General features: G+C 63.9%; 160 protein-coding genes, 7 tRNA genes, 1 other RNA gene and 2 pseudogenes. 107 read left to right on the top strand and 63 right to left on the bottom strand.

The window, feature by feature from the left end; translation table 11 throughout:
- Positions 1–241 precede the first annotated feature (241 nt).
- The 6 genes from ruvA to SD72_RS06090 all read left to right on the top strand — a co-directional run bounded on the left by ruvA (position 242) and on the right by SD72_RS06090 (position 7,809).
- A complete protein-coding gene (gene ruvA / locus SD72_RS06115) occupies positions 242–850 on the top strand; it encodes a Holliday junction branch migration protein RuvA (protein WP_042543539.1) in 609 nt (202 codons plus the stop codon).
- Positions 847–1,890, top strand: coding sequence for a Holliday junction branch migration DNA helicase RuvB (gene ruvB / locus SD72_RS06110; RefSeq protein WP_042543538.1), 1,044 nt, complete (start codon positions 847–849; stop codon positions 1,888–1,890). The genes ruvA and ruvB overlap by 4 nt, the downstream gene beginning before the upstream one ends.
- 92 nt (positions 1,891–1,982) lie before the next feature.
- Positions 1,983–2,414 carry a preprotein translocase subunit YajC gene (gene yajC, locus SD72_RS06105; protein WP_042543537.1) on the top strand — a complete coding sequence of 144 codons (432 nt, stop codon included), beginning with the start codon at positions 1,983–1,985 and terminating at the stop codon, positions 2,412–2,414.
- 53 nt (positions 2,415–2,467) lie between these two features.
- A complete protein-coding gene (secD, locus tag SD72_RS06100) occupies positions 2,468–4,312 on the top strand; it encodes a protein translocase subunit SecD (RefSeq protein ID WP_042543536.1) in 1,845 nt (614 codons plus the stop codon).
- Position 4,313: 1 nt separating this feature from the next.
- Positions 4,314–5,345 (top strand): protein translocase subunit SecF, encoded by a 1,032-nt coding sequence (secF, locus tag SD72_RS06095; protein WP_042543535.1) that lies wholly within the window; start codon positions 4,314–4,316, stop codon positions 5,343–5,345.
- 163 nt (positions 5,346–5,508) lie between these two features.
- A complete protein-coding gene (locus SD72_RS06090; protein WP_084766816.1) occupies positions 5,509–7,809 on the top strand; it encodes a RelA/SpoT family protein in 2,301 nt (766 codons plus the stop codon).
- Here the strand turns inward: SD72_RS06090 and SD72_RS06085 are convergent.
- Positions 7,806–8,387 carry a hypothetical protein gene (locus SD72_RS06085; protein ID WP_042543533.1) on the bottom strand — a complete coding sequence of 194 codons (582 nt, stop codon included), beginning with the start codon at positions 8,385–8,387 and terminating at the stop codon, positions 7,806–7,808. The genes SD72_RS06090 and SD72_RS06085 overlap by 4 nt on opposite strands.
- A gap of 97 nt (positions 8,388–8,484) precedes the next feature.
- Positions 8,485–9,711 carry a DUF349 domain-containing protein gene (locus SD72_RS06080; protein ID WP_232299658.1) on the bottom strand — a complete coding sequence of 409 codons (1,227 nt, stop codon included), beginning with the start codon at positions 9,709–9,711 and terminating at the stop codon, positions 8,485–8,487.
- Between the two features lie 173 nt (positions 9,712–9,884).
- On the opposite strand from SD72_RS06080, the gene SD72_RS06075 reads away from it, so the two are divergent.
- From SD72_RS06075 to SD72_RS06015, 13 genes are all read left to right on the top strand, one after another.
- Positions 9,885–11,216 (top strand): replication-associated recombination protein A, encoded by a 1,332-nt coding sequence (locus tag SD72_RS06075; protein ID WP_042543571.1) that lies wholly within the window; start codon positions 9,885–9,887, stop codon positions 11,214–11,216.
- Between the two features lie 241 nt (positions 11,217–11,457).
- On the top strand, positions 11,458–12,087 hold the full coding sequence (gene rpsD, locus SD72_RS06070) for a 30S ribosomal protein S4 (RefSeq protein WP_042543532.1): 630 nt from the start codon (positions 11,458–11,460) through the stop codon (positions 12,085–12,087).
- 153 nt (positions 12,088–12,240) lie between these two features.
- Entirely contained in the window at positions 12,241–12,450 is a 210-nt protein-coding gene (locus tag SD72_RS06065) for a hypothetical protein (protein ID WP_232299657.1), read from the top strand.
- Positions 12,451–12,577: 127 nt separating this feature from the next.
- Complete coding sequence (gene alaS / locus SD72_RS06060; protein ID WP_042543531.1) at positions 12,578–15,262, top strand: alanine--tRNA ligase; 2,685 nt, start codon at positions 12,578–12,580, stop codon at positions 15,260–15,262.
- Positions 15,263–15,265: 3 nt separating this feature from the next.
- Positions 15,266–15,763, top strand: coding sequence for a Holliday junction resolvase RuvX (ruvX, locus tag SD72_RS06055; protein WP_084766814.1), 498 nt, complete (start codon positions 15,266–15,268; stop codon positions 15,761–15,763).
- Positions 15,760–16,905, top strand: a complete 1,146-nt coding sequence (gene mltG, locus SD72_RS06050) for an endolytic transglycosylase MltG (RefSeq protein WP_042543530.1) — start codon at positions 15,760–15,762, stop codon at positions 16,903–16,905. Before ruvX ends, mltG begins: the two co-directional genes overlap by 4 nt.
- Positions 16,906–16,908: 3 nt before the next feature.
- The gene (locus SD72_RS06045; RefSeq protein WP_042543529.1) at positions 16,909–17,781 is read left to right on the top strand and encodes a shikimate dehydrogenase family protein; all 873 of its coding nucleotides are present in this window, start codon (positions 16,909–16,911) and stop codon (positions 17,779–17,781) included.
- A gap of 5 nt (positions 17,782–17,786) precedes the next feature.
- The gene (gene aroC / locus SD72_RS06040) at positions 17,787–18,983 is read left to right on the top strand and encodes a chorismate synthase (protein ID WP_042543528.1); all 1,197 of its coding nucleotides are present in this window, start codon (positions 17,787–17,789) and stop codon (positions 18,981–18,983) included.
- A gap of 107 nt (positions 18,984–19,090) precedes the next feature.
- A complete protein-coding gene (locus SD72_RS17330) occupies positions 19,091–19,879 on the top strand; it encodes a shikimate kinase (RefSeq protein ID WP_232299656.1) in 789 nt (262 codons plus the stop codon).
- A 2-nt stretch (positions 19,880–19,881) separates the two neighbouring features.
- Positions 19,882–20,964 (top strand): 3-dehydroquinate synthase, encoded by a 1,083-nt coding sequence (gene aroB / locus SD72_RS06030; RefSeq protein WP_042543527.1) that lies wholly within the window; start codon positions 19,882–19,884, stop codon positions 20,962–20,964.
- Between the two features lie 38 nt (positions 20,965–21,002).
- Positions 21,003–21,356, top strand: a complete 354-nt coding sequence (locus tag SD72_RS06025) for a helix-turn-helix domain-containing protein (protein WP_042543526.1) — start codon at positions 21,003–21,005, stop codon at positions 21,354–21,356.
- 3 nt (positions 21,357–21,359) lie between these two features.
- Positions 21,360–21,935 carry an RES family NAD+ phosphorylase gene (locus SD72_RS06020; RefSeq protein WP_084766811.1) on the top strand — a complete coding sequence of 192 codons (576 nt, stop codon included), beginning with the start codon at positions 21,360–21,362 and terminating at the stop codon, positions 21,933–21,935.
- Between the two features lie 80 nt (positions 21,936–22,015).
- Positions 22,016–23,380 carry an HNH endonuclease signature motif containing protein gene (locus tag SD72_RS06015; RefSeq protein WP_198141881.1) on the top strand — a complete coding sequence of 455 codons (1,365 nt, stop codon included), beginning with the start codon at positions 22,016–22,018 and terminating at the stop codon, positions 23,378–23,380.
- 59 nt (positions 23,381–23,439) lie between these two features.
- Here the strand turns inward: SD72_RS06015 and SD72_RS06010 are convergent, their stop codons facing one another.
- Positions 23,440–23,793: a hypothetical protein gene (locus tag SD72_RS06010; protein WP_042543524.1), complete on the bottom strand. Its 354-nt coding sequence runs from the start codon at positions 23,791–23,793 to the stop codon at positions 23,440–23,442.
- A gap of 41 nt (positions 23,794–23,834) precedes the next feature.
- Here SD72_RS06010 and SD72_RS06005 point away from each other — a divergent pair, with 41 nt between their 5' ends.
- Entirely contained in the window at positions 23,835–24,026 is a 192-nt protein-coding gene (locus SD72_RS06005; protein WP_042543523.1) for a hypothetical protein, read from the top strand.
- Here the strand turns inward: SD72_RS06005 and SD72_RS06000 are convergent.
- The 6 genes from SD72_RS06000 to SD72_RS05975 all read right to left on the bottom strand — a co-directional run bounded on the left by SD72_RS06000 (position 24,023) and on the right by SD72_RS05975 (position 31,886).
- Entirely contained in the window at positions 24,023–25,549 is a 1,527-nt protein-coding gene (locus SD72_RS06000; RefSeq protein ID WP_042543522.1) for a PucR family transcriptional regulator, read from the bottom strand. The genes SD72_RS06005 and SD72_RS06000 overlap by 4 nt on opposite strands.
- Complete coding sequence (locus SD72_RS05995; protein WP_042543521.1) at positions 25,543–26,595, bottom strand: DUF917 domain-containing protein; 1,053 nt, start codon at positions 26,593–26,595, stop codon at positions 25,543–25,545. Before SD72_RS05995 ends, SD72_RS06000 begins: the two co-directional genes overlap by 7 nt.
- A 102-nt stretch (positions 26,596–26,697) precedes the next feature.
- The gene (locus SD72_RS05990; RefSeq protein WP_042543520.1) at positions 26,698–27,849 is read right to left on the bottom strand and encodes a DUF917 domain-containing protein; all 1,152 of its coding nucleotides are present in this window, start codon (positions 27,847–27,849) and stop codon (positions 26,698–26,700) included.
- Positions 27,846–28,952 (bottom strand): DUF917 domain-containing protein, encoded by a 1,107-nt coding sequence (locus tag SD72_RS05985; RefSeq protein WP_042543519.1) that lies wholly within the window; start codon positions 28,950–28,952, stop codon positions 27,846–27,848. The genes SD72_RS05990 and SD72_RS05985 overlap by 4 nt, the downstream gene beginning before the upstream one ends.
- A gap of 2 nt (positions 28,953–28,954) precedes the next feature.
- Positions 28,955–30,502: a hydantoinase/oxoprolinase N-terminal domain-containing protein gene (locus SD72_RS05980; RefSeq protein WP_042543518.1), complete on the bottom strand. Its 1,548-nt coding sequence runs from the start codon at positions 30,500–30,502 to the stop codon at positions 28,955–28,957.
- Between the two features lie 61 nt (positions 30,503–30,563).
- Positions 30,564–31,886, bottom strand: a complete 1,323-nt coding sequence (locus SD72_RS05975; RefSeq protein WP_042543517.1) for a purine-cytosine permease family protein — start codon at positions 31,884–31,886, stop codon at positions 30,564–30,566.
- Between the two features lie 325 nt (positions 31,887–32,211).
- Between SD72_RS05975 and SD72_RS05970 the strand changes: the two genes are divergently transcribed.
- A complete protein-coding gene (locus SD72_RS05970) occupies positions 32,212–32,466 on the top strand; it encodes a hypothetical protein (protein ID WP_042543516.1) in 255 nt (84 codons plus the stop codon).
- Between the two features lie 87 nt (positions 32,467–32,553).
- Here the strand turns inward: SD72_RS05970 and SD72_RS05965 are convergent, their stop codons facing one another.
- Positions 32,554–33,987: an AAA family ATPase gene (locus tag SD72_RS05965; protein WP_042543515.1), complete on the bottom strand. Its 1,434-nt coding sequence runs from the start codon at positions 33,985–33,987 to the stop codon at positions 32,554–32,556.
- 33 nt (positions 33,988–34,020) lie between these two features.
- Here SD72_RS05965 and SD72_RS05960 point away from each other — a divergent pair, with 33 nt between their 5' ends.
- Together SD72_RS05960 and SD72_RS05955 are read left to right on the top strand one after the other, a co-directional pair.
- On the top strand, positions 34,021–36,060 hold the full coding sequence (locus SD72_RS05960; protein WP_042543514.1) for a VWA domain-containing protein: 2,040 nt from the start codon (positions 34,021–34,023) through the stop codon (positions 36,058–36,060).
- Between the two features lie 39 nt (positions 36,061–36,099).
- On the top strand, positions 36,100–36,939 hold the full coding sequence (locus SD72_RS05955; protein WP_042543513.1) for a hypothetical protein: 840 nt from the start codon (positions 36,100–36,102) through the stop codon (positions 36,937–36,939).
- Here SD72_RS05955 and SD72_RS05950 read toward each other — a convergent pair.
- Entirely contained in the window at positions 36,932–38,017 is a 1,086-nt protein-coding gene (locus SD72_RS05950; protein WP_042543512.1) for a VanZ family protein, read from the bottom strand. The two genes, SD72_RS05955 and SD72_RS05950, sit on opposite strands and share 8 nt — an antisense overlap.
- Before the next feature lie 70 nt (positions 38,018–38,087).
- A complete protein-coding gene (locus SD72_RS05945) occupies positions 38,088–38,696 on the bottom strand; it encodes an acyl-CoA thioesterase (protein ID WP_042543511.1) in 609 nt (202 codons plus the stop codon).
- A 171-nt stretch (positions 38,697–38,867) separates the two neighbouring features.
- On the opposite strand from SD72_RS05945, the gene efp reads away from it, so the two are divergent.
- The 13 genes and pseudogenes from efp to SD72_RS05880 all read left to right on the top strand — a co-directional run bounded on the left by efp (position 38,868) and on the right by SD72_RS05880 (position 53,714).
- Positions 38,868–39,431, top strand: a complete 564-nt coding sequence (gene efp / locus SD72_RS05940; RefSeq protein WP_042543510.1) for an elongation factor P — start codon at positions 38,868–38,870, stop codon at positions 39,429–39,431.
- Positions 39,432–39,433: 2 nt separating this feature from the next.
- Positions 39,434–39,850 carry a transcription antitermination factor NusB gene (gene nusB / locus SD72_RS05935; RefSeq protein ID WP_042543509.1) on the top strand — a complete coding sequence of 139 codons (417 nt, stop codon included), beginning with the start codon at positions 39,434–39,436 and terminating at the stop codon, positions 39,848–39,850.
- A 116-nt stretch (positions 39,851–39,966) separates the two neighbouring features.
- Positions 39,967–40,536, top strand: a complete 570-nt coding sequence (pyrR, locus tag SD72_RS05930; protein ID WP_042543508.1) for a bifunctional pyr operon transcriptional regulator/uracil phosphoribosyltransferase PyrR — start codon at positions 39,967–39,969, stop codon at positions 40,534–40,536.
- Positions 40,533–41,486, top strand: coding sequence for an aspartate carbamoyltransferase catalytic subunit (locus tag SD72_RS05925; protein ID WP_042543507.1), 954 nt, complete (start codon positions 40,533–40,535; stop codon positions 41,484–41,486). Before pyrR ends, SD72_RS05925 begins: the two co-directional genes overlap by 4 nt.
- 10 nt (positions 41,487–41,496) lie before the next feature.
- Positions 41,497–42,920, top strand: a pseudogene (locus SD72_RS05920) (dihydroorotase).
- Positions 42,917–43,471: a PH-like domain-containing protein gene (locus tag SD72_RS05915; protein WP_042543506.1), complete on the top strand. Its 555-nt coding sequence runs from the start codon at positions 42,917–42,919 to the stop codon at positions 43,469–43,471. Before SD72_RS05920 ends, SD72_RS05915 begins: the two are co-directional and overlap by 4 nt.
- Complete coding sequence (gene carA / locus SD72_RS05910; RefSeq protein WP_198141880.1) at positions 43,468–44,676, top strand: glutamine-hydrolyzing carbamoyl-phosphate synthase small subunit; 1,209 nt, start codon at positions 43,468–43,470, stop codon at positions 44,674–44,676. Before SD72_RS05915 ends, carA begins: the two co-directional genes overlap by 4 nt.
- Positions 44,677–44,681: 5 nt before the next feature.
- Positions 44,682–47,990: a carbamoyl-phosphate synthase large subunit gene (gene carB / locus SD72_RS05905; RefSeq protein WP_042543505.1), complete on the top strand. Its 3,309-nt coding sequence runs from the start codon at positions 44,682–44,684 to the stop codon at positions 47,988–47,990.
- Between the two features lie 8 nt (positions 47,991–47,998).
- Entirely contained in the window at positions 47,999–48,871 is an 873-nt protein-coding gene (gene pyrF / locus SD72_RS05900; RefSeq protein WP_084766830.1) for an orotidine-5'-phosphate decarboxylase, read from the top strand.
- A 16-nt stretch (positions 48,872–48,887) separates the two neighbouring features.
- A complete protein-coding gene (gmk, locus tag SD72_RS05895; RefSeq protein ID WP_042543504.1) occupies positions 48,888–49,790 on the top strand; it encodes a guanylate kinase in 903 nt (300 codons plus the stop codon).
- Between the two features lie 90 nt (positions 49,791–49,880).
- Complete coding sequence (locus SD72_RS05890) at positions 49,881–50,879, top strand: hypothetical protein (RefSeq protein WP_042543503.1); 999 nt, start codon at positions 49,881–49,883, stop codon at positions 50,877–50,879.
- Between the two features lie 270 nt (positions 50,880–51,149).
- Complete coding sequence (locus SD72_RS05885) at positions 51,150–53,552, top strand: choice-of-anchor Q domain-containing protein (RefSeq protein ID WP_042543502.1); 2,403 nt, start codon at positions 51,150–51,152, stop codon at positions 53,550–53,552.
- Between the two features lie 88 nt (positions 53,553–53,640).
- A tRNA-Ile gene (locus SD72_RS05880) sits at positions 53,641–53,714 on the top strand.
- A 186-nt stretch (positions 53,715–53,900) separates the two neighbouring features.
- Here SD72_RS05880 and SD72_RS05875 read toward each other — a convergent pair.
- From SD72_RS05875 to aceE, 6 genes are all read right to left on the bottom strand, one after another.
- Complete coding sequence (locus SD72_RS05875) at positions 53,901–55,142, bottom strand: beta-ketoacyl-[acyl-carrier-protein] synthase family protein (RefSeq protein ID WP_042543501.1); 1,242 nt, start codon at positions 55,140–55,142, stop codon at positions 53,901–53,903.
- A gap of 133 nt (positions 55,143–55,275) precedes the next feature.
- The gene (locus SD72_RS05870) at positions 55,276–55,524 is read right to left on the bottom strand and encodes an acyl carrier protein (RefSeq protein WP_010157098.1); all 249 of its coding nucleotides are present in this window, start codon (positions 55,522–55,524) and stop codon (positions 55,276–55,278) included.
- A gap of 108 nt (positions 55,525–55,632) precedes the next feature.
- Positions 55,633–56,640 (bottom strand): beta-ketoacyl-ACP synthase III, encoded by a 1,008-nt coding sequence (locus SD72_RS05865; RefSeq protein WP_042543564.1) that lies wholly within the window; start codon positions 56,638–56,640, stop codon positions 55,633–55,635.
- A gap of 13 nt (positions 56,641–56,653) precedes the next feature.
- Positions 56,654–57,571 carry an ACP S-malonyltransferase gene (locus SD72_RS05860; protein ID WP_042543500.1) on the bottom strand — a complete coding sequence of 306 codons (918 nt, stop codon included), beginning with the start codon at positions 57,569–57,571 and terminating at the stop codon, positions 56,654–56,656.
- A 79-nt stretch (positions 57,572–57,650) separates the two neighbouring features.
- Positions 57,651–58,868, bottom strand: a complete 1,218-nt coding sequence (locus SD72_RS05855; protein ID WP_042543499.1) for a PucR family transcriptional regulator — start codon at positions 58,866–58,868, stop codon at positions 57,651–57,653.
- Between the two features lie 11 nt (positions 58,869–58,879).
- Positions 58,880–61,606, bottom strand: coding sequence for a pyruvate dehydrogenase (acetyl-transferring), homodimeric type (aceE, locus tag SD72_RS05850; RefSeq protein WP_042543498.1), 2,727 nt, complete (start codon positions 61,604–61,606; stop codon positions 58,880–58,882).
- A gap of 246 nt (positions 61,607–61,852) precedes the next feature.
- On the opposite strand from aceE, the gene SD72_RS05845 reads away from it, so the two are divergent.
- Positions 61,853–62,314 carry a peroxiredoxin gene (locus SD72_RS05845; protein WP_042543497.1) on the top strand — a complete coding sequence of 154 codons (462 nt, stop codon included), beginning with the start codon at positions 61,853–61,855 and terminating at the stop codon, positions 62,312–62,314.
- A 177-nt stretch (positions 62,315–62,491) separates the two neighbouring features.
- Here the strand turns inward: SD72_RS05845 and SD72_RS05840 are convergent, their stop codons facing one another.
- From SD72_RS05840 to SD72_RS05825, 4 genes are all read right to left on the bottom strand, one after another.
- On the bottom strand, positions 62,492–64,432 hold the full coding sequence (locus SD72_RS05840; protein ID WP_084766805.1) for a BCCT family transporter: 1,941 nt from the start codon (positions 64,430–64,432) through the stop codon (positions 62,492–62,494).
- A 220-nt stretch (positions 64,433–64,652) separates the two neighbouring features.
- A complete protein-coding gene (locus SD72_RS05835; protein WP_042543496.1) occupies positions 64,653–64,916 on the bottom strand; it encodes a hypothetical protein in 264 nt (87 codons plus the stop codon).
- 737 nt (positions 64,917–65,653) lie between these two features.
- Positions 65,654–66,226 carry a chloramphenicol phosphotransferase CPT family protein gene (locus SD72_RS05830; protein ID WP_232299655.1) on the bottom strand — a complete coding sequence of 191 codons (573 nt, stop codon included), beginning with the start codon at positions 66,224–66,226 and terminating at the stop codon, positions 65,654–65,656.
- 951 nt (positions 66,227–67,177) lie between these two features.
- A complete protein-coding gene (locus SD72_RS05825) occupies positions 67,178–70,837 on the bottom strand; it encodes a hypothetical protein (RefSeq protein ID WP_157000478.1) in 3,660 nt (1,219 codons plus the stop codon).
- A gap of 619 nt (positions 70,838–71,456) precedes the next feature.
- On the opposite strand from SD72_RS05825, the gene SD72_RS18175 reads away from it, so the two are divergent.
- The 4 genes from SD72_RS18175 (at position 71,457) to SD72_RS05810 (ending at position 76,785) form a co-directional block, all read left to right on the top strand.
- Entirely contained in the window at positions 71,457–71,798 is a 342-nt protein-coding gene (locus SD72_RS18175; RefSeq protein WP_232299654.1) for a helix-turn-helix domain-containing protein, read from the top strand.
- A gap of 234 nt (positions 71,799–72,032) precedes the next feature.
- Positions 72,033–72,611 (top strand): hypothetical protein, encoded by a 579-nt coding sequence (locus SD72_RS05820; RefSeq protein WP_157000477.1) that lies wholly within the window; start codon positions 72,033–72,035, stop codon positions 72,609–72,611.
- Complete coding sequence (locus SD72_RS05815; RefSeq protein ID WP_042543494.1) at positions 72,608–74,686, top strand: hypothetical protein; 2,079 nt, start codon at positions 72,608–72,610, stop codon at positions 74,684–74,686. Before SD72_RS05820 ends, SD72_RS05815 begins: the two co-directional genes overlap by 4 nt.
- Positions 74,687–74,745: 59 nt before the next feature.
- On the top strand, positions 74,746–76,785 hold the full coding sequence (locus SD72_RS05810; RefSeq protein WP_042543493.1) for a hypothetical protein: 2,040 nt from the start codon (positions 74,746–74,748) through the stop codon (positions 76,783–76,785).
- Here the strand turns inward: SD72_RS05810 and SD72_RS05805 are convergent.
- From SD72_RS05805 to SD72_RS05785, 5 genes are all read right to left on the bottom strand, one after another.
- Complete coding sequence (locus SD72_RS05805) at positions 76,782–77,141, bottom strand: hypothetical protein (protein WP_042543492.1); 360 nt, start codon at positions 77,139–77,141, stop codon at positions 76,782–76,784. The genes SD72_RS05810 and SD72_RS05805 overlap by 4 nt on opposite strands.
- A gap of 166 nt (positions 77,142–77,307) precedes the next feature.
- Positions 77,308–78,438 carry a hypothetical protein gene (locus SD72_RS05800; RefSeq protein WP_157000476.1) on the bottom strand — a complete coding sequence of 377 codons (1,131 nt, stop codon included), beginning with the start codon at positions 78,436–78,438 and terminating at the stop codon, positions 77,308–77,310.
- Between the two features lie 58 nt (positions 78,439–78,496).
- Positions 78,497–82,045, bottom strand: coding sequence for a MobF family relaxase (gene mobF / locus SD72_RS05795; RefSeq protein WP_084766803.1), 3,549 nt, complete (start codon positions 82,043–82,045; stop codon positions 78,497–78,499).
- A 538-nt stretch (positions 82,046–82,583) separates the two neighbouring features.
- On the bottom strand, positions 82,584–83,363 hold the full coding sequence (locus SD72_RS05790; protein ID WP_042543490.1) for a universal stress protein: 780 nt from the start codon (positions 83,361–83,363) through the stop codon (positions 82,584–82,586).
- Between the two features lie 120 nt (positions 83,364–83,483).
- On the bottom strand, positions 83,484–83,906 hold the full coding sequence (locus SD72_RS05785; RefSeq protein ID WP_157000475.1) for a hypothetical protein: 423 nt from the start codon (positions 83,904–83,906) through the stop codon (positions 83,484–83,486).
- Between the two features lie 366 nt (positions 83,907–84,272).
- On the opposite strand from SD72_RS05785, the gene SD72_RS05780 reads away from it, so the two are divergent.
- A complete protein-coding gene (locus tag SD72_RS05780; RefSeq protein ID WP_052492497.1) occupies positions 84,273–85,418 on the top strand; it encodes an MFS transporter in 1,146 nt (381 codons plus the stop codon).
- A 2-nt stretch (positions 85,419–85,420) separates the two neighbouring features.
- On the opposite strand, the gene SD72_RS05775 is transcribed toward SD72_RS05780, so the two are convergent.
- Positions 85,421–85,789 (bottom strand): MerR family transcriptional regulator, encoded by a 369-nt coding sequence (locus SD72_RS05775; RefSeq protein ID WP_042543559.1) that lies wholly within the window; start codon positions 85,787–85,789, stop codon positions 85,421–85,423.
- Between the two features lie 262 nt (positions 85,790–86,051).
- On the opposite strand from SD72_RS05775, the gene SD72_RS05770 reads away from it, so the two are divergent.
- The 20 genes from SD72_RS05770 to SD72_RS17315 all read left to right on the top strand — a co-directional run bounded on the left by SD72_RS05770 (position 86,052) and on the right by SD72_RS17315 (position 107,799).
- A complete protein-coding gene (locus SD72_RS05770; protein ID WP_042543487.1) occupies positions 86,052–87,578 on the top strand; it encodes a SulP family inorganic anion transporter in 1,527 nt (508 codons plus the stop codon).
- Between the two features lie 73 nt (positions 87,579–87,651).
- Complete coding sequence (locus SD72_RS05765; protein ID WP_042543486.1) at positions 87,652–88,527, top strand: helix-turn-helix domain-containing protein; 876 nt, start codon at positions 87,652–87,654, stop codon at positions 88,525–88,527.
- A 235-nt stretch (positions 88,528–88,762) separates the two neighbouring features.
- A complete protein-coding gene (locus SD72_RS05760) occupies positions 88,763–89,845 on the top strand; it encodes an ArdC-like ssDNA-binding domain-containing protein (RefSeq protein WP_042543485.1) in 1,083 nt (360 codons plus the stop codon).
- Position 89,846: 1 nt separating this feature from the next.
- Positions 89,847–90,755 (top strand): bifunctional DNA primase/polymerase, encoded by a 909-nt coding sequence (locus SD72_RS05755; RefSeq protein WP_042543484.1) that lies wholly within the window; start codon positions 89,847–89,849, stop codon positions 90,753–90,755.
- Positions 90,752–91,480, top strand: coding sequence for a DUF2637 domain-containing protein (locus SD72_RS05750; protein ID WP_042543483.1), 729 nt, complete (start codon positions 90,752–90,754; stop codon positions 91,478–91,480). The genes SD72_RS05755 and SD72_RS05750 overlap by 4 nt, the downstream gene beginning before the upstream one ends.
- Positions 91,481–91,902: 422 nt before the next feature.
- Positions 91,903–92,829: a hypothetical protein gene (locus SD72_RS05740; protein WP_420038416.1), complete on the top strand. Its 927-nt coding sequence runs from the start codon at positions 91,903–91,905 to the stop codon at positions 92,827–92,829.
- Positions 92,822–93,922: a ParB N-terminal domain-containing protein gene (locus SD72_RS05735; RefSeq protein WP_042543556.1), complete on the top strand. Its 1,101-nt coding sequence runs from the start codon at positions 92,822–92,824 to the stop codon at positions 93,920–93,922. Before SD72_RS05740 ends, SD72_RS05735 begins: the two co-directional genes overlap by 8 nt.
- Positions 93,923–93,965: 43 nt before the next feature.
- Positions 93,966–94,646 carry a hypothetical protein gene (locus SD72_RS05730; RefSeq protein WP_052492502.1) on the top strand — a complete coding sequence of 227 codons (681 nt, stop codon included), beginning with the start codon at positions 93,966–93,968 and terminating at the stop codon, positions 94,644–94,646.
- Between the two features lie 73 nt (positions 94,647–94,719).
- The gene (locus SD72_RS05725) at positions 94,720–96,276 is read left to right on the top strand and encodes a M23 family metallopeptidase (protein WP_042543554.1); all 1,557 of its coding nucleotides are present in this window, start codon (positions 94,720–94,722) and stop codon (positions 96,274–96,276) included.
- Between the two features lie 5 nt (positions 96,277–96,281).
- Positions 96,282–96,548, top strand: a complete 267-nt coding sequence (locus SD72_RS05720; RefSeq protein ID WP_042543482.1) for a DUF6112 family protein — start codon at positions 96,282–96,284, stop codon at positions 96,546–96,548.
- 177 nt (positions 96,549–96,725) lie between these two features.
- On the top strand, positions 96,726–96,998 hold the full coding sequence (locus tag SD72_RS05715; RefSeq protein WP_042543553.1) for a DUF6112 family protein: 273 nt from the start codon (positions 96,726–96,728) through the stop codon (positions 96,996–96,998).
- Between the two features lie 42 nt (positions 96,999–97,040).
- The gene (locus SD72_RS05710) at positions 97,041–98,447 is read left to right on the top strand and encodes a conjugal transfer protein TrbL (protein ID WP_042543481.1); all 1,407 of its coding nucleotides are present in this window, start codon (positions 97,041–97,043) and stop codon (positions 98,445–98,447) included.
- 6 nt (positions 98,448–98,453) lie between these two features.
- On the top strand, positions 98,454–99,929 hold the full coding sequence (locus tag SD72_RS05705; RefSeq protein WP_042543552.1) for an SCO6880 family protein: 1,476 nt from the start codon (positions 98,454–98,456) through the stop codon (positions 99,927–99,929).
- A gap of 96 nt (positions 99,930–100,025) precedes the next feature.
- Positions 100,026–100,796, top strand: coding sequence for a hypothetical protein (locus SD72_RS05700; RefSeq protein WP_042543480.1), 771 nt, complete (start codon positions 100,026–100,028; stop codon positions 100,794–100,796).
- Entirely contained in the window at positions 100,793–102,283 is a 1,491-nt protein-coding gene (locus SD72_RS05695) for an ATP-binding protein (protein ID WP_042543479.1), read from the top strand. The genes SD72_RS05700 and SD72_RS05695 overlap by 4 nt, the downstream gene beginning before the upstream one ends.
- A complete protein-coding gene (locus SD72_RS05690) occupies positions 102,280–102,831 on the top strand; it encodes a hypothetical protein (protein WP_042543478.1) in 552 nt (183 codons plus the stop codon). Before SD72_RS05695 ends, SD72_RS05690 begins: the two co-directional genes overlap by 4 nt.
- Positions 102,828–104,597, top strand: a complete 1,770-nt coding sequence (locus SD72_RS05685) for a type IV secretory system conjugative DNA transfer family protein (RefSeq protein WP_042543477.1) — start codon at positions 102,828–102,830, stop codon at positions 104,595–104,597. The genes SD72_RS05690 and SD72_RS05685 overlap by 4 nt, the downstream gene beginning before the upstream one ends.
- Positions 104,598–104,690: 93 nt before the next feature.
- Positions 104,691–105,152: a single-stranded DNA-binding protein gene (locus SD72_RS05680; protein WP_042543476.1), complete on the top strand. Its 462-nt coding sequence runs from the start codon at positions 104,691–104,693 to the stop codon at positions 105,150–105,152.
- A gap of 10 nt (positions 105,153–105,162) precedes the next feature.
- On the top strand, positions 105,163–105,726 hold the full coding sequence (locus tag SD72_RS05675; RefSeq protein WP_042543475.1) for a hypothetical protein: 564 nt from the start codon (positions 105,163–105,165) through the stop codon (positions 105,724–105,726).
- Between the two features lie 234 nt (positions 105,727–105,960).
- The gene (locus SD72_RS17315) at positions 105,961–107,799 is read left to right on the top strand and encodes a recombinase family protein (protein ID WP_332307493.1); all 1,839 of its coding nucleotides are present in this window, start codon (positions 105,961–105,963) and stop codon (positions 107,797–107,799) included.
- On the opposite strand, the gene SD72_RS05660 is transcribed toward SD72_RS17315, so the two are convergent.
- Positions 107,756–107,831 (bottom strand) — tRNA-Val (locus SD72_RS05660). The genes SD72_RS17315 and SD72_RS05660 overlap by 44 nt on opposite strands.
- Positions 107,832–108,076: 245 nt before the next feature.
- Here SD72_RS05660 and SD72_RS05655 point away from each other — a divergent pair.
- Together SD72_RS05655 and SD72_RS05650 are read left to right on the top strand one after the other, a co-directional pair.
- On the top strand, positions 108,077–109,120 hold the full coding sequence (locus SD72_RS05655; RefSeq protein WP_157000474.1) for a DUF998 domain-containing protein: 1,044 nt from the start codon (positions 108,077–108,079) through the stop codon (positions 109,118–109,120).
- Positions 109,121–109,166: 46 nt separating this feature from the next.
- Positions 109,167–109,658 (top strand): flavin reductase family protein, encoded by a 492-nt coding sequence (locus SD72_RS05650; RefSeq protein ID WP_042543472.1) that lies wholly within the window; start codon positions 109,167–109,169, stop codon positions 109,656–109,658.
- An 85-nt stretch (positions 109,659–109,743) separates the two neighbouring features.
- Here the strand turns inward: SD72_RS05650 and SD72_RS05645 are convergent, their stop codons facing one another.
- Genes SD72_RS05645 through SD72_RS05635 form a run of 3 tightly spaced genes read right to left on the bottom strand, consistent with a single transcriptional unit; the run spans position 109,744 to position 112,737 of the window.
- Positions 109,744–110,397, bottom strand: a complete 654-nt coding sequence (locus SD72_RS05645; RefSeq protein WP_042543471.1) for an MBL fold metallo-hydrolase — start codon at positions 110,395–110,397, stop codon at positions 109,744–109,746.
- A gap of 8 nt (positions 110,398–110,405) precedes the next feature.
- Positions 110,406–111,257, bottom strand: coding sequence for a universal stress protein (locus tag SD72_RS05640; protein WP_042543470.1), 852 nt, complete (start codon positions 111,255–111,257; stop codon positions 110,406–110,408).
- Between the two features lie 40 nt (positions 111,258–111,297).
- Entirely contained in the window at positions 111,298–112,737 is a 1,440-nt protein-coding gene (locus tag SD72_RS05635) for a glyceraldehyde-3-phosphate dehydrogenase (protein ID WP_042543469.1), read from the bottom strand.
- Positions 112,738–112,977: 240 nt separating this feature from the next.
- Between SD72_RS05635 and SD72_RS05630 the strand changes: the two genes are divergently transcribed.
- From SD72_RS05630 to SD72_RS05605, 7 genes are all read left to right on the top strand, one after another.
- On the top strand, positions 112,978–113,886 hold the full coding sequence (locus SD72_RS05630) for a MetQ/NlpA family ABC transporter substrate-binding protein (RefSeq protein WP_042543468.1): 909 nt from the start codon (positions 112,978–112,980) through the stop codon (positions 113,884–113,886).
- Between the two features lie 117 nt (positions 113,887–114,003).
- Complete coding sequence (locus SD72_RS05625) at positions 114,004–115,032, top strand: methionine ABC transporter ATP-binding protein (protein WP_042543467.1); 1,029 nt, start codon at positions 114,004–114,006, stop codon at positions 115,030–115,032.
- Positions 115,032–115,691, top strand: coding sequence for a methionine ABC transporter permease (locus tag SD72_RS05620; RefSeq protein WP_042543466.1), 660 nt, complete (start codon positions 115,032–115,034; stop codon positions 115,689–115,691). The genes SD72_RS05625 and SD72_RS05620 overlap by 1 nt, the downstream gene beginning before the upstream one ends.
- 9 nt (positions 115,692–115,700) lie before the next feature.
- Positions 115,701–116,552, top strand: coding sequence for a Nif3-like dinuclear metal center hexameric protein (locus SD72_RS05615; RefSeq protein ID WP_042543465.1), 852 nt, complete (start codon positions 115,701–115,703; stop codon positions 116,550–116,552).
- Positions 116,553–116,561: 9 nt separating this feature from the next.
- Complete coding sequence (locus SD72_RS05610) at positions 116,562–117,293, top strand: zinc ribbon domain-containing protein (protein WP_042543464.1); 732 nt, start codon at positions 116,562–116,564, stop codon at positions 117,291–117,293.
- Positions 117,294–117,352: 59 nt separating this feature from the next.
- Positions 117,353–117,731, top strand: an RNA gene (gene rnpB, locus SD72_RS16850) — RNase P RNA component class A.
- A gap of 161 nt (positions 117,732–117,892) precedes the next feature.
- Positions 117,893–118,213 (top strand): hypothetical protein, encoded by a 321-nt coding sequence (locus tag SD72_RS05605; protein ID WP_042543463.1) that lies wholly within the window; start codon positions 117,893–117,895, stop codon positions 118,211–118,213.
- 517 nt (positions 118,214–118,730) lie between these two features.
- Here SD72_RS05605 and SD72_RS17695 read toward each other — a convergent pair.
- Positions 118,731–118,913: a hypothetical protein gene (locus SD72_RS17695; RefSeq protein WP_157000473.1), complete on the bottom strand. Its 183-nt coding sequence runs from the start codon at positions 118,911–118,913 to the stop codon at positions 118,731–118,733.
- Between the two features lie 301 nt (positions 118,914–119,214).
- Here SD72_RS17695 and SD72_RS05595 point away from each other — a divergent pair, with 301 nt between their 5' ends.
- Complete coding sequence (locus SD72_RS05595; RefSeq protein ID WP_157000472.1) at positions 119,215–119,727, top strand: hypothetical protein; 513 nt, start codon at positions 119,215–119,217, stop codon at positions 119,725–119,727.
- Positions 119,728–119,807: 80 nt separating this feature from the next.
- On the opposite strand, the gene map is transcribed toward SD72_RS05595, so the two are convergent.
- Positions 119,808–120,677, bottom strand: a complete 870-nt coding sequence (gene map, locus SD72_RS05590; RefSeq protein WP_042543460.1) for a type I methionyl aminopeptidase — start codon at positions 120,675–120,677, stop codon at positions 119,808–119,810.
- A 37-nt stretch (positions 120,678–120,714) separates the two neighbouring features.
- Between map and SD72_RS05585 the strand changes: the two genes are divergently transcribed.
- The 4 genes from SD72_RS05585 (at position 120,715) to SD72_RS05570 (ending at position 126,093) form a co-directional block, all read left to right on the top strand.
- The gene (locus SD72_RS05585) at positions 120,715–120,915 is read left to right on the top strand and encodes a hypothetical protein (RefSeq protein ID WP_042543459.1); all 201 of its coding nucleotides are present in this window, start codon (positions 120,715–120,717) and stop codon (positions 120,913–120,915) included.
- Between the two features lie 89 nt (positions 120,916–121,004).
- Complete coding sequence (gene glnA, locus SD72_RS05580; RefSeq protein ID WP_042543550.1) at positions 121,005–122,342, top strand: type I glutamate--ammonia ligase; 1,338 nt, start codon at positions 121,005–121,007, stop codon at positions 122,340–122,342.
- An 8-nt stretch (positions 122,343–122,350) separates the two neighbouring features.
- Positions 122,351–125,371, top strand: a complete 3,021-nt coding sequence (locus tag SD72_RS05575) for a bifunctional [glutamine synthetase] adenylyltransferase/[glutamine synthetase]-adenylyl-L-tyrosine phosphorylase (RefSeq protein WP_042543458.1) — start codon at positions 122,351–122,353, stop codon at positions 125,369–125,371.
- A 482-nt stretch (positions 125,372–125,853) separates the two neighbouring features.
- On the top strand, positions 125,854–126,093 hold the full coding sequence (locus tag SD72_RS05570; RefSeq protein WP_042543457.1) for a hypothetical protein: 240 nt from the start codon (positions 125,854–125,856) through the stop codon (positions 126,091–126,093).
- A 264-nt stretch (positions 126,094–126,357) separates the two neighbouring features.
- Here the strand turns inward: SD72_RS05570 and glnA (SD72_RS05565) are convergent, their stop codons facing one another.
- From glnA (SD72_RS05565) to SD72_RS05555, 3 genes are all read right to left on the bottom strand, one after another.
- Positions 126,358–127,782, bottom strand: a complete 1,425-nt coding sequence (gene glnA, locus SD72_RS05565) for a type I glutamate--ammonia ligase (RefSeq protein WP_042543456.1) — start codon at positions 127,780–127,782, stop codon at positions 126,358–126,360.
- A 169-nt stretch (positions 127,783–127,951) separates the two neighbouring features.
- Entirely contained in the window at positions 127,952–128,368 is a 417-nt protein-coding gene (locus SD72_RS05560; protein ID WP_042543455.1) for an RDD family protein, read from the bottom strand.
- 12 nt (positions 128,369–128,380) lie between these two features.
- Positions 128,381–129,070: a DUF4191 domain-containing protein gene (locus SD72_RS05555; protein ID WP_042543454.1), complete on the bottom strand. Its 690-nt coding sequence runs from the start codon at positions 129,068–129,070 to the stop codon at positions 128,381–128,383.
- A gap of 247 nt (positions 129,071–129,317) precedes the next feature.
- Here SD72_RS05555 and SD72_RS05550 point away from each other — a divergent pair, with 247 nt between their 5' ends.
- Positions 129,318–129,893, top strand: coding sequence for a hypothetical protein (locus SD72_RS05550; protein WP_042543453.1), 576 nt, complete (start codon positions 129,318–129,320; stop codon positions 129,891–129,893).
- Between the two features lie 27 nt (positions 129,894–129,920).
- Here the strand turns inward: SD72_RS05550 and sucB are convergent, their stop codons facing one another.
- Both sucB and lpdA read right to left on the bottom strand, forming a co-directional pair.
- The gene (gene sucB / locus SD72_RS05545) at positions 129,921–131,672 is read right to left on the bottom strand and encodes a 2-oxoglutarate dehydrogenase, E2 component, dihydrolipoamide succinyltransferase (RefSeq protein WP_042543452.1); all 1,752 of its coding nucleotides are present in this window, start codon (positions 131,670–131,672) and stop codon (positions 129,921–129,923) included.
- Positions 131,673–131,721: 49 nt separating this feature from the next.
- Positions 131,722–133,095 (bottom strand): dihydrolipoyl dehydrogenase, encoded by a 1,374-nt coding sequence (gene lpdA, locus SD72_RS05540; RefSeq protein WP_042543451.1) that lies wholly within the window; start codon positions 133,093–133,095, stop codon positions 131,722–131,724.
- Positions 133,096–133,257: 162 nt separating this feature from the next.
- On the opposite strand from lpdA, the gene SD72_RS05535 reads away from it, so the two are divergent.
- From SD72_RS05535 to SD72_RS05525, 3 genes are all read left to right on the top strand, one after another.
- Positions 133,258–134,190 (top strand): proteasome assembly chaperone family protein, encoded by a 933-nt coding sequence (locus SD72_RS05535; protein ID WP_042543450.1) that lies wholly within the window; start codon positions 133,258–133,260, stop codon positions 134,188–134,190.
- 50 nt (positions 134,191–134,240) lie between these two features.
- The gene (locus SD72_RS05530; RefSeq protein WP_157000471.1) at positions 134,241–135,707 is read left to right on the top strand and encodes an RNA polymerase sigma factor; all 1,467 of its coding nucleotides are present in this window, start codon (positions 134,241–134,243) and stop codon (positions 135,705–135,707) included.
- A gap of 272 nt (positions 135,708–135,979) precedes the next feature.
- The gene (locus SD72_RS05525; RefSeq protein WP_042543448.1) at positions 135,980–136,624 is read left to right on the top strand and encodes a hypothetical protein; all 645 of its coding nucleotides are present in this window, start codon (positions 135,980–135,982) and stop codon (positions 136,622–136,624) included.
- An 87-nt stretch (positions 136,625–136,711) separates the two neighbouring features.
- Here the strand turns inward: SD72_RS05525 and SD72_RS05520 are convergent, their stop codons facing one another.
- Positions 136,712–136,936: a DUF7455 domain-containing protein gene (locus SD72_RS05520; RefSeq protein ID WP_042543447.1), complete on the bottom strand. Its 225-nt coding sequence runs from the start codon at positions 136,934–136,936 to the stop codon at positions 136,712–136,714.
- 211 nt (positions 136,937–137,147) lie between these two features.
- Here SD72_RS05520 and SD72_RS05515 point away from each other — a divergent pair, with 211 nt between their 5' ends.
- A complete protein-coding gene (locus tag SD72_RS05515; RefSeq protein ID WP_042543446.1) occupies positions 137,148–139,241 on the top strand; it encodes a DNA gyrase/topoisomerase IV subunit B in 2,094 nt (697 codons plus the stop codon).
- Between the two features lie 15 nt (positions 139,242–139,256).
- Positions 139,257–140,168 (top strand): EamA family transporter, encoded by a 912-nt coding sequence (locus SD72_RS05510; protein ID WP_042543445.1) that lies wholly within the window; start codon positions 139,257–139,259, stop codon positions 140,166–140,168.
- A gap of 288 nt (positions 140,169–140,456) precedes the next feature.
- Here SD72_RS05510 and SD72_RS05505 read toward each other — a convergent pair whose 3' ends face one another.
- The 5 genes from SD72_RS05505 to SD72_RS05485 all read right to left on the bottom strand — a co-directional run bounded on the left by SD72_RS05505 (position 140,457) and on the right by SD72_RS05485 (position 145,372).
- On the bottom strand, positions 140,457–141,464 hold the full coding sequence (locus SD72_RS05505; RefSeq protein WP_198141879.1) for a tyrosine-protein phosphatase: 1,008 nt from the start codon (positions 141,462–141,464) through the stop codon (positions 140,457–140,459).
- Positions 141,461–142,402 (bottom strand): DUF1214 domain-containing protein, encoded by a 942-nt coding sequence (locus SD72_RS05500; RefSeq protein ID WP_042543444.1) that lies wholly within the window; start codon positions 142,400–142,402, stop codon positions 141,461–141,463. The genes SD72_RS05505 and SD72_RS05500 overlap by 4 nt, the downstream gene beginning before the upstream one ends.
- An 84-nt stretch (positions 142,403–142,486) precedes the next feature.
- Positions 142,487–142,861, bottom strand: coding sequence for a PLDc N-terminal domain-containing protein (locus SD72_RS05495; RefSeq protein ID WP_042543443.1), 375 nt, complete (start codon positions 142,859–142,861; stop codon positions 142,487–142,489).
- Between the two features lie 62 nt (positions 142,862–142,923).
- Entirely contained in the window at positions 142,924–143,601 is a 678-nt protein-coding gene (locus SD72_RS05490) for a GAP family protein (protein ID WP_042543442.1), read from the bottom strand.
- A gap of 1 nt (position 143,602) precedes the next feature.
- Positions 143,603–145,372: a SulP family inorganic anion transporter gene (locus SD72_RS05485; protein ID WP_042543441.1), complete on the bottom strand. Its 1,770-nt coding sequence runs from the start codon at positions 145,370–145,372 to the stop codon at positions 143,603–143,605.
- A gap of 124 nt (positions 145,373–145,496) precedes the next feature.
- Here SD72_RS05485 and SD72_RS18170 point away from each other — a divergent pair, with 124 nt between their 5' ends.
- Entirely contained in the window at positions 145,497–146,972 is a 1,476-nt protein-coding gene (locus SD72_RS18170) for a LuxR C-terminal-related transcriptional regulator (protein WP_042543440.1), read from the top strand.
- 217 nt (positions 146,973–147,189) lie between these two features.
- Positions 147,190–148,074, top strand: a complete 885-nt coding sequence (locus SD72_RS05475; RefSeq protein WP_052492493.1) for an ankyrin repeat domain-containing protein — start codon at positions 147,190–147,192, stop codon at positions 148,072–148,074.
- A gap of 19 nt (positions 148,075–148,093) precedes the next feature.
- Here SD72_RS05475 and SD72_RS05470 read toward each other — a convergent pair whose 3' ends face one another.
- Positions 148,094–150,565 carry a DNA gyrase/topoisomerase IV subunit A gene (locus tag SD72_RS05470; protein ID WP_232299653.1) on the bottom strand — a complete coding sequence of 824 codons (2,472 nt, stop codon included), beginning with the start codon at positions 150,563–150,565 and terminating at the stop codon, positions 148,094–148,096.
- A gap of 9 nt (positions 150,566–150,574) precedes the next feature.
- On the opposite strand from SD72_RS05470, the gene SD72_RS05465 reads away from it, so the two are divergent.
- Positions 150,575–151,816, top strand: a complete 1,242-nt coding sequence (locus SD72_RS05465; protein WP_042543439.1) for an alkaline phosphatase family protein — start codon at positions 150,575–150,577, stop codon at positions 151,814–151,816.
- A 78-nt stretch (positions 151,817–151,894) separates the two neighbouring features.
- On the opposite strand, the gene sepH is transcribed toward SD72_RS05465, so the two are convergent.
- The gene (sepH, locus tag SD72_RS05460) at positions 151,895–153,391 is read right to left on the bottom strand and encodes a septation protein SepH (RefSeq protein ID WP_042543438.1); all 1,497 of its coding nucleotides are present in this window, start codon (positions 153,389–153,391) and stop codon (positions 151,895–151,897) included.
- 187 nt (positions 153,392–153,578) lie between these two features.
- Here sepH and SD72_RS05455 point away from each other — a divergent pair, with 187 nt between their 5' ends.
- Complete coding sequence (locus SD72_RS05455) at positions 153,579–153,872, top strand: DUF4193 domain-containing protein (RefSeq protein ID WP_042543437.1); 294 nt, start codon at positions 153,579–153,581, stop codon at positions 153,870–153,872.
- 6 nt (positions 153,873–153,878) lie between these two features.
- Here the strand turns inward: SD72_RS05455 and SD72_RS05450 are convergent, their stop codons facing one another.
- Positions 153,879–154,334 carry a DUF3093 domain-containing protein gene (locus SD72_RS05450; RefSeq protein ID WP_042543436.1) on the bottom strand — a complete coding sequence of 152 codons (456 nt, stop codon included), beginning with the start codon at positions 154,332–154,334 and terminating at the stop codon, positions 153,879–153,881.
- 114 nt (positions 154,335–154,448) lie between these two features.
- Here SD72_RS05450 and dut point away from each other — a divergent pair, with 114 nt between their 5' ends.
- From dut to acnA, 4 genes are all read left to right on the top strand, one after another.
- A complete protein-coding gene (dut, locus tag SD72_RS05445) occupies positions 154,449–154,895 on the top strand; it encodes a dUTP diphosphatase (RefSeq protein ID WP_198141878.1) in 447 nt (148 codons plus the stop codon).
- 31 nt (positions 154,896–154,926) lie between these two features.
- Positions 154,927–155,586: a DUF3710 domain-containing protein gene (locus SD72_RS05440; protein ID WP_052492492.1), complete on the top strand. Its 660-nt coding sequence runs from the start codon at positions 154,927–154,929 to the stop codon at positions 155,584–155,586.
- Positions 155,583–156,377 carry a DUF3159 domain-containing protein gene (locus SD72_RS05435; RefSeq protein ID WP_052492491.1) on the top strand — a complete coding sequence of 265 codons (795 nt, stop codon included), beginning with the start codon at positions 155,583–155,585 and terminating at the stop codon, positions 156,375–156,377. The genes SD72_RS05440 and SD72_RS05435 overlap by 4 nt, the downstream gene beginning before the upstream one ends.
- A 69-nt stretch (positions 156,378–156,446) precedes the next feature.
- Entirely contained in the window at positions 156,447–159,116 is a 2,670-nt protein-coding gene (acnA, locus tag SD72_RS05430) for an aconitate hydratase AcnA (RefSeq protein WP_042543434.1), read from the top strand.
- Positions 159,117–159,445: 329 nt separating this feature from the next.
- Here acnA and SD72_RS05425 read toward each other — a convergent pair whose 3' ends face one another.
- On the bottom strand, positions 159,446–161,155 hold the full coding sequence (locus tag SD72_RS05425) for a Fic family protein (protein ID WP_198141877.1): 1,710 nt from the start codon (positions 161,153–161,155) through the stop codon (positions 159,446–159,448).
- 612 nt (positions 161,156–161,767) lie between these two features.
- Here SD72_RS05425 and dxs point away from each other — a divergent pair.
- A complete protein-coding gene (gene dxs / locus SD72_RS05420; RefSeq protein ID WP_042543433.1) occupies positions 161,768–163,699 on the top strand; it encodes a 1-deoxy-D-xylulose-5-phosphate synthase in 1,932 nt (643 codons plus the stop codon).
- A gap of 270 nt (positions 163,700–163,969) precedes the next feature.
- Here the strand turns inward: dxs and SD72_RS05415 are convergent, their stop codons facing one another.
- From SD72_RS05415 to SD72_RS05400, 4 genes are all read right to left on the bottom strand, one after another.
- On the bottom strand, positions 163,970–166,105 hold the full coding sequence (locus SD72_RS05415) for a 3-hydroxyacyl-CoA dehydrogenase NAD-binding domain-containing protein (protein WP_042543432.1): 2,136 nt from the start codon (positions 166,103–166,105) through the stop codon (positions 163,970–163,972).
- Positions 166,106–166,110: 5 nt separating this feature from the next.
- Positions 166,111–167,304, bottom strand: coding sequence for a thiolase family protein (locus tag SD72_RS05410; RefSeq protein ID WP_420038417.1), 1,194 nt, complete (start codon positions 167,302–167,304; stop codon positions 166,111–166,113).
- Between the two features lie 126 nt (positions 167,305–167,430).
- Positions 167,431–168,597 carry a ribonuclease D gene (locus SD72_RS05405; RefSeq protein WP_042543430.1) on the bottom strand — a complete coding sequence of 389 codons (1,167 nt, stop codon included), beginning with the start codon at positions 168,595–168,597 and terminating at the stop codon, positions 167,431–167,433.
- A complete protein-coding gene (locus SD72_RS05400) occupies positions 168,594–169,214 on the bottom strand; it encodes a DUF3000 domain-containing protein (protein ID WP_084766800.1) in 621 nt (206 codons plus the stop codon). Before SD72_RS05400 ends, SD72_RS05405 begins: the two co-directional genes overlap by 4 nt.
- Positions 169,215–169,300: 86 nt before the next feature.
- On the opposite strand from SD72_RS05400, the gene SD72_RS05395 reads away from it, so the two are divergent.
- From SD72_RS05395 to SD72_RS05385, 3 genes are read left to right on the top strand one after another with little or no spacing between them, the layout of a single operon-like run.
- Positions 169,301–170,512, top strand: a complete 1,212-nt coding sequence (locus tag SD72_RS05395; RefSeq protein WP_042543428.1) for an alpha/beta hydrolase family protein — start codon at positions 169,301–169,303, stop codon at positions 170,510–170,512.
- 10 nt (positions 170,513–170,522) lie between these two features.
- Positions 170,523–171,584 carry a cell division protein ZapE gene (gene zapE / locus SD72_RS05390; protein ID WP_042543427.1) on the top strand — a complete coding sequence of 354 codons (1,062 nt, stop codon included), beginning with the start codon at positions 170,523–170,525 and terminating at the stop codon, positions 171,582–171,584.
- A 2-nt stretch (positions 171,585–171,586) separates the two neighbouring features.
- On the top strand, positions 171,587–172,162 hold the full coding sequence (locus tag SD72_RS05385; RefSeq protein ID WP_052492490.1) for a type II toxin-antitoxin system PemK/MazF family toxin: 576 nt from the start codon (positions 171,587–171,589) through the stop codon (positions 172,160–172,162).
- Between the two features lie 5 nt (positions 172,163–172,167).
- On the opposite strand, the gene SD72_RS05380 is transcribed toward SD72_RS05385, so the two are convergent.
- Positions 172,168–173,610 carry an MDR family MFS transporter gene (locus SD72_RS05380; protein ID WP_042543426.1) on the bottom strand — a complete coding sequence of 481 codons (1,443 nt, stop codon included), beginning with the start codon at positions 173,608–173,610 and terminating at the stop codon, positions 172,168–172,170.
- A 145-nt stretch (positions 173,611–173,755) separates the two neighbouring features.
- Between SD72_RS05380 and SD72_RS16845 the strand changes: the two genes are divergently transcribed.
- Positions 173,756–174,490, top strand: a complete 735-nt coding sequence (locus SD72_RS16845) for a TetR/AcrR family transcriptional regulator (protein ID WP_052492489.1) — start codon at positions 173,756–173,758, stop codon at positions 174,488–174,490.
- 17 nt (positions 174,491–174,507) lie between these two features.
- Here the strand turns inward: SD72_RS16845 and mgtE are convergent, their stop codons facing one another.
- The 6 genes and pseudogenes from mgtE to SD72_RS05350 form a co-directional block, all read right to left on the bottom strand.
- Positions 174,508–175,860, bottom strand: coding sequence for a magnesium transporter (gene mgtE / locus SD72_RS05370; protein ID WP_042543425.1), 1,353 nt, complete (start codon positions 175,858–175,860; stop codon positions 174,508–174,510).
- 782 nt (positions 175,861–176,642) lie between these two features.
- A pseudogene (locus SD72_RS05365) lies at positions 176,643–177,572 on the bottom strand (threonine/serine dehydratase); the annotation flags it as partial.
- A 150-nt stretch (positions 177,573–177,722) separates the two neighbouring features.
- Positions 177,723–178,853, bottom strand: coding sequence for an NAD(P)/FAD-dependent oxidoreductase (locus SD72_RS05360; protein WP_232299652.1), 1,131 nt, complete (start codon positions 178,851–178,853; stop codon positions 177,723–177,725).
- Between the two features lie 120 nt (positions 178,854–178,973).
- Positions 178,974–179,141: a hypothetical protein gene (locus SD72_RS17690; protein WP_157000470.1), complete on the bottom strand. Its 168-nt coding sequence runs from the start codon at positions 179,139–179,141 to the stop codon at positions 178,974–178,976.
- 55 nt (positions 179,142–179,196) lie between these two features.
- Positions 179,197–179,685: a YciE/YciF ferroxidase family protein gene (locus SD72_RS05355; RefSeq protein ID WP_042543423.1), complete on the bottom strand. Its 489-nt coding sequence runs from the start codon at positions 179,683–179,685 to the stop codon at positions 179,197–179,199.
- Between the two features lie 314 nt (positions 179,686–179,999).
- Positions 180,000–180,299: a hypothetical protein gene (locus SD72_RS05350; RefSeq protein ID WP_042543422.1), complete on the bottom strand. Its 300-nt coding sequence runs from the start codon at positions 180,297–180,299 to the stop codon at positions 180,000–180,002.
- A 181-nt stretch (positions 180,300–180,480) separates the two neighbouring features.
- On the opposite strand from SD72_RS05350, the gene SD72_RS05345 reads away from it, so the two are divergent.
- The 5 genes from SD72_RS05345 to SD72_RS05325 are packed head-to-tail and all read left to right on the top strand — an operon-like array spanning position 180,481 to position 182,684.
- Entirely contained in the window at positions 180,481–180,816 is a 336-nt protein-coding gene (locus SD72_RS05345; protein ID WP_042543421.1) for an ArsR/SmtB family transcription factor, read from the top strand.
- Complete coding sequence (locus SD72_RS05340; protein WP_042543420.1) at positions 180,809–181,243, top strand: SRPBCC family protein; 435 nt, start codon at positions 180,809–180,811, stop codon at positions 181,241–181,243. Before SD72_RS05345 ends, SD72_RS05340 begins: the two co-directional genes overlap by 8 nt.
- A 46-nt stretch (positions 181,244–181,289) precedes the next feature.
- On the top strand, positions 181,290–181,649 hold the full coding sequence (locus SD72_RS05335; RefSeq protein WP_042543540.1) for a nuclear transport factor 2 family protein: 360 nt from the start codon (positions 181,290–181,292) through the stop codon (positions 181,647–181,649).
- A gap of 13 nt (positions 181,650–181,662) precedes the next feature.
- Positions 181,663–182,028 carry a TfoX/Sxy family protein gene (locus tag SD72_RS05330; protein WP_042543419.1) on the top strand — a complete coding sequence of 122 codons (366 nt, stop codon included), beginning with the start codon at positions 181,663–181,665 and terminating at the stop codon, positions 182,026–182,028.
- Positions 182,025–182,684: a DUF2461 domain-containing protein gene (locus SD72_RS05325; RefSeq protein WP_042543418.1), complete on the top strand. Its 660-nt coding sequence runs from the start codon at positions 182,025–182,027 to the stop codon at positions 182,682–182,684. Before SD72_RS05330 ends, SD72_RS05325 begins: the two co-directional genes overlap by 4 nt.
- 375 nt (positions 182,685–183,059) lie before the next feature.
- Here SD72_RS05325 and SD72_RS05320 read toward each other — a convergent pair.
- Both SD72_RS05320 and SD72_RS05315 read right to left on the bottom strand, forming a co-directional pair.
- Positions 183,060–183,135, bottom strand: a tRNA-Val gene (locus SD72_RS05320).
- A gap of 106 nt (positions 183,136–183,241) precedes the next feature.
- Positions 183,242–184,264 carry a hypothetical protein gene (locus tag SD72_RS05315; RefSeq protein ID WP_042543417.1) on the bottom strand — a complete coding sequence of 341 codons (1,023 nt, stop codon included), beginning with the start codon at positions 184,262–184,264 and terminating at the stop codon, positions 183,242–183,244.
- A 155-nt stretch (positions 184,265–184,419) separates the two neighbouring features.
- Here SD72_RS05315 and SD72_RS05310 point away from each other — a divergent pair.
- From SD72_RS05310 to SD72_RS05285, 6 genes are all read left to right on the top strand, one after another.
- Positions 184,420–184,492, top strand: a tRNA-Gly gene (locus SD72_RS05310).
- Between the two features lie 47 nt (positions 184,493–184,539).
- Positions 184,540–184,610 (top strand) — tRNA-Cys (locus SD72_RS05305).
- Positions 184,611–184,638: 28 nt separating this feature from the next.
- A tRNA-Val gene (locus SD72_RS05300) sits at positions 184,639–184,710 on the top strand.
- Positions 184,711–185,545: 835 nt separating this feature from the next.
- A complete protein-coding gene (locus tag SD72_RS05295; protein ID WP_198141875.1) occupies positions 185,546–186,505 on the top strand; it encodes an Ig-like domain-containing protein in 960 nt (319 codons plus the stop codon).
- A gap of 404 nt (positions 186,506–186,909) precedes the next feature.
- A tRNA-Gly gene (locus SD72_RS05290) sits at positions 186,910–186,982 on the top strand.
- 182 nt (positions 186,983–187,164) lie between these two features.
- Entirely contained in the window at positions 187,165–187,572 is a 408-nt protein-coding gene (locus SD72_RS05285) for a RidA family protein (protein ID WP_042543415.1), read from the top strand.
- A 48-nt stretch (positions 187,573–187,620) separates the two neighbouring features.
- Here SD72_RS05285 and SD72_RS05280 read toward each other — a convergent pair whose 3' ends face one another.
- Positions 187,621–188,007 (bottom strand): DUF1304 domain-containing protein, encoded by a 387-nt coding sequence (locus SD72_RS05280; protein WP_042543414.1) that lies wholly within the window; start codon positions 188,005–188,007, stop codon positions 187,621–187,623.
- Positions 188,008–188,305: 298 nt separating this feature from the next.
- On the opposite strand from SD72_RS05280, the gene SD72_RS18445 reads away from it, so the two are divergent.
- Positions 188,306–190,167, top strand: a 1,862-nt coding sequence (locus SD72_RS18445) for a TPM domain-containing protein (protein WP_042543413.1), incomplete at its 3' end; no start/stop codon positions are given.

Below are 190,167 nucleotides of genomic sequence, written 5' to 3'. Positions count from 1 at the left end.
CGCTTCCACCCCCGGGCGTTCCCACCCCCGGGCGCTTCCACCCCCCGGGGAACTTGATGTCAGTTTGGTCAATTGTGGGGCCGAAAAGGGCCCCTATCCCGCCCAAACTGACATGGAGTTGCGGGGAGGGGCTGGGAAAGCGGGGCCGCGGCGGGTCAGGGCACCGATCTGTTCGCACATATGTTCGAAGCAGCGGTGTGGCGCTGCGGGAGATCGGGTGCCAGCGCCATAAGCTTGGCGTGTGATTGCTTCATTACGCGGTGAGGTGCTGGCCTCAGGGGCTGGCTGGGTTGTGCTCGGAGTTGGCGGGGTCGGCATGCGTGTCGAGGTGCCAAGCGGCCGAACGGCCCAGCGGACGCCGGGGGAGCAGCTCTTCCTGCACACATCGCTCATCGTCCGCGAGGACTCGCTGACGCTCTACGGCTTCGAGACCGAGGCGGAGCTCGCGGTGTTCGGCGTGCTCATCGGCGTCTCAGGCGTTGGCCCGCGCTCCGGCCTCGGCGTGCTCTCCGAGCTGTCGCCAGCCGAGATCGTGCGGGCGGTCGCATCTGAGGACGATAAGCCGTTCCGCAAGGTGTCGGGCATCGGGCCAAAGACAGCGAAGCTCATCACTGTCTCGCTTGCTGGCAAGCTCAGCGCGCTCGACATTCAGGACGACGCGGGCCAGGTCCCGCAGCTCGCACCGGACGAAGCGCTCACGGAGGCCGTGACTGAGGGCCTCCAGGGTCTCGGCTGGGGCGAGGCAGAGGCGCGCCAGGCCGTGCTCGACGCGCGCGACGCAGGGGCAGAGATGACGAACGCGCAGTTGCTGCGTTCGGCGCTTGCGCTCCTCCAGCGGGGCCGCCGATGAGCGCGCAGTCGGGTGCGCAGTCGGGTGCACCGTCGGGCGCGCAGCCGTCGGGCGAGCTCTCACCGCAGGCGCTCCCAACCGAGGTGAGCTACGAGGGTGCACTTCGCCCCGGCTCGCTCGCCGAGTTTGTCGGCCAGGAAAAGGTGCGCGAGCAGCTTGGACTGCTGCTCGGCGCAGCCCAGATCGAATCGCGCACCCCGGACCACATCCTGCTCGCTGGCCCCCCAGGGCTCGGCAAGACGACGCTGTCGATGATCGTGGCAACGGAACTCGGCGTTCCGCTGCAGCAGACCTCGGGACCAGCGATCCAGCACGCAGGCGACCTTGCCGCCGTGCTCTCAGCGCTGACGCCAGGCGAGGTGCTCTTCATTGATGAGATCCACCGCATGGCGCGAAGCGCTGAGGAGATGCTCTACCTCGCGATGGAGGACTTCAAGGTCGACATCATGGTCGGCAAGGGGGCGGGCGCGACTTCGATCCCGCTTGAGCTCTCGCCGTTCACGCTCGTGGGGGCGACGACGCGCGCCGGCCTGCTCCCGAACCCGCTTCGGGATCGCTTTGGCTTCACCGCGCACCTCGAGTACTACGCGAACAGCGAGCTCGAGGGGGTGCTTGCGCGCGCGGCTGGGTTGCTCGACTTCCCCCTTGACACCGCTGGTGTTGTGGAGATCGCTGGCCGCTCGCGCGGTACGCCACGTATCGCGAACAGGCTGCTGCGCCGGGTGCGCGACTATACCCTCGTGCACGGCACGCAGCCCGACTCGAAATCGGTGAAGGCTGCGCTCTCGCTCTACGACGTCGACGAGCACGGTCTCGACAGGCTCGACCGCGAGGTGCTCCGGATCATCGTTGAGCGGTTCGCGGGCGGGCCCGTCGGGTTGTCAACGCTCGCAGCTTCCGTCGGTGAGGAGGCGGAGACGATCGAGGCAGTCGTGGAACCGTTCCTCATGCGTGCTGGGCTCATCGCCCGGTCGCCGCGCGGGAGGATCGCAACGGCACTCGGTTGGACGCATCTCGGGATCGCACCACCCACCGCATAGTGTTCGGTCACTCGCAGGAAAGCCCGCTAGACTTGTGCGGTCCGTGCGTGTTCAATGGCGCGCTCCACATTCTTTGAAAGGGTCAACGCCTCATGGATCCGATGACACTCATCATGCTCGGCCTCGTCGCCGTGCTTATCTTCTTCATGTTCCGCAACAGCAAGAAGCGCCAGTCGCAGATGGCTGAAATGCAGAACAACATGCAGCCGGGTGCTGAGGTGATGCTCCAGTCGGGCATCTTCGGCACGATCATCGCGGTTGATGATGAAGAGAACCGAGTTACTGTCATGAGCGGGACGAGCACCATCGTTGTGCACCGCAACGCCATCGGTCAGATCGTTACCCCGGTAGATGCACCGGTTGAGGAGAGCGAAGCAGCGACGCTCGCCCCCGACGATGACCCGACGTTCGGCGAGCGCTTCACCGCAGCAGAAGCTGCTCCTACTGCGGATGACGCAGTGGTAGAGATTGAAGACGTTCCAGCGGTCGAGAAGACTGAAGACAAGAACTCCGACAAGGAGTAACTAATCTCCGGTGCGGTTCGCCGCACCGTATATCTGAAAGCGAGACAGCTGTCTTGGCGAAACCATCAGTCGCGCCTGCGGTGAAGAGCGCCCGGCGCTCTCTCATTCTTCTGCTTGCGCTCATCATCGGTCTGACCGGCCTCATCACTCTCGGCGTTTACCGCAGCGATGCGACGTGGACGCCAAAACTCGCACTCGACCTGCAGGGCGGAACACAGATTCTGCTCGCTGCAAACCAGAAAGACGGCAAGGCCGTCACCGGTGAGCAGCTCGATCAGGCCGTGTCGATTCTTCGTCAGCGCGTGAACGCTTCTGGCGTTTCCGAAGCGGAGATCACCACACAGGGAAACAACCACATCTCGGTTGCTATCCCAGGCAAGGTTGACGAAGACACACTCAAGCGGATCCAGGCATCAGCTGCGCTCGACTTCCGTGGAGTATTCCTCGAAGCGCCAGTCACCGCGGGGAACCCGGACGCCGAGGGCGAGAACGCTGCCGGAGCCGATTCGGCAGACGGCGCAGCCTCGGCGGACGGTGCCGAGGGAGCGGACGGTGCCGCAGCAGACGGCGCCGACGCCGCGACCGATGGCGACGCGGCTGACGATCCAGCCGCGTCAGACGCGGCAGCTGAGACGGACACCGGCGACCTGTATCCGGACCCGCTACCGACTGATCCGGCAGACCAGGCATGGCTCACACAGGCGCTCGTCGACAAGTTCGCTGCCTTCACCTGCTCGTCTGACAGTGCACTCGAGGTCGCAAATGCGCCTGCGGATCGGCCTCTCATCACCTGTGATGAGACCGGTTTGATGAAGTACATCGTCGGCCCTGTGGAACTCACCGGTGAAGTGATCACCGACGCTGTCTCGCAGCAGCAGTCCATCCAGGGCGGCGGCGGCACCACCGGCCGGTGGGAAGTTGCAATCACGATGAACAAGCAGGGCGCGAAGGACTTCGGCAAGGTCAGCAACCGTCTGTTCGGCCAGCAGGAGCCCCTGAACCAGTTCGCGTTCGTCCTCGACGGCAAGGTCATCTCCGCGCCGACTATGAATGCGCAGATCCTTGACGGTCGCCCCGCGATTTCGGGCAACTTTACGAAGGAATCTTCGCAGGTGCTCGCCGATCAGCTGAAGTTCGGTGCGCTGCCCATCAGCTTCACCGTTCAGAGCCAGGAAGACATTTCGTCGACGCTCGGCTCGAACCAGCTGCTCGGAGGCTTGCTCGCAGGGCTTATCGGTCTCGGCCTTGTTGTCGTGTACTCGCTATTCCAGTACCGGCTGCTCGGAACGCTGACCATCGCGTCCCTCGGTATCGCGGCCGTTGTGACCTACCTGCTGCTCACGTTCTTCTCATGGCGGCAGGGGTACCGACTATCCCTTGCCGGCGTCGCCGGTATCATCGTGGCGATCGGCTTCACGGCGGACTCCTTCATTGTCTACTTCGAGCGCATTCGCGATCAGCTGCGTGACGGCTTCGGCATCACCGCGGCTGTCGAGGGCGGCTGGAAGCGCGCGCTGCGCACAATTCTTGCCTCGGACGGCGTGAACCTGCTCGCTGCGGCGGTACTCTTCGTTCTCGCCGTCGGCAACGTGAAGGGCTTCGCGTTCACGCTCGGTCTCACCACCATCGTCGACGTGCTTGTGGTCTCGTTGTTCACGCATCCGATGATGACGCTCCTCGCGCGCACCAAGATCTACTCCGGCGGCTACAAGTTCTCGGGTCTTGATCCTCGCCAGCTCGGCGCGGTCTACCAGGGACGCATGGCGTTCCGCGAGCCGGTTGTCGCAACCAAGGGAAGCGGCAAGAAGGTCGCGAAGAGTCGTGGTGAGGCAGAACGCCGCCAGACGATTGCCGAGCGCAAGGCAGCTGAAACTGCCGGCGCAGGAAAGGAGAGCTAATATGGCTCGCTCGTTCGCAGAATTCGGCAACGCGCTCTACACCGGAGAGAAGTCGATCAACTTCGTCGGTAAGCGGAAGCTGTGGTACACGATCTCGGCCGTGCTGCTGATCATCGCGGTGCTTGGGCCGTTCGTTCGCGGTGGCTTCCAGCTCGGCATCGAGTTCACTGGCGGTAGCCAGTTCCAGGTGCACGTCACGAGTGACGTTGAGCGCGACCCAGCTATCGCTACCAAGGCGGTCGAGGAGACGCTGCCCGGCAGCGTTCCCCGTATCTCTGTCCTCGGACAGAGCGAGGTCCGCGTGCAGACGGAGGCCCTCGACGACGCCCAGAATAGGGCTGTCAGCGAGGCGCTAGCCGAAGGGTATGGCGTTTCAACCGACGAGGTCACGTACTCCTTCATCGGGCCGGTGTGGGGCCAGGACATCACGAAGCAGGCGATCATCGCGCTCATCGTGTTTATCCTGCTCGCAGCAGTGGTGATGGCGCTCTACTTCAGAACGTGGAAGATGTCGCTCGCTGCGATGCTTGCGCTCTTCCACGACCTCATCATCACGGCCGGTATCTACGGGCTTGCTGGGTTCGAGGTCACGCCAGCGGCAATGATTGGCTTCCTCACGATCCTCGGCTACTCGCTCTACGACACGGTGGTTGTCTTCGACAAGATCCGTGAGAACACGAGCCCCGGTGAGCTGAGCGACGCGAGAACGTTCGGTGAGGCCGTGAACCTTGCGGTGAACCAGACGCTTGTGCGCTCGATCAACACTTCGGTTGTTGCACTGCTGCCGGTCGCGTCGATTCTGTTCGTTGGTGCTGGCCTCCTCGGGGCAGGCACGCTGCGCGACATTTCGCTCGCGCTGTTCATCGGCATCATCGCTGGCGCCTACTCGACGATCTTCGTCGCAGCTCCCGCATACGCGCACCTGCGCGCCGGTGAGGCTGGCGTCAAGGAACGCGACGAGCGTGTGCTGCGTCAGCGCGCCAAGCAAGAAGCGGATGCCGACGCTGACGCTGAAGCAGGAGCCACGGTCTAATACGCCAGAGTGCAATCCGCTGCAGTGTAATACGCCGCAGTGCAGCAGAAGAGGGACCGCCTACGTGAAGTAGGCGGTCCCTCTTCGTGTCTCAGCAGGAATCGCCAACCCTCGCTCCAAGATTGGGACGAAATGCTGCTGTTTCCCGCAGCCGATTCATGGAATGCGCACACCCTGGTGTAGCGTTCTAGAAGTTGAGGAGGCTGCGGTGGTGAGTTCAGACGCGACACAGGCGAGTACGACTTCGCTGCGCCGTTTGGTGCCGCGGATTTTCTCCCGCGGTGCGACACACGGTGCGATCGAAGAAATGATGCGAACGGTGCGGGCAAACTATCCGCGCGCGGACCTCTCGGTGATCTCGAGAGCGTACGACGTTGCAGAGCGCGCGCATCGCGGTCAGAAACGCAAGAGCGGCGAGCCGTACATCACGCACCCGATTGCGGTATCAAAGATTCTCGCGGATCTTGGCGTCGCGCCTGTTGCGATCGCTGCCGCGTTGCTGCACGACACGGTCGAGGACACCGACTACTCGCTCGAAGAGCTGACAACTGACTTTGGCGAGGAAATCGCCATGCTCGTCGACGGCGTCACGAAGCTCGACAAGGTCAAGTACGGTGACTCCGCGCAGGCCGAGACGGTGCGCAAGATGGTCGTGGCGATGTCGAAAGACATTCGTGTGCTCGTCATCAAGCTTGCCGACCGGCTCCACAACGCCCGCACGTGGGGGTTCGTCTCCGGCGACTCCGCGAAGCGCAAGGCGCAGGAGACGCTCGAGATTTATGCGCCGCTCGCGCACCGCCTCGGAATCCAGTCGATGAAGACTGAGCTTGAGGATCTTTCGTTCGCCGTGCTCAAGCCCAAGCTGTACGCGGAGATCGAGAATCTCGTGAAGCAGCGCAACCCCCAGCGCGATGAGCTCGTTGGCAAGGTCATCGGGTCGATCGAGACCGATCTCAGGGAGTCCCGCATCAAGGGCGAGGTCACCGGGCGACCAAAAGAGCTGTATTCGATTTACCAGAAGATGATCGTCCGAGGCCGCGACTTCGACGACATCTACGACCTCGTGGGAATCCGCGTGCTCGTCAACTCGATCCGCGATTGCTACGCGGTGCTTGGCGCGGTACACGCACGATGGACGCCGATCCCTGGGCGCTTCAAGGACTACATCGCGACGCCTAAGTTCAACCTGTACCAGTCACTGCACACGACGGTTATCGGACCTGACGGCCGGGCGGTCGAGATTCAGATTCGTACGGTCGAAATGCACCAGCGTGCAGAGTACGGTGTCGCCGCGCACTGGAAGTACAAGCAGCGCCAGCAGGGCGCCGACAAGCATACGGCGTCGAACGACATGGCCTGGCTCGCGCACATTTCGGACTGGCAGGCCGAGACCGAGGACCCGAGCGAGTTCTTGGACGCGCTGCGCTTCGAGATTGGCGCGAAGGAAGTGTACGTGTTCACGCCGAAGGGGCGCGTCATCGGACTTCCAGCCGGCGGCACGACCGTCGACTTCGCCTACGCGGTGCACACGGAGGTCGGGCATCGGACAATGGGCGCGCGCGTCAATGGGCGCCTCGTCCCGCTAGAGACGGCGCTGCAGAACGGCGACGTCGTCGAGGTATTCACTTCGAAGGACCCGAACTCGGGCCCGAACCAGGCCTGGCTCAACTTCGTGAAGAGCAAGCGGGCGCAGAACAAGATTCGGCAGTGGTTCACGAAGGAACGCCGCGAGGAAGCTGCAGAGACTGGGAAGCAGGAGCTGACTAAGACGCTGCGGCGCCAGAGCCTCCCGCTCCACCAGATCATGAATTCCGAGGCCCTGCAGCAGGTCGCACTTCAGCTGAATCACGCCGACGTCACGACCCTGTACGCGGCGATTGGTGAGGGAAACGTCTCAGCCCAGTCCGTCGTGGAAAAGGTTGCGGCGTTGATGTTCGACGACCAGGCGTCGACGGAGCCGGCCACGCTCAGTGTTCCGCTTGCGGACACGCCACGCGCACAGTCGTCGCGTGCGACCTCGAGCGGCGTGATCGTCACAGGCGCGAGCGACGTGCTCGCCAAGCTCGCGAAGTGCTGCACGCCCGTGCCCGGCGATGAGATTCGTGGGTTTGTGACGAAGGGCCAGGGAGTCTCCGTTCACCGGACCGACTGCCACAACTTCAAGAACCTGCAAAACCAGCAGGAGCGGATTGTCGACGTTGAGTGGGCACCCACAACGAAGAGCGTCTTCCTCGTGCAAATCCAGGTTGAAGCGCTCGACCGATCCGGGCTGCTGTCGGACGTCACGAAGACGCTCTCCGACCACCACGTGAATATCCTCTCCGCGTCGGTGAACACATCGACCTCGCGGCTGGCGATTAGCCGATTCCTCTTTGAAATGGCAAACGCCACCCACCTCGACCACGTACTCAACGCTGTGCGGCGCATTGAGGGCGTCTACGACGTCTACCGCATCACGAACTAGCCCGGAGGGGCACCCGGCTGCGCTGCGTCCGCTAGTAGGGCTCTCAGGCGCGCCTGTGCGCGTCCGCTGTCGACACGGCTTGCCTGACGTGCGCGTTCAGCGACCTGCTCCGCAATGCCACGCTCCGAACGGAACAGAAGGCGGCAGGCCGCCCGTCGAGCAACCGTGAATTCTGAGGGTGCACGTAAGAGATCAAACGCCGTGCGCGCCCTGCTGCTCACGCGGTACCCTGCAACCTCAACGAGGTCTCCGGGAGCGAGCCTGAACGTGCTCACCAGCACGGGCATCTCGCTTGAAACGATCGAGAAGCTCGCCGGGGCGCGGCCGCGCAGCGACACGAGCCTGATCGGTTGCCCGGGGGAGCGGCTGGCCCCCCAGATCCACGCCGCAGTGTCTTCGACGGCTGCGTAGCGCTCGGCCAGCAGCCCGCCGATCGCCGCGCACCGGGTCGCGGGGCTTTCAGGCCAGGAGACTGGCCTCAAGCCTGGCCCGCACGGAACGAGCGTACCCGTGAGCACCGCTGCGGAGCGCAGGGCTGGCGGCCAGTGGTCAACGCGCGGTGCGTGGAGGGGAGTCATGGATACAGCTTCGCCGCTCCGCCCTGCTGATGCAGGCCGGAACGGCGAACTGTGGAGAAAACCGCGGAGTGCGTTGCGTGCGCGCCGCTGTTGAGGGTTAGTCGCCCAGCGCGGCGAGCCACGACTTCTGCGTGGCGAGCTTGTCCTCGGCCGAAGCCTTCGACTTAGCGTCCTTCGCAGCAGCGATCTCAGCCTCGAGCTCGGCGATCGACGCCTCGAGCTGACCGCGCAGGCCCTCGCTTCGCGCCTTCGTCTCAGGGTTCGACTTTCGCCAGTGCTCTTCTTCGAGGCTCTTCACGTGGTCCTCTACGCGGCGCAGCTGGCCCTCGGTGTCACGGAGCGACTCGCGCGGCACGCGACCGACCTCGTCCCACCGCAGCTGAACGGCGGTGAGCTGCTTGCGGGCGGCAGCGTGGTCGGTGATTTCGAGGATCGGCGTCGCGTCCTCGAGAATCGCCTGCTTGGCAACGAGGTTTTCCTGGTACTCCTCGTTGGTCTGCGCGACCTCTTCGGCCTTGGCCTGGTACAGCACGTCGCCGGCTGCCTTGAAGCGTGCCCAGAGCTGGTCGTCGAGCTTGCGGCTCGCGCGCCCTGCCTGCTTCCACTCGTCGAGCAGGTTGCGGTAAGCGGGGATGCCGTCGAGCCCGCGGTCGGCGAGTGCTTCGGCCGAAGCGATGAGACGCTCCTTGCGGCTCTTGACGTCCTTGTTGTTCGCATCCATCTGCGAGAAGTGGGCGCGGCGGGCGGTGTCGAAGCTCTGGCGCGCTGCGCGGAACCGCTTCCACAGTGCGTCGGCCTGCTGCTTCGGCACGTGGGGGCCGGAGCGCTGGGCGTTCTGCCACTCGGTGAAGAGCCGCTCGAATGCGGTGCTCGTGTCCTTCCACCGGATCGAAGCTTCCGGCTGCGCCGCAAGCTGTTCCGCTTCTGTGACGATGGCCTCACGCTTCGCGAGGGCTTCTTCCTTCGCCGCTTCGCGCTCCTGCTGCTGCTGCTCGCCGAACGCTGCTGCCTTCTCGGCAAGCTTGGCGACGCGCCCGCGCAGGGCGTCGATGTTGCCGACAGCGGCTGGCTCAACGAGCTGTTCCTGCAGCTTTGCCACGGTGCCCGCGACGGATGCGTCAGCGGTGCCCCGGGCGATGCGCGCCTCAAGCAGCGTCACCGCACCAGCAAGGTCCGCAAACTTTCGTTCAAAGTAGGCGAGTGCCTCTTCTGGCGTGCCGTCAGGGAAAGAGCCGACGGCGCGTTCGCCCTCGTTCTCCCGTACGTACACCGTACGGTCCTCGTCGACCCTGCCCCAGGGCATCTCGTTCGTCGCTTCACTCACCGTGTTGCTCACCTGTCGTGTGGGATCGGCTTGACCGACCGCGTTACTAGATAGACCCCTCCACTATGCCACAGCGAGCCCCGCTGAGCATGATTGTCGGCGGTGCTCGGTAGCATTGGAGCGTGTCCCAGTTTCAAGGTACGTCCGCCGCAACGGCTCCGCTCGCCGTGCGCATGCGCCCGCGATCACTCGATGAGGTAGTGGGGCAGAAGCATTTGTTGCGCGCTGGATCGCCGCTGCGAGTCATTGCGAGCGACCAAGACGGCTCGGCGGTTTCGGTGATTCTCTGGGGCCCTCCCGGCACGGGAAAGACGACGATGGCGCAGGCAATCGCCCATACGAGCGGTCGGCGTTTCGTCGAACTTTCTGCGGTGACGGCCGGGATCAAAGACGTGCGCACCGTGATGGAGCGTGCGCTGAACGATCGCGACCTATACGACATCGCTACGGTTCTCTTCCTCGACGAGATCCACCGCTTCACGAAAGCGCAGCAGGATGCGCTGCTGCCCGGTGTCGAGAACGGGTGGGTGACGCTGATCGCAGCGACGACCGAGAACCCATCCTTCTCGGTGATCAGCCCGCTGCTGTCGCGCTCGCTGCTACTCACGCTCGAGACACTGAGCGACGCCGACATCGCCGAACTCCTTGATCGGGCTGTCGCTGATCCGCGCGGTCTCGGCGGCGCGGTCGAGCTCACTGCGGAGGGGCGCGACGCGCTCGTGCAGCTCTCCTCAGGGGATGCTCGGCGCGCGTTGACGGGTCTTGAAGCCGCAGCCGGCTCCGCGCTTGCCTCGGCCGAGTCAGGAGAGTCGGACGAGTCGGAAGCGCCAGGAGAGTCGTCCGAGCCAGACGGGGACACGCCGAAGCCCAAGGAGATCACGGCTGAGCTGGTGTCGCTCGCGGTGGATCGCGCCCTGCTCCGGTACGACAAAGACGGCGATCAGCACTACGACGTCATCAGCGCGTTCATCAAGTCGATGCGCGGTTCCGATCCCGACGCGGCGATTCACTACCTGGCGCGCATGATTGAGGCGGGGGAGGATCCGCGGTTCATTGCGCGCAGGCTGATGGTTCATGCTGCCGAGGATGTCGGACTCGCGGACCCGCAGGCGCTCACGATCGCCGTCGCGGCAGCGCAAGCGACGCAGCTCATCGGGTTGCCTGAGGCGCGGATCCCGCTCGCCGAGGCAACGATTTACATCGCGACGGCGCCGAAGTCCAACGCGGTGATCTCGGCAATAGATGCGGCAATCGCTGACGTGAAGGCCGGCCGATTCGGTTCCGTGCCCAAGCCGCTGCGAGACGCGCACTATCCCGGGGCAAAGAAACTCGGCCACGGCAGGGGCTACCGGTACCCCCACGACGACCCGCGCGGCGTCGTGCGGCAACAGTACCTCCCGGACGAAATCGTCGGCGCCAGGTACTACGAGCCGACGTCGCACGGAAACGAGCGCGAGGTCTCCGAACGGCTCGAAAAGATCCGGCGCATCAGCCGGGGTGACTAACCGCTGCTGAGTTTCTGCTAAGCTGTTCGTTGGCCAACATGGCTCCCGCGGCAGGCTGCAGCGGGAAGCATATGGCAGGTGCCCTGTAGCCGGGTTTCTGCAACGGTCGTTCCCTCACCGAAAACGGTTTGCTGTGTCGCGTGCATTGCGAGTGAAAGCTTGTGAATGCGGGCGCAGCGTGGCCGAGAGAACATTGGGCAGCGCGTTCGCGTGTGCCCGTCAGAAACCCGAAAGGATACCCGTGTCGACTACGTCACGTACCCGCTCGCAGACGCGCTTGTCGCGTTCGCTGGGCCTCGCCCTTACCCCGAAGGCGGCTCGCTACCTCGAGAAGCGCCCCTACGGCCCAGGCCAGCACGGCCGCACCAAGCGCAAGAGCGACAGCGACTACGCCGTTCGCCTTCGTGAGAAGCAGCGTCTTCGCGCCCAGTACGGCATCCGCGAGAAGCAGCTCGTTATCACCTTCAACGAGGCACGTCGCCAGGACGGCCTGACCGGTGAGAACCTTGTCGAGCTCCTCGAAATGCGTCTCGACGCACTCGTGCTCCGCGCAGGCTTCGCGCGCACCACGGCGCAGGCTCGCCAGCTCGTTGTGCACCGCCACATCCTTGTTGACGGCAAGCTCGTCGACCGTCCCTCCTTCCGCGTGAAGCCGGGACAGCTCATCCACGTCAAGGAGCGTTCGGAAGCACTCGAGCCGTTCCAGGTTGCAGCCGCAGGCGGTCACGCCGAGGTTCTCCCGAACGTCCCCGGCTACCTCGAGGTTTCGCTCGAGAAGCTCGAGGCACGCCTGCTGCGTCGCCCGAAGCGCGCCGAGGTTCCCGTGACCTGTGAAGTTCAGCTCGTCGTCGAGTTCTACTCGGGCCGCTAAGTCTGAACGTTTGAGGGCGCTGGGATCCATCAGGAATCCAGCGCCCTTAATCATTTCCGGCATGCGTTACCGGTTAAGCTTGACCCGTATAGTTCCGCGGCGCGCAAGGTGTCGCCGCGCGACCGCAGGAGGGTGGAACACGTGCGGAAGCTAATGTTGTTCGTATTTGGAGTAGGCGCGGGTTTTTTCGCTGCGCACTTCGTTAACCAGAGGCCGGGCGGGAGGCGCTTCTTTGAGCGCCTGAACCGCGGTATCGCCGAGCTCTCAAACGCGTTCTCGAGCGGCTATGAGGCCGCTGAGCGCGAGCAGTTCGATGAGGATCTCGAGCGCACGCTCAAGGGACTCGACCACAAGGAATCCTAGGCTTCGGAATGTGGGTGGCGGGGCGCGGAAGCTTCCCGCCGCTCGCTTTCTGGCAGGGTTCACATCACACAGGCGCACGGCAGCTCAGTGTCGGCGCCCACGCACCACAAAGGACGAAGCACCGCACATGCAGACCGCCGAGATTCAACGCCGCTGGCTGAACTTCTTCGAGCAGCGAGGCCACACGGTTGTGCCCTCGGCCTCGCTCGTGAGCGACGACCCGAGCCTCATGTTCACGGTCGCCGGAATGGTTCCCTTCGTCCCTTACCTCACTGGCCTCGTCCCTGCGCCCTACGACCGCGCGACGAGTGTGCAGAAGTGCATCCGCACCAACGACATTGAAGAGGTCGGGAAGACCCCGCGTCACGGCACGTTCTTCCAGATGTGCGGCAACTTCTCCTTTGGCGACTACTTCAAAGAGGGCGCAATCAAGTTCGCTTGGGAGCTGCTGACGACCTCCGAGGCCGACGGCGGTCTCGGTTTCTCCCCAGACGACCTCTGGGTGACCGTCTACGAAGAGGACGAGGAGGCGCTCAACCTGTGGCTTGAGCACTCGTCGCTCCCGGTCGAGCGCATCCAGAAGCTCGGCAAGGACACGAACTACTGGTCAACAGGGCAGCCCGGGCCAGCCGGCCCCTGCTCGGAGATTTTCTTTGATCTCGGCCCGGAGCACGGCATCGATGGCGGACCTGCGACAGACGACGATCGCTACGTTGAGATCTGGAACCTCGTGTTCATGCAGTACCAGATCGCAGACGTGAAGTCGAAGCTCGACTTCACCATCGTCGGCGACCTGCCAAAGCAGAACATTGACACGGGCATGGGGCTCGAGCGTGTCGCCTTCATCAAGCAGGGCGTGCAGAACATGTACGAGATCGACCAGGTGCGGCCGGTACTCGATCGGGCAGCCGAACTCGCAGGAAAGACGTACGGCGCGAACACCGAAGACGACGTTCGCTTGCGCGTTATCGCTGACCACGTGCGCAGCGGCCTCATGCTCATCGCAGACGGTGTGACACCGTCGAACGAGGGGCGAGGCTACATCCTGCGCCGCCTGCTGCGGCGGGTCACGCTCTCGATGCGGCTACTCGGCGTCGAAGGCCCGAGCTTCGCGGAACTCTTCCCTGTTTCTCGCGACGCCATGCAGGCCGCTTACCCCGCTGTTGGCGAGAGCTTCGACTTTATCTCGCGTGTCGCATACGCAGAGGAGAAGACGTTCCTGCGCACGCTCGCGAGCGGGATCCAGATCCTCGACACCGCGATCGCGGCCGCCGTCGATACGTCGAAGGCCGCAGGCGGGTCGGCAAGCGTCGATGGCGACACCGCGTTCCTCCTCCACGACACCCACGGCTTCCCGGTCGAGCTCACGCTCGAGATCGCGGAAGAGGCCGGCGTGACGGTGGATCGTGCGGTGTTCGGCACGCTCATGCAGGAGCAGCGCGACCGCGCAAAGGCCGACGCGAAGGCAAAGCGCGGCCAGCAGGCAGACCTCGCGGTCTACAAGGAACTCCGCGGGCTCGGCGAGACCGCATTCGTCGGGTACGACCAGCTCACTCACGAGAGCCGCGTACTCGGGATCGTCGTAGACGGCGCCCCCGCAACGGAAGCTCGCGAGGGGCAAATCGCTGAACTCGTGCTGGCTGAGACGACCCTGTTCGCCGAATCAGGCGGTCAGGACTCCGACAACGGCGTGATCGTTGGCAACGGTTTCGAAGCAGAAGTGCTCGACGTGCAGAAGCCCGTTCAGGGACTCATTGTGCACACGGTGAAGGTCACGGTTGGCGTGATCGGTATCGACGCGCGCGCCGAAACTCGCGTCGACGCAGACTACCGTCGTGGCGCCACGCAGGCGCACTCAGCGACGCACATCGTGCACGCAGCCCTCCGCGACGTGCTCGGACCGAACGCGCATCAGGCAGGCTCGTACAACAAGGCCGGTTACATGCGGCTCGACTTCACCCACTCGGAGGCGCTGAGCGCCGCGACGAAGAGCGAGATCGAAGAGATCTCGAACCTCGCGATCCGCTCGAACTACGGCGTTGTTACCCGCGAGATGGCCCTCGACGATGCGAAGGCCATGGGGGCGATGGCGCTGTTCGGTGAGAAGTACGGCGAGCGGGTCCGCGTCGTCGACATTGGCGGCGAATGGTCGCGCGAACTCTGCGCGGGAACGCACGTCGCAACCGCCGCAGAGGTTGGCATGATCAACCTCGTCTCCGAGAGCTCTGTCGGCTCGACGAACCGCCGCGTCGAGTCGCTCGTCGGCCTCGAGGCGTTCCAGAGCTTCGCAGCCGAGCGCGCGATCGTGCAGCAGCTCGCTGGCGGGCTCCGCGTGCCACGCGCCGAGGTGGTTGCACGCGTTGAAGATCTCAGCACGCAGCTTCGCGCAGCCGAAAAGAAGATCGCAGCGCTCGAGGCGGCGAAGCTCGCTGAACGCGTGCCCGCACTGCTTGCCGCCGCGGAGCGCGTTGGGTCTGTGGCCCTCGTCGCCGCAGATCTTGGCACGGTTGGCTCACCGGACGACGTTCGCGGCCTCGTCATCCAGCTTCGCGAGAAGCTCGGTGCTGAAGCCGGAGTCGTGCTACTCGCAGGAACCGTTGCCGGCGAGGGTGCGGGTAAGCCCTTCGTCATCGCGGCAACGACTCCTGGTGCTCGCGAGCTCGGAGTAAAAGCGGGCGACCTAGCCAAGCGTGGAGCAGGAGTGCTCGGCGGCGGCGGCGGCGGAAAACCCGATCTCGCGCAGGGCGGCGGCACCGATCCAGCACAGATTCCAGCCGCGCTCGCCGAGATGCGCCGCTCGCTCGAGGCGTAGCCGGTGCGCACTGGGGTACGCCTCGGCATTGATGTGGGCAAGGCTCGCATTGGTGTCGCCAGAAGCGACATGCATGGCATGCTCGCGACACCGGTCGAGACGGTCACACGTGACCACTCCGGCGCAGCCGACCTCGCGCGCATCGCGGCGATAGCTGGCGAGCTGGAGGTGTTCGAGGTTATCGTAGGTTTACCGCTAAATCTTCGAGGCGAGCGGACGCTCTCCACAGAGGACGCTGTCGGATTCGCCGAAAAACTTGCGCTGCAGCTGCTCGGCGTAGCCGACGTGCGGCTCGTGGACGAGCGACTCTCGACGGTGTCGGCCCAGGGCCAGCTCAGGCAGGCGGGGCGGAAAACCAAGGAGAGCCGTGGGGTCATCGACCAGGCGGCGGCCGTAGTCATCCTGCAGCACGCGCTCGACGTGGAGCGCAATAGAAACGAGGCGCCAGGTGAGATTGTGGCGCCTGCCCCCGATCAACGGAGAAACGAGGACACGCCGTGAGTGACAACGACACCCGCCGCGGGCGCCGGGCGGCGAACGCACTGAGCGAAGAAGACCGGCGTTCGCGCAAACGCGGCAGAATCGTCATTTCCTCTGTTCTCATCGTGATGCTCCTCCTGGTCGGAGGCGGCGCTGCGCTGATGTGGAACACGTACGGTGAGCGGATTTCGCTCGCACTCGGTTGGTCGAGCAACGACTACGAGGGGCAGGGGAGCGGCGAGGTGCTGCTCACCATCAGCTCCGGCCAGTTCGGCGCAGACGTCGCCGAGGCGCTCGCGCAGGCTGATGTTGTGAAGTCTTCTGAAGCGTTCTACGACCTGCTGCTGCAGCAGGAAGAAGAAGTGAGCTTCCAGGTTGGCACCTACCGCCTCAAGCACCAGATGAGCGCGAAAGCTGCGCTCGCTGCGCTGCAGGACGAAGCGAATCGCATGGAACTCACCGTAACGATCCCTGAGGGAACCGCCGCGCTTGACGCGTTGGAACTCACGGCAGGCGTGGTAGACATCCCGTTCGACGACTTCAAGAAGGCTGCCGCGGATCCGGCTGCGTTCGGTGTGCCGTCCGAGTTCCCATCGATCGAGGGCTTCCTCTTCCCAGCAACGTATACGTTCGAACCCGGCGACACTGCGGAGACGATCATCCAGACGATGGTCGACCGGATGTGGCAGGCGCTCCGCGATCACGGAGTCGCTGAGGGTGATGCCTGGGAGGTACTCACGCTCGCCGCGATGGTGCAGCGCGAGGCAGGGTCACGCCTTGAGGACTTCCCGAAGGTTGCGCGGGTGTTCCTCAACCGAATCGACATTGACATGCTGCTCCAGTCTGACGCTACGGTCTCCTACGGAACGGGAAACACGCACACGGTGTGGACCACGGACGAGGAGCGCGCGGACAAGTCAAACAAGTACAACACGTACGCAAACCAGGGCCTGCCAGCCGGGCCAATCGGGCTCCCTGGCGACACCGCTATCGAAGCAGCGACGAACCCAGCAGACGGCCCGTGGCTGTACTTTATGCCCGTCGACCTCTCAAGCGGTGAAACCGAGTTTGCCGAGACGATCGAGGAGCACGACCAGAACGTGCAGAAGCTCGCTGACTGGTGCACGACGCACCGTGCCGAGGGCGGAAAGTACTGTGACTAGTCGATGAGCGAGAATCACCCGACTGACGACGAGCTTCGTCAGCCAGGGGCCGCGCTGCTCGCGGTGCTCGGTTCCCCGATTGCGCACTCGAAGTCGCCAGCCATACACGCCGCGGCCTATGAGGTGCTCGGGCTGCCGTGGAGCTACGGCCGTGAGGAGCTTGAGGTGCCAGCGCTCGAGGGCTTCCTTGCAGCGCTCGGCGATGACTGGCGTGGGCTCTCGCTCACGATGCCACTCAAAGAGGAAGCGGCGCGGTTGGCTGCCGTCACGGATCCGGTCGCGGCCGAAAGTGGTGTGGTGAACACGCTGCTGAAGCTCGCGAACGGTCCGGCGGGGGCGCCGCAGTGGGCGGGCTTCAACACGGACGTGGCTGGTCTCGCTCGGGCAATACAGCGCGCCGGTCTCGACGCGAGCTCAACGGTCGTGCTCGGAGCTGGTGCAACCGCCGTATCTGCCGTGCTCGCGGCCAGGTCGCTCGGCGCGGAACGCGTTGCGGTAGCGGCGCGCCGACCGGAGGCGGCCGAAGACATCGCGCAGCGGTTCGGCGGTGACGTGTCGGGCATGACGCTCGGCGATGAGCCTGGGTTCACCCCGACACTCATTATTTCGACACTGCCAGGGCATGCGGGGGACGCGGCGCCGGTTCCCGCGACGTTCCTCGCTGTGCCGCTGTTTGATGTTGCCTACGACCCGTGGCCGTCCCCGCTTGCCCTGCGCTGGGACGCCGCCGGCGGTGTCGCACACGCCGGCCTCGACATGCTCGTTGAGCAGGCGCTCGTGCAGATCCGCATCTTTGTGAACGGCGACCCGGACGTACCGGTCGCCGATGAGGAATCAGTGCTCGCGGCAATGCGTGCCGCGAGTGTGGAAAGATAGAACTTATGCTTCGTTGGCTTACCGCCGGGGAATCCCACGGCCCTGAACTTATTGCTGTCATCGAGGGCATGCCAGCCGGCGTGCCGATCTCCCTCGACGCGATCCGAGAGGATCTCGCGCGCCGAAAGCTTGGCTATGGCCGAGGCTCGCGCATGAAGTTTGAGCAGGATGAGCTCAACGTGTCTGGCGGTGTCGTGCAGGGCGTTACCATCGGTGGCCCAGTCGCGATCCGCATCGGCAACACCGAATGGCCAAAGTGGGCAGAGGTGATGAGTGCCGAGAAGACCGAGCTCTCAGAGAAATCGCGTGGCCGAGGCGCGGCGCTTACCCGGCCGCGGCCGGGACACGCCGACCTCGTCGGAATGCAGAAGTACGGCTTCGATGAGGCCAGGCCAGTGCTGGAGCGTGCGAGCGCTCGCGAGACTGCTGCCCGCGTGGCGCTCGGCGCTGTCGCGCGTTCCTTCCTCGCGGAGCTCGGCATCGAGCTCGTAAGCCACACGGTATCGATCGGTGACATCGTGGCACCGGCGGGCTCGGCGCTGCCGCGTCCGGCTGATGTCGCCGCGCTCGACGCTGATCCGCTGCGCTGCTTCGACGCCGAGACGAGCGCCCGCATGGTCGCCGAGGTCGACGACACGAAGAAGTCGGGCGACACCATCGGTGGCATCGTCGAGGTGCTCGCCTACGGTCTTCCGCCGGGGCTCGGATCCTACGTGCACTGGGACCGCAGGCTCGACTCGCGGCTCGCGGGCGCCCTCATGGGTATCCAAGCCATCAAGGGTGTTGAGGTCGGAGACGGCTTCGAGACGACGCGCAGGCGTGGATCCGTCGCCCACGACGAGCTGCATCTCCGTGACGGGGAGATCGTCCGTGACACCGGCCGCGCCGGTGGCATCGAGGGCGGAATGTCGACCGGGCAGGTCCTGCGCGTTCGCGCAGGGATGAAGCCGATTGCCACGGTGCCGCACGCGCTCCCGACGATCGACATTGCGACGGGCGAGGAAGCCAAGGCTCATCACCAGCGTTCAGATGTCTCCGCTGTTCCGGCGGCGGGTGTCGTCGCCGAAGCTATGGTTGCGCTGGTGCTCGCCGAGGCCGTCGTCGAAAAGTTCGGCGGCGATAGCCTCCGTGAAACGCGACGAAACCTCGACAGCTACCTCGCGGCGATCCCTGACCAGCTCGCTACCGCCAGAGAGTCGTGAGCGGGTCGCGCCGGGCTGGGCGGCGAGCAGGGGCACCAGCCGCCGCTCGTGATGCTGAGCCCAGCGGGACGAGCCGACGAGGCGACCAGCCCAAACAGGCTGCCGGAGTGACGTCGGGCGAAGCTGTTGCGCGCCCGAAACCGCACCGGCCCGCACAGGGTTCCGCGGCGCAGCGCGATCCCGCAACCGGTGACGCCGCTATCGGTGCGGCGCAACCGCGGCGCGGCGGCAAGCGCAGGCGCAGACGCCGGGGCGGCGGGAACCGGCTGCCTGAGCGCACAATCGTGTTCGTCGGCCCCATGGCCGCGGGCAAGACGAGCCTTGGCCGCCGCGTCGCGAAGGAGCTCGGCGTGCCGTTTGTCGACAGCGACGTGGTTTTCGTCCGCAGGCACGGCACCATCACTGACTTCTTCGCGTCGAACGGCGAGGCAGAGTTTCGGCGCATCGAAGAAGAGATCATCGCCGAGGAGCTCGCCCAGCCGGGTAAGCGGATCCTTGCCCTCGGCGGGGGCGCTGTGCTCTCAGCGCGCACGCGCGCTCTGCTGCAGCAGCACCCAACGATCTTGCTGATGACGACACAGGAGGCCGTGTTGCGCACAGCGAACCTGTCTCGCCGGCCGCTGCTGCGCGACGATCCGTCGTCGTGGGGGCGGATCCTTGCGGAACGCAAGCCACTGTATCTTGAGGTCGCAGACATTACGTTCCGCACGGATCGGGCGAGCAAAGAACAGCTCGCCCGGCGAGTGGTGGAATGGTTGCGGGCCTATGCGAGGCGCGAGCACGCGGCTGCCCAGGCCGCCATGAAAGCGGCGGCGCAGCCCGAGACCCACCCGAGCGGCGGGGGATCCGCGCCCGACATTGAGCAACCGAACACCGTTGGAGAGGAACAGGATTGAACATGCCTGCGACAGTCAGTGAGATCGCCGTTACCGGAGAGACGAACTATACGATCACGATTGGTCGTGACCTCTTCGACCGCGTGCCAGAGGCGCTCGGAAGCCGGGTCTCGAAGGTGCTCATTGTGCACACCTCAACGGTGGGGCGACTTGCCGACGAGCTTCGCACGTCGCTGCAGGAACAGTACGAGCAGGTGATGCTCGCGGAGATTCCCGACGCAGAGTCCGCGAAACGTGTTGAGGTCGCAGCGTTCTGCTGGCAGATTCTCGGACAGGCGGATTTCACCCGCAGCGACGCGATCATCGGCCTCGGCGGGGGAGCCGTGACTGATCTTGCTGGTTTTGTGGCTGCGACGTGGCTGCGCGGCGTTCGACTGGTGCAGATCCCGACGACGGTGCTCGGCATGGTCGATGCTGCCGTTGGGGGCAAGACCGGCATCAACACTGCTGAGGGTAAGAATCTCGTCGGTGCGTTCTACCAGCCGGCGGCGGTCATCTGTGACCTCGCTGTGCTCGATACGCTGCCGAAGAACGAGATTCGCGCGGGCTTCGCTGAGGTCGCAAAGTGCGGGTTCATCGCTGAACCGGAAATCCTCAACATCATTGAGGCCGACGTTGACCGGGCAACCGACCCCAGCACGCCGGAATTCCAGCGCGTTGTCGAGCTCTCCGTTGGGGTGAAGGCCCGCGTCGTCTCGGAAGACTTCAAGGAGGGTGGGCTCAGGGAGATCCTCAACTATGGGCACACCTTGGGGCACGCCATCGAGCACGCTGAGCGCTACCAGTGGCGCCATGGCGTAGCGATCGCGATCGGGATGATGTACGCGGCAGAGCTCGGGCGGATGGCCGGATCGCTGTCTGACGAGGTCGTCGAACGGCACAAGCGAGTGCTTGGCCTTCTCGGGCTGCCTCTCGAATACCCGGCAGGCCGCTGGCCGGGGCTGCTCGCGGCGATGCAGCGAGACAAGAAGGCTCGAGCTGGGATGCTGCGCTTTATCGTGCTCGACGATCTCGCGAAGCCGCGCGTCCTTGCCGGTGTCGATGAGTCGATGCTGCAGTTCGCGTACCAGGAAATCGCAAGCTAGCCGTCGCGCAATTTGAGAATTGCGCGTACACTGGGGGCATGAGTATCTCAGTTCCGCAGCAGCCCGGCTTCGCCGATGGCTTCCGCATGCTGCTCGGTGCTGCGGGCAATGGTGCGCTGCTCGCGGAGTTGCTCGGTGTGAAGCCCTCGCAAGTGACGCGCTGGAAGCAGGGAGCGCAGCTCCCATCGCCAGAGTCCGCACGATCCATCATGGATTTCGCGTACATTATTGCGCGCGCTGAGTCGACGATGCACACCAAGGTTGTGCCGATTTGGCTCGACTCGCCGAACCAGTTCCTCAGGGGGTCGACCCGCCGTGAGTGCATCAAGCTTGGCCGCGTTGCCGAGGTGATCGGCGCCATCGATGCCGAAGACGAGGGCGCGTACGCGTAGTCCATGGCCGAGCCCATGCGGTTGTTCCGCTGCTATCCGAGAGTGGCCGGTGCCCGCAGGGGTAAACCTGGCCACTGGTCGTTTCTGCCCCGCCCACAGTTTCACGGGCGGTGGGACAACGCCGACCTGTTTGACTCGTGGTACTTCTCGCGGACGGCTGTCGGTGCGGTCGCCGAGAGCTTCTACAACAAGCGGCGGTGGATCCCGGAAGTATTCCTCACGCCGACAGGCGAGCCGCGGGCACTCGCGGAGTTTCGCTACACGGGGCCTCGCCCGCTGGAGCTCGACGATGCGACAACACTCGCCGAGCTCGGTGTGCGACCGAGCGCGGTTGTCGTTCAGGATCTCGGCACAACGCAAGCGCTCGCGCGCAAGATCTTTGAGCGACACGGCGGAGGCGAATCGGTTGGCGGAATCTCCTGGTGGTCATCACAGATGCCGGCGGAGACATCGGTCATGCTGTGGGGAGCTGGGGGAGAGCCGCCGGCAGGGCTCGAGCTCGTCGGCATTCAGTCGTTGAGCGCAGAGCATTCTGCGGTCGTTGAGGCCGCAGCTCGGCTCTACCGCGAGGTGGGATAGCCCCTGCCCGCTGTGCGCTGGGGTCCGTCTGCCGCCGGGACATGAATGTCGGTGGTTGGTGATTTACTACACGCATGTTAGTGAAAAAGCGATATTCAGATACCCAACTTGAAAGGATCCGGTCTTCGCTCGCCTCGTTTGAGGGGCACGAGACCGACCGGCGGCGTCTTGAAGCGGAGCAACTGAGCGACCTTGCGAGCGCCATGGACGCGGCCGTCGGAGACGACGTGCCCGGACAGAGTGACAGGGAGCTTGGCTACCGGTCACTGCGACTGGAGCTTGCCGCGCTGCTCCACGAAAGCGAAGGCGTTGCCGAGCGCCTCTTGCAAGCTGCACACGCTGCTCAACAGTTCTTTCCGAGCACGTTGGCGGCACTGAATGCTGGGCAGATTTCCCTAAACCACCTCAAAGTGATCACCAACGAGGGAGCGCCACTGACCGCGGGCGATGGGGCGCAGGAGGAGCGGCGCCGAACGGCATACGAGGCAGAGGTGTTGAGGATAGCGAGTGAGGAGTCACCAAATCGGCTCCGGCCTATTGCTCGCAGGCTTGCGGCCTCTCAGCTCGAAGAGTCGCTTACCGAACGGCACGAACGCGAGGTTGCTCGGCGATACGTGAGAGTGGTCGACGCCGCCGACGGGATGGCCGACCTTACGGCCTACCTTCCCGCCGAGGAGGCGTACGCCATCTACGACAGGTTGACCCGGACAGCGAAGCGTCTTACGGCAGAGCGGGACGAAGCAACTCCCGGGGGCCCGGTCGCGAGCGGTTCCGTTGGCAGCGGGAGCGCGCACGCCCCCTCAATTGGGGAGGCGAGAGTCGACGTGTTCCGTGACCTCCTTCTCGGAAAAGAGGGGAAGTGCGCGCGCACGGCGGCAACGATACGGGGCCAGATACAGGTAGTAGTCCCGGTAGAGCTCCTTGGCGGCGCAGGCGTCTCAGCTGATGAGAGTGCGGATTGGGCCTCCGGCGGAACCCGCGTTGCTGAGCTCGTTGGGCATGGCCCCATCGCCCCAGCGACCGCGCGCAGGCTGGCAACAGAGGCCGATGCTTGGGAGCGAGTCAACGTGGACGGCTCAGGCACCGTGCTCTCTGTCGACCGATACCGCCCTACGCCGGAGATGAAACGAATGCTCTCGGCTCGAGATCTTCACTGCCGCGCCCCTGGGTGTGGCGTGCCCGCGCATCGCTGCGATATCGACCACACCGTTGACGCGGCACTCGGGGGCAAGACCTCAACTGACAACCTCGCGCACCTGTGCAGGGGGCATCACACGCTGAAGCACCACTCGGATTGGCAGGTCGAGCAACTCGCAAATGGAGTCATGAAGTGGACGAGCCCGAGCGGCCGAGATCACTTCGACCGGCCCCCGAGCCGCGTGAGGTTCCGACCAACGACGGACGCTCACGAAGCGCAACGCGGGCATCGGGCGACCACGCAGTGAGGTGGCAGCCGACCCGACTGGGAGGGTGAACGTCTCCCTCGTCGCGGCCGGCCTTGCCCCTAGCGTTGCAAGCGTGCGGTGCGCTCGCCCCGAATAGGTATCCGAACTGGGCTGGTGCCCGTCTCGACGGCGAGTTGCTGTTGCACGTCGTCGGTGTCTGCTTGAGCCGGGTCATATATTTTGTCGCGGATAAAGAAGAACGTGATGAGTGCTGCGATCGCGTAGCCAATGCCGAGAGCGGCGAGGCCGAGTCCGACGCTGAACGAATCCGCAATGATTCCAATGGTTAGTGGGGCGAGGAGCGCCCCGACCCTGCCCAGGTTATGCGCTGCGGGTCTTGCGTATCTTGATAGGTCGGCGGGCAGGGTGAGCTTTCGCGCTATCTCTGGGAACGCAACCCGGTGAACACACAAGGGATTCACTTATGGTTGGGGTCCGAGCGAAAGGAGAAACAATGAACAAACACAGCGATGCACACGTTCCACACCCCGCTTCGGCAACTGAAGCGCCGAACGGTGCAGGCACCGTAAGTCCTGAGACATCCGGGAGCACGCTCGACCGGCCCATCCTCGACGGGGCAAGCGAAACCTACGGCAACGACCCGCAAGAAGCCGGCGAAGCCGGTGGGGACGACACCGGCGCCTAATTGCCCGGGGCGAGTACTGCGCGGCACGCGAGGTGCAACGCCAGCCGCGTCTCGGGCGATGACAGATCCGCCCCGACGAGTTCCTGCGCACGTTGCACGCGCTGGCCTACCGTGTTTCGATGGAGCCCCAGCGCATCCGCGGTCGCCTGGATGCCCGACTCGTGGTCGAGGTACGCGGCAAGCGTGTCGAGCAGCTCGGGGGCCTCGGTGAGCAACGGCGCGAGCAGCGACTCAGCCGCGGGAAGAAAGGTGTCGTTGCCGGTCCAAGCAAGTAGGAGCTGTTCGAGACCGAGGCTGTCTACGCGAACGAGGTATCCGCTGCTCGACCGCGAGGTCGCGATCTTTGCGGCATCGCTCGCCTCACTGAGCGTTCGCGCGAGGCCAGCCTCGCCGCTCTGCATCGAGCCGATGCCGAGCGCGATATCGCGGGTGCGGCGTAGATGCTGGTGAACGCCATGCAGCGCGCTCGCATATGTCTCCACCTGGGTTGCGGTCGGAGGCTCAGTGAAACTCAGCCAGCCGAGCACACTACTCCCGCTGAGCGCAGCACGGGCCTCAACGGTGACAGTCGCAAGCTCGTGGGAGATTGCCCTGAGTAACCCAATCGGGTCGACCGGCGCTCGCGGCGTGAACTGGAACCCAAGGTGATAGCCAGACGTGCGCCAGCCCTGTGCAGACATTCTCAGCTGCACGTCGGCATCGCGGGCGCCGCGGAGCTCAACGAATGCGCGCAGCAGGTCAGCAGACGCTGAAGCGTCATTGACCGAATCGAGCTCGTCGATAAGGATGCGAGCCGCAACAGCCGGCATCATGATCTCGGCGACGGTCGACAGCGCACGCAATTGCGGGTCGCCCATCCCGCTCCCAAACACGACGAGACGCAAGCCCTTCCTCGTCGAGCTGTCGACACGAACCGATGCCGCTGCGGCGTCTCCGACGCGAGCGACGCTGATCCACCGCGAGAAGTCGAGTGCCGCGTGGAGGTCGGGATCAAGCGATCCGCCAGCCTGCTGCACGGGCCCACTGGCATCAATGAGGGCGATGCCCTGACCGATTGCGGCGCACAAGTGGCCGAGGAGGTCGCCGAGATCCTCGGCGGGGTATTCAAACGCCTGAGCCACCTTTCGCACGTAATCGATCGTGAGCGCATCCCGCGACTCCTGCAGCTGCCAACACGCTCGTGCGAGCTCGATGGGTCGGTCAACGGCGAGCAGAGTGACCCCAAGCCGCTCTGCGAGCTTGCGCGCCCCAGACGCGGCTGCGGCAGCCCCGGGCATGGCGATCGCAGCGAAGCCGCGATCGTGGGCCCGTCGAACGAGGGAATCCTGCTGCCACGTAGTCTCAGGCAGCGCCGCCGTGGTGATCAGCAAGCCCTGCCCCGGACTGTCATGGGCGTCAACTGCGACGTCTTGCCAGACCCCAGACTTGGGTCCCGCAACGAACGCGAGACCTCCGTTGTCAGGGTGCGCGAGCACGCTTGCGAGGTCAAGCGTCGCCCCATGCGGGCGCTGTGTGGCTACCATGCCGGGTCCAATCCTTGCAGGCCGTATGAGGAGGGGAAGAGCTGTGCCGCGCGCCCGGGTGCGGCGCGCCACCAGGCGTCTGCAGGCATTGTGAGGATCGCAACGTGCCGATTGACGTGCAGCTCGGTGACCTCGATGAGTTCGCGGGAGAGCACGTCGATTGCCACGATGTACTCGGGTGCAGCAGCGACAGGCTCGCCGTCGGTGAGTACAGCAAGGTGTTCAGAGCGCGACACGAGCCGGATCACTGCGCCATCCATCCCGACGATTTCTGCTGCATGAACGTGCGGATCGCGTGTGTCCTGCGTGAGCGTCAGGATCCGCCCGTGACCTACGAGGTTCGCCCCGAGACGCTGCGCGAGCTCCTCGATGGGAAGAGCAGCTGTTTCGGCGAGCGTTGCACCGATGCGCAACGAGCGCTCCAGGTGCCCGTGGAGCGCATCGGTGCGAAGATCGCCAGCGGTGAAGCCTGCGAAGAGTACGGCGCCAGCTCCGCCAGCCTGGATCATCGCGGAACGCATGAGCCTGTCGACGTCTTCTGCGCGCTCCGACTGGATGAGTGCGACGCCGCCTGCGCCCGTTGAGCACACTGCGAAGAGCCCGGGGGACTGGTTGATGTAGATGCTCGTGCGGTCGAGTGTTGGCACTGCGCGGCCGCTGCAGTCGGCGTCGATGATGGTGCGGTCGTGCGCGAACAAGAACGGCGTGAGCGCATTCATGCCTCCGGCCTCAAACGAGCAGGCGGCCTCGAGGCGGCGCCCGATCCACCGCTCCGCGACGGTTATGAGGGGTCCGAACTCATCTACGCCAGGAAGGCGCTCGCTCAGGAGCAGGGTTGAGCCTGCGAAAGCGGGAGCGAAGCATGGCGTATCGGGTGCGAGGTCGCCGGGCCGCACCACCGTGAGCGGAGGTGTGAACGCTGTGCTCACCATGAGTTCAGTGAGTCGCGGTGATCCGCCTCCGCCTGTGCCGCAAAACGACGCGCCTGCGGAGAGTAGCGGCAGGTCGCTTGCCGAGAGCGTTAGCCCAGACCGCGAATGCACCATGAGCTTAAGCGTAGAGGATGTGGGCAAGACGGCCAGCGCCGTCTTGCCCACGCGTCGTGCCCACCGGTCGTGCCCACGCCTCGTGCCCGCGCCGGCTGAATGCTAGCTGCGCTCGGTTGGGGCGTGGGTGACCGGGACGCCCCCGAGTCGCTCCACCGGAACAAACGGTTCGGTGAGCCCGAAGGCGGAAGGACCGAAGGTGTCGAGCGCTTCGGGCGTTCGCATGAGGTCGGGCGTGGAAATGCCGAGCACCCGCACTCGTTGTCCGTAGCGGAGGCCCTCGGTGGTGATGGGTTCCGCGGTCTCGTGGTCGACGACGCAGATGAGATCCGGGACGATCGCGAGCAGTTCGCCGCCGCGGTATGCGGTGAGATTCTCGTTCTGGAACGCGATCTCGACTGGCTCGGAGGTGCGCGCGTTGTCGGTGCCGGGTTCCACGCCAGCGTCGATGATCGCTCGGCCCCGCGCGAAGCCCTCGGTCGTGCGGCGCTCGACATCGATCACCTTCCCAACGTGCAGCTCGCGCACGTGTGCGTACAGCGTCGTCGAGAGCGTCTCCGCGATGGCCTCGAACGGTGAGCGGTGCGACTCGCGCGCCTCGCGGATCGCCCGCCCGAGGGCGAGCGCCATGGACAGCGTGCGCGGCACTGCGGTGCGCCGCACATCGGCGCCCGTCATCGCGTACTCTGCGATGTGGCCGACCCCGCCGAGCTTAATGGTGACGGCGCGCGCGAACGACTCCATCTGGCGGTTGTCAGCACCGGTGTCGATGATGACCGTCTCACCGCGTTCCCCCGCAAGCGCGAGGGGGGATCCGTGCACGCCGTATACGGCGAACGTTTCCATCGAGAGTTCGGGGAAGGCTCGACCCATCCCGTCTGCGTCGACCACGGGGAGTCCGGATTCTGCCGCAACGATGAGCGGGATCATGGAATTGATGCCGCCGCATTCGATGGGCATGGTCGCCTGGGCCTTGCGGCCAAGATGATCCTCGAGGGTGCGCAGCGCGAGCAGCGGCTCGGTGCCTGCCGGGATCTTCTCGACCATCACCGTTGGGGCACCCATCTGCGCGGTGGGGATCACGAAGAGATCGTCAGCCAGCTCGTCTGGGTCGAGGATCGTGATGCCGCGGTCTCCGAGAACCTGCTGCACGAGCATCTGCCCAATGTACGGATCGCCGCCGCCCCCGGTTCCCAAAAGCGTCGCCCCGCGGGCGAGGTCGGGGAGGTCGGCAGCGGTGAGCGTCCAGCTCATGCTGCGGCCTCTGCGTCAGCGATCGGCAGGCCGGGACGCACGGTGCCGTCGAAACGGTGCGGCTCCATGTCGTATCCGAAGTAGCGCGGGCCGACCATCTCGATTGCTGCGGGGGAGTGCCAGCGCTCGTCACCGGGGGCGGCGATCACGCGAACACGCTGCCCGTATCTGAGCCCCTCGGTGGTGATCGGCTCGCCGCTTTCGTGGTCGAGCACCATGATGAGATCGGGGGTCGTCGCAAGGACTTCGCCGTCGAGCTCAGCGATGAGGTGCTCGTTTTGGAAGAGCAGGGTGAGCGTGTTGCCGCTCTCCTCGATCGTTGCGCGGCCGCGCGCGAAGCCGGCCGTCGTTGCGCGCTCAACATCGGTCACCTTGCCGCCAAAGAGCACCCGGCCGGAGAGGATCGCGGTTGCCCGTTCGACCGCGTCGACTTTCTCGGCGCGCGCATCGACGATGGCCCGGCCGACGTTCATGCACAGCGTCAGCGAATCCCGCACGAGCGCCTTCCTCGCCACCGCTCCCGTCATGTGGAATCCAGAGAGCATGATCGAGCAGCCCATTTCGACGGCCGCGACGCGGATGATGCGCTCACCCCATGCATTGTCGATCGTGCGCAGCACGCCGACGTTGCCCTTCTCGTCGGAGTAGGCCAGCGGTGACGAGGTCACGCCGTAGAGCGTTGGCAGCACCATTTGGAGCTCGGGGAATGCGCGGCCCATGCCATCGGCGTCGAGCACTGGGAGGCCGAGCGCTGCGGCGGCGGCGATCGGGATCGTCGAGTTCACACCGCCCACCTCGATGCACATGATGTGAGTGATGGGTCGCCCATAGTGTTCGCTGAGCTCGCGCACCGGGCGCATGATCTCATCGAGGCTGGGGAGCTTCTCAACCATTACGGTAGGCGCGCCGAGCATGGACACGCAGGCGACGACTGCGTCGTCTGGCAGTTCGTCGAGGGAAACGACGGTGACGTCGCCGTGGCGACGCAGCGCTTCCTTCGCGAGTAGCCCACCAATGTACGGGTCACCACCGCCGCCGGTGCCGAGAACAGCGGAACCGCGCGCGAGGTCGTCGATATCGTCAATCGAGATTGTCCAGGTCACGGTTACGCCTCCATGTTGAGATCGCCGACTGCCTTCACCCGGATGCGGGTGGCGTTGCCGGGGAGGTAGGGGATCGGCACCTCATCGAAATCGATGATGGTGACAGTGTCTGGCTTCGCGCCGGCTGCTACCGCCTTTTCCACTGCCTCGGCACGGACATCGTTGATGGTCTGTTCGCGCTCACCAGGGGCGATCGAGTACACCTTGTCGATCTCGCCACCAACCTGCGCGATCGATGCGCCGATCGCGTTTGCGACGGCGTAGTTTTCCGGCTTGGAAACCGCGCCAAAGATCGGGAGCACCTCGGGCAGGAGGATCGATCCGCCTCCAACGGCAACCACGGGGATGGGCTCTGGAGAGGTGCGCATCCGATCCACAGCCTCCGCGACGCGCTCCGCAATCCTGTCGAGAACACGCTGCACGAAAGCTGGATCGAGATGCGCAACCTTTGATGCATCGCCGATGGCTGCGCGGCCAGCCGCGACGGCGACGTCCGTCGCGGTGAGCGTGCTGCCGCCGAAGACGAGCGCCTCGGTGCCGAGGTTGTAGCCGACGGATTCCGGGCCGACCTCACCGGTTTCGGTGTTCACGATGCTGCCGCCGCCGATGCCGAGAGACAGGACGTCAGGCATGCGGAAATTCGTGCGCACGCCCGCGACCTTCACCTCGTTGGCCGTCTCGCGAGGGAAGCCGTTGATGAGGAGCCCAACATCGGCGGTGGTGCCGCCAACGTCGATGACGGCGCAGGTTTCGAGGCCGCTGGTGAGCGCCGCGCCACGCATAGAGTTCGTCGGGCCCGACGCGAAGGTTGCAACGGGGTAGCGGCGGACGTAGTCCTCGTCCATGAGCGTGCCGTCGTTCTGGCTGAGGAAGATGGGGGCCTCGATGCCCTCCGCGCGAACGGCGGCGGTGAGGCCGTCGACGATCTCGGAGGCGAGCTCGCGCAGAGCCGCATTGATCACCGTAGCGTTTTCGCGCTCTAGCAATCCGATGCGCCCGATCTCGTGCGAGAGCGAGATCGCAACGTCCGCGCCAAGCACCTCACCGATGATCCGTGCAGCCTCGACCTCGAGGTCGTGGTTCACGGGGCTAAACACTGATGACACCGCGACGGACCGGATCCCGTGCGCGCGCATGTCGGCAGCGTGTGCGCGCAGTTCCTCCGGGTCGAGCGGGCTAATGGGGCGGCCGTCGAACTCGTACCCGCCATGCGCGAGATAGCTGCGGGCTTCAATTGCGCCCTTGAGTTCCTCCGGCCAATCAACGAGCGGCGGAAGCGCCTGTGTTGCGGGGAGGCCGAGGCGCAGCGCTGCCGTCGGTGCGAGGCGCTTTGCCTGTACGAGTGCGTTGATGAAGTGCGTCGTACCAATCATCACCGCGGTGATGTCAGAGCCAACGAAGTCGTGCTTCTCGCGCAGCCCTGCGATCGCGTTGACAATCCCCAGTGTGACGTCAGGCGTGGTGGAGTGCTTGATGCCAACGAGCGTCTGATTGCCGCTCATGAGTACAGCGTCGGTGTTGGTACCGCCGACGTCGATCCCAATATGCATGTGGTGTTCGCTTTCTTTCGAGAGGGGTGTGCGTGTCCTGGGGAGCGTGCTGAGGTGCGGTCTATTCGGCCGCGACCGGCTGGCGGGTCGCTACGGAACCGACCGGGCGGACCCAGCCGAGCTTGCCGGCAACGATATACAGCACCATTGAAATAACCAGTGAGAAGACTGCCGGAATGCCCCAGGTGATGAAGTAGCCGGCGACCGACGAGACGAGCCAGATAACGATCGTCGCAGGCACGATACGGGGCGCCGTCTTGGGAAGCTGGCCCAGTGCGCGGGACTCCTCGAGCTCTGCGCGCCAACGCTTCACGATGAAATACTCCGCAACCATGATGCCAGCGATCGGCGGGAACGCGACGGAGAGGAGTATCAGGAAGCCAGTGAGCTGACCGAGGATGCCGGCTGCTGCGAGGATCGAGCCGACCACGCCGAGAACAATCGTCGTTGTGACGCGGTTGAGGTTCTTGCCGAAGGCAGTCGAGATGAAGTTCACGAGGCCGAGCGTCGACGAGTACAGGTTCCAGTCGTTGATCTTGAGCGTGCCGGTGATCACGATGAGGAGGCCGACGAAGCCGACAGACGAGGTGATGATGGCGACGATGTCGCCGCTCGCGGTTGCGTGAGCGAGCAGCACGCCGGAGAGACCGATGACGAATTCGCCGAGGGTGACGCCGACGACCGTCTGCTTGACGACGTCTGCGCCCGAGCGGTTGAAACGCGTCATGTCAGCGGAGATGATCGCTCCAACGATCAGGCCGCCTGCGACGATGCCGGTTCCCGCCCAGACACTCATGCTGGGGCCTGGGGGCGGCCCGGTCATGAGTTCCCCGATGTCGTGGCGCGACAGCTCGCTAATGACCGACCAGCCGACGAGGATGAGGAAGAGCGGCACCGTCACGTTTGCCAGTAGCTGCATTCCCTTGAACCCGAAGGCGACAATAGCCGTGACGGCGAGACCGAAGAGCAAGCTCCACACCCAGACCGGGAAGACGCCTGGCATGAGGTTGTCCAGTGACTGCGCCGAGATCGCTGACTGAATGCCGAACCACCCAATGAGGCTGATGCCGATGGCAAGGCCGACAAGGGCTGCACCGACCTCACCGAAGCCTGTCCAGCGGGCGAGCAGGGAGGTGTTGAGGCCCTCGCGCTGGCCGATCAGGCCAACGAAGACGATGACGATCTCGAGAATGATCGAGCCAAAGAGGAACGCGAGCACTGCGTCGCCGAAGGTCATCGCGTAACCGAGGGTGGCTCCGAGCAGGAACTGCGAGAGCGCGGAGACTTGGCCGAAGCGCTGCACTGCGATTCCGAACCAGTGTTTGCGAGAGCTTTGAGGGACTCTGGTGAGGGCGAAGTCGTCGCCGTGCGAGCTGCTGGCCATGAGCATCCTTGCCTAGGGGGTGAGTGAGATCGCTCTTAGGTTACGGCCGTTGACCGAAGTCGTGCGTGTGCATAGTGACCTGCTTCATTGAGCAACTGTGCGGCTTGCACATTTGGGCGGTATGCCGTTGGGAGCAACTTGCTGTGGGAGGCAACTTGCCGTGGGGCGCGCTGGCTGCGGTGTCGGGCGGTCGCGCGTCGGTGGTAGCGCGCTTGAAGTTGCGTCCGTTGGCGGACGGGCGCATCGGGGTCGCGCATTCGGGACTGCCTTGGTGGCCACGCAGGGGGAGCGGGTACCATGGCGGCACTTGGCGACAGGAGTGGTGATGATCACAAACACGAGAGTTGTAGAGGACGCGGCGGCACAGGGCGGGTCGCCGCACGGCCCCGAGCTGGAGGGCGCAGAGCGGCGAGAACCTCAATCCGAGGGCCGGCCCCACCCGCGTGCAGGGACGTGGAGCATCCCGCACCCCGCGACGGCGACTGAGGCGTCGAATGGTGAGGGGACCGTCGAGCCGCCGACCACCGGGCTGACGATTGATCGGCCGATCCTCGACGGTGCGAGCGAGTACTACGGTTAGCGCCTAGTGCCTAGTGCCTAGTGCCTAGTGCCTAGTGCCTAGTGCCTAGTGCCTAGTGCCTAGTGCCTAGTGCCTAGTGCCTAGTGCCTAGTGCCTAGTGCTGGTGAGGAAGCCCTGTGAGCGCAGAATGAGGGTGAGCACCTGGCGGTCCTCAGCGTGCATGACGCCCTCGACGAAGCGCTCGAGCGCGTGGTCGAGTGAAACCTGCCCGCCGCTTCCGGCCACCTTCTGCACGATGGCGACGAGCGTGCGCGGCGCAAGCACGGACTCCTCCAGCCCGGGTCGCCCGTCGATCTCTCGTTCGGTTGACACGAACTGGGTGAACCCTTCCCCGTGCGAACCGGCGAAAACCTGCTGGCTGATGAACGCAGCGCGTGCCACCCGCTCGAGCTCCTCCGTCGTGAGCGGCACATTGCCCGACGGGTCTGCGATTGCGGCGGCCGCAAGCAGCGCGTTCTCCCGAGGAACGTCGGTGTAATCGGTGCCAGCGTCTGGGTAGTGCACGCGATAGCTGTTCGCCCCAAACCGGTTCACGAGCTCAGCGCTCATCCTGTCGATGCCGCGATAGCGGTGTGGTGTCTGCTCGTTCGCGGTGGCGAGGATCGCGAAGCCCTGCTCAATCGTGACGCCGATGCCGCTGTTCTCCTGTACGGCGAACGTGTCGCCAGGGCGCAACTGGAGGATGCGGTTGAGGCGCTTGAGAAATTCGGCCGGCATCGCATTCACCTCGTCGAGAATGACGGGTCGGCCCTCGGACATGGCGCGCAGTAGGGGGCCTGGCACGAAGACGCTGACGGTCGCGCCGTGCTCCGAACGCAGCTCGTGGCTTCCGATGAGCTGGGAGCTGGAGATGTCGCCGTAGCCCGAGACGAGCTCCGGTTCGTTGCCGAGCATGTATCGCGAAAGATACTCGGCGAGCGCTGTCTTCGCGCCGCCCGTCTCCCCGAGCAACAGCAGCGGCTCGCCGCGGGTCAGCGCTGGCAGCGACTCGGCGATGATCTCCCGCATCTGCCCGGTGAGGAGCAGCCCGTTGCGCAACTGCTCCCTTGCCTCGCGCAGCCGAAGCGATGAGAGCGCGGCGAGCACGCCGTCCCGCCTGGCCTCGGTGAGTACGCGTTCCTCGTGCAGCGCGGTCTGCGCCTCACCCAGCCGCTCCGCTCGGGCGCGAAGCGTCCCGACGAGCAACTCCTCAGCCTGGATGAGGGAACGTCCGGCTCGCGCTGCCTCGGTCGCTACAGCGGCAGCCTCCGCCTCTAATGATCGCTGGGCGCGCGTGAGGCGCCATGATTCGACCGCGGTTCGAAGCACAATTGCGCGCTCGGTGAGAGCGCGGGCGATGACCTCGGCGTTCTCTGGATCCTCGGTGAGCGCGGACAGCCGCACCTCGAGGGCGAGCTGTGCGTCTGCGGCGAGCGCGGCGCTGGGTGAACCGGTCGCGCGCGCTACGCGCCTGGTTCTGGCCAGCTCCCGGCTCACTTCCGCGGCCTCCGAGAGCACGGGGATGGCGTCGAACGGGAGCATCCTGCCACGCTATCACTCGGTAGTGTGGTGAGTATGGAATACGCGCGTGGCGAGGCAGAGGTGCGCGGGGCGATTTCCGCTGCGGCCGCCATCGTTGGGGTGCCTGTTGAGCTGCACGAGGGAGCCGATTGGTGGGTGCGCGACGGTGTTGCCCATGTCGGCTTGCAGCGCGTCGCAGACGAGGGGTACTCCTCAGACGATGCCGTCGCGAGCGTCATGCTGCTGCTGTGGGAGTCCGTGCGCGAGGTCCGGCTCGCCACGGCTCGTCGGCACCGCAGGATCGCCCTTGGCCGCTCGCGCCCCGAGACTGAGCCGTTGCTCGCTGCCATCGACCGGCTGCTCGCGGCCGCGGAGCTACTCGCAGCGATGCCGAGTCTGAGGCTTCCGCTCTCACGGGTGTTGCGCGGACAGACCACGCGGGCGATCTCGGCGCCGGGCGAGCTGCCGCGGCACCTCCAGTGGGTGGTCGCGGTGCTCGACACTGCCGCGCTGCGTTGGGCTGCTGGTCAGACGGCCACACCGGGATACCTCACCTCGCTCGCCCCGGAGGTGCAGCGGGAACTCGCAGCACTTGACGGGCTGGGTAGCGGTGGTCTGAGCAGCGGCGGGCTGGGCAGTGTTGGTCTGGGCAGTGGTGACCTGTCGGCAAGCGGCGCCGGAGCTGGAGGGGCCCGTGCGCTGCTGCTGTCGCTCTCTGCGGATCCGAAACGGTCTCCGATGCGGCGCTTCGAGCGAGCATACGGGCTGCTCGCCCCGCCATTCGACCGTCTGCTCGCGCTCGACGCCAGTGAGCGCGGGTTGCAGCGCGAAGGTGATCAGCGCGAAGGTGATCAGAGCGACCGTGACAATCGGGACGACGCCGGCTTCGACGCGGGCGGCGCCGACGCGAGCGACGATCCAGGGAGCGCCGGCGACGGCGGCGAAGCGACAAGCGACGGCGACACCGAACCAGCCCGCGCAGGCGACAAGCGAGAAAGCGCTGAGGGAGCCGACCTCTTCGCAGCCGAACAGGCCGGCTTCGTGCAGACCGTGCTGGCGACGCCGCTGCCTGCCTCCGGCGCCTGGGTTGCCGGCCTCGACCTGCCGGACGCGGTTGCCAGCCCCGATCCCGATGACAATCAGGATGCGTCGCGCGACCCAGGCGCGCTCGGCGTCGGCAGCGCGGGGGCGACGGCGCTTGAGAGCTACCGTGAGCGGGTGCGCGAACACGCGGCGAGCATCGACCAGGTGCGCGACGTGTGGCGGCAGATCGTCTCTGAGCGGGTGCGCGAGGAGCGAACGTTCTCCCGGCTCCCCGAAGCCGACGGTGAGATGCTCGATCGGCGCTCGCTCGTGCGCACCGTCGCGGAGGTCACCGCCGGGGTGGAGCGCCCGCGGGCGTTTCTCACGAGGCAGCGGCGACCTCGGAAGAGCCGGCGGGAGGGGAGCACGGACTACGTGCTGCTCATCGACCGCTCCGCCTCCATGCAGGGCGCTCCAGCGCAGGCCGCCGCGACGGCCGCGCTCATCCTGCTCGAGGCGCTCGCAGGCGTTGAACGCGACATTGCGGCCGAGGAGCGCGCCCTCGGCATCGACCTCGAGCTGAGCCTGCGCACCGCGCTCATCGTGTTCGACTCGGCTGCGCACGTCGTGAAGCCACTCGCTGGCGCGCTCGACGACCAGGCGAGGCGAATGCTTGACGCTGCGATCCATTCCCCGCAGGGATCGACGAACGACGCTGCGGCGCTGCGTGCTGCGGCGCGCGAATTGGGAGTCGGCCGGAGCAGCGGGTCTGGCGTAGACCCAGAACGTGCAGCTGCAAGGGCCAGCACTCGGTTCCCGCACGCCCCAAGCGGCGGTGTTGCGCGTCGCAGAGTGGTGATCCTCGTGAGCGACGGCGGAACGAATGATGCGCCGGCTGCCGCAGCGGAACTCGCAGCGCTGCGCTCGGCCGGCGCGACGGTGCTGGGTATCGGGATCCGCACGGACGACCTCGCGGCGAGGTTCGCACCGGACGGGATCAGGCTCGATGCCGCGGCTGAGTTGCCTCGCGTGCTGCAACGGCTCGTCACAGGGGCGGGCCTTACCGAGTGACCGGCGCGGCCCGATAGGCTCGAAGTTGGAGGAACCACCATGGCACCAACTGCTGGCGAACACCCGGATCTCGGCCGAATGCTCTTCGCTGAGCTCGCGGCGGACATCGACGAGGCCCTGGAGCGCGCGCAGCGAGCCAGTGGGGCAGCCCCCGCTGCTCCGAGCATCGACCGCCTGCTTGACGACGCGGCGCGCGCGGCGCGCGAGGGGGAGTTCGGCCGCGCAGCCTTCGCCGGTGTCGCCGGACAAGAAGCCGACCGCTTCGAGCGTTCGTTCGCGGCTGCTCGGAGTGTCGCAGCGTGGTCCGCTCTCACGCTCCCCGACCCGGAGAGCTTCTGGGAGAACGGCTCAGACCGGGTAACCCTGTCGCGCGCGCTCATGGCAGACACGAGCCTCGTGGCTGTGCCGGCGCCACACGGCCTTGGTGCCGAGCGGTGGACGGCGCTCTTCCGTGCTGCTGCGCGGCAGCCAGCAAGCCCGTTTTCGCTGGCAGCGCCGCTCGTACTGGCGCCCGAGGTTCTTGCCGAGTTCGCCGCGCTCGACGCGGTGCCGCGCGGTGTCGCGGCGGTGACAGACGGCGAGGCGAAGTGGACGCTGCGGCTGATCCCCGCCGGCCCGACCCCGCCGCTTGTTGGTCTGAGTCACACTCACGGCCCGCACCCGAGCCTTCCCGAGATACTCATGCTGCAGCTCATGCTCGTCGCGGCTGGCGAGCCACTGGTCGATCGCAGCAGCTTCACCTGGGTGCACGGAACGCTCGGCGGAGGCCGCTTTGCGGCGCGCGAGCTCTTCGACGCAACCGAACGGAGCGTGCGCGTGAACTCGCGCGAGGTCGGCAATCAGGGCCCCCACCTCGGTGCCCGACCGCCGATCAGTTAGTCATCTGCTCCCGTGGGGAGCGCTCCTGGCGGAACGCGTCGACGACGAGCTGGCCGGAGGCTCTCCCCGCGAGCCCCGAGCGGTCGGGCGTCGCGATCACCCAGACGATGAGCACGACCGCAAAGAGGCCGGGGAGCCATCCGAAGCCAGCGTCCGCAAGCTGCGGAGCCGACAGGAGTTGGTAGCCGCCGATGCCGCCAAGGAACCGGAGCGGGCGAGCAAAGGCCGCGGGGATGGCACCCGGCGCGTAGCGGACGTTGACGATGAGGTCGCCGATGGTTCGCCCTGTCACGATCACGAGCGCGAGCTGGAGGGCGAGCGCCACGGCCCATCCGAAGACAGCGGATGGCGATTCTGCCACCACCGCAGGGTCGTGCCCGAGCACGCTCACGCGGAACAGGTTGCGTGCGACCTCGGCTACCACCGCCACGAAGCCGACAGTGACGAGGTCGCCAAACATCCCGAGGAGCCTCCGCCCGAAGGTCACAGTGCGCGGTCCGAGCTCGCCGCGCGGTGCGACGGGGCGCAGCCTGAGCAGCATTGCGAGGAGCGCGCCGATGAGCGCGCCGCTCGTGTTCACGATGATGTCGTCAACGTCGAACAGTCGGTAGGCGCAGTCGTAGATACCCCACAGGCCTGTGAGCTGGGACGTCTCAATGAAAAGCGAGATGCCGAACCCGATGAGTGTCGTCGCCAGTACACCGCGGCCCCACAGCAGCCTGGTGAAGAACCCAAGCGGCATGAACAACAGCACGTTGAAGGCGAGCTGCAGCACAGCCGGGTTGGTGATGAGCGCCCGCGCGGACGAGGTGTCGAACTCCGCGATGTCGGCTACCGATGCGCCGGGGGTGAGCCGAGGCGAAACGCAGGCGTAGCTTCCCGGCTCGGGCAGCGGCAGCATCGTGTACGTGAGCAGGGCGAACGCGTAGACCGTGAACGCAGACCACGTGACGATGCGCCAGGGTGAGAGCCTGCCAAACCTGCGGTAGTTCGCCGCAATGAGCGGCACAATGATCACGAAGAGGAACAGGCTGCCAAAGAGCACGGCAATGAGCCCGGGCCAAATTCGCGCTTCCATGTGACTACGCTACTTCCTCGCTACGACACTTCCTAGCTGCGACACTTCCTCGCTACGACCCACCTGTGCGCTAGTGCTGGTGTGCGACGCCCGGGGTCTGCTCCCAGACGCTCGGTGTGTCGGTGCGCGTCGACGGCAGCTTCGTTGTCTCGCCCCACTCGAGGTACTCCGCTGGGACGTGCAGCGTTTCGGGATCCACACCGCTCTTCTCGATGATTTCCGACATCGCGACCACGCCGCCAGCGCGACGCAGGATGCGGGCGCGGACGATCGCGCGGGCATAGATCTCAGGCTCGCCGGCAATGCCCGAGCTCGCGGGCGCAGGGCGCACGAAGCGCTGCTCCATGTAGACCGCCTGCTCGTCGACGCCGAGGATGCGCGACTCAAGCGTGAACTTCATCCAGGGGTTCAACGACTTCCGGTATGAGATTGTTTGGTTCACAACCACCGGGTACCAGTTGTTCTGCTTGAACAGGTCGAATACGCCGTTGCGTTGGATGAGGTCGAACCGGCCAACGTCCATTATGGACAGGTACTTGCCGTTGTTCATGTGGCGGAGTATGTCGAGATCGGTCGGCCATACCCGGAACTCTGAACGCGAAATATCAGAGAAGCCGAGCTTGGGGCCGCGCGACCCAACGAACCACTGATGCCAGAGAGTGCGGGGGAGCATGTGCATGCGAACGATCTTAGAAGACCTGCAATGCGCAGACACATTCTTTGTAGCTGGCGTGCAAGCCGCCGAGGCGAATCCGCAGCGCTTTTCGCGTGAGCGCACGCCCCTCAAGGTGTAGGATGGATCGGCGCGCACGGCGCATGAACTTTTCACTCAGCTTTTGGAGATCACCGCATGGCAACCTCGAACGACATCAAGAATGGCACGGTTATCAAGGAGGCGGGCCAGCTCTGGAGCGTCCTCGAATTCCAGCACGTGAAGCCGGGCAAGGGCGGCGCGTTCGTCCGCACGAAGCAGAAGAATGTCGTTTCGGGCAAGATCATCGACAAGACGTACAACGCCGGCACCAAGATCGAGACCGCAACGGTCGATCGCCGCGACTTCCAGTACCTCTACCAGGATGGCGTTGACTTCGTCTTCATGGACATGACCGACTACGACCAGATCACCGTCACCCCAGCGGTCGTTGGCGACGCACACAAGTACATGCTCGAGAACCAGCAGGTCCAGATCGGCCTGCACGAGGGCGACCCGCTGTACCTCGAGCTCCCGGCCTCGGTCGTGCTTGAGATCACCTACACGGAGCCAGGCCTGCAGGGCGACCGCTCGACCGGCGGCACCAAGCCTGCAACGGTCGAGACCGGTGCAGAGATCCAGGTTCCGCTGTTCCTCGACGCAGGTACTCGCGTCAAGGTTGACACCCGCTCGGGTGACTACCTCGGCCGCGTCAACGACTAGGCGTGTCTGCTCGGACGAAGGCGCGCAAGCGCGCCCTAGATATGTTGTTCCAGGCCGACGTCCTCGACGTTCCGGTCATGGAGATTGTTGCTGGCGAAGCGTCGCGGGCCGCGGGCGAACCCGACAGGGTCGCCTCCTGGCTGTACGCGCGTGAGATCGTTGACGGCGTCACCGATCACCGCGCGGAGATCGACGATCTCATCTCGAGCTACGCGCAGGGATGGACGATCGACCGCATGCCGAACGTCGACAGGGCGATCCTCAGGATCGCCTCCTGGGAAATGCTGCACAACCCTGAAGTGCCAGCGCCCGTCGCGATCAACGAGGCAGTCGGTCTCGCGAAGGAGTACTCGACAGACGACTCCAGCCGATTCGTGAACGGCGTGCTCGGAAAGATCGCCGAACACGCACAGTCCTAGCCCGTGCGCCTTGCGCCGCGCGCCGCGTGAGCGGGCGCGGCGCGCGGTGCGCTAGACTGGCGCAGCTACAGCTTTTCTTTAAAGGCGTCCAGTGAGGCGCGGAAGGGGGGCGGTGAATGTCCACGCGAATGGTTCTTGACGGAGCCGAGATTTCGCGGGCCTTGACCCGAATCTCGCATGAAATAATTGAGGCGAATAAGGGCGTTCGCGATCTCTACCTCGTCGGTATCCCGACACGTGGATCGATGCTCGCCCGCCGCATCGCGGAGAACATCTCCCGGATTGAGGGAGTCGACGTTCCCGTCGGAAGCCTCGACGTGACGATGTACCGCGATGACCTCGCGCACCACCCAACACGGACGCCGCACCCGACGGAAATCCCGGGAAGCGTCGACGGCGTGACGGTCGTGCTCGTCGATGACGTGCTCTACTCAGGCCGCACCGTTCGGGCCGCGCTCGACGCGCTCGGCGATCACGGCCGGCCAAAGGCAGTGCGCCTTGCTGCGCTCATCGACCGCGGCCACCGCGAGCTGCCGATCCGCGCCGACTACATCGGCAAGAACCTTCCGAGCTCGCGCGACGAGCGAATCTCCGTGAAGCTCGTTGAGCACGACGGCGAGGATTCGGTGACGATTAGTGCTGATTCGAGCGGTGCTGATTCGAGCGGTGCGGAGGAGACAGCATGAGGCATCTCCTCGACACGCGCACACTCAGCCGCGACGACGCGCTGCTCATCCTTGACACCGCCGAGGACATGGCAGCGACGCAGCAGCGCGAGATGAAGAAGCTCCCGACGCTGCGCGGCAAGTCCGTTGTGAACCTCTTCTTTGAAGACTCGACGCGCACCCGCATCTCCTTCGAAGCCGCGGCCAAGCGGCTCTCGGCCGACGTCATTAACTTCAGTGCGAAGGGCAGCTCGGTATCGAAGGGCGAATCGCTCAAAGACACCGCGCAAACGTTGCAGGCGATCGGCGCCGACGGCGTCATCATCAGGCACCCTGCGAGCGGCGCCGCTTCGCGCCTCGCGTCAAGCGGGTGGATCGAAGCCGGCGTGCTCAACGCAGGCGACGGCATGCACGAGCACCCGACCCAGGCACTGCTCGACGCGTTTACGATGCGCCGCAGACTGCACGGCGCTGCGAGCCGTGGCAAGGGACTCGACGGCGTCTCAGTGGTGATTATCGGCGATATCGCCCACTCGCGGGTGGCTCGCTCGAACCTCTGGCTGCTCATCGCGCTCGGCGCACAGGTGAGCCTCGTCGCCCCGGAAACGCTGCTCCCGTTCGGGGTGCGCGACTGGCCGGTTTCCATCTACCACTCGCTCGACGAGGCCCTGCGCGTCGAGAACCCTGACGTGGTGATGATGCTTCGCATCCAGACGGAGCGGATGCACGCCGCGTTCTTCCCGAACGAGCGGGAGTACGCCCGCAACTGGGGGTTCGACGACCGGCGACTCCAGACGCTGTCGGAGCGCGCGATTGTGATGCACCCCGGGCCCATGAATCGCGGGCTCGAGATCTCATCTGGCGCAGCCGACTCACCGCGCTCGACCGTGCTCGAACAGGTCGCAAACGGTGTGTCCGTGCGCATGGCCTGCCTGTATCTGCTGCTCTCTGGCGAACGAACCGAAGGCTGAAGGAGAAGTTGTGTCTGATGGAATTCTGATTCGTGGTGTGCGTCTTGCCGCCGACCTCACCGAGCGCGGGGGCGACGTCGCCCGAGCACCGCAGGTCGACCTGCGCATCAGCCGCGGGCGGATCGTGGAGCGCGCGGCAGCAGGCTCACTCGTTGCGGCTCATGGGGAGCGCGTCATCGAGGGCGAAGACCTCATCGCCCTCACCGGCTTCGTCGACCTGCACACCCACCTGCGCGAGCCAGGCTTCGAGCAGTCTGAGACCGTGCTCACGGGCAGTCGGGCGGCAGCCGCTGGCGGTTTCACGACCGTCTTCGCGATGGCGAACACGCTGCCGGTGCAGGACACCGCAGGCGTTGTTGAGCAGGTGAAGGCACTCGGCGACGCCGCGGGCTACGCAACGGTTCGCCCGATCGGCGCTGTCACCGAGGACCTCGAGGGCTTACGGCTCAGCGAGATCGGCGCGATGGCGCAGTCGCTGGCCGAGGTGCGCGTGTTCTCTGACGACGGCAAGTGCGTCCACGATCCACTGCTCATGCGCCGCGCGCTCGAGTACGTGAAGACGTTCGACGGCGTCATCGCGCAGCACGCCCAGGATCCGCGGCTCACCGAAGGCGCGCAGATGAACGAGGGCGCGCTCTCGAGCGAACTCGGGCTCAAGGGCTGGCCGGCCGTAGCCGAGGAATCGATCATCGCCCGCGACGTGCTGCTCGCCGAACACGTCGGCGCGCGCCTGCACATCTGCCACCTCTCGACGGCTGGCTCCGTCGAGGTGATCCGCTGGGCGAAGGCCAGGGGCATCCAGGTCACGGCGGAGGTCACTCCGCACCACCTCATCCTCACCGAGGAGCTCGCGCGCAGCTACGACGCCCGCTACAAGGTGAACCCGCCGCTCAGGCGTGACGAGGACGTGAGAGCGCTCCGTCAGGCAGTCGCCGATGGGCTCATCGACATCGTCGCGACCGACCACGCGCCCCACCCCGTTGAGGCGAAGGAATGCGAGTGGGACACTGCGGCGTTCGGGATGGTCGGACTTGAGTCTGCGTTCCCGATCGCCCTCACCTCACTCGTCGAGCCGGGCCACGCGAGCTGGGCTGAACTCGAGACGCTGCTCTCGCAGAAGCCTGCGGAGATCGGCCGCCTCGCGGTCGGCCAGCAGCGCGAAGACGGTACCGGCGGCCAACACCCGAGCGCGCTCGACGTCGGCCAGCCGGCGGACATCGTGCTCGTTGACCCCGCAGGTCGAGCGTCTTCGACCTCGACCGGCTGCACGGCCAGAGCTCAAACTCACCGTTCCTCGGCATGCAGTTGCCTGGGCGGGTGACGCACACGATCCGCCGCGGCTACCTCACGCTTGATGGCGGCGAGCTCGTCGCAACCGAGGCCGTTGCTGCGGCCGCTGCGGCAGCAGACACACAGAACGGAGCGAACGCATGACCCGCACGATGTTCCTGATCCTCTGGCTCGTTATTGCCGGGGGACTCCTCACCTTCATGGCGCTCGCGTGGCGAGCCCGCAAGCGACGAGACGCTGGGCTCGCGCTGCCAGCAGTGGACCTCGGCGGGGACATCATCGGCGCGTTCACTCACGTCGGCTACGTCTCAACGACGCCCATTGGTTCCCCGCTCGAGCGCGTGGCGATCCCAGGGCTGACCTTCAAGGGTTGGGCCGACGTGACCGTGCGGCGCGACGGTGTCGAGATCAGCGTGCAGGGTGAGCGTCCGGTCGAGATCCCCGCAACCCAACTCCGCGGGACCGATGCGGCATCGGGTCGCATCGGCAAGGCCGTTGAGCGAGACGGGCTCGCGCTGCTGCAGTGGGAGAGCGAAGCGGCGGGCAAGCGCGAACTCGAGTCGAGTTTCCGCTTCTCCACCCCGGCAGAACACCTGCGTTTCATCGAAGCGGCAGAAGCCGTAGCGACGCATGCGCCCAAGGGTGCACCCCAGAACATTTCACAGAACAACCACTCGAGCCAGGAGGACGCGTGACCGCGACGACCAACGAAGTGACGGTGCCGCCGGCATCAGCACGCCCAGAGGGAGCCGCCGTGCTCGTACTTGAGGATGGCACCCGCTACGTCGGACGCGCCTACGGTGCGACAGGGCGGTCACTTGGCGAGCTTGTCTTCTCGACGGGGATGACCGGATACCAGGAAACCCTCACCGACCCCTCCTACGCGGGGCAGATCGTCGTGATGACGGCCCCACACATCGGAAATACTGGCGTGAATGACGCCGATATGGAGTCGCGCAACATTTGGGTTGCTGGCTTCGTCGTGCGCGACCCCGCGCGTCGCATCTCGAACTTCCGCGCCGAGCGCTCGCTCGACGAGGACCTCGTCGGTCACGACGTCGTTGGCATCTCGGGCATCGACACTCGCGCCGTGACCCGCCGCATCCGCGACGCAGGCGCCATGCGCGGGGGCGTCTTCTCCGGCGCCGACATCGAGCTGTCCGACGCTGAGCAGCTCACGCTCGTGCGCGAGCAGGAGAGCATGGCTGGCAAGAACCTCTCGTCAGTTGTCACGACGAAGGAACGCTACGAGGTCGCTGCCGCCGACGGCGTGGACCGCGTCGGCTCGATCGCGGTGCTCGACCTCGGGGTGAAGCGCTCAACCGTGCAGTACCTCTCAGAGCACGGCTTCGACGTGACGGTGCTGCCTGCCGCCACGACAATCGAAGAGGTTCGCGCTCTCGCGCCAGACTCGCTCTTCTACTCGAACGGCCCGGGCGACCCTGCGGCGTCTGACGCGCAGGTCACGATGCTTGCGGAGCTCCTGCGCGACGGGCTCCCGTTCTTCGGCATTTGCTTCGGCAACCAGCTGCTTGGCCGCGCGCTCGGTTTCGACACGTACAAGCTGCCGTTTGGTCACCGCGGTATCAACCAGCCCGTGCTCGACAAGCGCACCGGCCGTGTCGAGATCACCGCGCAGAACCACGGCTTCGCCGTCGACGTGCCCATCGAGGGCGAGATCGATTCGCCCGCCGGCTTTGGCCGCGTGCAGGTGAGCCACTACAGCCTGAACGACAGCGTCGTGGAGGGGCTCGAGTGCCTCGACATCCCCGCGTTCTCCGTGCAGTTCCACCCGGAGGCAGCTGCGGGCCCGCACGACGCCTTCTACCTGTTTGACCGCTTCCGTTCGCTGGTATTGAACCGCGCAGAAGCCACTGACTCGACCACCCAGGGAGCCTAAAAAGAATGCCAAAGCGTACAGACATTAACTCTGTCCTCGTTATCGGCTCGGGCCCGATCGTCATCGGTCAGGCCTGCGAGTTCGACTACTCGGGCACCCAGGCGTGCCGCGTGCTCCGCGAGGAGGGCGTGCGCGTCATCCTCGTGAACTCGAACCCGGCAACGATCATGACCGATCCCGACTTCGCAGACGCAACCTACGTCGAGCCGATCACCGCAGAGGTCATCGAGTCGATCATCGCGAAGGAAAAGCCCGACGCGATCCTGCCGACGCTCGGTGGCCAGACCGCGCTCAACGCGGCGATGGAACTCGACGAGCTCGGGATCCTTGAGAAGTACAACGTCGAGCTCATCGGTGCGAACATCGAGGCGATCAACCGCGGCGAGGATCGCCAGATCTTCAAGGAACTCGTCATCGAATCGGGTGCTGATGTTGCTCGCTCGCACATCGCGCACACGATCGAAGAGGCGAAGGAGTACGCGAAGGATCTCGGCTACCCCCTCGTCGTCCGCCCGTCGTTCACCATGGGCGGGCTCGGCTCGGGCTTCGCGTACACCGAGGAAGAGCTCGTGCGGATCGCCGGCGACGGCCTGCACTACAGCCCCACAACCGAGGTGCTCCTTGAGGAGTCCATCCTCGGTTGGAAGGAGTACGAGCTCGAACTCATGCGCGACACCTCGGACAACACCGTCGTCGTGTGCTCCATCGAGAACGTCGACGCCGTTGGTGTGCACACGGGCGACTCCATCACGGTCGCACCTGCGCTCACGCTCACCGACCGCGAGTTCCAGAAGCTTCGCGACATCGGCATCGACATCATCCGCCGCGTGGGTGTGAACACGGGCGGCTGCAACATCCAGTACGCGATCGACCCGAAGACCGGCCGCATCATCGTCATCGAGATGAACCCGCGCGTCTCGCGCTCGTCGGCGCTCGCATCGAAGGCAACGGGCTTCCCGATCGCGAAGATCGCGGCAAAGCTCGCGCTTGGCTACCGGCTCGACGAGATCCCGAACGACATCACGCAGAAGACCCCAGCAAGCTTCGAGCCCTCCATCGACTACGTCGTGGTGAAGGCGCCCCGCTTCGCGTTCGAGAAGTTCCCTGCGGCGGATGACACGCTCACGACGACCATGAAGTCGGTCGGCGAGGCGATGGCGATCGGCCGAAACTTCACGACGGCACTGCAGAAGTCACTGCGTTCGCTCGAGAAGCGCGGCACCTCCTTCCACTGGGACGCGATCGACGAGGCCGATATCCCCGCGCGGGTCGAAGCACTGCTCGGCACCATCGGACGCCCGACCGACGGCCGCATCGTCGACGTGCAGCAGGCGTTGCGCCTCGGCGCAACCATCGAACAGGTCTTCAACGAGACAGCGATCGACCCCTGGTACCTCGACCAGATCGTGTGCATCAACGAGATCGCAGAGCGCGTCGCTCGCGCGCCGCAGCTCACCCTCGAGGTGCTCCGCGAGGCGAAGGACAACGGCTTCTCCGACGCGCAGCTCGCGGGTATCCGCGGCATCTCGGAGTCGGAGATCCGCGGCCTCCGCCACGGGCTCGGGCTTCGCCCGGTCTTCAAGACCGTCGACACCTGCGCGGGCGAGTTCCCTGCGCTCACGCCGTACCACTACTCGTCGTACGACCTCGAGACCGAGGTCACGCCCTCCGACCGTAAGAAGGTCGTGATCCTCGGATCCGGCCCGAACCGCATCGGCCAGGGCGTCGAGTTCGACTACTCGTGCGTGCACGCCTCGTTCGCGCTGTCGGACGCCGGCTACGAGACGATCATGATCAACTGCAACCCGGAGACGGTCTCGACCGACTACGACACGAGCGACAGGCTCTACTTCGAGCCGCTGACGCTCGAGGACGTGCTCGAGGTCATTCACGCAGAGCAGGCCTCTGGCACGCTCCTCGGCGTCGTCGTTCAGCTCGGCGGCCAGACCGCGCTCGGGCTCGCGCAGCCCCTCAAGGATGCCGGCATCCCGATCCTCGGCACCACCCCCGAGGCGATCGACCTCGCGGAGGAGCGAGGAGCGTTCTCGAACATTCTCGAGCGCGCGAACCTGCTCGCCCCGCGCAACGGCACCGCGATCGACAAGGAGGGCGCGATCCGCGTCGCAGAGGAGATCGGCTACCCCGTGCTCGTGCGCCCGTCGTTCGTGCTCGGCGGCCGCGGCATGGAGATCGTGTACGACACCGCGTCGCTGCACGGCTACTTCGAGCGCATCGAGGGCCACGCCCTCGTCGGCCCAGGCCACCCGCTGCTCGTCGACCGCTTCCTCGACGACGCGATCGAGATCGATGTCGACGCGCTCTACGACGGCGAACAGCTCTACATCGGCGGCGTCATGGAGCACATCGAAGAGGCAGGCGTCCACTCGGGCGACTCGAGCTGCACCCTCCCGCCAGTCACGCTCGGCCACGACGAGATCGCTCGTGTCCGTGAGGCAACGCTCGGCATCGCTGAGGGCGTTGGCGTTCGCGGACTCCTCAACGTACAGTTCGCGATTGGCCAGGGCGTGCTCTACGTGCTCGAGGCAAACCCGCGCGCATCGCGCACCGTGCCGTTCGTGTCGAAGGCCTTCGGTATCCCGCTCGCAAAGGCCGCATCGCGGATCATGGTGGGGGAGACGATCCAGGAGCTCATCGACGAGGGCTTCCTGCCCGAGCGCGACGGCTCGCGCGCCCCGATCGACTCGCCGATTGCCGTGAAGGAGGCCGTGCTTCCGTTCAAGCGGTTCCGCACCCACGAGGGGCTCGTCGTCGACTCGCTGCTCGGCCCCGAGATGCGCTCGACCGGTGAGGTCATGGGTATGGACAAGGACTTCCCAACGGCGTTCGCGAAGAGCCAGGCAGCTGCTGGCAGCGCGCTCCCGACCTCGGGGACAGTGTTCCTCTCGGTTGCGGATCGCGACAAGCGTTCCATCGTGCTGCCTGCGCTCCGCCTGCAGGAGCTCGGCTACAAGCTTCTCGCAACGCAGGGCACGCAGGTCGTGCTCGCCCGCAACGGCATCACGTCGACAACGGTCCGCAAGCACTCGCTGCAGTCCGAGGGTGACACGATCGTTGACCTCATCAACCGTGGCGAGGTCGACATGATCGTGAACACGCCCTCCGGTAGTTCCGCCCGTGCCGACGGGTACGAGATTCGCGCGGCGTCCGTCGCGGCAGACAAGCCGATCTTCACGACCGTTTCCGAGCTCTCTGCGGCTGTCGGGGCGCTCTCAGCGCTCGGGAAGGGCTTCGAAGTGAAGTCGCTGCAGGAGTACGAAGCTGACCGGCAGGCCGCCCTCGCGGCCGCGAAGTGAGCACACCCGTGACGCGCTCGGCATCGGTTCCGAGCTTTGGTGCACGGCTCGCGGCGGAATTCGCCGCGGGCCGGCACCTGTGCGTCGGCATCGACCCGCACGCCGGACTCCTGTCTGGGTGGGGGCTTGACGATTCCGCTGCCGGTGCTGAACGGATGGGCCGCGACGTCGTTGCGGCGTCTGCCGGGGTCGCCGCGGCGATCAAGCCACAGATCTCCTTCTTCGAGCGATTCGGATCGGCGGGGTTCGTCGCCCTTGAGCGCGTGCTCGCGGATGCGCGCGAAGCTGGCGTGATCGTCGTGGGCGATGTGAAGCGCGGTGACATCGGCTCAACGTTTGCTGCCTACGCCGAAGCTTGGCTGGCTCCGGGATCGCCGCTCGAGGTGGACGCGATGACCGTCGCACCGTACATGGGGTTCGACACGCTCTCAGGCGCGTTCCCGTTCGTGCGTGAGCACGGCAAGGGGCTCTTCGTGCTCGCAGCGACCTCGAACCCCGAGGCGCGGATGATGCAGACAGCGGTGCGCCCAGACGGTCAGACGCTAGCAGCGTCGGTCGTTGAGAGCGCGAATGCTTGGAACGCCTCGGAGCACGCCGCGGATACGGTTGGCTCCGTCGGGGTGGTGCTCGGAGCAACGCTCACGCTCAGCGATTTCGGAATCGATACCGCAGTTCGAGTGACGCCAGCCCTCCCGGTTCTCGCTCCGGGGTTCGGGCATCAGGGTGCGAAGGTTGAGGACGCCGCGGAAATCTTTGGTGGAATCGGATATGCAGTACTTGCCAATGAATCGCGCAGTATCCTTGATGGTGGGGGCGTAGGCCTCGCCGGTCGCGTCCGCGAACGGGCAGCACTCATCACTGAGGCGCTGGACGACAGATAGCGCTGTACGGGAGATCATGACGAAGCAGCAGGCAGGCATGCCGGAGGTAGACCGCGTTGCGGCCAACCGCGCAGCGGTGGCGGCACGACAGGCGCGCGCGGAGCTCAAACGAAAGCTGCGCGGCGGCGAGATGTCGCCACTCAAAGTGCTCGAGTACTCGAAGGTGCCTGGTCACGCTGCTGCGACGCTGCGGATCACCGACTACCTGCTGTCGTTCCCCTCGATTGGGCAGGTGAAGGCAGAGCGGATCCGAGACGATCTGCAGATTTCCGAGCGAAAGCGGCTCGGCGGCCTCGGCGCGATCCAGCGCGAGCGGCTCGAATCATTCGTGCGGGAACGCTCCGGCGCGCTGCCTCGGGGTGAGCGGCCGCCGCTCACCGTGCTCGCTGGGCCGACCGCTGTCGGCAAGGGCACCGTCGCTACGTTTGTACGGGACAACCACGCTGACGTTCGACTCTCCGTATCGGCGACCACCAGGCCCCCTCGCCCGGGTGAGATCGAGGGCGTCCACTATTACTTTGTCTCCGACGAGGACTTTGATCGCATGCTCGCTGCAGATGATCTGCTCGAGTGGGCGACCGTGCACAACAAGTTCCGTTACGGCACGCCGCGCGGGCCCGTCGTTGACGCGAGCGCCCGCGGCGAACTGGTGCTGCTCGAGATCGACCTGCAGGGCGCACGCCAGGTGCGCCAGAGCATGCCAGATGCGCGCCTCGTATTTCTCGCCCCGCCGAGTTGGGACGAGCTTGTGCGTCGACTTGTTGGACGCGGCACCGAGGGTGAAGAGGAACGAGCGCGCCGGCTCGAGACCGCCCGCGTTGAGCTGGCTGCAGCGGACGAGTTTGACGAAGTGATCGTCAATGATCAGGTCGAGACGGCGGCCGAGCGACTCGTCGACCTCATGCGCGGCGCCGACTAACACGGTGAGCGCGGCGCGCGTCGGCCCGAATTGCCGCGCGCGTTGCTGGCGCGGCACTGCGCTCGTTCCCTGCGAGTCAGGTACCTTTGCATGGTGATTGATTTATTCGGCGCTGCCGGTTTCCTCCAGGAAATCGCTGACAGCTCGCAGCTCGACCCGCGGCAGTTTTGGGGTATCCCACTCGCGCTCGTTGGTGCTGCTCTGCTCGCCTTCGGCGCGCAGTATCAGTCGCGCGGGCTGAACAAGGTCGAGCGCATTGTTGGTGCGAGCGCTCACGCTGGGCTGTCGGTGCGCCACATGCTCAGCCTGCTTCGCCGGCCGTCCTGGGTCGTCGGAACGCTGCTGCTCGGGCTCGCCGTCGCCTTTCAGCTTGGCTCGCTCGCGCTCTCTCCGATCACGATCGTGCAGCCGATCGGGGTCGTTGGCCTCATCATCACGTCTGTACTGAACTCGCGCATCTCGGGGGTTCGGCTTGGCAAGCGGGTGACGGCGTCAATTGGGCTTGCTGTCGTGAGTATCGCCGTGTTTGTTTTCGTTGCGGCGACGAACGTGTCAGACCAGGTGGTGACCGACACGAAGCTCATCACGATCCTGCTCACCTTCGCCGTGGTGCTCGCCTTGGCGCTCGTGCTGTTCCTGCTCTATCGGCATCGCGGTATCGCGCTCATCTACATCGTCGGGGCAGGTGTGCTCTACGGTTTCGTCGCGACGTTTGCGAAGGTCGTGATCAGTCGGCTGCAGCAGGGTGACTTCGAGTGGCTGACGTGGATCTGCGTCGGCGCGCTTCTCGCTGGCGCGCTGCTCGGCATGTTGTTCGTGCAAAACGCCTACTCGTCCGGCCCACCGGACCTCGTCGTCGCAGGGCTCACAGTGATTGACCCGATGATCGCAGTGTTCATTGGGATTCTCATCCTCGGCGAGGCTGCGAACGCGCCCGTGTGGGTGTCTGCGGTGTTCGTGATCACTGGTGTCACCGCGATGATCGGCGTTGTCGGAATCTCACGGTTCCACCCGCAGTCGGGAAAGTCTGTGCTCGACCACACCGGCAGGATGCCCGTGGTGACGCCAAAGGATGACGCGGCAGCGTAGTCGGTTGAAGCGGGCGGACTGGCGACGCCGTTGTCATCAGCCCTGCCCAAGACCATACCGCGCGTGCGTCCGAGTCGTCGGAAACGTGATTGTTCCGTGATGCTTCGCGGTTCCTGACGAGGTTGCAAACTCTAGCTGTATGACTCCGGTCGTGTTGCTCTGACCCCACTGTCAATATTCTGGGAGTTCTCTATGTCGACGTCGCCAGCCACTGCCTCACCTCAGCGACCATTTCTGTCCAAGTGTGTAGCGGTCCTCGCGGTAGGCCTGTTGATCCCCGCATGGATCACCACGACGCCAACACCGGCACACGCAGCGACGATCCTCGTCACGGCCTCTGGCGACCAGGGGGCCGGGACACTCGGAGCCGCCATCGCCGAGGCGAACGGGAGCCAAGGGCCCGACACGATCACGATTGCCGCGGGGTTGCTGGCGGAAGTGACGGAGTCGTTCGAGGTCACTGAGACAGTGACGATCGTCGGAGAGCCCGGCTCTCAGATTGTCAACAAGCCAAACTACCGGGGAGCGGTACTCGCGGCTACAGGCGGGGCGACGATCAACCTCGAAGGCGTCACGTTTGCCGGCTCGAATGCCTACGGTGGGCTGGTGAGCATCGCAAGCACGACTGAGGCGACCTCCTTCACCGACGTCACCGTGGCTGGTGTCGAGCTTGGCCGCGAAGCCGCCGATTTCTTTTCCTTCGAAGACGCGCGCGGGCCCATCACGCTCACCAATTGCAGCTTTACCGGGCGGTCCTCAAGTCCAACGGAGGCGCTCTCGGTGTTGCGGGCGGAGCGACTGGCAGCGCCCCTCACCGTCATTGATTCCAATTTTGAGGAGATAGCGACGTCGGCGATTAGCGTCGGAGCAGCGGAGCTGCCTGCTGACGCTTCCATTACCGTGAGCGACAGCCGGTTTCAGTATGTCGCAGCGGCACAGCCGTACACCCGGCCAGGGACAGTGCTACACGTCGACGGCGGATCCGCGCAGGCAGCCGAGCGCTCGGCACCTGCCGTGAATATCTCGAACACTTACATCGATGCGAGCCGCAACTCGGTGGCTGGATCACTGTATTTCCAGGACCTTGTCGGGGATGTCATCATCACCAACAGCTCGATCATTGAGGGCGGGTCCGCGGGGGAGAACGCGGCGATCGCGGCCGTCGGGCACCTTGGCCAGCTCGCCATCGAGGGCGTCACCTTCGCCCAAATCACGGGCACGAACGGGACCGCTCGGTCCATCGGCTTCGGCGCAGCCGCGTCCGCGGGTGACGGGGAATCCGGCGTCACCGTCGTCAACAGCACGTTCGACGCACCGAATAACTTCGACCGCAAGCCGCACATCGCCCTGCACGGCAATGCGGGAGCGTCGATTAACCACGCGACGTTCATCGGCGGCGGCGTGCAAGCGACCGACCCCACTGCGACGGCGCCGATTGAACTGGTGAACTCGATTGTTGGAGTAGGCGCGCAGGCCGGCGGCGCAGAGAACGAGCCGGTCGAAGCCGTTTTCGGCGAGCGAGTCGGCCCGGTGACCGGCACCCACAACACGGTGAACGCGCTCGGAACGCTCGCGGCCTCTGGCAACGACGTCGTCGCAGACGGCGCAGCTATGAAGCTGCTGCCGCTCGCAGACAACGGCGGAAGCACCCTCACGATCCTGCCGGAGACCGGCTCGCCGGTGATCGACAGCGCAGTCGCGAGCGCTCCGGCAACAGAACAGCGCGGCTTCGCGCGCACATTCGGGTCTGCGCCGGATCGTGGGGCAGTGGAGGTGCGCGGTGGTACCGTCGCCCTCGGCGACGACGTGACAGTGAATGCGGGCGTCAAGGCGGGGATCCCCGTAACGTACACGCCAGGCGAAGACGACACGGGGGCGACGGTCCGCATCGACATTTTGAGTGAGCTCGCGGGCGAGCCAGGCACCGCGACAGCCGGGCAAGACTTTCACCCGCTCCCGCTGTATACCTCCCTCACGTTCGCAGCCGGTGGGCCGTCCACCAAGATCTTCGAGGTCCCGACGTACATCTACAGCAAGGGCTTTGATCCGCTGACATTCTTCGCGTCGATCACCGAAACGAGTTCGGGCATCGAGATCGCAGACCCAGCAGATCTGACGGTGTACATCGTTACCGCCTTGCCCGCGCCACCGACGGTCACCGATCCTCAGGATGTGACGGTCGATGAGGGCACTGCCGCCGAGTTCACGGTAACGACGACGGGGGAGCCTGCGCCGAAGGTAACGTGGGAGGTCTCGCGCGACGGCGGCAAGACGTGGGTTGCAGTCGACGCATCGTGGAAGGTTTCGGCCGACGGAAACACGTCTACACTGACCGTGCCAGGCGCGCTTGCCAACGACGGGTTCGAGTTCCGTGCGACGGCAGTTGACGCCGGCGGGCAGGCCGCGACCAGCGCGGGCGCGAAGTTGACGGTCGAAGCGGCAACCAGCGTCGGTCCTGGTCCTGGTCCAGGTCCTGGCCCCGGCCCTGACCCGAAGCCCGAGCCAGGGGATCCAGACCCTGGCAAGCCGACGACCGGGGGGCTGGCGGAGTCTGGAAGCGGGCTGCCGTCACTCGGAATCGCTGCGCTTCTCATGGGGGCGCTGGGGGTATGGATACTCAGGGCGGCCGCTATTCGGGATCGAGGACGTGCACGCTTCGCACGCGGCCTGTAGCGCCCTGGAGCAGGCAGCTGCGACGCCAAACGTGCCTGGCGAAGATGTATCGCGGCTGGTGAATCCGATAGACTGGCTCAGTTGCCCAGGGGCGTTAGCTCAGTTGGTTAGAGCACCGGACTCATAATCCGTCGGTCGCGGGTTCAAGCCCCGCACGCCCTACTTACCCTGTCGCGCGCCACACGCTCCTATCGAGCGTGCGCGCGCGTAGTTGGCGGAATCCTCCGCAGCTCGCCCGTTTCAGACGCCACGGGAGCGGCGATATCGCGGCGGCTGCGTCCGCGCATAGACGAGTCCGGCCCGGCTCCCTAGGGGAGCCGGGCCGGGGCGTGAAGCCGCTGTCGAGACCTAGGCGTCGTACGAGCGGATCGCTACGACGGCGTTGTGTCCGCCGAAGCCGAAGGAGTTCGAGATCGCGAGCTGCGGGCCGTCGCCGAGTGGCTGCGGATCGCCCGACACGGTCAACGGAATCTCCGGATCCTGCTCGACGAGGTTGATCGTCGGGGGAGCGACACGGTGCTGCACCGCGAGAACCGTGAACATCGCCTCGAGCGCGCCTGTGCCACCCAGCAGGTGACCCGTTGCGGCCTTCGTAGCCGAGACCGGAATCTCGCGCGCCCGGTCTCCGAAGATCCCGAGGAGCGCGGTGTACTCGTTGATGTCGCCAACGGGGGTCGACGTCGCGTGCGCATTGATGTGCGTAACGTCTTCCGGGTGTGCGCCGGCCTGCGAGAGCGCGAGCTTCATTGCCCGGATGGCGCCGTGGCCCTCGGGGTCGTTCGCGGTGATGTGGTACGAATCGGCGGTGACGCCGCCGCCGGCAATCTCCGCGTAGATCTTGGCGCCGCGGGCGAGCGCGTGTTCCTCTGTCTCGAGCACGAGGGCGGCTGCGCCCTCACCCATGACGAAGCCGTCACGGTCGGTGTTGTACGGGCGCGACGCTGTCTCGGGGGAATCGTTGCGGCGCGAGAGCGCCTGCATCGAGGAGAACGAGGCGAGCGTGATGGGGTGGATCGCCGCCTCTGACCCGCCGGCGATGACGACGTCAGCGAGGCCGAGCTGCAGGTGCTCGAAGGCGTTCGCGATGGACTCGGTGCTGGACGCGCAGGCCGAGGCAACCGTGCGCGCGAACGCGCGGGCCTCGAAATGCATGGAGATCGCCGCAGCGGGAGCGTTCGGCATGAGCATGGGCACCGTGAGCGGCATGACGCGGCGCGGGCCCTTCTCGCGCAGCGTATCCCACGCGTCAAGCAGCGACCAGATGCCACCGATTCCGGTGGCCCAGTCAACCCCGAGTCGTTCAGCGGGGATCGCGGGGGCGCCAGCGTCGGCGAAGGCTTCCTTCGCCGCAATGAGCGCAAACTGGCTTGACGGATCGAGCCGCTTCGCGACCGGGCGCTCAAGCACCTCTGAAGGCTGCACGCGCGCCTGGCCGGCAAAGGTGACGGGCAGTTCGTACTGCTCTACCCAGTCGGCCTCGATCGTGCGCACGCCTGACTCGCCTGCGAGGAGGGCGTCCCAGCTCTCACTCGCGGTCCCGCCCAGTGGTGAACTTGCACCAATACCGGTGACGACGATTTTCTTGCTCATGTGTTGCGCTCTCCGCGTGGCTATGGGGATCCGCCCTTGTGGGGCTGTGTCCCGAAGTCTGTGTGATGAAGCGTGCGGCTGGGATGGGGGCTGCCAAGGCAGTGACCGCCCATCCCGGCCACGAAAGCTTCGCTTAGGCCTGAGCCTTGACGATGAAGTCGACTGCGTCGCCGACGGTCTTGAGGTTCTTGACCTCTTCGTCGGGGATCTTGACGTCGAACTTCTCTTCGGCGTTGACGACGATGGTCATCATCGAGATTGAATCGATGTCGAGGTCGTCGGTGAACGACTTGTCGAGTGCGACGACGTCGGCCGCGATTCCGGTCTCGTCGTTGACGAGCTCAGCGAGACCTGCGAGGACCTCTTCGTTGCTGAATGCCATTGGATTCTCCTTATTTGATGGGGGTTTGTAGTAAACCTCGTGCAGTAGTTTCTCGCAACTTCACTCGGGAAGTCGGCAGGGCGCGCGGGGTGCGCCCAGAGCGAGAAGCTACGGAAGCTCAATCACCTGTGCGCCGTAGACCAGGCCAGCACCGAAACCGATGGTGAGGGCGAGGCCGCCGGAGAGCTCAGGGCGCTCAGCGAGCAGCGAATGCATCGCGAGCGGGATCGAAGCGGCGGACGTGTTGCCCTGCAGCTCAATATCCCGTGCAATAGCAACCGTCTCGGGCAGCTTCAGCTGCTTCGCGAGCTCGTCGATGATGCGCATGTTTGCCTGGTGGGGGATAAACGCGGCGAGATCCGCTGGTTCGAGACCCGACGCCTCAAGCGTCTGGCGCGCGACCTTGGCCATCTCCCACACCGCCCAGCGGAACACCGTCTGGCCGTCCTGGCGCAGCGTTGGCCATGCAACGACGCCGGGAGACTCACGGTACTCCTCGAAGGTTGAGGTCATGCTGATCGTGTCCCACTTTTCGCCGTCGGAACCCCAGACGGTCGGGCCAATGCCGGTGTGGTCGCTCGGGCCAACGACAACAGCGCCAGCGCCGTCGCCGAGGAGGAACGAGATCGACCGGTCGGTGGGATCCACAACGTCAGACAGCTTCTCAGCACCGATCACGAGCACGTTCGTGCACACGCCGGAGCGAACGAGCGCGTCAGCCTGGCCGACTCCGTAGACGTAGCCAGCGCACGCAGCTGAGATATCGAATGCCGCCGCAGGGGTCAGGCCGAGTCGGTGCGCGGCGAGCGCAGCCATCGAGGGAGTGACCGCGACGTTTGAGATCGTCGAGATGATGACGCCGTCGATCTGGGAGCGATCAAGCCCAGACTTCGCGATCGCCTCTTCGCCGGCGGCTACCGCAAGGTCGATTGCGCCAATCTCTTTGCTCGCCCGGCGGCGCTGCACGATGCCGGTGCGCTGCCTGATCCACTCGTCCGAGGAGTCGATGGGGCCGACAAGGTCGTCGTTGGGGACATCCAGATTGCCCCGGGAAGCGCCGACGGAGAGTACCCGGGTGTGGGCTGGGCCTGTCGGCTGTACAAGGGTTGCCACGATTCGATCCTTTCGATCAGGCTGCGTCGGTGAGGAGCTGGACAGCCGCCTCAAGATCAGCCGGAGTCTTGACGGCGACGGCGGGGATCCCCTTGAGACCGCGCTTGGCGATCCCAGTGAGCGCGCCGGCGGGGGTGAGCTCAATGAGCCCAGTAATGCCAGACGAAACAAACGATTCCATGCACGCGTCCCAGCGCACCGGCTGGGCGATCTGGGAGACGAGCGAATCCCTGAACGCGGTGCCGCTGGTGACGAGCCCGCCGTCAGCGTTGCTCCAGAGGCGGCGCTGCGGATCGGTCACTGCGGTCGCCGCAGCAGCCTCAGCGAGAACCGGAACGGCCGGAGCCATGTAGGTCGTATGGAACGCTCCCGCGACCTGCAGTGGGATCACGCGCGCGCCGCGCGGTGCGTTCTCAGCGAGTGCCGCGAGGCCGGCAAGCGAACCAGCCGCGACGATCTGCCCGCCACCATTGCGGTTTGCGGGGGTCAGTCCGGCCGCGGTGATCGCGGCGAGTACATCGTCCTCGACACCGCCGACGACTGCGGACATGCCGGTCTGCTCAGCGGCGGCGGCCTCAGCCATCGCCCGCCCGCGGACGCCGACGAGGCGCATCGCATCAGTTTCCGAGAGCACACCAGCTGCGGCTGCAGCTGCGAACTCGCCGACGGAGTGGCCGGCGACGCCAGCGGCTGCGAGGTCTGCTCGCGCTGCGAGCGCGCGCCAGGCGAGGATGGAGGCGGCAACGATGAGCGGCTGAGCGATCTCGGTTGAGCGAATCGTGTCGGCGTCGCTCTTCGTTCCGTGGAGCAGAAGGTCAACTCCGGCGGCCTCCGACGCTGCTTCGAGGAAGCTGCGGGAAGCCGCATCCTCGATCCATTCAGAGAGGAAACCGGGTGTCTGGGAGCCCTGGCCTGGGCAAGCGATAACAATCACGTCATTTAGTTTCTCAGATCAGCGGCCCAGTGTCTGCATATAGTCCACGATAAATCCAAAGATTCATTGTAGATAGTTGCTATGAACTGCGCTTCGCGGGTCGCCTTCCACCCTGCTGGGCAATGGAACCGGCGATAAGCGCCGATTGGAGGATGAGGGATTCGCGCGCACCCGTGGCGTTCCAACCGATGACCTCAGACACCTTCTTCAGGCGGTATCGCACGGTATTCGGGTGTACGAAGAGCTCACGGGCTGTCGCTTCGAGCGACCTCCCGTTGTCGAGGTAGCACCACAGCGTCTCCATGAGCTCGGCCGAGTGAGTGAGGAGCGGTTCGTAGATCTGCTCGATGAGGGTTCTCCTCGCCAGCCCGTCGCCTGCGAGCGCGCGCTCTGGCAGCAGGTCGTCAGCGAGCACCGGTCGCGGCGCGTGACGCCACGCTCGTGCGACGGCAACGCCGGCGAGCGCTGCACGAGCACTCCGCGACGCCTCTATGAGGTTGTCAACGGTCGGCCCAAGAACGAGCGGTCCGTCGGCGAAGCCGTCGGCGAGTCGTCCAGCGATCTCGAGGAAGGTTCGGACCGGTTCCTCCGGCGCAGGCGGCGCTGGGGGAGCAGCCGGATCCTTCACCGGCGGCGCCATCCTGCCGAGCACGAGCACGAGGCGCGTTCCCTGGAGCCCAATGAGCACGTCCGCGCCGGCGTGGCGGGCGGTGCGGCGCAGCTGATCCACGTCGACGGAGCGCTCGGCGCTCCCAACGAGCACAGCAGCTTCGCCGTCGCCGTGCCAGCCGAGCGCGGCAATGCGGCTGGGAAGCTCGTCGTCTGACTCGCCCGTGAGGATCGAGTCAACGACGAGCGCCTCAAGCCTTGCGTCCCAGAGGCCGCGGGCCTCAGCCTGGCGTGCGTACACGTCGGCCGCTGCGAACGCGACATCACGGGAGTAGTGCATGATCGCCTCGCGGAGCGAATCGCTCCTGGGGGCGACGCGCTCCTCGACGACGGTCACCACAACGCGGATCAACTGCAGGGTCTCCTGCAAGCTGATCGAGCGCAGTAGCTCGCGCGGCGCCGAACTGAACACGTCAGACGCGATCCACGGCGTAGACCCGGGGTTTTCATACCACTGGATGAACGAGCTGATCCCCGTCTGCGCGACGAGACCAACCGCCGATCGGCGGCTCGGGGGCATGCTCCCGTACCAGGGGAGCGTGTCCTCGAGCCGCGTGACCGTCAGCGTTGCCAGTTCACCCGAAATGGTGCGAAGCCAGGCGAGTTCTTGATCCTTATTCGTACTCATCCGAGCACTCGTTAGGCGTCCCCGCCCGCGCCGCCGGTCGTTCCGGCGTTCACGTCATCCAAGCGGTAACGCTTCGCTGCCTCGACAGCTACGCTCGCATCGATCTTGCCCTCGACTGCGAGGCGCTGGAGCACCTTCACGACGAGCGACTCACGGTCGATCTTGAAGAAGCGACGCGCTGCTGCGCGGGTATCCGAGAAGCCGAAGCCGTTCGCGCCGAGCACGGAGAAATCTCCGGGAACATACGGGCGAATCTGCTCGGGCACCTCGGGTGTCCAGTCGCTCACAGCGACCTTCGGGCCTTCCGCGTCTGCGAGCTTGTCGGTGAGGTACGCGGTGCGCGTTTCCCCGCCGAAGTTGTTGAAGTTGTGCTGCTCGGCGGCCAGGCCGTCGCGCTGCAGCTCCGACCAGCTCGTCACGCTCCACACGTCTGCGGCAACGCCCCAGTCGTTCGCGAGAATCTCCTGCGCCTCGATTGCCCACGGCACAGCAACGCCCGACGCGAGGATCTGCGCGCGGTGCGTGCCACCCTTCGCCTCGCTCACGCGGTGCAGACCGCGAACGATGCCATCAACGTCGACACCCTCTGGCTCAGCCGGGTGGATCATCGGCTCGTTGTACACCGTGAGGTAGTACATGACGTTCGGATCCTTGTGCTCGCCGCCGTACATCCGCTCGATACCCGAGCGCATGATGTGCCCGATCTCGTAGCCGTACGCCGGGTCGTAGGAGACAACAGCGGGGTTCGTTGACGCGAGCAGCAGCGAGTGACCGTCTGCGTGCTGCAGGCCCTCACCCGTGAGCGTCGTGCGGCCAGCGGTCGCACCGATCATGAAGCCGCGCGCCATCTGGTCGCCAGCAGCCCAGATCGCGTCACCGGTGCGCTGGAAGCCGAACATCGAGTAGAAGATGTAGATCGGGATGAGCGGCTCGCCGTGGGTGGAGTAGCTCGTTCCGACGTTCGTGAACGCCGCTGCAGCTCCTGCCTCGTTGATGCCGACGTGGAGCAGCACGCCCTGCGGGCTCTCCTTGTATGCGAGGAGCAGCTCGCGGTCGACCGAGGTGTAGTTCTGGCCGTGCGGGTTGTAGATCTTCGACGTTGGGAAGTACGAGTCCATACCGAAGGTGCGCGCCTCGTCAGGGATGATCGGCACGAAACGGCCGCCCATGTTCTTGTCGCGCATGAGGTCCTTGAGCAGGCGAACGAAGACCATCGTCGTCGCTGCCTCCTGGGTGCCTGAGCCCTTTGCCGCAATCGCGTAGCTCTTTGCCTCAGGGACAGCGAGGTCGACGTGCTTGGTGCGTCGCTCGGGCAGGTAGCCGCCAAGCTCACGGCGGCGCTCGTGCATGTACTGGATCGTCGGATCGTTCTCGCCCGGGTGGTAGTACGGGGGAAGCGACGGGTTTTCTTCCAGCTGCGCATCGGTGATGGGGATATGCATGGTGTCGCGGAAGAGCTTGAGGTCGTCAAGCGTCATCTTCTTCATCTGGTGGGTCGCGTTGCGGCCCTCGAAGTGCGGGCCGAGGCCATAGCCCTTAATGGTCTTCGCGAGGATGACGGTCGGGCGGCCCTTGTGCTCGGTGGCAGCCTTGTATGCCGCGTACACCTTGCGGTAGTCGTGGCCGCCGCGGCGCAGGCCCCAGATCTCATCGTCGCTGTAGTCCTTGACGAGGTCGAGCGCACGCTCGTCCTTGCCGAAGAAGTGGTTGCGCACGAACAGGCCGCTCTCGGCCTTGTACGTCTGGAAGTCGCCGTCTGGCGTCGTGTTCATGAGGTTCAGCAGGGCGCCGCTCTGGTCGCGGGCGAGCAGGTCGTCCCACTCGCGGCCCCAGATGACCTTGATTACGTTCCAGCCAGCTCCGCGGAAGTAGCTCTCGAGCTCCTGGATGATCTTGCCATTGCCGCGCACGGGCCCGTCGAGGCGCTGCAGGTTGCAGTTCACCACGAACGTGAGGTTGTCGAGGCCCTCGTTGGCAGCTACCTGGAGCTGGCCGCGGCTCTCAACCTCGTCCATTTCGCCGTCGCCAAGGAACGCCCACACGTGCTGGTCGCTTGTGTCCTTGATGCCGCGGTTGGTGAGGTACTTGTTGACCTGCGCCTGGTAGATCGCGTTGATCGGGCCGAGGCCCATCGACACGGTCGGGAACTGCCAGAACTCCGGCGCGAGGCGCGGGTGCGGGTAGCTCGGAAGCGAGTTCGGTGCGTGCGACTTCTCTTGGCGGAAGCCGTCGAGCTGCTCGGCTGAGAGCCGGCCCTCGAGGAACGCGCGGGAGTACATGCCCGGGGAAGCGTGTCCCTGGACGAAGATCTGGTCTCCGCCGCCCGGGTGATCCTGGCCGCGGAAGAAGTGGTTGAAGCCGACCTCGTAGAGAGAAGCGGCCGAGCCGTAGGTCGAGATGTGTCCGCCGACGCCGATACCGGGGCGCTGTGCGCGGTGCACCGTCATCGCGGCGTTCCAGCGGATCCATGAGCGGTACTGGCGCTCGGTGTCGTGATCGCCTGGGAACTCCGGTTCGCTCTCCGACGCGATCGTGTTCACGTAGTCGGTCGTCGGAACCATAGGCACGCTCAGGTGCAGCTCGCGCGAACGCTCGAGCAGGCTCGTCATGATCTCGCGACCACGCCCTGGGCCGTGGGTGTCCACGACGCCGTCAAGCGATTCGCGCCACTCGGCGGTCTCGGCGGGATCCATGTCTTCGTGATCCTGCGAGTAAGGATCTTGTGTATTCACAGCCACGGAAAGTGCTCCATTCGCCACCACGCGCAAAACCACGGGCATGTGGGTTCAGCCCCGTTGAGCACGCAACTCATAAAACTCCCCGCAGGTTAGCGGGCATCTCCCAGACTAGCGAACATCCACCACCGAACGACGAATCCGGGCGGTGTCTGTGTCATTCTCAAACAATATTCAGCTGAATTCACGGCTATTCTTGGGGCGTAGCGATTCGCAAAGCGGCGTGAGAACGCCCGAAAGGTTGATGACATGGTTCTAGAGGTGGGTGCGGTTGCACCAGATTTCACGCTTTCCGATCAGCACGGCGAGGAGCTCACGCTGAGTGAGCTGGTCGCAGAGGGCCCGGTTGCGCTCGTGTTCTTCCCGCTCGCGTTCTCGGGTATCTGCACCGGTGAGCTGTGTGAGCTGCGCGACAACATCCAGATCTTTGAGGACAGCAAGGTTCGCCTGCTCGGAATCTCCGTGGATTCCGTGTGGTCGCTCAAGGCGTGGGCTGCCGCAGAGGGCTACGAGTTCTCGATCCTCTCTGACTTCTGGCCGCACGGCGCAGTTGCGAAGGAATACGGCGTGTTCGTCGAGGAGGCTGGCATCGCGACACGCGCGACGCTCGTCATCGGTGAGGGCCGTCAGGTGCTCGCATCGTTCGAGACCGCCCCGGGCGAGGCGCGCGACTTCGGAGCCTACCGCGACGCGATCGCGGCAATCGCCTAGCGCGTTCCGGTAAGCACGACTGATCTTTCAGCACGACGGGTTTTTCAGTACGACTGATCGTTGAGCAAGACTGATCGTTGAGCAAGACTGGTCGTTCAGCAAGACAGCGGCCCGGTACGAGCGTAATGCTCGTACCGGGCCGCTGTCGTTGGCGGGGAATCTGGCAGCGCCGCGGCGCTACTTCTTGTGCTGCGGCTTCGTAGCGCCGCGCTCGCCCGGCTTGCCTGCCGCGCGCCCGGCGAAGACGCCGCGTGTGCGAGACAGACGGTAGTCGATGCGGTCGTTCACGTAGCTTTCCATTTCCGCATTATCTGCGAGCGACTCGGACCACTGGCTCGTCATGTGTTCCGTGAGGCGCTCGAGGCGCTGGTTGCGCTCGGCACGTTCGAGCACCTTGTCGTCGATCCGGAGCGCCTTGAGGATCGCGACGGCCATGAGGAGCAGGATCACGCTGAACGGCAGCGCGGTGGCGAGCGCCGCGGCCTGCAGCGATTGCAGTCCGCCGGCGAGGAGCAGCGCGATTGCGACGAGACCTGTGATGACGGCCCAGAGGACGCGTGACCAGGTTGGCGGGTTCGGGTGGCCGCCGGATGCGAGCATGTCGACAACGAGCGAGCCGGAGTCGGAGGACGTGATGAAGAAGATCGCGACGAGGATGATGCCAACGACCGAGAAGATCGTGCCGAAGGGGAGATCCCCAAGGATTTTGAAGAGCACGCTGTCGATGTTCACCGCCCCGTCCTCGACGAGATCGCCGGCGCCGAACAGCTGCCTGAAGAGCCCGCTCCCACCGAGCACGGAGAACCAGACCATGCCGACGAGGGTCGGCACGAGCATGACGCCAGCGATGAACTCGCGAATCGTGCGGCCGCGTGAGATTCGGGCGATGAAGATGCCGACGAACGGCGACCACGAGATCCACCATCCCCAGTAGAAGATCGTCCAGTTCGAGAACCAGCTGTCGGCCTCGCCCCGCTGGAACGCACCGACGTCGAACGTCATCCCCATGAAGTTGGCGAGGTAGAAGCCGAGTGACTCGGTGAAGTTCTGGAGCAGGAACAGTGTCGGCCCGAGCAGCAGCATGCTGATGAGCAGCGCGCCAGCGAGCGACAGGTTGATGTTCGAGAGCCACTTCATGCCGGCGCCGATGCCACTCACGACCGAGAGCATCGCGATGAGCGTCACGGCGATGATGAGGATCACGAGGAGCGTGTTGTCTGCGCGATCGACGATCCCGATCTCGACCATGCCAGCCGAGATCTGCTGCACGCCGAGGCCAAGCGAGGTTGCGACGCCGAAGACGGTGCCGAGGATCGCGAGCACGTCGATGATGTCGCCCGTCCAGCCCTTCACGCGCTCACCGAAGAGCGGCTCGAGCGCCCAGCGGATCGAGACGGGGCGACCGCGGCGGTGGATCGCGTACGCGATCGAGAGGCCGATGATCGCGTAGATCGCCCAGGGATGAATGCCCCAGTGCACGAAGGTCTGTGCCATCGCGAGCCCGGCGATCTCACTCTGGTCGCCTTCCCAGCCTGGCTTCGGGTCGACGGTCGCGTAGGTGAGCGGCTCACCAACGCCGTAGAACACGAGGCCGATGCCCATGCCTGCCGCGAAGAGCATCGAGAACCAGGAGAGGAGCCCGAACTCGGGGGTGTCGTCGTCGAGGCCGAGCCGGATGCGGCCGAGCCGCGAGAAGCCGATGAACGCGGCGACGCCGATGAACGCAGCAACGACGAGCATGTAGTACCAGCCGAGGTTCTCGACGATCCACCCCTGCACGCTGCTGAACGTTTGCTCGGCAGAATCTGGCGCGGCAACAGCGTAGCCAACGAGGGTGAGGATGATGATGAGTGCAGGCCAGAAGACGCGGGGCGAGATCATGCCGCGGCCGATCCGCACGCCGTGGGTGCGGAGCTTCGCGGTGATCCGCTCGTCGCTGTCGTCGTCCGAGATTTGTACGGCCTCGTGGAGGTGCACGGTCTCAGGCAGATCTAGTTCCCCTGGTTCGAGCAGGAGTGATGCCGTATTCGGTAGGGGCTCCGCAGAGAGCGCCGCCTCGGGTTCGCTGGCGTGACTTGCGCCGTCGGATTCTGGGGTGGTGTGCTCTGGTGAGCTCACTGGATCATCTCCGTCGTGGGTGTCGCGTCGCGTCGCAAGGGATGGCTAGTCCCATGCTGTGCAACTGGTATGAGAGCTAAAGCCGTTCTATTGAGCTATGCAAGGGACTATCTTTGCACAGGGACGCGCCCAGGTGAAGTCAGAACTTCATACGCGGGGGCACTCGTGCGGCGATAAGAGAGGCGCTACTGGCGATGATGAAGCCGGATCGGGCGACTGGCTAGCCCTCATCCTTTGGGGCGCGCCTGGCCTGCGCCTCACGCTTTCGCGAACGCCGCATGCGTCGAATGGCCGGCCACCCGAGTGCAACGCCCAAGGCGATAGTGAGTAGCGCGGAGGAGACGCCGAGGGCTGTCGCTTCGCCCAGCAGGAGTCGCGCGACGAGCAGCACAACGCCGCCGCCAGCCATGATGCCCGCGGCGACAAGATTGCCCTCGGCGGGGAGCCTGCCCCGGCCCTGCGGCGCGCGCTCAGGCTCGTTCATTCCGTGCTCACAGGAGCCGCGCTACCGGCTGGATACAAGCGGCCCGTGCGGGCTCGCGGAGCCGGACTGCTGGAGAAGTGGTCCGTGCGCTCATGCCAGAGACTCTACCCCCGGGTGGTGCGGGGTTTCAATGCCCGGGTGCCTGAGTTTCTCGCTCGCGCACTGCGCGGCCGGCGGCGGTATCTCTTGAAATCGCACGAACGAGGCCGAATACCCCGGATCGCGTCCTTAAGAACGCAGATTTCCTATCTTGTGCCGCAGGCTGCAGGCTGCAGGCTGCCGACTGCGTGGCTGCACGCCGGGGCTGCGGGCTGCCGCCGGCTGAGTTGCTCCCGTCGGTGACGCCTTCAGATTCGGGGGTGGTGTGCTCAGTTGATCACACGAAATCACCTCCGTCGGGGTGTCGCGGCGCGTTGCAGGGGAAGCCGCTCCCAAGCTGTGCAACTGGCATGAGACTTCGAGCCGCTCGCAAGGGCGATGCAAGGCACAATCTTTGCGCAGTGACTCACCGGACGCCACACCGGAGGGCGCGGGAGGCTGTCCTGGGAGCTGCTGGCGCGGTGGGTGCGGAGGTGCTTGCGCGTTGGGTGCGGGGTGCAGCAGCGGTGGGCGCGGAGGCGATTGCCGAGCCAGGCTGCGCCCGCCCGTCCGCCCGTGCGCCGGGATTATCTCCGGGATCTGCAGAAGACCCGCGGAACAGCCGGTCGTGCGCGATGAGAACTGCAGATTCCGTATGTTCAGCTGGCTCGCGCAGCACCGACCGCACTGTGTCGCAGGATCTCGCGCGCGCACTCCTCAGCCGTGTTGGCACCGGTGTCTACCTCAACGTCGTAGGTGACACCGCTGTGGACCTTCAGCGCTTGCTGTTGCGCCATGCCAGCTACGCGGTCGCCCCGCCGGGCTTCGCGTGCCATTGCGATGTCTGGCGCGCAGTGCACCCCTACCCAGAGAATCGAGGCGGCTCCAAGCTGCGATCGCAGCCGTTCCTGCGCGGGCTTCCCGTCGAGAAAAACCTCGTCGAGGATGAGCGGCGCCCCGGCATCAACCATTGCGCGAAGCCCGGCGTACCAGGCACGCTCAAGACTCCGGAACTCGGATGTCAATGTGATCTCACCGTCGCCCGCAACGGCGATTCCGGAGCGGGAGCTGTCACCCCGCCCCGGAAGTGCTTCGATGAAGGAGTCGACACCGAATGCGAGCCAGGTGTCTGGGAGCAGCTCCTGGAGTGCGCGTGCTATCGAGGACTTACCCGCGCTGGATCCACCATTCAAGACGATCACCATCGCGTTCACGTCGGAGGAGGTAGCCATGCTCCGAGCGTACCCGGAACCCAGCTGGTCCGTGTGTGGGCGCCGTGAAGCCTGCATCCGCGGTACATCTGAGATCTGCAGTGTGTACTGCGTACACCGAAGATGCTGCAGTAACTATTGTCGATCCCAGAGATACTGCAGGGTTGTCGACCCCAGAGATGCTGCACCGCCGTGAAGTGGGAGGTGGCTCAGGGATGGGGTAGGGCGGGGTCACGAGGTGGCTCGGGGAGGGGGTAGCGCTGGATGGCGGGGCTGCCCGGTCGGAGCGTGCAAGGAGTGAGACCGGGGCCACATGGCTTGGCCCCCGGGAGAACGAGAAACGGGAGCCGTGGACAGTGTCCGTGGCTCCCGTTCTGTTCAGGTGGTGGGCCTTCGTAGGTACTTCTCAAACCCCAGCAATCAGCGCAGAACGTTGATTTCCCGTGTTATCAAGGGAACAAGGTCGAGGCAAGCACGTACTGGAACCCGTCGAACGACAGATTCTCGTGGTCCGGTCCGAGAAAATTCGAGTCAGTCTCAAACCCGTTTGAGTGCCTCGAATCGTGAAGAACTGCTCGTTGGATACGCCAACGGTGTGCCACTGCAGGAGCTGGCAGCGAAGTTCAAGATACATCGCTCCACGGTGCGGGCAATCGCCCGTCGAGCGGGCCATCCCGGACGCGATCCGGAGCATTCGGAAGAATTGAGATCCGAGGCTGCGCGTCTCTATGCCGAAGGCCTTACACTCGTCCAAGTGGCTGGCCAGTTAGGGATCAGTGATGAGGCTGTTCGTTCTGCTGTCGTGGCTAACGGTGGAACTATCCGCCCAAAAGGACGCCATCCAATCAACCTGTGAACCAAGCTCTTTAAATTTGTCTCGCATTAGCGAATGTCCAAGTGCAATCTCTTGTGTTGCACCAATAAACTGGCGCTAGTCCCCACACTTCCCTTTTCTTGACAAAGGCGAAGTAACTAGCTCAAATCGAAGATTTGTGGAGCTGCATCTCTATCAATGTCCCATTCCAACGCCATAAGTCGCGCTATAGACATAGAAATCGTCATCTCAGTTTGATGACCTTGTGTCACCATCTGCATAAACTGACTCGCGATGCCTCCGCCGACAGATTCACCGACCTCCTCGCTCTGTAATTGCGACTCTAAATCTTCAAGAAACAAAGATACCTGCGCGATTATCGAGTCCGATGGCATCTGATCAATGAATCTCTTTGATCGAACGAATCCCTGCCTGGCATCTTCCGCCACCTTCGCGACAGCGCCGTGTGTTCGCTGTGAGTCAGAAAGCACCAGGACCCCTGACGCGATTTGCACCGAAGCGACCGTCTCATCGAGCGCCATTGTCAATGGAGTCTTATGCGGTTGCGCCAGTGGAGTAGTCCATGCCCCCAATGTCCCAGCAGGCAGGAGCGTTGAGTTCAAAGTCATCGCGAGTGATTCGACAGGTCTCCCGTTACGGAGCGGAACGAGGAGGAACTTCTCTCCGGGTAGCCCCGATGCCTGGAGAGCTGCGCCAATCCCTTCGACGGCTTGACTCCAATCGATAAGCGATGGAACGTCGAGAGTGATCAACCGCTCGGGGACAAGTTGATAGTGGTCATCCTTGGACATGTAGGCTCGGAATCGCCACCCGATAGTCTTACCAACCTGCTCCAGTTCAGACTTCCTAGCTTGCAATCGTCGTCGTGCGCGGGTCCGGGCTGCATCGGCAGCTCTGCCAAGCGCGCCCTCGTGTCGTCCAGCACGTGCCGCGCGCACGAACGCTTGGTTCGCGGATGAGTCCGCGGCAAGTTCTGCAACGACAGCGAGGAGACGTTGTAGGTCAGTTTCTAGTGCCGCAAGACTGTCGGGAAACTTGTCATAGCCGAGCAGGTGCCAAGGTTCTTGTTGCGCCCGATAGAGCGATTTCGCAATCACCTGATCACTGAGGTGCGCTGCGAGCGCCGCAGGGTTATCTAGGTTCGTGAGCCGCGGGAACACGTTACTCGTAAGGTCAGTAACTATGCCCGAGAGTGGATCTGCGAGCATTGACCCAGACTCTTGTTCCCCTTTGATATCGAGAGTCCGAGAACGTCCGTTGAGGCTCGGTCCAATCTGGTTGGCTCCATCGCCGAGTGTATTTATCTCATCCGCAAGCTGATTGGTGTCCACGTATCGGACATCTGCCGCTGTGAATGCATTTCCCACTACGCGCGTGAGTCGAGATGCAGCTTCAAGCAGAGGAAGCGCGGCAGCCAGACGTTCTGTATCGGTAGCCCCAAGGACAGCCTTGGTTACTTGCATGCGTTCCTGGTTCCAGGTCACCTTTAGTTCAGAGTGGTCATACTCGCGACGGAGATTAGTGGCACCAAGTTGATGCTCTCCGATCTGGTAATCGTGTCCTCCCGGGAGCACCAGTTTCACATCAACATGCGTGGTTCTGGGAAAGCAGCGCAGAAGAAGGCGTCCTAGCGCAATGACTCGGTCGTGAGGATCGCCGTGGACTGCATCGGAGATGTGAAGAACACGAGCAAAGGCGACCGCCTCGTCGCCAGATCCATCAATCCGGAGATCGATAATCCAGGGGTCGGCACTTCTGACTTTCGCGATTATTGCGGGCTCTCCGTCGCACGACTCAACGAGTGTCTGGGCAAGTTTCGAGTCGAGCGAGTTCGCAGTAGCTAGTATGTTTGCGATTTGCGTTATCGAAGCTCGTTGCATCGCCTCGATAAGTGGGCTGGAAGGTGTGAGCGCAGAACGGAATTCGGTTACAACATCGATCTCGCTTCCCTGGAACTCGAACAACAATTCGTTCGCTAGATCGACGTCGTCCGCTCTGACAAGTACCTCGGCGAGTCGCTGACTACCGATCGCGTGGATCAGCGCTGATCCACGCGAAGACTCGGGCGCAGCCACCATGTCTGAAACAGCTTGGTTGAACTCCTCCGGAAAGAAGTCCGGAAGGACTGTGCCTGTGATCGCGCACAGTTGAGCAACAGGCTGATTTGCAGGCGGGATTCCATGTCGTTCAGCAATGTCTACCCAGTTGACTGCCCGCTCATAGAAGTCGAAAATACGAAGCCCCCGAAGATACGCCGTCAGCTTGACAGCATCGTTATATTCACGTTCCGCTACGTGGTGGATCAGCTGGCCTATCTGAGGCTCATCTCGGAGGACGTTAGGGATGAATCGCCGGATCTGATCGGGTGCGAGCGCGGAGAGCAACCGACTGATCGTGTGGTCAAGGGTGGGCGGCGGTAGGTCATGGATAACGTTTGAGATAGCAGCTGATCGCAGTTGGTGCACTCCAGAGATTGTTCCGTTGCGTTCGACTAGAAGATGTTCCTCCGCCAAGCGCGCAAGCGGTTCTTTGAGTTCAAACTGCGATACACCGCAGGCTTCCGCCGCCTTGTCAACTGGCAGGGTGGCGGACCATCGATCGGCCGTTGCAGAAAGACTCAACAGTTCTAGTTCGATAGTCCGTCGCTCGGAGACACGGCGACGCACTTGATCACCGATCACAGCGCTGAGGCGCTCTCCGCGAGTGAGCAAGTGGGTGAACTCAAGAGTGAGCCCTTCAGCTTGTTCGAATGCCTCTCTCCAGTGTGGAGAATCGGTAGCATTTCGGTCACGGAGGCCACTGAAGATCGCCTCCGCACCAGATTCATCCAAGGACACAGTGATGGTAGTGTTCCCCGACAAATCACCGAGTGACAGGAGATCTTCGTGCCGGGCGGTCGAGATGATGAAGAGCCCAGGTGTCGCGGCTGCTTCTTCGCGGAGCTGTGACCATCCACTGAACTGCCCCTTACCAGCGTCATCGATGAGGAGGCCAATCGGACTACTATCAGAAACCCTATGAGATCGGCAGAGTCGTAACACCTCTGCGACGTCAGCAGGAGATAACCGATTCACACGGAACCACAAGACCCCGGGAAGAGCATGCGGAACCGACCAGAGAAGAGCGCTCTTCCCCACACCAGATGGTCCGGTCAAGATAACGGATGATGTCTCCTGTATTCCTGTTACAGCCTCACCAATCAGGTCTGCCCGAGGCACAACCAATCCTGCGGAGACGTGCCCTGGTTGCGTCGCAACACCCTCGTAGAAGTGATCATCGTGGAGCGCCTCGCTGAGGACCAACGGTGAACAGATACCAAGGGTAATAGCCGCTTCGAGCGCATCGAGATCAACTTGCTCAATGAAGTGCTGGCAACGCTGAGCTAACCCGCTGCGATCAAGCAAATACCTGTCCGCATAGTTGACGGCTTGCGCGTTCAGATTTGCAGTCTCAGCGACGACCACCCGAAGCTCACGTCCGAGATAGTTGAGGGCCGCCGGGCTCAACTTTTCGAAAGCCTTTCCAAGCAAAAATCTGTTGCTCTCATCTATGGATACCCAGGAGACCCCGTAAACGGACGTTTGATCCAGTAGTTCCTGTAGGTCAGTTTCGCTCAGACCTCGCTTTTCCATTACGGTCGTGATTCTTGCCCGTAGCGTCGAGTCTTGGTCAAGCGATTTATCGAGTGGAGTATCGAACTCTCCGAGTGAAGTTTCACCCTTGACACCCCGCTCCAACACGACCGTGAGGGTGTCTGATTTAATGTCTCGATCGCGGTGTCGAATCCAGGCGTCCACGATGTGATTGCTTGCAATTCCCACAGGAAACGCGCCGAGATGTTCAGCTCTCGATTTGACTTGAACATGACGAGAAGTCTCTGACTCGATACTTACGTCCTCCAGCCCTTCCGGAACGAGTGCATGAGCATGCAGATCGCCCGCAATTAGCCGTGCGGCAAGCCAGGCCGCAACTGTATGCTGAAAGTCGAAGCCCCTACTAGCCCAGCCGCCGCTTCTCGTACCGCTCCACTCATCTATGAGGCGCGCAGACGTGTCCTTCTCGATTGGCGCATCAAAAGTTGCCAGAGATGCGTCGGGGTTTGAGCGACGCTGTTGGCGCTTTTTTCACACGCTTTGACTTCTTTTTTCTGAGCCATATGAGAATTATCCCAGAGAGCTCAGACAAGTGAGCGAACCTCGCAGCAGCCCTGCTCGGGTGTCAGGGGACCATTTACAAACCATCGCAACTTGACAAAAGGTTTGAACTACACCATTTAGGTTGCTCGAAGTGGGCCTCCATAGGTACTTCTCAAACCCTAACAAGCCGCGAAGAACGTTGATTTCGCGTGTAATCAATGGATCTACGATACGACGGTCCCGTTCCGGAACCCGTCCCGTGGCCGATTCCCGTGGTCCAATGCGTAAAAGTTCGAGCCAGTCTCAAACCCGTTTGAGTGCCTCGAATCGGAAAGATCTGCTCGCCGGATACGCCGAGGGGGTGCCGGTCCAAGAACTGGCAAGAAGGTTCAACGTCCATCGCGCAACGGTGCGAGAGATTGCTCGGCGAGCTGGCCATGCGAGTCGGAAACCGGAGTTGTCGGACGACAAGCGGGCCGAAGCCGCCCGCCTCTATAAAGACGGCCTCACTCTTGCCCAGGTCGGCGAGTATCTCGGAATTAGTGATGAGGGAGTCCGGGCAGCTGTGGTCGCTCGCGGTGGAACAATCCGGCCTCGGGGCCGTCGCCGTGTTGTCGCCTGATCTCGGGCCCGAATACTTTGCTTGACCCACCACGCATGCTAACGTCCCGCTCCTGGATCGTTCCTTCTCTATACTGGTTGTGTTGGTAGCCCCCGGCTACGAGGCTCTAGAGAGGGGCGCTGTCCAATGACTGACCGGCCACCATTGACGGTTGCTGAGTCCCACCGGCCTGAAGCTACGAAGGTCCAGCACGCCGTGCGTGTCTTGGTTCTACTCAAAACGTGTGGGGACCCGGTGGCCGACGCAGACCCAGACGGCTTTGTTCAAGTTATCCGAAGTGAACTGCGTTTACAGGCTCTCGACTTCTGGCTGAGGAACCCTGATTATCTGGCTGATCAACTCCTCGACAAGGTTGCGATCGGTGAGTTAGATGCAGCCAGTTACTTGCCATTAGCTCAAGATCTGCTTGACGGATCGGAGCCGAACCTGCACTGGTATCCGATGCCAAAGTGGCTACGAGGTGCCTACGAGGCACTCGATGACGCGTTCTCAATTCTGCAGTCGTACGGGCTTGCCGAAGTACGTCGTAAAGGCAATCCTCCGCTTCGGTACCGTAATGAGTTTTTTCTGAAACCAGCAGGTGTCATCGCGGCTGCCGAACTGGCCAAAGACCCTGTTCTGTCCTGGTACGTGAGGCAAGCCGAGCTTGTCAATTTAGTAGCCGGCTCAGATAAGGGTGGCCGCCTTAAAGAGCGACAGTATCAGCAGGCGGAGTATGCAGAGACGCAGTTGGGGCTGCAGATCGCGTCAATCGCACCAATGGTTCGAGAACGATTGGCTACACAAATTCAGGAAAGAGGAGTGAGTAGATGACACTGCTCGGTGCGGAGGTCCACGCAAAGCTCGCAAAGACATGGGATGGCCTCGAACTCAGTTGCGTCGAGCAGATCTTGGCTGATTCAGGCATCGTCGATCGGTCGAACTCGGGTGTACCCGTGCAACTGCACATCACTCGCGTGGCGTTCTCCGGCGAGAAGTCACTTGTAATGAATGACGGTGGGGATGCTGTTTCGCCGTCTGACGACAGTGGGGATCAACCTCGGGTTAGTGTCCCGTTCAAGTTCGACTGGAGTCCAGCAGCTGGTGTCAATGGTGTCGGCAGCGAGAAAAATCTTCGTGGAAAATCTTCAGTGCTGAAAGTAATTTCCTGGGCACTTGTGGGACGTTCTCCGTTGCGAGCCGATGTCGAGCTGTGGATCAGCAGGGTGACTGTTGAATTCACGATCGATGGGACGATGTTTGCGGTCCGGTTCAATACGATTAACGGCACACCCAACGGCAATTTAGTGCAATGTTTGCCATCAGGAAGGGGCGAAGACATCCAGCTCGGTTCTTTCACGAGTGCGGACGCTTTCGAGGCCCTGATGAACTCGTTCATGCTTGAGCGTTTACGACTCGAAGACCTGAGCGTGTGGGCGAAGGACAAGATGCAACCCCATGCCTGGCCTTCATATGCGGGGGCGCTCAACTTTTTCGCCGACCAGCTTGACCCGCTGATCGGCAACGTCCAGAGCTTGTCAACCAGGCTCTTGCAGATGTTCGCAGGTACGTCGTGGGCACCGACGGTAGGGCAGGTTAATGCTGCGCTGGGCCGGTATGAATATGAGAGCAAACTGGCGGCGGAAAAGGACATGGCCGGGAGTGAATTCGCTGAGACACAGCGCGCAGACGCTGAGACTCGGGTTGAACGAGCACAGTCAACATTGGATGCTTTGCCGACGAGCGGCCCCGATGTCGCAAGTGTTTTTGCATTGTTGAGCCATGCCAATGACTCGGCACGAGCAGCTCACACTCTGCGATTGCAGCTTATGACCGCTCGTGGTGCTCTCGATGATGCGCGCGCTAGTGTGCGGGCTGAGCTTGCTCGCAGACAAGCGGCGACAGAAGACAAGTTGGCACGCAAGTTCTTCAATAGTATGCATCCGACAGAATGTCCTCGATGTTCATCCAAAGTGACCGATGAGCATCGCGAAGCTGAACACGCTGAGCATGAGTGCTCGCTATGCCACGCTGGGCTTGACCTTGCCGCGTTCGACGAGCAAGTCTTGGTTTCGACTGATGTCTCTAGCGACGAGCGTGCACGTCTTCGCCACGCCGCCACAAAGGCGGCACACCTAAACGATGATGATGACGATGACTCAGACGTTGTTGATGTACTCGTTGCGCTTGAGCAAGTTGCCGACGCCGCTAGCCAATCCGTCGAGGCGATCGAGGCAGACTTGGTCGTCGCAGAGACTGATGAGCGGGCTACCGCTACTTCGGCGACTGATGCCGAGGAGGGGCTGGCTGCGGCGAAGGAGCGCCAACAAGCTGAGATTGAACTGGCACGCGCACAGGGTGCCCTAGAGTCCCTGATACTTCCGCCTCGCGATGACGAGCAAGACCGTGAAGACGAATTGACCGGCACTGTCCTGAAGACAGCCAAGTCCATTGTTGACAAGTGGCTGAAAACGGATCAGGACCCCATCTTGGGATTAATTTCTGAGGAAATCGCCCAGCTGGCGCATCAGTTCGGTATCGGCAACTTGGAGCGGGTTTCTCTCAAGGGAAACGCAAACATGACTGTGTGGACTGGAGGGGTAGACGAGGGGTACGCGTCCATAAGCGGTGGTGAGCGTATCCGTTTGAAGATCGCAACCGCCATCGCGCTGATGCGTGTCGGCAAGCGCGAGGGCGTCGGACGCCATCCGGGACTCTTGTTCATTGACTCTCCCGCCTCAGAGGAGATCGGCGAGTCTGACTTGTCTGAGATGCTGGGGGCTTTAAAGGACGTTGCCGTTGAGGCGGGCGTACAACTATTCGTAGCGACTGCCCACACAGCCCTACTCAAGAAGGTTCTGAGTGATGAGAGCGTGCGGGCCGCTGATGGTGACGGCTATGTCTGGTGACTGTCCATTACGCTTTGGCCGCGGACCATCATCGTCGATTACTGAGACGCGATGAGTCGATGAACATGGGCATCCAGGACACCATGGGGCTTCTACGTTCGTCCCTAACCGGTCAAGAGCCGCCGACCTCTATCGTTGCGGATGTTGGCGGCTGGGATGCCTTCGCTGAAGCAGTCACTGCGCTCACTGACGACCCGATGCTACATATAGTCACCAACATCGTGTGCCGCGATCTAGACCCTACAAACCCTGTTTGCATCGCAACGACTCACAACCTCGTGGACGTCGTCGCCAAGACCAGCGATCCGATGACATTCGCGTCAGTCGTGGAGATCATGTGCAGCTCGCCGATATTCCTCGGCGTCGCAGGCCGCAGGCTTGCGGAAGTTTGTCTCTCGCTCGCCGGCCCTCCGGACAGCCACAACAATTGCGACAAGTTTGGAGATGTGGTTCGTGCTGGCGAGGCTCTCGAAGTATTAACACGTCTTGCTCTCGACGGGTACGGCTCGCGGTTCAAGGTTCTAGCTCTACTCAGCGACATCAAAAGTCCTCAGCCTGCCCGTTATGCACGAGCCGTTCTGCGAAGCATCGCCGCTGCCTACGACCACTGGGACGGAGTTGATGACCTGGTTGCAGTGATAGAGGTCGTTGCTGAGGTCGACAGCATTGTCGTTGATGATGTCGAGTGGACAGCTGCGAACATCGAGGTCTTGCGGGCGCTCCGGTCGAGCACAGCAGTTGTTGCCCTCGGACACTTCAGTGCAGCACGTGGACGGCTGGAAGGGATTGAGGAGGTCCGCGAAGACGCCACTATCCTCAACCGTGTGCTTGGCTACCTCGAACAACTGATGGCGGCCGCGGCAATGGGAGAAGTCCCTTCGGTGCAATCGCTAGCGTTCGACACAGATACGCTGACGGTTCTTCAACGCGACGCTGAGAGGTTTACTGTCACTTCGTCCGGCCTCGGTCATTGGATGGGGAACCGCAAGCGAGTTGTTGTCGCCAGCTGGGTTCGTCTCGCCGAGGAGCTTTCGTGGCTGGGTGACCAGATGAATCGCGACGTGTTCTACGAGGTCGCTACGGTTGTTGACCGAATAGCAGCTATCTACGATGCTTCACATTCATACGATGTCACCGTCCACCAGGACGGTATCGGACTCATCCGCGAGGTCCTCCGTCCTGCTATCGAAGGTGGGTTTGTCCAACGTGCGACTTTGATGCTGCACTTGAACGACCACGCCGAGGCGCTAAATCAACAAACAGGCTCTGCTCCTGATGACTCAGATGCGAAACGTCGACTTGAAGGCGTACGGGTCCTACTCCAAGCAGCCCGCGAACGACTTCTTGCCAGCGAGCCGCCGGGAAAAGGCGACGAGCAGGCAGTCATCCCGCCGCTGCTTGCTGATCTGTTCAATGGCACTCCTGAACTTGCCAAAAAAATGGCAGGCATCCTTACGACAGAGGATCTGGCCTCGGTTGCGACCAAGGTTGCGACCTACCACCACATCTCCCGCACAGAACCCGACCTAACTGTCGATTCGGTTGTCACTGATATCGTCACCAAACTGCAGGGCAGCGACGATTTCAAGGGTGATGTAGCTGAGGCCGTTACCCGTATTGTGAGGGCTCTCACGTTGTACGTTGCTTCGATGACTAACGTTCAGAAGTCTGACGAACGGTGGCTGTTCGATGCAGCAGTTCCTGAATCCAAACTGCATAGTCACCTACTCAGCTGGCTTTGGTCTAACCACTTCCGTCAGCGCGCAAAGTCTGAGGTTCAAAGCGTCGCCGGAGGACGCACCGACATTCAGTTCTCGTTCGAGGGCTTTACATTGGTTGCCGAGCTCAAGGTTGATACCACACATGTCGCACTTAAAGAGAAACCGAAGTATATCCGGCAGATCGCGGCATATGGGAACACCGATGTCAAGATCGGATTCCTCGTCGTCCTACGCACCCCCGCCTCCGGTGCAACTAACTTGGACGATCTAGCTAGCAATGTTGTACACACCACGATTGATGGCAAAGGCGGTGCTGGGGACCGTCACGTCATCATGTTTGACATCCCTGGAAACCGCACTCCACCCTCAACTGGCTAATAAAGACTCGACCCGAGAGTGCTCGGCGCACAGTGGTGGTTTGCTCGCCGGGTTCTGAACTCGTGGGCATGAACTTGCACAAGCAGGACGAGGCTAACCGGCCCGATCCATAGCACCTTGAGCAGGTTCCAGATGCTGAGCAGGACGAGGGTATTGAGCCAGCCGGGGCCGCCGTTCTCAATGATCTGGGCGAGGATGGCGGCTGCTAGCCCGTATGGAACAGCGAGCAGCATGGCGGGGATGCCCCATTTGAGGCCGCGCCTTGTGCGAATCGCATCTAGCAGGATATTTGTCGGCATATACCGACGAAAGACGTAGCGGGCACGGGCGCTGCCGACCCATAGTAGGTGGATCATGTTTTTCCTCTCCATCGCACGGATCTGACTGGTAAGACGGTGCGTTGAAGAGTTACCCCGTAAGGCCTGCCACGAATGGCGCGTTAGTGAGGAGAATCCGCCTCGTTCTTAATGATACGACGAAGCACTGGCAGGCGGAAGCCGATAGTGGGCTGGAGGATCAGTGTTAGATGACGAGCTTCGGCTCCCAATTGGGTGACTGCGGGAAATCGTCATCAGAACGCCAGCCGTCATGATCCTCCCAGGGCGGGGCGGTCGGAGCAATAGTGGTATCCCATCGCCAAACATCAGGATGGCGACGTTCTGGGTTGGTGGTGGGGCGGGCTGCGTAGCCGAGTGTCTGGCCTGCAGGGATCGTGTAGTGCCACCAGACGCCGCTATGATCTTGCTCCACCGTGATGGCTTCAGAATCAAGACTATGTTTGTGTGCGATCTCGGTCCGCCGAAAGATAGCGTCAAAACGCCCGGTACGAAGCAGCACGGTGTTCGCGTATGCGATGTCGAAGTCGAAAGCAAAGTTGAGGACTTCGGGGACGTGTCGGTCATCGATCAGCCGTCCCTGATCATCTAGCTCGCTTGAGCCTGCGACAGAGTTCTCGTGTAATCGGCGTAGCCGGGCTCCACTGTCGTCTGCGATACGAGGGAAATACTCCGCGAGTGCTGCGACAAGAACAATCGTCTTGGTTGAATTCACTCGTGTTGCATACCCTAGGTCGCGCCCATGCAATATTCCGTGTCGTGATACTTTCCCGTAGTCGCCGGATTCCTTCACGTCTTCCGAGAACACGCGACGAACCACAGGCAAATTCGTCTCGATCCCGGCCACAGTCTCATCGTCGAGATAGGGATCATTGCTGGCCTTTGAGAAGAAGGACTGTCCTGTAAGATCGCGGCTCATTCCATCGATTTGAGCCAAAATAATCGGGATAGACGCCTCGTATGCGCCCGCTATGTGGTGTTCGATCGCTTTCTCGATTAGAGAGACGCGATCCCACAACACCTGCTTGAAAGGGTAATGAGAGTTCGACCAGCGACGAATCGGTGCAGCCGCATGCCGTAGCCAGGTAACGTTCTCGGTATTCCAGACCTCCGTGATCGCTTCATCGAGTTCGACCGGCGAGGCATTTTGCGCAACCTTGCCTAAGACGCGCAACGTTCCTTCGTAATGCCAGCGACCGCACATCGCCCATCCGAAGGGAGCAAAAACTGCGACTGCTTCAGCGATTTGCGCGACGCTCGGATGTGCGTTCACACCCAAACGTCTCGCTATATCGGCAGCAAGCTCACTCTGTGTCATCCTTGAATCACTTCCTTCCGGTCCACTATCTAAGGATGCCAGAGACAGCCGGGAACATTCAGAAGCTGAGTCCTCGCGTCGTTTGATGAGCATTCGTGCTTTCCTGGAAAAGAGTGGACCCGTAGCGAGTGACCGTTCGGAACGCGCTTAGGGCGCGCGCGTGGTCGATCTTCTGGGCGACGCGCTCCGGTATGGGGCCCAGCGGGTGCGGTCCGCTGATCTGGTAGTGGTCACGGTACGCGGCGACGACTCGTGCTTGCCGCATCCACGCCCTCGCCAATTTCGGTTCCTTGGGCACTGGACCAAGAGATTCGACCCACGCTGCGTTTTCAGTAAGAGCTGAATCGAGTACCGCATCTGCTCGTTTCTCGATCAGGTCGCGTCGTTCATTCAATGCCTGTCGCATGTCTGGGCTCATGGTTCCGCCCGCGCGCGGGATGAGACCTGTGATCAGTCGGGGCTGTTTGCGGACGCGTCCTGACCCTGCTGGGCGCGCGCACGCCTTCGCGAGCCGAGCATGCAGCACGGATGCGATGTCGTCGGCATCCTCAACACTGCGGGCTTGTACGAGGCGTGGCAGGAGCCGGTCAACATCATGATGGTTCGCTTCTGCCCGCCGCAACTCGGCCGACAGCGCACCATACGCGTCAGAGGCGAGCACCTTCTCTGTCTGCTCAGGCGTGAGGCCGCTCGCGTGGAGAAGGGCAGCCCACCGGTCAAGCTGGGCTGCTTGCGCGATCGTCTCGTACTCCGCCGCGAGCTGCGCGATCGACCCCCAATGGTGCTGTTCGGCGGTGATGGCTTCATGTGCGGAGAGTTCAGCGCCAACGTGCTGCATGACTCCGTAGAGCACGGATCGAGCGGTGGCTTCGGTGTTGTCGCCGGGGTGCGGTTCACTGTGAGCGTCATCGGGCTGATCGACTGCGACATAGGCATGGTTGCTGTTTCGGCCACGACTCATGGAAACGTAGAAGTTCTCCCGCGTCGTCGTTGCAGTGACGACGGTGTGCGCGGTGTCGGTCGTGACCCCTTGTGCTCGGTGTGCGGTGACTGCGTAACCGAGATCGACATGCTCCGCCGCATAGGCGGCGGGGAGCACGATCGCGCTGCCGAATGGTCGTCCCGCTGCTCGAACCGTGAGGGAGCCATCATTGCGGACTCGGGTGATCTTCCAGCGCGCACCGTTTCGCACCCACGTGTCCTTGGTACGAAGTCGCCGATCGTTGCGACGTGTGATGATCGTGTCCCCAACCCCCGCCAGCGAACCGTCAGTCAAACGAACTTCGCGATCCGCCTTGAGGGTGCCGTCGAGGATGAGGTCGGCGCGGGCACGGTTGTTCAATGCGGTGACGGTCTCGTTGGTCTCCGCGATCAGCACCGACACCAAGCCAGCGTTCGTGTCTGCACGCCAGGCCGTATAAGCCGCATCTGTCATGGTGTCTTCTTCACCGCCGTGGACGCGGTCGTGGAGGGTGTAGGTGTCGATAATGTCGGTGCGTCCGTGCCGGAGATCAAGGGAAGCGGTCTTTTCCCACTCGTTGGTGAATCGGTGGATATCGACCAGCTCGGGCGAATCGTCGCGGTCACCGACCAGGAGCGAAAATGCGCCACCTGCGTCGACGGATTGCAGTTGCGCATAGTCGCCCACAAGCAGCACCTTCGCCCCTTCCCTCTCAGCAAGTGCCGTGATGCGGTCCAGTGAGTGTGTACCCGCGAGGGAGGCTTCATCAATAATGACCAGCTGACCCGCAGTGAACGTGGTGCCGTGGGCGAGGTAGTTCTGCCACCACTTCGCCGTGTTCTCCGTAGCGATCCCAAGATCGTCAGCGAGCACCTGCGCGGCCACCGCTGACGGTGCGAGCCCGACCACGGAACCGGCGCCATTTTCTTGTTCCCATGCTCGGCGGAGCGCATTCATGGCGGTGGTCTTCCCAGCACCCGCTGCCCCCACAAGCACATCAATGCCTCGTCCAGAGATCGCGATCGTAGCGAGTGCTGCCGCTTGATCCTCGCTCAGCATCCGTCCATCAGCATCGGGGCGTTGCGTGATCTGTTCAACCGTCGCAAGAGCAACAGTTGGTGCAGTAGTAGCTCGGGAGCGTTGCAGGAGCCGGTCTTCGGCTTCAAGCAGTGTTTCGGAGGAATAAACGGTGGAGTGCTTCGGTCGAAACCGACTACTCCCGTCGGCTCGTTGAAACACTACCGGGTTTGAAGCCAGCTCGGGCGGCGTCAGACGGAGCGACGCGTTCTCTGCGGCGTCGACGATTAGCCCGGTGATCGCTTCACGGTCAAGCATCGTGGCAAAGCGCCACCCCATGAGTTGCCGGGATGCTTCGGCGTGCAGGTTCCAGCGCCGCCACGTCGACCGCTTCTCACCCACTACATCCACGACGCTCTGCCCGATCTCGGCAACGACATCAAGAGGCACATCGTCGGCACGAAACAACATTGCGGGCGGGTTCGCAGCAACACGTTGCGCCCAACCGGTTGCGTCTTCGCCGAGCAGACGGGTTGCGCGAGTGCGCCAATCGTCGGTGAGTTCGGCCAGGGATCGCACCCGCTTCGCGGGCCGAGTTGCAAGGGTTGCTTGCGCGCGGAGTTTCAAGATTGTCGCAGTGGACGGCTGCTTGCCGTGCTTCTCGATATAGGCGTCGACGAGCCGGTTCTTTTCCACGTCAATATGACGAGATCGGGTGGAGAACTCCGACACCAATACTTCGGGCACGACGCTGATTGCCCATGCTGGGTTGCGGTCACGACCCATCTCCCGCGATTCCCACTCGACACCGAACGTGCGGGTCATGTGATCGGCAAACACCGCCTCATGCAGCTCCGACAGCGCAACCACTGCCGCGTGCATTGGTCTACCGTCAAGCGAGCGCCATTTCCCGTCCTGTGCCGTCTTGACCTTGTTCGAGATCACCACATGCGTATGCAAATGTGGATCACTGGCACGGGAATCGTAGTGATCAAACGCAGTGGCGATCACCCCTGTGACATCGACTTGAGCAGCGGCACCATCCGGGCCGGTTGCACCCACCCGCGTGGTCGCAACCTCGCGCTCGATGAACGCAACTACCTCCGCGATCGCTGCATGGTGCGCCTGCGCGATCAAGGATTGCGTCCCCGCGTCCGCAACTGCCCACAACACCGACGCGGACTTCGGAACCGAGAACGTGTAGTCAAACCCCGCCACCGCACGGCGCGTGCCGCGCTCGGTTTCTTCGACCTCGATCTGTGCGACCTGCTTCGCACGGGCGGCAGGCGACAACGAAGCATCCAACGCAGCTATTCGTGCGTCGATCCGTTCCGTTACCGGCGCGAATGACTGGTAGGCCCGCCCAAGAGGGCCTCCCGTGATGGGGTCACGTCCCATCCCGACAAGAAGTTGAAGCTGCGCCTCCGATACCTGGTCACTGATGCTAAGTTGCCCGGCACCGATCCCTGTGAGGCCTTGCCCAATCCATCGCCCGGGTGGCGATCCGTGCTCGGCGTAGTAGCGGGTCAACGGTGTGGAAAGCGACCGGTCACCATCACCGGTAGCGACAGTGCGCAGGAGATATTTGTATCCGTCGCCAGCACTCATCACGCGTATCGAAACTGTCATCGCCACTGCCTCCTGAGAGACAGGTAGGCCTTACTAACCGCCTTGCTGTGGCTTCAAAATTCACAGCGCGCATCACGGGACGCGCCTCTTCTGCAAGACGCGTGGTAGCTCATACGGGCGGTCTTAACAGTGAATCGTTCGAGGCTGCGAAGCGCGGTTTCAGGGCACTGCCTTCGCGAGTGGGCGAAGGAGAACGATGAAGGACTGGATGTGTTCGTGGTACACCTGAATGGCGACCATTCCAGCATCAAGCACCGAGTAGCTTCGGACGGAACTCACCGATCTGTCGGAGCCCTAAAAGCACGATTCCACGAGTGGGCGGCGACGTGTCGGGTCGTTGATTTCCAGGCGCAACGGCAATCATGCGTAACTGAGCAAGGCGCACAAAGTGCACTCCGCCAGTCACGGCAATTTACTGCAATCGCTCACCCCGAACACGTTGCGTGCACGCAACTGGAGCGGTCTGCTAGTCGATTTCGCCAACGGGGTCGCAGTAAAGTTTTGCGTTGTGTGTGTCCTGAGCTAAGAAAGAAGTGCGTCACCGAACTACAGCGACGGGACACTGCGAATGCTGGAGTAATGCTTGGGTCACTGACCCGAGGATGAGCGTGCTGAGTGGGCTGCGCCCACGGGTGCCGGTGACGAGAAGGTCGGCCTCGCGGCTTGCCTCAGCGAGTTTCTCGGAAGCTTCTCCCTGAACATGTTCGATCTGCACAGAGACACCATTGAGCTGGGTTCCTCCGAGCACCTGCTCGACTTTTTCATCTGTATCGCCGTCATGCTTGTGGTGCACGTGCATCGCAAGCACACGTCCATCGGTATCTCGGGCATGTCGCATGGCGAACTCGAACGCATGTTTGCTCGGCTCGGAGCCATCTATCCCGACCACGATGAGTCCTGTGCGAGGGGTGTGCGGTTCACGAACTACCACGACCGGTCCGCTGGCGTGGCGGGTGACATGCTGGCTCACAGACCCGTTGACCATGCTCTGGAGCGGGCCCTGCGTTCGCGCGCCGAGCACAGTGAGATATGCATCCTTGTTTTCACGCACGATAGCTTCTCCCGGAGAGTTGAGCACATTCGTGACTGAAGTCCGTGCAGCCTTTGCGTTGGCCAATAGCTGGTTCAACTCGTCGGTGACGTAACCCGCCTGGAGGTGCTGAGGCGCATCAGCTGCTCCACGCACATGCAGTGCTGAAACCAACACGTGGAGGGGGCGAGAAAGTTTGGCAGCGATGTTGTCGGCCCAGTTCAGAGCAATTTTGCTGTGGTCCGACCCGCCGTAGCCGAGGAGGATCGCGCCTTCTGGTGTCGTCATAACCCAACCCTAACATAACGTGAATGTTTCAAGCATTCGGCAAGAGCGCTCCAGCGATGCATCGTTCGCGACCGAAGACCTGCCGTAAGAGTTCCCGGTTTCCGACAGGGTAAGCATTCCTCATGAAGAGTGTGATGAGGGCTCGTATTCGAGTGGCAGCGCCAGGATGACGTTCTTGAGCCTGACCTGCTTCGAGAGCGGCAGGAGTATTGAGAGCAATTGGGTAGTGGAAGGCAGCAGGCTGGAGGCGTTTTCTGCTCCAGAATCGTTGAGCGTCTCCCGCAATGCCATTGCATCCATGTGCGTCCCGTTCTGGATGCTAATGAGGTAGCTGGGCAACACCTCGGTCGGGCTTTCGGCGGCTAGCGTGTATTGACCCGTGTCGCGGTATGCGGCGACGATGAAGCGTCCGACGGTGTAATCGAACAGTGATGCATTCTGACGCCCCCAGGTTTCCCCTGAGGTCCGCTGCATCTCGTTAATCTCATGGTGCCACTCTTGAGGTTCTGCCTCAGAGGCGAGCAAAAACACCACTTTCGTCATCATAAGATCCTGAATGAGTACGTGATCCTCCGTGGCGTACGGATGTAATGTCACAGGTTCCGCCTCCTTTGCGTTCATCAAGCAGTCGGCATGAGCTGCCGTACCCGAACTACTTGGCGGCCACCCTTCGACCCACAATAAACCTTACCCTTACGTAAGTGTTAAGTTGTAAGAGCTGCTGCTGTTCACGGGATCGATGCGACCTGGGGTCGCCTTTCCCTGCGCCTTATTCGCGTTGACGAGCATGCTACGCACTCGTCACACCAAGGGGGAACGATCAAGCAGAGTTGGCCTATACAGCGGCGACGCGACGGCATGAGATGGCGCTGGGCAGCGACAGTCATCGCAGGTGGATTGATCGCTACCATGACGGTACCCGGGCAGACCGCGGGGCTGTCGGTATTCACGGACCCGCTTATTGAGGAACTGAGCACCAGCCGGACAATGATCTCGCTGAGCTACCTCATCGGCACATTATTCGGCGCAGCGTGTCAGCCCCTCATCGGTAAAGCATCAGACCAATGGGACATCCGAAGGGTGATTATTGGGATCGCGGTTGCGTTCTCGGCAATTTTGTTCGGCTTGAGCTTCATTTCCGACATGCTTGGTTTGACTATCGGCTTCGTCGGAGTGCGCATGGCCGGTCAAGGTGCACTCAGCTTGGCTGCAACAACTGCCATTTCACGCGCCATCACTCATCGCCGCGGGCTTGCCTTAGGGGTGTCGGCAGCGCTCGGTTCAGCAGGCATCTCGCTTGCTCCGATCGGGTTAGAGCGACTCATCACGGCTGTGGGCATTCAGGGGGCCTGGCGCTGGGAAGCCCTCGCAGTGCTGGCGATCGTCATCCCCGCAGCCTTCTTCATCAAAACACCGCCATCACGCAAAGGCCTTTCTAAACACTGGACTCCAGGGCGGGGGTGGACGCTTGCTGAGGCCCGGCACACCGGAATGTTCTGGGTGCTCTCGGCCGCCGTCGCGGTGTCATCAATGCTGACGACTGCCCTCGCATTTCATCAGATCGCACTGCTCGGCGAGCGAGGACTCAGCCCACTAGAAGCCGCGGCAAACTTCCTCCCGCAAACCATTACGACCCTGCTCGCAACGCTGGTCGTCGGCGCACTCATCGATCGCGCCGACCCACGCATTTTCGTGATCGCCGCTATGGCCGCCATGTCTGCCGCACTGCTCCTCGTGGGGGTGGTGACCCCAGGTTGGAGCGCGGTGTTCTATGGGCTCGTTCTCGGCGCTGCCGGTGGTTGCCTGCGGGGCATGGAAGCAGCCACCTTTGCGCGGTTCTATGGCGTAAAGCATATCGGCGCGATCCGTGGACTCTCGACGGCGTTCTCCCTCGGAGCATCAGCATTGGGACCCTACGTGCTCGCACTTGGCGTGGAACTTGATGGTGGGTTCACCACACCGGCGGCACTGTTGAGCGCGATCCCGGTGATAGTCATCATTGCCACAGTGGTTGTCCGCCCGCCGACGCACTCAGATGGGGTGCGACCGCAATAGGTCTAGTACTCCGCCAGCTTGCCGATGAACTCGTCCGCCTGCGCAAGCTGCTCGGCCAGCCGTGCACGGCGCTCGTGTGCGTCGTCGCGGAAGCGCTCGATCGCGTCTTCAGAATCCTTCGATGCACCGTCTGCCCGTGCGTCGATGACTTCCAGCAGCTCTGCCATCTGTTCCAGTGTGTAGCCCAGGGGTTTCATACGCCGGATCAGCATCAAACGAGTCAGATCCTCGGCTGCATACAGACGGTACCCGCCATCACTACGACCTGACGGCACCACAAGCCCAATCTCGTCGTAATGACGGATCGTCCGCTGAGAAAGCCCTGTCAGCTCAGCCAACTCTCCAATGTGGATCAAGCGGTCACCAAGCATGTTCACGTCCTCACATTCGCAGCAACCCTCACGTTGCGGTAGGGTTGTGTCGTGTGTCTGACTCTCGCCGGAATGTGTTCCCATCGCCTCCTAGAGTTTCAGACCTTCCGCTCAGCCTACATCGACGAGAACATGCCGAAGCTGAGCCCAGTTTACTTGGAGTCGGTAGTTCGGCGCGCAGCGCTGTCGCACGGCTTCCAGCCCATTACTTGATCACCAAAAGGCGAACAACACCGCCTTGCACATCGAATAGGAGCCATTCTTGGCGACTCGCACTCATACCGCCCCGGATTCGGGACCGACACCCGAACAGCGGCAATCCGTTCTTCGCACGCTCAAATCCCCACGTCTACTCAAAACAGAAGTCCTAGCCGGGCTCGTCGTAGCCCTCGCCCTCATCCCAGAAGCCATTGCGTTCTCGCTCATCGCCGGTGTCGACCCGCGTCTGGGCCTATTCGCGTCATTCACCATGGCAGTGTCCATCGCGTTCCTCGGTGGCAGACCAGCAATGATCTCAGCGGCTACCGCCGCAACAGCCTTGGTGATCGCGCCACTGGTAAAGAGCCACGGCGTGGATTACTTCATTGCCGCCGTTATTCTTGCCGGGGTGTTTCAAGTCATTCTCGGGCTGATTGGTGTTGCCAAACTCATGCGCTTCATCCCTCGGTCAGTCATGATTGGATTCGTCAACGCGCTCGGCATTCTCATCTTCATGTCTCAACTGCCAGAGCTCATTGGTGTGCCCTGGCTCGTGTACCCGCTGACCATCCTCGGCCTCGCAGTTATCTACCTGCTCCCACTGCTCACGAAGGTTGTTCCTGCTCCGCTTGTGTCTATTGTGCTCGTCACCTTAATCGCAGTGGTATTCGCATTGAATGTGCCTACTGTCGGCGACAAGGGAGACCTTCCCGAGTCGCTGCCCTCGCTGTTCATACCGAATGTGCCTTTCACGTTTGAGACGCTTCAGGTCATCGCACCCTTCGCACTGGGCATGGCCCTGGTCGGTTTGCTCGAGTCGCTCATGACGGCCAAGCTTGTCGATGACATCACCGACACCAGATCGAACAAGGTCCGAGAGTCTTGGGCTCAGGGGGCCGCAAACATTATCACCGGCTTCTTCGGTGGAATGGGTGGCTGCGCGATGGTTGGTCAAACAATGATTAACGTCAAGGCGTCTGGCGCTCGGACCCGAATCTCGACATTCCTTGCGGGCGTATTCGTTCTGATTCTCGCTGTCTCACTCGGCGACATCGTAGCGATGATCCCCATGGCCGCATTGGTCGCGGTAATGATCTTTGTTTCAATCGCCACCTTCGACTGGCACAGCATCAAGCTTTCCACGTTGAAGATGATGCCAAAGAGCGAAACTGCTGTGATGCTTGTCACCGTCATTCTGACGGTCTGGACGCATAACCTCGCAATCGGCGTGGTCATCGGCGTGATCGCCGCAATGATCGCGTTTGCGCGACGAGTCGCACACCTGGTCACCGTTAAACGAACCATCGAGGAATCGGATAGCGTTCAAGTCGCTCGCTACGAAGTCAGCGGCGAACTGTTCTTCGCATCCTCGAACGATCTATACACCCAGTTCAGCTACATCGAAGACCCCGATCACATTGTGATCGACATGCGAAACTCACACCTTTGGGACGCCTCCACGATCGCCGCACTGGACTCGATTACCGCGAAGTATGAACGGTATGGAAAGAACGTTGAGGTGGAGGGCCTAAATGACGCCAGCCGTTCAATGCGTGAACGCCTCGGCGGGAAGCTCGGGGCAGGTCACTAAAATCCAGCCTGAATATACGACCTAGGGTGCAATAGTGATCTCGCGCTCAGCTGCGAGGGGTTTTCATCCTGTTATGGCGAGAACACGGACGATTCAACGTCCAGTCGGTCCGGTTGCGTATGACTGTGTGAAAGTGATTATCGTGCGTGACGGGAGTGCGCTGCTGTTTAGTGAATTTGGGCAGCGGATCGTCACGGTCGGTGATGTGGTGGTGTTGAACGCGAACGTGCTCTGCGGCAGTGAACCGGAAGGTCACATCACCACGACAACGATCTACCTTGACACTGATTATGTGATCGATCAGGTGTTCTGGCAGCACGCTTGGCTGCTCCGTGATCGCCTGGATGCGCAACGGTTCACCGAAGCTGTCTACAGTGAACCGTCTCAAGTGCTCCGGCTCGGTGAAGACCGAACCGGCATGTTGATGCCGTGGTTGGACGAGTTGGTCGCGCGCAGCATCGACGGCGGGTTCGAGCATAATTTCCATCGCATGCAGGCGCTCTGGTTTGCAATCGCTGATGTGGTGACCCCGTTCATCAATGTCTCCCCGGTACGCCAGAGCCCGACACAGCGGGCTCATTCCCGTCCGACCTTGCCACGGTGCCGACGATTCGCACCGGTCAGGGACGAGGCCCACGAGACCCGCGCGACTCTGGCAAGAGACATCGCCGCGAACTGGACGCTGGGTGTCCTGTCGGCCCGGGTGCATCTGTCGCCGAAGCAGCTCTCACGGGTGTTCACCGAAACATACGGCAAGACGCCGCTGGCATATTTGACCATTCTTCGGGTTGAGGAGATGGCGCACCTGCTCCGTGAAACTGACCTCACCATCGATGCCGCCTCCCGCGTTGTTGGGTGGGCGAGTCGTAGCCGTGCCAATGAGGCATTTCAGGAGTGTGTGGGCATGACGCCGAGTGCTTACCGGCGGATGCACCTGGCCGGGAAGTGACCGGGAACGGGACATCTTCGGTTTCCTTCGGGACGTTTTCTCCGACACTGCGCCTCGGTGCATGTTCTTGGCTGGTAGGACGGTAAGGACTGTCGGGTTCAAGACTGTTCCGGGCGGTCGTCCCGCACTTTGACATCCGTCTCGTCACTCATGTGATCCCGGCGCACCTGGTAGTCGCAGGCCATGCCCAAACCCTGGCCTGCGGCCACACAGGTTTCTGGGAGAGGCGGACACGATGGCGAAGAAGTGGGAGGAAGCACAAGCAGCGCGTGAGGCAAAGCTCGACGGGCTCCAGGAGCGCTTGACCGGTGCGGTCGAGACGTTGATATCTGGGGCGGATTGGCAGCGTGCCATGAGTTTCGCGGCGCGGTTCCGGTCACGCAGTTTCAACAATACGTTGTTGATCTGGTCCCAACATCTCGATGCGTTCGAGGCCGGGCGGGTGCAAGCCGCAGAGCCGTCGTATGTGGCGGGGTTTCGGCAGTGGCAGACCCTGGGTCGTCAGGTGGATAAGGGTCAATCTGGGTTCATGATCTATGCCCCGGTCACGGCGCGGTTCGCTTCCTCAACCCTCGCCGATGCTGCGTCGTGGCGCAGGTTGGAGCGAGGCGAGAAACCCCGTCCCGGCGAAGTCGCCCGCTCGAAGATCGTCGGCGTGAAACCCGCCTATGTCTGGGATGTCTCGCAAACCTCCGGCGATCCCATCCCCGAACGCCCTACACCGGTATTGTTGGAAGGCGAAGCGCCTGAAGGGCTGTGGGACGGGCTCGCCGCGCAGATTGAGGCGCGCGGGTTCACGGTATTCCGGGTGCCGCATGAGGGCATGATCAACGGGGCGAACGGCGTCACCGACTACACCGCAAATACCGTCGCAGTGCGGGAGAATATGCCGCCCGCAGCACAAGTGAAGACCCTCGTGCATGAGCTGGCGCACGTGATGCTTCACGGGCCGAGTAATCCCGATGCGAACGGTCGTCGCGGTATTGGTGAGGTGGAAGCCGAATCGGTCGCGCTCATGGTGGGTGCCGCGCACGGAATGGACACCACCGGCTACACGATCCCGTACGTGTCGGGCTGGGCAAGCACAGTGAAGGACTCCTCCCCGGTCGAAGTTGTACAGGCCACCGGTGAACGAGTGCGTAAGACCGCGACCCAGATTCTCGATCACCTCGATACCGTGCAGATCGGTGCCGGTGATCCACCGGGCTTGGTACGCGATGCGACCCGGCGTGAACAGCCCAAACGGGAGGTCCCTGGCCTGCTACCCGAGCCGTCGCAGTCGCTTGCAGGCGGGCGTGAAACGGTGAGGGGGCTATGACATGGCTCCCGTGTTCGACTCCCTCGCTCGTGCCCAGCAGCTGAGTCTGGCAGATGCAGCGAGGATGCTGGCAGCGTCGGGGGTGCCGGTGTTTCCGTGCGTGCCCGGTGAGAAACGGCCACTCACGAGGCGCGGCTTCCATGACGCAAGCACCCAGCCGGAACAAGTGTCGGCGTGGTGGCGGCGGTGGCCCGCGGCGAACCTCGCCATTCCCACCGGTCCCGCCTCTGGGATCGAGGTCGTGGATGTCGATATCAGCTCTACTGGTTCCGAGTTCCCTGCGTTCCGGCGGGCACGCGGAGAAGGGCTCGTAGACGGTTGGGCGGCGCTTGTGCGCACGCCCTCTGGCGGGCTGCATGCCTATTTCCCGGCCGATGAGTCGCGGGAGCAGGCGTCGTGGCAGGCCCCGACAGCGCATATCGATTTTCGTGGCAGCGGCGGCTACATCCTCGCCCCACCCTCACGAGTCACCCAGTCCGATGGTCAGTTGCGTCCGTACGAGCTGCGAAGCACTGGCCTCGTCGAGCCTGGGCCGGTGGATGCGGGCCGGTTGCGGAACTTCCTCGACCCTCGCCCATCAGTGCCGCGCGGTAAGGGAACTTCACACACTCGTTCCCTGGATGTGCAGCGACTGGGCCGGTGGGTCGCCGCCCTCGGTGAAGGGGAACGGAACCGTGGCCTGTTCTGGGCCGCGTGTCGTCTCGCCGAACAGCACACCCCGGTGGCCGACACGCTCGCGGTGCTTGGCCCCGCGGCAGAGCACGCCGGGCTGGGGGCACGGGAGATCGCTACGACGATTCGGTCGGCATACCGCGCCAGCCAACCTGCTCCTCGTGAACCAGCAGGCAGCGATCCGGCACTTTTGCTTCGTTCTGCCCCGCGGCAGTCTTTGGGGCGGGTGATCGCATGACGACACCCGTGTTTCAGCGGCGTGGTGGACGCCTGGCAGTAACTACCGCTGTGGCCGGGACGATCCTGATCGCCCTCGGCGCGTTCTGGCTGTCGTTCACCGCACTGGCTGACCTCGCCAGGCGCAGCGGGATCAGTGAAGGGCAGGCGTGGGCGTGGCCTTTGATCGTAGACGGCATCATCGTGGTCGCCACGGTCTCTGTGGTGGCTTTGGCCGGGCAACGATCCGCGTGGTATCCGTGGATGCTGCTGACTGCGGGTGCCTTGGTATCGGTGACCGCGAACGCTATTCATGCGGTGATCGCTGCCGACGCCGACGTGCCCCGGCTGCTTGCCGCCTCCGTCGCCGCAGTGCCGCCGCTGGTGCTACTGGCCATCACCCATCTCACCGTCATCCTCACTCGGCCTATCCCTCCGGGCGAGATCTCGGCCACTGCTCAAACCGAAGAAGCCTTCGACGGCGCGAACTTGGAGGGCCACCATAACCACGCCTACTGGGCCTCAGATCCCGAGCTGCCGATCACCGCATCAGAGCCCACCGGCGATGCAGCGAAAATACGTCCCCATCTGGGTGCGCGTGACCGACGCGAAGTCGCTGCGGGCTTGCGTGAGGACGGCTGGTCGAACAAACGCATCGCCAAGCATTTCGGTGTGCATCCCTCGACGGTGGGCCGCTGGCTACCCCAACCACTTGCCGTCACGAATGAACAGGAGACATCACCATGAATACCGAAAACCCGCATCCCACAACTATCCAGCCGCGTATCCCTGCCCACGCACCCACAACAGTGGAGACACCGCCCAATACGGACGTGTCCGCGCTGGCGCATCGGGGCGATCCGTCATTGAAAAAGGTTTCGGCGACGGCGCGGGGGGTGGACAGGTTCGACCCGCGCAGCGTCGTCTGGGTGCGCATGTCCGACGTGCTGTCTGCTTCGACCGCACAGCTGGCAGGGCGCGGCATCAGTTTCGAGGCGGAACTGCACCGCCGAATCAGACGCCTCCCAGCGCAGACAGTCGCAGTGTCGCGGACTGCGATCTCCAACCGGTCACACCGACTCCCACCGATCACCGCATTTGGTCACTCCCGCCCGCACGTGATGCAGGGACCAGCACGGTCGAGTGTGGGGATGGCCCGGTGATGAGACATGACGAGCATCACGATCGCGCAGGCCCCGGAGTTGTGGGAGGCGGTGTGCACCTCTCTATCAGGAGGTGCCGCCACCATGACCACACACCGTGCTGCACGAACAGATTTCACCACCGGAGAAGGGCTCCGCACCCTTCTCACGCGAATCCACAACGCGGGCCAAGAGGCGTGGCGCACCGACCGTGATGTCGCCGCGCTGATGGACTACACGGCCACCAAATATGCGCCGCTGGCAAGAAAGCACGGCCTGGATGCGTGGGAGGCCGCGTCGGCGGCGTTCGATGTGATGCGCACCCCGTCGGTGCTGCGCGCCAATGACCCCTGGGGCGTGATCACCCGCGCAGTACAGATCACCTGCATCGCAGAAGCCCGCGCCAACGGGATGCTCTGCTCCACCCACCAAGCCCGCCGCCCCCACTACTCGGTATTCCACGACGCCGAACGACTCAGCGACCGGGAGAACCCTCTCACCGATTACCATCCCGCATTCCACCACCACGACCCCGATGACCGCCACACCGAACACGTCTCGGATGTCGATGGTGAATCGGTGTTGGCCGTGTCAGCAGTGGAGGACACGATTTCACTGTTCACGGCACTCGGCTGGCCCGCAAGCACCGTCAAAGCGAGCGTTGAGTACATCTGTGAACGCCTCGCCCGCGCAGGCAATCGTGCCACCGCGTTCGAGGCGCTGCGCCGCGACAAACACGCCCGCGCCCTCCTCGACCTTCCTGCACCGTCTTGGCATGGGCTGCTGCGCACGATGCTGGGGAATCCCGAGCCGGTGTATGTCGGCACATCGCTGGGTCGCGGAGTGTTGCTGCGGCTCCTGATCGGCGAACCGGTCCCGGTGCTGCTGCGCGATGACGAACTGGTGCTCACCATTACGGCATCGATCCCGGTCAGGGGTGGTGGTCGTGGGTGAACGCAACGGTCTCATCGAGCTGGAACGCACCGTCGAATCCATCACCGTCGGGGTCCGGCACCGCACCGAGTACGGCGATCTCGCCCAACTGATCGCATCGATCGAGCGGGACGGGCTCCTGCAACCGATCACCATCACCCCCGATGGGGTGCTCGTGTGCGGTGCCAGGCGACTGGAAGCGATCACACAGCTCGGCTGGCGCACCGTGAACGTGTGGGTCCGCTCAGGGATCACCGACCGGCTCGGAGCACTGTTGGCGGAGCAAGACGACAACCTACTGCACAAGCCGCTCACCCCTACCGAGCAAGCGACCTTGTATCGGGAACTCAAAGACATCATGGCCGAAGATGCCGCACAGCGGCAGGCGGCGACTCAGTTTGGGCCAGGTGGAAAACACGGCGGAGAGAGCGGTGATGCCAATTTGGCATCACCGTACACCGGGGAGGCAGGAGCATCGCGCGCACAGGCGGCGAGGATGGTCACCGGTCGTGCCTCGTACACGACGCTCGAACGCATCGCCCATCTCCAAACCCTGGCGGAGGACCCGGAGCAGACCGAGGAAGTGCGGCAACGCGCACGTGAGGAACTTGCCGCCATCGAGACCGGGTCCCCGGTCTACCCCGCATTCCAACGCATCAACGCCCAGACCTCTATAGCTGAGCTGGAGCGCATCGCGAACGACGCAGACGTTGACGAGGTCGCACGGCATCACGCGAGCGTGGCAGCCGAAAGCATTCGGCAGACCCCCGCCGACATGAAAACCGCCGAGTTGGAACGACTCGCCACCGAAGCACTGCGCCGAGTAAAAGACCAAGCGAAGATGAAGAAGCCGCGACCGCTTCGCCCCGCACCCGAGCAGGACGATCAGCCGGTGCCTCAGTTCCCGGTGCGCGCATTCCGGGTGCTGTGGTCCGAGATGGCCAACTGGTGGCTGCACTACGACGCGGCCGACATCGCGCATGCGCTCACCGATGATGAACACGACGCGTTCCAAGAAACGATCACCGGCACGACCAGCTTCGCCCGCCAAGTTGCCGAGCATCGCGCCACAGCGAATACGGCACAAGATGTTCAGGCGAAGGTGATCGCCTAACGCAACGGGGCTTCAGGTGCACGGCGATGTGCACCTGAAGGGTATGAACTCTTCTGCTACGTCGAAGCATCGCCGCATCCTCATCGCCGCTATCGCAGGAACCCTCGTCCTGTTGGTGCTTGTCGGGATCGGTGTCTACGGACTGATCCGTGGCCCCCACACCACCGCTCCCGGTACCGATGACACCAACCAGACGGACACCGCCACACCCACTCCGCGGCCACCAGCTACGCAGGCAGTACCGCACCCGATTCGCGAGACCACTCGTCCCGAACTGTTCGCCAGCGATGTCGCAACGGCACTGCTCACGTGGGATACAACCAGCGGCTACCAGTCCTCGGAATACGCGCAGATCATTGTCGATGTCGGTGACCCCTCAGGGATTGAAACTGCGGGTCTTGCCGCCGACATACGTGCATACCTTCCCTCGCCCGAACAATGGACGCAGCTGCGCACCCACCAAACATCCCAGTGGCTCACGATCGACGAACTTTTTGTGCCCGAGGCGTGGGCCGACGCCGAAGCCCAGGCTGCACCGGGGCAGCTGCTGCCCGGCACGACTGCTTTTACCGTGACCGGTATTCGGCATCGTTCGGGGTATTGGGGTGAGAACCCGGTCGAGACGGAACGTCCGGTGGCGTTCACGATGTTCATCACCTGCCAGCCCACTTTTGACCATTGCCGTCTGCTGCGGCTGTCCCGCGTCGACGCACCCCTGGACTGAAGGCGGGTGAACTGCCGTGCGTAAAATTCTTATCACTCTCGTCATCGCGGCCGTGTGTTTCGGACCCGCCGCCATGCTCCTGGGTATCGGGCTGGTCATGAATCCCGCCGCGCACGCCTCCTGCCTTCCCGGCATGTCCTTGTCGGTAGGGCCGATCCCGGACTCACTAGAGGTGAGAACGAAGAACGGGGAACGGTTCACACTGAACCGCACGCAACTCACGCATGCGGCCACGATCATCACCATCGGCGGGCAGACCGACGGCATCAACACCCGTGGGGTGACGATCGCGCTGATGGCAGCGCTCACCGAATCAACCCTCCGCCAACTCGCGAACACCGGCACCTACCCAGAATCCGGGGACTATCCAAACGATGGCAACGGCTCCGACCACGATTCTCTCGGCTTGTTTCAGATGCGCCCACAGGCCGGGTGGGGCACGGTCGCAGACCTCATGGACACCACCTATCAAGCCCGAGCGTTCTACGGCGGACCAGCAGGGTCGAACTATCCGTCACCGCGCGGATTGCTCGACATTCCCGGCTGGCAGCAGATGGACATGGGCGAAGCCGCCCAAGCAGTCGAAGTGAGCGCCTACCCCGACCGATACCAGAACTATCAACCGGTCGCCGAAGCGATCCTCACCGCCCTCACCCGCCCCACCAACGGCAGCGGCGGAAACAGCGGCAGTGTGCCGGAAACGAGCCGCATCGTGTTCCCGCTCCCCGCGGGGACGTGGACGAAAACCAGTCCCTGGGGGTGGCGATCAGACCCGTTCACCGGGGAACGCTCCTTCCACGCCGGCTCCGACTACGGGGCCGCCGACGGCACCCCGATCTATGCCGCCGCCGACGGGCACGTGCTCGTCGCCGAGTTCACCGGCGGCTACGGCGGGCTGATCGTCATCGAGCACACAGTACGTGGCCAAGCGCTCCGCACCGCATATGCGCACATGTGGGCACACGGTATCCACGTCACCCCCGGCCAGACCGTCACCGCGGGAACCCACATCGGTGATGTGGGTTCCTCTGGCCGCTCCACCGGAGCCCACCTGCACTTTGAGGTCCGCCCTGGCAGCACCGGTGGTGACACGGTTGATGCCGACACTTGGCTAGCCGAGCACGGCGCAACCGAAGCCGACGGCACCGCTACTCCTGGTCCCGGCTGCGCCGCCGGTGGAGATGCCCCCGCACCTGGCGGCTTGACCGGTGACCCCGATGCGATGGTGGACGACCCCACGAGCAGCGGGCAGATCACTGTGCGCATGTCCCACGTTATGACCCAAACCCGCGCAGCTTTCCCTGACACGGGGTGGGGCTGCTACTCGCCGCGCCCCGGCACCACATCCGAGCATCCGCTCGGTCGTGCATGTGATGTGACGTTCGGAAACAGCATCGGCCAAGCCGCCACCGGGACCGCGCTGGAAAACGGGTGGGCGGTCACCAACTGGCTCAAGACCCATGCCGAAGCCCTCGGGGTGGAGTACCTGATCTGGCAGGGCCAAATCTGGTCCCTCGCCCAAGACGCCCAAGGGTGGCGGCCCTATAACGGTGGCGGCATGCACAATCCCGCTGACGTCACCGGCGGCCACTTCGACCACCTCCACATCACCGTCAAACAAGGAGCCTGAACCCCATGGATGTGTTTCCTGATTTCGGTGGCGTCGGCGGCGCAAACGATCTCCAAGCCGTGATCGGCGCACTGCTGACGTTCGTGCTCATCATCGCCGTACTCATGCTCATCGTCTGCGGGGTCACGTGGGCGATCGCCACCGCGAACGGCCACCACGGCGCAGCTGCCAAAGCCCGCATCGGTGCCTGGACCGCGCTCGGTGCCGCAATCCTCGCCGGTGGCGCAGTTACCTGGGTGAACTGGCTCATCAGCCTCGGCTCCACCCTCTAACCACACTCAACACATTCTGACGCCCGTCCCATTTCATTTGGTGCGGGCGTTCTGGGTGACCGGGGTGCACCTGCCCTGGGAGAAGCGCTGTGCTTCCCACGAACTAAAGGAGCCACCGTCGTGAACACCCTCACCATCCTCACCGAAACCGCACCTGTCTTGTCGACGCTGCTGCCGATGCAGATCGATATCGACCCCAACAGTTCCGGCCTTCCTGGGATCAACCAGCTGCGCACTATCGTCGGTGCGGTCATGACCGTCGGCCTCATCCTCAGCGTGTTGGCGCTGATCGTGTCGGCGATCGTGTGGGGTTTCGGCGCGAACTCCTCAAACCCGCACCTGGCCGGGCGCGGGAAAGTCGGCGTCCTCGTCTCCTGCGGTGCGGCGATCATCTGCGGTGCCTCGGTGACGTTGATCAACTTCTTCTGGACCGTCGGCCAGTCCGTCTAAACCCACCCGTCTCGAATCAAATTCTGTAGGGAGTGATGTGCGGTGGGTGTATGCGATGTCCCCATCATCTCAACGGTCTGCGACGTCGCCGGTGAAGCGGCAGCCACACTGGTGTCAGCCCCGTTCGACTGGCTCGCCCAAGCCATGGGTGCCGCCGCTGGTTGGCTGTTCGAAGCCGTCTGGTCCGTGTTCGACACCACCACGCTCGTGGACGTGTCCGAGCCGGGCTATATCGGGGTCTATAACGTGCTGTTCGGGGTGGCGGTGTTCATCATGTTGATCTTCTTCTGCCTGCAACTGATCACCGGCCTCATCCGCCGCGACCCCACCGCCCTCACCCGTGCCGCGCTTGGCCTTGCCAAAGCCGTCCTCGGCTCATTTGTTGCTATCGGTATCACCGGCCTGTTGTTGGAGGTCACCGACCAATTGAGCGTCGGCATTGTGCAAGCCACTGGGAACACGATGGAAGGTATGGGCGACCGTATCGCCCTGCTCGCGGCGGGCCTGGTCGGTATCAACATCGCCGCCCCGGGCGTGGGTGCGATCATCACGATCTTCCTTGCAGGACTTGCCATCAGTGCGGCAGCGATCGTCTGGTTCAGCCTGCTGGTACGAAAGGCGCTGCTGTTGGTGGCGATCGTGTTCGCCCCCATCGCTTTGTCGGGGGCATCGTGGGATGCGACGAAGGGCTGGTTCTCCAAATGGGCGGCGTTCGTGATTGCGTTGATCGCCTCGAAGCTTGTGCTGGTGGTGATCTTCCTCGTCGCGATTACCCAAGTGTCTGCACCGATTGAAGCGGACCTGGCCTCCATCAGTGACCCCATTGCGGGCATCGTGCTGATGTTCATCGCCGCATTCGCCCCCTACATGGCGTACAAGTTCATTTCCTTCGTCGGCTTCGATATGTACCACGCGATGTCCAGTGAACAAGAAGCTAAATCAGCGATGAACCGCCCCGTGCCCACACCTTCCAAGCCCGCAGGTGAGGGACCCAAGAAGGTCCTCGATGACGCCTCCGGTAGCAAAGGTGCAGGTGCTGGCGGGAGCGCGACCCCGAAGACTTCGACCGCGGCTCCTGCGACAACCGGAGCCGGAACCTCAATAGGTGGTGCCGCCGCTGGTGGCGCATCGGCGGGTGCAGGTGGAAGTGCCGGGGCTGGCGCTGGGGCAAGTGCTGGAGGTGCGGCGGCTGCTGGTCCTGCTGCCGCAGCGGTCGTTGGCGCGCAGGTCGTCAAGGGGGCCGCAACCGCCGGTCCCAAGGCAGGGTCTGCCATCGGCGGTCAGGCCGAAGCGCACGCGGGAGCTGCGCAAGACACGCCCGCACCCTCGTCGACACCGAACACCCCAGCAGCGCCCACGCCGCCATCACGCAGCGCACCCCCGACCCCCAATGCACCGTCAAAACCTGCGACCCCACCGCCACCATCGACGCCGAAGCCGAAAGAGTGAGTGATCATGGCCCGTAAACATGACCGAGATTCGACACGGAACGAGTACGAGTTATCGCCGGTGAAGTTCTCCCGCCTCACCCGCCGCGGCATCCTGCTCGGGCTCTCCTTGTCGCAACTCATCACCCTCGCGGTCGCGGTGCTATCTGTGGTGGGGGCGCTCTATGCAGGGGGCGGTATTCTCCTCACCTACTCCGCCCCCATCTGGCTGGCATGTGCGGTGTTGACGTGGGTGCCCGCAGGCGGCCGGAAACTCATCGAATGGGTGCCAGTCACCTTCCGGTGGGCCTGGCGCGTGACCGGCGGGCACCTCATCTATCGCCGCCGCGTGGTCAAACCCCGCCCGGCCGGGACCCTTGCCCTCCCTGGGGATGCGGCAGCGCTTCGGGAGTATATGGACCCTGAAACTGAGGCCGCGATGATCCACGACCCGCACCAGCACACCCTGACGGCGGTGATCGGCTTGTCACATCCAGCGTTCGTGCTCCTTGACCCAGGCGAGCAGGAACGCCGCGTCACCGCCTGGGGCAGAGTCCTTGCCACAACGTGTCGATCCGGCAGGATCGCCCGCCTCCAAGTGTTGGAACGCACGCTGCCCGACTCCGGCACCGGCCTCGCCGAATGGTGGGACGCTCACGGGGACGCCGACGGGTCTTGGGCCGCGACCACCTATCAAGAACTCATTGAACGAGCTGGCCCTGCTGGGGAACGTCACGCCACCACGTTGTCTCTCGCGCTGGATATGAAAACCGCGGCCCGCCAGATCAGAACCGCTGGCGGCGGGCTTCGTGGTGCCGCGGCGGTGCTCAGGCAGGAGATGACCACGCTCGTCGCCGCGCTGCGTACTGCTGACCTCACCGCCAGTGCCTGGCTCACCCCGGGTGAAGTCGCCGTCATCCTCCGGTCTGCATATGATCCGGCAATCGCCGCCACGCTGGAACGGCACGGCGATCTCGGTCGGGACCTGGCTACCGCTGGACCGGTCGCCGTCACTGAAGCCTGGGATCAGCTGCGCTCAGACTCCGCCCATCACGCGGTGTTGTGGATCAGCGAATGGCCGCGCTCTTTGGTGTATCCGGGATTCTTGGCACCGGTGTTGCTGTCGACGGGGATTCACCGGTCGTTCTCGCTGATCTGCACCCCGATCCGCTCGGACCAGGCCGCTCGCGATATTCGCAAGAAGAAGACCGAACACATCAGCGATGCCGCCCAACGACAAAAGATCGGGCAGATCGAAGACGCCGGGCAAACCGCCGAATACCACGACGTGCTCCAACAGGAAGCGGACCTGACCGCGGGGCACGGCATCCTGCGCTACACCGGCCTCATCAACATTTCCGCCCCCAGCACCGACGAACTCGAAGCCGCGGTCTCTGCCGTGGAACAGGCCGCGATCCAAGCGTCGTGTGAGACGCGACGACTCGTCGGTCAGCAGGCCGCCGCGTTCACCGTCGCCGCCCTACCGCTGGCTCGAACGGTCTGACCTGAGCAGTACGTGCTGTGCCCTCTTCCGCCTTCTGGGTTGAGGGGCACACCTGTTTGACGACCCATCACTTTGTCACGCAGAAAGGCACCCGCCATGCCCACCTTCAACGATCCCATCCACGACGCCGAAGAAGCCTCCCAGGCCTTGCGCGGTCTCGCGCACGCCACCCGTTCCTTCGATGACCCTGCCGACACGTACGCGGTGATCGGTGACCTCCTCGGTGGTGCACGTTCGCTCCGGCAGGTTCTGGACCAGCTGGCCCGCACGCATCTCACCCATCAGAACCGTGCCTTTGACGATGCCGGTAACCCACAGGTAGGCGCGCAGACAGCATTGGATGCCGCTGACGCGTTGCATCAGGCCGCCACGTTGCTCGATGCCGTTGATACGCATCTCGACGCCGCTTCCCAAGCCTCCGGAAAAATTGCGTGGCACCCCGCTAGTGCTCCCGAACCGGCGCACCGATTTGTGTCCGTGGTGTTTCTCCAAGGTGAGGAAGCAGACCGCGTGCTCGATCTGATCGGGGCCGACGGCGCGGATGCTGCGATCGATCACCTCGCCGGTTGGGACTACGGCGAGGAGACCACGCAAGCGGCACTCGTCAACGGGTACGTCTACGACACGCCACCGACCGGGGCACTCGATAGCACCGCCGAGCAGGGTGAGTACGTGCTGACCTACAACAAAGATTTGGGGCACGTCAGCCTCCTCCGTTCCTTCAGCCCCGAACCAGAACCTGCGGTATCGGAGATCGAAGCGGTCGGTCGTGATGCTCGTATCACCGACCGTGCGGATGCATTCGCGAACCCGTTTCGTTCCACCGCGGTGGCGGCAGTGATTCAGAATCGGGGGCTGGGGCTGTGAACCGGAACGAGGAACGCCTCCATACCTCCGTGCTTGTTGGTCCCGAGGGCGAACGACGCAAACACCGCCGAGCCCGTAAACAGGCGGCCACCGCGATCCACACCGCAGCACACCAAACAGGCCGCACAGAAGCGAAAACCAGAGTTGCTGCCGAGCGTGAAGAGCGCCGCAACACCCACTACCTGCCCAGTGCAGGTGAACCAGGCTCTGCGGCGCTGCGAACCCCGGGCCGGTTCCGTCTGCCCCGTCATCAAGATACTTCCGCCGCATTGGCTGGGGCCTACCCTTTTCTGGCTGAGAGTGGGCTCGGATCGCAGGGTGTGTTCGTGGGCCAGGATCTCTACTCCGGTGGCTCATTCGTGTATGACCCGTGGGTGCTCTACAAGCAGGGCCTCATCACCGCCCCCAACGTGGTGCTGGCAGGCATCGTCGGCTCTGGCAAGTCATCGCTCGCGAAAAGCTTGTATACCCGCTCGATACCGTTCGGGCGGCGCGTCTATGTGCCCGGTGACCCGAAAGGTGAACACACTGCGGTCGCCGAAATGGTCGGCGGGAAAGCCATTGTCCTGGGCCATGGGCTGCGCAATCGGTTGAACCCGCTTGATGAAGGGCACCGCCCCTCCGGTCTCACGGACTTTGAGTGGACGACCCAGGTGGCGTCTCGTCGGAGGAATCTCATTGGTGCGCTGGCGGCGACCGTGCTGGAACGTTCGCTCTCTCCGTTGGAACACACCGCCATCGATGTTGCGCTCACGGCTGTCGTCACCTCCAATGATGTGCCGATCCTGCCGATGGTCGTGGACCGCATCCTGACCCCTGATCCGGCGGATGACGAGGATGGCCGGTTGGCCGAAGATGGGCGACTGGTCGGCCACGCCTTGCGACGGCTGGTCGCCGGTGATCTCCAAGGTCTCTTCGATGGCCCGTCCACGGTGACGTTCGACCCGTCACTGCCGATGATCAGTCTCGATCTGTCGCGGGTCGCGGAGAACAGCACCCTGGTGTCGGTGCTGATGACCTGCTCCAGTGCCTGGATGGAATCAGCGCTCATGGACCCCAATGGCGGCCAGCGGTGGGTGATCTACGATGAAGCCTGGCGGCTCATGTCCCATCCAGCGTTATTGAAGCGGATGGATGCGCAATGGCGGATGGCCCGGCATTACGGGATCGCGAACATGCTGATCTTCCATAAACTCACCGACCTCGACAATGTCGGCGATTCAGGTTCCGCGATGCGCGCCCTTGCTAGTTCATTGCTCGCGAACGCGGAAACAAGGATTATTTACCGGCAAGAATCCGACCAGCTCGGCGTCACCGCCCGCACCCTGGGACTCACGGGTACCGAACAAAAGCTCCTCCCCGGCCTTGGCACCGGGCAAGGGCTCTGGCGCATCAAAGACCGTTCCTTCGTCATCCAACACCAATTGCATCCCGACGAGCTGGCCGCGTTCGACACCACCACCCGTATGACCGGTGGTGCCAAATGAACGCACCGAAACGCCACCACGCCAAGCGAGCCTCCGTTCAAGGGTCGGCGGCTGAGTCTGGGGCTCCGGTTCTGCTTCCGCACGTCATCGTCACCGTCAACACCGATGGGACCCTGACCGTCATGATCGACGGGGAACCCTTCGTCCCGGAGCCGTTTGCTCCGCCGTGGCGACGCACCAGCTTTGGCACGCTCATTGACCGGATCAGCGATCAACGCCGCACGCCAGTACGCGTCGAGGTTCGCGAGACCGACGGTAGTGTGTTCACCGACATCATCACCCCCGCAAAGAAACACCCCACCGAACCAGACCCGGTGCCGCAAGCCCCGAAACTGGTGGCTCGTCCCGAGTTGTTCGAAGTCACCGCTGATGGATTCGTGCCCGGTGAGGATGTCGCCGTTGCGATCATCATCACTCACACCGACGCCGCCCACACCGGCATCGCTCGGGCGCTGCTGGAAGCCACCCAACTCGATGCGTCACCCACCGGTGAAGTCGTGTTATTGGGACGAGTCTCGGGCACGTACGAGATCGTGAGCCGACGATGAACCGGCCAGGATCAACGACGATTGGCGATGGGATCGCGAATCTCGGCATCGGCCTCCTCATCAGTGCTGCCGCTCTCGCAGCTGTGCTCCGGACAGCGGGCTCGGTCGCCGCGTTCCTCACCCGTGCTTCGCAACCGGAAGCCGGAATCACCGCCGGACTCATGGTGCTCCTGAATCCCACAGACCCGGCTACAGCGCTCGACGCCGCCGGGTTGCATCCCGTGGCATATTGGGTCACCACGGGCTTAATGCTGACCATCATCGCAGTGAGCGCGTGGTGGATATGGGCGAAGCTCCGCGACCACGCACGCCACGCCCACACCGACCCACGCAGGTTGGAAGGTACCGCCACCAGCGGTGAAGTTGCCCGGGTCGCATCTGATAAAGCACTGATCAAACGCGCTTCAACGCTTCGTCCCTCACTTGATGCCCCGAATCCATCCGATGTCGGTTACCTGCTCGGGCAGTCACGAGGCAAACGGGTTTGGGCGAGTGTGGAAGACTCGATCCTGCTAGTCGGGCCACCCCGCTCCGGCAAGGGCCTGCATGTCGTGATCAACGCGATCTTGGACGCTCCGGGCGCGGTCGTGACGACCTCGACCAGGCCGGATAACCTCACCGCCACGCTCAAAGCACGAAAACGTATCGGCCCGGTCGCGGTGTTCGATCCGCAGCGGCTTGCCGAAGGCCTCCCCGCTGGGCTGCGCTGGTCACCGGTGCGCGGGTGTGAGGACCCGTTGACGGCGATGATCCGCGCCACCGGACTCGCCTCCGGCACCGGACTCTCGTCTGGCGGCGTCGAGGGGGGCGGGTTCTGGGAAGGCAAAACCCGCACGGCCCTCCAAGCCCTCCTGCACGCCGCAGCGCTCGATAACCGTCCACCGGCCGAGTTGTTCCGGTGGACGCTCGATCCCACCGCCGCAGCCGAAGCCGTCGCAATCCTCACCGGCTCCACCCGTGCCGCCGCCGGATGGGCCGAATCACTAGAAGCGATGATCGACGCCGACCCGCGCACCCGCGACTCAATCTGGCAAGGCGTGTCCCTCGCCCTTGCCGCTCTGGCTGATCCGCGCGTGCTCGATGCGGTGTCACCTGGTCCGGGAGAAGACTTTGACCCTGAAACCTTCCTCACCGATTCGGGCACGCTCTACTTGCTCGCGACCGGTGCCGGAGCAGGCGCATCGTCTGCGCTGGTTGCAGCGCTCGTAGAAGACCTCGTTGAAACTGCCCGCCGCCTGGCGGCTCGTTCTGCCGGTGCTCGCCTCGACCCACCGGTGCTGCTCGCGTTGGATGAGATCGGCAACCTGGCACCGCTGCCGTCTCTGCCGACGTTGATGGCCGAAGGTGGCGGCACCGGTATCACGACCATGCCGGTGCTGCAATCGTTGGCGCAGGCGCGCGATAAGTGGGGCGAGAACGCGGCGAACGCGATCTGGGATGCTGCCATCGTGAAGATCATTCTCGGCGGAGCCTCCAACAGCCGAGATCTCCAAGACTTGTCCACGCTGATCGGCGAACGTGACGAATACACCGACTCCACCACCATCGGCGATCACGGCACCCGCTCCAACCAGCGCTCCATCCGCCGCGTCCCGATCCTGCCACCCGACCGGCTCCGCACCCTGCCGTTCGGCACCGGCCTCACGATGCTCCGCAGCGCGCCACCGATAGTCACCAACCTCCGGTCCTGGGTAACGCGTCAGGACGCGAAAACGCTGCGTGCTGATCGAACCGAGATCGAAGCCCTCCTGCACCAACGCCTGTAATCCGATCAACTACGGGGAGCCAACGCGCACCTGTCTGGCACAAGGCGGTCCTCAAGCCGTGAGCCGCCGCTGAACTGTCAGGAGGACAGTCCGATGGCCATGCAGACGCAGCAATCATTCTCCGGCTTTATCGCTTCGGAACCACAGCTGACCTATACCGAGAAAGGTGATGCCCGACTATTCGTCAAGGTGGGCAAGGAGCATTACCGGCAAGAACAAGGTGGATCGTTCACCGAGCTGGAGCCGACGTTTCACAATCTTGTGGCGTTCAAGGCTGCTGCTGAACAGGGGCACGCTCGCCTCGCGAAGGGCGACCGGTTCATCGCAGAAGGTTTCGTTCGCGAATACACCTACGAACGTGACGGGCAGACCGTCGAGGGTGAAGAATTCACGGCTCTAAGAATCGGTCACGACATGGCCCGCACCCGATACGAGGTCGATCGCACACCGCGAGGCAAGGCAGCCGGACTAGAAGTGGCTTCCCGTGACGCATCCGCATTCGACCCTCCCACTCACTCACCCCTCGGAGCGTCCTCAGCCGGTCTCGGCATCTGAGGCGATCACCATGAGCGACTACGAAATTGGACCCGACGAAATCGACGTTGACGATCTCGGTAAAGACACCTTTGATGCCCACTCGGAGCCACCACATCCGGTCAACTGGAACCTCTTGAGCGCTGATGACCTGGAAGCAGAATGGCTCGAACTCAACCGATGGGTGGACTGGCTCCGGGTGACGTATGGTCTTCCAGCATCCGTGATTCCGCCATTCTGGCACCATCATCCTGAACTTGTGTGGGAACTCTCAGCGCTGCATCTCCATTGGCTTTGTGCCTACGACCCTGAACAAAACGGCTCCGCACCCCTTGGCTGGCATAGAGACTTTGTCGACGCAAGGCAGCGACTTCGGGACTGGGTGAGTGCATCGGGTACGCGGTTGGATCGTGACCGCCCTACCCGGCAAACCACTTGGCCAGGTGAGGAACCGGCCCCGCAAGTTGAAGATGTCGTCATCACGGACCGCGTTGACGAGTTCGTGGAGTTTGTACTTGCGGAAGTGAACAAACGACGCGCTCAAGAAGAGGCGTTCTACAGCACACTCGACCCCGAAGCGGGTGAAGTTTCATGAACGCTCATGATCCACAGCTTCCGGCAAGGATGCGCAATTACCAGGTACAAGCGGAGTTCCGGGAGGCCCCTGACCTTCATCGCCTTGCGCAAGTATTCATCGGCATGGCGCTTGCCCGCACCAAGCAGACACCCGCCAGTTCCGACCCCTCCCGCAGCGAGTCTGGAAGCCGTCAGCCCGGTGAGATAGAATCAGAGACGTAAGAAGCTAGCGGCCAGGTCTTTCGGCTTGACCGTGGTGCGCAGTCCTGTTTGGCCCATCGTGGCTTACCCGGCTGGCTCCGTTGAGAGTCATCCGGGTCATGTTTCCGTTTACGAGTCGCACCGCACGAGCGGTACTGACCGCTCGTGTTGGCCCCACCTATGGGGAGAGGAAACACGACCCGTGAGCACCACTCAGCAACCTGCTATCACCGACCTCAACCGCATCGGCGAGACCACAGCCATCGCGGTCTCATACTTGCGCGTCTCCACGAAGGAGCAAGCCGAACGTGGAGGTCGAGACGAAGGCTTCTCCATACCCGCGCAGCGCGAAGCGAACCTACGCAAGGCCCGTGACCTTGGCGCGATCGTGGTCGAAGAGTTCGTCGACGCCGGTGAATCCGCTCGGAAGGCAGACCGACCCGAACTCATGCGGATGATCGAGTACGTCAAAACCAACCACGTGGCCTACTGCATCGTGCATAAGGTTGACCGTCTCGCTCGTAACCGTGCCGATGACGTTGCGATCCATGTTGCCCTCAAAGACGCCGGGGTGATGCTGGTGTCGGCAACCGAGAACATTGACGAGACACCATCGGGGATGCTGCTCCACGGCATCATGTCCACCATCGCCGAGTTCTACTCCCGCAACCTCGCCAACGAAGTTTCTAAAGGCATGAGCCAAAAAGCGATGACGGGTGGCACCAACGGGAAAGCGCCCATTGGATATCTCAACGTGACCACGCGCGATGAACTTGGCCGCGAGCTGCGCATCGTTGAACCTGACCCCACGCGTGCTGACATAGTGAAGTGGGCGTTCGAGGCATACGCGACAGGCAACTACTCAACTGCAATGCTCCGCGAAGCGCTCATCGACCGGGGCCTCACTACACCGCCCACACCGAAACGACCAGCACGGCCACCCGCGCTATCAACGGTGCAGAAAATGCTCTCCAACCCGTACTACAAGGGCAGCGTGTCGTTTCGGGGTGCCACCTACGACGGCATCCACGAACCACTCGTCGGCCCCGAAGTCTGGTACCGAGTCCGAGCAGTGCTCGGCGCGAAGCAAGTATCCGGTGAGAAAACCCAAACCCACGATCACTACCTCAAAGGCACCGTGTTCTGCGGTGAGTGCGGCTCCCGACTCATGGTGACCAACGCCAAGAGCCGCCGTGGCGTCATCTACCCGTACTTCATCTGTGCCGGTCGTCACGCCAAACGCACCAACTGTGAACGCAAAGCAATGTATGTGCCTGATGTTGAAGCCGCAATCGAGGACTACTACCGGCGCATCCAAATCCCTGAGCCCACCATTGCTGCACTCCGTAGCCTCATCACGGCGCAGTTCTCTCAGCTCCACGCCACCGTGAAGCAAGAACGCAACGCACACGTGCTCGAACGCGACGATCTCCAGGCAGAGCGTTCCAAACCTCTGCAAGCCCACTACGCGGGGGCAGTGCCGATTGATCTGCTCAAGTCAGAGCAGGATCGAATCGGGAGACGACTGGCGTTTCTCGAAGCCCAAATCGAAGCCGGTGATGTCGAGTATGAACTGGCAAGTGCCCACCTTGATGACTGCCTCGCACTGGCCAAGGACTGCTACAAGCTATACATGAGCATCGATGACTCGCTGCGGCGCATCGCCAACCAAGCCTTCTTCGACAAGCTCTACCTCAGCGAGGAAGGCACTGTCATCGGTGAGCCGGGGGAACCGTTCAACGCATTCTTCGACCCTGGCGTGCAGACGATAGCGACCCGCCACGATGGGCGGGCCGCTGAGTCGAGGTCTCAAACCGGTAATGTCGCCGGTTTAAACAACGACCTTCTGGTGGGCCCGGCCGGGATCGAACCGACGACATCCACGGTGTAAACGTGGCGCTCTACCAGCTGAGCTACAGGCCCTCCGTTCGCGAAAGCGAACTCGATCAGTCTAGTGTGGAATCGCGCTGCAAACGAATCCGGGAGCGCGCGTGTTGCTTCGATCGAATGGAGACTGCGTGTCCGCGTTCCCGCCGCAGGGCTTACCACCATTGCCATCCCAGCCAGCTCCAGGTGTCGAGCACGGTGCGACACGCCGGATGAGCCCGGCTGGGCGCGGAGGAGGGGCCGGGCGTGGCGCAGCGCGCGTCGGGGGCAGCGATTCGGCGGTGATCGAGTCGCGTGCGACGCAGCTCGCTGTCGTCTCGTTTGTCGTGACGGGCGCACTCACCGCGATACTGATGACCGGAACCCGGTTGCCGCTCTCCGGCAGCGGTTCGCTCGGAGGGCTCGCAGCTTGGTGCGCTGCTGCCGGGGCTGGGCTCGCCTTCGCTATTTCCTTTCTCGTCGAAGCGAGCAGGGGCAGCGATGCGTGGCGGAGCGAGCTGCCGAGGGCGAAGCGCGTGTTCGACGTCGCAGCTCTCACCCTCGGCACAGGAATGCTCGCGTACCTCGCAATCACGGCGATCGCCGCGCTATTCGGCCTCGGATTCCGCGGGTTGACGGTCGATCCGCTCGGTGGCGGGGTGTTGGCCGGCGCTGCTGCTGCGGCGATGACCTACGCCGCAGCGCTCGCAGGCTCCCGCACCACCTCCGAGTCGATTGCGCTGCTTGCGACTGCGCAGTTGTTTATCGGGACGATGGCGAGCATGGTGAGCTCGCCAGATGCCTCCTGGTGGCAGCTGCATTTCTCGCAACTCGGCAATGAGGGTGGCACGACCGGTTACCGGTTCAATGTCTCGCTCATCGTGACGGGGTTTCTGCTGACCGTACTCGCGAACTACATCGGGCATGACGTGCGCACGGGGTTGCGGGCGCGCGGGCGGGACGACGTCCGTCTCGTGCGCACCCTGTGTTGGCTCTTTGCGGGGATCGGCATGTGCATGGCTATCGCGGGCTCGGTGCCGGATGCGGAAAACATCTTCTTGCACGTTGGGTCGGCGTCGGGCATGCTCGTCTTGTTTGGGGTGTTCGTTTCCGTCGCGCTGCGGCGGATCCCCGGCGTGCCACGTGATCTTGTCGTGTTCTCACTCATCGTCGTGATTGGCATTGTTATCGCCGTGCTGCTGTGGATCCCCTTCGGGTACTACAACCTCACGGGCACGGAGTTCATGGCTGCGAGCCTGCTGTTTGCGTGGCTGATGGTGTTCGTGCGCACTATTAGCGCGTATGCGGAGCAGGGAATAGACCCGGAGCACGGCGGGTTGGGGTAGGTGGCGCGAGGACCGCGCGTACAGAGCATGACAGTGGAGAGCATCGATGAACGAGTTTGAAGCAGGAGACGCGCTGAAGCGTGCATTTCGCGATCACCCGGCGGGCGTCGGTCTCATCACGGCGCAAACGCCGGAGGGTCCCGTGGGCCTCACGGTGTCGAGCGTCGCGTCTGTCGCGGTGGATCCACCGGCGCTGTCCTTCTCCGTCACCCGCGCCACGGGCAGTGCGGGCGGCGTGCTCCGAGCCGACTCCTTCATTGTTCACCTGCTCGATGCGCGGCACGCAGACATCGCGCAGACGTTCGCGGTCTCCGGTACCGAGCGATTCACGCAGGAGCAGGGGTGGGAGATGCTGCCATCGGGGGAGCCGCTGCTGCGCGACGTCCGCGTCGCCCTTCGCTGCCGCTCGCTGCACCAGCTTGAGGTCGGCTCATCAGTCATCGTTGTCGCAGGCGTGCTGGACGCCCACTTCGGCGAAGCGCATGAGCCCATGAGCTACATCGACAGGGAGTTTCGCCACCTCGGCGACAAGATCTAGTCGGGCGCGTGGCGGCGACGCCGGGGAGATAGTTAGGGGCCGAGCGGCAATGCCGCCCGGCCCCTAACTGTTGCTCGGTGCTGCGTTACCAGCCCCGCTCAATCCATGCCTTGTACTGAGGCGCCTCTGCGCCGATCGTCGTCGCAGAACCGTGGCCGGGAAGAACCGTCGTGACCGCTGGCAGCGTGAGCAGCCGTGAGTTGATGGACTCAATGATCTGCGGAAAGTCCGAGTAGTCCCAGCGGGTAGCTCCCGGGCCGCCTTCGAAGAGGGTGTCACCGGAAAAGAGCGTCGCGATGCCGCCCGCGTACACGGAGACAGAGCCAGGCGTGTGGCCCGGGGTGTGGATCGTGACCAGCTCCATGCCCCCGACCGAGAACACGGCCCCATCGGCGAGCTCGAAGTCAGGCAGCCGCTCAGTCCCATGGGTCTCCTCCCACAGGAAGAGGTCGGCGGGGTGCAGGTACAGGTGAGTGTCGAGTCTGTCAGCTAGCGCGATCGCCGCATTGACGTGATCCTCATGCCCGTGTGTGAGCAGAATACCGAGCGGGTCGCGTTCGCCGACTGCGCGAGCGACCGTTTCGGCGTCGTGTGCGGCATCAATGATGAGCGCACTGCTCGCGTCGCCAACGACGAAGACATTGTTCTCGATCGGCACACCCTCGGGCGGGTACTCGGGCCTACCGGCTCCGAGTACCCCAGAGGTGACGACTCGTTGAATGTGGAAATCGCCACTCATTCCAGCGGTTACTCCGCGCGCGTGACGACGGTCGTGCACGGCAGCGAGTTGAGCACGCCGTGGCTGACCGAACCGAGCAGGAGGCGGGAGATTCCGCCGCGCCCGCGGCTTCCGACAACAACCATTTCGGCGGTTTCGGCGACCTGCAGGAGTGCGGTGACGGGGGGAGCCTGCACGATCTCGCGGCGCACCTCGAGATCGGGGTAGCGCTCAGCGAGGCCGGCAGTGCCAATCGCGATGGACTCCTCGGCCGCGGATTGCTGAGCGGTAACGAGCTCCTCGCTCCACAGGTATTCCAGGCCAGGGGTGAGCGGTGGCATCCAGGCGTACACTGCGATGAGTGGCACGCCACGGAAGGAAGCTTCCTCTGCGGCAAACCCGATCGCACGCTTCGAGGCGTCAGAACCGTCGACGCCGACGACGACGCCGGAGCCGGTGGATCCCTGCTCCGCCGGGATGACCGCGACGGGGCAGTGCGCCACAGCGGCGACCTTCACTGCTCGGGTACCGAACACGGAGCCAGCGAACTTTCCGCCCGAGTGCGCGCCGAGGACGAGCAGGTCGGCGTGCTTCGACGCCGCCTCGACCTCAGCGATCGGGTGACCGACGACCGCGGTGCCCGTGATCTCGCCGGTGAAGCCCAGCTCAGTTCTTGCGCGCTCGATCTCGTGCGCGAGCATCTGCTCTGAGGCTGCCTGCGCTTCAGAGAGGAACGCAACACTCTCAGACAGGAAGGAATCGTCAGCGACGTGGATGAGTTCGACAGCCGCTCCGCGATCAGCCGCGCGATTGAGGCCCCATTTGAGAGCCGCTCGGCTGCGCTCGGATCCGTCAACTCCGATGAGGTATTTCTCAGACATGGCGAGTTCCTTCCTGTTCTGGTGGGTGTACTGCTTCAGGCTACTTGGAGAGCTCGGGAAGTTGCAGAGGATGGCCCCCTGCGAGCTGCTCGATGATGCGAACCACCTGGCAGCTGTAACCGTACTCGTTGTCGTACCAGACGTACAGCACTGCGCTCGAACCCGTGACGATTGTCGCGAGGCCGTCAACGATGCCAGCGCGGTTCGAGCCGACGAAGTCTGTCGACACGATCTCGGGCGACTCGACGAAGTCGATCTGGGTGCGCAGGTGTCCCGTGAGTGAGACCTGCTCGAGGAGCGCGTTGAGTTCCTCGGCTGAGGTCTCCTTCTCGAGCTGGAGGTTGAGCACGGCCATCGACACGTTCGGTGTTGGAACGCGAATCGCGTTGCCGGTGAGCTTGCCCTCGAACTCGGGGAGCGCCTTGGCGACGGCCTTTGCTGCGCCGGTCTCGGTGAGCACCATGTTCAGAGCAGCGGAACGACCGCGGCGGTCGCCCGAGTGGAAGTTATCGATGAGGTTCTGATCGTTGGTGTACGAGTGCACGGTTTCGACGTGGCCGTGCTTCACCCCGAATGTGTCGTTCATGACCTTGAGCACGGGTGTGATCGCGTTGGTCGTGCACGAGGCTGCGGAGAGAATCGTGTCAGCGTCGGTGATCTTGTCGTTGTTCACGCCGTAGACGACGTTGAGCAGATCGCCCTTGCCCGGTGCGGTGAGCACCACGCGTGAGATGCCGGTGTTCTCGAGGTGCTGGCTAAGGCCCTCGGCATCGCGCCAGCGGCCCGTGTTGTCGACGAGGATCGCGTCCTCGATGCCGTAGCTCGTGTAGTCAACGTCAGCGGGATCGTTTGAGTAGATGACCTGGATGCGTACGCCGTTGGCGAGAATGACGTTCTCGTCCTCGAGTACCTTGATGATGCCGTTGAAGGGACCGTGCACCGAGTCGCGGCGCAGCAGGTTCGCCCGCTTGATGAGGTCCTTCTCGCCGTTCTTGCGGACGACGATCGCGCGAAGGTTCAGGCCGTTCTGGCTGCCAGCGTGCTCGATCATGATGCGGGCGAGCAGGCGGCCGATGCGCCCAAAGCCGTAGAGCACGACGTCACGGCCGGACGCTGGCTGCGCGCTCAGCGCCGGAGCGAGTTCGTCGCGGAGGTAGCTCTCGAGGTCGGTGGCGCCCGAATTGCGGAAGTCGTTGGCGAGCAGGGCTAGGTCGAGGGAGACCGGTCCTGGCTGGATCGCGGTGAGTGCCTCGACGATGGCGGAGGTCTCGGCGAGCGACAGCTCGGTGTCGTCGATCTTGCGTGCGTAGCCGTGCGCGCGGATGATGTCGATCGCGGAGCGTCCGATGAGGCTGCGGCCGTGTACGGACATCACGATGTCGTGATCGCGGTACAACTGACCGATGAGCGGAATCATCTGTTCCGCCAGTGCCTGCTTTGTGTTCCAGGCCTCGAGGTGGTCAGTGGTTGGCTGATTCATGTGGACCGACGGTTCCTTCCGCTTTGCTCAGGGCGCCGATGTGATCCGCCCCCGACTCGCTAAATGATTCGCTTTCAGTATCCCATGTGCGTGACGCAATGTGACGGTCCGATTGGGGGATTTGGCTCGTTGGGCGCAGGATTGTCTAGTAACGGGCGGCACATAGTGATTCGTGCCAATGCGCAAGATTCCTGCCACCAGCCTGACCAAACAGTTGCAAACATGACGAAAAGGAACCCCATGTCTTTGAAGAAGCGCGGCGTTATCGCCGCATCCATCGCGGCACTCGCCATCGCGGCAACTGCACTCACCGGCTGCGCATCGGAAGCGCCGGCGAACAGCGAGGGCGAGACGAGCGAAGGCCCCGTGCGCATCGGTGTCGTTCCCGGCGGGCAGCCCTACTGGGAGGTCTTCGTCGACGAGGCTGCGAAGGAAGGCATCGAGGTCGAGATCGTCGACTTCAACGACTACCCCCAGCCGAACCCGGCACTCTCGGCCGGCGACCTCGACCTGAACCAGTTCCAGCACATCATCTACCTCGCGAACCACAATGTAGAGGCGAACGACGACCTCGTAGCCCTCGGCTCGACCGTGGTTTACCCGCTCAACGTCTTCTCCGATAAGTACGACGACATCAAGGACATCCCTGAGGGTGGCACCGTCGCGATCCCGAACGACGAGTCGAACCGCGCTCGCGCGCTCCTCGTGCTGCAGTCGCTTGGCCTCCTCGAGCTCAAGGACGGCGGAAGCCCGACTTCGGGCGTCGAAGACGTCATCGCCGACAAGTCACGTGTGAAGGTCACCGAGCTTGGTGCCGAACTCATCCCGGCCTCGCTTCCCGACGTCGATGCTGGTGTCATCAACAACGACTACGTTGAGCCCGCAGGCCTTGACTTCGCAGACTCCCTCGGTTCGGACAGCGCAGAGGATCCTGCAGTAGCGCCGTACACGAACATCTTCGCGGCGCGCGCGGAAGACAAGGACAACGAGACCTACCTGAAGCTCGTTGAGATCTACCAGACCAACGAGAAGGTCCAGGCCGCGCTCAAGGACTACGTCGGTGACGGCGCTGTGCTCGTGAAGCTGCCGCAGTCGGAGCTCGCAGAGATCCTCACCCAGGCAGAGGACGACTACCGCGCGGGCAAGTAGCCCCCACCCGTAGGTGTCTCTGGCGTCGGTTCTTCCGCGCCAGAGATCACCTTCGTTCGTTCGGCGGCCGAGGCCGCACACCACCGCTCTCCCCACTAGCAAGTAAGCTCGTAACTCATGACCCGCGTTGAACTCCACTCGGTCGGCAAGCGCTACCCAGCGCGCGGCCGATCCGGCACCGAAACGATCGCCATTGACGATGTCAGCCTCGAGGTCGCATCGGGTGAAATCCACGCCGTCATCGGCTACTCGGGTGCGGGCAAGAGCACCTTGCTCAGGCTCGTCAACGGCCTCGAACGCGCCACCAGTGGGCGCGTGATCATCGACGGCGAAGACATCACCGGGTACTCGGAATCCCAGCTGCGTGCCGTGCGTTCACGCATCGGCATGATATTCCAGCAGTTCAACCTCTTCCACTCGAAAACCGTTGCCAAAAACGTTGAGTATCCGCTCGTCGTCGCCGGTGTCCCGCGCGCCGAGCGGCAGAACCGGGTGCGAGAACTGCTCGACTTCGTTGGGCTCTCAGACCACGCCGGATTCCACATCGAACAACTCTCCGGTGGGCAGAAGCAGCGCGTCGGGATTGCGCGGGCGCTCGCTACAAACCCCGGGCTCCTCCTCGCAGACGAGGCAACCAGCGCGCTCGATCCAGACACCTCCCGCGAGGTGCTGCAGCTCCTCAGCCGCGTGAACCGCGAGCTCGGCATCACGATCCTGCTCATCACCCACGAGATGGATGTCGTGCGAGAGATCGCGCAGCGCGTAACCGTCATGGACCGCGGAACCGCCGTGGAACAGGGCGAGGTCTTCGAGGTGTTCTCGAACCCGCAGGCCGACACGACGCGCCGCTTCGTCTCGACCGCACTGCCAACCGAGCCAAACGCCGAGCACCTCCGCGAACTCCGCGAGAAGCACCGGGGCAAGCTCGTCTCGCTCACCTTCCGTGACGGCGGCGCGGACCAGCCCGTTGTGTTCCAGACCCTCGCTGATCGCGGTGTCGGCGTGAGTATCGTGCACGGCGGCATCACCGAGGTCGGTGGCCGGTCCTTCGGCAAGCTCACACTCGAACTCATCGGCGAGGGGCTGCAGGTCGAGCACGCGATCGCCGCCCTCGCCCAGCACGCCGAGTTGGAGGTACTCGCATAATGGATCGCCTGATCGAACTCCTCCCAGCGCTCGGCCAAGCCACGCTGGAGACCCTCACGTATGTCGGCCTCGCGATGCTCATTGGCGGCGCCGTCGGCCTCGTCATGGGCGTGCTACTCACGACGACCCGCGCGGGCGGCCTGCTCGAGAACAAGCCGACCTACTGGGTGCTCAACGTGCTCGTGAACTTCTTCCGGCCCATCCCGTTCATCATCCTCGTAGTCGGGCTCATGCCCCTCGCTAGGGTCATCACAGGAACCGGCATCGGCGATCCCGCGCTGATTTTCACGCTGATCTTCGCGGCATCGTTCGGCATCGCCCGGCTCGTCGAACAGAACCTCCTCACCGTGCCGCCAGGGCAGATCGAGGCCGCGCGCGCGATGGGGGCTGGCCCGCTCCGGATCATCGCAACCGTGCTCATCCCAGAGGGGCTCGGCCCACTCGTGCTCGGCTACACCTTCGCGTTCATCGCCGTCGTCGACATGTCAGCGATGGCGGGAGCCGTCGGCGCTGGCGGCCTTGGTGACTTCGCGCTGAAGTACGGCTTCAGGCAGTTCAACCCCTGGGTGACCTGGTCCGCCGTGCTGCTCATCATCGTGCTCGTGCAGCTCGCTCAGCTCGTCGGAAACCTCGTGTCGAGGCGGCTCCTCCGGCGCTAACCTCGAAGCATGACTACGTTCACGCTCGCAGACCTCACACGCGCGACCGAGGAGATGTGGCCGACCGACACCGCGGAATCGTGGGATCGGGTCGGCCTCGTCTCCGGCCGCAACGATGCCAAGCTGCGCCGCGTACTGCTCGCTGTCGACGCGGTCCGCACGACCGTCGAAGAGGCCGTCGAGTGGGATGCCGACGCGCTCATCACGCACCACCCGCTGCTGCTCCGCGGGATCCACACCGTTGCCGAGGACACGGGCAAGGGGGCGCTCCTCGCCTCGCTCATCCGCGCGGACTGCGCACTCATCGCCGCGCACACGAACGCGGACCAGCCGGCCGGAGGCGTCTCCGACGTCATCGCGAAGCGGCTCGGCCTCGTTGACGCCACGCCCATCGTCCCGCTCGCGCAAGACAGCGCGGTCGGCATCGGCCGTGTGGGTGCGCTCCCCGAAGCAGTGAGCCTGCGCGACTTCGCCGAGCGGGTTGTCGGGATACTCCCGGCGACGGTGAGCGGTGTCCGGGTCGCGGGTGATCCTCTGCGGAAGATCGCGACCGTCGCATTGCTTGGGGGAGCAGGGGACAGCCTGCTCGACCACCCCACCGTGCGCGCAGCTGACGTGTACCTCACCTCTGACCTCAGGCATCACCCCGCGCAGGAGGCGCTCGAACAATCGGCCGTGTCGGGCGGCCCAGCGCTCGTGGATGTCGCCCACTGGGCGAGCGAATCGCTCTGGCTGGAGGGCGCTGCGGCCGCGCTCAGCGAGCGGTTGCCCGGCGTCGAGTTCCGCGTGAGCGGGATCCGCACAGACGCATGGAGTTTTTCTGTGGGGGCGCGCCCGGAAGGGCAGCCGGACGCAGAGTAAGCTGGGGGTATGAAGGCCACACCCCGCCAGCAGCTCCTGCTGCTCGACCTCCAGCAGCTCGACCACACGCTCGCGCGCCTGCGCAAGCGCAGCGAGCAGCTGCCAGAACGCGCCGAACTCACGGCGCTCGAGGCGGAACGCGAGGACGTGCGCAACACCTACATGGACGCGCAGCGCGAGCTCGACGCGCGCAGGCTCGAACTCTCACGCATCGAATCCGATGTTGAGGTCGTTGAGCAGCGTGAGAAGCGTGACCACGAAATGCTCGCAGTGAGCACGTCAAGCAAGGAAGCCGTCGCGCTGCAGTCCGAACTAGATGCGCTCGGGCGGCGAAAGAATGAGCTCGAGGAGCGCCAGCTCGAAGCGATGGAGGTTGCGGAGGCAGCCGAAGCCGTGTTCGCGGAGGCCGAGCAGGTGCTTGCCGGTGTCGAAGAACGCCGCGCTGCGATTAACGCGCGGATCGCCGACGCCGAGGCGGAGACCGCGCGTGACCGCGCCGCCGCCGAAACAGAGCGCGCAGGCCTCTCCGCCGAGGTGCAGGGCGACCTGCTCGCGCTCTACGAGAAGACCCGAGCGCAGGTGGGAATCGGAGCGGCGAAGCTCCGCGGGAACGTGTCAGAGGCAAGCGGCATGGCGCTCAGCCCCGCAGACCTCAGCACAATCACGAACACACCACACGACGAGGTCGTCTTCTGCCCGGAGACCGGCGCGATCCTCGTCCGCGTCATCGAAGAGCAGTAGCCCTTCTCGCCGCGCTATGGTCTCACCCGCCGGCTTCCGGCGCTAGACTAGAACACGGAATGGGCCGGTGGACGGTTGCGTCGCGTGTCGCTTGCGACATCGCGCCGAGGAACGTCCGGGCTCCGCAGGGGAGAACGGTGGGTAACGCCCACCCGGGGTAACCCGCGAGAAAGTGCAACAGAGAGTAGACCGCCTGCCGTGGTTCGCCGTGGCCGGTAAGGCTGAAAGGGTGGGGTAAGAGCCCACCGGCGTTCGTGGTAACACGGGCGGCCAGGTAAACCTCGTTCGGAGCAAGGCCAGACAGCAGACGATGACGCGCCCCGCCGAGTCTGCGGGTGGGCTGCTAGAGGGTACTGGCAACAGTGCCCCGAGAGAGATAACCGTCTAAGTTGGCTTCGGCCAACGGGACAGAACCCGGCGTACAGCTGGCCCATTCCTTTCATTTCTCTCTTAGGCAGAGTGCCTCGATGGTGATATCTCCCGAGTTCCTTTGGCAGCTGGGTCGGTTTGGACCAATTCTGTGGCACACTATGGCCTAGATGAGCTGCTGCTTACTTTGAAGCGACCAGCGCCGGACGCAAAGAGGGGCGAACGAACATATGGGACTTGGCGACAACGAGCCGGATGAGAATGCCGAGCTTTTGATACCGATCAACCTGAGCCAAGAGGGAATTGCTCAATTCCGACGCTCAAATTTTCTGAACGCTGATACGCCCGATGACGAGGTAATTTGGCAAATGGAATTTGAAGCCCGAATGGACGAAATCGCCTACACGCCGTGGAAGGAACGGCACATGGGAGTTCTCGACGCCGGCAAAGCGGCCGAGTCGCGGAATAGCGCTGAACTCCCTGAGCTTTTGCAGCACATCTCTGTCGAACAAAAAAAAAGAGTACGCAGGGTGGCAGGCCATGTTCCGTGATGATGAAGCGGCAACCCGTGCGCGTATGGAAGATTATGCGTATGGGGAGTGGCCGCCGGTCCCGAGACATTGGGGGGCGGTAAACAGTCACGTTTTGCGCCAAACGCAGGATTCGTTTTTTGGAAAGCTCGCTTCCGAAGAACTTAGTCATTTGCGTCCCCTTCTCGCCAAGTTTTCCCCAGTCGAAGTTCGTCAGCGATTTCTCAAACGGCTGCGACCGGATTCACAATCGGGTGCGCCTGTCGTCAGATGGAGCGGAGCAGGTCTCGTGCGCCCCCTCTTCGGTAATACCGATTTGTCTCTGGCTTCGAGCTGTTGGCCAGATTGGATTTCGCCTTTGATTGCGATAGTTGCGGCTTACGCTAACACCAGCGAGGGAATTCGGGATGAAGCTCGAGCGGGTTTGATCCAGGCTGAAGCTTGCAACCCTGTCTTTCTGGTTGAATGCACCTTGGACCTGCTCGACAGGCGTTCGAATCACCTGGAGCAGACATCCCTCAGGAATAGTCTGCGAGACTTAGTGGACGACCATGAGAATACTGATGAGTTGACCGCGGCCATCTATTGGTTTCTCGCCGTCAACGATGAACGGCACGATGAGCTCGTCACAGAATTGGCGTATAGATTCGACAAGGCCAAAGACGAGCTGCGGGCCATCGCTGCGGAGTATTCGGGCACCAGGATCGGACGCAAAGCGCATGGGGCGCTAGTTGCTGTTGGGTCCGGAGAAGTGAGCGCCTCAGGCACGTCAAACAAGTGGCAAATTGACAATAGGCTTTTTTTCTGTGCCCGTGAGCGTGTCCGCTCCTGCACGAACGTGGCTAGACAACGTTGAACTCGAAGCAAACCTTGAGGCGCGAATAGACACTGCGGTCAAGCGTTTAGTCACCGGAGGGCTCTCAGAGGAAACCGAGGTCACTGGCAACCTCGTGGGGAATCTAGTTTCCGCATTTGGAGACCCGGCTCCCCTTCCTGTAGCGCCATCGACGTCGCCTCCTGTCTTGCTCGAGGTCACCTCAACCAACTCAAACCTGCATGAGCAACAATTTGGTGCCGACCTGGGTATCACGTTGACAATCAACCTTCCTAAACGGCTAGTACTCCAGACCGGGCATCTCGTGCAGATCAAGCAAGCCGCGAATCGCGAAGACATCCGAGAGTCGCCCAAATGGCTAGTCGACCGGAGTCAGTTAGAGAAGTTGCTGGAAGCTGACAGCTCCGCCACCTATTGGCTGCTGCAACTCCACCACGCGCCCAAGGTGCTATCCGTCCCTGCGAAGTATTTACTCGGGCTCTTCGATGCTCGGCGTAGAAAGCAAACGACGATGACGGTTGTCTATGACCAAGTGCGCTCAGCGTCGACGACACTCGGCAGCGAGCTTGTGCCCTTGCTGATGGGGCTCTGGGTCGGAGTTGCAGACAAGGAAGTTGTCGCGATAGCGCAGGGAATGGACAGTCGCCATGTCCCTGCAAGGGTAATCGAGTTGACACTTTCGTTTGATGAACCACGGTAGAAACCCGGCGCCGAGCTAAAATTCAACGAGGCTAACAGGCGCCGGTATATCTGGCGTTCCTGTAAGCCTCAGCGACTACGCTACTCAGAAACGGTGAGCAGTTCGAATCCGTTCTCGCGGACGACGATCGTGTGCTCGAACTGTGCGGTGATTGACTTGTCCCGCGTGGTGACCGTCCAGTCATCCGCCCACATGTCCCACTCGTGCGTTCCCAGGGTCAGCATGGGTTCGACGGTGAACACCATACCGGGCTGGATGACGTCGCTAAAGCGTGGAGCCGAGTCGTAGTGGGGGATGATCAGCCCGGTGTGGAACGACGAACCGACGCCGTGTCCGGTGAAATCGCGAACTACGCCATAGCCGAAGCGCTTCGCGTAGGTTTCTATCACGCGGCCGATCACGTTGACCTCGCGGCCAGGCTTCGCGGCCTTGATCCCGCGCATCATCGCCTCGTGGGTGCGCTCGATGAGCAGGTCGACGTCCTCGGCGACGGTGCCAACACGGAAGGTGCGATTGGTATCGCCGTGGAAACCGTCGAGGTAGGCCGTGATGTCGACGTTCACAATGTCGCCCTCACGGAGCACCGTGTCGTCAGGGATCCCATGGCAGATGACCTCGTTGACAGAGGTGCAGCTCGAAGCAGGGTAGCCGCGGTAGCCGAGCGTCGACGGGTACGCCCCAGCTGACACGACGGCCTCGTGGCCGATCCGGTCCAGCTCTGCCGTGGTGATGCCCGGTGCGACCGCAGCCCCTACGGCGTCGAGCGCGCGGGAAGCTATCCGGCCTGCGGCACGGATCTTTGCGACTTCGTCTTCGCTGTAGGTGTTGTCACCCTCGTACGCCGGTGGCTCGAGCAGGCCGACATATGGCGGGCGCACAATGCTTGAGGGCACTGAACGCTGAGCTGGGAGAACACCGGAGACAATATTGCCGTGGTCATCGAAAGGCATACGTCTAGTCTAGGAGTAAGCCAACGAAGGGAAGCCCGTGAGCAAACAGGACTGGGGGATCAACGATCCCGCCGAGACGTACTGGTTCAATTCCAAGACCGGTGAGGTCGAAGAGGGGCCGCAATCACTTGCGGTGTACCGGGTTGGCCCTTTCAAGACACGCGATGAGGCCGCACGAGCGACGCAGATCCTCGCGGAACGGGCACGCGAGTGGAATGAAGAGGACGAAGACGAATAGCGGGTTAACGCTCACGAGTAGCCTGCGGGCGGTAGGCTGAAAGCCGTACCGAACCCGGTATGGATCCGCGCCCCGAGAGGAGCTGCCGCGTGAGCAAGCAGAGAGACTTTGTGCTTCGTACGATCGAGGAACGCGGAGTGAAATTCGTGCGACTCTGGTTCACTGATGTCGCCGGAGCGCTGAAATCCGTCGCCCTCGCACCCGCAGAGGTCGAGGGTGCGTTCAGTGAGGGCATTGGCTTCGACGGTTCAGCGATCGAGGGCCTCACTCGCGCGTACGAGTCGGATCTCCTCGCCGTTCCTGACCCGTCGACGTTCCAGATCCTTCCCTGGCGTGGCGAGAGCGAACCAACCGGGCGCATGTTCTGCGATATTCGGACCCCGAATGGGGAGCCGGCAGTGTCGGATCCCCGCAATGTGCTCAAGCGCACACTGGCCCAGGCGGCGGACATGGGTTTCTCGTTCTACACCCACCCGGAAATCGAGTTCTATCTCCTGAAGTCGAAGGACATCGGGCCAGAGGGGCCCATTCCGGTAGACCGCGCTGGCTACTTCGACAACGTTCCAGGCGGAACCGCACACGATTTCCGCCGTGAGAGCGTGAACATGCTCGAGGACCTCGGGATCTCCGTGGAGTTCAGCCATCACGAGGCGGGCCCAGGCCAGAACGAGATCGACCTCCGCTACGCCGACGCGCTTGCGACGGCGGACAACATCATGACCTTCCGCTCTGTGGTGAAGGAAGTTGCTATCGCGCAGGGAGTGCACGCTACTTTCATGCCGAAGCCGCTTGCCGGCCAGCCCGGGTCGGGGATGCACACCCACGTCTCGCTGTTTGAGGGTGAGGAGAACGCATTCTACGACCCCAGCGCGAGATACCACATGTCTGTCACCGCACGCCGTTTCGTCGCGGGAGTGCTTCGCCACGCGCCCGAACTTACCGCCGTGACGAACCAGTACGTGAACTCGTACAAGCGCCTGTGGGGTGGCGACGAGGCGCCTTCGTTTGTCAGCTGGGGGCACAACAACCGCTCAGCCCTGGTGCGCGTACCCATGTACAAGCCGGGCAAGGGGGGAGCGGCGCGCGTCGAGTACCGCGGCATGGACAGCGCTGTGAACCCGTACCTCGGTTTCTCCGTGCTCCTTGCGGCCGGCCTCAAGGGCATCCAGGAGGAGTACGAGCTTCCGCCAGAGGCGGAGAACAACGTTTGGGCGCTGAGCGACGGAGAGCGTCGTGCAATGGGCTTCGATCCACTGCCGCAGAGCCTCGAGCACGCGCTCGCGGTCATGGAGCGCTCCGAGCTCGTCGCCGAAACCCTCGGCGAGCAGGTCTTCGCCTACCTCATTCGCGACAGTAGGCGCGAGGTCGACGAGTACCGCAGCCAGGTCACGCCGTTCGAGCTCAACTCGATGCTCGACACGATCTAGTTCGAGCGATGGCGGCTACGGGGACACCACCAGGCGGGCGACGGGGAGAGCTAGGTGCCTACGCCCGTGCTGGGTTTCAAAGCCTCTCCACTGCAAGGGACGGCATCGCTGAGCTCGCGTCGCTCCTCGGCGATGCCGACCGGGCGTCCCTGCTCGAGGGGCTTGCAGTGGCGGCCGACCCCGACTCTGCGCTGTCGCTGCTGCTCCGGCTCGCCGAAACGCACGCCGATCAGCTTTCCGGGCTCGACGCGTTCGCTTGGCGTCGACTGTGCATCGTCGTTGGGGCGTCGCCCGCGCTGGGGAGTTTCCTGCTGCGCCACCCAGACCTCATCGCAGGGCTCACCGCCAGGGACGGTTGGCTCCCGAGCGGTGAGGAGGCGCGTGAGCAGCTCCTCGGAGCCGTCACCGGCGACAACGGGGGACTCGCTGGCGAGGAGGGCTGGAATGCACTCCGTGTGAAGTATCGCGAGCTGCTTACCGCGGTGAGTCTCTACGACTTGCTCAGCGCGGGCTCGCACGAGGATCTCCCCGACGCTCGACCGGCGTTCGAAGTCGTCGCCGCGGCCCTGTCAGGGCTCGCTGATGCCGCACTCGAGGCTGCAATCGTGGTCGGTCGCGCGACGCTGCTCGCCGGAGACAGCACCGCGCAGGTCACCGAAGAATCGCTCGAAGAGTTGCGGTTCTCGATCATCGCGATGGGCAAGTGCGGGGCGGAGGAACTGAACGTCGTCTCCGATGTCGACGTGATGTTCATCGCCGAGGGCGACGAGCGGGCAGCGACGGCGCTGGCGCGCGAAGTCATGCGGGCAATTCACCATCCCTCCCTCGAGCTGCCGCTCTGGCAGGTCGACGCAAACCTCCGGCCAGAGGGCAGGCAGGGCCCGCTCGTTCGCACCCTTGAGTCGATGATGCGCTACTACGATCGATGGGCGAAGGCGTGGGAGTTTCAGGCCCTCATTAAGGCTCGACCGTGCGCTGGCGACATCGCGCTCGGAGACGAATTTGTTGCGCTCACTCGGCCACTCGTGTGGGCATCGGCGAACCGTGAAGACTTCGTCGGATCGGTGCAGCGAATGCGGGAACGCGTTACCGAACACATTTCGACGGACGAGCTTCCGTACCAGATCAAGCTCGGCCCCGGCGGGCTCCGCGATATCGAGTTCAGCGTGCAGCTCTTGCAGCTGGTGCACGGCCAGCACGACGAACACCTGCAGCTGCGTGGCACGCTGCCAGCGCTGCGTGCACTCGTCGAGGACGGCTACGTCGCGCGGCACGACGGGGAACGTCTGAGCGAGGACTACCGCACGCTCCGTGTGCTCGAGCACAGGCTGCAGCTGCGCGAGCTTCGCCGAACCGCGCTCATGCCTCGCGACGAGGAGGGTCTGAGGGTGCTTGCCCGCGCCTCCGGGCTGGCGCGGAGCGCCTCCGAACTGCAGGAGCTGTGGGAGCGCGTCCGCCGCGACGTGCGGGAGCTGCACCTCAAGATCTTCTATGCGCCGCTTCTCAGCGCCGTCGCAGCGCTCCCGGACGAGGAGTTTGTGCTCGGTTCAGCCGAGGCGCGCGCCCGGCTATCGAGCATTGGGTTTATGGATCCCGATGGTGCTTCGCGCCATCTCGCCGCGCTGGCGAGCGGCCCGTCCCGGAGCGCGAAGATACTCAGAAACCTCACGCCCGTTCTTCTGCAGTGGCTTGCGGAGGGGACGGACCCCGACTTCGGATTGCTCGCGTTTCGCAAGGTCAGCGAGGCGAACCGGAATTCGTCGTGGTACTTGCGGCTGCTCAGGGACGGCTCGCTTGCGGCCGAACGACTGACCAAGTTACTCGCGAACTCAAAGTTTGCTGCCGGGCTTCTCGAAAGCCACCCAGAGGGCGTCGCCTGGCTCGAACGCGATGCGCTGCTCGTGCCGCCCGATCCCGCTGCGCTGCTCAGCGAAATGCGGTCGCTGGTGTCACGGCGATCCTCGTCGCGGTCAGCCGCCGAGCGATTGCGCGGCGTGCACCGCCGCGAAATTCTGCGTCTCGCGATGGGCCGCGTCGTCGGCGTGCTCGACGAGGAGGGCGTCGCTCGGGGGCTCGACGGAGCGCACACGGCGTTGCTTGACGCCCTGCTCATCGCAATCCGTGCGCACTACTCCGGTGAGGCGGATCCGCCAGAGATCGCGCTCATCGGTATGGGCCGCTTCGGAGGCGGCGAGCTTGGATTCGCCTCGGACATCGATCTCGTCGCCGTCGCGCGCGGCGGGGCGACGAGTTCTGGGCCCGTCTCTCCCGCAGCCAGAATGATCACGGAACTCCGAGCGCTCGTGTCTGACCCGCGGTTCCCAGTCGATCTCGATTTCGATTTGCGGCCAGAGGGCAAGAACGGCCCGCTCGTGCGGAGCCTCGAGTCCTATCGAAGCTACTACGAACGTTGGTCGGTTACATGGGAGGCGCAAGCGCTGCTCCGTGCGCGGCACGCTGCCGGCGACACCAGCCTGAGCGCAGAGTTCTTCGTCATGGCAGACCCAATCAGGTACCCAGCAGTATTTGGCGAGGATCAGCTCCGAGAAGTGCGCCGTATCAAAGCACGGGTCGAAGGCGAGCGCCTCCCTCAGGGCCAGGATCCAGGCATGCACCTGAAGCTTGGACCGGGCGGGATTAGCGATGTGGAGTGGCTCGTGCAGCTGCTGCAGCTCCAGCACGGTGCTGAGCACCCCGAGCTGCGCACCGTCTCAACGATTGAGGCCCTCACCGCGGCGGCTGAGCTCGAGTTCATCACGCCCGAAGATGCTGAGACCCTCGAAGAGGCGTGGCGCTTTGCGAGCACACTTCGTTCGGCTATGCGCCTCTGGAACGGCCGCGTCTCCGACACGCTGCCGCGAGACTGGCGCGATCTCGCTGGCATCGCCGGGGTGCTCGGATACCAGGGCGGGAGCACCACCGAACTCGTCGAGCGCTGGCACTCGGTGAGCAGGCGCGCCCGGGCAGTGTTCGAGCGGGAGTTCTTCGGGTATCGCGAGGACGAGTTGTTCCCTGAGGTGCAGGCATAGTCGGTGCCCTCGCAGGGGGAGCGGTCTCGTGTGCGTGCCGGGTCGCGCACACCGGTAGCGGGGGTCGTTTCGTGGAAAACTGAAACGAGCAGCTGAACGGTTTGTGACCATTTCGTTATAGGGCTAGTGCTCAGCTTGGACACGGCGTAGCCTTGCGGCATGAACTATCTAGCGAAGATGCTTGAGGTGATCCTCGATGGTGAGGACATTGACTTCGAGGAAGACATCGACTCCTGAACGACCGATTTCCTGCGCTCGCGCGCCCATTTCAGTAGCAACGAAGGTACTGAAATGGGCCGCTGCGCGGCAGCTGGTGCGCCAAAACCGCACCAATGTCCCGCCGATACGGGACCGGCGTCGCGCCGAAGCCTCGCCAACGCAGCACCTAAACCGCACCGCGGCGGCGCCGAAGTGACGGCGAACTGACGGCGAAGTGGGAGACGCGCCCGGCATGCCCCCTGCTGTGGCATAACATAGACATCATGCCCAGCGAAAGCTTTCACCGTCTTCCCTCCCATGTCCAGCAGTCAGTCCTCGAAGGACTCGACGAGGAGATCCGGGCGGGGTTCCAAAAAACCGAGGAGGCTCCCACTGAGGGGCCGACAGCCGCAGACAATGCGCGCCAGATCGCTGACGGGATCGTCCGCTCGCTCGCGCTGCGCAACTCCTTCACCGGTGACAAGTCGACGGCACGCGACCTCGGAATCGGTAAGCGCAAGTAACACGCTCCCGCTTCCCCCGCGTTCGTCTGCGCGGCGGACGCCTCGTCGCGGAACGTGAACGACGCCCACGTCGCAGACGAACAACACAGAGGAGCCCCTCCCTGGCATTAGCCGGAGAGGGGCTCCTCTGTGGTCGATGTGTGCCCTATAAGCGCGCTGTGAGCCCTCTGGAGGCGTTTTCGTGCACTATCCGGGCCGGTGTACGCCTGCGCGCGCAGCTCGCCGCCAGCGGACTCAGGCCGCGGGCGACGCGCGCAAGCCTCACTAGACGCCGTAGTAGAGCTCGAACTCGTACGGGTGAGGGCGGATCGCCATCGGCATGATCTCTGTCTCGTTCTTCAACGAAATCCAGGTCTGGATGAGCTCCTCGGTGAAGACGCCACCCTCGAGGAGGTACGCGTGATCCGCCTCAAGCGCGCTGAGCGCCTCAGAGAGCGAGCCAGGAACCTGGGGGATGCTCGCGGCTTCCTCCGGGGGGAGCTCGTAGAGATCCTTGTCGATCGGCTCACCGGGCTCGATGCGGTTGCGGATGCCATCGATGCCCGCCATGAGCTGCGCGGCGAACGCGAGGTACGGGTTGCCCGAAGCATCAGGGGCGCGGAACTCGATGCGCTTCGCCTTCGGGTTCGAACCGGTGAGCGGGATGCGGATCGCTGCCGAGCGGTTGCCGGCCGAGTACGCGAGGTTTACCGGTGCTTCGTAGCCCTTTACGAGGCGGCGGTAGCTGTTGATCGTCGGGTTCGTGAACGCGAGGAGCGACGGTGCGTGCTTGAGGATGCCGCCGATGAACCAGCGTGCGACGTCCGAAAGGCCTGCGTAGCCGTTCTCGTCGTAGAACAGTGGCTCGCCGTTCTGCCAGAGCGACATGTGGGTGTGCATGCCCGAGCCGTTGTCACCGAAGACGGGCTTCGGCATGAACGTGGCGGTCTTGCCCCACAGCTCAGCGGTGTTCTTGACGATGTACTTGAACTTCAGCACGTCGTCAGCGGCCGACACCATCGTGTCGAAGCGGTAGTTGATCTCGGCCTGGCCGGGCGCGCCAACCTCGTGGTGTGCACGCTCGAGGTGGAGGCCAGCCTCAATGAGGCGAAGCGAGATATCGTCGCGCAGGTCTGCCTGCTTGTCGACGGGGGAGACCGGGAAGTAGCCGCCCTTGAGCGGGGTCGTGTTGCCCAGGTTGCCGCCCTCGTACTTCGTTGCGGAGTTCCAGTGCGCCTCTTCCGAGTCAATTTCGTAGAAGGTGCGGCGCGGAGTGGTCTCGTAGCGGACCGAATCGAGAATGTAGAACTCGGCCTCCGGCGCGAAGAAGGCGGTGTCGGCGATTCCGGTCGACGCGAGGAACTGCTCGGCCTTCTTCGCTACCTGGCGCGGATCCTTCGAGTAGATCTCGCCGGTGCGGGGGTTGTAAATGTCAAACACCATGATGAGCGTGCGCTCGGCGCGGAACTGGTCGATGTACGCGGTGGTGACATCGGGGATGAGCTGCATGTCGGACTCAGCGATCGTGGCGAAGCCGCGGATCGAGGAGCCGTCGAACATCTGTCCAACCTCGAAGAAATCGAGGTCTACCGTGCTCGCAGGGATATTGAAGTGCTGCTGCACACCTGGGAGATCGGTGAACCGGATGTCGAGAAACTTGACATCGGTTTCGCGGATATAGTCGATGACTTCCTGCGGAGTCTTGAACATCGGGATCCTCACTTTTCGGTGCGGCGGTCTGCCGCTTCGTAGGTAAAGCCTATGCTTCCAGCATTTCCGGAGCATGGAAGCACTGTTTCAGGCGTGTTACGTCTTGCGGCGCGTTGGACGTCGTTGTCGGCTCTGACATCGCGTTTTCGCATCATCCCGTGATCGCGCACTAGGCGCGAATAAGCACCGTCCCTGCGATCTTGTCGTGGAAGCCACGCTGGTCTGAATCCCAGACGAGCGCCGGAATCACGAGCGTAACGAGTAGGCTGCGCACGATTGGGCGCCAGAGCCCGATCCAGCCGCCCGCGATCGGCACAACGTGCAGGCCTACGATGCGGTGGCCAAGTGAGCCACCGATCGTGGGGATAAAGATGATCTGGAGCGCGGCGAACGCGAGGAGGTGCCACCACATCGCGTTCGGCCCGCCGATAAGCAGGTACGCGGGAAGCGACGCGAGCGCCCAGTCGATGCAGACCGCAATCAACCTACGGCCGACGCGCGCAACGGATCGGGGCCCGGACTCGGGGAGCCCGAGTCGCTCACCGGGGTAAACACTCGGTGCGAGATCGCCAAAACTCTGTGACATAGATGCGACTGCTTAGCGGGGACGCTGAGCGCGGACACGATTCGGGTCAATGCCCTTCGGGATGCCAACGGGGCTCGACTGCAGCGAGGACAGGCGGTTGTAGACCGCTGCAATCTCGTTGCGATTGAGGACGCGCTTGAGCTTCTGCAGTTCCTTTGACAGCTTCGGTAACGCGACTGCGCCCTCATCCTCGCCAACGTACATGTGCGTGATCGGCACATTCGAGATCGCGCGCTTGAGCTTGCGCTCCTCGTCCTGAGCGATCCGCTGAGTGCGCTGCAGCGAGCCCTCAGAGATGAGCACAACGCCACCACGGCCAATAACCCGGTAGACGGCGTCTTGCTGCCGTGTCATCGCCACGGGAACCTCTGACCCGCGCCAGCTGCGGCGAAGCGCGCTCTGCACGATCGCGCCAACGGCGCCCGGGCGTCCCTCAATCTGGCTGTACGCGACTGCTTCAGCGCGGCGACCAAGCACGATCATCGCGATGAGGAGCCCGGCGAGCACGCCGGTAAGCGGCCAGAGGATCCAGCTAAACCAGTTCCCAGGAAGTAGCCATGCGAGCAGTACGGCGGCAACAATCGGGCCGACGAACGACAGCAGCATGAGCGGGGTCAACATCCGATCGTGCTTACGGGTGTTGTGATACACCTGCACCATCTGCTTGATGCGACCCGGGGACTTCTGCTTCGCCTCTGCCATACCTTCCATCGTACCGCGTCCTGGCGACCAGGGTGACACAAGCGCGGCCGTTCGCGGTCAGCGAATCACGGCTAGGGGCGCAACGTCTCGTATTTGAGGGCCGAACTGTGAAAGTCGTGTTGCGGACGCCCTCTACAGCGCCGAAGGCGTTCTCCACACGCCCGTCGACCTGGCGAAGGGCCGAACACTCTCCACCGGGAGCCGCACTCGCGCCACGGGCGAGGCCGATGCTGGGAGGATCTGGCCCATGCAGCCACTCCAACTCCGCCCAGGCCGCTCCGCGCAACGCCGAACGGCGGGGCCTGACCTTCCTGCGGCGCAGCTCGCCCACCTCCTGCTTTTGGTGTGCGCACGGGGAATCGAAGTTCGAGCGCGCGGGGCGTGCCTCGGCGAGTCGCTCACGCACGGGCTGCGGATCGAGCACGAGGCTGGCGCCAGATACGCGCGCACAGGCCCGGGCTCACGTGAGCTACTCTTCTTGCATCAGGCGCCTCAGCGCACGAGGCAACGCTACGCCGCAGGCGCAATGGCCGCCACACACGCCAGGCTCCGCCACGACCGGGGGTGCTCCGGGTTCGGGGTAGCACTCGCTGAACTCGAGCGGCTCGCCGCTGCCTGGGGGAGACAGGGGGAGCAGGCCTACCTACTCGACGGGTTCCGTGCGGCCGCAGAGTTTCTCGCTGAGGCCCCTGAGTGGAGCGGCGGGCTCGCTGAGGAGACGCTCACCCACGAGGTCACCGCACTCATCACGCCGGTCGCGCCGACCGGCGACACAGTGCGACGGCTCAGCGGGGAACGCAAAAGGCGGGCCCCACGCGCGTGATGCGCGCGGGACCCGCCACTGATGCTGCTAGATGCCGAGATCGGCGGTGAAGTCGCCCTCTTCGAGACGCTGCTTCATCTGAGTGAGGAAGCGAGCTGCGTCGGCGCCATCAACGATGCGGTGATCGTACGAGAGCGCAAGGTAGACGGCCGAACGGATCGCGATCGAGTCGCCCTCTGGGGTCGAAACCACGCCGGCCTCCTTGAAGACCACGCCGGTTCCGAGGATCGCAGACTGCGGGAGGAACACGAGCGGAGTGTCGAACAGTGCGCCACGCGAGCCGGTGTTCGTGAGCGTGAAGGTTCCGCCACTGAGCTCGTCAGGTGTGAGCTTGTTGTCGCGGGTGCGCGCTGCCAGATCAGCAACCTCGCCCGAGATCTGCGCGATGTCCTTCGTCGCCGCGTCACGGAGCACAGGCGCAAGCAGGCCGCGCTCAGTGTCGACGGCGATGCTGATGTTCTCGCTCGCCGGGTAGACGATCGAATCGCCCTCGACAGTAGCGTTGATCACCGGGTGTGACTGCAGCGCTTCGGCGGCAGCAACCGCGAAGAACGGCAGGAAGGAGAGCTTCGAGCCAGTCTTTGCAAAGAACTCATCCTTCTTCGCCTGACGCAGCTGCGCAACGCGCGTCACGTCGACCTTCACGAAGGTGGTGAGCTGTGCGGTCTGCTGCATCGAGGCGACGGCGCGCTCCGAAACAACCTTGCGCAGGCGGCTCATCTTCTGCGTCGTGCCACGAAGCTCGGAGACGACGCGCTCGGCCTTCGCCGGAGCAGCAGGCGCAGCAGAAGCGGCCGGGGTTGCAGCCGCGGCTGCGAGCACGTCTTCCTTGCGGATGCGGCCGCCGACACCGGTTCCGGTGACGGTCGAAAGGTCGACGCCCTTTTCGTTCGCGAGCTTGCGCACGATCGGGGTGACGTAGCCGCCAGCCTCAGCCGCGGGAGCGGCCTCTGCCGGTGCAGCGGGTGCCGGTGCAGCCGCAGGGGCCGGTGCTGCCTGTGCAGCAGGAGCCGGTGCTGCCGGAGCCGGTGCTGCCGGAGCCTCTGCCGCAGCAGGAGCGGGCGCCGGCGTGGCTGGCGCAGCTGGTGCTGCAGCGGCTGCCGGAGCCTGCGCTGGTTCTGCAGGGGCCTCGTTGGACTGCGCAGCGGGCTGGCCGCTACCGATGCGTGCGAGCACGCCTCCGACCTCGACGGTCTCGTCTTCGCCAACGAGCTGCTCCTGGAGCACACCAGCTACGGGCGAGGGTACCTCGGTGTCGACCTTGTCGGTCGATACCTCGAGGAGAGGCTCATCGACCTCAACGCTGTCACCGATCTCCTTGAGCCACCGCGTCACGGTTCCCTCGGTGATCGATTCGCCGAGCGAGGGGAGTACGACGTCCTGTGCGTCGCCGCTCTCGGCCGCGGCAGGTGCTGCAGCCTCTGCAGGTGCGGGCTCCGCTGCGGGAGCGGGCTCGGCTGCGGGTGCGGGCTCGGCTGCGGGTGCGGGCTCGGCTGCCGGAGCGGCCTCTGCCGGGGCTGCGGGAGCATCGCCTGCGCCGCTTCCGTCGCCGATGCGTGCAAGCACAGCGCCGACCTCAGCGGTCTCATCTTCCTGTACGAGGATCTCCTCGACCACACCAGCTACCGGCGACGGTACCTCGGTATCCACCTTGTCGGTCGAGACCTCGAGCAGCGGCTCGTCGACCGCCACGGTCTCCCCGACCTGCTTCAGCCAGCGGGTCACCGTCCCCTCGGTGACGCTCTCGCCCAGCGCGGGGAGGACTACCGATTCACTCATCGTGATTCTCCTTCTAAAGATTCTTTGTAACTAGCTTGTGACGCCGCGCTCAGATGGCGTGCAGTGGCTTGCCGGCGAGCTTGAGCATTGCCTCGCCGATCGTCTCGTTCTGGGTCGGGTGCCCGTGGATGAACGGTGCGACATCCTCCGGGTAGGCTTCCCAGTTCACGATGAGCTGCGCCTCGCCGACGAGCTCGCCGACGCGGGCGCCGATCATGTGCACGCCGAGGACTGGGCCGTCGTTCAGGCGAACCGCCTTGACCGTTCCTGCGGTGCCAAGGATCGAGCTCTTGGCGTTGCCAGCAAGGTTGTACTCGTACGCGGAGATGTTCTCAGCGCCGTACTTCTCAGCAGCCTTCGCCTCCGTGAGACCGACCGATGCAATCTCGGGGTCGCAGTAGGTGACCTTCGGGATGTTCACGTCAGCGACGACCACCGGGTTCAGGCCGGCGATTTCCTCCGCGACGAAGATTCCCTGCTGGTAGCCGCGGTGCGCGAGCTGCAGGCCGGGAACGATGTCGCCAACCGCGTAGACGCCGGCGACGTTTGTAGCGAGGCGCTCGTTCGTGAGCACGAAGCCGCGATCCATCTCGATCCCTGCTTCTTCGTAGCCGAGCCCCTGCGTTGCCGGGCCGCGGCCAACAGCCACGAGGAGGTAATCGGCGGTGAGGGTCGTGCCATCCTCGAGGGTGACTGTCACGCTGGAGTCGTCCTGAGTGACGCCCTGGAAACGGACGCCGAGCTTGTAGTCGATGCCGCGCTTGCGGAATGCCCGCTCAAGCTGCTTCGAGACCGACTCCTCCTCGTTGGGGACGAGGTGCGGGAGGCCCTCAACGATGGTGACGTCTGCGCCGAACGAACGCCATACGCTGGCGAACTCAACGCCAATGACGCCGCCGCCGAGGACGATGACCTTGCTCGGGATCTCCTGCAGCTCGAGCGCGTGCTCGCTGGTGATGACGCGTCCGCCGAGCTCGAGGCCGGGGAGTGAGCGTGAGTAGGACCCTGAGGCGAGGATGACGTTCTTGCCGACGACGGTGTCGTCACCGACCTGAACGGTGTTTGCGGCTGAGAGGCGGCCTTCGCCGGCGAATACCGTGATGCCGTTTGCCTTGATGAGCCCCTGCAGGCCCTTGAACTTGCTGGAAACCAGCTTCTCTCGGAAACTGTTCACTGCTGCGATGTCAATCGACTCAACGCTGGAGTTAATGCCATACGTGGCGCCTTCGCGCGCAACGTCTGCAACCTCGGCGGAGTGGAGAAGTGCCTTCGTCGGAACACAGCCGCGGTGGAGGCATGTGCCTCCGAGCTTGTCCTTCTCAATGATCGCCGCCGTCATGCCGAGTTGGGTTGCTCGGACTGCGGTGGCGTATCCGGCGCTTCCGCCACCAAGAACTACGATGTCAAACTGGTGCTCGGCCAAGTGGGGTCTCCCTCGGTTTTGTGTGTCCTGTGCCTGATCCGCGCGGTATGCGGTGCGCATCGTTTAGCCTACTACTTCTCAGAATCTCCCGGAGCGGAACCTTGTGTGTTCGCTTGTCGCGCATTTCGGCCCGTTTCGTGGTGATTTTCGTACAATGATGATGTGACCGAATCTCTCTTCTCAGCCGTCTACGAGGAGCGCCGCGCGAGTGTCGCGAAGGGCCTCCCGCTCATTGTCGCGCTTTCCGGCGCGAGTGACGCAGGCAACGCAGTCTCGCAGCTCGAGCAATATCTCTGGGAGCGGTGCAAACCCGAGGAGATCGTCCGATTCGACTCGGATCAGCTGTTCGATTACCGCGCGCGTCGTCCCCTCATTACCTTCAACGAGGACCACTTCACGGATTACAGTCCTGAGGAGCTCGTGCTCAGCCTCGCGCAGGATGAGCTCGGGGCACCGTTCCTACTGCTCTCCGGATACGAGCCCGACTTCAAGTGGGAGTCCTTCGTTGATGCGGTGCTGCTCCTCGTGCACGAGTTCGAGGTCTCCATCACCGCGTGGGTACAGGCCATACCGATGCCCGTGCCGCACACCAGGCCCATTGTTGGGACGGTGAGTGGTTCGCGCGAAGACCTCATCGAGCGTTCAGTGTGGAAGCCGACAACCCGTTTGCCAGCGAGCATCGTGCACGTGCTTGAGTACCGATTGCACGGTGTCGGTGAGGAAGTTGTTGGCTTCTCGCACCTCGTTCCCCACTACCTTGCAAATAACGAGTACCCAGAACTCTTGAGTACCGCGCTCGACAACATCATGGCCGCTACCGGGCTGCTGTTCGCGACGGATGAGGCGCGGGAGCGCGCACGCGAATTCCGCGCGCAGGTGGATCGGCAGATCGCGGAGAATGACGAATCGCGCGAGATGCTCGTGAACCTCGAGCTCCGCTTTGACAAGTACGTCGAGGCTCAGGGGGAGCGCGTGTCGCTCCTTGGTGAGGACGGCGCTATGCCAACGGCAGACCAGTTGGCGAGTGAGCTTGAACGCTTCTTAGCGGAGCGCAATCAGGGACCTGAACCGAACGACGGCCAAGGCATGCAATAATAGACCCTACGAACCCATTTCAATCGTCGCGGGAATACCGCGGGCTTGACATGGGTTTTCATGGTGTGCGCAGTTTTTGGGATGCACACCGACGAGATCTGAGAGGAAGTTGCGTGGCAGCAGCGACAACGACCAAGACTCGCGCGGCGAAGACGGCTGAGAGCGAGGAGCAGAGCGCGGCCGAAACGCCCGCTACAAACGCTCCAGCTCAGAAGACCGCGTCGGCAGCGAAGACCACCGCAGAGAAGGCCTCGAGTACGAAGGCCCCTGCCAAGAAGACTGCTGCGGCGAAGACCACCGCGGCAAAGACGGCAGCAGCAAAGGCACCTACCAAGGCAGCTTCGGCGAAGAAGACGACAGCAGCAGAGGAGCCGGCAGCGAAGGCTCCAGCAAAGAAGGCTCCGGCTCGCAAGCCAGCTACGCGCGCAAAGAAGGCTGCCGAAGACCTCATCGATACTTCTGATGAGGTCGAAGCAACTGACGCGGACGAGCAGGCAGAGGAAGATCAGCCAGCAGCAGAGCTTCGCGAGCCGCTCCCGACCGGCGCGATCGTGCTCAAGGCCGGTGACGAAGAGGATGTGCCGACGGTAACGACGGCGATCCCCGGCGCCACCGCCGACCCTGTCAAGGATTACCTGAAGCAGATCGGCAAGGTCGCGCTCCTCAACGCCGCTGAGGAGGTCGAGCTTGCGATGCGTATCGAGGCTGGACTCTTCGCGGAAGAGAAGCTCGGAACCGAGAAGGGGCTCCCCAAGAAGCTTGAGCGTGAGCTCAAGTGGGTTGCCCGTGACGGGCAGCGCGCAAAGAGCCACCTGCTCGGAGCGAACCTTCGTCTCGTTGTATCGCTCGCGAAGCGCTACACGGGCCGCGGCATGCAGTTCCTTGACCTCATCCAGGAGGGTAACCTCGGCCTCATCCGTGCAGTCGAGAAGTTCGACTACACCAAGGGCTTCAAGTTCTCGACCTACGCGACGTGGTGGATCCGCCAGGCAATCACCCGCGCAATGGCCGATCAGGCTCGCACCATCCGTATCCCGGTGCACATGGTTGAAGTCATCAACAAGCTGGCGCGCGTGCAGCGTCAGATGCTGCAGGATCTCGGCCGCGAGCCGACTCCTGAGGAGTTGAGCCGCGAGCTCGACATGACCACCGAAAAGGTCATCGAGGTGCAGAAGTACGGCCGCGAGCCGATTTCGCTGCATACCCCGCTTGGCGAAGACGGCGACAGCGAGTTCGGCGACCTCATCGAGGACACCGAGGCGATCGTGCCTGCCGACGCAGTCGGCTTCACGATGCTGCAGCAGCAGCTTGAGCAGCTGCTCGATTCGCTGTCGGAGCGCGAGGCAGGCGTTATCAAGATGCGCTTTGGCCTTGGCGACGGTATGCCGAAGACCCTGGACCAGATTGGCGATACCTTCGGCGTGACGCGTGAGCGTATTCGCCAGATCGAGTCGAAGACAATGGCGAAGCTTCGCCACCCGTCACGCAGCCAGCAGCTGCGCGACTACCTCGACTAGACCGTCAGGTACTCCCGCGGGGATTCCCTCGCACCACACCTGTGGCCCCGACACTCACTGTCGGGCCACAGGTGTTTTGTGCGCAGGCGACCCATCAGCGGTCCACGGGAGATGCGGGCGACCGGCCGAGGGATCCGTGGTGACCGCCGCGGGCGTGCTTAGACTGGGTTCGTATCCGTGTCGTTCCTATCAGCGTCCCGACGCTTGACTGCGGTCAAGCCACGCAGTGCGCCGCGTGTGCCCCGAGCCCAATATCCCCCGAAGGAGCCGACATGCCAATCACCATCCGTCGAACGATCGCGCTGACGAGCTCCGTGCTCGCAGCGGGCCTCATGCTCTCCGCCTGCTCGGCGCCGGATGCCGCGCCCGACCCCAAGGCCTCGAGCAAAGTCACGCCAGAGGCGCCGGCGAAGAAGCCCGCCCCGGGAGCGGAAACCTCGGAGGGCTTCGAGGACGGGCCCGTCGACTTCGAGGCGGCGCTTGCCGAACGCGACCAGTTCATCGCCGATCAGGGCATGCCGCTCGACGGCACCCCGCTTGTCGCGCAGACCGACGCCCAGAAGGAATTCATCGGGCGGGAGAAGGCCTTCGTCGAATCGCAAGGGCAGACGTGGAGCGCCGAGGCCGAGTCAACGTATCTTGCGCTCGCGATGGACGCCTGCGAGACATCGATCCTGCAGGGACACCGGGTCACCCAGGACACCCTCATCGTCCACGTCGGATCGAGCCCGCTGTTCCAAGCGATGCTGCCAGCGGAAGTCACGGGCGAGGAGCGCCGCGTAGGTGAGCGGAACACCGCGGCGAAGATGATCACGGGCGTGAGCTACCTCTGCGAGGCCGACACCGCACACTGGGTCGAGGCCTTCAACGCGGTCTACCCGCCGTCGGCCCCCGGCGAGGCCCCGCTTGGCGGCTAGCGCGCCAGCCAACCGCGAGCAGAAGCGCACAGAAAGGGGGCGCCGCCGGCCTGAGCCAGCGACGCCCCCGTTCGCGGGACGAGCGATCTACGCCGTGAGCTTGTGGCTCTCGTCGTGCCACGCCTCGGCCATCGGGCGAAGCTTCGCCTCGTGCTTTGCTGCGTGGTGGGCGCAGAACAGCAGCTCGCTGCCGCTCAGCGTGGCGCGTACGTACGCCTGTGCACCGCAGCTGTCGCAGCGGTCAAGTCCACTGAGCGGACGATCCGCTGGTGCGGCTTCCGCTACTTCAGCGGTGTGTTCGAGTGTGCTCATGGCCACCTCCCGGTAGATCAATTGCTTCTATCCAACCATCACATCGTCGGATATTGGCTGTTTAGCTGCACCGTTTCGCTGTCCGCGTACGGTTTAGGCCGGAGGGGCACCCGAACGGGGTACGGTGTTGGCACTCGCCGGGCTGGATCACAGGCTCTGTCGGTGCTGTGCCCTACAGTGGGGGAGTCTTCAAGAAAGCAGGTTCTTTCACGTGGCTGAATCTAGTTACTCCGCCAGGCACCTCACCGTACTCGAGGGCCTCGAAGCGGTGCGCAAACGCCCCGGCATGTACATCGGCACGACGGATTCTCGTGGTCTGATGCACTGCCTCTGGGAGATCATTGACAACTCTGTCGATGAGGCGCTTGCGGGGCACGGCAGCAGCATCCGGATCACACTGCACGCAGACGGAAGCGTCACCGTTGCCGATGACGGGCGCGGCGTTCCAGTGGACATTGAACCGCGGAGCGGATTGAGCGGCGTTGAACTCGTTTTCACGAAGCTGCACGCAGGCGGAAAATTTGGTGGCGGGGGATACGCGTCCTCCGGCGGCCTGCACGGTGTTGGCGCCTCGGTTGTGAACGCCCTGTCTTCGCGGCTCGACGTCGAGGTCGATCGAGACGGTAAGACCTGGGCGATGTCGTTCCGCCACGGTGAGCCTGGCGAGTTCGCTGGCGAGGGGCCAGATAGCCCGTTTACGCCTTTCGATCGCGCGACGGAGCTCCGCTCGATTGGCAAGGTCAAGAAGGGCGTCACCGGCACCAGGGTGCGGTACTGGGCGGACCCGCAGATCTTCCTGTCAACTGCGAGGTTCGAAGCAGATGCGCTCGTCGCACGGGCGCGTCAGACCGCCTTCCTGGTGACGGGGCTCGCGATTGAGATCGAGGATCAGCGCACGGAGTCTCTCGACGAGTCTGGGGCTCCAGCCCTCCACAGTTTTAGCTATGACGGCGGCATTGCCGAGTTCGTGAACTTCCTTGCTGTTGATGCACCTGTGACGGACACCTGGCGGGTGAGCGATTCCGGGAAGTTCACCGAGACCGTGCCCGTGATGGACGAAGCGACGGGCCATCTTGTCTCACGTGAGGTCGAACGCGAATGCGAAGTTGATATCGCGATGCGCTGGGGCACGGGGTATGACACGGAGATCCAGAGCTTCGTGAACATCATCTCGACGCCGAAGGGCGGGACGCACCTCGCTGGATTCGAGCAGGGTCTCACGAAGTTCTTCCGGAAGCAGATTGAGACGAACGCCCGAAAGCTCAAAGCGGGGTCTGACAAGCCTGATAAGGACGACATCCTCACGGGCCTCACCGCGGTGGTGACCGTTCGTGTACCCGAGCCGCAGTTCGAGGGTCAGACGAAGGAAGTGCTCGGCACCGCAGCTGTTCGCCAGATCGTCGCAAAGTCGGTGACCCACGCGCTTGCCGAACGGTACGAGTCAACGAAGAAGCACGACAAGGCGCAGACAGGCACGCTGCTCGAGAAGATGGTTTCCGAGATGAAGTCTCGGATCGCGATGCGCACCCAGCGTGACACCGCCAGGCGCAAGAGCTCGCTCGAGAGCTCTTCGCTGCCTTCGAAGCTGATTGACTGCAGGTCGAAGGACGTCTCGAATTCCGAGCTCTTCATTGTTGAGGGCGACAGCGCCCTCGGCACGGCAAAGCCCGCTCGCGATAGCGAATACCAGGCGCTGTTGCCGATTCGCGGCAAGATCCTCAACGTGCAGAAGGCATCGCTAGCTGAGATGCTCTCGAACGCTGAATGCGGCGCGATCATCAAGGTGATCGGCGCGGGTTCCGGGCGTGACTTCGACCTTGAAGCTGCGCGGTACGGGAAAGTCATCCTCATGAGCGACGCGGACGTCGACGGCGCTCACATTCGCACCCTCCTGCTCACGCTGTTCTTCCGGTACATGCGTCCGATGCTCGAGGCAGGCCGCGTCTACGCTGCCGTGCCTCCGCTCCACCGTGTCATCGTGCAGAACGCGGGGCGGAAGCCGAACGATGTGATCTACACCTACAGCGAGCGTGAGCTGCAGACGCTGCTCGCCGATCTCCGTAAGCGCGGCAAGAAGCACCAGGAGCCGATCCAGCGCTACAAGGGTCTCGGTGAGATGGACGCTGACCAGCTGGCGGAGACGACAATGGACCGCCAGCACCGCACGCTGCGCCGCGTTCGCCTTGAGGACGCCCACGCTGCGGCGCAGATGTTCGAGCTGCTCATGGGTAACGATGTCGCGCCCCGCAAGGAGTTCATCATTGAGAACGCCGACGACCTTGATCGCGAGCGCATCGACGCCTAGTCGGATCGTGCCCTGATGACGCTCACGGCTCTTGGCCTGGTGCTCGCCGCGGCGGTCGCGCACGCTGCATGGAACATCGTCGCCGCGAAGTCCAGTCACTCTGGATTGCCGTTTCTGTTCTGGGGAGCGGTATTCAGCAGCGCCATCTGGGTGTGTGCTGTGCCGTTCACCGGCGGCATAGGTGAGGGAAGCCTCGGATCGTTCGTCCTCGCTGTCGTGCTCTCCGGTGTGCTCCACGTGCTGTACCTGCTTGTGCTGCAGCGCGGCTACCGGGCAGGCGATCTCAGCACGGTCTATGCGACGGCGCGTGGGAGCGCCCCCGTGCTCACCGTGCTCGTGTCGATTCTGCTGTTCGGTGAGCGGCCCGGATGGCTTGCCCTCGGTGGGGTACTACTGGTGATCGTTGGCGTGAGCGCCTTCGGGCTGATCGGAAGGAAAGCTCCGGGCAGCATCGCCGCGAGGGCTGCGCGCACGAAACGGGGGAGGATCGATCCCGCGCTCGCCTTCGGCCTGCTCACCGGCGTAGCGATCGCGGTTTACACGATCTGGGACGTGTTCGTTGTGAACGAGTTCGGGATCGCGCCAGTCGCGTTCATGGTCGGCACGAGCGTTGCGCAGGCCGCGATGTTCGGCGGGATGCTCGCCGCCGAGGGGGCGCGCGGGCTCGCACCAATTCGGCGCATGCGCGGGACGGTGCGAGCGGAATGGCGGAGGCTCGTCGTGTTTGGCGTGCTCTCGCCGCTGTCGTATATTCTCGTGCTCACGGCAGCAATGATCGCGCCGCTGTCGCTCGTTGCGCCCATGCGCGAGACAAGTGTGGTGCTCGTCGGACTCTACGGCGCGCTGCGCTCCGGCGAGAACAATCCGGCGCTGCGGCTTGGGGCCGCCGCCCTTGTGGTCTGCGGTGTCGTAGCGATCGGGCTGTGAGTCGGGTGCGTGCTCACCCATGCTCCTGCCAACGACACTGTATTCACTGCAACTGCCGGGGAACCTGACGCGGGTGCGGGTGCGGGTGCGGGGGCGAATGCGGACGCGGGGGCAGGTGCAACCGCACGGACAACCGCACGGGCGCCCGAAGAGCCTGCGCTGCGAGGCGCGTTCGCGCATGTTCGTGCAATAGCGAGGGGATCTGCCGTAACTCTGCGAAAACCTCGCGAATTTGGCAGTGTTACGGCAGATCCCCTACGGAACGCTGCGCTGGCTGGCGCTGGCAGGCTAAGTGAGGCGTACCCGCAGCTCGTCGAGTTGCTGGGGGCTCAGTCCGAGGCCATCCCGCGCGTAACGCTCAAGCGACCCGAACTGCTCGCGCACCTGCGCAAAAGCCGCGTCAAGATAGCTCGCCTGCACTCCCAGCACCGGTAGCAGAAGTTCCCGGTCGATGCCCTGTTCGCCGAGCTGCACGATAACGGGCTCGAGCGCCGGCAGTAAGTCGGTGTTCGTGCGCAGGTAGTCCGCGTAGATGTGCTCCTCTGAGGCCCCGAGCAGGCCGAGCACGAGCGCAGCTGCCCAGCCGGTTCGATCCTTTCCCGTAGTGCAGTGGAACAGCGCAGCGCCCGCGCGATCCCCGTCGGTGAGGCCAAGCACGAACGCCCGGTACGCCCCAAGCGCAGAGGGGAGGCGAATGAGATCGCGGTAGGTGTCCTCGAACAAGCGCTCGGCTTTGCCGCCCTCGAGGGTCTTGGCGAATCCTTGCGGATCGCTGTGGAGGTCGCCGAGGGTCGCAGCGACGCTCAGCGAGCTGTCCGCGAGCACGTCGAGTGGGACGAGCGCAATGCCTGGAGGCAGGCGGTCTGGCGCCGCAGCCGCCTCTGCCGAGGTGCGCAGATCGTAGACTGCGCGGAGCCCCGGCTCTTCGTGGCCTGAACGGTCGGCGCCATTCTTAGCCGACCCGCTCCGCGTAGCCGAATCGCTTTGCCCGAGGCGGGCGATGGCGGCGACGTCTGCGTCACTCAGCGAGGAGAGCGTCGCAGAGCGGAACAGCCTTCCGTGTCGCACGGGCCCGCTCGCCGTTGGGATTCCGCCGAGGTCACGCAGGTTCGGCGCGCTCGGGATCGTGATTCCTAGGGATGCCTTCGCCCCCTTGACGCTCGTATCCGCGTAACCGCTCGCATCCAGGGCATCGCCCGCATCCGGGGCACCGCCCGCATCCCGGGCGTCGCCCGTACCGACTGCGCCGCTCACGCCGCCGCTCGACGGGCCGCGGCTCGACACGCCGCCGCTCACAGTGCCTCCGGCCGCGGCGCGACCCAGGTGCCGTCGAGTACCTCGGGGCGCGGGCGGTACAGGCGCAGCACGTAGTTCCAGCCCGGCATGATCGGGAGCGCGTTCGCGACACCCTCGAGCTGCTGGCCGAAGCGGATCGTGACGCCGCCGTCCCCATCCTTGACTGCGGTGAGGCTGTTGATGCTGTTCACGCCGAGGTCGTTCTCTTCGAAATAGCCGGCCGCGTTGTAGAGCGACACCGACCAGAACGCGTCGACGGGAACGTCTTTGAGGCGCAGCCGGTACTCCGCCACCGGCAGCTCCTCGTTCACGCTGATGTAGGTCGCCTCATACTCGGGCAGGCCGCCCCAGCCCGAAGCGGTGCCGAGCAGGTGCATGACGGGCTCGACCTCTGCTTCCGTGCCGAAGGAGTGGTCGTACTTGCTCACTCCGCGGGCGAGGGTGAGGATCGCCTCGCGAGTCTCGGTCTGTGAGTGCTCCTCGTACGCCGGAAGCGGGAACGGGCCGGAGCCGCCGCCGACGAGGCCGAGCGCGTCTTGCAGCCTGTTGACCTCCGCAATGTCTGCGGGATCCGACGGGTCGACGAGGATGCGCACGACGAGCACGGCGTAGTCGCTTCCGATGAGCTCGCGTGTGAGCACGTGCTCGCCCGCGTCTCGGAGGATGACCGGCCCGTAGTGATCCTGGCTGAGCACCCACACCGAGATGTAGCGCTCTCCAGCGTCGGGGAGCGTGACTGTGACGTCGTCACGCACGTCGACGACGACGCTGCTGTACAGCGTGTCGCGGTTCTGTCGAATGATGGGTTGGTCGTCGAGCGGCTTGAGCTCGTACGTGTGGTTCCATTGGCCGAGGCCGAAACCCGTGGAGAGGCGCGAGAACATGAGGTCGCTCTCGGCTCGGTTGAAGTTTTTCACGTTGACTGGGATCTCAGACACGGTGTTGTCCTTTCGAAATGAACGGGATACAAACGGGTGTGATCGTGCACGCGGATTCGCTCCCGCGCGTGTGAGCGATGTGAGTCACGCGAGCGCCTTCGCCTTGAGCGTCTCGAACTCGGCCTGCGAGATCGACCCCGCGCTGAGGAGGGCGGCAGCGGAGGCGATTTCGTCGGTTGGGCTCTGGCCCGCGACCTGGCGAATGTAGGCGGCGGCGGCCGCCTCAGCGTCGCGGTTCGCTGCGACGCTGCGCTCCGACATGCCCTTGCCGCGCGCGATGAGATAGACGAGCGCCGTGGCAAGCGGCAGGAAGATGAGGAAGAGCACCCAGACGGCCTTCCACCAGCCGTTGAGGGTGTGGTCGCGGAAGAGATCGCTGATGATCGCGAAGAGCGCGAACAGGTAACTGATGAAGATGACGGCCCAGAGCATCCAGCTGAGCATTGCCCAGAAATCCATGTGTGTTCCTTTTCGTAGGTGTCCGGCCCCGCGGGTGCGGTGGCCGGCGGTGTGGGGTGTGGTTACAGCGCGGCGATGCCCTTACCGAGCATGCCCACTGAGATGACGCTGAGCAGCACGGTCGTAATTACTGCGTTCTCGCGTGCGAGCCAGGTGTGGAGCTGCTCGAGCGGCCCGCGGAGGCGGTCGGCGGCGACGAAGAATGCGACGACCGGAACGAGCACGGTTGATACTGCGCACAGCACGAAGACCGTCGCGGCGATCGCTTCCTCGCCAGCTGGCAGCCCAGCGCCGCCGATGATGACGCCTGCGCTGGCTGCGATGAGCAGGTTCTTCGGGCGGGGGATCGATAGCAGGAGGCCGAGCCCGAGCGCCCTGCCAAACGTGAACGAGTCGATCGCCGCCATCCATTTCGGTAGGGTCGGCTCCTCGCCAGGCTTCGGGCGGCTGCGCCACCCCTTGATCGCGAGCAGCAGCAGCAGTGCAGCGAGGGCGAAGTGCACGATTGCCTGGGCGACATCTGGGCCGCCAGTCTCGGCGCGCTGCGGGAGGAGACCCGCGAAGAGCACGAAGATCGTGACGGGTGCGGCGACGCCAGCGACCCAGCCGAGAAGGAACCCCGGCCCCGCGCTCTTCGCGTTGGGTGAGAGCAGCATGAGGATTACCGCGATGATCGTTATGGGGCTGATGGCGATTGCGAGGGTGAGCGGCAGCACCTCGCCGATGACGGTGTTGAGCACGTTAGGTCCCTTCGGGGGTGGATGGCGGAGTGAGCGAGGCTGTCGCTCCGGTGGTGTTGTGGCCCGCAACGGCGGCGCGGTTCGTTGGGAACACCGCATCACCCGGCTGCACGACACCGAAGTGCGCGAGTCTCGCCCGCGCGCTCTCGCGGACGCGGCTGAAGCTCACGGCGATGCCCGCGGCCGCGAGCCACGAGCGGAGCCCGGTGAACGCCTCCGCGGCCGTGACGTCGACGTCGGTGACGGCCTCCATGTCGATGACGATCCTGTGGACCGCAGTCTTGCCGCCGGCGCCGGCAACCGCTCGTTCGACGGCGGATGTGAAGACCGTGCCGTTCGCAAAGAAGAGGGGCGCTGCCATGCGGACGACGAGCGTGCCGTCGTCACCGAGTGCGTTGCGGACAACTGAGCCTGGGCCTGCCGCGGCGGGGTCGCTTCCCACGGCTCGCGGGTCCCCGCCGGCGAGACGGGCAGCAGGGATGCCCTCCAGCAGGGAGGATGCGGGGTCGCCGCCCTGCGACAGCACGTCAATTGCGGGGTGCGCCGCGCGGCGCGCGAGGTTGATGAGGGCGAGCACGAACGCGACAAGGATGCCCGCGATCGCGCCGACGAACAGGGTGACAACGAAGCACGTGATCCCGATCCAGAACTCGCTTGGCGATAGCCGCCAGAGCGAGCGGAACTCCGACACACCGAGCAGCGGGAGCACAGCGACACCGACGATTGCGCCAATCGCTGGCATGGGGATGCTCGCGAGCAGCGCGGTTCCGAAGAGCAGAAAGAGGATCGTCCCCGCGGCGAGTACGAGTGCGGGGAGCTGGGTGCGCGAGCCGGCCTGATCCATGGCTGCGGTGCGGCTCGTAGATGCGCCGACCGCAAATGATCCGCTCGCTCCCGCCGCAATGTTCGCGGCACCGAGCGCGAGCAGGTCTCGATTCGGCTGCGTGGCGTAGCCGCGCTTCTCGGCGTATGAGCGGGCGACGAGGAGTCCCTCGGCGGAGGTCACGAGCGTGAGCGCGATGGCCGACGGAACAAGGGCGAGCCACTGCTGCCACGCGAGCACAGGCCAGGTGAGCGCCGGGGGCCCAGCGGGAATGGCGCCGAGCACCTTGACGCCGGCAGCATCGGCCCCGGTGAGTACTACGAGCACGGTCGCAAGCACCATCACGCCGAGCGCCCACGGCACCAGCGGCGCGACCCTCTTCCCGAGCAGGAGGATAGCGGCCCCACCGGCAGCGATGGCCGCCGACGGGACATTGATGTCGCCGAGGCCGCTCGCGAGGCCGAGGGTTTTCTCGCCGAATTCGGCGCCTGGGGCGAGGGAAATGCCGAGCATTTTCGCGAGCTGCGAGACGAGGATGTCGAGGGCGAGGCCGCCGACGAAGCCGATGAGGATGGGCTTTGAGAGGAAGTTCGCTAGGAAACCGAGCTTCAACACAGACATTGCGGCGAAGAGCACGCCGCAGAGGATCGCTTGGGCGAGGGCCATCGTCGCATAGTCCTCCGAGCCCGCTGCAGCGAGGCCGCCGAGCGATGAGGCGACCAGGGCAGCTGCTGCCGCGTCGGGGGAGACGACGAGCTGTCGCGACGAGGTCACGAATGCCCAGACGAGCGTTGGGAGGATGAGTGCGTAGAGTCCGGCGGTTGCGGGCAGGCCGGCGATCTGGGCGTAGCCGATGTTCAGTGGGATCGCGATCGCTATGAGCGTGACGCCCGCGAGGAGTTCGCGCCCGATGTTGCCGCGGTGAAGGCCAGGAATCGTTTCATTCATCGTCTACCAATAGTCATTGAATAGCTGATGCTGAGGGGAGTGTCTCAACCTTTTCGGATGAGATCGCGCCAGCCCCCGCTGCGCGTCGCTCCGCCCTGGGCGGCGCGGGACTATTCTGTGAGACATGATCGATGCCATCCGACAGGAGCTCACGACCGGTGCGCCCGCGACGGCATTGGCGCTCCTCAGGAGGCACTGGCTCCGGCTGATCCTCGAATCGCACACGGCGGAGCTCGAGCAGCTGTGCGTCGAGTTTCCAGAGCCGATCGACCCGAACCTGCTGCTCATCCGTGCCTGCTGCAGGGACCTTGCTGGCGACACCCACGGCGCCGCATTCCTGCGCGGGCAGGGCTCGCGCCCCGAAACGAGTGAGTTTGTCGCGTGCTTTACGAACCTGCTGCTCGCGCCAGACAACACGACGAAGTCCGCGATAGCGGATTCGGCCCGCGAAGCGCTCTCGGCCTGCGGCCCCGACGACGACTACCCGTCCGCACTGTTCCTACTCGGGTGGGCGGAGGTACGCCTGCGCAGAAACCTCGGGGAGGCGATCGCCCTGCTCCGCTCGGCGAGCGAGGAAGCGCGGCTGCACTCACGTCCAGAGACGCACAGACTCGCACAAGCGAACCTCGCGTTTGCTCTCGCGCAGGCGGGATTCTTCAGTGAGGCGACGCTGATCCTCGACGGCCTCCCACTTCGCGAATCGGCGAGTGACTGGGACCTGTTCGAGGGCGGTCTCGTCGACTCGACGCGCGGTTCGATCGCCTACTGGCGGGGCGACTTCGAAACCGCGATCACGCTGCTCGGATCGCTCGTGTCGCCAGGCAGCCCCGGAACCAATTTCGAGGCATACGCGCGCCTCTACCTCACGCTGAGTCTCGTCGCAGTGAATCGGCAGCACCGATTCCGCGAGGCGCACGAGCTCCTCCAAGGGGTGAGCGTTGCGGACAAGCACGGCGTACCGTGGGGGATTCTCCGCGGCGTCGCCTCTGGGTGGCTTGTCTACGCGGAGGGGCAGCCCGCGCTCGCGAAGAAGATCGCCTCTCCAGCGCTCACCCGCACGGGAGCGCCCGTTGCGCACGCGCTACTCGCCGCGCTCTTTGAGCGATTGGGTGAACGCGAGCTCGCAGGCCAGGCGCTGAAGCTCGTCGCCGCGACCGCCGCCCCAAGCTACGCGCAGGTGAGCTCCCTTGTCACCTCGGCCTGCCTGAGCGCGATGGCGGGGCGCGGTCCGCTCGCTCACGAGCACCTCGACCGCGCACTCGGCATGGCAGCGCTCGAAGGCGTCCTCACGCCGTTCCTGTCGACGCATGCCCCACTTGGCGACCTCCTCTCGGCGCACGCGCATCGCGGTTCGCAGCACGACGACTTCCTCCAGCTGATATTCGCGCAGCGCGACTCCCACTCACGGCTCGCATCGGGGATGCTCACGAAGCGCGAACGGGAGATCCTCACCCAGCTCCGCACCACGCGAACGGGGGAGGAGATCGCCGCCCACCTCGCGATCGCCTACCCGACGGTGAAGACTCACATCAGGGCGATTTACCGCAAGCTCGGGGTCGCCACACGACGCGAAGCGATCCGCGTCGCCGACTCCCGATAGCCGCGCCGGTCAGCGGGCGACCTGACACGCGCCCCGCTGCGGTGGCGCTCGAGGGCGCGGTGCGAGCCCGGCGCGGGCGCTATCGGGGCCAGGCGTGGCATGCGGTGCAGGGCGCGGTGCAGGGCGCGGCGCGAGGCGCGAGGCCTTGGCGTTTGATAGCGTGTTGCTTTGCCGCACGCCCGTTCGGCACCACACTGAACCCGGGAGCTACTCACACATGAAGAACTGGGTGCGTGCCGCTGCCGGCGTCGTCGTGGTTGCCGGGATGGGCTTTGGCCTCGCAGCATGCGCGCCAGAACCAGGCGATACGGTTCGCCAGCCGCCAACAACCAGCGAAGCCGTGCCGACGCCCGCGCCTACCGAAGACGCAGCCGAGACGCCATCGGAGCCAGCAGCTCCGAAGCTCGAGCAGGCCGAGCTCGACCGGCGGCTGCGGGACGCTGCCTGGGCGAACGACGTCTCCGCGGCCAAGCAGCTCATCGAATGGGGCGCCGACGTGAACGCCGTGGACGACACGGTGCAATCGCCCTACCTCATTGCAACGAGCGAGGGGAGACTTGAACTCCTCCGGCTCACGCTCGAGCACGGCGCGAACCCCGAGGCCCTCGACAGCTGGGATGGCACTGGCCTCATTCGCGCGGCGGAGCGGGGACACTGGGACATTTCGGGCGAACTCATCCGCGCGGGCGTCCCCGTCGACCACGTGAACAACCTCGGATACCAGGCCATCCATGAAGCCGTGTGGCTCGGTCGCGATGACCCGAGCTATCACGCGACGCTCAGGGTGCTTGTTGCCGGGGGCGCGGCGTTCGACACCCTGTCGGTGAGCGAGGGGCTGACGCCACTGCAGATGGCCGACCAGCGCGGCTTTTCTGGCCAGTACGGCATCCTGCAGACCCTCACCGGCACGCCGTTGCCCGCCGAGCCAGGCCCAGCCTTGCTTGCGGCCGCCGCAGCTGGCGACGCGGATGCCGTCGCGCTTGCGCTGCGTGCCGGGGCCGAGCCCGGAACCGTCGATTCCGACGGCGTCTCGGCGCTTGAGATCGCCGAGGCAGCCGGCTCCCCGCTCGCGGCGCAGGTGATCCGAGCCCTCGGAGGCTAGCGCGCCGCGCGTCGGCTAGCTAAGGAGCTTGGCCGATGTGAGCGATCGCCGCGTCGAGCAGCGTGCCCGACCCGTCGCGCTTGCCGAGCGTCTCCGGGAGCTTGCGCGCCGCACCGTCGGCCGCGAGCGCACGAGGTTCACCCTCGCCAACCCAGGCCGCGACGAGCGCGTCCTCACCCTTGAGGAAGCGCTGTGCGCGCACCCCGCCAGTCGCGCGGCCCTTCGCCGGGAACTCGGCCCAATCCGACACCTTCGCTGAGGTGACGCTTGTGCTGAGCAGTGCGTTCTCGTCTGTGCCCTCGGCGACCGTTGCGACCCGTGCCTCCGCGTCGGCGGGGACGGCTGTTGCGAAGATCACCGAGGCGCCCGAACCGAGCTTCATTCCTGCCATACCGCCGGCAGGGCGCCCCTGCGGGCGAACGAGCGCCGACTCAAAGCGCAGCAGCTGGGCGTCACTGGTGACCGCGGCAAACTCGGATCCGTCAGTCGCGGGGAACGCGGCAACGAGCCGGTCGCCAGGCTTGAGCGTAATCACCTCGAAGTCTTGGCGCGCAGGCAGATCGGTGAGCACGACCCGCTTGACAATGCCCTGAGCGGTGAACAGGCCGACCGGCTCCTCGGAGTCGAGCGGCACGATGCCCACGATCTTGAGCTTCTTGTCAGTGAGCCCAATGTATTCGGTGAGCTTCACACCCGCCGAGAACGCAATGGAGGCAGCGGGGACGAGCGGCAGATCCACCGGGGTGAAGCGGTGCAGGGTGCCGTCGGAGAGGATCGCGCCGAGCTCGCCGCGCACGGTGGTCGCGATGCGTGCGAGTACCGCTCCGTGCTTCGTTGCCCGCGGCGCTGCGCGAGTCGCCTCGGCAGCCTCCGGGTCGCGGTCGACGCGGAGCGCACGGCCGGTTGCCGAGAGCATGATTGTGCAGGGGCTGTCAGCAACCTGCAACGCGTCGGCCGAAACGGCAGCGCGCGCGGGGCGGGCGACCGCGCCGGTGAGTAGCGTGCGGCGAGGCGTACCGTATGCCGCGGAGGCCGCGTCTAGCTCGCTCGCGACAACCCCGCGGAGTTTCTCCTTGCTCCCGAGGATCTCAAGCAGCGCAGCGATCTCCGCCTGGAGTTCGTCACGCTCTGCCTCAAGTTCGACGCGTGAGAAGCGGGTGAGTCTGCGCAGGCGGAGCTCAAGAATGTACTCGGCTTGCTGCTCGGAGAGGTCGAAGACCTGCTGCAGTCGCGTGCGAGCCTCGTCTGCGTCGTCGCTTGTGCGGACGACCTGAATGACCTCGTCGATGTCGAGGATCGCGATGAGCAGCCCCTCAACCAGGTGCAGGCGCTCGCGGCGCTTGCGGAGGCGGAACTCGCTCCGGCGGGTGACCACGGACACACGGTGTTCGAGGAATACGCCGAGCATTTCACGCAAGCTCAGGGTCTGAGGCTGACCCTTGACCAGCGCGACAGAGTTGATGCTGAAGGAATCCTCGAGCGGCGTGTAGCGGTAGAGAAGCTCAAGCACGGCCTCCGGTGAGAAACCGGTCTTGAGCGTGATGACGAGCTTGAGCCCGTTCTTGCGGTCAGTGAGATCGACAACGTCGGTGATGCCGGTGATCTTCTTGGCTTCGACGCCCTGCTTGATCTTCTCGATGACCCGCTCGGGGCCGACCAGGTATGGCAGCTCCGTCACGACAATGCCCGTGCGGCGTGGGCCGAGCTGCTCTACCGATACCCTCGCCCGGGTCCGAAAAGCACCACGGCCCGTCCGGTATGCGTCTCGGACGCCGTCGAGCCCAACAATGGTGCCGCCGCCGGGAAGGTCGGGCCCCGGGATGAACTCCATCAGTTCTTCGACTGTGGCCCCAGGGTTGAATAGGAGATGCTTCGCCCCCTCAACGACCTCAATGAGGTTGTGGGGTGCCAGGTTCGTCGCCATGCCGACGGCGATGCCGCTCGCGCCGTTCACGAGCAGGTTCGGCACGGCTGAGGGCAGCACCTCTGGCTGTAGCAACTGGTTGTCGTAGTTCGGGATGAAGTCGACAACATCCTCATCGAGCGACTCGGTCATCGCGAGCGCTGCGCCAGCCAGGCGAGCTTCGGTGTATCGAGACGCCGCGGGACCGTCGTCGAGCGAGCCAAAGTTGCCGTGGCCATCGACGAGTGGCAGGCGCATCGCAAACTCCTGCGAGAGCCTCACCAGGGCGTCGTAGATCGACGAGTCACCGTGGGGGTGGAGCTTCCCCATGACCTCGCCAACAACGCGGGCGGACTTCACGTGCCCCTTGTCGGGGCGCAGGCCCATGTCCGTCATCATGTACAGGATGCGGCGCTGTACCGGCTTCAGGCCGTCGCGGGCATCGGGAAGAGCGCGTGAATAGATCACCGAATACGCATACTCGAGGAAGGACCCCTCCATCTCGTTGGAGATGTCGATGTCTTCGATGCGTTCGCCGGCCGCCTCGTGGGCTGCTCCGGAAGTATCCATGTCGGTTACGTCGGCCATAATGGATTCATGCTACCGACTGCCACCGACAACGGCGGGAGGCTTGCCGCGATTTTCCCGACTGGGCTTGCAGCTCTCGCCCTCGGAAACGAACGACCGGCCGCTGCCGTGCTTGCCGAAGCTGCCGGCCTTGGAGATTCCGAGGCAGCGCAATCGCTCTGCGCCACCGTGCTTCAACACACCCCGCCGCTACGCTCGCTCGTGATTCTCGCCGTCGACGGGTTGGGGAGCGCGAACCTCAAGTCGAGTAGCGCACACGCGCCAACGCTGGCTGCGTTGCCGAACCGGCGGATCACGACAGTGAGCCCGTCCACGACCGCAGCCGCGCTCACGACACTCACGACGGGGCGCTTGCCAGCCGAACACGGACTCATCGGCTACCGCATCATGCACCCGTCGCTCGGCCTCATCTCGCCGCTGCGCGACTGGGAGGGCATCGCAGAGCCAACGGCGTGGCAGCGCGCGGAACCGCTCTTTGGTAGCGCAGCGGCACTCGGCATCCGCGCCCGCTGCTATGGGAGGCCGGCGCACGCTACGAGCGGGCTTACCGGGGCGATTCTCCGGGGAGCCGACTACGTCGGTGGTGATCGCATTGCCGACAGGTTCGCGGCGGCTAAGCAGGACATCTCCTCAGGCGAACCGACCCTCGCCTATGTGTATGTTGACGAGCTCGATCGGGCCGGGCACCAGCACGGTTGGCAGAGCGAGGCATGGCTGAGGCGGCTTGAGCAGCTCGATCAGGCCGTTGCCGACTTCCTCACTGGCCTGCCGAGTGACACCGGTCTCATCGTGACAGCAGACCATGGCATGGTAGACGTGCAGGCCCACCAGCAGATCGTATTCGACCTTGAATCACCTGAGTTCGCCGATGTAGCTGCATTCGGGGGTGAGCCTCGATTCCGCAGCTTCTATCTGAAGGAGGGTGCGGATCCCGCGGCGTTTGCCGCCGAGCTCGAGCAGCGCGAGGGGAAGCGAGCGTGGGTCGCAACTCGGGACGATGCGTTCGCGGCCGGCGTGTTTGGCCTAACAGAGGGCGAGGGGGTCCGGGCCCGGGTCGGCGATGTGCTGCTCGCCGCGCGCGGCCAGTGCGCCTATTACGCGACGTCTGATGACCCCCAGGCGTTTGATCTCATCGGGCAGCACGGCTCGTGGACGGACGAGGAACGAGGGATCCCACTTATTCTCGGCGGTGCGCTCGCTGGCTCGGGGTTTGCCAGAGCCATCGAACTCGTCGCAGCAGCGCGCTCCTAGCAGGAGCAGGTGCGCGCCGCAGCGACGAAGTGGCGTGCAGCTGCGACCCCGCCGGGGAGCGCGCCGGGTAGCGCCGGACTACGCGGGGTCGTCGTCGCTGCGAGTTCCGAACAGGATGTCGTCCCAGCTCGGGATCGAAGAACGACCGCGCTTGCTGTCGCGTTTCGCTTCGGAACGCTTCCCAGAGGGCTTCGCTTGGGCGTCGGCGCTGTCGCTTGCGGGCTCGCTCGCTCGCGAGGAGCTGGTCTGCGCCGGTGTAGCCGGAGAGGAGTCGGATCGGGAGGCGCGAACCCCAGGAGGCCCGGAGATGTCACCGAGCACGGCCCGCAGGCGCGACGGCTCATTCTGCTGCCCCTGCCCGCCGGAACGCTCGTCGCTGCGCGGAGCGTTGGGGGTCGAACCTGGGGCCTTGCGCGGAACGGCCGGCGTGTCTGGGGTGCCAGACACGCCGGAGGTTCCCCAAATGTTCGCGGCTGCGCCTGATCGCCGGACGGGGCGGGTGCTCGGCCCCGGATCGACGAGCCCGCTGATTCCCGATTCTGCGCCGGCCTGCGGCTCGCCGCCGGCGGGGGAGCCGTTCGTTGGTGCCTCGTCAGCCCCCGCGTCGGTCGCTCCCTGATCATTCGCGTCGTTGCCGCCATCAGCGAGCTCCTCTGCGCGGTCCGCGCGCGGCAGGTCTTCAATGGGCAGCTCCGCTTCGAGCGAGCGCTCCCCGCGCCGTCGCCTGAGCGCGTCGAGCAGATCTGCCGTTTGACTCAGGTCGCCGTCACGGTCATCCGGCGTGTTGATCGCGAGGGTGTCGATTTCCCTGCGCCGCTCATATTCTGCGTCTGGGCTGAGCGGAGCGTCTTCGCTGGCAGCAGCCGCCTGGTCGGTGTCAGGCGTGATCGGTTGGACCTCTGCGGTCGGGGCGAGCAGAGCATCTGGATCAAAGGTTTCAGGCTCGCGTCGCTCATTCTGCTCGTTGTCGACAGCGCGCAGCTTGGGAATGAGCCTGTCGCCAAGGTCGCCAATCTTTGACAGGTTGGTCGCGTCAGGCGTGAGCGGGCTGAGCACGCGCTTCTTGTGGTCGAAGCTCCACACCGCGTCGTGATCGCCGTCGCGCGAGTCGAATTCGAGCCCGATCAACCACCCTGCGTCTTCATCGCGCCATGAGCGCCAGAGGTTGATCGTGTTCCCCAGCCCGATGAGGCGCTCCGAGATCACCTGACCAAAGCGCTGCTCGCCGTCGTTCGCCGAGGGCGTATCTGCTGAAGCTGCGGGGTCGGTGCGAACGGTGACGGCGTGTGCGAGGTCGAGCATGTACCGCTGTTCGGCGCGGACCGGCTCCTCGAATCGCTCCACGTCTGCCTCGTCGAGGCCGGTCTCTGCCGCGACTTCCGAGCGGGTCTTGCCGGCACGGAGCAGCGCCTGGATCTCGCGCGGCCGTACGCGTGCAGTAGCCGCAGCACGGCGTGTCGCCAGTCGAACCTCCTGGGCGACCTCCTCGTCGATCGCCAAGCGATACTCTTCGCCGAGCTCGTTCGCGAGGATGAGGGAACCCTCCTCGCGCCGTAGTACGCGCAGTTCATCCATTGCAGATCCCTTCGATGTTCGCTCAAGCGTGTCATAGCTTGCCGCAGAGAGTCGGTATTGACTCGGGCGAGTGGGCGGATGGGCTCACCCTGAGTTCGCTTGCAGCAATTTTGGTTTGCGTTCGAACGATCTATCCGGCAGACTATGGCCGCTCCCAAAGCCAGCCGCGACGAAAAGCAGGAGAAACATGGCAACCGATTACGACGCCCCTCGTAAGAACGATGACGAAACAGCTGAGTCGATTGAGGCGCTCAAAGAGCGTGGCCCTTCGAAGGGGACCTCATCGCTCGACTCAGAAGACGCCGACAACCCGAGCTTCGACCTCGGCGGTTCAGACCTCTCCGATGTTGAGCTCGACGTCGTTGTGCTTCCGCAGCAGGCGGATGAGTTCACCTGCGTGAGCTGCTTCCTCGTGCGTCATCGTTCGCAGCGTTCCCGCGAGACGGACCTCGGTCCGATCTGTGTGGAGTGCGACGCGTAACTCACGTTAGGCCGCAGCCTTGAGCGCTTCTGCAAGTGCGACGGGCTTGCGGCTCGTGACGATCCAGTGTGGCGTTGGGTCCTGGGCATCGGTGATCTCGATTTTCAGTCCCCGGTGTACCCAACCACGCACGACCAGATAGTTTCGGGCGTCAGCTCCGGGCCCGATTGCGTCCCGGAGCGCGTCCGATCCGAGCGGTTCTACCTCCCCGACGAGGCCGACGGGGATGGTGGCGCGCCCGGCCCTGAACGAACCATCGCGCACCTCAATGACGGGGCTGAGCGCGATGAAGATGAGCGAAACAAGCACATACATGCCGATTGCGACGGGAATCGCCAGTCGCTCCTGGATGGGCATCATGACGAGTGCCGTTGCTGGGACGATGAGTAGCCAGGCGGAGAAGAATCCGATCCCAGGCAGAAGGCGTTCGCGGTAGCGGATCGCCGTGGTCTGTGCGGTCATGCCCCCATTATCTCCCGGATTCCGGTGGGATGCTGAGTGTGTCCTGCCGCGCGGCGCGGGCGGGGATGCGAGCTCACCGAGCGCGTTCCTTGACTCATCCGATAGCCTGTGCAGGTGACTGATGTAGTACGTGTACCCATGACCGCGGACCAGCCCCCGCAGTACGCCCATGACGACGATGCTGGAGCAGACCTTCGCGCTGCCGAGTCCGCAACGATCGCGCCGGGCCACAGGGCCCTCATCGGCACCGGGGTGTCAATCGCGCTGCCGGAGGGCTACGCCGCATTCGTTGTGCCGCGCAGCGGCCTCGCGGCCAAGCACGGAATCACCGTGGTGAATTCCCCCGGGACGGTCGATGCCGGGTATCGGGGCGAGATCAAGATCACGCTGCTGAACACCGATCTGGATGCGCCGTTCGAAGTGGCGGTTGGCGATCGGATCGCGCAGCTCATCATCATGCCGGTGACACGTGCAGTGTTTGTGCCGGTTGAGCAACTCCCGCAGGACACTGTGCGGGGTGCGAATGGATTTGGTTCAACCGGAGTGAGTGGCGCCGTTTGAGCCGCCGCCGCAGGAATCTGAGGAGACAAAAATGACCGATCAAGAGCTGAATGACGCTGCTGAACCCGAAGCCGACGAATCGCAGGAAGCGGTAGACACGTCGAAGTCAGCCCCTGCTGACCGAGACACGGCGGGGCCGTTTGACTTTGCCGAGGTGCCGACCATGCGCCCGTATGTCGACCTCGGTGGCATCAAGATCGCCCCAAGGGAGGGGCTGCAGATGCGACTCGAGGTTGACGAGCGCGCGAAGCGCGTCGTTGCGGTCTCGCTCGAGTATGCGGAGTCCCTGCTGCAGGTGCAGGCCTTTTCCGCGCCGAAGTCGAGCGGAATGTGGCACCAGATCCGGCGGGATCTCACGACCCAGCTCGAATCCCAGGGTGCGAAGGTTGCTGAAGAGGACGGCCCACTGGGGGCGGAAATCGTGACCGCGACTCCCGTGCCAGCTGATCAGGGAGGTGGCACTCGGGCCGCCCGCTTCATCGGCGTTGATGGTCCCCGCTGGATCCTTCGCGGCATCCTCATGGGCAAGGCCGCTGTCGATAAGAGCGCGCATGCGCAGCTCGTGGATCTCTTCCGTGAGATCGTCGTCGTGCGCGGCGATCTGCCGATGCCTCCAGGCGACTTGCTCCCACTGAAGGTGCCAGCTGGCGTTCAGCCAGGAGCCCAGGACGCCGGAGCGGCCGAGGCGTGAGTGATTCGCACTCCGAGGACTCCGGAGTGGATCCCGAACAGAGCGACGCTGCGGATCAGCACGGCCAGGCGGCGGCCCCTGATCCTCGCCTTGCCGCGCTCAACGGCGGGATGGCGAGCGTCGTTCGCGCGAGCCGTGAGGGTGAAGACCTAACGGCAGCCGGAATTTTCCAGGCCGTTGGGGGAGTCCGCGGCGTGCTCGAAGCGGTTGTTCCCGGCCTCTTATTCGTGGTCCTCTTCGTGTTCACGCAGGACGCACGACTTTCGGCGCTCGTGCCTGGCGGGCTCGCGGTTCTGCTCGTTGTAGCTCGTCTCGTGCAGCGAGAGACAATCGTCTCGGCCATTTCGGGAATGCTCGGCGTTGGTATCGCGGTAGTGATCACTCTCATCACCGGCCGGGGGGTCGACTACTTCCTTTCGGGCTTCGTCGTGAACGTCGCCTGGGGCGTCGGGCTGCTCGCGTCCATTCTCGTTGGGTGGCCGGCAATCGGACTGCTCATCGGGATGCTCGACGGCGACATGCGCGGCTGGCGGAAGAAACCAAAAGTTCGCATGACGGCCTTTTGGCTTACCGTGATGTGGCTTGGGCTGTTCGTGCTCCGCCTCGCGGTGCAGGTTCCGATGTATCTTGCGGAGCGTGTTGAGGCCCTCGGTGTTGCCAGAATTGTGATGGGCGTGCCGCTCTACGCGCTTGTACTCATCGTTACCTGGTTCGCCGTCCGGCGTCTCCGAGCTTCATCAGATGATTCGTCGGGCAAAAAGGGCGTAATCTCGGGGGAGAACACCCCGTAAGGCTGAGAGCGCCGAGCCTCTCGAGGGTGTAGGATTTATCTTGACATCGAGAGACTTTGGAGGGCCCTCATGGCATCGATCAATAGCTTCGGCGCACGCGACACGCTTGCAGTCGGAGACAAGAACTACGAAATCTTCAAGATTGGCGAAGTCGCCGGAAGCGCGCGACTGCCGTACAGCCTGAAGGTGCTGCTCGAAAACCTGCTGCGAACTGAAGATGGCGCAAACGTCACCAAGCAGCACATCGAGGCCATCGGCAACTGGGATCCGTCGGCAGAGCCCGACACGGAGATCCAGTTCAGCCCCGCACGCGTCATCATGCAGGACTTCACCGGCGTGCCGTGTGTCGTCGACCTCGCCACGATGCGCGAGGCAGTCACCGACCTCGGTGGCAACCCAGACAAGATTAACCCGCTCGCACCGGCAGAACTCGTGATCGACCACTCGGTCATCTCGGACTCGTTCGGCAACAAGGAGGCGTTCGCGAAGAACGTCGCCATGGAATACGAGCGCAACGGCGAGCGGTACCAGTTCCTCCGCTGGGGCCAGGGCGCGTTCGACGACTTCAAGGTCGTCCCGCCGGGGACCGGCATCGTGCACCAGGTGAACATCGAGCACCTCGCTCGCGTCACCTTCACGCGCGAGGTTGACGGCGTTACCCAGGCGTACCCCGACACATCGGTCGGAACTGACTCGCACACGACCATGCAGAACGGCCTTGGCGTGCTCGGCTGGGGCGTCGGCGGTATTGAGGCAGAAGCTGCGATGCTTGGCCAGCCCATCTCGATGCTCATCCCGCGCGTCGTCGGCTTCAAGCTTTCCGGCCGCATCCCTGCAGGCGTTACCGCAACCGACGTCGTGCTCACCATCACCCAGCTGCTCCGCCAGCACGGTGTTGTTGGCAAGTTCGTCGAGTTCTACGGCGAGGGTGTTGGCTCCGTGCCGCTCGCGAACCGCGCGACCATCGGCAACATGAGCCCAGAGTTCGGTTCGACCGCTGCAATGTTCCCCGTCGACGAGGTCACCCTCGACTACATGCGTCTCACCGGCCGCACCGACGAGCAGGTTGCGCTCGTCAAGGCGTACACGCAGGCGCAGGGCATGTGGCACGATCCGAGCGTTGAGCCCGAGTTCTCGGAGTACCTCGAGCTCGACCTGAGCACGGTTGTCTCGTCGATCGCCGGGCCGAAGCGCCCGCAGGATCGCATCGAGCTCACCGCAGCGAAGACCCAGTTCGAGACCGACCTCAAGAACTACACCGAGGCGTCCAACCCGGCAAAGGTGAAGGACGACAAGGGCCGCGAGTTCGAAATCGACCACGGTGCGGTCACGCTCGCGTCGATCACCTCGTGCACGAACACGTCGAACCCCTCGGTCATGCTCGCCGCTGGCGTGCTTGCCCGCAACGCTGTCGCGAAGGGTCTGAAGGCGAAGCCGTGGGTCAAGACCACGCTTGCGCCAGGCTCGAAGGTTGTTACCGACTACTACGAGAAGTCGGGACTCAACACCGACCTCGAAGCTCTCGGCTTCTACCTTGTCGGCTACGGCTGCATGACCTGCATCGGTAACTCGGGCCCGCTGAACGATGAGATCTCGCAGGCGGTCAACGAGCACGATCTCGCGGTTACCGCAGTGCTCTCGGGTAACCGTAACTTCGAGGGTCGCATCAACCCGGACATCAAGATGAACTACCTCGCGAGCCCCCCGCTCGTCGTTGCGTACTCGCTTGCCGGCACGATGGACTTCGACTTCGACACCGAGTCGCTCGGCGAGGATTCCGAGGGCAACGACGTGTTCCTTCGCGACATCTGGCCTGACCCGATCGAGGTGCAGAAGATCGCCGACGCGTCGATCGACTCGGACATGTTCCGTGAGAAGTACGCGACGGTATTCGACGGCGACGAGCACTGGACCTCGCTCCCGACCCCCGAGGGCAACACCTTCGCCTGGGACGAGAAGTCGACCTACGTGCGCAAGGCCCCCTACTTCGACGGCATGGAGCTCACCCCAGCGCCCGTTGAAGACATCACGGGAGCACGCGTGCTCGCCAAGCTCGGCGACTCCGTTACGACCGACCACATCAGCCCGGCAGGCAGCTTCCGCGCTGAGACCCCGGCCGGTCAGTACCTCGTGGAGAACGGCATCGCTGTTCGTGACTTCAACACCTACGGCTCGCGCCGCGGCAACCACGAGGTCATGATCCGCGGCACGTTCGCGAACATCCGCCTGCGCAACCAGCTCCTCGACAACGTCGAGGGTGGCTTCACGCGTGACTTCACCCAGGAGGGCGGCCCGCAGTCGTACATCTACGACGCGGCGCAGAACTACCAGGCTGCCGGCACCCCGCTTGTCGTTCTCGGCGGCAAGGAGTACGGCTCGGGTTCGTCACGCGACTGGGCTGCAAAGGGCACGAGCCTGCTCGGCGTAAAGGCCGTCATCACCGAGAGCTTCGAGCGTATCCACCGCTCGAACCTCATCGGCATGGGCGTGCTCCCGCTGCAGTTCCCGGTCGGTAAGAACGCTGACTCGCTGGGCCTCGACGGCACCGAGACGTTCAGCATCTCTGGCGTGACGCAGCTCAACGAGGGCGTCACTCCGAAGACCGTGAGTGTCAAGGCTACGAAGGCAGACGGCTCGGTTGTCGAGTTCGACGCGGTCGTTCGCATTGACACCCCGGGCGAGGCGGATTACTACCGCAACGGCGGCATCCTCCAGTACGTGCTCCGCAGCTTGGTGTAACCACCCACTCATGAACAGGTTGGGGGACCAACCTGCTTTTAATCAAGCGAGATCGCTCCACTCGGCAATGCCGGGTGGGGCGATTTCGCTTTGCCTGGAATTGATATTCCGACCCCATTGCGCAGTCGTGTGAGTGGTTTTCGTTTCCCAGTGCAGAAGTTCACTACTGGTGAGCTTACGGGTGCACACTGGAACAAGTCTCGGTGCACGCCTCTGACTAGCTGGCTCGGACAGAGTGTCCGAGTGGCCTGTCCTTAGAGGCGCCAGCTTCGCGCTTTGTGATTCAGCCCGACGATAGCGCCGACATCTTCATCTTGAGCATCATGTGTCTACTCGTCAGGTCCGTCTTCTAGGCCTGGATTATCGTCGTGGTCCATTGAGGTTTCCAGGGCTTTCAGAACCGCATCAGGTACACGAGTGCTCCTTGTCGACGCAACTGCGAATTCAGCGAGTTGTGCAAACGATCGACTTAAAGCCGCTGATTGGGCGGCATTCGCCCGAAACACCTGCTCGAAGACATCGGTCTTTAGATATGCACTAACGGCTTCTTGCATGTTCTCAGGCAAATTGAACGTCGGCAACTGGGACCGAACAAATTCCGGAATATGAATTGTCGGCAGGTAGCTGGAGGGCGGCTTGATTGTCGGCATTGCGAGAATCGCCTTTGGGAATGCTTCAGGATTGACGATGGAATCCCAAGCGTTCACCAGATTCATCTTGCGGTCACGCTGCATCTTAAACAGAAGTTCAGCTGTGCGTGAAGAAAGGGTTGGCCAAAAAATATCCGCCCGGGTTTCCCGTGCCACTCTTGCGCCAAGTTCCTCGAGCGCATCAATAATCGCCGTAGCTGCCCAAACTCGATCTCGCTTCTTGCCGTTCAGAGGGCGGATTATGCCTGCCTCCTCAAACTTCTTTAGAGCCGCGTGTACCGCTGAACTCGACGCCCTGATGGTGTCTTCCATCTCTTCAGCGGAAAAGAACGGTGTGGCCGGAAGCTGTGCGAGGATCCGCTGTGCCGCGCTGCCAGCACGTGGTCGCCTGCCGGTGTAGTCCTCGTACGCTCGGTCCCAATCTTCGGGGAGTCGAGCAAGCTCGGCCGCCGTTCTCTGTGACTCCTCCGAAGCCGTCTCCGCGGCCTTGCAGAACGCTCGCACGATTGGGCCAGCATCCCCCTCGCGGTAAGCGGCGAGCAAACTGAAGTACTCGGCCTTCTTTGCGACGAGTGCGGAGGCAAGAGGGACGACTACGGAGGACGTAACGCCGCGACGCCGAAGTACTGTGTTGATCAGCGCTCTGCCGATACGCCCGTTGCCGTCAGTGAACGGGTGAATGGATTCGAATTGTGCATGAGCGATCGCCGCCTGGGCAATTACAGGTACATCGTCGCGATTTGCAAATACGAGAAGGTCATCGATGTAGGCAGGAACTGTGTCATGTGGTGGCGGGACAAATGTAGCGCCAAGCGGGGTGTTGTCAGAGCCCTCGATCCAATTCTGCTCCGTCCGCAGCCTTCCCTTGTAGTGGAACTCCGCTGGATCATGGTCCATTAGCAACCGGTGTGCAGTGAGGATGTTGTCGATGGTGATCTCTTGGCCGTCGTCCACCGAAGTAATTAGGCTCGATAGAGCCTTCGCTGACGCGACCATAGACACGGCAGAGGCATTGGACTTTGTTCCGTGTGCCGCGAGCGCGAAATCTTTGAGACTGGCTTCTACCTCCTCGATTTTGGATGACGCGACGGATTCAGTGCGAAGCAAGAGGCCAACAAGTGGCACGAGATGCTTCCCATGTGTTGAGTTGAGTTTTGCAATCGCTGCAACGGCGCGCTCTGACTCAGCAGCAATAGTGGGTAGTAAATGCACTTTGAGATCCCCAATCATTGGAGGAAGGCTCACAGTGATCCAACTCAGACCTCGTTCCTCACGAGTCTTTGCGCGTCCCTTGGACTTCCAAGGCACGACGCGTTCTCCGTGAATAGGTACGGGGACGTCAAAGTCAGCAGATTCTTCTGAACGTACGCCGGAGTTGTCAGCCTGCATGTTTGCCTCCTAAGCCGGAATAAACGGGAATCTATTCCATGTTAACTAACTTAACCTGGATTAGTGGCGGCTTTATTCCGGTTTGAACCACACAGCCCTCAGGCTCCTTCGCGGAACCGGTCGCGTTGCCACCTGCAATGTGCGTCGTCCGGGAACTTTGCCTTGGTGCTCGGCACTGATGATGATTCCGAGCGTTGCGCACAAGAGCGGGGGAGTCGTCCCCGCAAGTAGATGTGCTCCAAGGGCTCTTAGTGAGCGTTCCGAACAGAGAACCCGCATGTACCTGAGCCGTCATTCCCGGTCCTTCACTGAAACGTCACATAAACTGACTCTGCCAAAGGTGTAACAATTCGGTCTGTCAGCGCTGAATCGAATTCGGTTGCTCCAACACGTTGCTCTTTGTCGAAGTTGGTGTCTTGGCGAGGTGTTCATCGTGGCGCGGTGTGGACGCGTATCGGTCGTGCGAAGTTTCCGTGAGAACTGCTGTAGGTCTTCCAACGGCGATTCACCGCGGAGGACTCTTGCCCACGCGCGAGTTCCGATAGAGACCTCCTCAGTCCGCGAACACTCGGGAAGCTGAGGGACGTTCGCTTTCTTCAGTAGACTGGGGTAGTGCTTGAGCGAATCAATGGGCCGCGCGATCTCGACGCGCTGAGCCCCGAAGAGTGTGTGGAGCTTGCGGCTGATGTCCGTGAGTTTCTCATCTCAGAGGTGTCTAAAACCGGTGGGCATCTTGGCCCTAACCTCGGGGTCGTCGAGCTGACGATTGCGCTGCATCGCGTCTTCGAGTCGCCGAAGGATCCAATTGTCTGGGACACCGGGCACCAGAGCTACGTCCATAAGTTGCTCACCGGCAGAAAAGACTTCAGCGACCTGCGCAAGCGCGGCGGCCTGGCCGGCTATCCGCAGCGCTCCGAGAGTGAGCACGACGTTGTCGAGAGCTCGCACGCTTCGAGCTCACTCAGCTGGGCGGACGGCATCTCGCGCGCGTTCAACAGCACGGGAAAGCAGGACAGGCACGTCGTCGCCGTCGTCGGCGACGGCGCGCTCACCGGCGGCATGACCTGGGAAGCGCTCAACAACATCACCGATGACAACGACCGCAACCTCATCATCGTCGTCAACGACAACGGCCGCTCGTACGCGCCGACGATCGGCGGCATGGCGCGCTTCCTCAACGGTGTCCGGGTCACCGGCGGCTACCGCGACCTGCAGGAGGGCAGCGAGCGGCTGTTCAACAACTTCGGCACAGCCGGCCGCACGGTCTACCGCGCGGCGCGTGGCGCGCTCCGCGGCTTTGTCAGCCGCGCGTCTGGGAACCAGGATCTCTACGCGAACCTCGACATCAAGTACGTCGGCCCAGTCGATGGACACGACCTTGCAGCGGTCGAGACCGCGCTCAAGCAGGCGAAGGGCTACGGCCGGCCGGCGCTCGTTCACGTGATCACCGAGAAGGGACGCGGGTACGCCCCCGCGGTGAACGACGAGGCCGACCAGTTCCACGCCATCGGGCAGATTGACCCGGGCAGTGGGGCGCCACTGAGTAGCTCCTCCGAGCGCAGCTGGACGTCGGTGTTCCGCGAGGAAATCCTCTCACTCGCCCACGAGAACAAGAAGATCGTCGGGATCACCGGCGCAATGCTGCGCCCAACGGGGCTCGACGCGTTCGCGCAGGCCTACCCGCAGCGCGTCTACGACGTCGGGATCGCCGAGCAGCACGCGGTGACAACCGCCGCAGGGCTCGCCTACGGCGGCCTACACCCGGTCGTGGCGATCTACGCGACGTTCATGAATCGCGCGTTCGACCAACTCCTTATGGACGTCGCACTGCACCGTGCCGGAGTCACGATGGTGCTCGACCGCGCGGGCATCACTGGCCCAGACGGTGCGAGTCACAACGGCGTCTGGGACCTTGCGATGCTGCAGATTGTTCCCGGCATTCGCATCGCCGCACCCCGTGACGAGGCGACGCTCAGGGAGACGCTCGGCGAAGCCGTGCTCGTGGACGACGCCCCGACCGCGATCCGCTACCCGAAGGGCTCCGTGGGGGAGCCGCTACCGCAGCTCTGGCGCACAGCCGACGGTGTCGACGTGCTGTACGCGGCGACGCAGTCCGCAGAGCCAGCTGGCGGGCCGCTCGCTGTCTCCGCAGACGTGCTCTTCGTCGCGGTGGGACCGATGACGCGAACCGCGCTCGATGCCGCTGCGATCCTCGCTGAGCAGGGCATCACGTCGACGGTCATCGACCCCCGCTGGGTGATCCCCGTCGCCTCCTCCGTCGTGACCCTTGCAAGCACGCACCGCCTTGTCGTGAGCATCGAAGACGGGCTGCGCGTCGGCGGCGTCGGCACGACGATTCGCCAGGAGATGCGCGATGCTGGCGTAGACACGGGCGTGAGTGAGCTCGGAACCCCGTACGAGTTTCTCGAGCACGCGACGCGTGACCAGCTCCTCGAAGATGCTGGGCTCACGGCCCCGCAGATCGCCACGGAGGTTGCTGAGCAGGTGCGCGGCACCCGGGTGCCGACCGCGCGCCCGGAGTAGCGCCGGAGTAGCACCGGCTGGGCGCCAGCGCCCGGCAGTACGCGTTTCCTGACAGTACGTGTTTCCTGGCAACACGGTGAGGCGCGGAGGTGGCCGCATGAATCTGGCACATCGAGGAGCATCTCCTGGCGGGGGAGTATCGCAGTCTGCGCGAGTGCTCAGGTCTGCGCCGCCGCTCGAGGAACGACGTTTGTACGCTGCTACTGACAGCACAGCGCCCCGCAGCTCTCAGGAGAGAGAAGCTGCGGGGCGCTGTGCTGGCGAAGCTGACTAGCTCTGCGCTGCGATCCGAGGATCGTGGAACGTGCCGCCGAATGCGCGCTCTGAAGCGCCAACGCGATCCAGGTACGGCGTCGCGCCACCGGCCTGGAACGGCCAGCCTGCACCGAGGATGAGACCGAGGTCGATGTCTTCGGCGGCGTGGACAACGCCCTCGTCGAGCATGATCTTGATCTCGTTCGCGAGTTCGTCCTCTACGCGGCGGAGGATCTCCTCTGGCTCGACCGGGGTCTTGCCGAAGGTGAGGGCCTTCTTCGCGGACTTCGAAAGGTCCTCGACCTTGCCGATCTTGTTCTTGACGAGCGGGTCCTCAAGCTCCGACATCGCGTGCATGTTCGGCGAGGAGTAGAAGCGGTCAGGGAACGCGTTCACCATGGTGTCCTGCACGTGGGCCGCGACCTTCCAGCCGACGAGGTCGATGAGCTCGAACGGCCCCATCGGAATACCGATCGGTGCGAGTGACTTCTCGACGACCGGCAGCGGAGTGCCCTCGTCGAGCGCCCTCGCAGCCTCACCCATAACCTTGGCGAGCAAACGGTTCACCACGAAGCCCGGGCGGTCAGCGGTGATGATCGCACTCTTGCCGAGCTTCTTCGCGAGTGTCATCGCGGTGGCGAGCGCCTCGTCGCCCGTTGCGGGGCTCTTCACAACCTCGAGCAGTGGCATCACAGCGACCGGGTTGAAGAAGTGGAACCCAACGAGCCGCTCGGGGTGCGCGAGGTTCGCGCCGATCTGCTCGACGGAGAGCGACGAGGTGTTCGTTGCAAGGATGGCATCCGGGGCGATGATCGGCTCGATCTCAGCGAAGACCTGCTGCTTCACCGAAAGCTCCTCGAAGACGGCCTCGATGACCCAGTCGCACTGCGCGAAGAGCGACTTGTCTGTCGTCCCGGTGACGAGCGCCTTCACCTGGTTGGCGTCGTCGCTCGAGAGTCGGCCCTTCTCGTGCATCTTGTCGATCTCGCCATGAATGTAGGCGACGCCCTTGTCGACGCGCCCCTGGTCGAGATCGGTGATGATCACGGGAACGCGCAGCTTCCTCGCGAACAGCAGAGCAAACTGGCTCGCCATGAGCCCCGCACCGATGATGCCTACCTGCTGCACCTTCTTCGCGAGCTCCTTGTCAGGAGCCCCCGCCGGCCGCTTGGCGCGCTTCTGCACGAGATCGAACGCGTACAGTGAGGCGACAAACTGGTCGCCGGAGATGAGCTCGGCAAGCGCCTCATCTTCGCGGGCGAAGCCTGCCTCAACGTCGTTGTCCTTGGCCGCAGCGAGAAGCTCGAGAGCGGCATAGGGCGACTTTGCTGCGGTACCAAGACGGGACTTCACGGTGTCGCGGGCGACCTTGATGGCAATCGGCCACTTGGTCATGCGCTCGATCTTGCCCGGCTCGTTCGGGCGCTCGACCTTGGTCTTGCCGGTGATCACGCTGTCAGCCCACACGATCGACTGTTCAAGGAAGCTCGCAGCACCAAACATCGTGTCGAAGATTCCGAGCTCGAGCGCCTGCTTCGGCTTGAGCATGCGGTTGTTCTGCAGCGGGTTCGAAACGATGACCTTCAGGGCGTTCTCGATGCCGATGAGATTGGGCAGCAGCGTTGCGCCGCCCCAGCCGGGAATGATGCCGAGGAAGACCTCGGGGAACGCGATCGCTGCCGCGGAGGAGTCGACGGTGCGGTAGTCGCAGTTGAGCGCGATCTCGAGTGCGCCGCCAAGGGCAAGCCCGTTGACGAATGCGAACGATGGCACGCCAACGGAGTGGAACTTGCGCAGTACGTGGTGCCCGTACTGTCCCATCAGCCGCGCGTTCTCCTTGGTCGCGAGCGCCGAAACCTTTGACAGGTCGGCGCCGGCGGCGAAGATGAACTGCTTGCCCGTCACAGCGACGGCCTGGATCTCGCCAGCGGCAGCGCGCGCGCTGAGCTCGTCGAGCACCTTTTCGAGGCCCTGCAGCGTGCGTGGCCCGAGGGTATTCGGGCGCGTGTAGTCGCGGCCGTTGTCGAGCGTGATGAGCGCGAGCGTTCCACCGGAGGGGAGGCGCACATCGTGCACAAACGACTCGGTGATGACCTCGTCGGCTGCTGCCTCGATGATCGGGGAAAAATCAATCTTGGTGTAATCGGTCATAGCGGTTACTTGCCCTTCTTGCCGTCGAAGTGGGGGTTCTCCCAGATCTGGGTGCCGCCCTGGCCGAGCCCGACACACATCGCGGTGACCCCGTAACGCACGTCCGGGCGCTGCTCGAACTGGCGGGCGAGCTGGATCATGAGGCGCACGCCAGTTGCGGCGAGCGGGTGGCCAAGCGCGATTGCGCCGCCCCACACGTTCACGCGTGGATCGTCGTCTGCGATCTTGAAATGATCGAGCAGCGAGAGCACCTGAACCGAGAACGCTTCGTTGAGCTCGAACAGTCCGATGTCGTTGATCGACAGGCCGGCCTTCTTGAGCGCCTTCTCAGTCGCTGGAACTGGCCCAAGGCCCATGACCTCTGGCTCAACTCCGGCAAAGGCGAACGAGACGAGGCGCATCTTCGCCTGCAACCCGAGCTCCTTGGCCGTGTCGCTTCCTGCGAGGAGTGACATCGTTGCGCCGTCAGTGAGCGGTGACGATGTACCAGCGGTGACCCGGCCGTGGGGGCGGAACGGCGTCTTCAGCGCAGCAAGCGCCTCCATCGTCGTGCCTGGCCGTCGGCCTTCGTCTTCCGTGGCGAGTCCCCAGCCCTCAGCCGACTTGTACGCGACGGGAACGAGATCGGGCTGGATGTCTCCGCGATCGTACGCTGCCTGCACCTTGTGCTGGCTGAGCATGCCGAAACGGTCAGACCGTTCCTTCGTGAGCTCAGGGAAACGGTCGTGCAGGCGCTCGGCAGTGTTGCCCATGTTCAGGGCCTGCGGGTCGACCAGTTTTTCGGCGACAAACCGCGGGTTCGGGTCTGCGCCTTCTCCGATCGGGTGCCTGCCCATGTGCTCGACGCCACCGGCGACAGCGAGGTCGTACTGACCCGCACCGATAGCAGCACCCATGAACGACACGGTCGTCATCGCGCCGGCGCACATGCGGTCAAGCGCGAACCCCGGAACGGTCGTTGGCAGGCCGGCCAGGATTGCGACGGTGCGACCGATCGTCATGCCCTGGTCGCCGATCTGTGTTGTCGCTGCGATACCGACGTCGTCAATGCGATCGAGTGGTACCTCAGGGTTTCGTTCAATCAGTCCCTGGAGTGCTTTCACTGCCAGGTCGTCAGCGCGGGTGGCGGCGTACATGCCCTTTTCCCCTGCGCGACCGAACGGGGTGCGAACCCCGTCTACGAACACGACTTCTCTCATTGTGGCCACTTCGCCTCCATCATGTGGTGTGTTGGATGATCTCATCCTACGAACTCCACGTTGGCGGCGCAGTACCGGTGCGCGGATCGCTTGAATCCGGCGGGAAACGCGAGGGGAAAGTTATCGCTACTCTACAAAAACGACGGAGAGTATTGGTGCGACTAGTGCAAGCTGCCAGGGTCGCGCGCCGAGCTCAGCGAGCCGATTCGCGATCCCCTCCGGCGAGGGGTCGGAGGGCGGCGCCCAGGCGAGCTCCCGCACCAGCGCAGGCGAGATGAGGTTTTCCGGGGGCATGTGCTGACGCTCTGCCTCCGCGGTGACCACCGCGCGAAGCTCGGTGAGCCGCTCGGCAGCCTCTGGATGGCGCTGCGCCCAACCGCGGTGGCTGGGAATCGTCCCAGGCTCGCGTTGTTTCGGCCCGGGGAGATCCTCGGTCGTCTTGCCGCGGAGGATCGCGCGCCACCACCGCTCAAGCTCGGACCGGCTAGCGCGACCCTTGAACGTTTTGAGGGAGGCGAGCTCACCGGCGGACCTCGGGTTCGCCGTAACGGCAGCGACGATCGAAGCGTCGGGGATGAGTCTGCCTGGAGCGACGTCGCGCTGCTGCGCGAGCTCGTCGCGTGCGGTCCACAGCTCTCTCGTCATCGCGAGCTGTCGCGGCGACTTCATGCGGTTGCCGCCGGTGAGCTTCCGCCAGGGCTCAGCGGCCTTCGGCTTTGGCAGGCGTACGCGTACCGCCTCAAACTCCTGCGCAGCGAACTCGCTTTTGCCCGCGTCACGCAGTCGCTCAGCGACCGCGTCGCGCAGGTCTGGAAGCAGTGCTACGTCGAGCGCAGCGTATTCGAGCCATGGCTCCGGAAGGGGCCTCGTCGACCAGTCTGAGGCGGAGTGTGCTTTTGCAAGCTCGATGCCGAGCAGCTCAGCTGTGACGGAACCGAGGCCTACCCGGTCGAGGCCGAGCAGCCTCGAGCCGAGCTCCGTGTCGAACAGGCGCTCAGGTGCGAGGCCGATCTCGGCGAGGCTCGGCAGGTCTTGATCCGCTGAGTGGAGCACCCACTCTTCGCCAGTGAGTGCGGCGGCGAGCGGGGTGAAGTCGGTGATGCCGACAGGATCGAACAGGAACGTGCCAGACCCGCGCCTGAAGACCTGCACGAGGTAGGCCCGGTTTGAGTAGGTGAACCCTGAAGCGCGCTCAGTATCCACACCGAAGGGGCCCTCGCCGGAGGCGATCAGGTCGCTCGCACGGCGCAGCCCTGCATCATCGGTGACGAGCGTCCACTGTTCGGCGCTCATTTACTGTCCGCCGAGCGCTGAGCCCGCACGCGGTGTTGAGTGAGGGAGGCAACGCCTTCCTCGTGGGGCAAGCCCGCAAGCAGGCACAGGAGCTCTGCCCACGCCTCGAAGTGCGCTACGACGTCGGTGCCGAGCGGAGTCCACGAAGCGCGCAGCTCGATCTGGGCGCCGTCGCCGCGAGCCTCCAGTGCCCCGAAGCTGCTCGACAGGACCTTCGTGGCGGTGCCGGAAATATAGCTGTACTGCGCGCCGCGCGAATCTAGGGCGTCTATGAGCCACGACCACGAGACGTCAGAGATAAACGGGTCCACGCCGATCTCGAGCTCGAGTGGTGCCTGCGCGTAGCAGATGATGCGGAAATCCCCGCCCCACTCTTCAGCAGATGCCGGATCGTGCATGAGGACGAACCGGCCAGCTCCTGCTGCGGAGTCGAGGACCGACTCAGGATCGGACCCACTGCCGTCACGGACACCTGCCGCGAACGCGATGGAGAGTGGGGCGATGCGCTCTGGAGGCGCAATTTCGCGCACAGCAAGATCGTTTCGCAGCGTGACGTCGCGGAGCATCTCAGCTGCGCTAGCAAAGTCGGCGGGGAGCGCCGTAGGCGGTGTGGACACATCCGAAGACTAGAGTTCTCGGTGTGCCCTGGCGTGCTGCCACGCCGGGCCTGGCCAAATACACGCACACCCCGAATGGAGTCGGCATGAAGACGAGACAGGCTCTCGCTGTAGCGGGTGCGACGGCAGCGGGATTGGCGGCCGCGGCCGCGAGCGCCTCGGTCGGGCTCGCAGCGTATCTTGCGCGTGTCTCGGTCACCGTCGACCGGTCTGTTGAGCGGCCTGTGCGGGTGCTCCGCGTCACTGGCGGCGACGCAGGGGCGGTGTGGATCGCGGGTGAGGGCGCTGGCGCACGTGGCCAGCAGTCTCTGCTGTTTGATCCGCCAGGTGCTGTCGCTGGCGGGGGAGTCGGGGCGGCCCCTACCGGGCACGCTCGTCTCGGGCCGGTGCTCGCGCGCAGGGGGCGAGAGGTGCTCCGGGCGGTTGTGCAGGTCGACAGTGGCGAGCTCGTTGCCGGCGCGCTCGGCCGAATGGTTGGCTGGTGGTACACGTCGCCAGAGGAACTCGGATACCGCGTCGAGGAGATCACCTACGAGTCTGAGCTCGGTCCGATGTCGGCATGGGTTGTGCACCCGAAACGTCAGCGCAAGCAGCGGTGGGCGATCCACATGCACGGGCGCGGGGCCGACCCTGCTGAGACGTTCCGCGGCGTTGAGCCGTTCGCGCGTGCCGGGGTGACGAGCATGATCATCGGATACCGCAATGATCGGGGTGAGCCGGAAGGACGCAACGGGCGTTACGGCATGGGCATTTCCGAGAGCCGCGATCTCGATGCGGCGATCAGTGAGGCCCGGGCGCGGGGCGCGGCGCGCGTCACCCTCATGGGGTGGTCAATGGGTGGCACTGCGGCGCTCGTGAGCCTCGCTCGCGGCGCTCACCGGGATGTCATCGACGGCGTCGTGCTCGAGTCTCCCGGCGCCGACTGGGAGGGAATCTTGCGAGACAAGGCGACCGAGCACCGACTGCCGCGGTGGATCGCGGACTGGGGCATGGGGATGCTCCGCCGCGGGATCGTCGCGTCAGGGGAGCACGATGGGATCGACTTTGGGGCGCTGCGGCCAGCGGAACTCGCGCGTGGGATCGACGTACCCGTGCTCCTCTTGGCGAGCCCGAACGACCGCTTCGTGCCGTGGCATGGCTCGCAGGTGATCGCGGCAGAACGGCCAGACTATGTGCAGTTCGTGAGCATCCCGGGGGCTGGTCACGTTCGCCTCTGGAACGCCGACCCGGAGCGCTGGGAACAGGTTGTGCTCAGCTTCGTCGCGCAGCTCCCGCGGCCGGGCTGGCGCGGGCAGTAGACTGGTGCGGATGTCTGCTACCCAAACGCACAGTTTCGCCAGCCTGGTCGACCGCAATCCGCGCATTTCAGGGACCGAACTCGTCGCGACGCTCGTGCCCCCGCCCCAGTTCGCGAACGCGAGCTTCGACTCGTACGTTCCTGATGAGAATTACGAGTCACAGGCGAAAGCCCGTGACCTGCTTCGCGCGTTCGTGTCGCCGCGTGGAAGCTCAGCTGGGAAGGGTGGCTTCTTCGGCTTTGGCCGGAAGAAGACGGAAGCCTCGCCTGCGGAGACGTCTAAGCCGGGTGTCTACCTCGACGGCGGCTTTGGCGTAGGCAAGACCCACCTGCTCGCCGCAGCCTGGCACGCGCAGGCAGGCAGAAAATACTTCGGCACCTTCATCGAGTACACGGCTTTGGTCGGCGCACTTGGCTACGCGGGAGCGGTTGGCGTGCTTGAGGGGGCAAAGCTCATCTGCATCGACGAGTTCGAACTCGACGATCCGGGCGACACGATGCTCATGACGCGCCTGATTGGTGACCTCACGAAGACCGGTTCGAAGTTCGTTGCGACCTCGAATACGCCGCCGAACGCACTTGGCGAGGGCCGCTTTGCCGCGGCGGACTTCATGCGCGAGATCCAGGCCATGGCGGACCGCTTCACCACGATTCGCATCGACGGCGTCGACTACCGCCAGCGCGACCTTGAGGGTGAGGCCGTCGCGCTGAGCGACGAGGCGTATCAGTTTGCGCTCGCTGACCTCGCAGCCTCCGGGGTGCGCATGACCGACGATAGCTTCGATGGGCTCATTGCACACCTCGCGACCGTGCACCCGTCAAGCTACATCGGTCTGCTCGACGGGGTGCAGACAATCGGACTGCGGGGCGTGCACGAGCTCACCGATCAGTCAGCTGCGCTGCGGTTCGTTGCGTTCATCGATCGCGTGTACGACGCACAGATCCCGATCCGCTCGACCGGCTTGCCGCTCACGGAGATCTTTGGTGGGGGGATGATCGACGGCGGCTACCGGAAGAAATACCAGCGCTGCCAGTCCCGTCTGAACGCCTTGACCTCCCACGAAATCGGCTAACCGTGGCAAACAACTCGAGCATCTGGTACCAGATAGGGGTTGCGCTCAGGGGGCTCCTCGGGCTCGACAAGCGCACCGAGGCGCAGCCAGGGAAGGGTGCGAACACCCCGACTCTCAAGCCGAAGCCGAAGCCGAAGCCGGGAACGCAAGGCGGCTACGAGTCGAGCCCAGGGCAATTTGGCGCCGGCCAGACGCGCGACGTCGCTCCGGGAGAGCTGCAAGGTGCAACGCTTGAGTACGCGCCACGCAAAGACGGTGATCCGGATCCTGGCGAGATCGTCTGGACGTGGGTGCCCTACGTCGAGAACGACGGCAGGGGCAAAGATCGGCCAGTACTCATCATTGGTCGTATTGACGCGACGACGGTCTTCGGCTGCTACGTGAGCACGAAGTACCACCGCGATTTCATTTCGATTGGAAGCGGCGCCTGGGACTCGCAGGGCCGTGAAAGTTTCGTCTCCCCGGAACGGATTCTTCAGGTCACGCACGAGGGTATGCGGCGTGAGGGGGCGACGGTGGATCGCGAGCGCTTCACGGAAGCCGTGCGCGGCGTCCTCGCGTTCCACCGTCTGAAGTAACCCGCTCACGAGCTTGTTGCGGCCGAAGCCTCCCGCGCATGGCGTGTTACGAACGGTGCGCAGACGACGGCGATCACGATGATCGAGCCGCCGACGGCGAAGGCGAGTTTTGCCCCGGCGATCTGTGCGGCGGGGTCTGCGAGACCTGACATGCTCGCGCCGATCGCAAGCGCTCCAATCAGCGCAGCCGTTCCCGCCGCGCCTGCAAGCTGCTGCAGCGTGTTCAGGATCGCGCTGCCGTGGCCGTAGAGCGGCAGCGGCAACGAGCTCATCGCGTGCGTCATCATCGGGGTTTGCACGAGCGCCATGCCGACCGAGAACGTCACGTGCATCGCGATGAGTTGCCCCGATGTGGTGTCAGCGCTGATCGTGCTCAACCACCACTGGGCGCCGCACAGCACGAGCACCCCTGGGATGACGAGAGGCTTCGGCCCGAACACGTCGTAAAGCCTGCCGACGATTGGCGCGAGCACGCCCTGAGCGATCCCGCCTGGCAGCATGATCAGGCCTGTTGCGAGCACCGTGAGGCCGAGACCCGACTGCGCGTAGATGGGGAGCACGACTACTGTCCCGAGCATCACGCCGAACGCGACGGTGAGCACGGTGACCGACAACCGGAAGTTCCGTTGCCCGAAGGGGCGTAGATCGAGCAACGCCGCGTCGCCGTTGGCCTGCAGTGACTTCTGCCTGCGCGTGAAGATGACGAGCGCAGCCACACCGACGGCGAACGCGATCGGGGGTACGAGTGAGCCGCGCGTGAGCTCGGCGGCTGAGGAGACAGCGGTGATCACGCCGCCGAAGCCGAGGACGGAGAGCGCGACCGAGGGCAGGTCGAGCGGGACTCGCTTGCCGCCGCCGAGTCGCGGCATCAGGAATAGGCCGATCGTGAGGGCGATCATCGCAACGGGGACCATGAGGCCGAATACCCAGCGCCAGCTGAGCGCTTCGATGACGACACCGGACAGTGTCGGTCCGATTGCTGGACCAACTGAGATCACGATCGAGTTCAGTCCCATCACCGTTCCCCTGTGCTGCGGGGGTACGAGCGTGAGCGTCGTGGTCATGAGCAACGGCATGACAATTGCGGTGCCGCACGCCTGGATCACGCGGGCAAGCAGCATGATGCCAAAGCTCGGCGCGACCGCGGCGAGCGCTGTGCCGAGCAGGAAGAGGATCAGTGCCGCGATGAATAGCGTCCTGATCGAAAAGCGGCTGAGCAGGTATCCGGTCGTCGGGATGACGACGGCCATCGTGAGGAGGAAGCCCGTCGTGAGCCATTGGATCGTGGTCGCTCCAACGCCGAACTCCGCCATGAGAGGCGGGAGTGCGACGCTGAGGACGGTTTCGTTGAGGATCATCACGAATGCGGAGATCGCGAGGATCGCAATAACGGCGGTGATGGTTCGTGGTGTTGGAGTGGGGCTGGTGTCAGCCTGCTGGGGAGTCACTGGAGGTGTTCGCTTTCCGGCCGGCAACGATTGGCCGACAGTAAATTGTGGCACACTGTGTCGGAATTTTGTGCGAATGGCGCAAACGCGGTAGATTTTGGCGAGTCCGCGGCCGCGGGCGAGTCCGACTTTCAAGGAGCGCGCAGTGCAGACCGATTCTGGTGAGGGAGCTTGTGAGCCGGAAGGTGCGCGCGCCACGAGCGACGGGAACCTCTTCTTCGGTGAGTCGGGCCCCAGCACTGACGAGGGCATTCGGCAGCGCCGCAACAGGGAGACCAGGCAACGGATCCACTCGTGCGCGGTTGAGCTGGCTGAGCGCAGCGGGATCGCTGCGGTGACCGTTGCGGAGATCGCCGAGGCTGCGGGGATCTCCCGCCGTTCGTTCTTTCGTTACTTCAAGTGCAAGGAGGCTGCGGTGCTCGCGGGACACAGCCGCTACCTTGACGCGGCTGCGACGCTGCCGCTCGAAGTTCGGAGCCTCGGCGATGCGCTCGAAGCGATCGAGCGCATCGGGGACGTGGTGCTCGTCCAGGAAGGCCCGCCCGATCCGCACGAGCACCGCAGAATTAACTGGCTCATCAACCACGATCCGGCAATCCGTTCATACGCGGTGGCGCAAGACAGGGTCGTCGCCGACCTGTTCCGCGACCGGTTGAGCGCCGCGCTCCCTGACGAGTCGGTCGCGGCTGTCGAACTCGCCGCTGACCTTGGCGTCACGGTGTGGCGGCACGGCTGGATCCGCTGGAGCACGCAGGCCGAGGCGGCGTTCGCTGCTTCCGGCTCAGGGCAGCTGGCTGGTGCTGCCGGCGAGACGCCAGCGGAGAGTCATCGAGCGGTCCGCGTGCTTTTCACGGAGCTTGCGCGTTCCGTGCCGCGGTGACCCAGATGGGCGCCCGGTCAGAGGCCAAGGATTGCGCGCGCGATGAGGAAGTAGATGATGAGTCCACTCGCGTCGACGAACGTGGAGATGAACGGGTTTGAGAACACGGCTGGGTCGACCTTCACCCAGCGCGCGATGAGCGGCATGATGCCTCCGATCGTCGCTGCGACCGTGCAGATCGCGACGAGTGTGAGGCCGATGACCGCGCCGATCTGCCAGCTGTAGACAAAGCCAGCGAGCACCAAGCCGAGCGTGCCAAGTAGCAGGCCGAGCATGAGGCCGACCCTGGCTTCGCGGCCGAGCACTCTGGCAAGGTCGCGGGCGCGGACATCGCCAAGCGCAAGTGCGCGCGTGACTGTTGTCGCAGCCTGGTTGCCGGTGTTGCCACCTGTTCCGATGAGGAGCGGGACAAACAGTGCGAGCACTGTCACCTCGGCGAGGGTCCCCTCGAACACGTCGAGGACCTGCACCGTGAGCGTCGCGCCGACGGCGAGCACGAGCAGCCAGACGACACGGCTGCGGACGAGCTGCATGATCGGCGTCGCGAAGTATGGGCGCCTGAGGGGCTCGACGCCGCCCTGCCTGGCGGAGTCCTCGCTCTCCTCGTTCTCGATGATCCGCATCGCGTCATCAAATGTGAGGAGACCGACGAGTCGGCGTTCGCTGTCAACGACGGGAATGGCGACGAATCCTGCCTCAGTGAGCTTTCGTGCGGCGTGTTCCGCATCGTCGCTGGCGCGAACGCTCTGGGCTTCGCTCATGATGTTGGCGATGACATCGTCTGGGTTTGCTGCGATGAGATCGCGCAAGCTCACGACGCCCGCCACGTGCCGCGCGTCGTCGAGCACTGGAAGCAGGTAGATCGTCTCAGCGTCATCGATGCGATCGCGCAGGCGCACCATGGTGTCTGCGACGGTGTAGTCCATACGTGTCGTCACGTACTCGGGCGTCATGCGCCTGCCTACGGAGTCCTGGGGGTAGCCGAGGACGACTGCGGTGAGTCGCTTCTCCCTGTCGGAGAGGCCGAGGAGGAGCTTCGGGGCGAGTGTCGCAGGGAGTTCGTCGAGCAGCCAGACTCGATCGTCTGGGTCGAGGCCCTCGAAGAGCTCCGCTACCTCTGTGTCTCGCAGGCCGTGGACGAGGTCGCTCTGCACGGAGGGGTCGAGCGCCTCGAATACCTCGAGTGCTTCGTCTTTGTGGAGCAGACGAAACACGATTGCTCGCTGGTTCTCAGTGAGCCGCTCGAGCGTGAGGACAATGTCTTCCGGCGCGACATCCTGCACCGTGTGGCCGAGTTCCTTGAGGTCCTCGTCGGCGAGCAGCTTCAGTATGCGGCTCTCAAGTTCGCGCTGGTCGACTGTCTCTTTCACTGCACTGTCCCTTCTGGCGCGAGTCGCCCGACGGGGCGAATCCGCGAAGTTGCGCCGCGTGCGGCACGGAGGTGATGCGTGTGTGCACCAGGCCACTGCGATGCCGCTCACGCGGGCGAGCCCGACGCGATTTGGCTGCGGCGGCGCGGCTGAACACGCTAACGCTATCAGAGCGGCTGGCGACGACTTCAGGGTCCCGGTGGGTTGGACTGCGGTGTGGCAGCGGTTTCACCCAGGGAAGCTTGGCGAAAATCTTGTTGTTGTCTGTGCAAGACCAGTGCATAATGCAATCAGTGCGCCGAAACGATCGGCGCCCTTTCCGAAAGGGTGCACTCATGGCCAACGAAGATTTGGGGAAGCAGGCGGCGGAGGCTGCTGACAAGGCGAAGGACTTCGTCACGGATACCGCTGGTAAGGCGAAAGAGTTCGTGACGGACAACGCCGACAAGATCAAGGGCGCGCTCAAGAGCGACAAGGCTGAGGAAGTCAGCGACAAGGTGCTCGGATCGCTCGCTGACGTCGCGAACAAGATCACCGGCGGCTCCCACTCGGCAAAGGTCGAGGAGATCAAGCAGAAGCTCGACGACTCCTTCGGTAACGAGAAGTAACACCGTCTCGAACAGCAGCGACGCCGAGCGGCCGATGCTCGCGCGGCGTCGCTGCCAGTAACGGCACGCGGCGGCCCCGCGCTCATCTCCCGCGGGAGCGTGCGCGGCGCCGCGTGTGCCGGGCTTGCCGCTGATCAGGCCGACTAGCCGAGCAGCGTCGCGACGGGGGGCGTCGAGCGTCGCTGCGTCGGTGTTCGCACCGCAGTTGATCACCGCGACGCGCTCGCCAGGTTCCGGACGGTAGGCACCCGAGGTGAGGGCCGCGTAGGCCGCAGCCGCTCCCGTCTCCGCGGGAATCCTGTACTCCTGCCACAGCGTGTGCCTGGCCGCGAGGATTGCGGTGTCATCCACGAGCACGCTCACCGGTGCCTCCGCAGCGGCGGCAGCCCAGCCGTGTTCGCCGATCCGCCTCGCACCGAGCGAGTCTGCGGCGACGCCGGAGACCGCGATATCGACGGGGCCGCCAGCGCTCATCGCGGACCTGAGCGTCGGGATGCTCTCCGGTTCGACGGCGACGACCCTGACGCCGTGTGCGCGGGCAACAGCCGCGACGCCGGCATACAGGCCGCCTCCGCCAACCGCGACGACGATCGTGTCGACGTCGGGCAGATCCGCGACGATCTCGAGCCCGATGACGCCCGCACCCGCGACGATGTCCCGCTGGTCATAGGCATGGCAGAACAGCGCCCCGGTTGCCGTGACGTGCCGCTGGGCGGCCTCGAAGGCCTCCGCATACTCGCTCCCGTGCTGCACGACTGTCGCGCCGTACTGCGTGAGGCGATCCACCTTGACGCGGGGCGCGCCCTCGGGGAGGAACACTGTCGCGGGCACACCGAGCTGCGCTGCGACGAACGCGTTTGCGAGCCCAGCGTTGCCTCCGGAGGCGGCGACAATGCCGACGGCGGGGTCGAGCTCGCCGCGCTCGCGTGCCGCAAGCTGCCTGTTGAACGCGCCGCGGGTCTTGAACACGCCGCAGCGCTGCATGTACTCGGCCTTGAGCCAGACATCCGCCCCTCCAATCGGTTCCACCCGGATGAGTGGGGTCGTGCGCACGTGGGGCGCTGTGCGGTGCTGAGCCGCTTCGACGTCGGCAATGGTGAGCATGATGGACTCCTTGTGCATGACTCGCCGCCGTCGGTGCGGCGGTGCCTGCCAATTCTATAAAGCGGGGCCGCGGATCGTCGGGGGTGCGGGGTGTCGCCGGCGGAGCTGCCAGCCGGACCGGCGTGGTGCGTGACCCGGGGTGTGGGGTGGCTAGGCGAGCTCCTCGGCGGCTCGCCGGCCGATAGCCGCCGAGAGGATCACGCCTGGGTGCGCTACTGAGATGTAGAGCCCCGCAACACCGGGAACGAATCCGAGCAGGGGCGTTCCCGCTCGCGGCGTCGGCCGATCCCCGATCCGCGCGTCTATGAGCGTGACCTCAGCGCCGCCTGCGAGGCCGCTCCTGATCCCGGCCAGCGTCTCGGCGGCGAGCTCGGCCGGGGCGCCGCCGAATCCGTTGGGCACGTCCTCTGCGGCGAGAAGCGTTGTCGCGTCCCGCTGCCTGAGCTCGAACGCTGGCGTCGACAGGATCCCGCGCACGAGCGGCTCCGGCGTCGCGAACGTGAGCAGGCAACTGGGGGAGGCGTCGACGGCGAGCGTCGGGCTGGCTGCGCCGCCACTCGCAGGATCGAGCGTTGCGGCGAGCGCGGGCGTCGCCGTTCCTGCGGCGAGCACGACCGTCCCTGCATGGATGGCGCCGCGCGAAGTCAGGGCACCGGTGACTGAACCGTCCTCCCGCAGGAGCTCGGTGACCCCGGTGGCCGTCATGATGTGCGCACCGTGCGCGGCTGCTGCTGCGATCAGCGAGCGGGCGAGGGAGCTCGGATCCACCGCGGCGTCGCCCCTCGCGTATGCGGCGAGCGCGGGCGCCGTGCGGAGCCCCGGTTCGCGTGCGAGCACCTCTTCGCGTGCAATGAGCTCGATATCGTGTCCGATCGCCCGGTGCTCGGCCACGAACGCGCGGGTCTCGTCCTCAGTGGGCTCCCACGAAATCGCGCCGCACTCGCGCAGCCCGAACGGCGCAAGATCCTCACGGCGCAGCCGAGCGAACTCGGCGGCGGCGCTCGCTCGCAGCGGCTCCGCGTACGCCTTCGCCTCGCTTTTGGCGAGCCCGACCCACCCGAACGAAGCGCTCGTGACCCCGCCCCCGACCTCGCCGCGCTCGACGACGGTCACCGCTCGCCCGGCTCGCGCCAGGTGGTAGGCGATTGAGGCGCCGACGACTCCCGCCCCGACGACGAGAACGTCGGCGGCCACGAGAGACTTGCCGCGCGCGTGCGAGCGTTGGGCGGCTGCCGTGTCCGCGGGAGGGGAGACCTCGGCTGCGCTTGGCATCGTTTCCATGCTCGCAAGCGTAGCGCGGGGTGCGCCTCCCACCAGGTCGCCACCACCGCGCCGAAGCGCACGTTGAGGGCCGGTCCCGCATCCGCGGGGAGGTCCTCAACGTGCGCCCTGGGGTGGGTGCTACAGGTTGTAGGGTGCGGAGGTCTTGTCGTCCTTTTCGGGGTGACGGATCAGCGCAGGGTCGCTCTGTCCTTTTCTCGGGTCGACGTTGCTTGCTTCTTCCTCGGTTGAACCGTCCATCACTGGCTCATCGAGCGTCTCTTCGCTCTCGTGCTTCTTCTCTTTCATCGGTTGCTCCTGTGCTCTGTCGGGGGACTTGGGCGGACGCGGCTTCGGCCGTCCGCTAGCTGGAGGAGAGGAGATCTTTGAGGACATCCCTGAGCTCCTTGCTTGTGTGGACCTCTTGGTCGAGATTCTCCTGCAGTAGGGAAGAAGCATCGCTGAGACCAAGCGCGGTTGCCGACAGGATCAACCCGTCGTAGCTCGCTATCTCAAAGTGCTCGTTGCCAAGCGCGCTCATCACCGCGATCTGGTTCTGCAGTTTCGGTTCTGCTTTCCCGAGGAGGGAGGCCGCCTGGTCCTTGATGCCCGTCGTTGCGGGGGACGGGGCGGAGGATTCATGGACACCGATCGCCGCAAAGACCTTTCCGATCTTGTCGATCTGCTCACGCGTTTCGTCCGCGTGGTGTGAGAAGAGCTTCTTCACTTTGCTATCCGATGCTGCTTCGTGCAGGTCTCCGAGCGCTTCGAGGGAGTGGTGCTCCATCGTGAGAACGCTCCGAAGCTGGTACCGAAACAGATCTTCCGGAGTGCTTAACACTTGCTGATTCATGGGTGATGCTCCTAACCAGAAGTAGTTACTTCTTTCAAGCAGCCTGCGCCCGGAGTCTGTGCATCACGTGGGTACTTCGCGGGGGAAAGCGATGTAAGAGGTGAGAATAGCCCCAGCTCTCAGCTTGGGAGCGGGGCTTCCCGCCGCGTGCTATTCCACGCTGTCGCTGGCGGGCGCGCTCGTTACTGCAGTGACGCACCGCTCCTGTGTGTTGCGTTCCCTGGGAGTTTTGCACCCGCCAGCGACGCGCGGCCTTGCGGTGGCCCTGGGCGCCGTGCCGCCGGGCCCGGCAAGCGCCCGGCGGTTGCCCCGGTCTATTTGGCGAACGCTGGAGCTGTCGCCTCGCAGGCCAAGGCCTCGCCGGGTTCTCCGGTGGTGGCGGCGATCTCACGCTCCCCGTCGAGCAGTATCCTGCATGTGGCGCGCTGGCCCGCTGTGGTTGACGCTGAGAGCGTCGTTTGGTCGCCGACAATCACCAGAGAGTCGGTTTCCCAGGCGCTGTCCCCGGTGTAGCTGATGCCGATGGCATCACACAGGTAGTAGGCATCGGTGCGGGAACGGTCGACCTCGACATAGCGCATGGCATCGGCTCTGGTGCCCCGGAAATGGACCACGCCTCCATACATTGTGACCACCTCGCCTATCTCATGTACTTACCTAATACCTAAGGTGACAGACGTTCATTCAGACGGAGAGGCTTCTTGGGGTGGCGTCGTGGAGCAGTCCTGCACATGTCAAAGTGAGTACAAACAGTGATTTGTGTTAGTTTGGTTATCCGTGGCGAGGAGGCTTCGAATGAGTGCTGAGGCAGTGGCAGACCTTGACCTGGCGCTGCGTGCGCTGGCCGACGGGAACCGGCGGGCGATCCTGCGGGTGATCCGATCTACTCCACAGCCGGTCGGCGCGATCGCTCAGGAGGTCGGTCTTTCGCAGCAGACGACCTCGCATCATCTCGGGGTGCTCCGCAAAGCCGGACTCGCGGTCGGCACTCGGGAGGGAACGCGTCATCTGTTCGCGGTCGATACCGACGGTTTGGCGGCGGTGCGCTCCTATCTGGATGAATTCTGGCCCGGGAAGCTCGCTGATTTGAAGGCTGCGATCGAGGCCCGGGAGGCCGAGGATCATGTCTGAGTTCCGCGACTTCATCGAGATCGCCGCCGCACCGGACACGGTGTTCGAGTACTTGACCACCAATGACGGCATGACGGCCTGGATGGGGCAGTACGCCGAACTCGACCCCACTCCCGGCGGGCGGTTCGCCGTTGTCATCGCTGGTCATCCCGTGCGGGGCGAATATCTGCACGTGGAGCCACCGAGCCGTGTGGTGGTGTCGTGGGGGTTCGCCGGAAGCGACGATCTTCCCGCAGGAGCTTCGACGGTAGAGTTCCGGCTCACACGCATCGACGGCGGCACCCGTGTTGACCTCTGCCACTCCGATCTGCCCGAGACCGAAGTGCGCGGTCACGCCGACGGATGGGCGAACTTCCTGCCCCGTCTCGCCATCGCCGGAGCCGGTGGCGACGCTGGGCCAGACCCCTGGCACCCGCTCCCGGACTGAACCCGCTCACTCGCTGCTCTCGCAGCACGACGAACAGGAGAACCTCATGACCACACACAGCGCCTACGACACCGTGCGGAAGTACCACGAGGCGTGGACGAGCGGCGACATCGACGCCGCGATGGGCTGCGTCTCGGATGACATCAGGTGCCGCGCCCCGGGGGTCGATCTGGAAAGCAAGGACGCGTATCGGGAGTTCATCGGTGGCTTCGCCCCGATGCTCACCGGTATCGGCGATATCGCCGAGTTCGTGGACGGGGATCGGGTCGCGCTGTTCTACTACCCGCAGACCGCCGCAACCTCAACGACACCCGCGGCCGAATACTTCACCGTCACTGGCGGGAAGATCACGGAGAGCGTGCTGATCTTCGACCGGCTCTCTTACGGGCCGCCCTCGCAGGCCTGAGCCGGAGGTTGTCGTGACTCCCGAACAGGCTGCGCTCATCGAACGTCTCCGCGCTCTGCTCGCCGACGAGCCGGTGGTGCGCGAGGTGTCGATGTTCGGCGGCAGATCCGTGATGGTGAACGAGAAGATGATCGTCAGCGCCCTCAAGGACGGCGGTCTCCTCGTGCGAGTGGATAGCGTGCAGCACGCTGAGCTGCTCGCCAGGCCGGGGGCGATGCAGGCCGAGATGGGGCCTGGACGCGACATGGGGCCTGGACGCGACATGGGGCCGGGGTGGATCGAGGTCGCGGCAGAGGCGATCGAAGGTGGCGACCAACTCGCTGCCTGGGTGAGAATCGCGATGGACTACAACCGCCACGTCACGGGCGGCCACCCATGAGCGGCTTCCTGGGGTTCCCGCCGGGCCTGTTCGAGTTCTTCACCGACTTGGAAAACGACAACACGAAAACGTTCTGGCAAGCCAGCAGGCAACGTTGGGAGTGCGACGTTCGCTCGCCGATGCGATCCCTGCTCGCCGACCTCTCCGACGAGTTCGGGCCGCTGCGGATGTTCCGCCCGAATCGCGACGTGCGATTCTCCGCCGATAAGTCGCCCTACAAGCTCTGGGCAGGGGCGACCAGCGAGTCGCAAGCCGTCGGTGGGAACGGCTGCTACCTCGAAGTCTCCGCCACGCGCGTCGTCACAGGGTGCGGGGCGATGCTTATGGCCCACGATCAGTTACGCCGATATCGAGCCGCGATCGATGACCACACGAGCGGCACCGAGTTTGAAGCGCTGATCGACACACTCGCCGCGCGATCACTTCCGGTCTCCCACGGCGCGGAGGAACCCTTGAAGACTGCGCCGCGTGGCTACTCCGCAGAGCATCCACGCATCCGATATCTGAGATGGAAAGGCGCTGCCATCATCCAGGAATGGCCGAGAGGCGACTGGATGCACACAACCAGAGCGCGGGATGCGATCCGAGATGTCTGGCGAGGCGCGAAACCACTCATGGCGTGGCTGGTCAGACACATCGCTGATCCCGCGAGCTAACTGCGCCGGGCTTACTTCCCAGTTGCACTTGATCGGGTGCCGGTGGCGTGCCTCCTTCACGGAAGGCGTCACCATGTCCGAGCACACCCCACCCACCGCAAGCAATGACACTACGGCTCAGATTGGCTCGGCACCCTACGGCTACGAGACCCCGGAACGTCTCCGTGCTCTACTGATCTGACTGTGTGAATCCGGGCCTGGCTCATGGCGGGGGCGCTCGGGACGAGGCGGAGCTGATGCGCTAGGCCGCGTCCGAGTATCGGCGACTAGCCCGCAAATACGGGCTGGACGCCTGGAGTGTAGCCGGGCGGAGCCGAACAGCACCCCACCCGCCGGATAAAACGAAGACCCCCGGCCTGGCCGGGGGTCTTCTCGTGGTGGGCGATGCCAGACTCGAACTGACGACCTCTTCCGTGTGAAGGAAGCGCGCTACCAACTGCGCCAAACGCCCGATCCGCATGGGTTGCGGCGACTACACGATCATACACAGTGGCGCGCTCGCTCGCACATCGACCAGCGTGGCGACAGCGTCTAGTAAGTCGCGGAGCAGGGGAGCGCTATGCGCTCTCGACTTCTGAGAGCGGCTCCGGGATCGTGCTGTCGAGGATGTCGTTCAGCTCCAGACTCACGTCGTTGAGTTTCATGAGTTGCTCGCGGAGGTCGTTGAAGCGGTCGGAGTCTGCCTGGATCTCGCGGCGCACGGCCTCAAGGCCTTCCTGGCGGTCGAGTAGCTGGCCCCTGATGGAGTCGAAGAGCGGCTTGTCGCCAGAGAACTCGTAGCGCTCGTTGCGCTCTTTGAAATCTGCGGCATCAGCATTGAACTGTTCGACCGCTGTGTCGTAGTTTGCGCTCCGCTCCTCAATGTCGACGCGCAATGCTTCCAGCTCGGCGGCGAGCCTGTCTGCCTCTGCTTTGAGCTCGGTGAAAACGGTGTGATAGCCGTCGTACCAGTTCACGATGACAGACCGGTCCGTGAACCACTGGGCATAGTGTTCCTCAAGCTCCGGTGGAAGGTCGCGCACCTCGGTTCCGAGGACGGAGTGCAGTTCGTTCGCAAAGGCTGGCTCTGAGAGGGACTCGTAAACGCTCATTCGCTGAGCAAATTCCTCATCCGAGGCTGACAATTTGTCGTACTCTGCGATGAGCTCTCTCGAGAGGGTCGCACGATCATCTTGGCTGAGTCGCACCCACGTCGCATGCAAAAGCTCGTGGGCTGCAGTTGTCTCGGCAACGCCGTTGAGGCGTTTGTCGGTGACCTCGAAGAGGCGGATGCGTCGCTCAGCGAAGCAGCCGAGAACGTGGCCCTCTTCGGTGTGGTCCACTGCGGCGCACCAGCGGTTGAACTCCTTCTTGCCCCCGATGGTCGGCTGGGAGGCGAGAAAGACACGATTTCCGCTTGAGCTGAGTTGGATCTCCTCGCGGATCTGCTCGATCCGTTTGGAAGGATCGAAAGATGCCGCAACGAAGTGGTCTCGAATGTCTGACCGGTAGGAATAGGCAACGACACCGCCGGCGGCTATCGCGACGGCCAGAACGACCGCGACCCCCTGCGCGATGCGCTTCCCTGTGCTCCGTGACATATGGGCAATCGTATCTTTGGTAGGCCGAAAAGCCCCTGTATGACACGTTTCCAACGGGTAACGATCCCGCGCCACGCCCGGGGCTTTGGGATGAATTTGCGCCCGAGGCCCGGGCTGTATAAAGTTATACGAGTCGCCAGCACGGCGGCGAAAATGCGGATGTGGCGCAGCTGGTAGCGCACAACCTTGCCAAGGTTGGGGTCGCGAGTTCGAATCTCGTCATCCGCTCGAGTGGCCGAGAGTATTCTCGGTCGCTTTTGGTGGCAACAAGATACGGTGGCGTGGCCGAGAGGCGAGGCAGCGGCCTGCAAAGCCGTATACACGGGTTCGAATCCCGTCGCCACCTCGAATAACAACTGAATAGCCTGTAACAGGCGCGATTGGCGCAGCGGTAGCGCGCTTCCCTGACACGGAAGAGGTCACTGGTTCGATCCCAGTATCGCGCACAGATAGTTATTACATAAGCCCCGAATTTCCCGAAACGGAAGTTCGGGGCTTTTGTGTGTTCGGCACGCGTTTGGCGACTCTGGCTGCCTTTCTGGCACCGTGTGCGCCAGGTCGCTGGTTCGGCGCTTCCTGAAAGCGGCAAGCCTGTCCTGCGGGATACGTGGGCTTAGCTCATTTCCAGGTCTGCCTGGCCTCAGGACCCGCCGCGGGCCCGCCCGTTCCTGATCGATGCCTGCAATCACTGCGCTTCGGCGGGCGAGAGGGTCAAGTGGCACGTTCTACTCCAATTGTGGGGCGCGTACGCACCCTCTCACTGTGAGCGGTTAGGTGGGTTGCGACGCCCACTTGGGTTCGAAACGAAAGGAGTAACCGCGTCAGCGGTTCCCGTTTCTTGAACGTGGTCGTCATTTTGCGCACGCCATTGTGCAAATCGCGCACATTTTGGATAAACCGCTGGTGTGACCAATAAGGGCAGGTTAGGTTCGACAGATGCGCCGTATATTAATTACCACCCTCGCTGTCCTTGTCGGGACGCTCGCTCTTGCACCAGCCGTTGTGGTGGCCCCTGCCGCCCGAGCAGGCCAGGTCGAAAGCGTATCTCTTGGACTGGCTACCTGCACTCTCACCGAGGCGTCGGTATCAGTCAGAGGTATTGTGCTCGACCGGGACAACACCGGATTCGGTGTGGAATCCCTCAGGATCGACCTCAGCGACGGGGACAAACAGCTAGGAGAACCTTCCTACCGGGTGGGTCCGATGGGGCCGCTTCCCAGTTTCTCTGTCGGCTTTGATCTGACGGAGAGGCCAACTAAAAACCCGATCAAAGCGACGGTGGTGAGTGTCGCCGGAAACGGGCTTGAAGAGCTGCCGCTCCAATCTGGAGAACTGTACTGCCCGAACCTCCCAGGGTCGATTGTCACAACTCCAGCCGATTTGACGTATCCGGATGCGACAGACGTGTGGGCCTCCTTTGAGCCGTTCGTTGCTGAACGTTCTGGCAGCAAGGTCACTTACTCCGTGCGCACGGAGCCAACTACTGGCACGCTCGACGTTTTGCCCAACGGCTTCTTCATCTACCAGTGGGGAGCGGCCAGTACTGTCTCCTTTGAGGTCACCGTGCGCAACGCTGCAGGACAGGAATCGGCACTTCCCGTGACTCTCAAGCGGCTTATGCCATCTCCAGTTGTGCTCACGTCAAGCGCCACTGAGGTGACGCAAGGTGACTCGGTGAGTATCGCCGCACGTATAGAAGCTAGTGACACTGCTCTGCTTCCCACGGGGACAGTCACGTTTACTGGCGAGGGCGACGGGCAGTCCTGGGCCGAAGACCTTGGGCCTGACGGTGTGGCATCTGTGGACATTGATGATCTCCCTGCGGGAGTCCATACGTTTCGGGCCTCGTATTCGGGTGACAGCAACTACGCGGCGTCCGTTTCCGAGGCGGTCACGGTGACTGTCGCAGCGAAGGAAGAGCCCGGAACGGGGGAGCCCGAGTGTGCTGAGGGTGAAGCGCTCAACGAGGCTGGCGAGTGCGTGACCACGGGAACCGAGGGTGAGGGAGGCGAGGGTGAAAACCCTGGCGGTGAGGGCGGCAAGCCTGACGGGGGAGTGAAGCCGGAGCCACTGCCAGACACTGACAAGACTGACGCTGTGCTCGAGTCGGAGGAGCCCGTGAATACGGTGCCAGCACCGATCGCGAACACCGGCGCGGAGAGCTCGGTGTGGCTTGCCGGTGCGAGTGCACTCATCATCGGGGCCGGCGTTTCGCTCGTGGCCAGGCGGCGCCGAGCCTGACTCATGCGGGGACAACATAGCCCCGTGTTCAACTCCTCGTGGAGTGAGCACGGGGCTATTGCTGTTCCGGGACTACTTCACGTGGTGGGGAGCGCATGCCTATTGCGCGGACCACAGCTCAAGAAGGAACCCCCGGCTCAGGGACGAGTGCCTCTCGAAGAGCGGCAGGATCGCGTTCTCGCGCAGCCCGCCCTTCGGCAGAGCACCACTGGTCTCGATGGGCGACGCTTCAGTTCCTCCGTTCGGCATTCCTACGAGAACGCCACATTCGCCCGGGGAGCTCCTTCAGCGACCTGCGGCGGAGGTGATGAATCGCGCGAGTGCGCCGCATAGCCGCCACGATTTCCGAAGAGTGCTCGCCACACGATACAGTTATACGAGTCGCCAGCCCGGCGGCGAAAAATGCGGATGTGGCGCAGCTGGTAGCGCACAACCTTGCCAAGGTTGGGGTCGCGAGTTCGAATCTCGTCATCCGCTCAAATAATTCGGCAGCAGTGGTGTCCACTGCTCGCAGCCTCCGTTCAAAGCCACCGCTGAGGTGTGCTGACTGAGCGGCGCCGCGAGCGGATAGTGCCGCCACGCATCGGACCAGGGGCGAGCGCCTGACGGTAGACTTGGAAGCTCACTATTCGTGTCGTATTTACCAAGAAGGTCTATCTTTGCCGACTGCAGTTTCACTCATCCGTTCCGAATCGCTTTCTGACGTCGTCCAGTACGCATACGCGGCAACCGCTCCCGCCGATTCGAGACTGATTTTCCTCGCGGGTTCATGCCCGCTCAACGACGACGGCACCACGGCTGGTGTTGGCGACTTCGCTCTCCAAGCACAGAAGTGCCTCGACAACATGAAAGCCGCGCTGAGCGAAGCCGGCGCCACCATCGAAGATGTCATCAGCACCAGGGTGCTCGTGGCTTCGACTCGCCAAGCAGACCTCGTTGAGGCCTGGGGTGTCGTGCGTGAAGAGTTTGGTTCGCACGATGTCCCGAGCACACTGCTTGGCGTCACAGTGCTGGGCTACGATGACCAGCTCGTTGAGATTGAAGCGATCGCAGCCGTTCGCCCGTAGCGGCCCCACCCCGTTGGGTAGCGACACGCACAGCTCTTGGCCTGTGCGCTAGCTGATTACGCCGACAAGCAGGGCAACGACTGCCAGAAGGGGCAGCGTTCCCTGCTTGACGGCGGCCGCACGCTTCGATGGGGAAGTGATGAACAAGACAAGGGCGGCAGCGAGCATCGACCCGGTTCCCGCGAATGCGAGTGCGAGCCCTGGCCCGGTTGGACCCAGCCACGTGAGCGCGATCCCGATGAGGGCGACCAGCGCGAGGAACAGGTTATAGAAACCCTGGTTGAGTGCCATCTCCTTCGTCGCATTCGCTTCTTCTTCGCTCGTGCCGAAGGTTGCGCGAACGCGCGGGCTCGTCCAGGCGATCGACTCCATATAGAAGATGTAGATGTGGAGTGCCGAGGCAAGAGCGGCGAGCGTGAGGCCTGCAGTGATCATTTGGTCAGTGTAGTCCTCGGCTGCCCTGACTCGTGACCGCCTTCGGTGCAGATCAGCCAGTCCGGGAGGGGAGACAACGCGACGCCGTGTGCGAGGCTCTGGGTGTCAAATGCCAGAACGTTGATTCATGCGGTGCGCGGGATGCGCGCTCAACACTGGCTGCGACCAACACAGCCAGAGCACATGCTCTCAATATGGAAGCCATTGATACCACTAGCGCTGCCCGCACTGCACTCCTAAACTATGCCTAACGGACACGCGTGGACATCCGCGCGGCCTTTACGATAGGGGATCGCGGATGAAGCGGGTCGCAACGGTTCTCGGGCTTGCCGCCCTCGCAGCACTGGCGTGGCTCGCACCGGCAGCCGCGACCGCGACGCCACCGCCGGCCTTTGCAGGCAAGTACGTCATCGATGGCACCAGCGGATCGGTGCTCGGCTCCGACACAGGAAAGCTCGAGCAACAGGTTACGGAATTCGCGGCAGAGCACGGTGTCCAGCTCTTCGTCGTCTACGTCGATACGTTCAGCGCCCCAGCGGACCCGCAGGAGTGGGGCGCCGCGACCGCGCAGAAGAACTTCCTCGGTGACGACGGCGTGCTCCTGAGCATCGCGGTGGACGATCGCCTCTACGACCTCAACGTCGCGGATGCGCTCATGACCGACGCGCAGTATGACAAGCTCGCGAACGACTATGTCCGGCCCGCGCTCAAGGGCGGCGATTGGAAGGGTGTTGTCGGCGCGACACTGAACGGGATTGAGAAGACAGTGCTCAATCCGGAGTCGAATGGTACCGGGGTTGCGGTTGCCGTCGTCGGCGGCGTTGTCGTCGTCGGAGGCGTCGCAGCCGGTGTGGTGATCTCCAGGAAGAAAAAGCGGGACCGTGAGGCCGCCGCTGGTGATGCCCCGCTCTCCCTGGGTGAGCTCGAAGCACGCGCCAGTGCACTGCTCGTCCGTGTCGACGACGACCTTCGCAGCAGCGAGCAGGAGCTGAGTTTTGCTGAAGCACAGTTCGGTGCAGCAGCAGCCGAGCCGTTTGCGGCGGCGATCGCGGATGCGAGAACACAGCTCGCCGCCGCGTTCGCCCTCAGGCAGAAACTCGATGACAACATTCCCGATAGCGACGAGGACCGTCGCGCTTGGCTCACCGAGATCATCGAGCGTTGCGAAGGCGCGAAGACGTCGCTTGACGCGCACACTGAGTCGTTCTCCGAACTGCGGGAGGTCGAGCAGCGGGGCCCCGAGGTGCTCGAGCAGCTCAGGGCACAGCATGCTGCGGTCGGGGCGCAACTCCAGACGGCGCACGACCGGGCAACCGCGATCGCCGCATCCTACGCCCCCGAAATCGCCGCGCAGCTCACCGCGAACCTCGGCGAGGCGGCGGCGCGGCTCACCTTCGTTGGCGAGTGCGTCGAGGGGGCAGCGGCCGAACTCGCCGCAGGGGAAACGGCCGCGGCTGCGGTCTCGCTTCGCGCGGGAGAAGCCGCCATCGAACAGGCTCGCACCCTCGTTCAGTCACCCGACGTACTCGCTGGCGAACTCGCCGAGAGCGCGCAGCAGTATGAAGCCGCGGCGGCGGATCTCCGCGGCGACCTGCAGGTCGTTGCGCAGCTTCTCCCGGTTGCGGGTGAACAGGATCGACAGGCGCTCCAGCTCGCGAGCGAGCGGGTATCTACCGTGCTCGCCGCTGGAGCAGCCGGCGACCCGATCGCAGCGCTTGCGGCTGCCGCCGAGGTGAATGTGCAGATTGACGCGGCAATCGGTGCGGCCCGCGAGAACACCGAGCGGTTGCGCAGAGCCGAGGCAGCGCGGGACGAAGCGCTCGTCCCGGCACGTACGGAAGTGCTTGCTGCCGAGCAGTTCATCGAGACGCGTCGCGGGGCGATCGGGGCGCCAGCGCGCACCAGGCTCGCCGAGGCCAAACGCCAGTTGCAGCTTGCCGAGCACTATGCGGCGCAGGACCCGGCCCAGTCGTATCAGGCGGCCCAGCAGGCCACGCAGTACGCGCGCGCCGCCTATCAACTCGCCGTGAACGACGTATCCGGCTGGGGTGGCGGCGGTGGATACGGTGGCGGATCCGGCGGCGGATCGAACGGGAGCTTCGGCGGCGCCGGTCCTTGGCGGCATCCTTGGGGGACTGCTTGGCGGCGGTGGCGGCGGCG

Source organism: Leucobacter komagatae, assembly GCF_000834055.1.
Classification (GTDB): Bacteria; Actinomycetota; Actinomycetes; order Actinomycetales; family Microbacteriaceae; genus Leucobacter; species Leucobacter komagatae_A.
The sequence above is the reverse complement of the archived record's forward strand: the minus strand, read 5'-3'. Positions and strand labels throughout refer to the sequence as shown.

Bases quoted from the DNA above. Each gene is read 5' to 3' on its own strand.
- SD72_RS17690 (WP_157000470.1), bottom strand. From the start codon at position 179,141: ATGAAAGAGAAGAAGCACGAGAGCGAAGAGACGCTCGATGAGCCAGTG.
- acnA (WP_042543434.1), top strand. From the start codon at position 156,447: ATGGCATCGATCAATAGCTTCGGCGCACGCGACACGCTTGCAGTCGGA.
- SD72_RS05415 (WP_042543432.1), bottom strand. From the start codon at position 166,105: ATGACCGATTACACCAAGATTGATTTTTCCCCGATCATCGAGGCAGCA.
- SD72_RS05355 (WP_042543423.1), bottom strand. From the start codon at position 179,685: ATGAATCAGCAAGTGTTAAGCACTCCGGAAGATCTGTTTCGGTACCAG.
- sepH (WP_042543438.1), bottom strand. From the start codon at position 153,391: ATGGATGAACTGCGCGTACTACGGCGCGAGGAGGGTTCCCTCATCCTC.
- carB (WP_042543505.1), top strand. From the start codon at position 44,682: ATGCCAAAGCGTACAGACATTAACTCTGTCCTCGTTATCGGCTCGGGC.
- SD72_RS05635 (WP_042543469.1), bottom strand. From the start codon at position 112,737: ATGAATCAGCCAACCACTGACCACCTCGAGGCCTGGAACACAAAGCAG.
- SD72_RS05465 (WP_042543439.1), top strand. From the start codon at position 150,575: ATGCTACCGACTGCCACCGACAACGGCGGGAGGCTTGCCGCGATTTTC.
- SD72_RS05440 (WP_052492492.1), top strand. From the start codon at position 154,927: ATGACCGATCAAGAGCTGAATGACGCTGCTGAACCCGAAGCCGACGAA.
- SD72_RS05970 (WP_042543516.1), top strand. From the start codon at position 32,212: ATGATCACAAACACGAGAGTTGTAGAGGACGCGGCGGCACAGGGCGGG.
- SD72_RS05715 (WP_042543553.1), top strand. From the start codon at position 96,726: ATGCAGATCGATATCGACCCCAACAGTTCCGGCCTTCCTGGGATCAAC.
- SD72_RS05965 (WP_042543515.1), bottom strand. From the start codon at position 33,987: ATGCTCCCGTTCGACGCCATCCCCGTGCTCTCGGAGGCCGCGGAAGTG.
- SD72_RS05610 (WP_042543464.1), top strand. From the start codon at position 116,562: ATGAAGGCCACACCCCGCCAGCAGCTCCTGCTGCTCGACCTCCAGCAG.
- SD72_RS18170 (WP_042543440.1), top strand. From the start codon at position 145,497: ATGATCGATGCCATCCGACAGGAGCTCACGACCGGTGCGCCCGCGACG.
- SD72_RS06005 (WP_042543523.1), top strand. From the start codon at position 23,835: ATGAACAAACACAGCGATGCACACGTTCCACACCCCGCTTCGGCAACT.
- SD72_RS05550 (WP_042543453.1), top strand. From the start codon at position 129,318: ATGCAGCCACTCCAACTCCGCCCAGGCCGCTCCGCGCAACGCCGAACG.
- SD72_RS05510 (WP_042543445.1), top strand. From the start codon at position 139,257: ATGACGCTCACGGCTCTTGGCCTGGTGCTCGCCGCGGCGGTCGCGCAC.
- SD72_RS05830 (WP_232299655.1), bottom strand. From the start codon at position 66,226: ATGGCTACCTCCTCCGACGTGAACGCGATGGTGATCGTCTTGAATGGT.
- SD72_RS05845 (WP_042543497.1), top strand. From the start codon at position 61,853: ATGGTTCTAGAGGTGGGTGCGGTTGCACCAGATTTCACGCTTTCCGAT.
- SD72_RS05995 (WP_042543521.1), bottom strand. From the start codon at position 26,595: ATGGTGCATTCGCGGTCTGGGCTAACGCTCTCGGCAAGCGACCTGCCG.
- SD72_RS05775 (WP_042543559.1), bottom strand. From the start codon at position 85,789: ATGCTTGGTGACCGCTTGATCCACATTGGAGAGTTGGCTGAGCTGACA.
- alaS (WP_042543531.1), top strand. From the start codon at position 12,578: ATGCAGACCGCCGAGATTCAACGCCGCTGGCTGAACTTCTTCGAGCAG.
- SD72_RS05555 (WP_042543454.1), bottom strand. From the start codon at position 129,070: ATGGCAGAGGCGAAGCAGAAGTCCCCGGGTCGCATCAAGCAGATGGTG.
- SD72_RS05945 (WP_042543511.1), bottom strand. From the start codon at position 38,696: ATGCACATGCTCCCCCGCACTCTCTGGCATCAGTGGTTCGTTGGGTCG.
- SD72_RS05335 (WP_042543540.1), top strand. From the start codon at position 181,290: ATGACCACACACAGCGCCTACGACACCGTGCGGAAGTACCACGAGGCG.
- SD72_RS05685 (WP_042543477.1), top strand. From the start codon at position 102,828: ATGAACCGGCCAGGATCAACGACGATTGGCGATGGGATCGCGAATCTC.
- aroC (WP_042543528.1), top strand. From the start codon at position 17,787: ATGCTTCGTTGGCTTACCGCCGGGGAATCCCACGGCCCTGAACTTATT.
- SD72_RS05990 (WP_042543520.1), bottom strand. From the start codon at position 27,849: ATGAGCTGGACGCTCACCGCTGCCGACCTCCCCGACCTCGCCCGCGGG.
- SD72_RS05620 (WP_042543466.1), top strand. From the start codon at position 115,032: ATGGATCGCCTGATCGAACTCCTCCCAGCGCTCGGCCAAGCCACGCTG.
- gmk (WP_042543504.1), top strand. From the start codon at position 48,888: ATGACGAAGCAGCAGGCAGGCATGCCGGAGGTAGACCGCGTTGCGGCC.
- SD72_RS05455 (WP_042543437.1), top strand. From the start codon at position 153,579: ATGGCAACCGATTACGACGCCCCTCGTAAGAACGATGACGAAACAGCT.
- SD72_RS05835 (WP_042543496.1), bottom strand. From the start codon at position 64,916: ATGAACGAGCCTGAGCGCGCGCCGCAGGGCCGGGGCAGGCTCCCCGCC.
- SD72_RS05315 (WP_042543417.1), bottom strand. From the start codon at position 184,264: ATGTCACGGAGCACAGGGAAGCGCATCGCGCAGGGGGTCGCGGTCGTT.
- SD72_RS05960 (WP_042543514.1), top strand. From the start codon at position 34,021: ATGGAATACGCGCGTGGCGAGGCAGAGGTGCGCGGGGCGATTTCCGCT.
- SD72_RS05815 (WP_042543494.1), top strand. From the start codon at position 72,608: ATGACACTGCTCGGTGCGGAGGTCCACGCAAAGCTCGCAAAGACATGG.
- SD72_RS18175 (WP_232299654.1), top strand. From the start codon at position 71,457: ATGCGTAAAAGTTCGAGCCAGTCTCAAACCCGTTTGAGTGCCTCGAAT.
- SD72_RS05925 (WP_042543507.1), top strand. From the start codon at position 40,533: ATGAGGCATCTCCTCGACACGCGCACACTCAGCCGCGACGACGCGCTG.
- SD72_RS05730 (WP_052492502.1), top strand. From the start codon at position 93,966: ATGAACTCTTCTGCTACGTCGAAGCATCGCCGCATCCTCATCGCCGCT.
- SD72_RS06075 (WP_042543571.1), top strand. From the start codon at position 9,885: ATGCGCCCGCGATCACTCGATGAGGTAGTGGGGCAGAAGCATTTGTTG.
- SD72_RS06000 (WP_042543522.1), bottom strand. From the start codon at position 25,549: ATGGTAGCCACACAGCGCCCGCATGGGGCGACGCTTGACCTCGCAAGC.
- SD72_RS05450 (WP_042543436.1), bottom strand. From the start codon at position 154,334: ATGACCGCACAGACCACGGCGATCCGCTACCGCGAACGCCTTCTGCCT.
- SD72_RS05915 (WP_042543506.1), top strand. From the start codon at position 42,917: ATGACCCGCACGATGTTCCTGATCCTCTGGCTCGTTATTGCCGGGGGA.
- SD72_RS05870 (WP_010157098.1), bottom strand. From the start codon at position 55,524: ATGGCATTCAGCAACGAAGAGGTCCTCGCAGGTCTCGCTGAGCTCGTC.
- SD72_RS05680 (WP_042543476.1), top strand. From the start codon at position 104,691: ATGGCCATGCAGACGCAGCAATCATTCTCCGGCTTTATCGCTTCGGAA.
- SD72_RS05980 (WP_042543518.1), bottom strand. From the start codon at position 30,502: ATGCATATTGGGATCGACGTCGGCGGTACCAACACCGACGCTGTACTC.
- SD72_RS05340 (WP_042543420.1), top strand. From the start codon at position 180,809: ATGTCTGAGTTCCGCGACTTCATCGAGATCGCCGCCGCACCGGACACG.
- SD72_RS05975 (WP_042543517.1), bottom strand. From the start codon at position 31,886: ATGGCCAGCAGCTCGCACGGCGACGACTTCGCCCTCACCAGAGTCCCT.
- secF (WP_042543535.1), top strand. From the start codon at position 4,314: ATGGCTCGCTCGTTCGCAGAATTCGGCAACGCGCTCTACACCGGAGAG.
- SD72_RS05650 (WP_042543472.1), top strand. From the start codon at position 109,167: ATGAACGAGTTTGAAGCAGGAGACGCGCTGAAGCGTGCATTTCGCGAT.
- SD72_RS05785 (WP_157000475.1), bottom strand. From the start codon at position 83,906: ATGACGAAAGTGGTGTTTTTGCTCGCCTCTGAGGCAGAACCTCAAGAG.
- SD72_RS06045 (WP_042543529.1), top strand. From the start codon at position 16,909: ATGAGCGAGAATCACCCGACTGACGACGAGCTTCGTCAGCCAGGGGCC.
- SD72_RS05690 (WP_042543478.1), top strand. From the start codon at position 102,280: ATGAACGCACCGAAACGCCACCACGCCAAGCGAGCCTCCGTTCAAGGG.
- aroB (WP_042543527.1), top strand. From the start codon at position 19,882: ATGCCTGCGACAGTCAGTGAGATCGCCGTTACCGGAGAGACGAACTAT.
- SD72_RS05345 (WP_042543421.1), top strand. From the start codon at position 180,481: ATGAGTGCTGAGGCAGTGGCAGACCTTGACCTGGCGCTGCGTGCGCTG.
- SD72_RS05780 (WP_052492497.1), top strand. From the start codon at position 84,273: ATGACGGTACCCGGGCAGACCGCGGGGCTGTCGGTATTCACGGACCCG.
- SD72_RS05325 (WP_042543418.1), top strand. From the start codon at position 182,025: ATGAGCGGCTTCCTGGGGTTCCCGCCGGGCCTGTTCGAGTTCTTCACC.
- SD72_RS06025 (WP_042543526.1), top strand. From the start codon at position 21,003: ATGAGTATCTCAGTTCCGCAGCAGCCCGGCTTCGCCGATGGCTTCCGC.
- SD72_RS05855 (WP_042543499.1), bottom strand. From the start codon at position 58,868: ATGAGTACGAATAAGGATCAAGAACTCGCCTGGCTTCGCACCATTTCG.
- SD72_RS05640 (WP_042543470.1), bottom strand. From the start codon at position 111,257: ATGTCTGAGAAATACCTCATCGGAGTTGACGGATCCGAGCGCAGCCGA.
- SD72_RS05725 (WP_042543554.1), top strand. From the start codon at position 94,720: ATGCTCCTGGGTATCGGGCTGGTCATGAATCCCGCCGCGCACGCCTCC.
- SD72_RS17695 (WP_157000473.1), bottom strand. From the start codon at position 118,913: ATGCGCTTTGCGTCCGATCCTGGTGCCCGAATACTCCGCAGCGATGGC.
- SD72_RS05615 (WP_042543465.1), top strand. From the start codon at position 115,701: ATGACTACGTTCACGCTCGCAGACCTCACACGCGCGACCGAGGAGATG.
- SD72_RS05950 (WP_042543512.1), bottom strand. From the start codon at position 38,017: ATGGAAGCGCGAATTTGGCCCGGGCTCATTGCCGTGCTCTTTGGCAGC.
- SD72_RS05740 (WP_420038416.1), top strand. From the start codon at position 91,903: ATGACGAGCATCACGATCGCGCAGGCCCCGGAGTTGTGGGAGGCGGTG.
- SD72_RS05705 (WP_042543552.1), top strand. From the start codon at position 98,454: ATGGCCCGTAAACATGACCGAGATTCGACACGGAACGAGTACGAGTTA.
- SD72_RS05405 (WP_042543430.1), bottom strand. From the start codon at position 168,597: ATGAGCGCCGAACAGTGGACGCTCGTCACCGATGATGCAGGGCTGCGC.
- SD72_RS05530 (WP_157000471.1), top strand. From the start codon at position 134,241: ATGGGTTTTCATGGTGTGCGCAGTTTTTGGGATGCACACCGACGAGAT.
- SD72_RS06065 (WP_232299657.1), top strand. From the start codon at position 12,241: ATGTTGTTCGTATTTGGAGTAGGCGCGGGTTTTTTCGCTGCGCACTTC.
- SD72_RS05525 (WP_042543448.1), top strand. From the start codon at position 135,980: ATGCCAATCACCATCCGTCGAACGATCGCGCTGACGAGCTCCGTGCTC.
- SD72_RS05755 (WP_042543484.1), top strand. From the start codon at position 89,847: ATGGCTCCCGTGTTCGACTCCCTCGCTCGTGCCCAGCAGCTGAGTCTG.
- SD72_RS05790 (WP_042543490.1), bottom strand. From the start codon at position 83,363: ATGACGACACCAGAAGGCGCGATCCTCCTCGGCTACGGCGGGTCGGAC.
- SD72_RS05720 (WP_042543482.1), top strand. From the start codon at position 96,282: ATGGATGTGTTTCCTGATTTCGGTGGCGTCGGCGGCGCAAACGATCTC.
- SD72_RS05800 (WP_157000476.1), bottom strand. From the start codon at position 78,438: ATGACACAGAGTGAGCTTGCTGCCGATATAGCGAGACGTTTGGGTGTG.
- yajC (WP_042543537.1), top strand. From the start codon at position 1,983: ATGGATCCGATGACACTCATCATGCTCGGCCTCGTCGCCGTGCTTATC.
- SD72_RS05890 (WP_042543503.1), top strand. From the start codon at position 49,881: ATGGTGATTGATTTATTCGGCGCTGCCGGTTTCCTCCAGGAAATCGCT.
- pyrR (WP_042543508.1), top strand. From the start codon at position 39,967: ATGTCCACGCGAATGGTTCTTGACGGAGCCGAGATTTCGCGGGCCTTG.
- SD72_RS05875 (WP_042543501.1), bottom strand. From the start codon at position 55,142: ATGAGCAAGAAAATCGTCGTCACCGGTATTGGTGCAAGTTCACCACTG.
- SD72_RS05470 (WP_232299653.1), bottom strand. From the start codon at position 150,565: ATGGCCGACGTAACCGACATGGATACTTCCGGAGCAGCCCACGAGGCG.
- SD72_RS05805 (WP_042543492.1), bottom strand. From the start codon at position 77,141: ATGATCCACCTACTATGGGTCGGCAGCGCCCGTGCCCGCTACGTCTTT.
- SD72_RS05750 (WP_042543483.1), top strand. From the start codon at position 90,752: ATGACGACACCCGTGTTTCAGCGGCGTGGTGGACGCCTGGCAGTAACT.
- SD72_RS05410 (WP_420038417.1), bottom strand. From the start codon at position 167,304: ATGAGAGAAGTCGTGTTCGTAGACGGGGTTCGCACCCCGTTCGGTCGC.
- SD72_RS05425 (WP_198141877.1), bottom strand. From the start codon at position 161,155: ATGCAGGCTGACAACTCCGGCGTACGTTCAGAAGAATCTGCTGACTTT.
- SD72_RS05760 (WP_042543485.1), top strand. From the start codon at position 88,763: ATGGCGAAGAAGTGGGAGGAAGCACAAGCAGCGCGTGAGGCAAAGCTC.
- SD72_RS06020 (WP_084766811.1), top strand. From the start codon at position 21,360: ATGGCCGAGCCCATGCGGTTGTTCCGCTGCTATCCGAGAGTGGCCGGT.
- SD72_RS05280 (WP_042543414.1), bottom strand. From the start codon at position 188,007: ATGATCACTGCAGGCCTCACGCTCGCCGCTCTTGCCTCGGCACTCCAC.
- SD72_RS06090 (WP_084766816.1), top strand. From the start codon at position 5,509: ATGCGCACACCCTGGTGTAGCGTTCTAGAAGTTGAGGAGGCTGCGGTG.
- ruvB (WP_042543538.1), top strand. From the start codon at position 847: ATGAGCGCGCAGTCGGGTGCGCAGTCGGGTGCACCGTCGGGCGCGCAG.
- SD72_RS05560 (WP_042543455.1), bottom strand. From the start codon at position 128,368: ATGTCACAGAGTTTTGGCGATCTCGCACCGAGTGTTTACCCCGGTGAG.
- SD72_RS05605 (WP_042543463.1), top strand. From the start codon at position 117,893: ATGGGACTTGGCGACAACGAGCCGGATGAGAATGCCGAGCTTTTGATA.
- SD72_RS05475 (WP_052492493.1), top strand. From the start codon at position 147,190: ATGAAGAACTGGGTGCGTGCCGCTGCCGGCGTCGTCGTGGTTGCCGGG.
- map (WP_042543460.1), bottom strand. From the start codon at position 120,677: ATGCCTTTCGATGACCACGGCAATATTGTCTCCGGTGTTCTCCCAGCT.
- SD72_RS05765 (WP_042543486.1), top strand. From the start codon at position 87,652: ATGGCGAGAACACGGACGATTCAACGTCCAGTCGGTCCGGTTGCGTAT.
- SD72_RS05575 (WP_042543458.1), top strand. From the start codon at position 122,351: ATGGCGGCTACGGGGACACCACCAGGCGGGCGACGGGGAGAGCTAGGT.
- SD72_RS05625 (WP_042543467.1), top strand. From the start codon at position 114,004: ATGACCCGCGTTGAACTCCACTCGGTCGGCAAGCGCTACCCAGCGCGC.
- glnA (WP_042543456.1), bottom strand. From the start codon at position 127,782: ATGTTCAAGACTCCGCAGGAAGTCATCGACTATATCCGCGAAACCGAT.
- SD72_RS05520 (WP_042543447.1), bottom strand. From the start codon at position 136,936: ATGAGCACACTCGAACACACCGCTGAAGTAGCGGAAGCCGCACCAGCG.
- SD72_RS05570 (WP_042543457.1), top strand. From the start codon at position 125,854: ATGCCCAGCGAAAGCTTTCACCGTCTTCCCTCCCATGTCCAGCAGTCA.
- efp (WP_042543510.1), top strand. From the start codon at position 38,868: ATGGCAACCTCGAACGACATCAAGAATGGCACGGTTATCAAGGAGGCG.
- SD72_RS05700 (WP_042543480.1), top strand. From the start codon at position 100,026: ATGCCCACCTTCAACGATCCCATCCACGACGCCGAAGAAGCCTCCCAG.
- SD72_RS05485 (WP_042543441.1), bottom strand. From the start codon at position 145,372: ATGAATGAAACGATTCCTGGCCTTCACCGCGGCAACATCGGGCGCGAA.
- SD72_RS06085 (WP_042543533.1), bottom strand. From the start codon at position 8,387: ATGACTCCCCTCCACGCACCGCGCGTTGACCACTGGCCGCCAGCCCTG.
- SD72_RS05810 (WP_042543493.1), top strand. From the start codon at position 74,746: ATGAACATGGGCATCCAGGACACCATGGGGCTTCTACGTTCGTCCCTA.
- SD72_RS05955 (WP_042543513.1), top strand. From the start codon at position 36,100: ATGGCACCAACTGCTGGCGAACACCCGGATCTCGGCCGAATGCTCTTC.
- SD72_RS05360 (WP_232299652.1), bottom strand. From the start codon at position 178,853: ATGGAAACGATGCCAAGCGCAGCCGAGGTCTCCCCTCCCGCGGACACG.
- SD72_RS05645 (WP_042543471.1), bottom strand. From the start codon at position 110,397: ATGAGTGGCGATTTCCACATTCAACGAGTCGTCACCTCTGGGGTACTC.
- sucB (WP_042543452.1), bottom strand. From the start codon at position 131,672: ATGAGTGAATCGGTAGTCCTCCCCGCGCTGGGCGAGAGCGTCACCGAG.
- zapE (WP_042543427.1), top strand. From the start codon at position 170,523: ATGTCTGCTACCCAAACGCACAGTTTCGCCAGCCTGGTCGACCGCAAT.
- SD72_RS05395 (WP_042543428.1), top strand. From the start codon at position 169,301: ATGAAGACGAGACAGGCTCTCGCTGTAGCGGGTGCGACGGCAGCGGGA.
- mobF (WP_084766803.1), bottom strand. From the start codon at position 82,045: ATGACAGTTTCGATACGCGTGATGAGTGCTGGCGACGGATACAAATAT.
- SD72_RS05675 (WP_042543475.1), top strand. From the start codon at position 105,163: ATGAGCGACTACGAAATTGGACCCGACGAAATCGACGTTGACGATCTC.
- SD72_RS05630 (WP_042543468.1), top strand. From the start codon at position 112,978: ATGTCTTTGAAGAAGCGCGGCGTTATCGCCGCATCCATCGCGGCACTC.
- SD72_RS05495 (WP_042543443.1), bottom strand. From the start codon at position 142,861: ATGGATTTCTGGGCAATGCTCAGCTGGATGCTCTGGGCCGTCATCTTC.